Consider the following 230,686-nt stretch of genomic DNA (forward strand, 5'->3'; position numbering starts at 1 on the left):
CGTCTGCACTTCGGTATCGCCGCCGTCGGCGCGATCTCCGCCGCCCTCGTGATCCCGGGCATCGCCTCCGCCGATCCGGTCGACTCCGACTCCGCCCGCCTCGTGAACTCCACCTGCAGCTTCGCGCAGATCGATGCGGCGATGCACGACGTGACTCCGCAGCTCGCCGCACGCCTCGACCAGGCACCCGAGCGCAAGGCCCAGCTGGCGGACTTCTTCTCGAAGTCCCCGGCCGACCGCCAGGCCGTCCTCGACGCGCACCCGCAGCTGAAGAGCCGACTGGACACCGTCCCGACCGAGGGACCGGCCGTCGAGTGGCGCGCGAAGGCGCTGACGATCGCCGAGACCTGCGGTAACTACTGACGCACGCTAGGGGCGGACGGTGCGCAGGACCGTCTGCCCCGTGTCCAGCCTGCGAATGTTGTCGGTGATGTCGCCGACCCGACCGACGAACGTGTGGTCGGTGACGCCGGACGAGTGCGGGGTCATCAGGATGTTCGGCAGATCGCGGAACGGCAGCGCGCTCGGGGCGCCGTGACCGCCGGCATCGGGGTACGAGTACCAGACGTCGATCGCCGCGGCCGCGATCCGGCGCGACGCCAGCGCGTCGTACAGCGGTTGTTCCCGGACGAGGGGGCCGCGCCCGACGTTGATCAGGATGCCGTCGGGGCCGAGCGCGTCGAGTTCCGCGCCGCCGATCATGCCGCGGGTGTGATCGTTCAGGGGCGCGGACACCACCACCACGTCGGACTCCGTCAGGAGCCGGAGCAGCGACGTGTTGTCTCCCGCCCAGGTGAGGCCTTCCGCGGCGGCGTCGAGATCTCCCCGGCCGGTTACCGCACGGCCCTCGGAACCGAACGCGCGCAGTAGGTTCCACGATCGCCGGCCGATGTGACCGAAGCCGACGAATCCGACCCGCGCCCCCCGCATCGACCGGGACTGCGCGATCGCGTCGTCGTAGACCGATGTGGCCCAGACGTCGCCGCGGAGGGCGCGATCGTGCCGGAGGAATCCGCGTCGCAGCATCAGTGCCGCGGACACGATGTACTCGGCGATCGAGTCCTCGTGGTGGAAAGTGTTGGCCACCAGGGTGTCTGTGGGAAGCGCGGCGAACGCCACGTTGTCGGTGCCGGCGCCGGCGACGTGCAGCAGGCGCAGCTTCGGCGCTGCGGCCGCCATCGCGGCGGTGAACCGGCCGCCCACGTACACGTCGGCGTCGGCGAGGTCGGCGACGATGGCCGACTCGTCGAACGTCCGATGCCACGACACCGTCGCACCCGACGGCAGTCCCGACTCGAACAGCTCGCGATGCGGCAGCAGATTCCGGTCGCCGACGACGACCTTCATCAGGCGCGCACCAACGCCGGGCGCTTGCTGTCGAACGTCCAGCCGGGCACCAGGAACTGCATGCCGATCGAGTCGTCGCGCGCGCCGAGCCCCTTCTGCAGGTACAGCTCGTGGGCCGCCTCGACGCGGTCCATGTCGAGTTCGACACCGAGGCCGGGCGTCGACGGCACGGTGAGGTAGCCCTCTTCGATCTCGAACGGGTCCTTGGTGATCCTCTGACCGTCCTGCCAGATCCAGTGGGTGTCGATGGCGGTGATGTCGCCCGGAGCCGCGGCCGCGACGTGGGTGAACATCGCGAGCGACACGTCGAAGTGGTTGTTGGAATGCGAACCCCACGTGAGGCCCCACGCGTCGCAGAGCTGGGCGACGCGGACGGATCCGTTCATCGTCCAGAAGTGCGGGTCGGCGAGCGGGATGTCGACGGCGCCGGAGCGGATGGTGTGCCCCATCTCGCGCCAGTCGGTGGCGATCATGTTGGTGGCCGTCGGCAGTCCGGTGGCGCGCTTGAATTCGCTCATCACCTCGCGACCGGAGAAGCTGCCCTCGGGGCCGACCGGGTCCTCGGCATACGCGAGAACGTCTTTCAGCCCGCGGCAGGTCTCGATCGCCTCCGACAGCAGCCAACCGCCGTTGGGGTCGAGGGTGATCCGGGCGTCGGGGAACCGCTCGGCCAGCGCTGTGACGGCCGCCGCCTCCTCGTGGGGTGCCAGGACGCCGCCCTTGAGCTTGAAGTCGGCGAAGCCGTACCGCGCCTGGGCGGCCTCGGCCAGTCGCACGACCGCGTCCGGTGTCAGCGCCTCCTCGTGCCGCAGGCGCAGCCAGTCGTCGGACTCCGCCGCACCCGACTGGTACTCGAGGTCGGTCTTGTTGCGGTCGCCGACGAAGAAGAGATAGCCGAGCGCCTGCACCTTCTCGCGCTGCTGACCCTCGCCGAGCAGGGCCGCGACGGGAACACCGAGGTGCTGCCCGAGCACGTCGAGGAGTGCCGACTCGACGGCGGTGACGGCGTGGATCGCGACACGGAGGTCGAACGTCTGGTTGCCCCGGCCCGCGGCGTCCCGGTCGGCGAACGTGCGCCGCAGATCGGCGAGAACGCCGTTGTACTCGCCGATGCTGCGCCCCGTCACGATTGCGCGGGCGTCTTCGAGGGTACGGCGGATCGGTTCACCACCGGGCACCTCGCCGACACCGGTGTTGCCGTCGGAATCGGTGAGGATCACCAGGTTCCGGGTGAAGTACGGGGCATGCGCGCCGGACAGGTTCAGGAGCATGCTGTCGTGTCCCGCGATCGGGACCACTCGCATGTCGGTGACAACTGGGGTGGTGCTCGTTGTACTCATCTCCGAAAACCTTCCTTCACAGCGCAGCGCCGCCCGTGAGGCGCCTCACACCCAAAACTCTAAGTGGCCCGATCGATACATGTCCAAGACTTGTTGAGCATCGAACGATGCAGACACTGCATCAGAGAAGTTGTTGTCCGATCAGCATCAACGCACCGACACAGGACACCGTGATCGACGCCCGGCGCAGGCGCGCCGCGTCCAGATGGCGATTCACGAACCGCGACGCCACGTAGCCGAGCACCGTCGCCGGGATCAGCAGCAGGAACATCACCGCCGACTCGCGGTGCACCGACCCCGTCGCGGCGAGAACGGCCACCGACAGTGTGGAGCCGACCAGGAAGAACGCGCTCATGTTGCCGCGCAGCTGCGCCCCCTTCGACCCCTGCATCACCAGTGCCATCGGTGGCCCGCCGATCGACGTGGCCGTGCCGAGCAGACCCGACGCGGCCCCGGCGACGGCGAGGTTCCGGCGTCGCGGCGGCGGTGCCCAGCCCAGCGTCGCGAAGACGACCCCGGAGAGCACCACGGCCGCGAGCAGCAGCGACAACCCCCGTTCCGGCAGCACCACCAGCAGCAACGCGCCCGCGATCGTGCCCGGCACCCGGCCGGCCAGCGCCCACCCGGTGCCCGACAGATCGAGGGCGTCGCGTTCCCGCCACACCACCATCACCGTGACGACCGTCGCCGTCATGATCAGCGTCCCGGGCAGCAGGCCCGGATCGACGAGCGCGACGACGGGTGCCGCGAGCATCCCCATCCCGAATCCGATCGACGCCTGCATGCACGAGGCGACAAAGACGGCGAACGCGATGATCGCGAACTCTGCCCCGCTCACCCGACCGCGACGGGGACGCCGAGTTCGATCGGACGCCGGGGATGGTGGCATTCGGCGACGTGGCCGCTCTCGCGCTCGTCGACCGCGGCGGGCGGCACTGTGCTCGCGCAGATGTCGGTCGCGTGGGCGCACCGGGTGCGGAACCGGCAGCCCGACGGCGGGTTCAGCGGCGACGGCACTTCACCGTCGAGGATGATCCGCTTGCCCCGGGATGCGGCGTCCAGTTTCGGTGCCGCCGACATCAGAGCCTCGGTGTACGGGTGGGCGGGACGGTCGAAGACGGCGTCCGTCGCACCCGACTCCACGATCCGCCCGAGGTACATCACGGCGACGCGGTCGGCGACGTGCCGGACCACCGACAGGTCGTGCGAGATGAACACGTACGAGATGCCGAGCTGCTTCTGCAGGTCGTTCAGCAGGTTGAGCACCTGCGCCTGCACCGACAGGTCGAGCGCCGACACGGGTTCGTCGCAGATGACGACGCTCGGGTTCAACGCCAGGGCGCGGGCGATCCCGAGTCGCTGACGCTGACCGCCGGAGAACTCCTGCGGGTAGCGGTGCTCGTCGCTCGGCCGTAGACCCACAAGGTGCAGCAGTTCCCGCACCCGTGCCGCCCGGTCGCGGCTCGTCTTGTACATCGTCTTGTGGGTGCGCCACGGCTCGGCGATGATGTCGGCCGCCGACATCCGGGAGTTCAGCGATGCGTACGGGTCCTGGAACACCATCTGCACCCGGCGGCGCAGCGCGAGCAGGTCCTTGCCCTTCAGCGAGAACGGATCGACGCCGTCCCACGTCACCGAACCGGAGTCCGGCCGCTCGAGCATCATCAGTGTGCGGGCGAGAGTGGACTTGCCACAACCCGATTCGCCGACGAGCCCGAGCGTTTCGCCGCGGGCGAGGTCGAGGTCGATGCCGTCGAGCGCGCGCAACTGATTCTTGCCCGCCGCGTTGGCAGGCACCTTGAACGTCTTGGTGAGGCCCCGCACCTTCAGAATCGACTCAGACATGAGAGATCTCCTCGGGGAAATGGCACGCCGAGCGGCGACCAGGTGTGGCGACGTCGGCGAGCGGTGGGCGGGCGGTGCGGCACAGGTCGCGGGCCAGCGGGCAGCGCGCCTGGTATACGCAGCCGGACGGAATGGAATGCAGGTCGGGCGGGGTGCCGCCGATGGATTTCAGGTCTTCGCCGCGGACCGCGTGCACGGGGACCGAATCGAGCAGGCCCTTGGTGTACGGGTGCTGCGGCGAGGAGAAGACCTCGGCGACCGGTCCGGTCTCGACGACGTTGCCCGCGTACATGATCGCGACGCGGTCGGCCTCCTCCGCGACCAAGGCGAGGTCGTGGGTGATGAGGATGACGGCCATGTCGTGCTCGGTGCGCAGGTCCCGCAGCAGAGACATGATCTGTGCCTGCACCGTGACGTCGAGTGCCGTCGTCGGCTCGTCGGCGAGCAGGACCGTCGGGCTCAGTGCGACGGCCATCGCGATCAGCAGGCGCTGCCGCATGCCGCCGGAGAACTGGTGCGGGTAGGAGTCGACGCGCGATTCGGGCTCGGGAATCCCGACCCGCTGCATCAGCGAGATCGCCTCCCGCCGCGCCTCTTTCGCGGACAGCCCGCGATGGATCCGGAACGGTTCGGCCAACTGCTTGCCGACCGTGTACACCGGGTTGAGCGCGGTCAGCGCATCCTGGAACACGATGGCCAATTCGGTGGCGGCGAGGGTGCGGCGGGTCCTGGCCTTCGCCGTCACCAGGTCGACGTCGCCGAGACGGACCGAACCGTCGGTGATGTCGGCGATCGGTTCGAGCAGGCCGACGAGCGCCTGCGCGGTCATCGACTTGCCGCACCCCGACTCACCGAGCAGCGCGAGGGTCTCGCCGCGTCGCGCGGTGAACGACACGTGGTCGACGGCCCGGACCGTGCCCGAGGGGGTACGAAGGTCGACGGTCAGATCCGCGACCTCGAGGGCGACGCGGTCGGCGTCCGCGACGTCGAGCGATTCGACAGCCGGTGCGGATGCACTCATGAGACGACCTTTCGGGTGGGGAACAGCCGGGAGCGACGCGACCGCGGGACGGTCAGACGCCAGCGCTGGGCGGGGTCGGTGGCGATCCGCGCCCATGCCGCGAGCACGGTCGCCGACACGGTGGTGATCACGATGGCGAGACCGGGGAAGAACGACAGCCACCACGCCGTCTGCAGGTACGTCCGGCCCTGGGACACCATCAGGCCCCAGCTGATGTCCGGCGGCTGGATGCCGATGCCCAGGAAGCTCAGCGACGACTCGGCGAGCATCACGTAGCAGAAGTCGAGGGTGGCGACGGTGAGCAGCGTCGGCAGCAGGATGGGGAACACGTGCCGGCGGATGACGGCCCCGCTGCGGGCGCCGAACGTGCGCGCGGCGTCCACGAACAACCGGCTCTGCAGTTCCGCCGACTCCGCGCGGGCGGTGCGGAGGTAGATCGGGATGCGGGTGATGGCCAGAACCAGGACGATGTTCGCGGCGCTGGGCGAGAACACGTACAGGACGACGACGGCCATCAGCAGCGACGGGAAGCTCATGATGACGTCGGCGACGCGCATCGCCGTCGTCTCCCGCCAGCCGCGGTGGTAGCCCGCCCACATGCCGACGAGGGACCCGACGATGCAGGACAGCGCGACCGCGGGCAGCGCCACCAGGAGGGTGGTGCGGCACGCGACGATCAACCGGGCCAGCATGCTGCGGCCGAGCGGGTCGGTGCCGAGGATGTTCATCCACCCGTTCGCCACGTGGAACGGCGCCAGGTTGGACTGGTCGAGGTTCTGATCCGTCGCGGCGTCGCCGACGAGCCACGGGCCGAAGACGGCGACGAGGAACACGAACACCAGGATCGCCGCCGCGACCGTGGCCACCCGGTCACGCAGCAGCAGTCGCCACAACGGTGCCTTGCTCCGGGAGGGCTTCGGTGCCGGAACGGCTTCGTCGACCGGGGCGGCGAGGGCCGGCGGCGTCTCGTCGGGGCTCGGGTAGACGTCGCCGGCTCCGTCCAGGCGGGGTGCGTTGTCTATGGACATCTCGGCGGCCTCCTAGACCTTGGACTTCTCACGGACACGCGCGTCGAGAAGTGCGTAGCCCGCGTCGATCAGGATGTTGAGGACGAAGATGCTGACCGCGGTCAGCAGCACCGCCGCCTGCAGGACCGCGAAATCGCGCTGCAGGATCGCGTCGATCATCAGCTTGCCGATGCCGGGCCACCCGAAGATCGCCTCGACGACGACGGCGCCGTTGACCAGTCCGACGGTGAGGTCGCCGGCCACCGTCAGCGCCGGAGCCGCGGCGTTGCGGAGCGCGTGATGGGTGACGACGCGCAGGTCGCCGGCCCCCTTGCTCCGAGCAAGACGTACGTATGGTGCCGACAGCGCCGACACCATCGCGCCGCGGACCACCTGGGTGAGCACGCCGAGCGGGCGGATGAGCAGGGTCGCGATCGGCAGGATCCACGACAGCGCGCTTCCGGTACCCGAGGTGGGCAGCACCCCCAGCACCACCGCGAAGATCCACACGCCGGTGATGGCGAACCAGAAGTCGGGGATGCTGGCCGCGGTCATCGACAGCAGGCTCGAGATCCGGTCGGCGAGCGAATTCGGCCGGTACGCCGCCCAGCAGCCGATCACGATGGCGCCGATGATCGCGAGCAGCATCGTGAAGAACGCCAGCTGCAGCGTGGCCGGGAACGCCCGCAACGCCATGGTCGCGGCGGATTCACCGGTGCGCAGCGACTCGCCGAAGTCGAGGTGGACGACCCCGGACAGGTAGTCGACCATCTGGCTCAGCACCGGCTTGTCGAGGCCGTTCTCGGCCGCGAACTCGGCTCGCTGATCCGGTGTCGCGGAGACCGGGAGGTAGAGGTTGGTCGGGTCGCCGGTGAGGCGGGCGAGCAGGAACACACCGAAGAGGACGACGAGGAGGGGTACGAGGCTGGTGTAGACGCGTCGGCGCAGGAAGGCGAACATGACTCACCGCCTTCGGATCGGGTTCGGTTGGGACATCTCAGTTCCTCCGGGGGGGCTGGGAAGAGGGGTTAGCCGTTCGCGGATGTGTCCGCGTGGGTCATCTCGCTCAGGCGCATCTCGTCGCCGGTCGCGGAGTTGGGCGCGTACTGCACGGTCGGGGACTTGGCGAGCACCGCGTTCATGTGAGCGATGTACGCGAACTGCCGGATCTCCTTCGGTTCGTCGGCCAGTACCGAGGCGAACGCGTCCTGGCGGGCGTCGCCGACGAGTCGCTCGGCCGCGTCGATCTGCGCGTCGTATCCGGGCGAGCCGAAGTAGCTCTGGTATCCGTCGCTGCGCATGTACTGGTCGACGGTGAACTGCGCGTCACCCGCCTGGTTACCGTGCTGGATCATCAGCAGAATCGGTCCGGTGCCCTGCGGGAACGGCCGGATCTGGTACTGCATCTGCCCGGCCGTGTCCATCATCTCGATCTTCACGTTCAGGCCGGCCTTGCTCAGCGAGTTCTGGATGACCTCGATGGTCTCGTTGATCTTGGGGAACTGGCCCGTGCGCCCGATCAGACGGATCTGGTTGTCGACGGGAACGCCGTCGGCCTTGGCCTCCGCCACCAGTTGCGCGGCGCGATCGGAGTCGTAGGGGGTCGGCTGAAGGTCGGGGTCGAACCCGACGATGCTGCTGCCGACGAGTTGCCCGGCCGGCTCGCCGAGACCCTGGAACAGCGCCTTGACGATCCCTGCCCGGTTGACGGAGAGGTCGATGGCCTCGCGGACGCGGTAGTCGTCGAGCGGCGGTTCGGTGGCCATCATGCGCAGCGCCGTCGTCTCGTTGTTGGGGTAGGCCACGCCGAGGTCGCCCGCGCCGTCCTCCGGACCGAGGTACGTGGCGAGTTCGGCCTCGTCGTTGGTGACCATCGCGGCCCGGACACTGCCCTCGGTCCGCCACTGGTAGATCGCCCGCGTGTACTCGGGCGCCGGGCCCCAGTACGTGTCGTTGCGGACCAGCGCGAGTCGCTGCCCGTGATCCCAGTAGTCGATCTCGTAGGGGCCGGTGCCGATGGGATCGCGCACCTTGTCCTGGGCGTCGGTGGTGGACGGCACCATCTCCACGAACGAGATCCGCAGCGGAAGGATCGGGTCGGCGGCGGGGGTCTGCACCGTCACGGTCGACGGGTCGATCGCGTTCACCACGAGTTCGTCGTCGCCGAAGACGTACCCGTCGACGTCGCAGCCGATGGTCGAGTTGACGGTGCGATCGATCGAGAAGGCGGCGTCCTCGGCATCGAAGACGCTGCCGTCGCTGAACGTGACACCCGGACGGATCCGGAACGTCCAGACCGTGTCCGACGTCTGCTCCCACGAGTCGGCGAGCTTCGGTTCGAGATCGCCGGTATCGGCGTTGCGTTCCACCAGCGGCTCGGTGATGTTGGAGCGGACGACGACTCCGGTCGAGGTGAGTGACGCGTCGCAGGGTTCGAGTGTGGGCGGCTCCTGCGGGAGCACGATCCGCAACGTGTCGGGACTGGCGGCGTCGCTGTGGCTCGAATTGGCCACCGAGCAACCTGCGACCAGAGCCGGCACCGTCAGTGCGGCGGTGGCCACGACGACGGCGCGGTAACGGGTTCCCTGCTGCAACGAACGTGCAGGGCTCATGGTGTCCTCCGTAGGGATGTGTCGCGTACTCGACGCGAGTGAAGAGGGCCCGTCTGTGACGGTAGACACACGCTATGAGCGGCGCGGAGGAGCCGTCAACCGGGGCAGACGGCGCAAAATGGCTCGTGAGGGCCGTCACACGCCTGATTGATGGAGACTGCGATCACCCCGGCAGGCCCCTGACCGGCGCATACAGGGAGTTTCGGCATCTGTGCACGTCAACGCGCCGCCAACCAATGCCGTTTGAGTATCGATCCATGTTATTTACGTGTTGGACAGGTATTCGGAGCGCCGCTTAACGTAGGGGTAACCGGTGACGCGGAGAGTCGCGCCACCACTCGTCAGGAGGCACGATGGTGACCGCAGAGTCGTCCGTGAAAGAAGCTGCTGCACAGACTGTTTCGGGAGGACGCGTCCTGAAGGTCGGTCCGCTGAAGCCGTCCCTCACCGCGACGCTCACCGAGAAGTACGACGCACTCGACCTCCCGCTCGGCGACTACCGCACCAGCTTCCTCGCCGAGCACGGCGAGTCCGTCACCGCGGTCGTGACGTCCGGTCGCACCGGAGTCGACGCCGCGCTGATGACGGAACTGCCGAACCTCGGCGCCATCGTGCACTTCGGAGTCGGTTACGACACAACCGATGTCGTGCTCGCCGAGGAACTCGGAATCGGCGTGAGCAACACCCCTGACGTCCTCACCGACTGCGTCGCCGACACCGCCGTCGGATTGCTGATCGACACACTCCGCGGCTTCTCCGCCGCCGACCGCTTCGTGCGTGACGGCCGCTGGCCCGCCGAGGGCAACTTCCCCCTCACCCGGCAGGTGAGCGGCACGCGGGTCGGCATCGTCGGGCTGGGGCGCATCGGCTCCGCCATCGCCACCCGCCTCACCGGCTTCGGCTGCACGATCTCGTACCACAATCGACGCGAGGTTCCCGGCTCCCCGTTCGCGTACGTCGGCTCGGCCGCTGCACTCGCCGCCGGGGTCGATGTGCTGATCGTCGCCGCAGCGGGCGGTAAAGGCACCGAAAAGCTCGTGGACCGAGAGGTTCTCGAAGCCCTCGGACCCGACGGCTACCTGATCAACGTGGCACGCGGAAGTGTCGTCGACGAGGACGCGCTCGTCGAACTGCTCACCGAACGCAAGCTCGCCGGTGCCGGACTGGACGTGTTCGCCCGGGAACCGCACGTTCCCGAGGCGCTCCTCGCGCTCGACACCGTCGTTCTCCTCCCCCACGTCGCGAGCGGCACGACCGAGACCCGGGCCGCGATGGAGGCTCTCACCCTGCAGAACCTCGACGAATACCTCGCCCATGGCACCCTGACCACCCCCGTACTCGAGCCGAGGTCACGATGAGGGTCATTCTCAGCTACGTTCCGACAATCGAAGGTCGTGGCGCCCTGGCGTTCGGATTCGCCGAAGCCCGCATGCGCGCAACCGATCTCGTGGTGATCGCCGACGGCGACAGCGCCTCGAATCCCAGCTTCGGGGCCGAACTGCACTCCGCAAGGGAGGAAGCGGACGCCGCCGACGTCGACTACCGCATCGCACGAAACGAACCCGACCGCTCCCACGCCGACAACCTCATCGACGCGTCCTACGACTCCGCCGCCGAACTCCTCGTCCTCGGCATGCGGCGACGCTCCCCCGTCGGCAAACTCCTCATGGGCAGCGTCGCCCAGCGTGTGCTCCTCGAGGCGCAGTGCCCGGTCGTCGGAGTCAAGCCGCCCGTCGCAGCAGAGGTCTGAGCGGCACGGACGGCGTCGGATCCCCGGCCCATCCATAACCCTCACGGCGCCGAATACCTGCCGTGGGACAGCCATGATCGATGGGCCTCAAAGCGCCGACGGCGCGGAACTGGGCGGTCGCCTCCTGACCTTGGTCGGCGACCGCGACTTCCAGGCGCTCGCACCCGAGATCTCCCAGATCGCGTGCGACCACGGCAACGACCGGTCGGCGTTCACCGCGGTCGTGGCGTGGATCGTCACCACCATCGCCGACCTCATCGCGGATCCTGCCTCGAGCGTCAACGATGCCGTCGACAGCTTCATCAGCGTCGTCCCCGTCGTGCACGACACAGCCGCGCTGAACGAGGAGTTGCCCGCGCCCGCCGAGTGGCTGTTCACCGCCGTCGTGAGACACCTGCAGAGCAGGCACCGGGCGGGATCCGATCTCCCGCCGCCCGTGCCTGCCGACACCGCACTCACGCGCATGCAGGCCCTCGTCGAAGCCTTGCTCTGGCTCGACGCCCTCCTCGAGTGCGACCACAGCCTGTAGGCGAACGCACCTCCCCGGCCCGGGGGTCTGCGCCCTCACCGTGACGGCCGTCTCGAGTCGGAATAGCCCGGCTCGTGTGCCCGTTCCCCCAGTGGATCCCGATCCTGCGCGGCGGCACCGAGAAGGGCGCTGCCGAACACGACCTACGGAAAGACCGATATCTGTGAATCTATTCTCCCCCTTGACACTCGGCGAACTCGAACTGCCCAACCGGGTCGTGATGGCACCCCTGACCCGCGTCCGCTCCGGGCGTGACGGCGTGCCCGGACCGCTGGTTGTCGAGCACTACCGACAGCGGGCCTCTCTCGGTCTGATCGTCAGTGAAGGCACCTACCCCAGCCACGCCGGCCAGGGCTTCCCCGGCCAGCCCGGGCTGGTGACACCCGAGCAGGTTGCGGGCTGGAAGAACGTCGCCGACGCCGTGCATGCGGCCGGTGGACGGATCGTCGCGCAGGTCATGCACGCCGGCCGTGTCACCCACGAGGGAACCACCGGCGGTCACGAGGTCGTCGGTCCGAGCGCTGTCGCCATCGACGGCGAGACCCGCACCTACGAGGGGAAGGAGCCGTACCCGGTGCCCCGCGCGCTGGGTACCGAGGAACTCTCCGCCGTCATCGAGGAGTTCGTCCAAGCGTCCCGGAAGGCGGTGGCAGCCGGGATGGACGGCGTGGAAATCCACGCCGCGAACGGCTATCTGCTGCACGAGTTCCTCTCCCCGGCATCCAACCTGCGTGAGGACGCGTACGGCGGCTCACCCGCGAACCGGGCACGCTTCGTCGTCGAGGTGTTCGAGGCCGTGGCAGACGCCATCGGCGCCGGCCGGGTGGGTATCCGCATCTCGCCCGAACACAACATCCAGGACGCCCTGGAACTGGACGCCGACGACGTTCGGGCCACCTACGGCGCGCTGGTCGACGCCATTGCTCCGCTGAAGCCCGCCTACCTGAGCATTCTGCACAAGGACCCGTCCGGGCCCCTTGCGCAGGACCTGCGGACACGCTTCGGCGGCCCGGTGCTGATCAACAGCGGATTCGGGGCGGTCACCACCCGCGACGAAGCGCTGGCAATCCTCGGCGACGGCCACGCCGATGCCGTCGTCGTCGGGCGTCCCGCGATCGCCAACCCGGATCTCGTGCGGCGCTGGCAGGAAGACCTGCCGCTCAACACCCCGGACCCCCAGACCTTCTACTCGGAGGGCGCGAAGGGTTACACCGACTACCCGGTGTTGCAGCACTGAGCTGTCCCCAGGCCGACACGCTGTGGCCCATGACGCCAGGTCATGGGCCACAGCGCTATCCGTCGGACGCCCCCGTGTCGCGTATCCGGGTCCGGCACCGTACGGTTAGTCGTAGTTGAGTACACAGCTACCGAGTTCACGGGCCGCCCCGGCGCGTCCGTGCTCCAATCGGGCGTACCAACTGTGCACGCTGTGCCAGGACGCCCACCTCGAAGGTGGCCGACAGTGAGAGCACATTCCGCACGACGCTCTCGCAGCCGAAGCTCCCGACGAACAGCTTTACTTCTATCTTCTCGTGACCTGTCGGAGGAACTGCATTTTCGGACCACTGAACTCCGGGCCTGCTCTGCCGCGGCGACGCTCACAGAAGTTGAAAGGTGATCGTTCATGCCACGAACCGTGGAGCACACCACTCGTTACGCCGATGCCCTGATGACGCTGGCCCTGGCCGCGCACCGCCCGGCCACCGTCGTCAACACCGGCACCGGATACGCCGTCCGGGTCGATTTCGAGCGCGGCATTCACCTGCTCGCCACCAACGCACCGGGGGATCTCAATTCCGATCCGGACGCGCAGAACCCCTGGGTCGTGACTTTCTTTCAGAAGCAGCCCGCCGCCGAGGACACCCAGCTCGTGACGGTGACCGGGGAATGGCTCGTCGACGCATTCGACCAGGCACTCGCCATGATGCCGATTTCCTGCATCGCCGACGACCCGGATGCGCAGCCCGCCGAACTGCGCCTCGTCGGCACGGAGGTCCACGACCTCGCTAGGTAACACCGCCTGACGGGGCTACATCCGCTCGTCACCGCCCGGCAGCAGACCGTCTACCCCCACCGGGTAGGCGGTCTGCGAGTCTCCCCAGCCGCTCGACCGCGGGCAGCGCCTGCGCGATCTTCTCGGCGTCACGGGCGATGATCTCGGCGCTCTGGTCGATGCCCTTCGCGCTGACGGCGAGCCCCTCCGCGGTCTCCGCGATCTGCTTGGCGGCGTCCAGCAGTTCGGACAGGTCGTCGAGCGCGGGCCCCAGACGGTCGATCAGCACCCCGATCTGTCGTATTCGGAGCATCACCGTCGTGACGGCGTGTTCCCACTCGCGGATCTCGCTCGAGACGTTCTGCAGGATCTTGATGGGAGGCTCCTTGTCGGTGCTCGGCGGCCGGGCCTGGCGACGCGCGTCCAACCTATCTGTTACTCCCAGTTTCCCGTACTCGGCCTAGCCGCTCAGATCGTGGCCGGTGGCCGCGCGCGTAGGAGTGGAGGCTGGCGATCACCTCTGCGCGGCGCAGCGCATCGATCCGGTGGTTTGGTCCTGGTCGGCGGTGGAGATCCGCGGGTTACCAGGGTGGGGGTCATCTTTGTATGAGCACACTGGCGCGGACCGTCTGGCGATGATTTCGGCGGTGATGGAGATGGCGGTCTCGGCTGGTCCGCGGTTGCCGATGTCGAGGCCGATTGGGCTCGATAGTGCGATGAGGTGTTCGGGGCGGAGGCCGCCTGCGGTGAGTGCTTGTCGTCGGTTGGTGTCGGCGGTGAGTGACCCCATGGCGCCGATGTAAGCGAGGGGTTGTGCCCATTTGGTTTTGTCGAGGCATTCGAGGAGGACGGGAATGTCGATTTTGGGGTCGTGGGTGAGAACGACAATGACTGTGCGGGAATCGAATCTGCCTCTATTGCGCTCACTTATGATCCAGTCCGACGGCCATTCACACACGACCTCGTCGACATCGGGAAATCGTTGCGATGTCGTGAACACGGGGCGGGCATCGCAAATGGTGACCCGGTAGCCCATTCGGGTACCGACTATCCCGGTTTCCGCGGCGAAGTCGGTCGAACCCACGATCACCATCCGTGGCCGGGACTGGAAGCGGCGTATCAGCGTTCCGGAGGGGGTCAGGCCGGTGGGGGCGTCGAGTTCGTTTGCGATGCGGTGGGTACCCGCTTCCGGTCCGGTGAGGACCGTCTCGAGGATGACGGTTTCGTCGCGCAGTGTCCCTTCCATGAGGTCGGCGAGTTGCGGCATGGTCTCGCGGTCTACGCGTTCCACGAGCACGGTCAGCGATCCGCCGCAGGTCAGTCCGGGTTCGAGGATGTCGCCGGTGGGGCCGTAGTGCTCGATTCGGGGGTGGCCGGTGGTGAGGACGTCGAGGGCGGTCTCGTAGAGGGCGCCTTCGACGCAGCCACCCGAGATGCTTCCGACCACGGTTCCGTCCTGATGGACTGCGAGCATGGCGCCGGGGTCTCGCGGGGATGACCCGTGGGTGGCGATGACGGTGGCGACAGCGACAGCGCGGTGTGCTTCCCATTCGGTGTGGATGTCGCGAAGGACGGTGTTCACGAGTGCCTCGCAATTCTGTTCGCGTCAGGGTTCCGGCGACCGGGACTGGGGAACCGTCGCGGTGGTGGCGAGGATCGTACAATAGTTTTGCGCAAAGATAAGTGCTGAAATTGTGGGTGAGTCGGTCGCCGGTAGGCGAGACTGATTCGCGGCGCCGTGCCCGTATCGAATCTGGAGTGTGAAGTGGCCGAATCAGATCGGGTGGATGGGGTCGGTGAGATCATCCGGCAGTGGGCTCGGACGCGTCCCGAGCTGGACGTGTCGGCTTTGGAGATTTTCGGACGGCTGCATCGGAGTTTTCTGCTGTACCGGGCTCAGATCAATGAGCTGTTCGAACGGTTCGGGACGAACGAGGCGGGGTTCGACGTTCTCGCCTGCCTTCGGCGTGCGGAACCAACGTTCCGGCGCACTGCCGGGGAACTGGCGAAGCAGACCTTGATCACCACGGGTGGCCTGACGATGCGGGTGAACCGGCTCGAGGATGCCGGCCTGGTACTGCGCGAGCGCGATGACATCGACTCCCGCGTGGTGTATGTGACGCTCACCGACGCGGGCCGGAAACTTGTCGACGCCGTCTCGGATGCGCACTTCGCGGAGCTGGCGCGGATGCAGGGCGGCCTCGAGGGCGGTCAGCGCGAGCAGCTCGCCGATCTTCTGTCCATCCTCGAGGGCTCCTTACAGGCTGCCGCATCGGAGAATGCCGCAAAGTCGCTCGGCACAGCATCCGCATAAGGCTCGTCTTCAAAACTCCTCGGGCGGACGCCCCGGGTCGCCTGACGTGCTCGCGTGCGTTCTTGGGGTAGTGCAGCGACGTGTCGGTGGCGGTGTTTCGATACAGCTACGGCTGTGACCTGCGTCTCTTCAGTGGGTGTTGCGCCTCGGCTCCGTGGGCATCGACGCAATCGGTCCGGCGACCGCGGCCGAGCTATTGACCTCGGGGCGCCAGGAACGTAGAACTATCTTATAGCAAAGATACTTTGCGCTGAGTCTTCTTGGACCGGCATTCGTTGTCCTTTCGAATGGAACGAGGCACATGCACAAGAGCGGCCTTCCCACGGTGACTGCGGAGGGCGGCGGCACAGTGACCGCCCTACCCTTTCGCGGCGTTGCGACCCCCGAGCAGAACCCAGCAGACGGCAGGCTCGGCTGGCGTGGCTCGTTGGCTGCCGTGCTGTTCCTCCCCGGCCCAGCCGCCCACGACTGCGTTGGCAGTGAGGATCCGATCGTGGTTCGTGAGCATCTTCGGGGCCGGAATCGGCGTAAGTTCGTCTACACCGGATTCGGTTCGGTAGCCGTCCGCGCCGCACTCGACGTCGTCTCCGCGGCCGTCGAACGGCGCGCCCTACAAGGGGTGAATCACCACATGCATACCGGCTATGGGAGACCGAGCTGCACACTCGTGCGGGGAGCCCGCTGATGCGCACCCAGGCCCTCGGCGCCGGGTTGGTGGCGCAGACCCAATTCGCAATGGCCCCGTTCCGGCTCCATCGCCCCACCACCATCGAGGACGCCCTGGCGATCGTGTCCGAACATCCGGATGCCGTCATCGCCGCCGGCTGCTCGGATCTGGTCGCCCAGATCCGTGAGGGCTGCGCCCCAAACACGTTGGTGTCGCTGCAGAAGGTCGATGCGCTCCGCGCAATCAGACACGAGGCCGGCGTACTTCATATCGGCCCGATGGTGACCCACCACATGGGTGCGACGGACGAGATCGTCGGCACCGCGATCCCGAACCTCGTGGCCGCGTGGGCGTCGATCGCGACCGTCCGGATCCGCTACACCGCGACCGTCGGCGGAAACCTGATGGCGCGGCGGTACCGATACGAGATGCCGCTGCTTCTCGGGGCGCTCGACGCGGACCTGATCTACGACGCCGGCGCGCTCTCCCGCCCGGTCGCGTCGTTGTGGACGCAGAACCCATCCGCGTTGGAGCGACTGTTGACCGACGTCACCGTACGAACGGACGACCTAGTCTGGTTCGGATATGAGCGTTCGATGCGTCCGACGGCGACAGTGGCCCTCGCGGTGCGTCGCAACCCCGACGGCACCCTGCAGGTGCGCGCGCAATCGGGATCTGAGTACCGCCACGGATTCGCTCTGACGGCCGATACCGGCGCCCGCGAACTCGATCCGCTCGAGGTGAGTGCGCAGCTTGCCCAGCAGCTACCGGACGATTGTGCCGATTACACCGGCTCGGTGGAGTACCGCCGGCACCTGGTGCGTGTGTTGACGCGCCGCCTGCTCACCGCGGCGTGTGCGCAGCTGAAGGGAACGACAACGAGATGACCGAGTACCCCGATCGCGAGACCGACCGATCCGCTGCCCCCGACGGAGAACTCGACACCTGCATCGAGTTCGCCCTGAACGGCGTCAAGCAGACCGTGCGCGTCGCCGCCAACGCCATCCTGCTCGACGTCCTGCGGAACAACCACGGCTGCAACGGCGTTCGCGGTTCCTGTGAGCGCGGGGTCTGTGGAGCGTGCACCGTGCTCGTGGACGATCTGCCCGTCGCCTCCTGTTCGACGTTTGCGTTCAGCATCGACGGCGCCTCGGTCGAGACAGTGGAAGGGTTGGCCGCGCCCGACGGCACGCTGTCCCCGCAGCAACGTGCATTCTCCGAGTGCGGGGGTTTCCAGTGCGGCTTCTGCACGTCCGGGATGTTGATGCTCACCACCGGGCTGCTGCGTCAGGACCCACAACCCGATCGCGGCACCATCCGCGAATGGATCAGTTCCAACACCTGTCGTTGTACCGGATACGAGATGATCCTCGAATCGGTCGAGCGCGCTGCCGAACTGACCGGTGAGACGAACGGGGAATCCGCGTGACCGCGACACCCGAGTCCTTCACTCACGACGTCCACTCCGACGCCGCGAGCGCCGGATACACCGTGTTTCCGCTGCCGACAGCCTCTCCGGACAAGCGAGTGACCGGACGCGATCTGCCGCGCGCGGACGCTGCGGTCAAGGTGACCGGCAAAGCGGTCTACAACACCGACATCGTGCGACCGGGCATGCTGCACGCGAAGGTGCTGCGTAGTCCGCACGCGCACGCTCGAATCGTCGCCATCGATGCGAGCGCCGCCCAGGCACTGGACGGCGTCACCGCGGTACTCACCCGCAACGAAACCGACAGCCTGGCGTGCTACGGCACCATGGTCAAGGACCAGCCGGTCGTCGCGACGGACGCCGTCCGCTATGTCGGCGACATCGTCGCCGCCGTCGCTGCGGTAGATGAGCGCACCGCCCTCGCGGCACTGGACCTCATTCAGGTCGAATACGAGATCCTGCCCGCGGTATTCGACGTCGACGAGGCCCTCGATCCGTCGTCACCGACCATCCATCCGCGCGTGCCGCGCGGCGGTCTGCCCCCGTACCGGAACGGCGCGTCGGCGTCGCTGCGCAGCGACCACAATGTCAGCTACGAATTCCGTTACAGCACAGGCTCACCCGAGGTGTGGGACGAATGCGACCACATCTTCGAGGACACCTTCCTCTTCTCCCGGATGAACCACATGCACCTCGAACCGTTCGTCACGGTCGCGGAGGCAACCGACGAACAGATCGAGGTCTGGACGGCGACGCAGAGCCCGTTCAACCTTCGCCAGGAACTCGGGCACGTCTTCAACCTCCCTGAAAACCGGATCCGGGTGCACGTCGCCCTGCTCGGCGGCGCGTTCGGCGCGAAGAACGGCCCGAAGGCCGACCCGGTCGCCATCCGCCTGTCCCAGCTCAGCGACGGCCGACCGGTGCGATTCTGCATGAGCACGGAAGAGGGCTTCCTCACCGTCTCGCAGCACGCCGCGAAGCTCATCGTCAAGGCCGGCGTCAAGGCCGACGGCACCTTTATCGCCCGCCAATCCACAGTGCTCCTCGACAGCGGGGCATACGCCGAACACAGTCCGGCGGTGGCCGAGAAGGCCGGCTATCGCATGCCGGGCGCGTACCGCTGGCAGCACATCGACACCGTCTGCAAGGCGGTCACCACGAACACGGTGCCCGCCGGCGCCATGCGCGGCTTCGGGGCCACCCAGACCACGTGGGCCGGCGAGCGTCAGATCGACCTCATCGCGCAGCGACTCGGCATCGATCCGTACGAACTGAGGCTGAAAAACCTCAAAAAGCTCGGCGAAGAATTCGTGCCCGGGGATGCGGGGATCGACTCCGATCTCGCCGAGGGAATTCGCCTTGTCGCGGACGCTATCGGCTACCACGACAGGGATCGCAGCGGAAACCGCGGCATGGGGGTATGCGTCGGTCTCAAGGACAGCGGCGGCGGCAACAAGCCCGCGATGGCGCGGGTCAAGGTGACCGCCAACGGCGACGTCTTCCTCAATTGCGCGCTCACCGAAATGGGCCAGGGCGGGCACTCGGCGATGTCCCAGATCGTCGCCGACGTCCTGCGCACCAGCCGCGACCGCGTCGTGTACACGCGCATCGACACCGACCACACCCCCTTCGATCAGGGCACCAACGCCTCGTCCGGCGTGGTGGTGATGGGACAGGCCGTCCGGAACGCGGCGGAGAACCTGCGTAGACAAGTGCTCGAGTGGGCCGGTGAACAATTCACCCTCGACCCGGCCACCGCGGTGCTCGACGACTGGACGGTGCGCACCCCCACGGGCGAGGTATATCCGCTGTTCGAACGGATCATGGAGTTCTTCGGCCACACCGGGTTCGAGTTCTCGGCCGACGGCTATTACAAGGTGCGCAATGATGCCGATGCACCCTTGGCCGCCCGGTGTGTCTTCTACGAGATCGGTTGGGCGGCAGCCGAAGTCGGAGTCGACCCGGAGACCGGCAGGGTTACGGTCCTGCAGCTCGTGGTCAGTGGTGACGCGGGCAAGGTGATCAACAAGATCGGCTGCCGCGGTCAGGATGAAGGCGCCGCCGTTCTGGGACTCGCGCAGGCTCTGTTCGAGGAAATGCGCTACGAGAACGGTGAACTTCTCAACGCAGAGGCACTGCTGTACCGCGTCCCACTCGCCGAGGACCTCCCCGAGCGGTTCGTCTCGATCACCCAAGAGCAGGGACACGGCGCCGGCCCCTTCGGCGCCAAAGGCATGGGGGAAGGCGGCATGCTCCCCATCGCCCCGGCAATCGCCCAGGCCATCGCCGACGCGGTCGGTGCCCAGCTCACCGAGTTGCCGATGACACCAGAACGCGTCTTCCGTGCACTCTCAACCGGCGACGTGCCCGGTCTCCCGCCGTTGTCGCAACCCTGAATGCAACCGGACCTGAGACCACCGGTCGTCGGCACAGACGCCGACGACCGGAACGTCGACCCGAGCAGGACCCGACGGCGGCATCCTCACGCGCAACGTCGCTGTTCCTGCGTCGCAGCGACACTTCGGCGCCGCATCCACACCCCCGCCCGCCACCAACACCGGAACAAGTACACCGTGCCACGGCTCGTACCGGGCCGGCACATCCCGCCACGTCGTACCCGAATCCGCCACCGGATCCCGTCCACGAGCTCCGCTGGAGGACTGCGAACCCACCGCCCGGACCCCGAGTTCGTGCCGCGGCGCGTCTCCAGCTTGTGGCCTGTCATGCCTGCCAATTTGGAGAGCCGGGTCGCCGCCGACCGGAGATCTTCAGCGACTGGCTGGTGCTGGCGGTGGCGTTTGGGCTGGTGTCGTTGGCGCCGAGCAGGAGGGCGCCAACAAGGTTGCCGATGTCAATGACCTGCCCTTCCGGAAGCGGATCGATGACCGGTCACCCCCCAAGAGCTCCGGGTGTCGGCTGGTTACGGGTTGTTCGGTTCCCGCTAGAAGATGGCCCGTGGGATCAGCCCGGTGGTTCGTCCATCCTGATCAAGGACATGTCCTGCCCTCTTGAATGTGTGGAGGCTGATGAACCGGTCCGAAATGGTGATGGACGGAAGTTCTCGCGTGAGTGCAGCCGCGAATGGCGCGATCTCGCTAATCGTCTGAAACCACATCGTGGCGACGAGTGTCGAGGTTCCGGTAGTGGCGTTTGCAATTCGGCATTTTGGAATTCGGCTCAATAGGTTGCCGACCGTGTTCAACTCGCTCGGTGCGGTCGTGATCATGAAAGTCGTCTCAACGACTGGTCCGACAAGTGTGTTCGCTCCCTCGCAGCGCAGGGCCACGTGGCCCCCGTCGATCAGTCTTTCGACGCGGCGTCGCGCGGTCGGTCCGGTCACATCGCATTGCTCGCCGAGTGTGGTCCATGCTTGACGCCCATCTTTCGCGAGAGCTCCGAGCAGAGAACGATCGAGATCGTCCAGGAATGGAATCGATTTCCTGCGTGTGGGCGCTGCCTGGGGTAATTGGAGAAGATGGGCCTGTTCCAGGTCTAACGCCTGGACGCGCCACCGCGCGCCTTCTGTGTAGTTGGTGAGCACGACCGTCGTTGCCACCGACCTGATTCCTTCGATCACCTCGATGCGATCGGTGAGCAGACGGGTGAGGTCGGCAATGCTGGACACGAACACGATCACATGGAAGTCCGACGTCCCGGATGTGCTCGATACCGTGTCGACTGCCGGTTCGGCAATCAGGGCTTCTACAACGTCATGCTTGCTCTGGGGTCTGCAGGTGATCGCAAGCCATGCGGCACATCCGAATTGCAGGAAGGTCGGGCCCGGAGCCACCGCGATCCATGCCGAGCCGCTCTCGGACAACAGCTTCCATCTTCGGGCGAGTGTCTTCGGCGAGTACTGAAGCGCCTCCGCCAAGTCCGCCCAGTCAGCGCGGGGGTTGAGCTGCAGCGCGCCGATAATTGCAAGGTCCAGTTCTGCTGCAGCCTGAGAGGTCATATTGGACATTATGGCCGTAAAAATTATGGAAATCGGCCAAAACCCAGGTCTCGTGAGGTGCGGCACTCAGAGTGGTTGAGCGCGAGTTGCGCAACCGGGACTCCCGGCGCACGAAGTCGAGGTCGATGCATGTGGACACAATCAGTCAGGGGTGAGGAAGGTGCCGTCCAACGGGCGGGTAGACAGCGGGCGGGCGTTGTGGCGCACGTAGTCGGGGCTGGCACCGGTCCCGCTCTCCTGCTGCGCGGAATCGGTGGTAGCGCCGACAGTTTCGCACCGCAATTCGGTGAGCTCAACAGTTCCCTGAGGATGCTCGCGTGGGACGCCCCCGGTTACGGGCGCAGCGGGGATCCCGGACGTCGGTTCGACCTGGACGACTACGCTGACGCGGCCGAGGTGATCAGGGGCCGCTGCGGCCAGGTAGGCCAGATGCGTCCTGGTGGTCCACCCATCTCGGGAGCGCCGCAACGCGTGGTCGGCGGGCTCGATCTCGACCCCGCCGGGCGGCACGGACTGCGCCTCGGGAGCCCAGCGCACGCCCGCCGCGTGCTGGTGAGCCTGCGCGATGGTCGCGTCCACGCTGACGTCCCACACGATCGCACCCCGCGGCTTGGGTGGGTGCCGGCAACCCTGTCAGGATCCGCATCTCTGCGGACCTTTCTGTTCGTGGTGTGCCAGCTTGCCGCTGACCATGTTTCGCAAATTAATCCCACGTGGATTTCTCTTGCTTTCCGCCCACGAGTGTAAATCGTTAACTGTGCGCACGGTCTATTTCTTCGTGCGAGCCATGCGTGGCTGATTCCGCCGAGGTGTGTAGCGGCGTTTCGGGCGGGGGAATCCATTTTCCGCTCTATTTCATCTGTCACTCAGTGCCTGAATCTTGCGGCCTCGGGTTCGACATAACAGCAGGTTGAGGGCTCAAACTTTAAGAAATGAGAGCTTGCGCACAACTAGCCTCAGCGTTAAGATATTGACCACTTAAGTAATTTGCAGGTTTGCAACTGTGCTCGTTATTCAGAAACAGAGGCTCCCTAGAACGCTCTGATTCGCCACGCGGTTCATGCGCCGCGTGATCGCATGTTCGTCAAATAGCCGGGAGGCACAATATGGGTGGTGCAGTCGCACGACCAGCGGGCGCAGGCTCGCCGAAGAAGGTCGCGCTAGCGAGCCTGATCGGCACAACCATCGAGTGGTACGACTTCTTCATCTACAGCACCGCAGCGGTGCTCGTCTTCAACCATCACTTCTTCCCCAGCTTCGACCCGGCCATCGGAACACTGCTGGCCTTCTCGACCTTCGCCGCCGGCTTCGTCGCCCGCCCGATCGGAGCCATCGTCTTCGGTCACTTCGGGGACAGGGTGGGCCGAAAATCGATGATGGTCGTCACCATCTTGATCATGGGCGTCGCCACCGTGCTGATCGGCCTGCTGCCGACCTATGCCACCATCGGCGCTTTCGCCCCGGTGCTGCTGGTGCTGCTGCGACTGACGCAAGGCTTCGCGCTCGGCGGCGAATGGGGTGGCGCTGCGCTCATGGCCACGGAGCATTCACCCAATAGCCGACGTGGTTTCTTCGGCAGCTGGCCGCAGGCGGGGGTGGCGGTCGGACTGATCCTGGCGATGACCGTGTACCTACCCCTCGATGCAATGGCCGATGATCACTTCATGGCCTGGGGGTGGCGTGTTCCGTTCCTGCTCAGTGCGGTACTGGTGATCACCGGACTGATCATCCGAGTACAGGTCGCGGAGAGCCCGGAGTTCGACCGGGTCAAGGATGTGCACGCGGTCGTGCGCCTGCCCATCATCGAAGTTCTTCGCACACACCCGAAGCAGGTCCTCCTAGTCGCCGGCGCCAGCCTGTCGCCGGGCATCTTCTTCTACCTCCTGACGGTGTACAACTTCGTCTACACGCAAGAGGCAGGCGGCCTGAGCCAAAGTTCCATGCTGATTCTGGTGATCGTCACCTCCGCGGTCGGATTTGTGGTCACCCCGATCGCAGGTGCGCTCTCCGACAGGTTCGGCCGGCAACGGCTCTTCCTGCTCGGCCTTGCCCTCATCGGTTCTCTCGTCTTCCCCCTCTACTGGGCGCTCGACTCGGGCTCGTACGGCTTCATCGCCGTCTGCTACGTCGCCGCGACCATCGCCGTATACATCCCGTGGGCGCTGCAGCCGGCATACTTCTCCGAGGCGTTCGACGCACGAGTCCGCTACAGCGGGCTGTCGTTGGCCACCACCCTCGGCAACCTCTTGGGCAGCGCTATCGCGCCTCTCATTGCCGGCACACTACTCAGCGCAACTCATGCGTCCATCTCCATTTCCCTGTATGTCTTCGTCACCGCAGCAACGTCGTTCGTCTGCGTACTGGTGCTCGGACGGACGAACCGGAAAAAAGACACGCAAGCCGACAGCGGAATCGGCACCGATAACGTGAGCGGGCTCCGCACTCCCACCTACTCGGAGTGATACCCCTCATGGACGTCGCCTCTCGGGCACGGAAGCACTCACAATGACAGCGAACTCTGAATCGGGTCCCACAGCTCCTGAAAGAACAACCTCTCAGAGAAGGGGTGCTCACCGTCCTGTGCTCTAGGGGTTCAGGCTCCGCCCGCCGCGGCACAGAATTCGCCCCATCTAGTAACAGATAACACGCTGACGGAAGGAAACCCTATGAGCAGCAATGAATCACGCTATGAAACATTCACCCTGGAACGCGCAACACCAACCATCGGGGCATTCATCCACGGCCTGGATCTTCGTGACGAGATCACACCGCAGTGCCAGACCGAACTGCGCACAGCCTTCCTGGAACACGAAGTCCTGTTTCTTCGCGATCAGCACCTCGAGCCACAAGATCAGCTCCGATTCGCGAAGGTGTTCGGAGACCCCCAGGAGGTAAGTGCATTCTTTCCCTCCCTTCCGGGAAACCCGTTCATCGAGGTGCTCGAATCTCGCGGTCGCGCAGCCGGAACCGACGTCTGGCACTCCGATCTGACCTGGCAGGCGACTCCAAATTCCGCGACCTGCCTCCACGCCCAGGACATCCCGCCCTGCGGCGGTGACACACTGTGGTCGAGCATGACCGCCGCATATGACGCGCTGCCGGAGACGATGAAGAACCTCATCGACGGACTCGAGGCCGTGCACGATTGGGAAAAGGAACTGACCGGCGTCGTCCGCCAAGGAGAGGACGGCGAAGCACGGTACGAGGAAACACGCCGAAAGTATCCTCCGATGACCCACCCCGTCGTGCGCAAGCATCCGGAAACCGGTCGCAGACTCGTCTACGTCAACGAGTTGTTCACCTCACGCATCTCCGGGGTTCCGCCGCAGCTGAGCGACTCGCTACGAAACATGCTCACGGGCCTCGCCAAGACCCCGGAATATCAGGTCCGATTCCGTTGGGAACCGAACTCCCTGGTGATCTGGGACAACCGGTCGACGCAACACTACGCGGTCGGCGACTACCACCCGCACTACAGGCGCATGCACCGCGTCACCCTCAGAGGCGACCGCCCAGCCTGACACCCGGTAGCCTGCTGGGCGACCAGATCACCGGTCGCCCAGCAGCACTCATCCCCTCCTCGCTTTGGCGCGGATAGATAGATCCGCAACTGCAGAATATCTACCGGGGCAGGGGATCGAGGAAATCCCCGTCTCCGTCTTCATTCGCCATTCCCTCTGTCATGGTTGCCGGTCCTGCTCGACGACCCACGCTGCGATCTGCGCGCGGGAGGTGAAACCGAGTTTGGTGAGTAGGTGCTCCACGTGACCTTGCGCAGTGCGGGGCGATATCACCAGTCGTGCGGCGATCGCCCTGTTGGTCAGGCCCTCGGCGGCGATCAGTTCGGCAACCTGCCGTTCACGTTTGGTCAGTTTCACTGAGGTATCAGGCGACGCGTCCGGGAGCCGATCGCCGAGGGCATAGGCGATGGCGGCGTCAAAGCCCAAGCGCCGACCCTCTCGGCGCGCCGCCTCCACGGAGCTCTTGCCGAGCGCTCCATAGGCTCTCTGTTCGGACTCCTCGCGGGAGACGAGTAATTGGGGAAACCCCACCGTGGGGCTGCCCACGGTGCGTCCGAGTTCGTCGGCGGCCGCCATCAGGATGACCGCGCGTCGCGCGTCATGCGCTTCGGCGGCGATCGAGCCCAGTGTCTCGAGGCACGCGATGGCGGTGCGCGGGGTGTTCACCCGCCGGGTCAACTGCAGTGACTGTTCGAGTAGCCGAACTGCCCGATCGGTATCACCGTGGCGCCACACTGCATCGCCCATGGCCCAGAGCGCGAACGACTGGTACATCGATTCACCGTGCGCCCGTGTGATCGCGACGATCTGTTCGTAACAGTCACTCGCCCGCTGGGATTCGCCAAGTTGTTCGTAGGCCATCCCCAGCCGGTGCAGGACCCCGACGTGTGAAACGTCCTCCTGTGTGCGGAAAACGGCGCCGGCGCTTTCGAGTCGCGCGCAGGCGCGAGTGGGATCACCCCGGAAAAGGGCGAGGAGGCCGTCCGCGTACTCGATGTATGCATGGCTCACCGCGTCGGTCGTCTGTCCGGCCAGCCTGCGGCCCTCCTCCACCAGTGCGGCCCCCGCGGAGAGGTCGCCCTGCAATTCGGCCAGCACGCTGCAGGCGTACACCGCTTTGATCCGCTCCAGGGTCGGCTCAGCTGGCAGGTGTGCAAGGACGCGGCCCAGCCAGTACCGCCCCTCGCTGAGCAAGCTCCGGGAGAGCCAGAAGGGGAGCAAGCTCGCGGCGATGCGAAGTCCGATGTTGGGGCTGTCGGACACGCAGAACTCCATCGCCTCCCGTAGATTCGCTTGTTCTCGCTCGAATCGTGCGATCCAGTCCAGTTGCCGGGAGCTGATCCACTCGGCCTCAGCCTCGGCGGTCAGTTGCTCATACCAGTCGCGGTGCCGTCGACGCAGTTCGACATACTCCTCGGTGGCCTGGAGCTTCTCATGCCCGTACTCGCGCAGGGTCTCGAGCAGCCGAAAGCACACGGCCGAGCCGGATTCCACCCGGATCACGATCGATTTGTCCACCAGGGAGGCCACGACGTCAAGCGGATCCGACGATGCCAGGCCCATCCCGCAGACCCGTTCCACCGCATCGAGTTCGAAGCTACCGGCGAAAACGGACAGCCGAGACCACAACAGTTGCTCCTGCGGGGTGCACAGATCGTAGCTCCAATCGATACACAGCCGAAGGGTCTGCTGACGAGAGGGTGCGCCTCGGCTGCCGCGGGTCAGCAGCGTGTAACGGTCGGTCAGCCGCGCAAGGATCTGCTCGGGCGACATCGCCCGCAACCGTGTCGCCGCCAGTTCGATCGGCAGCGGCAATCCGTCCAGTCGATGGCAGATCCCGGCGACCGCGACACCGTTGTCCTCGGTTAGCTCGAATCCGGGCACAGCTGCGGCTGCGCGATCGGCGAACAAGGTCACCGCATCGTAGCTGGGCAGCCCCTGCAGGGAGGGCGGTCGGTCGGGGTCGGGGACAGTGAGCGGGGGCACCCGGAGCAGGGATTCCCCGCCGATACCGAGTGGCTCACGGCTGGTGGCGAGGATTCGCAATCCCGGACATGTCCGCAGCAGCGTCTCGGCCAACCCCGCGACCCCGCCGAGGATGTGCTCGCAGTTGTCGAAGACCAGCAGCAGCTCGCGCGGCACCAGAAATTCCACTAGCACCTCGAGCAACGGCCTGGCCGAGTGATCACCCAATCCGAGAGAGGCGGCGACCATGTCGACGAGCAACGACTCGTCCCGCAGCTCGGCCAGCTCCACGAGCCACACTCCGTCGGCGTAATCGCGGTGCGTGATGGTCGCGACCCGCAACGCCAGACGCGTCTTCCCCACGCCACCGATCCCGGTGAGCGTCACCAAACGGGACACCGACAACAGGTTCTTGAGTTCTGTCACCTCGTTCCGTCGGCCGACGAAACTGGTGAGTTCCAGGCGAATGTTCGTCTTGACGTCCCCGACGGTGCGCGCCATCGTCAGGCGCTGCACGACAGAGTTCGGCAGTTTCCGCGGCGCGGACCCCGTATCGCCTCGCAGGGCCATCGCGTCGGCCGCAGATCCTCGGTGGAGCTGGATCTCGCGGAGTTCGTCGCCGAGCTGGACGGCGGACGGGCGGTCGTGCGGATTCGCCGACATCGCCCGCTCGATCACTTCCGCCACATCGGCGGAGATTCCCTGCTCACGTAGATTCGGCACCGGCTGTGTTGTGATCCTCAGGAACTGGGCAACCAGCTGTTCACCGCTGCGCCGTTCGAACGCGGCGTGGCCGGTGAGCGCGCAGAACAGCGTCGCCCCGAGACCGTAGATATCCGAACTGGAGGTCGGCGGATCGCCTGCCAGCACCTCGGGCGCGGTGAATGCCGGCGAGCCGGTCACGGTGCCGGTGGCCGTCTCGAATCCTCCGGAGATGTGCGCGATACCGAAGTCGGTCAGCGCGGGTTCGCCGTAGTCAGTGAGCAGGATGTTCGCCGGTTTCACGTCGCGGTGCAGGATGCCGAGCCGGTGCGCCGTCTCCACCGCGCCGGCCAGCTTTACTCCGAGCCGCAGCGCGTCGCCCAATGGCAGGGGACCGTGGTCTCGGATCCGCACCTGCAAGGAATCCTGCGGGTGATAGGGCATGACGATGTAGGGGCGGCCGGTGGCGGTGGCACCGACTTGCAGGACAGGGACGATGTTCGGGTGGCCGGTCAACCTGCCCATCGCCTGCTGTTCCCGGAAGAATCGTGCCCGGTTCTCCGCTTCCATGTCGGCGGTGAGGACCTTCACCGCGACCGTTCGGTCCAGCTCAGTCTGGATGCACCGGTAGACAACGCCGAAGCCACCGCGGCCGATTTCCTGGGCGTCTTCGAGCCCGGCGGCTGCTAGCTCCGCTGTGACTGAAGCATCCACCGCGCGCTGTGTCCGGTACGGATCGGCATCAACCATCGGCTACGCCGATTCACCCGATCCGAGACACCCTTGACGATGCAGCACGGCGCTCACCTCACGAAAACGTCCTACCAGGATATCGCTGCAACGCTCGAGCCTGGACACCACCGCCCTCTCCGAAATCCACTGGCAGTCGTTAGTCCGGAGAAGAGACGTTCTGCAGGATCTTGATGGGAGGCTCCTTGTCGGTGCTCGGCGGCCGGGCCTGGCGACGCGGGTCCAACCTATCTGTTACTCCCAGTTTCCCGTACTCGGCCTAGCCGCTCAGATCGTGGCCGGTGGCCGCGCGCGCGTAGGAGTGGAGGCTGGCGATCACCTCTGCGCGGCTGCGACGTCCGGCCAGCACCTCCATCTGGTAACCGTCCTCCATGGCCACGAAGTTCGCTGCGAGCAGGCGCGGCGGGTCGGTGAGCGTGAAGTGGCCCTGCGTCTGTCCGATGACGAGAATGCTCGAGTAGACGGCGATTTGACGTTCGGTCAGGGAACTGTCGAGGGCCGCCGCCTTGGCGTCGCGGAGAGTTCTCGGCCAGCACTCGAACAGGAGTCGGACCAGTTCGTCGTCCGGACCGCCGGCAACGCCGTGGTCGATGCAGGCCCGGAGGCGGTCGCGCGCGTCGGGGAACTGGTCGGCGACGCGCTCGCGCTCCTGACTGAAGCGCTCGATGGCCCGCTGATACGTGTCGTAGATCAACGCGTCCAGGTCGCCGTAGTACAGCACCGCGGCCGGAGTGACGCCGGCCTGCTCCGCGATGTCGCGAAGACGCACTCCCTCCAGTCCGCGCGCGAGCACGGCACGCTGGACGGCCTCCCCGAGTTCGGCCCGGCGGGCCCCCTGATCCTTCTTCCGCGCCACTGCCGTCGCCCCTGTTCGCCCTAGTTCTTATACGGAGATTTAAACAATACCTGCCCAGCTATTGACAGGTAGATCACACTTCTCTTAAATTTTTGTTTAACGAATCCGTTCCGAACTCAGGAGTCCACCGTGTCGACCAACCCCACCGACGCCGAGACCAGCCTCGACCCACCACCCACGCCCACCGGGAAGGGACTCCGGGGCGGCTCCGTCGGCCTGCTCGCCTCGGTCGCACTCGGCCTGTCCTCGGTCGCGCCGGCCTACAGCATCGCGGTCACCCTCGGCTTCGTGACGATGGTCGTCGGCAACCTCGCGCCCGCCGCCCTCCTTCTCGGATTCGTGCCGATCCTCCTGACCGCGTTCGCCTTTCGCGAGTTGAACCGGGAGATGCCGGACTGCGGCACCACGTTCGTCTGGACCACCCGCGCGTTCGGTCCGCACACGGGGTGGCTCTCCGGCGGCTGGGTGGTGCAGATCGCGACCCTCATCGCGATGACGGCACTCGCCCGAGTCGGAGCCGGGTACCTCCTGACCCTGCTCGGCCTGGATTCGCTGGCGTCCGACAACGTCGCGGTGATCGTCACCGCGGTCCTGATCGTCGCCGCGGTCACCACCATCGCCTACCGCGGGCTGCAACTCGCGGCCTCCGTGCAATACGTGCTGCTGGGGCTGCAACTGGTCGCCCTGTTCGGGTTCGGAGCGGCCGCGTTCGCCCGCACCGGCGCCTCCGCACCGAGCCTGTCCTGGCTCAATCCGTTCGCGTTCGGCGGCTTCGGCCCCTTCGCGGAGGCGGTGCTGCTGTGCCTGTTCATCTACTGGGGCTGGGACGCGCTGATCACCGTCAACGAGGAAACCCGTGACAGCGACCGCATCCCGGGTCAGGCCGCGGTGATCTCCACCCTCGTCCTGCTGGGCACGTACCTCTTCACCGGATTCGCCGCGATCAGCTTCGCCGGCATCGGCACCGACGGGCTGGGCCTGGGCAATCCCGACAACGCGGGAGACGTACTCGCCACGCTCGGGCCGCCGGTTCTCGGCGCGGGCCTGTCGAAGGTGGTCGAACTCGCCATCTGCGTGTCGGCGATCTCGGCGCTGCTCACCTGTGTCATCGGCAGCTCACGCGCCACCCTCTCCATGGGCGCCCACGGCGCACTGCCCCGCACCTTCACCCGAATTCACCCCACCTACCGCACCCCCGCGTTCGGCACCGTGTTCTTCGGGGCGACCGCCGCGGTCCTGCTCACCGCCCTCACGCTCGTCTCCGGCAACTTCCTCGGCGACGCGATCCTCTCGATCGGCCTGCTCATCGCGTTCTACTACGGCGTCACCGGTCTCGCCTGCGTCTGGTACTTCCGCCACCGCCTGACCGACTCGCCGCGCGACCTGTTCCTCCGGGGCATCCTGCCCGCACTGGGCGGGACGATCATGCTCGCCGCCTTCGCGCGCAGCGCCCACGACATGCTCGACCCGGACTACGGGGCCACCTCGTTCCACGGCATCGGCGGGGTGTTCCTGCTCGGTGTCGGCTCGATCGCCGTCGGCGCCGTGGCGATGCTGCTGGTCCGCACCCGGTTCCGCCGCTTCTTCCGAGACGGCCGGACCGCCGTCACCGCACTGACCGTCACAGAGGACTGAACCATGCGCACACTGACCATCGCCGCCATCCAGACCGCCCCGATCCCGTTCGATGTGGAGGCCACCTGGCAGCGATTCGCCGACCAGGTCCGCGCCGTGCGCGACACCTTCCCGCACGTCGAACTCGTCGTGGTTCCCGAACTCGTGCTGGCCGCGGAGGCACCCCTCCTGCAGGCCCGCGCCGACTGGATGGACCGGGTGGCACTGCCACTCGCCGGCCCGCACATCGACCGGATCTGCGCACTCGCCGAGGAGACCGGTCTGTGGCTGGTCCCGGGAAGCCTCTACGAGCGCGGTGACGACGACAAGATCCACAACACCGCGATCGCCGTCTCACCTGTCGGCGAGGTCGTCGCCCGGTACCGCAAGGTCTTCCCCTGGCAGCCCTACGAGCAGACCGCGCCGGGCAGCGAGTTCGTCGTCTTCGACATTCCCGGCACCGGCCGGATCGGTCTGGCCATCTGCTACGACGGCTCCTTCCCGGAGACCGCACGCCAACTGGCCTGGCTCGGCGCGGAAGTGATCATCCAACCCACCCTCACCACCACCCGCGACCGCGAGATGGAACTCGTCTGCTCCCGCGCCAACGCGTGGACCAACCAGGTGTACGTCGTCAACGTCAACGGCGCCGACCCGGCCGCAGTCGGTGCCAGCGTCGTCGTCGACCCCGAGGGCATCATCCGCCAGCAGGCCGGGTCGGGCGAAGAAGTGCTCGTCGACACCCTCGACCTCGACGCCGTGACCCGGGTCCGCACCTACGGCACGTTCGGCCTCAACCGCCCCTGGGACCAGATCGCCCGGTACGGCGAAGGGATCCGACTCCCGATGTACGGCGGCGCGGGCATCCACACGCCTCCGTGGCACGACACCGCCGTGCCGATCGCGGCGTCCACGCCCAGCTGACCCGCCCTCCCGGAAGGGGCGGTCACGAGAGACCCGCCCCTTCCGGGACCGGTCCTGGATAATTGCCAGAGTGAGGCCCCTCGCTGCTTCGTCCGTCGACACGGTCCTGCAGGACTATCAGCCGCGCATCCTGCGCCGCTACCTGTGGATCACGACTGCGCTGCACCTGGCGGGGTTCGTCCTCCCTCCCATGGTCGGGTTGTCGATCCGGCCGGAGACCGTCGCCGCTCGCACGGCCGGCGTTGTTCTCGGAGTGTTCGCACTCGTCGTGCTGCACCGGGGCGGGCGCAGGCCGAGCCGACGGGCCTACCAGGTCTGCACGGCGGCGGCACTGCTCGCCACACCGATCGTGATGTCCGGTCTCGTTCTCGCCGTCGCCCAACTGCTCTGCGCGATCGCGGCGATGTTCCTGGCGATGTATTTCGTCGTGTTCTACCCGAAACGGCAGTCGCGGCTCCTCGTCGGATGCCTCACCGGGTTGATGGTGGTCGGAGTCGTCGTCGCACCCACCGCCTTCACGCTGGTGCCGGTCGAGGTGGACACGGTGACCGTGAAGGCCGCCGTTCTCGTCGTGGCCGTCACCTGCGTACTCGGTGCGGCCGAGATGTTCGGATCCCTCACCCGGACCCTGATCGAATCGGCCAGCACCGACGGACTGACGGCCCTGCTCAACCGCGCCGGTTTCGAGCTCGCGTTCCGGCACGCCCTCGAAAGCGCGGGTACCGGACAGGTCTCCGTGACGTTGGTCCTCATCGACGTCGACCAGTTCAAGTCGACCAACGATCACTACGGCCACGCCGCGGGCGACGCTGTTCTCGTCGACCTCGCGAACTACCTCGCCGAGCACATGCCCAGCGGCGCCCTTCTCGCCCGGGTCGGCGGCGACGAGTTCGTCACCTGCGTGGTCGGCGAGCACCACGCGGAGCTGCCCGGCGCGATGGCGCAACTCGCCCGGGAAAGCCCTACCCCGTTCAGCTTCGGCGCGGCGTCGTGCACCGGAGAGGCCGACCCACTCACCGCGCTCTATCGAACCGCCGACCGCGAGCTGTACACGGCGAAGCAGCGACAGCACCCACCCGACCCGCCCGCCGACGAACCCACACTGCGGACGGGGTGAAACGCCCGGGCAGACGCCGCACTCCGAGTCATTCGGCGATTCGCGCGGTCACCGGACGACGGTCCGCCGGCTTCACGTGGGTGACCATCCACACCGCGGCGACGACGAGCGCGCAGCCGGCGAACTGCCCGATGCTGGGACGCTCGTGCACGATCACGATGGAGAACAGCATCGCCAGGACCGGCTGGAGCAGCAGCAATGTGGCGCCCACCTCGGCGGCGAGCCGCGGCAGGGCGAATCCGATGAGGACCCAGCCGAGCACCTGGCTGCTCAGCGACAGTGCCGCCAACCATCCCAGCGCGGGCCATCCCGGCGTGAGGTCCACCGTTCCCCACAGTGATCCCACTGCGGTCCCGACGACGCCCGCGGCGATCGTCGACACGAAGACCTGCGACGACGCCCGGTGTGCAGACCCGGCTCGGCCGATGACGAAGATGTAGATCCCGTAGGCCACGCCCGCCGCCAGCGACAGCAGAGTTCCGAGGAACAGTTGGTCGCCGTCGCCGCTGCCGCCGAGGATTCCGCCGGCGAGAGCCACACCGGCGAACAGGAAGGGAACGGCCACGACGAACCGGACCGGCACCCGCGCACGGAAGACGACCCACGCGAGCAGTGGCACGACGACGACTTGCACGTTGACGACGACGGTGGAGATGCCGGCCCCGATCAGGTGGATCGATCGTGCCCACAGCGCGAAGTCGACGCCGAGCATCATCCCGCCGAGCACCTGGGCCGCGATCACCCGGCGCGGGATCCCGCCGTACCGCCGGAACTCCTGCAGGGCAAGGAGACCGAGGATGGGCAGCGCCAGCACACACCGGAAGAACGTCGACGTGGCCGGCTCCACCCCGGACAACTTGATGAGACTGCCGGTCAGCGAAGTCGCCACCGCGCCGGCCAGAACCAGGAGTCGCGGATCCACGGACGCGACGCTGAACGAGGGGCTGACGAGGGCACGGGGACGCAAACGGAGGGCGGTAGTCACACCGAGAATTCTCCGAGGCTCCAACCATTACAACAAGTGAATAGTCGTGTCATGAAAGCAGTAGGATTACTACCATGTTGAGTGTCGATCGCCTCCGCGCGTTGTGCGCTGTCGCCGAACACGGATCGATCGGCGCCGCAGCCCGCGCCCTGCACGTGACACCGTCCGGGGTGTCGCAGCAACTCGGCAAGTTCGAACGGGAGGTCGGTGTCGAACTCCTGGTACCTGCGGGCCGCGGCGTTCAGCTCACCGATGCGGGCCGGCTCCTGGCCCGTCGCGGGCAGGAAGTGATATCGCTTCTGGCGCAGGCCGAATCCGAGGTCGTCTCCCTCGACCGCGATGTGGTCGGAGAACTGCGAATCGGGTCCTTCTCCTCCGCAGGCAGGGTGGTCGTGCCGACTGCCGTGGCGACGCTGCGCAGGCGCCACCCGCAGCTCAGGGTCACCTTCTTCGCCGGCGAGACCGAGGACCTCATACCCGCGATCGTGCGCCGGGAACTCGACCTCGCCGTCGTCGACAGCTGGGTCACGATGCCGCTGCACCTGCCCGAGGACGCAGTGCACACCCTGGTGCACCGGGATTCGGCCGACGTCGCGCTGTCCCGGGACCATCCGCTGGCGTCGCGCGACCACGTCGATCTCGACGAGATCGCGGACATGCCGTGGACGACGTGGAAGAAGGGCGCGGTGTACCACACCTGGCTGGTGCAGACGTTGCGTAACCGCGGCGTCGAACCGGATATCAGGTACGAGGTGCCCGAATTCGCGGCTCAACTCGAATTCGTCGCGCACGGCCTCGCCGCCGCTCTCGTGCCACGCCTGGCCCGAGTCTGGGTGCCGGACAACGTGGCGATCGTCCCGGTGCGTCCCACACTCGAGCGCGAGATCTACGCGCTCCGCCGCGCCGACAACGACCGGCCCACGGTCCGGGCCGGGATCGAGGCGCTGACCGAGGCCTTCGCCGGCATCGGTGCGTGACCGGCCCCCCTGGCCCGACCTGTCGCGAAGGATCCGACCCGGCAAACACCGGCCGCGTGCGAACACCTGCCAGAAGGCCCTACACGTGCAGGCGTTTCGGTTGCACAATGGTGGTGGGCAACCACCCGAGGGGGTGCGCGATGAGCGAAACGTGTGCAGCGCCGATACGCCTGTGGCGTCTGGGTCCATGGAGCCGCAACCCGCTCATGCGGGGGTGCGACCGGCTCCGATCCGCGATGGTTCTCATCGGGGTGTTCTTCGTGCTCTTGATGGTTCCGCTGGCCGCGGCCGTCGGAACCGAGACGTACTCGCGACTGGACCAGCAGACGCAGGCCGAACTCGCCACCCACCACCCGACACCCGCCAAGCTCGTCGAGGATTCCCGCACCGGGACCACGGGAGAACCCCTGCCGGCCGCACCCCAGTATCAAGCGCACGCACGGGTGCAGTGGTCGGCGAACGGGCAGACACACACCGCCGACGTTCCCACCGAGTCGGGCGCGAAGGCCGGTCAGACCGTCACCGTCTGGCTCGATCCGAACGGCGGTCTCGTCGCGGCGCCGGAGACCGGTTCGCAGAACGCCGCCACGGCGGTGAGCGTCGCGTGCGGGATCTGGGTGACCGCGGCCGGCGGTTACTGCCTCCTCTTCCTCGTCGTCCACTGGGTTGCGTCCCGCCGGCAGCAGGCTCAGCTGACCCGCGAATGGAACGAACTCGACAGACCACCCGGGTGGCACGTCAGCTGACGGCCGACGGAACCGTGCCTCGACGGCTACCGGACGGGTGCCCCGTTCGGCGGCTGTCCGCCACCCCCACCGGGACCGCTCGGCGCAGACTGCGTGTTCGCCGACTTCTCGGCGACACCGATCGTGATCGAGATCGTCATACCGGTGGCAGGTTCGCCCGACACGGTGGCCAACTCGGCATCCCAGCCGTCCCCGAACACGTTGTCCGAGTCCAGGGAGACCTTCGACAGGTTGCCGACGCTGTTCGCGTAGCCGCTGTCGTAGGCGAAGACCGTGCTGCACGCGTCCTGCGGCACCGCGATCTGGGACGTCAACCGGGCGTCCTCGCCCGCCACCGCAGATTCCAGTGAGTCGAACACCTCGAAGTGGATGTGCGGCCAGCGTCCCGAGTAGCAGGCCGGGAAGATCGACGTGAACGACACCCTGCCCGCGGAATCCGCCACCTGAACGCCACGCAGGTAGTTCTGCTCGGTGACGCCCTGGCCGTAGAGCGAGTACTCGCCGTCCCGGTCGCAGTGCCACAGGTAGACGGCCATTCCTTCGCCGGCCGCGCAGTCCTTCGTCAGGTCTTGCAGGTTCAGTTCGATCGTCGTCGCGACACCCTCCGCTGTCCCGGAGTACGCACCGACGCTGCTGCGAATGTCTTGACGCACGATCCCCGACTCGACCAGCACGTTCGGGCCGTTGGACCCGTCGCCGGGATATGGTCCGGCCGTTTCCTGCGGGGCCGCCGCCACGCACGTGTCGTCGCTCACCGCCTCCGCCGTGGTCGCGGCCGCCTCTGTCGAGGACGAGGACGAGGACGCCGTGGATCCCGCCGTCGAGCACGCGGCGAGCGCGGTCGCACCCGCCGCGCCGAACACGAACAGTGCGCGGCGACGCGACAACATCGATTTCAGGTCGTGGCTGAGGCCGCGGTCGTGCTCGTGCACTTCGTCGGCGTGGTGACGCGGGCTGTTCGTCATGAGGACCTCTCCATGGGCTGTTCGGGGTTACATCCCATACAAGCGGTCGCCGGTGCGGGCACCCTCGAGCTTCGCTGTGGAGTCGCTGTGAACGGAACCGCCCACGTCACCGATTCGAGCACACACCAAACGCCCTGTCGCCCAGCGGCGGTCGCCTGCGCTGCCTCAGCGAGACGCGTCGGTCACAGGGATTCGGCACCGGCCGTGCCGGAGACCGTCTCGTTGTCGTGATCGCGCACGAGGGGGATGCCGAGCGCAGCGAGGAGCATCCGGCAGTCTTCGGCATCGATCGAGTGGTGGGCGACGGTCCGTTGTGCGTTACGGACGGACTCTTCGTCGAGCTCGCGTTCGCTCTCGAATATAGAAGCATCCCTGTCGGACATGGCTCCCACCTTTCCTCGGCATCAACTGAATAGCCCGGAGTGAGTCCACCGAAACCGACACACGACAGCGCGATCGGGTGTCGTCCGAAGCGGATTCACATCCGCGTGAGGTCAGGTACGAGGCCGTGTCGAACCGGGCCTACGGAGGGTCAGCGACTGTAGGTCGCGAACAGCCTGCGGATGCTCTCGTCCCAGTACTGCTGGCGGCGGCGTTCGACGGCGCGGGAGAACATCGCCCACACCGCACCCAGGAGCAGCGCGCTCGCGGCGAGGGTGATGAGCACTGCCGCGACCGCGGCGCTGACGACGTCGGAGGTCGTGATCCTCGGGCCGGCCCAGTTTCCGCCGTCGTCGACGGCGATGGTCTTCTCGGTGCCCGCCGGCGTGCCCGAGGGGACCTCGATGCTGTCGGTGCGCGACTCCGAGCCCCAGGCCCACGTCGCCTTCACCATCGGGGTGGTCCGGACGGAGCCGCGCGGCGACAGGGTGATGGGGGCGTCAGCGCTGGTGACGGCCTCGACGAGGGTGGTCGTGGCGCGTTGTTGCGCGGCCCGCGCACTCTCCTGGTGGTATTCCCAGGTGCCGATCACGGCGGCGAACACGATCGCGACACCCGCGAGGGCGACGATGACGGATTTCAGGGTGGCCGCGAACCGATCGACAGGTCGCGCGAACGGGTTGGACGGTCGACCCGACACCGAGTACACCACGGTTGCCTTCGAGCGCCCCAACACAATCCACCTCATTGTTTCGTCCACGTTAAATGTCTGCTTCACCAGTGTCGCCACTGATCAGGCAACAGGGAAACCGAAATGGACAAACTTGACGAGTCTCACACTCCGAGGGCAGGCCGGAATCACTCAGGGTTCGAGTTGCGGATCAGACTGTTCGCTGGACACCGTCCGGCTGCTCAGGTGCCCGCCGCCCCACTTCGAGTCGGTCCCGGCGTGGAGTGTGAGGAGGTCGTGTCCGAAGTCGTTGTCGAAGTCCCGCAGCACGGTGTGCAGGTGATTTCCGCCGCCGACGGCGTTGACCGCCTCGATGAGGTACCGGTCGGTGTGGACGCGGAAGTAGTGCGGTGCGCCGCGCTTCTGCGCCCCGGCCCACGCGAAGAACACCCGGTCGATGCCCCCGTCGCGCAGCGCCTGCCGGTGGCGTTCGCCGGCCTCCTCGGGCAGTCGTTCGAGGTAGCAGTCGACGAGTCCCAGCAGTGCGTGCTGCTGGTCACCGGACAATTTTGCGCCGCTGATCCCGGACGGCCGGTCGCGGACGAACTTCAGGGCGACCCGGTCGGCGTCGGTGATGGTGTAGCCGGGCATGCCGAGGTCGTAGTGGTCCGGGTACTCGTAGGCCCCGATCCGCGGCACCTGACGGGTCACGAAGTCGGCGGGTGCGACGTCGTGGATGACGGCGAGGTCGCGCTGCTCGTCGTCGAGGGAGGCCAGCAGGTCGAAGGCCAGGCCCTCGTCGTCGGCGAGCGGTTTGAGTACCCCGTCGTATTCGGTGGGCTGCGCGCCCAGCGCGACCGGGGTGGCGGAGATCCACCGCTCGTCGACGATCGTCAGGTTGAGGCAGACGTGGTGACCGAGGAAACGCATCGTCCAGGTGTCCTCGAATCCGGGGCGGCCGAAGAAGGTCAGGAAGTACGAATCCGAGGTGCGCCAGGTCTGCAGTGCCGGTCCGAGGAAATCCTGCTCGTAGTCCCGGAGCACGTGCTCGAGTTGCGGAATCGCGAGCACCTTGGTGAAGGTGCGCAGCGGCACGGCCAATCGGATCAGATCCCACACCAGCACCTTCTGGTGACGGTCCAGCTGGTGGAGCGGGATGCCGGTGCGGTCCGGTTTGGGGATGATGTCCCAGTTCAGCCGCCGCGGGTCGTCGAAGTCGTCGATGATCGCGGTCGCCCGTTGCCGGGGGTCGAACGTATCGATCAGGCCCATGGCGGTCACGAGCAGCTTGGTAGCCGTCTGGGGCGCCTCATGGAGAGCAGACACGTGAATCTTCCTTCTCGAGTGGGGAGGTGGAGCGTCCGGCGAGGGGAGGTTTTCTCACCATCCCGCCGCGATGTCGATCGCCTTCTCGGCGCTCGCGAGGTCGCCGCCCCGCCACGCCACGTGCTGGTCGGGTCGGACGAGGACGAGTGCGGCACCGAAGAGATCGGCCAGCGTGCCGACGCCGTCGACGTCGGTGTCGGACAGCCGCAGCACCGTCAGCGGGACTCCGAGTTCCGCTGCCTTCGCCGTCAGCGCGTCGAGTTCCGCGGTGTGCCGCGAGGATCCCACAGCGTCCAGCACGACGAGGGTGTATTCCCGGCCGAGCACGTCGTAGAGCGAACGACCGTCTCCCAGCCACGCGTGCGGCAGTAGCGCTCCGGGGCACGCGGTGGGCACGTACTCGACGGGATCTTCCGCCGGTGGCGTCGATCCGTCGGGGACGATGACGGGTGAGTCCGTGTAGGCGTAGCCGAGAACGAGTCCGAGCGAGTGGAATTCGCTCTTCTTCACACCGAGCGCCTCTGCCGTGCGGCGGCGCGCCTCCTCCGCCGCCGGACCGTCCTGTCCGATCTCGACGGTGGAGAAGTGATGCGCCAGAGCCTTTTCCTGCGCTCCGGCTTCGGCGATGGTGCGGGCGGCGACGGGCCGGCGTTCGGCTTCGTAGCTGTCGAGCAGCTGCGGCCCGGCCCAGCCGCGCAGCGTCGCCGCGATCTTCCACGCGATGTTGACGGCGTCACCGATGCACGTGTTGTACCCGTGCCCGCCCCACGGCGGATTGAGATGCGCGGCGTCGCCGACGACGAACACCCGACCCTTGCGGTAGCTGTCGGACAGCAACATTCGTGCCACCCACGGGTCGGTGGCGATGATCTCGACCGGGACCGGCTCTCCGATGAGGCTGTGCACGAGCGCGGTGGCGTCGACCTCCTCGTCCCGGACGTCGACACCCTGCACGATCGCCCACCAGGTGTCCGACAGGTCGAGCCGGCCCACGATGCCCGCCGCCCCGGGCGCCATCACCCACTGGTGGACGGCGCCGTCGAACGGCACCCGCTCGGCCAGGCCCGGCGCACGAAACAGGATGCTGAGGTTGGGGCGCTCGCCGGACGTGCCCTCGAACCGGGCACCGATGGACTCGCGCACGATGCTCGCGCCTCCGTCGCACCCGAGGACGTAGTCCGCCACGACCGTTCGCGTCGGTCCCGATCCTTCGACGGTGGCACGGACGGTGCCGTCGGCGAGTTCCTCGAGCGACGTGACTCGGGCACCGAGCCGCAGGGTCGCGAGCTCGCTGCGCTGCACCGCATCCCGCAGCACGGTTTCCACGACGGGTTGCGGTGCCTGCTGGCCGCGCTCGGGCGCCAGGGTCGGGGTGGCGACATCGAGCTGGAAGCCGTTCTCGAACCGGGTGATCTCGTGGCCCAGGAGCGTCGAGCAGAACACGATGTCCTGCGCCCACTCGACGGGAAGAGGCGACGCGGCACGCACCTCGTCGGCCAGTCCCCACCGCCGCAGGTGCGTCATGGTGCGGGCGTTGGTGGTCTTCGCGCGGGGGCGTTCGGCGTCGACGTCGACCCTCGGTTCGACGACCAGGCTTGCCACCCCGTGGTGGGCCAGCTCGAGCGCGGCCGCGAGCCCGGACGGCCCGCCACCGGCGATCAGTACCGGTGTCCGGTCGACACCGGACGCGACGTCGGTCATGCGCCCTTCCTTCCGCTGGCATCGACGATCGGGGTCCGCAGGACGCCGAGCTTGTCGATCTCCACCTCGACGATATCGCCGGGCCCGAGCAGCCACGGTGGGTTCCGCACGTAGCCGACGCCCTCCGGGGTGCCGGTGGCGATGATGTCTCCGGGGTGCAGGGTGAACGTCTCGCTGATGAGGGCGATGATCTCGCCGACCGAGAAAATCAGGTCACGGGTGTTTCCGTCCTGCACGACCGTTCCGTTGACGCGGGTCTGCACCCGCAGACCGTCGGACAGATCCCCGACCTCGCCGGCGGGAACCAGGGGGCCCAGGGGGCCGGACCGGTCGCCGTTCTTGCCGAGCGTCCATTGCGCGGTCAGCTTCTGCGCCTTGCGGGCGGTGAGGTCGTTGAAGCAGGCGTAGCCGAGCACCCCGGCCTGGCCGGTGGCCGCGTCGACGCTTTCGAGCCGGGTGCCGATGAACGCGGCCACCTCACCCTCCCAGTCCAGGCCCGCCTCGTTTGCCGGCACCGGCGTCGGGGCTCCGTCGACGCTCAGCGACGGGGTCCACCGCCCGAACAGCGTCGGGTAGGGCGGCGGGGTGAAGCCGCCCTCCGCGGCGTGGGCCTTGTAGTTGAGGCCGACGCAGATGACGCGGGCGGAGTCGGGCACCGGCGGCACCACGCTCACGAGCGTGACGTCGATCTCGGGCGACTCGAGGTGTTCCGCCTGCGCGACCCAGCCGGCGGCGTCGCTCCAGAATTCCTCGAGTGAGGCGAGCGGTCGAACGAAGCTGTCCCGGAGAACACCCACGGTCACGGCGTCCTGATCCTTCTTGCGATAGCCGACAATCTTCATCTATTTCATCCTTTTCGTCCGCCACCCTTCGGTGGCGAGTTCTAGCGGGAAACTTCGGTGCTGCGCGGGGTGGCCGCTTCGAGGTGGTTGTCCGCATCGGCGGGGGTGGTGCGGGGGCGTCGCGGGAGGGTCGCCATGACGACTCCGCCGATCAGCGCGGGCACGGCGAACGCCAGTGAGCTGACGATGACGGCACCGCCACCGGCGACGAAGAACGCGCCGTACGTCGGGCCCGCGATCGCGCCCGCCCGTCCGATTCCGAGCGCCCATCCGAGTCCGGTTGCCCTGAACCGGGCGGGGTAGAACGTCGCGATGTGATCGTTGAGCATGTTCTGGGTGCCGAGGCCGCCGAATCCGGCCAGCGCCACCAGCAGCATCAGGACGGCGGTCGGCGGGTGCGTGCCCAGTAGCGCGAGAGAGACTGCGGCCGTGGAGAACCCGGTCAGGACCAGCGGTTTGGGCCCGAACCGTTCGGCCAGCACGGAGGCGAGCAGCGTCCCGACGATGGCGCCGGCGCTGTAGACGAGGAGGAACGTCACCGCCGAACCGATCGGATAGCCGGCATTGCGCATGATCTGCGGCAACCAGGTGGTCACGCCGAACATGGTGAGCATGCTGCAGATTGCGACGAACCAGATGCCGACCGTCGCCCGCCCCATCCCGTTACCGAACAGCTTGGCGACCGGCGACTTCGACGCCCGGTCCTCGGAGGATCGTCCGGCGACGAACGCCCTCGACTCCGGCAGAAACGCGAACGCCAACGGCAGCAACGTGATCAGCGGAACCGCACCGAGCGCGTAGACGGGGCGGAAGCCGAACTCTTCGAGCAGCAGCAGGGATGCGGTCGACGCGAGGACGCCGCCGAACGCCGGTCCGGTGAGCACCATGCCGAGGATCCGGGACCGGTAGGCCGGGGATGCGAACTCCGCCGCCATCGCGATGGCGGTGGGCATCAACCCGCCGATCCCCAGGCCGGCCACCAACCGGGTGGCGGCGAAGATCTCGAAGGTGGGGGCGATCGCGGTGACCAGGGTTGCCGTCGAGAAGAGCGTCAGGCACGCGAGGAACAGGCGGCGACGGCCCAGGATGTCGGTGAGCGTCCCGGCCGTCAGCGAGCCGACGAGGACGCCGACCAGGGCGGCGCTGCCCACGGTGCCTGCCGCCCCCGCGGTGATGAACCAGGGGGCGTGTCCGATCAGGGCGGGCAGGGTGGCGCCGTAGACGAACAGGTCGTATCCGTCGCTCAGGAGGGCAGCCCAGCAGAGGACGGGCACGAGCACTCTGCCGCGGCCGCCGGGCGAGGACGTGGAGAAATTCATGCGGAACACTCCTGGTCAGTGGGGGGAGGATCAACTCCTCCAATAAACGGTTATAACCGTTATGTGTGATGGTAGCCACAGACCACTGCCCTCTGTCAAGCACTGCATTCGAGAACGGGCTGCGAGAAGCGACTGCTCAGTGAGCGTGCGCCTGAGCGGCCGCGCGGGCACGGGCCGGGTCGCCGGACTCGATGGCATCGACCAGCGCGCGGTGCACGTCGATCCGTCGCGCGAAATACTCGCTGTTGGTGGCGCTTCGTTCGCGGCTCGCTCGCGTCGCGTGCTGCTCGACGTAGGTTTCGAGGCTCAGATAGGTTTCGCGCAACACCTGGTTGGGGCCGATCGCCACGATCCGGCGATGCAGATCCCACACGGCACGGATGAACGCCTCGGGGTCGCCGGCCGAATCCTCGAGAACGGTCATCACCTGCCGCAGGTCGGCGACGTCGGCATCGGTCCGGTGCCGGGCGGCCAGTTCCGTCACAAGGGGTTCCAGTTCTTCCCGGACGGCGATGGCGTCGGCGACTCCCGCCGCGTCGCCCTCGACGGTCAGCAGGGTGCGGCCGAGCCGGACCACCGAGGACGGTTCGGCGACGAACAGGCCACCGCCGGGCCCGGGCCGGACGGTGATGACTCCCCGATCCTGCAGGAGCCGGACGGCCTCGATGACCGTACCGCGGGCCATCCCCGACTCCGCCTGGAGTTCCTTGCGGGTGCCCACCCGATCACCGGGCGCGAGTTCACCCGCGGCGATACGGTCCTGGATGTGGGCGACCAGGGACTCTGCCCGGGTGACGGTGCTCTGGATCGCCATGGCTCGAGTGTAGAGCTCAGCCGCTCCGGCGGTGTGCGCGCCGGGCAGGTCTCACCGATCGTCGCCTCGTGCCGGCGGCGGGCCGACGACCTCGAGGTCCAGCTCGGCACGCGCCCGTGCGAACCCTTCGGCCGGGAACTGCATGTCGCCCCCCTCGGTGTGCACGTGCGCGTCCGTCGGGACGTTCATGTACTCGAAGAACTTCTCGAACACGCCGGTGGTCAGCAGGCCGAGCATCTGCGTGTCGTGGCTGTCGAACGCGAAACTGTGAATCGTCCCGGCCGGCGCATGGAGGAAATCACCCTTGGTCAGCATGATCTCCCGGCCGTTGGCGTGCAAGAGAATTCGCCCCTCGATGCAGAAGAAGTTCTCGGTGTGCTCGCGATGGAAGTGCCGGGGAATGTACGAACTCTTCCCGCCCATGGTGTGCATCGCGAAATACGTTCCGCCGGTGTTCCGGGGCCGGGCGAGGTACGTGTTCAGCTGATCGAGACTCGCCCAGCGGTCGCCTTCGCCTGCCTGCAGCACGTAGGGGGACTCCGCGGCGGGCAACGCCGTGCCGGTCACCGCAGGCAGGTCCGTCTTCGCGAGATCGTGGAACCGGACACCGAACTGGTCCGCGAGTTCGGACTGCCGCGCGTCCGACATCGGCGCCGTCTCGGCGTCGAAGACGTGCGACTGGGTGGCCTGGCCGGTGGCCTGCGACCACCGGTGCCCGTCGCCGACGGTGAGCCAGCTCAGGAACCGTGTCCGGTGCGCCAGCATGCGGTAGGCGTACGGCGTCCCGGCCGGGACGGTGACCGAGTCGCCGGGCACGAGCACGTGCGATTCGCCCGGCAACCAGACCTGCAGCCGTCCGTCGGTGACGTACAGGAAGCGGTGCTCGCGATCGTGGGCGAGGAACGGCGTCTCGGTTCCCTTGCCGCCGTACACATATGCGGCACCGAACTGCCCGCCGGTGTCTTCCGGCCGGGCGATGACGGTGATCAGTTGCCCGCCGAGTTCGTGGCGTTCACCTTCACCGGCCGCCATGGCGTAGGGCACGCAGCGGCCGGGGAGGGTGTCGAGTTGCGGAGCGGCAGCGTGGACGTCGTCGAGGACCGGAATGTCGAAAGTAGTCATGGGGTACGTGTTCCTGGTTTCAGTGTGTGCGAGAAGAAGGCTTCGACCGCAGCGAACGAGGCGGAGGGGTACCTCTCGGTCAGTGCGCGACCGAAATCGGTCACCGCGCGGGTCGATGCCGGTGCCTGCGGATCTCGTTCGAGATGGCCTTGGTCGAGGGTCTGGTCGGGGCCGAGTTCGAGGACGTGGCCCGGGTTGAAGAACCCGTGCCCGAATCCCTCGATCAGGTAGAGAATGGCGTCGTTGCCGTGAGCGACGAGCGCGTCGTACAACGCCACGCTCTGTGTGAACGGCACCAGATTGTCGCCGAGACCGTGCATGACCAGAAACGGCGGTGCTCCGGGCGCCACCTGCAGCGCGGGGCTCGCGGATCGCGCCGCGTCCGGTCGGTCGCGGATCGCGCCGCCGAGCAACGACGCCTCCGGGGAATGGTCCTCCCCCGGTGCCCGTTCCGTGGAGAGATCGACGAGGCCGGGCAGGTCGGCGGGCCCGTAACCGTCGACGACGGCCTGCACCGAGCTGTCGACGGTCGCGGGTTCTTCCCCGGGCAATCGTGTTGTGCCCGAGTGCACTCCGGTCAATGCCGCGAGGTGCCCACCGGCGGACGACCCCCACACACCGATCCGGTCGGGATCGATGCCGTGGTCCGCGGCGTTGGCGCGCAGCCAGCGCACCGCCCGCCGGACATCGAAGAGCTGGCCGGGGTGGCAGGTCTCGGGCGCGAGCCGGTAGTCGATGCTGACCATGACATAGCCGTGTCCTGCGAAGTGTTGCACCAGATCTGGGCATGCAGTGCGGTCTTGAAGCCGCCAACCACCTCCGTGCACCCACACGATCGCAGGCAAGGGATGCTCTGCTTCGGCGGGACGGACGAGATCGAGTAGCAGATCGGGGGCGTACTCGACGGTGGATCGGCGGACGACGGTCGAAGCCGTGTCCAAGGGACTGAACTCCTTCGGATGCAGGACCCGGGCCTGGGTCGCCGCTTGCGCGGTTGTAAGGCCCTTCCTTAGGTCACTGTCTGTCGGGCACAGTAGCAGCTTCGGCAACCCGAACGGAAGACCCGGATTCTTCCTCCGTCGCGCCGGTCAGCGCGGCGGTCAGCCGGGCGGCATGTCCGCGGACACCCTCGACGATGTCGATGGCCCCGTCGCCGAGCACCCACTGCAACTGCAGGCCGTCGCTCACCGCAATGCATTCGCGCGCGAGCGCCGGGTAGTCCAGCGATGCCGGCAGCCCGTCTCGGTGCACCCCCTGGCGCAGGCGATCCGCGAGGGCCTCGACGGCGCCGTCGTAGCGCTGCGCGAAGACGGCGTGAGCGGGACTGCTCGGATCGGCCGCCTCCGCACTGACCAGCACGAACAGTTCGATGAGACCGGGCTGTTCGACGAGTCGCCGCGCGGCGTCGACCATCGCATCCAGGGTTGCCAGACCCGACGCCTCGGCGGGGAGGGTGTCCCACCACTCCGCCGACGTGTCGAGGCGGTATTGCGCAACCGCCAGAAGCAGGTGCTTCTTCGTCGGAAAGTGGTGCAGCAGACCGCTGTCACTGATCCCCGCGTCGGCGGCGATGCTGGCCATCGTGGTCGCGTGGTACCCCTCCGCCGAGAATCGCCCCGCGGCCGCTTCCACGATTCGCGTGCGCCGCTCGATGCCCACCGAGTAGCTGCCACGCGCCCGTTTTCCCATGTCGCCACGATACGACAGCACGATTCTCGAATTGAAAACCGGATACACCCGGTTTTCGTGTACGGTGCTGTGCATCACACTGCGACGTCCGCTGCGCCCCACCTCGCCGCGCGGATCTTCACTTCACGGAAGGCGGAACGCCGATGGCTACCGTTCGCTCCACACACCCGTCCCCCGCACACCTCGGCCACCCGTCCGCGGTCACCGCGCCGGGTCCCCGCTACGTCGTCCCCGCACTGGTCGTCGGCGCGTTCGGGGTGTACTTCGGCAGCCTGACCCCGACGATCATCACGCTGTCGATCCGCATCTTCGGCGTGGACGCCGAAGGCAAGACGCTCGGGTTGTCGACGGTCGTGCTGATCGGCGCCCTCGTCGCGCTCGCCTCGATACCGCTGTTCGGCTCCCTGTCCGATCGCACGACCAGCCGGCTCGGAAGACGCACGCCGTGGCTGATCGGCGGCGCTCTCGTCGCGTTGGCCGGTCTCACCGTGATCGCGCTGGCGACGAACGTCGCGGCGATCGCCGCGGGCTGGGCACTCGCGCAACTGGGGTACTCCGCGGCGCTGGCCGGGTTCGTCGCGCTCATCCCCGACTTCGTCCCCGACCATCTGCGCGCCCGGCTGTCGGGCATGATCGGCTTCGTCACGGCGTTCGCCGTCCTCGCCGGCGTCACTCTCGGGAGCCGTCTCGCCGACCACCCGGTGCCGATGATGATCATCCCCGGTATCGCCGCCGTCGTGTGCCTGGCCGTGGTCGCCGTCGTCATCCGAGGCGCCGACTCGGGTGTGGACCCGGCCACGCTGCAGCCCTACAGCTTTCGCGAGTTCGCGTCGAGCTACTGGATAAACCCGATCCGGCACGCGGACTTCGCGCTCAACTGGATCAGCCGGTTTCTGTTCGGGCTCGCGATGGTCGGGCTCACCACCTACGCGACCTACTTCCTGGTCGACGCGGCCGGGCTGAGCATCACGGACGCGGCCGCCGAATACGCCCACGCCACCGCCGTCACCACGCCCATTTCGATCGTGTCGTTCCTGCTCGCCGGATTCCTCTCCGACAAGCTGGGCCGGCGCAAGGCCTTCGTGGCCGTCGCGTCGTTCCTCACCGGCGGTGCGCTGGTGTACCTGGCCGTGAACCCGCACGTCAGCGGGTTCCTGCTGGCGTTCGTCGCCTTCACGATCGGTCAGGCGTGCTATCTCACGGTCGACATCGCGATCGCCGCCGCGGTCGTGCCCGACGTCCGGCAGACGGCCAAGGCGATGAGTGTGTACCAGGTGGCGGCCACACTCCCGTACGCCGTCGTCCCGCTCATCGGGGCCGTGCTCCTGCCCCTCACCGGCAACAACTATGCGCTTCTGTTCTGCATTCTGGCGGCCTGCGCCGCCGTCGCCGGTGCAGCCGTTCTCTTCGTGCGGTCGATCCGATGACGACACCGACACACCTGCGTCTCGAACATCTGCGGCCCGGGGAACCCTGCGGCACCGCCCACCCGCGACTGTCCTGGCGGCTGCCCACCGGAAGCACCGGTCAGCTGGCGTACCAGATCCGGGTCGCGAGCCTCTCCGACCGCACGTCGAGCACCCTGTTCACCACCGAGATCATCGAGGGTCGTGACCACGTCCTCGTACGACCCTGGACCGCAACGCATCCGGTGCCGACCGCAGGCGAGGAACGCACCTGGCAGGTGCGGTGCTGGACGGATCTCGGACCGAGCGACTGGTCCGAGCCCGCTCCGTGGGTCACCGGTCTCCTGCACGGCGGCGACCTCGCGGCCGACTGGATCGAACCGTACGAGCCGGACGTTCCCCCGCTCGGTCACCGTCCCGCATACCGGTTGTGCGCCTCCTGGCGACCGCGGGCGGAGATCGCCCACGCCTCGCTGTTCGCGACCGCTCACGGCATCTACGAGTTCTTCGTCAACGATGTCCGGGTCGGTGATCACGAGCTGACCCCCGGCTTCACCTCCTACCGATCACATTTGCAGGTGCAGCACGTCGACGTCACCGACCTGCTGCGCCCGGAACACAACGACCTGGGAATCCTGCTGAGCGACGGGTGGTTCCGTGGCCGGCACGGGTTCGAGCGCCACGGCGACGGTTTCGGGGATCGGGTGGCCGCGCTCGCGGAACTGCACGTCCGGTATGCGGACGGAACGTCGGAACGCTTCGGCACCGGCGACGGCTGGACCAGCGCACCGAGTGAGATCGACGCCGACCTGATGGACGGCCAGCGGGTGGATCTGCGCCGGGTGCCCGCCGACGAGGTACACCACCCCGCCGTGGTCGCTCGCGGTGGCCTCTACGACGATCGTTCCCGGTTGACGACCGGCGTGGCACCCCCGGTGCGCCGGATCGAAACCCTGGCGGCGGTGGCCGTCACCGAGCCCCGACCGGGAACGTACGTCGTCGATTTCGGGCAGAACATCAGCGGCTGGGTGACCGCGGCCGACCTCGGCCCGGCCGGCACCCACGTGACCCTCACCCACGGAGAGGCTCTGGCAGTCGACGGGACTGTCGACACGGATCACCTGCGCGCCTTCGAATTCGCCACAGGCACCAGTTTGCCCGCCGGTCAGGTCGACCACGTCGTGTCGTCCGGGCACCCCGGCGAGGCATTCGAGCCGCGGCACACCACACACGGGTTCCGCTATGTCCAGATCGACGGGCTCGAGAAGAATCCAGGGCCCGGCACGATCACCGCCGCCGTCGTGCACACCGACCTGGAACAGGTGGGGAGTTTCGGGTGCGACAACGATCGTCTCGAGAAACTGCACGCCGCCGCGGTGTGGAGTTTCCGCGGCAACGCCTGTGACGTCCCCACCGATTGCCCCCAGCGCGAGCGGTCGGGCTTCACCGGCGACTGGCAGATCTATGTCGAAACGGCCGCCTTCACACACGATGTCGCGGGGTTCAGCGACAAATGGCTGCGTGATCTCGCCGCCGACCAGTGGCCGGACGGCACGGTACCCAACATCGTGCCCAACCCGGCAGGCAATCAGCCGTCGGGCAACCATTTCGCCGACATCGCCAACGGCTCGGCCGGGTGGGGCGACGCGGCCGTCATCGTCCCGTGGCAGCTGTGGCGACTGTACGGCGACGTCGAAGTCCTGGAACGCCAGTACGATTCCATGACCCGGTGGGTCGAGCTGGCCGCCGGCGCGGCCCGGGACCGCCGGCATCCCGACCGCGCGCGTGCGCGTCCCGTGCCGGACCCTCACGAAGAATATCTGTGGGACACCGGTTTTCACTGGGGAGAATGGCTCGAGCCCGACGAGATTCCCGCCCCCGATCCCGCCCGCGATCACAGTGTGGTCGCCACCGCGTACCTCGCGCGGTCGGCCGGACTGCTCGCGCAGATCGCCGGTGTACTCGGCCGCGACCGGGATGCGTGCCGGTATACCGCGATCGCCGCGGGAGCCGTCCACGCCTGGCAACGCGAATTCATCACGCCCGAGGGCACTCTGACCCACCCGACCCAGGCAAACTATGTTCGCGCCCTGGAGTTCGACCTCGTCCCGGCCGAGGGTCGCCGGCGGTTCGCCGACGAACTCGCACAGTTGCTCGCCGACAACGACTATCACCTCGGCACCGGTTTCCTGGCCACCGGAATGCTGCTGCCCGCACTTGCGCGCAACGGGCACCTCGACACCGCCTACCGGGTACTGCTGTCCACCGGCAATCCGTCCTGGATGGAGATGATCGACCGCGGCGCCACCACCATCTGGGAGCGTTGGGACGGAGTCGACGAGAACGGCCGCGCCACCGCCTCACTGAATCACTACGCCAAGGGCGCGGTCATCTCGTTTCTGCACCAGTTCGTCGCCGGGCTGCGCCCGGCCGAGACCACCGGCCCCGACACCGTCGGCTATCGCCGATTCGTCGTCGATCCGCGTCCCGGCGGGGACATCAACGCCGCCCACGCCGAGCACTGCAGCCCCTACGGAAACATCGCGGTGCGCTGGACGATCACCGACGACGTGTTCACCCTGAGCCTGACCGTGCCGGCAGGCAGCGAATGCGAACTCCGCCTGGGAGACACCGCGGAACTCCTCCGGTCCGGAACCTACACCCGCACCTGCCCCGCGACTCGCGTCATGCAGCGATCGTCGCGTGCATCTCCCACACGATGATCTCGGCGCCGGTGTCGGTGGTCACCTGTTGGCCGCCGCCACCGCTGAGCCGGACGGCGTCACCCTCGGCGAGGATGCCGACGCCTTCCATCGACGCTTCGCCGCGCGCGACGAACACGTGGAGGAACGGTGCGTCGGGCAGGGTGACCGGCGCCTGCCCGGGCTGCAGTCGTGCGACATGCATTGCCGCGTACTTGTTCTTGATCCGGATCGCCGAGTGGTCGGCGTAGTCCGGCATGCCCGATGCGACAGGGACCAGTCCACCGGCGAGCAACTCGTGGTCGATTTCGAGTTGCTCGTAACCGGGTGTGATGCCGGCTTCGTCGGGCACGACCCACATCTGAATGAAATGGACCGGATCGGTGTGCTCGTCGGCATGCTCACCGGTGACGCCGTCCAGTCGCCACGAGTCGTTCTTCTCGGAGTGCAGGATTCCGGTTCCCGCGCTCATGCGCTGGGCCAGTCCCGGGTAGATGACGCCGGAGTGGCCCATCGAATCCTGATGCACGAGTGAACCCTGGAGCACCCAGGTGACGATCTCCATGTCCTGGTGGGGGTGGGTGTCGAAGCCCTGACCCGGGACGACGATGTCGTCGTTGTTGACCATCAGCACCCCGTGATGGGTGTTGGCCGGGTCGTAGTGGCGGCTGAACGAGAAGGAGTGCTTGGAATCCAGCCAGCCGGCGTTGGTCTTGAACCGGTCGTCGGCTCGGCGGACGTCGAGGCGGGGCGGGGTGATGGCGGCAGTCATGAGCGAATCCTTTCCAGGTTTCTCAGAGCAGGGGTTCCCAGAGTCAGGGTCCTCAGAGAACGTGTGAGCCGTACATTTCGCCGAGCGGGTCGGCGATGAGTTCGAGGCGGGCACCGTCGGGGTCGCGGAAGTACATCGACACCTCACTGTGTTCGACGAGTTCGACGCCGGCGTCGATCAGTTTCGTGCGCAGGTGGTCCCACCGGCCGGGTTCGACGCTGATCGCGATGTGGTGGAGTCCGCCGAGCACTTCCTGGTACGGGCCGATGTCGAGGCCCGGGAAGTCGAAGAATGCCAGCAGGTTGCCGTTGCCGATATCGAAGAAGAAATGCGAAGACCCGGCGTAGTCCCGGTTCTCGATCAGCTCGGTGAGCGGAAACTCGAGCAGATCCTGATAGAACCGGACCGTGCGCTCGACGTCACTGCTGATCAGCGCGGTGTGGTGGAGGCCGCGGGCCGAGGACGCGGGCCTCGACGCCACCGGCTTCAGATGCTCGGCGCGGATCCGGTCGCGTTGCTCCGCGAACCTCTGCGAACGCTCCTGCTCGTCTGTGGTGCTCATTGCCCTGCCCCTCTCCGCGGAGCGCAGTAATTGCGCTTTCAACTAAATTCAGACTACAACAACTCGTTGCGTTGTCAACTACTTGGGCTATGCTGGTGCCGTGGAACCGACCCGATGGCTCAGCGCCGAAGAACAGAACACCTGGCGTGCCTACCTGGACGCCACACGCCTCCTCCTGCAGGCACTCGACCGGCAGCTCACCCGAGACGCCGGCATCTCGTTCACGGACTTCGAACTGCTCGTCGTGCTGTCGGAGGCGCCGCAGCGACAACTACGGATGCGTGAACTCGCCGACGCGGTCACCACCACTCGCAGCGGCGTCACCCGGGCCATCAGCCGGCTGGTCGACGCCGGCTGGGTGCGCCGCGTCGAATGCGAAGACGACAAACGCGGAACACTGGCCGAGCTGACCGACGCCGGCGCCGAGAAGCTCGCCGCCGCCAGCCCCGGACATGTCGCGGAGGTGCGCCGCAACATGTTCGACCTGCTCAGCCCCCGCGACGTCGGCATCCTCGGCCACGACTTCGCCGAAATGCGCACCCACCTGCTGGAACACCCCTGAGTTCGGAAAGGTCGGCCATGAGCAGCACGTCAGCGGAGAACGACTACGTTCACATCGACAAGCAGAGTCCGGCCGTCTATCAGGCGCAGATCGGCGTCGCCAAGGCCATCCGGCACGCGACCACCGAGGCCGGGATGGACCGGCGGTTCGTCGAGTTGATCAACGTGCGCGTCTCCCAGATCAACCGCTGCGCGTACTGCCTGGACGTTCACGTCGCCGCGGCGCTCGCGGCCGGCGAGACCCAGCAGCGCCTCGCGGTTCTGCCCGCATGGCGGGAGACGACGCTGTTCTCCGAACGCGAGGTCGCGGCGCTCACCTTGGCCGAATCGATCACCACCCTCCCGGACGCGCATACCCAGGAGACCGACTACGCCTTCGCGCGGCGATCCCTCTCCGAGCAGGAGATCTCCACGGTGAGCTGGATCGCCGTCACCATGAACGCCTTCAACCGGATCTCCATCGTCAGCCGCCATCCGGTCCGGCCGAAGCAGTAACTCCGCAGTTCACCTGCGTTTCGCAGAATTTAGTTGACATTGCAACGACTTCGGCTTAACGTAGTAGTTGCAGATTCAATTACCTCGATTTCGAGTGACCGTTCGACATCCCAAGGAGTTTTCATGACCACCGCCACCGCCACCCTGCCCAACCTCACCGCCGGAACCTGGGCCATCGACACCGTCCACTCCACCGTCGGCTTCTCCGTCCGCCACCTGATGGTCAGCAAGGTCCGCGGCACCTTCAACGACTTCGCCGGCGCGATCACCGTCGCCGAGGACGGCACCGCCGCCGTCACCGCCGAAATCCAGGTCGCGTCCATCGACACCAAGAACACCGACCGCGACGCCCACATCAAGTCCGCCGACTTCTTCGACGCCGAGCAGTACCCCACCGCCACCTTCACCTCCACCGCCGTCCGCGCCAAGGGCGACGACTACGTGGTCGACGGCGAATTCACCCTCCACGGCGTCACCCGCCCCGTCGAGCTCGCCCTCGAGTTCAACGGCGTCAACCCCGGCATGGGCAACGGACCGGTCGCCGGCTTCGAAGCCACCACCGTCCTCAACCGCAAGGACTTCGGCATCACCATCGACATGCCCCTCGAAGGCGGCGGAGCCGTCGTCGGCGACAAGATCACCATCACCCTCGAGATCGAGGCCGGCCTGCAGGCCTGACCCCACTCGCACCAGCGCCCCGTCATCCACCCGGATGGCGGGGCGTTTCGTCGTTGATACGACGCAACACTTTCGATCGACGTGATCCAGGTCATTGTGATCTTGGGCGGGCTCGAGTGACCCTGGCCCCTTCGATAACGGCGACTGCGAAACGAAGGTGACCACATGGGTAGCGACTCCGAACTCTCGTTCGCGCTCGACCTCACGCTGGACGAAGCGCGGCGGCGCACCGCTGTTCTCGAGGCGATCGGCGAGGACTGGGATCCCGTCGCCGTGCTCGCGGAGGAGGAGCGGGCGTACGACATGCTGTACTCCGGTCTCGACCCCGAGCAGCAGCGCATCTACGACGAGCTGGTCCAGGCGGGTGTGCTCCCGGATCGGACGGTGGGCCGTGTTACCGATTGATCCGACCGCGGACTTCTCCCGTCGCGCCTGGTTGCCCTGCCCGGGCTGCGACCACGGCTCGGACTGCGGCGACTGCGGGTCCGGCCGCAACTGCGACCGGCATTGGCAGTACCTGCTGAGCAATCAGGGCACCCACGTCCATCTGCAGTGCCCCGACTGCACCCACCTGTGGAGTATCGACACCCGCCACGGGCGACCTCAGCGGCGACGGAAAGCCGCGTAGGCGCCGGACCGAATCGTGCTCACCCCCGGCTCCGCGGCCTGTCGGCGAGGAGTTGGGTGAGCCGGTGCGCCTGGCGGAGGAGGAGTTCTCCCAGTTCTCGGCGACGCTCCTCGCGAAACCGGCTCTCCACACCGGTGATGCTCAGCGCCCAGGCCGGTGATCCCTGGGCGTCGAAGACGGCGGCGCCCATCCCCCAGCTCCCCTCGACGAGCAGCCCGGGGTTGACGGCGTACCCGTTCAGTCGTGTCTCCGCGATGCGCTCGGCGATCTCGTCCCGCCTGTGCTGCGTTCCCCATTCGCCGGTGACGTCGGCGCGCGACAGGTAGTCGTCGATGTCGCGGTCCGGCAGGTGGGACAGGATGACCAGACCCGCCGACGCCACCCCGAGCGGTAGGCGGATGCCGACGTACAGCACGTGGGAGCGCAGCGGGAAGCTGCCCTCCTCGCTCGCGATGCAGACCGTTTCGTCGCCGCGGCGGGCGGACAGGAAGACACTCTCGCCGGTCTCGCGGGCCAGATCGCGCAGGACGTCGCGGGATCGGTCCGTGATGTCGTACCGGCTGGCCGCGAGTGAGCCGAGCAGGTACAGCTCGGGTCCCAGCGACCATTTCCCCGACTTCTGGTCGCGGTCCACCAGCCCCTCCTCGGCCAGCGAGACGAGGAGGCGATGCACGGTGGGGCGGGCGAGACCCGTCTCCCGCGCCAGGGCGGACGTCGAGGAGCCCGACGATTCGAGGGCGGCGATGGCCCGGAAGAGGGCTCCCACCCGCCGAATGACCTGCGGCCGCTGCGCGTCGTCCATGGCCGCAGTATACGTTCACTCAGTGAACGCTCTTCGGCGTGACGTCCAGACCGCGAGCACTGTTTCGGTAACCCTTGAAATGCATGCAGCGACCCCTTTTAGTGGAGCACAGCTCGTCGCGCAGGGTTGTCCATCAGGTGGACGAATCTTCGCGGGAAGACGGTATCGCCGGTACGGCGGCCAGGAGAAAGGATGCACATGGGATCGAGAGTGTTCGACACCCCGGAAGAAGCAGTCGCGGACGTGTCCGACGGCGCGTCGATCGCCGTGGGCGGGTTCGGCCTGTGCGGAATCCCCGACTCGCTGATCCGCGCGCTCGCCGACTCCGGCGTCGGGAACCTCGAGGTCTTCTCCAACAACTGCGGTGTGGACGACCACGGGCTCGGAATTCTGCTGGGTGCCCGCCGGATCCGGCGCGTCACCGCGTCGTATGTCGGCGAGAACAAGGAATTCGCGCGTCAGTACCTCTCCGGTGAGCTCGAGGTGGAGCTGACCCCGCAGGGCACGCTGGCCGAACGCCTCCGGGCGGGCGGCGCGGGCATCCCCGCGTTCTTCACCCCCGCCGGTGTGGGAAGCCCGGTCGCCGACGGCGGACTGCCGTGGCGGTACGCCGACGACGGTTCCGTCGCGCTCGCGTCGCCCCCGAAGGAAACCCGGGTGTTCGGCGACAAGCGCTACGTTCTCGAACTCGGCATCACCGCCGACTTCGCCCTGGTCCACGCACTGCGGGGCGACACTGCCGGCAACCTGGTGTTCGACAAGTCGGCCCTGAACTTCAATCCCCTCGCGGCGATGGCCGGAAAGGTGACCATCGCGCAGGTCGAGGAACTCGTCCCTGCAGGCACCATCGACCCCGCCCAGGTACACCTGCCCGGAGTTTTCGTTCAACGCATCGTCGAGACCGGCCCCCAGAACAAGCGGATCGAGAAGCGGACAGTCAGCAGCACGGAAGGAGCCACTCGATGACCGGCACCAACGGATGGACACGTGAGCAGATGGCCGCCCGCGCGGCCGCGGAGATGGTCGACGGCGAATACGTCAACCTCGGCATCGGGCTGCCCACGCTCATTCCCGGATACCTCGGCACCGACGTCACCGTGACCCTGCATTCGGAGAACGGCATCCTCGGCACCGGCCCCTACCCCACCGACGAGAACGTCGACCCCGACCTGATCAACGCCGGCAAGGAAACGGTCACCGTCAACGCCGGTGCCGCATTCTTCGATTCCGCGCTGTCGTTCGGCATGATCCGCGGCGGCCACATCGACACCGCCGTCCTCGGTGGCATGCAGGTCTCCCGCACCGGCGACCTCGCCAACTGGATGGTCCCCGGGAAGATGGTCAAGGGCATGGGCGGCGCGATGGACCTCGTGCACGGCGCGAGCCGCGTCATCGTCCTCATGGAACACACCGACCGGGACGGCAACCCGAAGATCATCGACGCCTGCACCCTGCCGCTGACCGGCCAGGGCGTCGTCAACCGCATCATCACCAACCTCGCCGTCATCGATGTGGTCGGCGACGGCACCCTCGCTCTCCGTGAGGTCGCTCCCGGCGTCACCGTCGACGAGGTCGTCGCCGCCACCGGAACCCCCCTCGAGATCCGCGAATCCGCGCTCGTCTGAGCGACATTCGTCACGACACCAAGGACACTCCCATGACTTCTCGCACCAGGTCCGTCATCGTCGCCGGAGCCCGGACCCCCGTCGGCCGGCTGACGGGTTCGCTCGCGTCCCTCTCCGGGTCCGATCTCGGTGGCATCGCCATCAAGGGTGCCCTCGACAAGGCCGGGGTGGCACCCGAACTGGTGGAGTACGTGATCATGGGGCAGGTCCTCACTGCCGGCGCCGGTCAGATCCCGGCCCGGCAGGCCGCGGTCAACGCGGGCATCCCGATGTCGGTGCCCGCCTTGACCGTCAACAAGGTGTGCCTGTCGGGTCTCGACGCCATCGCGCTCGCCGACCAGCTGATCCGCGCCGGCGAATTCGATGTCGTCGTCGCCGGCGGGCAGGAGTCGATGTCCCAGGCGCCGCACCTTCTCCCGAACTCGCGGAGCGGTTTCAAGTACGGCGACACCACCCTCGTCGACCACCTCGCCTACGACGGCCTGTACGACATCTTCACCGAGCAGGCGATGGGTGCGCTCACCGAGGACCGGAACGCGAATACCGACAAGATCGGTCGCGAAGAGCAGGACGCCTTCGCCGCCGCCTCACATCAGCGCGCCGCGGCCGCGTGGAAGAACGGACTCTTCGACGACGAGGTCGTACCCGTCACCATCCCGCAGCGCCGGGGAGAGCCGCTCGTCGTCACCGAGGACGAGGGCATCCGCGCCGACACCACGGCCGAGTCGCTGTCGAAGCTGCGGCCCGCCTTCAGCAAGAACGGCACCGTCACCGCAGGTTCCGCGTCACAGATCTCCGACGGCGCGGCCGCCGTCGTGGTGATGAGCAAGGCCAAGGCCGAGGAGCTGGGACTCGAATGGCTCGCCGAGATCGGTGCCCACGGCGTCGTCGCCGGACCGGACTCGACGCTCCAGCAGCAGCCCGCCAATGCCATCGACAAGGCATGTACCCGTGAGGGACTCGACCCCTCGGCGCTCGACCTCGTCGAGATCAACGAAGCCTTCGCCGCAGTCGGCATCGAGTCGACCCGGCAACTCGGAGTCGACCCGTCGCGGGTCAACGTGAACGGCGGCGCCATCGCCATCGGGCACCCGCTCGGCATGTCGGGGGCACGGGTCGTACTGCACCTCGCGCTCGAGCTGAAACGACGCGGTGGTGGAACCGGCGCCGCCGCTCTCTGCGGCGGCGGCGGGCAGGGCGACGCCCTAATTCTCCACGTGCCCGGAGAGTGATCACTCTGGCACAGTAGTTTTCGCGTCACCGGGTCATGATCGGCCCGATGCGAGTGCGGCGACGGCCGGCGCGAAGATGGTGGACTTGATCGCGCCGAGCGTGCCGGCGTCCTTCCCCGCGAGCGGCGTGATCAGGTCGACGGCAGCGTCCAGGACCGCGCCTTCGGGCGCGGTCCCGTCGACCAGCCCACTCGTGTGCGCGTCGGCGCCGCCGTAGCGGCGGCCGGTGGTCATGGCGGTGATCGCGGTCTGCGGTGTCAGCTTGGCCTGGATCAGCGCGGCCATCCCCGGGGTGAACGGAATGTGGATGTCCACCTCGGGGAAGCAGTAGTACCCACGGTCGGACCGCATCACCCGGTAGTCGTGGGCGATTCCGAGCATGGCGCCTGCGCCGAACGCGTGCCCGTTGACCGCGGCCACCGTCGGCAGGGGGAGCGTCAGAATCCGGCTGAACAGGGCCTGCACGCGCCCGACGTACCAGTCTGCGCGGTCACCGTTGGCCATCAGCCAGTCCAGGTCGAGGCCGTTGGAGTAGAACTTCCCCGTGGCCGTGGTGACCAGGGCCTGCGCGCCGTGTTCGTGGGCGTCGTCGAGGAGCCGGTCGACGGTGTCGAGCCACTCGGGGGAGAAACGATTCTCGTCGTCGCCGAGGTCGAGGACGGAGATCGTGTCCAGGTAGGTGAGAGTGGCGGTCATCGGGAACCTTTCGTGTTGCTGTCGTGACGTTTCCCCGGGGACGGGGGGTCGAGTGCGAGGACGGCGCGGACCGCCGTCTCGAGGCGTCGGCGCATGGCGTCGTCCGGTTTTCGCCGGGCGTGCAGCAGCAGTCCGGTGGGGAGCCCGACGACGCACGCTTCGATCACTTCGACCGCGCGACCGTCCTTGCGCCCCCACAACGCCAGCGCCAACCGGACGAACAGTTCGACGAGGACGGAGTCGAGGCGCGACAACTCGGCGGCGACGTCCTCGGGGACGTCGGATCCGAGCAGTTCGTCGCGGCGCACGGTGAGAAGAAGTCGCGACGACTGCGGGAAACGCTCGGCGAAGACGGCGGGGGTGTCGGCGGCCGCGACGACGGCGTCCACGGGACCACGCCCCAGCGCCTCCTCGACCGATTCCTGTTGCAGGTCGAGAAATCGGTGCGCCGCCCGCAACCATGCGCGCCCGACCAGTCCTCCCCGCGAGCCGAACGCGTGATAGATGGCCCCGTTCGACATCTCCGTGGCCGCGGCGACCGCACGCAGGGTCACCGCGCTCGGACCACCCTCCACCGCCAGCCGTTCGGCGGCATCGAGCGCGGCGTCGAGGTCGTGGACTCGTGGCCTGGGCATACCGCGTACGATACCAGATCATGCGTTCTATTACTCGCGGGTAGGTAGCGACCGATCGCGACGCGGGAACCGCCCGATGATTGGCTTGCCGTTGTGCCCCGAGTCACAATGGGTTAGCTTTGTTCGGACATAAACACATTACGTGTTCTGTACATGGAATACGTCGAGGAGATGTTCATGGCCAGCGATCTCACCCGAACTACCGCCCCGTCCCTGCCTGCCGAAGCCCCCGGGCGGCACTCGCACAGACTCGGCATCATCGCCGTCGTCGCCACCTTCGGCGGCCTGCTCTTCGGATACGACACCGGAGTCATCAACGGCGCACTCGCACCGCTGAAGGAAGACCTCCAGCTCACCTCGTTCACCGAAGGCCTGGTGGTGAGCATCCTGATCTTCGGTGCCGCGATCGGCGCTCTCATCGGCGGACGGATGTCCGACCGGTTCGGACGCCGGCACAACATCCTGGTGCTCGCGATCATCTTCATGATCGGGACGCTCGGCTGCGTGCTGTCCCCGACGTGGGAGGTGCTCGCACTGTTCCGCTTCATTCTCGGCCTCGCCGTCGGCGGCGCATCCGCGACCGTGCCCGTCTACCTCTCCGAGATCTCCCCCACCGAACGACGCGGCAGCGTGGTCTCCCGCAACGAAGTCATGATCGTCGTCGGACAGTTCGCCGCATTCGTGATCAACGCCATCATCTTCAACATCTGGGGCGAGCACGAGAACGTCTGGCGCTTCATGCTTCTGGTCGCCGTCATACCGGCCATCTTCCTGTTCGCCGGAATGCTGCGGATGCCGGAGAGCCCGCGCTGGCTGATGTCGCAGGACCGGCACGACGAAGCGCTCGCCGTGCTTCTCCAGGTTCGGTCCCCGGAGCGGGCACGTGCCGAGTTGGAGGAAGTTCGGGCGCTCGCCGAGGAAGAGAAGCTCTCACAGACCGGCGGGGCCGCCGACCTGTCGGTGAAATGGATCCGCCGCCTCATCTTCATCGGCGTCGGCCTCGGAGTGTTCCAGCAGGCCACCGGCATCAACTCGGTGATGTACTACGGCACCCAGCTGCTCGGCGACGCCGGATTCTCCTCCAACGCCGCCATCGTCGCGAACACCCTCAACGGTCTGTTCAGCGTGCTCGGCGTCCTCACCGGCGTCGCCCTGATCAACCGGATCGACCGTCGGAAGATGCTCATCGGCGGCTTCACCCTCACCACCACGTTCCACGTGCTCGTCGGCCTGTCCGCGTTCCTGCTGCCCGACGGCACCCTCAAGGCATACCTGATCCTGACGTTCGTGGTGCTGTTCGTCTTCTCGATGCAGGCCACGATCGGCCCCCTGGTGTGGCTGATGCTGTCGGAGATCTTCCCGCTGAAGATCCGCAGCTTCGCCATCGGTGTCTGCATCTTCGCACTGTGGATCGCCAACGCGGTTGTCGCGCTGCTCTTCCCGCCCGTCGTGGCCGCACTGGGAATCGGTGCGACGTTCTTCATCTTCGCCGGCCTCGGCGTGCTGGCTCTCGTCTTCATCAAAACCCAGGTACCGGAGACCCGTGGCCGCTCGCTCGAGGAACTCGAAGATCAGTTCCGGCGCGACTACTCGTGACAGTCGCCGCACCGCGTCCCCTGAAAGGTTGATCCCATGACAGTGCTCGTAGCCGTGACCGACTCCTCCGAAGGATCGCACGCCCTCCTCGCCGGCAAGAAGGAAGCCGCGATGCTGGGCACCGACCTCCTTGTGGTGAACCTCTCCCTCACCGAACCCGAAGAGGTGCACACTCTCGCGGACGACGGCGTGACCGTCCTCGACCGGATCGGCCGTGGAGACCGCGATCCCGCGACCGCCGTGCTCGACCTGCTCGACGAACGACCCGACATCGATCGCCTCGTGATCGGCGTCAAACGCCGCAGCGCGGTCGGCAAGGCTCTGCTCGGCAGCGTGAGCCAGCGCCTCATCCTGCAATCCCCGATCCCGGTCCTCGCGGTCAAAACCCCTCAATAGGAGCCGAGTTGAGCAAGCAAGGGAGCCTGCGCCTGGTCGGGGGCATGGTCGGCGGCGGGCAGGGCGCCGACATCGGCAAGACCCACCGCTACGCGATGCGCCTCGACGACCGATACGACCTGCACGCAGGGGTCTTCGGGCGAGACGGCGCATCGTCGGCGCGGATCGCCGAGAGCCTCGGTGTTCCGGCCGACCGCACCTATCGCGACTACCGGGAGATGGCGGAACGGGAATCCGCCCGCGAGGACGGCGTCGACGTGGTCGCCGTGACCACCCCGAACGACAGCCACTTCGATATCGCGCGCACGTTCCTGGAGGCGGGCATCTCGGTGGTGTGCGAAAAGCCCCTCACCTCCGACTCGGCGTCGGCTGCGGAACTGGTCGCGATCGCCGAGTCGTGCGGTGCGATTCTCGCCGTCCCGCACTGCTATTCGGCGTATGCGATGGTCCGGCATGCGGCCCGGATGGTGCGCGACGGCGACCTCGGCCGGATCCGATTCGCCGCGGTCGAGCACGCGTCCGGTTGGGCCGCGGCACCCGTCGAACTCGGCGAGCACCGTCAGGCACGCTGGCGCACCGACCCCGGCGTCGCGGGATTCCCCAGCGTCGTCGGCGATCTCGGCACCCACGCCTTCCACCTCTTGCGGTACATCACCGGACTCGAAGCCACCAGAGTGTCTGCCGAACTGGACACCCTCGTCCCCGGACGGCGGGTGTTCGACAACGCCACCGTCCGCCTCACCCTCTCCAACGGGGCACCCGCGACACTGTGGGCGAGCATGGCCGCGACCGGCAACGAGCACGGCCTGCGCATCCGGGTGTTCGGCGACGCCGCGAGCATCGAATGGCGGCACGAGGACCCCCAGCACCTGACGGTGCGCGACCTCGACGGCGGCGCGACGATCCTCGCGCAGGGGATGCGCACGCTGTCCGAGGACGCCGGCCGGCTCACCCGCCCCGGCCTGGGACATCCCGAAGGCTTCCTCGAGGCTTTCGCGAACTTCTACCGCGATCTCGCGGACGAACTCCGCGCCCGCCGCGACGACACTCCCACCACCCTCCGCGATCTGTCCTTCCCCACCGGACGCGACGGGCTGATCGGCGTCCAGTTCGTCGAGGCGACGGCCGCCTCGCACGCCGCCGACTCCGCCTGGGTGGTTCCCGCTTTCGCACACGACAAGGTCGGTATCTGACATGCAGCGATTCGCCCTCATCGGGGCCGGATTCATCGGCGGAGTGCACGGCGCCAACCTCGCCGCCCACCCCGACGTCGATCTGGCCCTCGTCTTCGACATCGACCTCGCTCGCGCGACGGACCTCGCCAAGCGGCACGGCAGCCGCGCCACCACCGATCTCGTGGAAGTCTTCGACCCCGCGGCAATCGACGCCGTCTTCATCGCATCGTCCACCGACACCCACGCCGAGCACCTTCGCACCGCGGCGACGGCAGGTATCCCGGCTCTGTGCGAGAAGCCCATCGATCTCGACCTTGCGCGCGCCGTCGACATCGTCCGCTTCGCCGAAACCCGATCACTGCGGGCGATGGTCGATTTCAACCGCCGCTTCGACCGTGACTACGCCGAACTGCAGCGGGTGGTCGCGTCCGGCGAGATCGGATCGGTGGAGCTGATCCAGATGACCAGCCGCGGTCCGGCGATGCCGCCGCTCGAGTACATCGCGGTCTCGGGTGGGCAGATGCGCGACCAGACCGTCCACTTCTTCGACCTGGCCCGGTGGATCTCCGGGCTCGACCCCGAGTCCGTCTTCGCGACCGGTTCCACGCTCGCCGAACCCCGCCTCGCCGAGTACGGCGACGTCGATACGTCGGCGGTCACCCTGCGTCTGCCCGGCGGGGCACTCGTCCAGATCGATTGCACCCGGCGGATCGGCTACGGCTACGACGAACGCATCGAGGTGCTCGGCTCGACCGGCATGGTCGAAGCGCGGCGGCAGCGCGCCGGATCCGTCTCCCGGTACAGCGCCGGCCACGTGGTCGACGACGGCTTGCACGCGGGATGGTTCGAACGGATCAGAGGCAGCTACCGCACCGCGCTCGACCACTTCGTCGACGCGCTGGAAAACGGTGCCGCCATCGGCCCGACCCTCGCGGAGGCGTTGAAGGCGCAGGCGATCGCCGAAGCCGCGACGCGCTCACTCACCAGCGGCCGGATGGAGCCGATCGAATACCCGGCCTGAGACCGGTCACACGGGGTCACCGAGCACGACGACGTCGGCGCGGGCACGGCCGGGCGCGACCAACGCGGTGTTGCGTTCGTCGCTGCGCCGCACCCACTCTCGCGCATCTTCGGGTGACTTGCCGAAACGGACGTGCCGCTCGACGAGCCGGGTGACGCGCTCCACGTCGTCCGGGGCGAGGAACCACGCCTCGTCGAGCAGGACACGCACCCGCGACCACGGCTGCTCGTCGAGCAGCAGGTAGTTGCCCTCGGTGATCACCAGCGGAACGTCCGGAGGGACGGCGATCGACCCGGCGTAGGACTCCTCGACGTCGCGGTGGAACTCCGGGGCGTACACCGTCTCGCCGGCGGGTTCACGGAGCCGGCGCAGCAGAGCCACGTAGCCGGCGGCGTCGAACGTGTCCGGTGCGCCCTTGCGCCCGGCCCGCCCGAGGCGGACCAGTTCCGCACCCGCCAGATGGAATCCGTCCATGGACACCACCACCGCGGACGATCCCAACGCTGCCAGCACTGCCGCGGCGACGGTGCTCTTGCCCGAGCCCGGCGGTCCCGCGATGCCGAGAATGCGGCGCGCACCCGGCTCGGCGAGCGCCCGGGCGCGCGCAACGAGTCCGTCGAGTCGACCGTCGTCCATAGAAAGACCGTAGTCCGGACACTCCGCGGCGCACGCACCCGGCGCCCGATGTCACAGAGGGTCAGTCGGATTGGACCGCTGTGACATCGGGGTTGCCCGCTGGCCGCGTGGTCGGGATCTGCGAACTGGGTGCGTCCTCCGTCGGGGCGGAACGCCACGTCGTCCCGAGCACCGCACCGATCAGTCGGTCCTGCACCACGACCAGGACCAACGTCATGAGGCAGCCGTAACCGAAGATCACGAGGAGCCACAGCAGGTTCGGCCCCGGTTCACCGGCGGCGAGCATCGGGGTCAGCAGCATGACGAGCAATGACTCGATCAGCCCCAGCAGCACCGCCGGAACCACTCCGAAGGGTGTGCCTCCCAGCAGGATCGGGTGCACCGACAGGATCAGAAAGATCACGAGGGCCACGCCGACCCCCATCATCAGTTCGAACGGCACCCCGGGCAGCACGTCCTTGACGAGCATGAACAACCCGGCCCAGCCGACACCGCACGCGAAACTCGCGAACATCCCCAACAGGGCCTTCGGCGGCGCCTGGAGGGTGAAGAACAGCATCACCGGAAAGATCAGCATCGCGCTGTACGGGGCGAAGGGGGTGAGGCCCTGGAACGGGATCATCAGAATCGAGATGAGGACGGCACCGAGCACCGCCTGGATCAGGATTCCCTTGGTCTGTGAAGACATGGTGGTCCGCCTCTGTCGATGGTTCAGGAACGAAATGGGTCAGACAACAGTGCGTCAGTTCACACGACAGGGTGTCAGTGATGTAGGAAACAACCTATTCACTCACACGACATGTTGTCAAGAAACATTTCAAATCGACCACCGAAGGGTGACGACGAAGCAACGCCCAGGCCACCGGCGCACGATCGCCCGATGTCACAGCCGGTCAATCAGAGTGAACCGCTGTGACATCGGGCGATCGATGGGGTGACGTCCGGTCGTTACCGACGGCGACTCACCCGTGCGAAGTCTGGCCTGTGGCGGTCAGTCGCCGACCGAGATGCTTAGGCGTGCGCAGCACGAGCGATCTGTCTTCGATGATCACGTCGGGGCAGTGCTGTTCGATGACCGTTTCCAGCTTGCGCACCTCGTCGAGATTCCGGAGCCACATCGCCATGATGATGCTGTACGGACCGATGGTGGGGGCGAGGAGCCGGACGTCGCTGAGAGTCGCCAGCCGGTCGAGTACCTGATCCATCGATCGCGCCGGCGACTTCAGGAAGTACCACGCGTATGCCGGTCGCCCGGAGTGCCGCCGTGCGACTTCCGTGCGAATCACGGCGCGACCCGAGGCGAGCAGGCTGTTCATCGATGCACGCGTGCTGTCGACGCTCAGCGACAGTCGTGAAGCGATCTCGGTCGCCGGCAGTCGGCCGTCAGTGGCGAGTTCGCGGAGGATCTCGGCTTCGTCCCTCGGATGAGCCCGCAGTCGACGAGGCGCCGGCGCGCTGTTGGCGAGTTGTTGCACGGCGGCAGCTTCCGTGGAGTCCAGCGCCCGAAGTCTCCAGCTGCGGGCGTCGGTGTGGATGCCGGTGAGTACGTGCGTGGTCATGTCCGAGATGCCGTCGAGCGATCCCATGCGTCCGAGGAGATAGTCGCTCAGCTGCTCGTGGTCCTCGAATGCGGCGGTGACGAGCAGGTCGCGGCCGCCTGTCGTCAGGTCGATGGTGATGGCTTCGCGGTCGCGACCGATCTCGTCCGCCACGGCGCGTGTGCGGCCGGGTGGGCATTTCAGCTCGATGAGCGCAAGCACGCGTTCCGCGGTGGCCGGGTATGCGGTGACCCAGGCGAGCCCCTCGGACTGCAGCCGGGACCACCGACGGGCGATCGTGACGGCGTCCACTCCGAGGATGGGCGCCAGGGCGGTCCACGGGGCCCGCGGCGCGATCTGGAGCGCATGGATCAGACGCCGGTCCTCCTCCGACAGGATCGTGTCTCTCGCGTCGATCATGTCCTGCGAATCCTCCCGCCGCCGGGTCCTGCCGGTCGTCTGCCCCGGACGGGCATTACTCCTGCAATATTAGGCGCGCAGATCCTGCATTCTGCGCGCGCTTTCCGTTCCGTGCCGGTATCCGGCGACTCGGACGTCGCACTGACCCTCGTGCGCCATCATTCCCGCAGCTCGTATGCACGAATCCTGCGTGCCGATATCGGCACTACACCTCGTAGGGGCAAATCATGAAGGTCATTCCTGCGCCGTCGGTCCGTCGGACACCATCGGGTCCGCTTCGACGGGAAGTGTGGCTACCGGCCGTCCTCGCACTCGTGATCGTGTCGGCGTTCCAGGCCGTCGGCGTCTGGAAGATCAACCTCGGCCCGGCCGCGATCGCCGTGTACCCGATGGTGTGGGCGCTCCTTGCCGGCGGGTTCGTCTCGGCGCAGCGGCGGTGGCCCCTCACTCCGCGGATGTGGGCCGTCGCCGAGTCACTCATGGCGGTGGGTGTCTCGCTCCTGGTCGCCCGGTTGAGCCTCACGCTCGGTCCCAACATCGACGTGCTGTTCGACGCCGGCCCTGCTCTGCTGTTGCAGGAAGTAGGCCACCTCGTCGGGACCGTCGCCATCGCCCTTCCCCTCGCGGTGGCGCTGCGGATGGGGCGCGCAACGGTCGGAGCCACGTTTTCCATCGATCGGGAAGCATCCTTCGCCATCGTGGGCGACCGGTTCGGGGTGAAATCGGACGAATATCGCGGTGTGCTGTCGATGTACGTCTTCGGGACGATGTTCGGTGCCGTCATCGTTGCGTTGATCGCCTCGCTGACCTCGTCGTTGGGCATCTTCGACCCGCTAGCGCTGGCGATGGGTGCCGGCGTCGGTTCGGGATCGATGATGGCGGCCGGTGCCGCGGCCATCTCCGCGGCTCACCCGGAGGTGGGCGAACAGGTCCTGGCACTCGCGGCCACGTCGAACCTCATCACCATGATCCTCGGCGTCTACGTCGGTGTCTGGATCGCCCTTCCGCTGGCAGATCGCCTGTACCGGTTGCTCACCCGTTCCGCGTCACGTCCCGCCGTCGTCTCGGGCGAGCGCACCGAATCCTCATCGTCCGCACCGATCGACGCGGCCGACCCCGCCGACACGCACGCCGCACCCTTCGGCGACGACGACGTGAAGGTCACCGTTCCGCTCTACCTGAGCGTCCCGATCGTCGCCGCGATCTGCATCGCCGCCGCAACGATCGCCGCCGGCGAGCCGACCACCAGCATTCCGATCGGATTCACCCTCATCGTCGGACTCATGCTGGTCGCGACCGCACTGTCCCATCTGACCCGCGGCAAGATCACCGCGGTCATCTGGGCCAGCGTGCTCGGCGTCTCCGTATCGGGTCCCTGGTTTCCCGGATCGGCGTGGATCGTCCACAACACCGAATCGATCGATTTCATGTCGATGTGCGCGGTGGTGCTGGGATTCGCCGGATTGGCCGTGGGGAAGAATCTCCCGGCGCTCCGGATGATCGGGTGGAAGATCGTTCCCGTCGGATTCGCCGCGATCTTCGCCTCCTTCCTGCTGTCGACCCTCATCGCCGAGTTCGCGCTCGGATTCTGGAGGTGACTCGCACGCCGAACCCCGTTCGCGAACGCGATGACACAGCAGAACACCCACGACGACTGGAAGGTCGATCACCGATGACGCGAGTCGACGACATCACCACCGCATCCGAAACGAACCGGCTCCTGAAGAAATCGGCCGCGCACACCATCACCGAGGAGCGTGAACGAATCATCGCGCTCAGCCGCGACATCCACGCACAGCCGGAGCTCGCCTTCGCCGAACACTTCGCGTGCGAACGCATCTCCACGGAACTCGAATCCGCAGGATTCGACGTCACGAGGGGCGCGTACGACATCGAGACCTCGTTCGAGGCGGTGTACGGCAGCGGCGATTTCCGCGTCGTATTGTGCGCGGAGTACGACGCGCTGCCGGGGCTCGGACATGCCTGCGGCCACAACGTCATCGCCGCCATCTCCGTCGGCGCGGCCCTCGCCCTGAAACCGATCGCAGACGATCTCGGCGTGCAACTCGTGGTCCTGGGTACCCCCGCCGAGGAGCACGGTGGCGGCAAGATCGCGTTGATGCGTGCGGGAGCGTTCGAATCGGCCGTGATGTCGGCCATGGTCCATCCGTCGAACAGCGACACCCAGGTGCGCACGTCGCAGATCGTCATGCAATGCGTCGACCGCTTCGTCGTGGAGTTCACCGGACGGGCCGCCCATGCCGCGGCAGCCCCGCATGAGGCCGTCAACGCCGGTGCCGCCGCGACCCTCGCACAGGTCGCCATCGGTCTACTGCGCCAGCAGTTGCGTGACGGGATCCGCGTCGCATCGATCACCTCCGACGCCGGCACGGTGACGAACATCGTCCCCGGGTACTCGCGCCTCGACATCGAAGTCCGGTCGCAGAACCTGGAGGAGATGATCGACGCCAAACAGCGGGTGCTGGCCTGCCTCGAAGGCGCTGCCATCGCAACGGGCTGCTCCTGGGAGCACGGGCGCACCGAACCCAGGTACCTCAGCATCCGCCAGGATCCGCTCCTCGCTCAGTCGTGGGACGCGAACATCGAACTGTCCGGACTTCCCGTGGTGGACAGGCACGACGGGTCGGGCGGTTCGACGGACATGGGCAACGTCTCACGGGTCGTTCCCAGCATTCACCCGATGATCACACTCGATGGTGCAGCGGGTCCGCCGCACACCGTGGAGTTCGAACGAGCGGCCGGTTCCGACGCGGGCGACGACTGCGCCATCACGGGGGCGACCGCACTCGCGTGGACGATCGTCGACGTGGCGTCGGATCCGGGCACGCGCGAACACCTGCTGCGCCGCGCCGCCGAGCGTCCCGCGGGCGCCACGATGGTCGACCACGACGACGACGCTCGGGCCGCCGCCCATCTCGCGGAGTAGAGGTGTGGTGACCAGCGTCTTCGACCTGTTCTCGGTCGGAATCGGCCCGTCGAGCTCGCACACCGTCGGCCCGATGAAGGCGGGCTCGATGTTCGTCGACGAGGTGAAGAACTCCGGCCTCGGCACGGTCTCCCGACTCGAAGTCGACCTGTACGGCTCGCTCGCCGCGACCGGCCGTGGGCACGGAACCCTCGGGGCGGTACTCCTCGGCCTCGAGCGCAATGCGCCCGACACCATCGACCCCGACTACGCACGGTCGCGGGTCGCCGAGATCGAGGCCGGCTCTCCACTGCGATTGAGTCCGGACTGCGAATTACGTTTCACCACTTCGGATATCGCGCTGCACCTGCACGACGCCGGCAATCGGCATCCGAATACCCTGCGGTTCACGGCCCACTCGGACACCCCGCACAGCGACCCGGCACCACCCGCCCACACGGCGACCTACTACTCGGTGGGTGGAGGGTTCGTCGAACGCGACGGCGCGCCCCGCTCCCAAACACCCTCGGTCCCCTGGCCGTTCGGCACGGCAGAGGAACTACTCGACATCTGCGTTCGCGAGGGCCTCGCGATCAGTGACGTGATGTGGCAGAACGAGTGCGCGACCCGCTCCCCCGACCACGTGCAGAGATATCTGCTCGAAATCTGGAACGTGATGAGCGAGTCCATCCGTCACGGCTTCCACACCCGCGGCCGCCTGCCCGGTGGGCTGGGAGTCGAACGCCGCGCACCCGGCCTGTACGAACGGATACGGCTGATCGGCACCGACCACTCGGTGTCGATGGACTGGCTCAGCGCCGCCGCGATGGCCGTCAACGAGGAGAATGCCGGCGGCGGACGCGTCGTGACCGCACCCACCAACGGCGCCGCCGGCGTGATACCGGCAGTGCTCAACTGGGCACTGCGGTTCGTCCCCACGGTCGGCACCGGCGATGAACGCGACAACGCAATCGTCCGTTTCCTGCTCACATCCGGCGCCATCGCGTCACTCATCAAGGGCCGGGCGTCGATCTCGGGGGCCGAGATGGGCTGCCAAGGCGAGGTCGGGTCCGCCTGTTCCATGGCTGCCGCCGCCCTCACCGAATTACTCGGCGGCACACCGGCACAGGTCGAGAACGCCGCCGAGATCGCGGTCGAACACAACCTCGGTCTCACCTGCGACCCGGTCGGTGGACTCGTTCAGATTCCCTGCATCGAACGGAACGCGGTCGCCGCCGTGAAGGCGGTCAACGCCGCAAAGATCGCGATGCACGGCGACGGGACGCACCGAGTGTCCCTCGACCAAGCCATCGAAACCATGCGCCAGACCGGCATGGACATGCTGTCGAAGTACAAGGAGACGTCGATGGGCGGATTGGCTGTCAACGTCACGGAATGTTAGGTGCGACGTAGTCGCATGATTTCTCGCCGTGACCTCGCGCCTACGGTTCCACGTAGAACGTGCCCACGCTCGGAGTGCCGAACACGTCGTGCAGGTCCGGCAGGTGCGCGGTCACGGTGACGACTACCTGGCCGGGGCCGGTCGTGACCGCGTCTCGGTCGGGGTGCTGGTCGGTGATGAACCCGGACGCTCCAGTCGAGAGATTGATCCACTGGAACTCGTATCCGTAACCATCCGGGGTCGGATAGATCTGGCCGTGTCCGTGGTGGACGACGGGGTTGTAGAACGCGCCCCCGCGGGTCAACGGCCAGCCGACAATCGTTCCAGGGACTTGGAGGGTCGTCATGCCGTCGAAGTCTGGTGGTTCGGCAGACGCCGGGACGGAGCACCCGATCCACGCACTCACCGCAAGCACACCGATCATCGATCTTCGCACTGTTCGCCTCACGTGAACTCCTCCCCTTGTGCTGATTCCCCGGATACGTCCGATTCCGGCGACGATTCGTTACGGAACGGGTTCCGGTCGTATCGAGGAGTCAGATCACCGTTCCGACGTCGCGGGCGACCAGGTGGTCCAGGGCGCGTTCAGCGACAGCGGCGATGGTCATCGACGGGTTGCAGGCCGCGGTGTTGCCGGGCATCAGTGCGCCGTCGAGCACATACAGTCCGCGCTGGCCGAGCACCCGGCCTTCGAGGTCGCACACCGAGCCCATCGACGCCCCACCGAGCGGATGCCAGGTGGAGGGGAACAGCGCGTTGGTGTCCGTGAGTAGGCTTCCCGGCCCGGCGATCTTCCGCACCATCGGATCGATGCGGCCGTTCTGGATGACGGCGTCGCCGTCCTTCGGCCAGCGCAGTACCGCGTCGTCGGTGGCCGAGTCGTACACGAAACTCCCACGGCCGTCGCTGACTCCGTATCCGACGAGCATGGTGCTGCGGGCGTCGAAGGACAGTGGTGGCATCGACGCCTGGATGACCGTGACGGCGGTGGCGGGGTCGTCCCAGTTCAAACTGCCGTAGACGACCGGGCCACCCTGCGGAGCACCGAACTCTTCTTCGAGGCTCGTCCAGACATAGATTCGGTCGGCGTTGGTTCCCCAACCGGTTCCGAGTCCGTCCGGCAGATCCGGGATCCGGCCCGTCGCCGCCGCGCGCACCAGCAACTTGGTGGTGCCGAGGCTGCCGGCGGCCATCACCAGGGCATTCGTGGTGAGGATCTTGTTCTCGAGCACGTTGCCGGACGTATCGATCCGGTCGACGTACACGGTCCAGCGACCGTCCGGGGCGCGTTCGACATCGGTGACCTGGTGCAGGGTTTCCACCGTCACCCGGCCGGTCGCTTCCGCGGCAGCGATGTAGGTGACGTCGACCGAGTGCTTGCCGCCGTTGTTGACCCCGAGGGCGCCGTCGCCGTTGGTGTACGAGGGTTTCATGCGGCCGCGGAGTTCGTCGAGCGCGAAGTTCCAGTCGATCGGCATCGGGATCTTCGACACGGGCAGTCCCGCTCGCTGCACGTTCTGCGCAAACACCTTCGCGGCCTGGTAATTCGGGCTGTCGATCAACTCGTCGGGGGCGACGGCGAGCCGCAACATCTGCGCGACCCGCGGGTAGTGAACTCGGTCCATGGTGGCCCAGTCGAGTGCTTCGGGCAGGTGCGTGTCGAAGACGGCCTCGGCCGGTTGCAACGTCATCCCTTGGTAGACGAGGGAACCACCGCCGACGCCTGCCGCGCACAGTGCGGTCATGTTGTCGCCGGGCACCGCCTCGAGCAGACCGGTGTACGGCTCCAGCGCCACCGGCTCACCGAACAGTTGCGGACTGGACCGGTACCAGAGGATGCGCTTGTCCGGGGCGGTCGCGCGGGGGAAGGTCTCCGCGTCCGGCCCCGTGGGCCAGCGCATTCCACGCTCGAGCACCAGAACGGGCACCCCGGCCTCCGCGAGCCGAAGGGCCGCGACGCCGCCGCCGAACCCCGACCCGACGACGATGACCCGGTGATCTTCGCGGGTGAGAGGCACGGTCGTCCGGCGGCCCGCGAGTCCGGTCCCGGCCTGCGCGATGCGCGGACTCGCCAACGCAACTCCCGCGGCAGCGGCCCCGGCCAGAAAGGAGCGGCGATTGAATGCAGACACAGCTTTCCCCCAGATCACAGACGGACTCACTCGGCGAGATGTCGAAAGATCAGCGTGGAGCATTTCTTTTAGCGAGCTCAAACTAGACACTCTGAGTCAGATGTGTCAAGAAGTTACTGTGACTGCCGTTACGAGCTGGACGGCATCGCGGGCAAGAGCCAGCGGGTGAGGAACCGGCGCAGGTCGTCGTCGGTGTGAACGGCGTCGTCGTCGAAGAGGACGACCGACAGCGCCAGCCGAAGTGCGATCTCCACGATGTCGTCCAGGCTCGACTCCACGCCGGGGTCGCGCTCGACGAGTGGCGCGAGCAGTTCGCGCGCTACGGGTTTCGCGCGGGACATCATGCCCGTGTCGAAGACAGGGTTGCCCCGTTCCGCCTGGAGCAGGGTAGCCAGCACCGGATGCGCGCGCACGGCGGCCCGGCCCGCGACGATGAGTTCGACGACGTACTCGCACGTGGTGTCGGTGGCGTTCGATCGGGAGTGGATCCCGCCCAGCACCTCGACGGCGAGACCGGCGATCGCCTGCGACACCAGCTCTTCCCGCGACCCGAAGATGGAGTACACGGTCTGTCGCGTGACGCCCGCACCCTGCGCCGCCGCCGCGATGGTGACCCCCTCGAAGCCGTCACTCGCGATCAAGTCGAGCGTGGCGTCCAAGATCTTCTTCCGCGACCGCATGCGACCATTATCGACGACGATCCCGATGGGTCCGCACCGTCGCTATTCGTGCTGCGGATAGGCGCTTTTCAGTTCGGTCTCGTCGGCTCGGCCGCAGCCGAATTCGCCGATGACCTGCCAGAGCCGTTCGGTGAATCGACGCGGGCACATTCCGAAGTTGACGAGGGTCTCCTCCTCCGGGGGACCGCCGAATGGCGCCCAGGCCCGGGCGAAGTCGAGGATGTCGTCGACCTCTTTGCCCGGTCTCGGCTGTCGGGCGCGATGGCGTTCGGCTTCTCGGCGTCGATCGCGCCACCGACGGTAACGCCGGACGTCCACCTCCATCGGATCCGATTTCTGCGCAGGCACGGCTAGGTGGCCTTGCCGGGCTGGATCGGGCTGTTGCTCATTTGTTCGGGCGGGGCCGACAGTTCGGCGTCCACGTCGGTGGTGCCCAGCTGCGCGAAGAGGTCGGGATCGCGCCGCGCGAGTCGCGCACCGAGCACCAGCCCGATCGCCAGGCTTACCGGTGTGACGGCGACGAGGACGGTGTTCACGGCGGGTCCTGCGGCCGTGAGCAAGTCCATCTTGGCCACGATCAACCACGTCGCGTAGCTCAACATGGCGAGGGCGGCGGCGGGCGCTACGCGCACCCTCCAGACCGAATGCCCGCGGCGGTCGTGCCAGAAGAAAGCGAGAACGGCTGCGGCTGCCATGGCCTGGAGTACGACGATGCCGACGACGCCGGGCGAATTCACCCAGAGCAGGAGCTGAAGGTAGGGGTCGGCGCCGGCTACCGCGAATCCGACGATCACGACCATCGCAAGCAGACTCTGCACGGCGCTCGCCACGTACGGCGACTTGTAGACCGGGTGCAGTCTGCCGAGGAAACGGGGCAGTACGTGCTCGCGCGACAACGCGTAGGCGTAGCGGGTGATCGCGTTGTGGAACGCGAGCAGGCTGGCGAGGATGCTCGTGATGATCAACAGTTCCATGAGCGTGCTCGCCCAGCCACCCACGTAGTTCTCGATGGCGTCGAAGTACATGGCGGCGGGATCCGAGGCTGCGAGCGCGAGCGCCTGATCCGGGCCGTAGGCCTGGATGATGATCCACACCATGAAGGCGTAGAAGAGGCCGAGGAATGCGACCGCCAGGTAGGTCGCCCGGGGGATCGTTCGGGCGGGATCTTTCGCTTCCTCCCGATACAGGGCGGTCGCTTCGAACCCGATGAACGCGGCGAACGCCAGGGTCAGCACCCCACCCAGGCCGGGGCTGAAGACGTGGGCGGGTGCGAACGAATCGACACCGAGACCCTCGGCGCCGCCCCGGAGAATCACGGCGGCCGCGAGCAGGACGAGGATCCCCGTCTCGGCGGTGAGCAGCAGGATCAGGAACCGTGCGCCGACATGGACCGATCGCGACCCCAGGAACCAGACGAGTCCGACGCCGATCAGCGACCACAGTCCCCACGGAAGGTCCAGCCCGACCAGATCCGCCATGGTGGACTGGGTGAAATACCCCAGGGCGCCGAAGATCCCGATCTCGAGGGCGTTGTAGGAGACGAGGGCGAGTACCGCGGCCGCGAGGCCCCATCGGGGGCCGAGTCCGATCGAGATGTACGAGTAGAAGGCCCCCGCGTTGTGGATGTACTTGCTCATCGCAGTGAAGCCGATCGCAAACACGCCCAGCGCGAGTCCGGCCAGGATGTACCCGCCGGGAGCCCCGATGCCCGCGACGTTCAGGGCCAGGGGAGCCACCCCCGCCATCACCAGCAACGGCGCGGCAGCCGCCACGACGAAGAACACGATGCCGGAGGTACCGAGGGCGCCACCCTCCAGCTGCGTGCCGGAGACGGGTCGGGGTACGGATTTCTTCATGAGGAACTTCTCCAGTCAGGGCACGGGCGCGGCGGCGGGGAAACCCGGGAGCGCGGATACGCGACGAGGAACTAATCGAATGTGTTTCGATTAGACTAGAACGTTGTGACCGGCGCCACAAGGGCATAATCGAATGAATTTCGATTGGAGAGGTGGGTGCACCGATGGGCAGACCTCGCGTCGCACGCCTGGACCGCGAACGCATCGCGGAGGCGGCGCTCGAACTGGTCGATCGTGACGGCGACTTCAGAATGCCGGATCTCGCCCGGCACCTGAACGTGCAGGTGTCGTCGATCTATCACCATGCCAAAGGCCGCGCGGCCGTCGTCGAACTGGTTCGCCACCGCGTCGTCCGGGAAATCGACGGATCGGCCTTCGAGCGCCTGCCCTGGGACGAAGCCTTCTCCGAGTGGGCCCGGTCGTATCGGGCAGCGTTCAGCAGGCACCCCACCGCCATCCGCCTCCTGGCCACCGAGACGGTGCGCGATCCCGGCTCGCTGTCGGTGTACCACTCGGCGGCGGCCGGACTGCGCGACGCCGGGTTCCCGGACGACCACATCATGGCCGTCATCACCGCCGCCGAGAATTTTCTCCTGGGGGCCGCCCTGGACGCGGCCGCGCCGGAGGTCATGATCGAAGCGGATCCGACGACGACCGACGATGCCCTGACCCGGGCGCTCGCCGCCGCACCCCGCGGCCCGGAGAGGGCCGAGCAGGCGTTCGAGCTCGGCCTGGCGGCTCTGCTGGCGGGCTTCCACTACCTTCTCCAGGAATGCGGCGCGGTGCAGCGGTAGCGCCGGGACTCAGTGAACCTGCACGCCGCCCAGCCAGGTTCGGGTCACGGCAAGCTCGCTGAGCGCCCGCGTGGACGACAGGTCGTAGGGGTCGACCGGCAGCTGGATCATGTCGGCCCGCATTCCCGGCCGGAGACAGCCCCACAGGTCCTCCTCGAAACCCTGATAGGCGACTCCCGCCGAATATGCGGCGAGGGCCCGTTCGAGGCCGACGCGTTCCCGCGGCAGCCATCCTTCCGTCGGTATTCCGGACGGCGTCTGGCGGTGGATCGCGGTGGCAATTCCCTTGATCGGCTCGTAGGCGGTGATGGGCCAGTCACTGCCGAAGGCCACGCGAGCACCTCGCTCGGTGAGGGTTCCGATGCGGTATTGCTGCGCGCCCCGTTCGTCCCCGATCCGCGGAATCGTCAATTCCGTCATCAGGGCGTCGAGTTGGGCCCACAGCGGCTGGAAGTTGGCGACCGCCCCGAGGGACGTGAATCGGTCGAGGTCGTCACCGTCGACCAACTGCAGATGCGCGATCGTGGCACGCCGATCACGCGGACCGTTGCTGCGGTCGACATGCTCGATCGCATCGAGCGCCATGCGGACACCGGCGTCGCCGATGGCATGGATGTGGATCTGGAAACCCAGCCGGTCGACTTCGGCCGCAGCCCGAGACAGTTCGTCCGTCGTCCAGTTGCTGATGCCGTGGGAGTGCGGACAGTCCGTGTAGGGCGCCAGAAGCGCTGCCGTGCCGGCCTCGATCACCCCGTCGGCGAAGAACTTGACCGTTCCCGCCCGAACCGCGTCGCCGCCCCGTTCCTCGACCTTCCGCCGCGTCAGGGCGAACGCCTCCCGGTCGGCCTCCCAGCTCTCCGGGGTGGCACGAAACGCGAGGTTGGCACGGGTCGACAGTCGCCCGCGGTCCGCGGCGGTCAGCCAGACCTCGACGTCGTCGAGTTCGGTCCACGCGTCCTGCACCCACGTGATGCCCGCGGCGGCAAGCATCTTCGACACCGTCGCCAGCGCATCGACCCGGTCGTCGAGGGTCACCTCCGGCACCAGTGCGAGAACCGGATTGATCGCACCCCATTCACGCAGAGTGCCGAGCAGCTCACCGTCGGCGGTTCGCACGATCTCTCCGCCTGCCGGGTCCGGGGTGTCCCGAGTCAGTCCGGCACACCGCAGCGCCGCACTGTTGACCCACGCGGTGTGATGGTCCATCGTGCGCAGGACCACCGACCGGTCCGGCACCACACTGTCGAGCCACCGGGCCTCGAAGCGCCCGCCCTCGGCGAGCGTCGGTGAAACCCCGTCCCCGAATACGCAACCGGCTCCGGGATTCTCGTCCGCCCACCGGCGCACCTCGCGCAGGACCTCGTCGATGCTTCCGCAGTCGCGGATCGAGGCACCGCGCAATCCGAGCCCGCCCATCAGCGGGTGGACGTGCCCGTCGCCGAACGACGGCAACAACGCGCCCCCACGCAGGTCGATCAGTTCGGTGCGGCTCGACTGCATGGCACGAGCCCGCTCCCCCAGCGCGACCACGCGGCCGCCGGCCACGGCGAGCGCGTCGGTGACCGGCCGGTCGGGATCACCGGTGCGCACCGCGCCTCCAACGACGAGCAGTTCGGCGTCCACGGCACCTCCTTCAATTAATCGAATATGATTCGATTAAGCTAGGTCGTGCTCGGGCCGGCGTCAAGAGTTGCCCGGTCGCGGGGCGGAAACGGAGAGTTCAGCCGCCCTCTTGCGAATCGTAGACCGGTCGTATACAACTGGTGTACGGCCTTTTCGTGATCGGCTTCACAGTCGGATGAGGCAAGAAAAAAAGCGGGCTCGGCAGCTGTTGGAGCAGCCACCGAGCCCAGGCAGCACCATCTGCGCGACCGTTCGAGTCGCCTACTTGGAGGTAGGCGCAAGGACGTGCAGCTCGTCACGTAGCGACGATTCGACCTAGGAGTCGACTATGGCAACCGCCAACAACAAATCTATCAATCGCAGACCCCACACCAGCCTGCCCGTCATTGCAGGTTCGAGCCTCGCCGGTACCGCAGTCGAGTGGTACGACTTCTTCCTGTACGGAACAGCGGCGGCGCTGGTGTTCAACAAGCTGTTCTTCCCCACCGAGGATCCCCTGGTGGGAACCATGCTCGCGTTCGCCACCTACGCGGTCGGCTTCGTGGCGCGTCCCCTCGGTGCCGCAGTACTCGGGCACTACGGGGACGTCAAGGGCCGGCGGGCCACCCTGATCGCCAGCCTGATGCTCATGGGAGTGTCGACCTTCCTCATCGCCTTCCTGCCCACCTACGCGTCCATCGGCGTCGCCGCACCGTTGATCCTGGTGCTTCTGCGGCTGGTGCAGGGCTTCGCCCTCGGTGGCGAATGGGGTGGCGCAGTCCTGCTGGTCTCCGAACACGGCGATTCGAAGAGACGGGCGTTCTGGTCCGCCTGGCCGAATCTCGGTCCGCCGCTGGGCAACCTGCTGGCGGCCGGGGTGCTCGCCGTCCTCGGTTCGACGCTGTCGGAGGACGCGTTCCTGTCCTGGGGTTGGCGGATCGCCTTCGGGTTGTCGGCCCTGCTGGTGATCATCGGTCTGGTGCTGCGGCTGTACGTCGCGGAGACCCCGCTGTTCGAGCAGTCCCGGGAAACCGCGACCGCCGAGAAGACGGGCATGCCGCTCGCCGCGGCCGTCCGGGGACACTGGCGCCAGATCCTCCTCGCGGCCTTCACCCGCTTCGGCGAGAACGCCGGCTTCTACATCTTCTCGCTGTTCGTCATCACCTACATCACCCAGATCCTCGAACTCGAGCGCAGCACCGGATTGAACGCCGTCATGATCGGCATGGTCGTCGCCCTGGTGACGATCCCGATGTTCGCCGTGCTCGCCGACCGGATCGGCCGGCGACCGATCTACATCGGCGCGTCCGCCGCCACCATCGTGTGGGCGTTCGTGTTCTTCGCGCTGCTGGACACGAAGAATCCGGCGGCGATCACCCTCGCGGTGTCGGTGGGACTGCTGATCTTCGCGGCCTACAGCGCCGTGATCGGCGCGTTCTTCTCCGAACTGTTTCCCACCGAGGTCCGGTACTCCGGGGTGTCGCTGGCCTACAACCTCGCGTCCGTCCTGGCCGGCTCGCTGGCCCCGATCATCGCGATCGCGCTCTACACCCGGTTCGGCACCGGATACGCCATCGGTGCCTATCTCGCAGCCATGGGAGTCATCTCCCTGATCGCCTCACTCCTCGCGCGGGAAACGCAGTCCGTGGATCTCGCGGCCGTGGGCGACGAGGCCATCTCCCGGACACCGGAAACGCCGGCGTCCGTCCACTACTGACTCTCCTCGAAGGGGCAAGCCATGACGACATCGAAGACCACCGGAGCAACGGCGCCGGAGCTGGCCTACGAGTGGCTGAAGAACACCATCGTCACCCTGCCCCGCGACGAGGAGATGTTTTTGTCCGAAGCGCAGGTCGCCGCGTCCTCCGGAATCTCCCGAACCCCCGTGCGCGAGGCGCTGTTACGCCTCGAGGCCGAAGGCTTCATCCGGCGAGTGCCCCACAAGGGCGCCTTCATCCCGGCCCTGTCCGACAGCGACGTCGAAGCCATCATGCAGGCCCGCCGGGTGGTCGAGGAATGGTCGGTCACCGAAGTGGCGCCCCAGCCGGGCCTGGTACCGGACCGGCTCCGCATTCTCCTGGACCTCCAGGAGAACGACACCGACCCGGTCGACTTCATCGCGCACGACCTCGAATTCCACACGGCCATCATCCGCGCGGCCGGCAACCCTCTGATGAACAATTTCTACAGCTCACTGCGGGACCGTCAGATGCGGATGGGAATCCGCATCGTGATGGCCGACGAAACCCGTAAGAAGCAGGTCCTCGTCGAGCACCGCGCCATCGCCGACGCGATCGCGGCAGGCGATCCCCACGCCGCGGTACAGGCGGTGCGGGAACACCTCGACACCACCCTGCAGTCAATGAAACGGCCGAACATCTAACGGCACGAAGGAAACCCATGAAGATAGCCCTGGCTCAACTGGCCAGCCCCGATTCCGAGACCCCCGCGCATCGACTCGAGCGCGTACGCAACCTCCTGACCGGACTCGACGAACGAGTCGACCTGATCGTTCTGCCCGAGCTGTGGCGCGTCGGATACAACCACTTCGACGACTACTCCACAGCCGCGGAAACCCTCGACGGCGGTACCGTCCAGGTTCTGGCGGCCGTCGCCGTCGAACGGCAGTGCTACATCCACGCCGGCAGCATCGTCGAACAGGGCGAAGAGGGCAGGCTGCACAACACCGCAGTCCTGATCGGCCCGGACGGACAGATCCACCACCACTACAGCAAAGTTCACGTGTTCGGATACGACTCCCTCGAAGCGCAGCTCCTGCAGCCGGGGACGCAGATCCACACCACCGACACGCCGTTCGGCCCGATCGCCGCCACCACCTGCTACGACCTGCGGTTCCCCGGATTGTGGACCGAATTGGTCGCCGCCGGAGCGCAACTCGTCATCGTGCCCGCCGCGTGGCCGAAAGCCCGCAAGGAGCACTGGCGGCTGCTGACCTCGGCCCGCGCCGTCGACAACCAGGTCTTCGTGATCGCCTGCAACGCCACCGGCACACACAATTCGGTCGAACTCGGCGGGCACAGCCGGATCGTCGACCCGTGGGGGACGGTGATCGCCGAGGCGGATTCGTCCGAGGGCATCACCATCGCCGAGATCGACCCCACCGTGGTCGACCGCACCCGCGCCGAGTTCCCGGTCCTGAAGGACCGGCTCGGCGACTACAGCTTCCTCAACCGCAGAAAGGTCCTTTCATGACCGGCGCCACCACGGAGGTGCTCACCTTCGAAACCCTCGATTCCTCCGAGATCCTGCGATTCGGCGGCGGCCGAACCCTGGTCGCCGGGTACACCGGCCGGGACGAAGCAGCGGTGCAACATCACATCGACGAACTCGCCGCCATCGGAGTCGCACCGCCGGCACAGGTGCCGATGTTCTACCCCGTCGAGATCGCGACGATCACGACCGCGACGCAGGCCCCCGTCACCGGCGCGCACACCTCGGGCGAGGTCGAGCCCGTGATCCTGAGGCACGGCGGGCGGTACTACCTCGGTGTCGGCTCCGACCACACCGACCGCCAACTCGAGACCGTCGACATCGGCGATTCGAAGCGGGCGTGCCCGAAGCCGGTAGGCCCGGCCGTCGTCGAGATCGAGGACTGGGCGTCGTTCGACTGGGACGCGTGCCGGGCCCGATCGTGGGTCGACGGGGTCCTGTATCAGGACGGCACCCTGGCCAATCTCCGTACACCGCACAACCTTCTGCAGATCTTCGCCGACCGGCTCGGCGACACCGGCGAGGACCTGCTCTGCTTCGCAGGCACCCTGCCGCTGCTCGACGGCAACTTCACCCCCGGCCACCGGTGGGACCTCGAACTCACCCTGCCCGACGGCCGAACCCTGACCCACTCCTACACCACCGAAGGACACTGACATGCGCACCGGAGCCGACTACCTGGCCTCCCTGAACGACGGGCGAGTAGTGCTCGTCGACGGGGAGAAGATCGACGACGTCACCACCCATCCGGCTTTCGCTCCCGTGACCCGGACGATTGCCGAGATGTTCGATCTGGCCGCGGACGAGGCCAACGGCATGCAGTACGTCGCACCCGAAACCGGGAACGCGGCCAACCGGGTGTTCTCGATTCCACGGTCGCGGGAGGAGCTCGCGCAGCGGCGGGAGGCGATCGAGCGGTGGGCGAAGCACACGCACGGATGGATCGGTCGTAGCCCCGATCATGTGGGAACGTTCCTTGCCGCGTTCGCCGCGCATCCCGAGGTGTTCGCGGCCGAGGGTGGGCACGACTTCGGGGCGAACGTGTCCGAGTTGTACCGGCGCCTGCTCGACGAGAACCTCTACGTCTCGTACGCGATCATCCCGCCACAGGTCTCACGCGCGACGACGGCGTCGGGCTGGGAGGGCGAGTACCTGCAGGCCGGCGTGGTCGAGGAGACCCCCGAGGGTCTGGTCATCCGTGGTTCGCAGATGCTCGCCACCGGCGGAGCGATCGCCGACGAAATCTTCGTCTCGTGCATCAAGCCGCTCGGCCCGGACGACAAGGACTTCGCCGTCGGGTTCGTGGTCCCGACCAACGCCCCCGGTCTCAAGCAGTACGTCCGCCGCCCGTACATTCCGGCCGCGACGAGCTCGTTCGACTACCCACTGACCTGCCGCTACGACGAGCCCGATTCGCTCCTCGTCTTCGACGACGTCCTCGTGCCGTGGGACCGAGTGTTCGTCGACCGCGACACCACCGGTGTCCGCCGTCAGTTCTTCGAGACGGGCGCCCACGTTCTCGGCAACTGGCAGGCGCAGATTCGCTTCGCGACGAAGCTCGAATTCATTGCCGGCGTTGCGCGTCGGGTCACCCAGGTCAACGGGGTGGACAAGATCCCCAGCGTTCAGGAGAAGCTCGGCGAGCTCGCCGCACTCGTCAGCGGAGTCCGTTCCGCGGTGCTGGCCGCCGAGTACACCGCCGAGCCGGATTCGGCCGGAATGTGGTTGCCGGGCAGGCAGGCTCTGTATGGGTCGATGGGTCTGCAGTCGGAGATCTACCCGCGGGTGATCGCGATCCTGCGCGACCTCGTCGGCGGCGGTGTGCTGCAACTCCCGTCGAGCGTCAAGGACCTCAGCAGCCCGTTGACGTCCCGGGACATCGAACACTACGTCCAGTCCCCCGGTGTGCCGTCCGAGGAGCGCGTCAAGCTCTTCAAGCTGGCCTGGGACATCATCGGCTCCGAATTCGCCGGACGACACCAGCAGTACGAGATGTTCTACGCGGGTGCCCCTTTCGTGGTGAAGGGCGCGTACACGTATCGCAACTACGACTACGACAGCGCCGTCGCGGCAGTGCAGCAGTTCACCGACGGCTACAAAGCGGAAAGCGAGTAAACCATCATGGCCAAGCCTGAATTCGAATTCTTCCCGGTCACCGACGTCCAGTGGACGGTATGTCCGGGTGACGATCCGAAGATCACCGAACGCATCCTCGCCAAGGACCCGGAAGGCAACGTCGCCACCCGGATCCTGCGCTACGAACCCGGCGCCGACTCGACGCCGATGGGCGTGCAGAAACACGACTTCTGGGAGGAGGTCTACATCCTCGAGGGGTCGTTCACCGATCTGACCCTCGGCGAGACGTTCACCGCGGGGATGTACGCCTGCCGACCGCCGGGTATGCCGCACGGCCCCTGGAGCACGGACGAGGGCGTTGTCACCTTCGAAGTCCGGTACCACAGTAAGTAGGCCCACGATGACCCTTCCAGCATTCCACGCGCCCACCCCGACGGACATGCGACGAAGCATGGGCCGGTTCACCACTGGGGTCGCCGTCGTCAGCGCCGACGACGGCGACGGCAACCCCAGTGCCATGACGATCAGCTCCCTGACCTCGATCAGCCTGGACCCGGCGATCCTGCTCGTCTCGCTCACCCACGGCTCCCGCACCACCGAGGCCGTGGAAGCCGCGGGCTCGTTCGCCGTGTCCGTCCTCGGCTCCCGTCAGGAAGCTCTCGCCCGTCGCTTCGCCACGCGGGGCGGCGCCCGATTCGACGACCTGCCCTGCGATCGCAGCCGCTCGGGTCTGCCGCTGATCAAAGATGCTCTGGCCCAGCTCGAATGCAGGGTCCACAGCGCCCACGACATCGGCGACCACCGCGTCTTCTACGGCGAAGTCACCGACATGCGCTGCCGGGAGGGCACCGGCCTGGTGTTCTACTCGGGGCGGTTCGGCGACTTCCACGACTTCGGTCACGACGAGGTCCCCTGGTTGTTCTGATTCGGCGAACGTGCTCGCCGGCGCATCCCTGACGGTGCGCCGGCGAGCACGTGTATGTCGGGGTCGGGTTTCTCGTGGGCCGGAGGGTGCGAATTGTGCAACAATATGGACGTCAGTACGGACTAGTCGAGGCAGGAAGGGAAAGTTTTGCTGCCGCCTAACCGCGTTCCCATCGATCGCTCGATACGTAACCGGTGATGTTGTTGTACAACATCACGTGGGAGGCTGTGCGTGACGCGTCTGCCCGCCAGATCCACGACTACTCGAGGTGACACACCATGGTGCTAGCTACGGGCACGGGCCCGGGCAACGACAGCCCGGATTCGGGTGCCAACCGGACATCGCAGGCTTACCACGATCTGCGTGCTTTGATCCTCTCCGGTCACTACGAACCGGACTCACGCCTCACCGAATCGGAGCTCACCACGCAGCTCCAGGTCTCGCGCGGGACGATCCGTTCGGTGCTCGCGCGCCTAGCGCAGGAGGGCTACGTCACCGCCGAGGCGAACCGCAGCGCTCGCACCCGCTCGTTCTCGGTGGACGAGGCGGTCGAGATACTGGAGACCCGCGCGGTGATGGAGGCAGCGCTGGCGGCGAAGGCCGCCGAACGCGCCACCGATACGGACATCGCCGCGATGACCGAAACCTGTAAGCGCATGTGGGACTGGCAGGTACCGGGTGGGCGCGAGGAGTACGCGAATCTCAACCGCAAGTTCCACGAACAGGTCAAGCGGGCGGCGCGGCAGGCCACGCTCACCAGGTTCGTCGACAGCCTGCTGTACCCACTCGTCATGCAGCAGTACCGCGACGCCGACCGCGAGCAGCCGCGGACCGACTCCGTCAGGGAGCACGAGGCCATCCTCGCCGCGATCGTCACCCACAACCCGGAGGCCGCCGCGGCGGCGATGCGGCATCATCTGTCGTCGGCCCGGCGGGCGCTTCAGCTGAAGTTCCCCCCGCCGGCCGACTAATCGTCGCCGCGAGGACCTCCAGGCGACTCGTGGGTGCGCCACGACACCCGCTCCGCCCGGAGGTCCTCGTCCACTCAGTTCGACACGCCGACAGCACTCTCACGAGTTACGGCGTTACGACCACAGCGCGACCGTCCACGCTGGGTCCAGGACAACGGTCACGTCGTCGCCCGGGCGAGCGTCGAAGTGCGCATCGGCGTGCGCGCGAAGCGTGACATCCCCGACGGCGACGACCATCTCCTGGCGATCGCCGAGGTACTCGGCGGTCATGATGCGCGCCGGGAACCGGTTGGGGCCCTCGGGCTCCCGTGACGCAGTGACGACGCGGATGTTCTCGGGCCGGATGCACACGGACATTTCCTGGCCGGCGGTGGGCGGTGCGGGTGGGGTGGTGAATCGCTCGCACCGCACCACCCCGAGGGTCGTTTTGGCGTCGACCACACGGTCACGGGGGCCTGCCGGCCGGTCGAGCACTCCGGGGATGAGGTTGGCGCTGCCGACGAAGTCGGCCACGAACCGTGTCGCCGGGGAGTCGTAGATCTCGCTCGGCGAGCCTATCTGCTCGATTCGGCCACGGTTCATGACGACGATCGTGTCGGACATGGCGAGGGCTTCGCCCTGGTCGTGCGTGACGTAGATGGTGGTGACGCCGAACTTCTGCTGGAACGACCGCAGCTCGGCGCGCAGTTGTGAGCGTAGCTTGGCGTCCAGGTTGGACAGCGGTTCGTCGAGCAGCAGGACCTCCGGCTCGCACAGCAGCGCGCGGGCCAGCGCGAGCCGCTGCTGCTGGCCGCCGCTGAGTTGGGTGGACCAACGGTCGGCGTACTCCGACAGCCCCACCTGTTCGAGCATTGCGAGGACACGGCGCTGCGTCTCGGGGCGGGGGTAGGTCTTTCGGCCGTATCGGAGCGGGAATGCGGCGTTGTCGAACACCTTCATGTGGGGCCAGATCCCGTAGGACTGCGGCACCATGGCGATCGGCCGGGAGTCGGGAGGGACGTCGCGACCCGCGGCGGCGGAGAAGACGGCCTTCCCGTTCATCCAGATCTCGCCGCCGTCAGCGGTCTCGAGTCCGGCGAGGCAACGCAGCGTGGTCGTCTTGCCGCAGCCGCTGGGTCCCAGCAAGGTGAAGAAGCTGTTCTTCGGTACGGCGAAGCTGACATCGTCGATGACGCGGTTCACTTCGCCGCTGTCGTGACGGGTGAATTGTTTCTGCAGACCGGAGATCTGTACGGAATGGTCGGTAGCAACGAGTTTCTGCATGTTCACGACACCTCAGATGTGTTTTTGGACGCCACGGCGGTTGACCCACCAGACGGAGACGGCGGAGAGGGCGAGCAGGAGAACTGCGAGGGCACTGGCCTCGGGATAGTTCGCGCTCTCGCCGATCATGTCCCACAGCAGCACCACGACGGTGCGGTTGTCGGAGCTGGACAGCAGCAGCGCGATGGGGAGTTCGCCCAGGGAGTGGGCGAACACCCACAGCCACGTGCTCGACACCGCGGGGGCGACGAGGGGGAAGATCACCCGGCGCAGCACGACACCTTTCGACGCACCGGAGACGCGTCCCACCTCTTCGAGTCCTTTGTCGAGCTGGAGCAGTGCCGTCTGAATCATGCGTGACCCGCGCGGGACGTACCGGGTGGTGAACGCGATGATGATGATCCAGATCGTCCCGTAGATCGGGAACGGCAGGTACAGGTAGAGGAACAGCACCGCCATTCCCAGTACCACGGCGGGGATGGCGAAGACCAGGAACGAAATATCGAACAGCCACCGGCCGATGCGTCCGCCGCGGCTGGCGGCCAGCGCCAGCCACAGGGCGAACCCGGCAGTCAGCGTCGCCGTGACCAGGCTGATCACCAGGGTGTTGATGACCGCTTGGCTCAAGCTCGGGTTGGTGAAGATCGCGGTGTAGTTGGCGAGGCTGAGCGCACCCAGATTGTCCAAGCTGATCGGCTGGAGGTACGGGGTCAGGCTCGTCCAGACCAGGGTCAGGATGGGCACGATGATCGCGACGAGTACGTAGAGAAAGACGATCGTGAAGATCGGGATGCGCCAGCGTCCCAGCCGCACCGGCGTGGACCGGTATCCCTTGCCCCCCACCACCTGGAACCGGTGCGACTCGCGGGTCTGGCGCCGGTAGACGGCGATCATCACCAGGGACAGCAGGACCAGCATGATGCCGTAGGCACTGGCCTGGCCGTAGTTGGCGAGTCCCGACGGCGGCTGCAGCGAGGCCTGGATGAGGCTGCTGAACACGTAGATCTGGTCCGGCATTCCGAGGATGGCCGGGATCGCGAATTCCTCGAGCGCGATGACGACCAGCAGCATGCTGGCCGCGGTGATTCCCGGCATCGTGAGGGGCAGAACCACCTTGCGGGTTCGTGTCCACCATCCGGCGCCCGACGTGGCCGCGGCCTCCTCGAACTCGAGGTTGAGCCGGGCGAACGTCGGCGCGAGCATGATGTACATGCCTGGCACGCCGAAGATTCCGGCGACCAGGATCATGCCCGGCAGCGAGTAGATGTCGATAGTGAACCCGAAGATCCGCTCGATGACGATGGCGATCGGGCCGTTGGTGGGGTTGGCCGCCAGCACCCAGGCCACTGCCATGACCGTGGCCGGCACGGCCATGGGGGCCAGTGTGCTCGGCGCGAGGAATCGGCGACCGGGGATGTCGGTGCGTTCGAACAGGTAGGCCAGGCTGACACTGATCACGAGAGCCAGGCCCACGGTGCCGACCACGAAGATCAACGAGTTGAGCGCGACTTCGACCAGGCGTTTCGAGGAGAAGATCGCGGTGAAGTTGGCAAGCGTGAACCCGGGGACCTGGAAGGGCAGCTTCGTCTCGCTGTCCTTGAGACTGCTGAACAACAGCATGCCCAGGGGAAAGAGCATGAGATAGGCGATGATCGCGCCGATGACGATGTTGACGCCGATCAGGACACGGTCCCGCCGGTGCGGGTGTGCGTCGGTGGGCTCAGGGCGGACGCCGGTTCGCTGAGGGCGTGTGCCGGTGGGCGGGCGCGTGCCGGTGGGCGGGCGTCCGCCGGTGGAGAGCGGGGTGCCGGACTGCATCGCTGAAGTCTCCAAAGGTGAGGGGATAAAGTCTTCTGCTGCCCGTCGGGCAGCGGTGCGACGGTGGGGGCCGTCAGTTGACGTCGGTGCCCAAGGCCTCTTCGACCTCGGGGAAGTAATCCGAGAACTGCTCGTACTGCTCGAGGTTGGTTTCGCCGAACCACTCGACGCCGGCGTCACACAGGGCGCCGATGACGCGGTTGGTTGCGGCGTCCGTGCAGTCCGTGTTGGTGGGGATGGCCGAGTTGTACGTGTCGACCAGGGCGGACTGGCCCTCTTCGGAGGCGAGGAAGGCGGTGAGCAGGCGACCTGCGGCCGGGTGTGGGGCGCCCTCGGCGACGAACAGGTAGGACTTGTTGGCGTTGGTGGGGCCCACCGGTGCGACGGCGACCGGCGCGCCCTTGGCCTGGTCGCCCAGCACGAGGTTGATGAGGTCGGTGCCGACCGGTGTCTGGCCGGAGACGATGAGTGTGTGGGCCTGCGTGGTGTTCTCGGTGTAGTGGGGCTGCTGCTGGGCCAGCCGGGAGCTGTAGTCGAGACCGGCGTCGGTGCCGAGGGCCGGGTCCTGAGCCCACACGGTCATGAAGGACCCGCGCGCCTCGACGCTGAGCTTTCCCCCGTTCCATCGCGGATCGAGCAGATCGTCCCAGCTTTTCGGCGTATCGCTCGCGGCCACGGCGTCGGTGTTGTATGCCCAGACTTTCGGGACGGCCCAGACGTAGACGAAGTCGTCGGCGAAGATCTGATCGCCGGGCACCTCGTAGGACGCCCAGTCGACCTTCGCCGCCAAGGACTGCGACGGCAGCACGGTGAGGCCACCCGCGTTGGAGACATCGAAGGTCACGCGCTCGGCGGCCTGCTCCACATTGAGCTGGGTGACGAGGTCCGGAGCCTTCTTGTTCGTGTACCGGACTTCGATCCCGGGGTACTTCTTCTCGAAGGCGTCGATGGCCGGCTTCATCTGCGCCTCAGGTTTCGGCGCGTACCAGACGACCTCCCCTTCGGCCTTGGCCGCCTGGTACAGCTCATCGAGATTCTTGGTGTCCGGAACGGGGGGAGGACCGCCGCAGGCGGACAAGGCGACGGCAACCGCCATGACCGAGGCGGTCAGACAGAACTTGCGCCCGATTCGGGTCATGGCAATCAACATTCCTTCGCGCCGGGGATAACGGCGCCGGCAGGGGTGAGCCCGTACAGCCGGCCGGCGGTGCCGCCGGCGATCAGTTCCAGCTGCGTGTCGTCGAGCGAGGGCAGTTGCGTGTTGATGAGGTCGTGAAGTTCGGACAACGATCCGGCCGAGGCGGGGAAATTCGAACCCCACATGACGTTGGCTGCGCCGAACTTCTCGATCAGCATGCGGACCACCGGTGCCGCGGATCCGCTCTCGCGCTGCGCACGCAGGACGGCCGGCGGCGTGAGCTTGATGAAGACCCGGCCGGTCTTCTCGAGCTGGGGAACTCCGTCGGTGCTCGGGTACGGCGCGGCGTCGTCCAGCTGGGGCCGGCCCGCGTGGTCGAGGATCGCGGTCAGTCCCGGGTACTGCTGGAGGAGTCCGGCGAGGATGGGAGCGTGCTTGGCGTGCATCTGGATGCAGACCGGCACCCGGCGATCGGACAGGAACTGCCAGACGGGCGCCATGCGCTCGTCGTCCAGGCCGCGGCCGGGCGTCGGGACGGCCGTCGTCCCGTCGGCAGCGCGGATGCGGACTCCCGAGAAGCCCCGCTCGTCGATCCAGTGGTGGAGGTCGTCGACCACCTTCGGGGAGAGGAAGTCCACCGAGCAGACCCCGCTGATGCGGTCGGCGTGCCGGGTGAGCTGGTCGGCGACGTAGCTGTTGTCGAATCCGTAGACCGTGGAGGCCTGGACGACGACGAGGTGGTCGACGGCGGCGGCGTCAGCCGCGCGCAGGAGACCGTCGATGTCGGTGGGCCGTTCCTGGGACCAGGTGGAGCGGTGGCCGCCGAGCGGGTCTGCGGGATAGGAATCGGTGTCGGGCGAGATGATGTGGGTGTGTGTGTCGACGGTGAACATCAATACCTCACGGCTGGTAGGTGGCGGGGCGGGCGTGCGGGCGGGGTGTGTTCATGCAAGCTCGCCGAGGTGCCGGGTGAAATCGTCGAGGAGTTCGGCCACTGTCACCGGCGTGCGGATGACGTTCTGCTGCAAGGCGTAGTCGATCGCGATCTGCAGACCGGCGACGAGCTCGTCGGTCACCCCGAACCGGAGGGCGCGTACGCGGGGCCCGGGCGCGGTATCGGCTGCCTTGCGCGCCTCGATCTCGGCGCCGAAAGCCTGGTAGAGCGCTGACACCGTCTGCGGCTCGGCTTCGAGGAGGTCCCTCCGGACGGTGAGCATGTGGTTGATCGGCACGGTCTGGTGCCGGGCGCCCCACGCCTCCTCGGCCTCCCGCCAATTCGGGATGATCGGGACCAGCGGTCCCTGCGCGCCGTCGAGCGCCGGCGGGCCGAGAACGGCGGCCGCCACGTCGCCGCGCTCGAGCACGTCGAGCACCTTGCCGGTCGTGCGTTCGACGTTCGGCGGCTCGACGTAGCTGGCGACGTGCGGCTCTTCGGTGGTGACCCAGGTGACTTCCTTGGCGTCGACGCCGAACTCCTCGTGCAGGATGCCGCGGACCCACAGCCCGGTGGTCTGGCTGTACGCCCGGACACCGACCCGCCGCCCTGCCAGATCTGCCGGGTTGATTTCGGCCGAACCGGGCCAGCGGGTGAGCGAGTGGTGGTGGAAGTCGCCACTCAATACCACCGGCAGGAGTGCGATCGGGGCACCGGCTTCACGAGCCTGCAGGAAGGTGGCGATGGCCAATTCGCTGACGTCGTAGCGGAGTTCGCGCACCATGGGGGCGAATGCCTTGTAGATCGGATCCGCCGCCGCGAGCTCGACGGCGCGCCCTGCGACGGTGAAGCCGGGGTCGGTGAGGAACGCGGTGTGCGGGTAGGACTTCGCCGCGATGGACAAGGTTTGGGTCATGAAACGACTCCTCTGTTGCGTCCGAGCCCGGGGGGAGAGTGCGTGCACGGTGCCGGTGCACTGATGCTGATCCTCAACCGACGGGCGGACCACCAATATTGTCTTACGGTTTCGCCCAATTTACGCGTGTGACGGGCCCAACACAAGGCCCCGCGACGTGGATCGTCTAACAATTTTGCCCGAACGGCGTCCGAGGAGCTCCGACGACTTACTCTGCGACCGCGGTTTCCACCGGGCACACAGCTCCCACGGTCCGCCGAGCCACACGTTCACGCGGATTGTTGTACAAGATTCTCTGGCTGCGTCGGGCGCAGCGCCGAAACTAGAGATTTATACATGTTCTTGCAGACAACTACGCCGCGCTGCTACTCTGTGCGAGAGAAAGTTGTTAAACAATCTGAGGCCGCGTCGCCAGGAGACTCGGATGACGCCAACGCAACTGGGCGGCCGGCCTGCACTCCGCCACCAGCGGGGCGCCCGTGACATCAGCTCGCTGATCGAGTCTCGCGAGTTCCCAAGCTCCACAACGATTTGTGGAGGTGTTCCAGATCGCCAAGCGAGGACACAGTTGTGATAAAGATCGACGAAGAGATCGCCGTACCCGCACCACCGGAACGGGTGTGGGAGGTCATTTCCGACCCCACTGAAGTGGTGTCGTGCATCAATGGAGCCGAACTCGGCCAGTTCCACGACGACGGCTCCTTCGACGGCACGCTTGTCGTGAAGTTCAGCGCGATCCGGGTGCGGTTCGGCGCCCGGATGTCGCTCGACCTCGATGAACCCGAATGGGAGGGACGGCTGTCCGCCCGCGGACGAGACGGACAGGGCGCGACCCGGTTCACCGCGCACGCCACCTTCCGGATCACCGAGGACAAGGGGGCCGGCGGTGCCCGAGTACGTGTGGCCGGTGAGGTGAGCCTCGCGGGCAAACTCGCGTCGCTGATCGAGGCGGGCGCCGGGGCTGTGGTTTCCCGGATGACCCAGGAGTTCACGGACGAGCTGGTGCGCCGGTGCGCCGGCGACACAGTGGTCACACCGGCACCCGGCCGTCCCACCCTGTGGGCACGCGTACGCGCCTGGTGGCACAGGACCATTCACAAGCGACAGAGCGAGCAGATCGGAGTGGCAAGTGGCAAGACTCAATAGCGTGATCGGTGCCCTGGAATCGGGGCAGCACGCCTTCGCGGCGTTTGCGGCGCCCGAACCGGCCGCGGCGCTCGACTTCGCGACGTCCGACTACGACGGTCTGGTGTTCGAGTCCGAGCACAAGCCGTGGGACGCAACGACGTTGCGGGACAGCCTGCAGTACCTGCTCAACCGGCGACGGATCTTCGAAGCCGGCACGCTCGCCCCGTCGCCCACGCCCCTCGTCCGCGTGCCCGTCAACGGAGCCGAACACGGGCAGTGGCACGCGAAGCAGGCCCTCGACCTCGGAGCGTACGGAATCGTGTGGCCGCACATCAGCCGGGTCGAGGAGGCGCGCAACGCGGTCGCGGCGTGCCGCTACCCGCGGCTGCCCGGCGCGGACCGGTTCGAGCCGGCGGGAGTGCGCGGCGACGCGCCGGCGGCCGCCGCCCGTTACTGGGGTCTGTCGAACGACGAGTATTACGCCAAGGCCGACGTGTGGCCGCTCGCCCCGGACGGTGAGATCCTCGTCGTGATCCAGATCGAGGATCAGCTCGGAATCGAGAACCTCCCGGCGATCCTCGACGAGGTGCCCGGCATCGGTCTCATCCTCATCGGTGAGGGCGATCTCAGCCAGGAACTGGGCGTGCCCCGCCAGCTGGACCACCCGTCGATGGTCGAGGCAAGGAGCCGGATCGTGAAGATCTGTCACGAACACGGAGTCGTGGTCGGCCACCCGCACGTGACCCCGAGCAACGTCGAGCAGGTGCTCGACGAGGGCTACCGCTTCCTCATGTCCGCGCCGGTACGCAGCTATCCCGGCCTGGAACTGGGCCGCAAACTCACCGGTCGCTCCTGACCCCGAACACCTCACCTGGAGAAAAACCTTCATGATCATCGACTGTCACGGCCACTTCACAACCGCGCCACCCGCGCTCGGACAGTGGCGCGAGCGCCAGATCAAGGCGTTCGAGGATTCGGGCGCGCGAGTTTCCCCCGACGAGTTGCACATCGGCGACGACGAGATCAAGGCCGCGATCGAACAGGGCCAGCTCGAGCTCCAGCTCGAACGCGGCACCGACCTCACACTCTTTTCCCCCGGTGCGGGAAAGATGGCCCACCACTACGGCGACGAGCAGACCAGCCTGGTCTGGTCGCAGGTCAGCAACGACCTCATCGCCCGGGTGTGCGGCCTGTTCCCGGACCGTTTCGCCCCGGTGTGCCAGCTCCCGCAGTCGCCCGGTGACGCGCTGGCCTCCTCCATCCGCCGGTCGTCCGAAGAACTCGAGCGCTGCGTCGAGGAACTCGGATTCGTCGGCTGTCTGCTCAACCCGGACCCGTCCGACGGGTACTGGCAGGCGCCGCCGCTGACCGACCGGATCTACTACCCGCTCTACGAGAAGATGGTGGAGCTGGACGTGCCCGCGATGGTCCACGTCGCGATGTCACGCAACCCCGCCATCCAGGGCACCTGCGCGCACTACCTCAACGGCGACACCGCGGCCTTCATGCAGCTGTGCCAGTCGGACCTGTTCACCGACTTCCCGACGCTGCGGCTGATCCTGCCGCACGGCGGCGGCGCGGTCCCCTATCACTGGGGCCGCTACCGCGGGATGATGCAGGACCAAGGCCGGCCACCCCTGCAGGAATCGTTGCTGCACAACGTTTTCTTCGACACCTGCGTCTACCACAAACGGGGCCTCGAACTGCTCACCGACATCATCCCCGCCGAGAACGTGCTCTTCGCCTCCGAGATGATCGGCGCCGTCCGCGGGGTCGACCCGGAAACCGGGCACCGCTTCGACGACACCAAGGCGCTGCTGGACTCCATCGACTCCATCAGCGACGACGACCGGCAGGCGATCTACGGCGGCAATGCGCTGAAGGTGTTCCCGCGCCTGGCGAGCCGCGTTGCCAACCACGACAAGCAAAAGGAGATCGCGCGGTGAAGGTCTACGAAGCGCTCGCAGCAGCATTCGCCGCCGAGGGCACCACGGATGTGTTCGGCATGATGGGCGACGCCAACATGCACTGGATGAACGCGCTGGCCAGTCGCGGAACGCGCCTGTACGAGGTGCGCCACGAGGGTGCGGGACTGAGCATGGCGCACGGGTACGCCCGCGCATCCGGCCGGCCCGGCGTCGTGACGACGACCAGCGGCCCCGGTACCGCGCAGCTGGCAACGTCGATGATCGTGGCGAGCCGGGCACGCATCCCGCTGGTCGCGTTCTGCGGGGAGACGCCGTTGGGTGACACCGGCGCCGTCCAGTACCTCGACCAGCAACGGTTCGCCGCCGCGATCGAGTGCGAATTCCTCCAGGTGACCAAGGCCGAGTCGGCCGCAGAAGTGGTGCAGCGCGCCTTCTACCTGGCCCGCACCCAATCCCGGCCGGTGATGATCAGCGCACCCTTCGACGTGCAGCTGCAGGAGTTCGAGGACGACATGCCGTACGTCCCGTCCACCGAACTGCTCCGCACCCCCAAGCTGCTGCCGCACCCGACCCAGATCCAGCAGGCGTGCGAAATCATCGGGGCGAGCAAACGAGTGGTGATCGTCGCCGGACGAGGCGCCCGCAACGCGGACGCGGGCGAGCAGGTCCTCGCACTCCAGCGTCGCACCGGCGCCCTACTCGCCACCACGCTGCAGGCCAAGAACTGGCTGAGCGCCGAAACCGAGTACCACGTGGGGATCGCGGGCCTGTTCGGCAGCAGGCTCGCAATGGAGCTGCTGCAGGAGGCCGACTGCGTGGTGTCGGTGGGCGCGAGCCTCAACCACTACACCATCGAGAGCGGATACCTTTTCCCGGAAGCGAAGTTCATCCAGATCGACACCGCGCCGCACCTGGTGATGGGCAACGGTCAGGTCGCCGACTGCTACATGCAGGCCGACGCGGTCACCGCCCTCGACGCCCTGACAGGCGCGCTGGGGGTTCGCGGTATCGAGGTGGAAGGCTTCCACACCCCCGAGGTGCACAGCCGGCTCACGGCCCCGCTGATCGACCCGGCCGAGTTCCGCAGTGAGCCTGGCCTGCTCGACCCGCGCGAGGCGATCTCGGTGCTCGACGCCGAACTTCCCGGCGAGATCGGGCTGGTGCTCGGCAGCGGACACCAGACCGACTTCGGCACCATGCTCTTCCAGCGCTCCCGCGAGATCACCTCGAACTACGGCATGTTCGGCGCCATCGGTCAGGCCCCGCTGCTGACCATCGGTACCGTCGTCGCCAACGGCGGCAAGCCGACGTTCGTGGTCGAAGGCGACGCGAGTTTCCTGATGCACCTGTCGGAGTTCGAGACCGCCTGCCGCTACGGGCTACCGGTGCTCGTCGTCGTCATGAACGACCAAGCCCTCGGCGCCGAGTACCACAAGGCGAAGGCCAAGGGCCTCGATCCCGAGCTCGCCGTAATCCCCACCCCCGAATTGGGCACGGTGGGCCAGGCCCTCGGCGGCGGCGGCGCGACAGTCCGCACAACCGACGAATTGCGCGCCGCGCTGGCCGAATACGTCCGCAACCCGCGGCCGACCGTCATCGACGTCCGCATCACCCGCGACGTGCTCAGCGTGCCCTACCGGCGCATCCAATACGGCGACGACGTGTGACCGCGGACAGTGCTGACCACCAACGACAAGAGGAGTCGGAAATGAAGATCGTACTGGGCCGGGACGACCTCGCCGCCGCCGCCGTCGAGGGGGCCGCAGCCGCCGGTGCCACAGCCGAACGTGTCGACGTGCGGCCCGTGCACAAGGCGTCACGCGGTTTCGTGAACGACGCAGCGGCGGACGTCTGCGAGCTGGCCGTGGTGACACTGCTGCAGGCCGCCGCCCACGACAAGCCGGTGGCGCTGCTGCCGGTCACCATGCTCGGCCGCTACCAGCACCAAACCCTGGTGACCATGGGCGGACTGAGCGTCGACGACGTGCGCGGCAAGAGCATCGGCGTGCGCTCGTGGAGCCAGACCACCGGGGTATGGCTGCGCGGATTCCTCAGCGAGCAGTACGGCATCGATCTGACCGAAATCAACTGGCAGACATACGAAGGCGGACACGTCGACGGCGCCACCGATCCGGCATGGGTCACGCGCGCACCCGAAGGCGCCACATTGCAGGCCGACTTCCTCGAAGGCCGGCTCGACTACGGGATCATGGGTAACGAACTGCCCTCCGACGACCGGATCCGCACCGCCATTCCCCACGCGCTCGCGGTCGCGGCCGAATGGGCCGCGCGCAAGGGATTCGCTCCCATCAACCACGTGGTCGGGTTCAGCGCGGCGGCGGCGAACGAGGACCCGAAGGCCGTGCTCGCGGTCTACGACGCATTGGCCGCGGCCACTGCGGCCGCCGGCCCGACGGCGGGTTCGGTGGATCTGAGCCCCGTCGGGTTCGACGGTCTGCGCGGGCCCGTCACCGACGCTTCCCGTTACGCCTACGAGCAGGGGCTGCTGCCGCGCCGGGTCGAGTTCGACGAACTCGTCGACCGCACCTGCGCCGCGCTCGGGGTCACCGCGTCGCGGCTCGGTGGCTGAACTACTCGCTCCTTCTGAACACGAAAGGCTGAACATGAATACGCTTTCGGTCGCACTCGGGGACTACCCGCACGTGCAGGCGTTGCTGGGTGGCGACGTCGCAGTGGACGGCTACACAGTCGAACCCGTCGAGGTCAGCCCGATCATCGGCGCCTACCGGCGGATGATCCGCGACCTCGAATTCGACGTGTGCGAACTCGCGCCGACCTCCTACCTGATGGCGCTGCAGGCCGGGGTTCCGCTCACCGGGATCCCCGTCTTTCTCAACCGCCGCTTCCACCACTCCGACGTGCAGTGTGGTTCGGCATCCGGGATTCGCTTCCCCGCCGACCTGAAGGGCAAGCGGATCGGTGTCCGCGCCTACACGGTGACCACCGGGGTGTGGATGCGCGGCATCCTGCGCGACGAGTACGACCTCGACATCGACACGGTCACGTGGGTCGTGGACGACGACGACCACATCGAAGGCCGCGCCCCGGCGAACGTCGAGCGCGTCACCGACGGCCGATCACTCGGCGAGTTGCTGCGCGCCGATGAGATCGACGCCGCGTTCAGCGGCAACGCCGGCACCGGACGGGCGGGGGCGCCGCGGGCGGGATGGTCCGCGACGGCCGAGCAACCCGCGGGCGACGACGGTCCGTACCCGCTGTTTCCCGACCACGAGGTGCTCGCCACCGACTGGTACCTGCGCACCGGGATCTACCCGCTGCACTCGGTGATCGCACTCCGCCGCGACCTCGTCGACCGCGATCCCGGGTTGCCCACCGCGCTCTACGCCGCGTTCGCCGAGAGCAAACGTCGTCAGGTCGAGGCCGATCCGCAGTGGTCCGCGCTGCCGCGGCTGGGCAAGCAGGCCAACCAGATCCGGACCGACCCGATCCCCTACGGCCTGAATGCCAACGACGCGAGCGTGCGAGCGCTCGTGAAGTTCTCGCGGGACCAGGGCCTGCTCGATCCGGACTTCCCCACCGATCCCGCCCTGCTGTTCGCCAAGGGCGACTACCCGGACGCCTGAGCCGGCCCACCAACCGAGAAAGGTCCAGACCATGGACATCGTCGACACCCACTGCCACATCATCACCGACGACGTGACCCGCTACCCGCGGGGCCCGATCGGCGGGACCCAGTCCGGCTGGGCTACCACCCGGCCGGTCACCGCAGACGGCATGATCGAGCGCATGGACGAAGCCGGGATCGGTCAGGCCGTGCTGGTGCAGGCCACCACCGCCTACGGCTACGACAACTCCTATGTACTCGACAGCCGGGCGCAGCGACCGGACCGGTTCATCGCGGTCGGCACGGTGGACCCGTTGCGTCCCGACGCTGCCGACAACCTCGCGGCGGTGGCCGGCAACGGTGGCCTCGCCGGGGTGCGGTTGTTCACCAGCGGCAGCACGGTACCCACCCAGGGCGAGTGGTTCGCCGCGCCGGAGACGTATCCCTTCTGGGACAAGGCCACCGAGCTCGGCGTCACCGTGTGCCTGCAGATGCGGCTCGGCCCGGCCACCGAGCAACTGCACCTGTTGCTGAACCGGTTCCCCTCGGTCCACGTGTTGCTCGACCACATGGGTTACCCCGACATCGCGGCCTCGCCCACCGACGCCGGCGAAGCGGTGGCGGACCTGGCCGTCCACCCTGGCCTGCACCTCAAGCTGACCCACCGCAACCTCGAACGCCTCCACGACGTCGGCGCAAAGGCCTCCGGCTTCCTCGACCCGGTGCTCGCAGCATTCGGAGCGAACCGGATCGCGTGGGGCTCCAACCTGCCCGCCGCGGAACAGTCTCTGCCCGAACTCGTCGCCCTCGCCCAGGAGGTGCTGGCCGACGTGCCCGAACCCGAACGCCGGGAAATCTTCGCGGGCACGGCGCGACGGCTGTATCCCAGCCTGACCGCACAGTGACCGGGAGGAAACAATGGATATTCGGCAAAGATCCGACAGCACAATCGGTATCGCGCGCCGTGTGTTCGATTCTTGTGTTGCCCTCGTCTCTGCGGCTGCAGCTGCCCCGGTTGCCTTCGCGCTGGCCGAGGGAATGGCGATGTCCCGCATTGCGCGCGTCGGTCTCGAGGCGGACGAGTCTTCGTCGGACGAGAACCTTCACGATCTCGGCACGGTGATCGAGCTGATCTAGGTCGTGCCCCCACGTGCGTGCCGTCCGCTGCCGATGTCCCCCGAAATCCGGCGGACGGCACGCATTTCCACGCTACTTCCCCAGCAGAGGTGATCACCACGAGCAACGACCAACCAGAACCCCGCCCCGGGGTGGGCCGATGACCACTCTCTCCGGCCTCCGCGGGCAAACCTTCGCTTCCCTCGCCAGCACCAACTTCCGCCGTTACATCACCGGTCAGGCAATTTCCCAAGCCGGCAAGTGGATGCAAACCATCGCCCAATCGTGGCTCGTCCTCGAGCTCTCCGACTCCGCCACCGCGATCGGCGTGGTGATGGCGTTGCAGACCGTGCCCATGCTCCTCGTCGCCCCGTATGGAGGGGTCGTTGCCGATCGACTCGACAAGCGGCGCCTGATGATTGCCCTGCACACGCTGATGGGTGTGCAAGCACTGATCCTGGGCGTTCTCACCGTCACCGGAGCAGTCCAGCTCTGGCACGTCTACGTTCTCGCGCTCGTCCTCGGCCTGAACCAGTGCTTCGAAAACCCGACACGCCAATCGTTTCTGCTCGAGATGGTCGAGGCCGACCACCTTCGCAACGCCGTCAGCCTGCAATCGGTGCTCAACTCCACCGCCCGGATGATCGGGCCCGCCGCCGCCGGACTCGTCATCGCCGCCGGCGGTGTCGGTCTGTGTTTCCTCCTCAACGCTGCGAGTTTCGTGGCGGTCGTCGCCTCCCTGCTCGCGCTCCACGTCGCACAGCTGAACCCGTCACCACCGACGGCCCGGGCCCGCGGGCAGCTCCGCGAAGGACTCACGTACGTCCGACGCTCCCCTCAGCTGGCCGTACCGTTGACCATGATGGCCCTGATCGGCTGTTTCGCCCTCGAGTTCCCGGTGATCCTGCCCGTGATCGCCGACCAGACCCTCGACGCCGGCCCGGGCGCGTACGGCTTCATCACCGCGGCGATGGGCGCTGGATCCGTGGTGAGTGGCCTCGCCGTCGCAGCCTGGGGTCGCACCGGAACCCGGCCGCTCGTTCTCACGGCAACTGCCTTCGGAGCCCTCCTCCTCGTCGCCGCCCTCGCTCCCAACCTGTGGGTCATGCTCGTAGTCATGGCCTGCGTGGGAGCATGCAGCGTCGCCTTCACCTCCACGACCAACAGCACGCTGCAACTCGCCGCCGCAGCGACCACACGCGGACGAGTGATGGCCCTGTTCGGTATGGCGTTCATCGGATCCACAGCCGTAGGCGGGCCCATCGTCGGATGGGTATGTCAGCAATGGGGCGGCCGCGCAGGACTACTCCTCGGCGCCATCGCCTGCCTCATCGCCGCAGCCATCGCAGCACCGCGTCTGAGACACCGCGACAGTTCAGCCCTACCTACTACCTAGTCGTGCGCCTGCTCTCCAACCCAAGCCGCAACCTGCGTCCGGGAGGTGAAGCCGAGTTTGGCCAGAATGTGCTCCACGTGCCCCTGCGCGGTGCGGGGTGAGATCACCAGGCGGTCGGCGATGGCCTGATTGGTCAGGCCTTCGGCGATGAGGTCGGCGACCTGGCGTTCCCGCTTGGTCAGTCGTGGCGACGCGTCGCCGGCGGGTGCGGGGGTGCCGGACTGTCGCTCGAGGAGGGCGTAGGCGATTGCAGCATCGAAGTTCAGGCTTCGGCCCTTGCGGTGGGCTTCCTCGAATACTGCACCCCCGAGCCGCTTCCGTGCTTCCTGGTCGCAGTTCTGTTGGTATACGAGAAGATTGGAATGAATGACCACAGCGCTGCCCACCGATCGCGCCAATCCCTCCGCGGCTCCCATCAGCACTGCGGCCCGGGCGGCGTCGCGTCGCTCGCACACGATCCAGGCCAGCGCCGCGAGGCAGGCAGCGGCGAAGCGGGGGCTGTGCACTTGCCGGGTCAGCTCCAGCGACTGGTCGAGAAGCCGGACCGCGCGATCGGTGTCACCCTGCTGCCACACCGCGATTCCCAGGGCCCACAGTGAATGCGATCGATACACCTTCTCGCCGTGCATTTCCGTGATTGCGAGAACACGCTCGAGGCTTTCGACAGCCTGCTCCGTCGAGCCGGACAGTCCATAGGTCGTCCCCAACAGGTACAGGGCGCTGGTTTCGAGTGTGCGTTCGCCACGTTCGCGGAACCCTGCGAGCGCGGTGTCGAGGCGAGAGCGGGCCCGTTCGAGATCACCGTTGTAGAGCGCCAGCGTGCCGTCGGCGTCGGCGACGAGAGCGCGCATCATCGGGTCGCTCGTGCCCGCGGTGAGGGTCCGCGCCTCCGCCACGAGCGCGGCCCCGGACTCGAGATCCCCTTGTACGTCGGCCATCACGCTGGCGCAGTAGAGCGCCTTGATCCGGTCGACGGTCGGTTCGACGGGGTAACGAGCCAACAGGTGGTCCAGCCAGCGCCGGCCCTCGTTGTAGAGGCCTTGGGATGTCCAGAACCAGCGGAGTGCGGCGGCGGTGCGCAGGCCGGCGGCGGGGTCGTCGTCGATGCCGAATTCGAGGGCCTCTCGCAGATTCGGCTGTTCCCGCTTCAGCCGGGCGATCCAGTCGAGTTGGCGGGCGCTGATCCACTCGGCCTCCGCATCGAGCGCCAACGCCTCGTACCAGTCCCGGTGCCGTCGACGCAACGCCACAGCCTCCCCGGTCTGCTCGAGCTTCTCGAAGCCGTACTCGCGGAGGGTCTCGAGCATCCGGAACCGCACCACCGACCCGTGCTCCTCCCGGATCAGGATCGACTTCTCCACCAAGGATGTCAGCGTGTCGAGCAACTCGCCCGGGTCGAGGGCGGCGCCGCACACCCGCTCGGCGGCATCGAGTTCGAAGCTTCCCGCGAACACCGCCACCTGTCCCCACACCAGTTGTTCACCGGCGGTGCACAACTCGAAGCTCCAATCGATACACAACCGCAGCGTCTGTTGCCGAGTCGGCGCACCCCGGCTGCCGCGGGTCAGCAGGGCGTAGCGGTCGGTCAGCCGCTCGAGGATCTGCTCGGGCGACATCGCCCGCAATCGCGCCGCCGCCAACTCGATCGGCAGCGGCAACCCGTCGAGCCGGTGACAAATTCCCGCCACCGCCGCCGCGTTCTCCTCGGTGAGCGCGAAACCCGGAACCGCGGCAGCGCCACGCTCGACGAACAACGACACGGCATCGTATTTGGGCAACCCGCGCAGCGAGGGCTTCCGCTCGGGATCCGGGACGGCCAGCGGGGGGACCCGCAGCACCACCTCCCCACCGAGGCCCAGGGGTTCGCGGCTGGTGGCCAGAATCCGCAACCGCGGACAGGTGTACAACAGGGGGCCGGCGAGTTCGGCGACCGCGTCCACCATGTGCTCGCAATTGTCGAAGATCAACAACACCTGTCGCGGTGCAAGGAACTCGATCAGCACCTCCCGCAGCGGCCTCGCCGAGTGGTCCCGGACTCCCAGTGCGCCCGCGACGGCGTCGATCAGCGACGACTCGTCTCGCAGTTCGCCCAACTCGACCAGTCGTACCCCGTCGGCATACTCGCGCTGCACAGCCGACGCGATCCGCATCGCCAGCCGGGTCTTGCCGACACCGCCGATCCCGGTCAACGTCACCAGCCGCGACCCGGCCAGCAGGTTCTTCGCCTCGGTGAGCTCGTGCCGGCGGCCGACGAAGCTGGTCAGATCCAGCGGAAGATTCCCCGTCGCGCCCGGACTGGAGGTACCTGTGCGCCCCGGTCGTACGTTTGGGCTTCTCCCGCCGTTGCCCTGTGTGTCGGGTTCGGCTCGTAGGGGCATCTCGTCGACCAGGAAGTCGTGGGCACGTTGCAGCCCTCGCAGTTCCTCGCCGAAGTCGGCGGCGGTGGCCGGCCGCTGACCGGGGGTCCGGGACATCGCCCGTGCGATTGTGTCGGACACGTCCTCGGGGATCCCGTGCTCACGCAGATCGGGCACCTCCTGCGTGGTGATCCGCAGGAATTGGGCGACCACCTGCTCACCGCTGCGCCGTTCGAACGCGGCATGCCCGGTGAGGGCACTGAACAGGGTGGCGCCCAGACCGTAGACATCGGCGGCCGGACTCGGCGGGTCACCGCCGAGCACCTCGGGTGCGGTGTACGCCGGCGACCCGGTCACCGCACCGGTGGCCGTCTCGAAACCACCGGAGATGTGCGCGATACCGAAGTCGGCCAACTCCGGCTCGCCGTAATCGGTGAGCAGGATGTTCGCGGGTTTGACGTCGCGATGCAGGACACCCAGACGGTGCGCCGACTCCACCGCACCTGCGATCTTCACCCCGAGCCTCAACGCCTGGCCCAACGGCAGCGGACCGCGGCGACGGATCCGCACGTCGAGAGAATCCTGCGGGTGGTACGGCATGACGATGTAGGGACGGCCGCTGTCGGTGGCACCGACCTGCAGAATGTTGACGATGTTCGGGTGCCCGGTCAGCCGGCCCATCGCCCGCTGCTCCCGGAAGAAGCGGGCCCGGTTCTCCTCGTCGAGTTCGACGGTGAGGACCTTCACCGCCACCGTGCGATCCAGTTCCTCCTGGGTGCAGCGGTAGACCACACCGAAACCGCCGCGGCCGATCTCCTGAACGTCAGCGAAACCAGCTCCACCCAGTTCGGTGGTCGGGGGCGGCGGGTACCGCTGAGTGTCGAGCGGATCACCTTCACCCATCGGACGGTCTACTCACTCCGTCGGCTCGTGTTGCTGCGGGGCTGGTCCCGACGGCACGACCAGCGCAAATACAACCGTGGACTCACCTCTCGATGGCGTCCTCCCGAGGATATCGCTAACCCTCCAGTGGAACGGGCCGCCGACGCGCAACACAGCGAGGACACGCCGTCATCGGCGTGACGTCCGGGTGGAGCCTCGCACGACGAGGCGTCCGTGGAGATGCCCCGGTGGGACCGGCCGGTCCAGGTTGTCGAGGCGGTTGACCAGCAGCGTGACGGCTACGCGGGCAAGGTGTTCGGGCTGCAGGTCCACCGAGGTGATGGGGGGGACGGCTGATCGCGTGTGCTCCGAGTCGGATCCGCCGACGATCTGCACGTCGCCGGGGACGTCGAATCCTCGTTCCCGGACCCGCGCGAGCGCCCCCGCCGCGTGCCTGCCGGTGAGGCAGTACACCGCGTCCGGTGGGTCGTTCCGGTCGAACAGTTCGTCGGCGGCTTCGCGTCCGCCGGCCTCGCCGGTGGTCTCGGGCCGGATGGCGACCAGAGCGTCCTGACCGCGATTCGCCGCCCACACGCGGTAGGCGGCCTCGGCGCCCAGGTTCCACGAATTGGGATCGGTTCCGGCAACCAGAGCCACTCGCGTCGCCCCCGCGTCCTCGAGGTGCCGCAGCACTCGGTCCGTCATGAGTTCGGTGTCGGTGTCGAGCCAGGCGTCGTACTCGGCCCTCGCCGGGTCCTTCCCGACGGACAGAAACGGCACGCCCTCCCCGAGGAGCATCTCGATGAGGGGGTCGTTCGTGACGGGTTCCGTGATCAGGAACCCGTCGCAGGCGAGGGCGGCGGCGGGCGACTCGTCGCGCGTCGGATCGGACACCAGCATGAGCCCGTATCCGAAATCCATCGCGGCGAGAGCCGCCGAACCCGCGAACCGCAGGAAGTAGTCGACGCCCTCGGGGAGAGACGAATCGAGTGTCTCCAGTGGCCGAAGCACGAGGGCGATCACGCCGAGACGGTTGCTCCGCAGACTCCTCGCCACCACGTCCGGTCGGTAACCGAGGGATTTGGCGGCCGATCGGACACGCTCACGCGTCGCGGTGGCGACGACGCCTTTGCCGCTGAACGTGTGCGACACCGTCGTGGTCGACACCCCCGCGTGCCGTGCCACGTCGGCGATGGTGGGCCTCGATCGCTTCTCGGTCACGCACCCAGGCTACCAACAGCCCGACCTGCACCAAATCGATTTGCAGATTGGCACGCGACACTCTTGTCCAAATCGATTTGGTTCCGTACGGTGACCGGGGTCACGCCAGATCGGCGATTGCGCCCACCAGCCGCACATCCGTGCTCATCTATCCGGAGGACCCCATGGCATCGACAAAAGCAGACCCGCGTGTGGCGACGCCCGGCGAAACACCGCCGGCCGACCGCGCCGGGCGGGTGGAGACACACGGCATCGACTTCATCCCCGACAGCGAGCGGCACGGCCGCGCTCGGGACCTGTTCGCGGTGTGGGCGGCGCCCAACGTGAGCTATCTGGCCCTGGTCGTCGGCGGCACACTGATCCTGATGGGCCTGTCCTTCTGGCAGGCACTGGCGGTGATCGTGGTCGGCAACCTGTTCTCGGTCCTCACCGGGATCGTCGCCGCCAGCGGACCCGCGTCGGGCACGCCCAGCGAGGTGATCACGCGGGCGATCTTCGGCATCCGCGGCAACCGCGTGAACATTCTCGTGACCAGCTGGTTCATCAGCGTCTGCTACCTGGCGCTGAACTGGGCGGCCGCGTCGTACACGGCCTTCAGGCTCGTCGAACGGTTCGGCATCGAAGCGACCACCCCCGTCAAGGTCGTCATCATCCTGGCGATCGCCGCCGTCACGCTGGCCATCGGCGTGTACGGGCACGCCACGATCGTGCGGCTCTACCAGCCGCTGGCACTGGTGCTGACGTTGATCTTCGTGGTGATGGCCGGGTACGTCCTCGGTAACGCCGACTGGGGCTACCAGCCGGCGGAGGCACTCCACGGAATCGGCCTGTGGGCGACGGTGGCCGCGGGCGTGTCGATCGTGGCGTCGGCCCCGCTGTCCTACACCAACAGCGCGGACTTCGCCCGCTACCTGCCGGCGACCACCTCGCCGGCCTCGGTCGCCGTGTGGACCGCGCTCGGCGCGTTCGTCCCCAGCGTGCTGTTCACCGCGCTCGGCGCACTCGCCGGTACCGGACTCGACATGGCCGACCCGCAGATCGCACTCGAGACCATTCTCCCGGCGTGGTTCACGCCGATCTTCCTGCTCGCCGTCATCGTCGGCACGATCGCCAACAACGCGATGACCGCCTACAGCTCCGGACTCGCCCTGCAGTCGGTGGGCCTGCGCCTGCGCCGCTCGCGCAGCGTCCTGCTCGACGGCTCGATGGGTGTGGCCATGACGCTGTACGCACTGCTCGTCTCCAACTTTCTCGACACCGTCAGCAACATGATGCAGCTCGTCGTGACCGTGATGGGTCCCGTCATGGCCGTGTACGTCGCCGACGTCCTGTGGCGCCGTAACCGCTACGACGGCCTCGAGCTCGGCAACGAAACCGGCAGCAGCCCCTACTGGTACAGCGGTGGGATCAACTGGGCGGGAACGGTCGCCGTCTTCACCGGCATCGCCGCGGCCGCGCTCTGCGTCGCCGCGCCCGTCTACACCGGGCCGATCGCGAACGCGGTCGGCGGCGTGGACCTGTCGCTGCCGGTCGGGTTGATCGTCTCCGCAGCACTGTACGTCGTGCTGATGCGCTCGTACCGAACCCGCTGATCGACTGTGATCGACGAGCACACAGCACTATTCACACCAGAACCACGACGAGGACGACGATGACCGAGACCAGTACTGTCCACTCCCACGTCAGCGTGGACGACACCCGGCCGCGCGAACGCGGCATCGCCCGCGGCACGCAGCTGCGCACCGACCTACCCGCGTCCGTGGAACTGTATCTGCGCCTGTTCGACACGGTCGGTGTGAGCGAGCCCCGGACCCGCGACAGCGCGCACCGCCTCGCCGATGTCCTTGCGGCGTGGGGACCCCGGTATCTCGAGGAGATCGCGGGCATCGCTGCCGGCGCCGGGCTCGAGCCCTGGCACGTGATGGCGCTGAACGGCCGGACGGAGATCCTGTCGCAGGCGACCGCGGCCCGCCCCGGTGAGTGCTCCACCATCGCCTACGCACCCGCGGATCGTCCGTCGGCGCCGTTCGGCATCCAAACCTGGGACTGGCACGAAGAACTGGACCCGTTCTGGCACACCCATCAGGTGCGCGGACCACGCCACAGTTACGTGGGGCTGACCGAGCACGGCATCCTCGGCAAGATCGGGATGAACAGCGCGGGTCTCGGCGTGTTCTTCAACATCCTCGGCCACCGCGACGACGCACCGGCCGGCGTGCCCGTGCACGTCCTGTCGGCGGCCGTCCTCGGTGAAGCCGGAACCGTCGACGAAGCCCTCGAGTTGCTGCGCTCGGCACCGATCGCGACGTCGGGCGCACTGACCCTGATCGACCCCGACACCGTCGCGTGTGCCGAGGTCAGCCCCGTCGGCGTCGCGACGCTCCGCCCGAGCGACGGATTCCTGACCCACACCAATCACTTCCTCGACCCGGCCAACGCCGCCCGCGAGAAGACCGGTCTGTACGAGCCGGACTCGCAGGACCGCTACGGTCTGATCGCGTCCCGGCAGCAGCGGTACGCCGAGCCGACCGTGGCCGATCACCTCGTCGAGTACCTGTACTCCGATCCGGGGCAGCCCCAGCTGTGCTGCGTCCCCGCCCCGGATGCGGTCTTCGGTCAGCGCTGGGCCACCCTCGCGACGGTGCTGCTCGAACCCGAGCACCGCCGGGCCCGCATCCTCGCCGGCACACCGATCGACGCCCGTCGAAGGACGTGGACCACGCTCGACGCCACCGAAGCCGCCTGCGTCGTCGGCGGGTGACACGGCGGCCTGTCCCGGGTACGTGAGCGGCAAAGCGTGTGCCCGCACTCTTTCCCACTCACCTGGGGTCAGGAGACCAGATTCGCTGAGGCCCAGTCCATGTGCGTCTGAATCGCTTTGGCAGCTTCGTCGGCGTCGCCGGTTTCGATGGCGTCGACGATGGCGCTGTGGCGGCCGACGTCCATGTTGCCGACGGCGCGGTCCAGGCCGGCGAACATGATCGACATCCGGATGGATCCTTCGAGGGAGATCCACGAGTGCAGGAGTGTGTCGTTGCCGGTGAGTGAGCACATGGTGCGGTGAAAGTTCAGGTCGGCCTCGATGCGGGCTTCGAGGACGGCGGTGTCCATGACGTCGAGGGCGGCGCGCAGTTCCGCGATAACGGTGGTGCGGTCGGCCAGGCCGGCGAGTTCCCGGACAGCAAGTGCCTCGAGTGCGGCGCGGACGGCGAAGATGTCGCGGATCTCCTTGGAATCGAGGTGCCGGACGTACAGCCGGCCCCGCGCACCTGCGGAGATCAATCCCTCCTGCTGGAGTTGCCGCATCGCCTCGCGGAGCGTGCCGCGGCTGATCTGCAGCATCTCGGACAGTTCGGTCTCGACGAGCGGGCTGCTCGGCGCGAGCTCCCCGCTCGTGATCGCGACCCGCAGGGCGGCGACGGCTTGCTGACGGAGGCTGGTCTTCTCCAGCCCGAGCAGTGCGGCGGGTTGTCCGGCCATGGGTGCCTCCGTGGGGTCAGCGATCAACTGTCGACAGCGGTCTGTTGACAGCAACCTGTTGACAGCCATCGTACGGCCCGCGCCGCCCGGCCTGCGGCGTGGGCCGTACGCGCTGGTCACGCCAGTTCGCCGAGAACCTTGGCGACGATCCGGTCCGTGCTCAGGCCGTACCGCTCGTGCAGCGTGGGCAGGGCACCGGCGTCGAGGAACTGGTCCGGGAGAGCGATCGGCACGATCCGCTTGCCGAGCCCGGCCGTGACGACGGCGGCGGCCACGGTCTCGAACAGGCCGCCGATCACGGTGTGGTTCTCCAGAGTGACCACCAGGCGGTCGGTGTTCACCTCCGCGAGGACGGTCGCGGCGTCGAACGGTTTGATCGTCGGCGTGTGCACGACCGCGACGTCGACGTTGTGCTCGGCGAGTCGGTCGGCGGCCTGCAGAGCGCGCATCGTCATCAGCCCACTGGTGACGAACACGACGTCGTTGCCGCCGCGGAGCACCTTGGCCTTGCCGAGTTCGAACGTGTAGTCGTACTCGTCGAGCACGGTCGCGACCTTCCCCCGCAGCAGCCGCAGGTAGGTGGGACTGTCGGAGGCGGCGAGCTGCGGGACGGCCTGTTCGATGTCGATCGAGTCGCACGGGTCGACGATGGTGAGGTTGGGGATGCCCCGGAAGATGGCCATGTCCTCGGTGGCCTGATGGCTGGGCCCGTAGCCGGTGGTCAGTCCGGGGAGGCCACCGATGATATTGACGTTGAGGTTCGGTTCGGCGATGTCGAGGCACAGGAAGTCGTAGGCGCGGCGCGCGGCGAACACCGAATACGTGGATGCGAACGGCACCAGGCCGGTCTCGGCCATCCCGGCGGCGGCTCCGAGCAGGAGCTGTTCGGCCATCCCCATCTGGAAGAACCGGTCGGGGAACTCCTGAGCGAAGATGTGCATGTCGGTGTACTTGGCGAGGTCGGCGGACAGGCCGACGATCTTGTCGTTCTCCCGGGCGGCCTTCACGAGCGCGTGCCCGAACGGTGCGGACGTGGTCTTCTGGCCGTCGTCGACGAACGAGGCGATCATGGCCGAGGTCTTGAGCTTCGGTTTGCTGGCGGTGGTCATGTCAGGCGTCCTTGTGGTCGAAGCCGGCGGTGAGTTGGTCGCGGCAGATCTGCCACTCGTGTTCGTCGATGCGCATGAAGTGCGCCTTCTCCCGGGACTCGAGCAGGGGCACACCCTTCCCGACGCGGGTGTCGCAGAGGATGATCGACGGTGTGCCGTCGGATTCGGCGGCGGCGTTGTCGAACGCGCGCACCAGTGCGGTGACGTCGTTGCCGTCGACGCGTTCGACGTGCCACCCGCAGGCCGCCCACTTGTCGTGCACGGGTTCGGTGCTCAGCACCGTCGAGGTCGCACCGTCGGCCTGCAGGGCGTTGATGTCGACCATCGCGGTGAGATTGCCGAGCCGGTGGTGATGGGCGCCCATCGCCGCCTCCCACGTCGAACCCTCGTCGAGTTCGCCGTCGGACAGGAAGTTGAAGACGCGGGCGGTGGAGTGCTGGTGCCGCAGCCCGAGGGCCATCCCGACCGCGATGGTGAGACCGTGGCCGAGGGAGCCGCCGGAGATTTCCATGCCGGGGGTGTACGTGGACATTGCCGACATCGGGAGGCGGGAGTCGTCGGAGCCGTAGGTTTCCAGTTCGCTGCGGGGGATGATTCCGGCCTCGGCGAGTGCGGCGTAGAGGCCGATGGCGTAGTGGCCGGTGGACAGCAGGAACCGGTCTCGTCCCTCCCATGTGGGATCGTCGGCGCAGTAGCGCAGTTGGTCGGCGTAGACGGTGGCGAAGATGTCGGCGGCTCCGAGCGCCTGCCCGACGTATCCCTGGCCCTGTTCCTCACCCATGTCGATGACGTTGTGCCGCATGCGATAGGCGAACTGTTCGACGTTCGCGATGCGCGACGCGTCACTGGTCGTGTCTTCGGCAGCGGTCGTGGCGGTTGTGATGGTCACAGGAGTTCCTTTTCCTTGCGGATCGTGGGCGTGGTGCCGGTGGACGTCGGCGCGTCGGCGCTTTTGGAATCGGCGCGCGCCGCGGCCTCGGCGGCGAGGCGCCGTTCGGTCGGTCCCCAGGTCTCCCTGGTGATCAACGCCGCCCACAGCCCGATCAGGGCGTACGTGCTGAACAGCAGCGCCGGACCCCACCAGCCGAAGGAGACGAACAGCAGCGTGGTGACGAAGGGCGTGAAGCCGGAGACCATCGCCGAGATCTGGTAGGCGAGGGACGCTCCCGAGGCACGGCGCGAGGCGTCGAACAGTTCGGGGAACCACGCACCCTGCGCTCCCGCCATCGAGTTCTGGCAGACCGCGTAGGCGATCACGATGGTGGCGATGACCAGGATGAAGAGACCGGTGTTGACCAGAAGGAACATCGGGATTCCGAACAGTGCCGCGAAGGCGCAGGACGCGATGTAGAGGGGGCGTCGTCCGATACGGTCGGTGAGGCGGGCCCAGGCGACGGTGGCGAAGACGCCGATTGCGGACGCGATGCACAGGGCGACAAGGGTTTCGGACTTCCCGGCGAGACCCTGGTTGTGCAGGTAGGAGATCATGTAGGTGATCGACACCGCGTAACCGGCGGTCTCGGCGACTCGAAGAGCGATGCCGCGCAGAATGTTTCGCCAGTCGTACTTGATGGATTCGAGTACCGGGGACTTGACGATGTCGCCCTCGTTCTTGACGTCCTCGAAGACCGGGGACTCGGGCACCTTCGACCTGATGACCAGGCCGACCATCACCAGGACGATGCTGGCGAGGAACGGTACCCGCCAGGCCCAGTCGCCGCCGAGGTGCACGCTGAACAGGAACACCAGATTCGCCAGCAGCAGCCCGACGGGGAAGCCGGCCTGCACGATTCCGGTGAATTTGCCCTTGGACTTCCAGGGGGCGTGCTCGTAGCTCATCAGGATCGCGCCGCCCCACTCGGCACCGAACGCGAGGCCCTGGACGACGCGGACGAGGACCAGCAGCACCGGCGCGATGAGCCCCACCTGCGAATAGGTGGGCAGCAGGCCGATCGCGAAGGTCGCGAGACCCATCGCGATCAGCGATGCCACCAGTACGGGCTTGCGGCCCAGCTTGTCCCCGAGATGTCCGCCGAGCACCCCGCCGAGCGGGCGCGCAGCAAAGCCGACACCCAGCGTCGCGAACGCGGCGAGTGTTCCGGTGACCGGGTCGGCGCCCGGGAAGAAGGCGGTACCGAAGTACAGCGCGGCGGCCGTGCCGAAGCCGATGAAGTCGTACGTCTCGATGACGGCCCCCACCGAGGAGCCGATTGCTACGCGCTTGGCGTCCTTCGTGCCATGGACGGGACCTCGCATCCTGAGTGTTTCGGTACTCATGGGGACTCCTCTTCGAGCTGCCGGTTTCTACGATTGCCGCCGATTTGTTGACTGTCAACAGTGCGGTTCCAACAGTGTGATCCGAGCCACGTCGATATGTCAACCGTTACCCGCCGACGGTTGACTGTTAACAGTTAATCGGCTTACTGTGGTGGCAGTCACCTACCGCGCCGTCCACCGACCCCCCGCACCTCACGTCGGACGGGACGCGCGATTCCAGCAACACGAGGAGCGATCATGTCGTCCATCCAGCGCACCGCCGTCATCACCGGCGCCACCTCCGAGCGCGGGATCGGTCTCACCACCGCCCGCCGCTACGCCGAAGAGGGCTGGGCGATCGTCGTTCTCGACCTCGACGGGGAAAAGTCCGCGAAGGTCGCCGCCGAGATCGGCAACGAGTTCGGGGTACCGGCCTTCGGTCACGACATCGACGTCGCCGACGAGAACTCGGTCCAGCGGGCACACGACGCCGTCGCCGCCGAAGTCGCCGACGGCAACCTCCCCGCCGTGGGTGCGCTCGCGAACATCGCCGGCATCACCTCGCCGGTGCCGTTCCTCGAGACCACACTGGAACTGTGGAACAAGGTGATGGCGGTCAACGCCACCGGCACCTACCTCGTCACCCGCGCGTTCCTGCCGGCCATGATCGACAACGGCTGGGGACGTGTGGTGAACATGTCATCCGTCTCCGCCCAGCGTGGTGGCGGGGTCTTCGGGAAGGTGCCCTACTCGTCCGCCAAGGCCGCGGTCCTCGGTTTCACCAAGTCCCTCGCACGAGAACTCGGCGACAGCGGAGTCACCATCAACGCCGTCACCCCCGGTGCGGTCGACACCAGCATCCGCGTGGGCAGCACCGCCGAACAGGAAGCCGCACTCTGCCGCGACATCCCCCTCGGCCGGGTCGCGACCACCACCGAGGTCGCCGCCGTCATCACCTTCCTGTCCTCGCAGGACGCCGCGTACCTCACCGGCACCACCGTCGACATCAACGGCGGTAGCCACCTGCACTGAGTCGGTGCAGCCGCAGCGGTGGACGGTGCCGACCGTCCACCGCCCGAATCCACCCCCGGGACACCCGATGATCGACCACACGACACTTCACGACGACCTGCCCACGACCGCCGCCGAACGCTGGGGATGGCGATACCGCGCCCACTGCCGCACCACCGAACCTTCCGCCTTCTTCGCTCCGGACGGCGAACGACGCGGCGCCCGGATCAGGCGCGAACGACGCGCCAAACAGATTTGCGACGGGTGCGTCGTCGCCCGGCAATGCCGCGCACACGCAACCGAACACCGCGAGACCCACGGAATATGGGGTGGCACCACGGAAACCGAGCGGCGCAGAGCCGGCCGGGCCAGATAGGTTCGGAAAAAAATTTCGGCGAGTGTGTCGATCCATGTCACTCCCCGTTCGACCTGAGGATGAGAAGGTCCAAGAGGGACCCCGACATCCAAGGAGACGGAACCATGAAGTACATGCTGATCATGCGCGCCACCGACGAGACCTTCGCGGCGTTCCAGGACGCTGATTTCACCGAGATCATGGACTCGATGGGCAAGTTCAACGACGAGATGATCCGCGCCGGCGTGCTGCTCGCGGCCGAGGGACTGGACCCCGACCCCGAGTCGGGTGTGGTGGTCGACTACTCGTCCGAGACACCTGTGGTGACCGACGGCCCCTACGGCGAGACGAAGGAGTTGTTCGGCGGCTTCTGGATGCTCAACGTGGCATCGAAGGAGGAGGCTGTCGAGTGGGCCAAGCGTGCCCCGATGGCGGGTCCCGGTTCCAAGGCGGAGATCCGCCGGGTCGCGACGATCGACGAGTTCCCGCAGGACAACGTGTGGATCCAGAAGGAGCGGGCGTGGCGCGAAGCGACCGGTCAGCTCTGAGCGGGTCGACGGCGGGCGGCCACACCGGGCGTGAGGCCGTCGCCGCCGTCTGGCGGATCGAGTCGGCACGGATCGTCGGTGCGCTCGCGCGGTACACCGGCGATTTCGCGCTGGCCGAGGACCTCGCCCAGGAGGCGCTGGCCGAGGCACTCGTGAGCTGGCCGCGCGACGGCATCCCCCACAACCCCGCGGGATGGTTGCTGACCGTCGGCCGCCGCCGGGCGATCGACGCGTTCCGCCGGCACTCCGCCCTCGACGAGAGGTACGCCGTCCTCGCTCATGACCTGGGCGAGGGCGGTGCCGTCTCGGGGAGCGCGCCCGCCGATCCGGCCAAGGGCACCGGGGACGTGCTGTGGGATCCGGACCAGATCGACGACGACATGCTGGCGTTGATGTTCATCTCCTGCCACCCCGTGCTGTCGCGGGAGGCGAGGGTCGCGCTCACCCTGCGGGTGGTCGGCGGTCTGACGAGCGACGAGATCGCCAAGGTGTTCCTCGTCCCGACCGCGACCGTGCAGGCCCGGATCACCCGGGCGAAGAAGACCCTCGGGGCGGCCCGGGTGCCGTTCGAGGTGCCGCCCGCCGGAGATCGGGCGGAGCGACTCGGCTCGGTGCTCAGCGTGATCTATCTGATCTTCACCGAAGGGTCCTCGGCCAGCTCCGGTGACGATCTGATCCGCCTCGACCTCGCGAGCGAGGCGCAGCGCCTCGCTCGGGTGCTGACCCGGCTGGTACCCGACGAGCCCGAGGTCCACGGCCTGCTGGCGCTGCTCGAACTGACCGCGGCGCGGTTCCCGGCCCGCACCGGGCCGGACGGCGAGCCGGTGCTGCTCGAGCAGCAGGACCGCCGCCGCTGGGACCGCACCGCGATCCGCCGGGGACGCGCCGCCCTCGCCCGCGCGGAACAGGTCGGCCGGGGCCTGGGCGCCTATGGCCTGCAGGCGGCGATCGCCGAATGCCACGCCGTCGCGCCGTCGGTCGACGCGACGAACTGGGAGCGGATCGTCCTCATCTACGAGGCACTCGGCCGGCTCGCGCCGTCACCGGTGGTCGACCTCAACCGGGCGGTGGCGGTCTCCATGGCCCAGGGACCGGCCGCGGCGCTGCCGATCGTGGACGAGCTGGTGGCCGCCCAGGCGCTGTCGAACTCGCACCTGCTGCCGAGCGTTCGCGGCGAACTACTCATCCGCCTGGGACGCACCGCCGAGGCGCGCACCGAACTCGAGGCGGCCGTGCGGCTGTGCGGCAACGAGCGCGAGCGGACGGTGCTGGGGCGTAAGCTCGCCGACCTCCGCTGACCGAGCAACGACCCGGTTGCCCTAGACGGGTGAGGCGAGCGCGGCGTGACGGTACGCCGCCGTCTCGAAGTCCAGGTAGCCGCCGAACGACACGGGGTCGGCGAACGGCAGGATCTGGGTGGCCCAGTACCCGGCGATTCCGTTGCGGCGATCGATCCAGTAGTACGAGTTGGCGAGCCCGGCCCACCCGAGCGATCCACGGGGCCGGCCGGTGGGGGCGTCCTCTTCGTTCACCATGAACGTGTAGGCCCACGACTTACGCTGTCCGGGAAAGAATTCGGCGTCGTTCGTGAGGGAGGGAATGACGGCCGGCAGCATCCCGACCTCTTGCCCCTCGAGGCCGTTGCACACGGCCGCCTGCACGGTGTCCGCCCGCAGAACTCGCCCACCGGGCGCGTCCCCGTCGTTCAGCCACATCCGCAGGAACTTCAGGTAGTCGCCCACGGTGGAGTACAGGCCGTGCCCGCCCATGTGAACCTCGGGATCCTGCGGCAGCACCAGATCCAACGGAGTGAGCCGGCCGTCCTCCTCCCGCTGGTGGATGGTCGCGCGCCGGGCCGCCATCGATCCGGTCAGGAAGAAGGCGGTGTCGTGCATGTCCAGGGGCGCGAACACCCGCTCGGCCATCACCTCGCCGAGCCGCTTGCCGCGGATCGCCTCGACCACCTGACCGGCCCAGTCGATGTTCGTCCCGTACTGCCACTTCGTGCCCGGATCGAAGAGCAACGGCGTGGTCAGCGACGCCCGGGTCGCGGTGATCACGCCGGGCTGGTCGTGCTCCACGCCCAACCGGTTGTAGGTCTCGTCGAAGAAGTCGTACCCGAACCCGGCGGTGTGCAACAACAGCATCCGCGTGGTGATGTCCCGCTTCGGCGCCCTCAGCACCGGATCACCGTGGGCGTCGAATCCCTCGATGACCTGAATGTCACCGAGCTCCGGAACGTATTCTCGGGCCGGCGCGTCGAGGTCGAGCAGACCCTCTTCGGCGCACTGCAGCACGGTGGTCCCGGTGATCGCCTTGGTGGTGGAGAAGATCGCGAAGACGGTGTCGGCGGTCATCGGCTCGCGGTCGGCCAAGGACCGCACCCCGGCGGCACCCTCGAACACCGTGCGGTCACGATCGGTCACCATCGCCACCACTCCGGGCACGCGCGGCGAATCATCCTCGGTCACGCTGTCGAGAACCTTGCCGAGCGCGGCGTTGAGATCGGACATCCCACTCTCCTGTCGTGTCTGTGGTCACTGACGGAACGTGACGTTATGACCGGGTGGAGGGTGGCGACGTCTCAGTTCGGCACAGCACGTCTCGGTTCGGCACATGCCGACGGCGCCGGGATCTTGGTCAGCAGTTCGTGGGTGGCCTGGGCGATGTCGGGCTCGATACCGAGGGCACGGAGCATGGCTGCTGCGGCGTCCATTTCGTCGGCTCGGCGCCTGGCGTGGCGACGCGTTCCGTCGACGACGCGGGCAATCGTGCCGGCGTCGGCCAGGGTCAGTTCGTCGGCGATATTGGCGGTGAGCCACTCTTCGAGGCCGAGGGCGCGACCCGCGGTGAGGGCCTCGACGATGGCCGCGGACATTCCCTTGTAGAAGATGCTGCGCAGCAGTTTTCGTTCCGCGGCCGCACCCGCCGGTGCGTCGAGGATGTCGACGGATGCCCCGTAGCGAGTGAGGATTTCGGCGGCCCGGTGTGCGTCGCGGCCGCTCGCCGTCAGGGGGGTTCGGAGTCCGCGGCCGGGGACCGGAGCCATGATCGCCACGTCGACGAAACCGTGTCCGTGTCGCGCGGCGTGGGCGTCGAGGGTGCGTTTGAGATCGGGCGCCGTGGTGTTCATGTCCACCCAGACGGCATCGGCACTCATTGCGGGGCTTCCCCGTTCGAGTGCGGCCTTCGCGGCGCGCGCGCTGTTCACGCTGAGGACGAGGTCGGCGGTGTCGACGGCCTCGGCCTCGGACCGGCACGCGACGGCTCCGTCCGGTGCCGCGGCTGCGGGGTCGAAGGCGCGGACGGTGGCGTCGGCGGCGATCAGATCGCGCGCGAATGCGCCGCCGGCCTCGCCGAGTCCGAGGACGGCGATCGTCGTCTGCTGGGTCATCGGTTCCTCTTTCCTGGATGGATCTGGTGCCATGTGCGATCCAGGTGACCCCGGGTCGGTACAATATCGGTAACAATTTTGGTGATGATCTGAGCGGAGATAGCCCGATGCCGGTGAAGGAAGCTCGCGAACACAGCACGGATCAGGCTGCGGTCACCGACCTGATCCGCACAGCCATCCTCGACGGGGATTTCGCGCCCAACCAGCGCATGGTCGAGGCAGACCTGTGTGCGCAGTACGACGCCAGTCGCAGCGCGGTCCGGGCGGCCCTGCACGAACTCACCGCCCAGGGCCTCGTCGAACGGATCCAGAACCGCGGCGCGCGCGTGCGGTCGGTGTCGCTGGACGAGGCGGTCGAGATCACCGAGGTGCGGATGGTGGTCGAAGGACTGTGCGCGGCGAAGGCGGCCCAGAAGGTCACCGACGCCGAGATCGAGGAACTCACCGCCTTGCGCGAGGAATTGACGACGTCGGTCTCGGCCGGAGACGTGTTCGGGTATTCGCGGGCGAACCAGTTGTTGCACAAGCGCGTTCGGGAGATCAGTGCGCAGCGGTCGGCGGACGAGATCCTCGAGCGACTGCGTGGTCAGCTGGTGCGACACCAGTTCAAGCTGTCGATGCACCCCGGCCGGATGTCGGTGTCGCTGCCCGAGCACGTCGCCATCATCGACGCGGTGTGCGCGCGCGACCCGGAGCGGGCGGAGGCTGCCATGCGGCACCACCTGGCGAGCGTGACCGCCGCGCTCGAGGACGTCGCCGAAGCCCGGCAGGGATGACCGCACGCGGGCACTCACAGGGAGACCCGTTCGGGCACTGAACTCGTCGTCGCGCGCGACCCGACGCGGTCTGTCACGACAACCACCAGCAGCGCTGCCACGGCGAGCAGGGCGGCAACCGCGAAGGCCCCGAACCCCCACCGTGGAGTCCCGGACGCGATGAGAACCCCGCCGAGCCAGGGGCCGAAGACAGCCCCGAACCGGCCGATCCCCGACGTGAGTCCGACGGCGGTGGCCCGGAAATCGGCTTCGCTGTGTGCGGCGGTGCCGGCGTAGACCATGGTCTGGGCGCTGAACAACCACACACCGGTCGCGAAGACCACGACGTAGGTCGCGGCAAGCGGCATCTGTACCGACAACGCAGTGATACCGATGGCGGTCAACGCGAACCACACCAGCGCGGTCGGAATCGGTCCGACCCGGTCGGCCACCTGCCCGGCGATCAGCATGCCCACGATGCCACCGAGATTGATCACCAGCAGGAAGCTCAGCGACGAGCCGAGTTCGTATCCGGTCGACCTCATCATGACCGGTAACCAGGTGGCCACCCCGTACACCAGCAGCAGCCCGGCGAACGACGCCGTCCACAACGCCGGGGTGGTGATCGCACGGGATCCGGTGAACAGCCAGCGGATGCGGTGCGCAGTCGTCGACGCCGTCCCGCCCCCGCCGGTCGGGGTCGTCGCGAAGTCGGTGACCGCGACACCGCGACTGCGAGCGAGCGCTTCGGCATCGGCGACGCGGCCGCGAGCGAGCAGGTACCCCATCGATTCGGGGAGGAACTTCAGCATGAGCGGCACGGCGAGTATCAGCGGTAGGCCACCGAGCAGGAACAGGAAGCGCCATCCGCGGCTGTCCAGGAACAGCATGCTCAATCCCGGGGCGAGGATGCCGCCGGCCTGATGGGCGGTCATCAGCGACGCGACCATCAGGTTCGCCCTCCCGCGCGGGGCGTACTCCATGACCATCGAGATGGCGGTGGGGATGAGCCCGCCGAGGCCGAGCCCGGCCACACCTCGCGCCGCCGCGAAGACCTCCAGCGAGGGGGCGACTGCGCAGGCCAATGACGCGATCGAGAACAACGCGACGCCCGCGACGATCGCGGTGCGCCGCCCGAGCCGGTCGGCGATCGGCCCCGCAGCAAGCGCGCCGATCAGCATGCCGAGGGTCGCGACGCTGCCCACGGTGCCGGCCGCTCCGGGGCCCATGCCGAGGGTCGGGTCGGCGAGCATGCGCGGCAACACCGCACCGTAGACGAAGGTGTCGAGCCCGTCGCACAGGATGGCGAACCAACACAGGGCCAGCACCGAGAGAGCGAGGCGGGTCCGGGCGCGATCGGACCCGGTGTGGTCGATGGTCATGGGCACTCCAGATGGTCGTGGGGCGTCAGCCCTCGTCATGCCGTGGTGGGTGCTGTCGGTGCCTCCACGGGCGGATCGATGAGCCGGGCCTGCCGGGTCTTGGGTCCGAAGACGGCCAGAGCGAGCGCTCCGACGAGCCAGCTCCCCGCGATGAAGTAGAAGACGCTTTGATACCCGGTGCCGGTGTACAGCGCGGCGATAACGAGTGGACCGACGGCGTTCGACAGGCGTCCGAGTCCGTAGGAGACGCCGGTGCCCAAGGACCGGGTTCGGGTGTCGAACAGCTCCGGGGAGTAGGCGTAGGCCACCGCGGTGTAGCCGCGCTCGAAGAAGTTCACGAGGAAGCCGAACACCACGATCATGATCGGGTTGAACGTCAGCCCGTAGAAGAGCCCGCAGATCGCGATCACCACACCGAATGCGACGAGGCACCACTTGCGTTCGACACGGTCGGTGACCTGTGCGGCGAGGAAGCAGCCCAGCGGCGCACCGACGGTGGTCAGCGCGACGTAGAAGATCGACTTCTCCACGCTGAGGCCCTCCTGCGCCAACAGGGTGGGCGCCCAGCTGGAGTACCCGAAGAAGCCGATGGTCTGGGTCACCCACATGACCGAGAGCAGGACCGTGGGAACGAGATACCTCTTCTGCAGGAGCAGTCGTAGCGGAGCCTTGGTCTGCCGGGTGGTGACCGCGACCGGGGCGGCAGGCTCGGGCAGGGGGCCGGTCTCCGCGGCGACACGGGATTCGATCCGGCTCAGTACGGCGTCCGCCTTCTCGTACTGCCCCTTGCTCTCGTGCCACCGAGGCGATTCCGTCAGGTGCCGGGCGAAGAGGAGGAAGAGGATGCCGAGGCTGCCCCACAGGTAGACCAGCCGCCACGACCAATCGGTGAGCGGAACGACCGCGGCGGCAACGAGGTTGGTGACCGGCGTGCCGCAGATACCGATGACGATGGCGTAGGCCTGGTACTTGCCGCGAACGGCGGCGGGAAAGATTTCGTTGACATAGATGACCGCCACCACGGTCATGGCCGACAGCCCCGCCGAGGTGAGGACCCGGAGGACGCCGAGGGACAGGATGTCCCAGGAGAACACCGACGCGAACGAGAAGACGGCGAACCACAGTGTGGTGATGGTCAACGCGTTCTTACGGCCCCAGCGGTCGGCGATCCAGCCGCCGATGAGGGAGCCGAAGAACATGCCGACGAAGGACAGGGAGGTCACGTACGCGACCTGGTTGACGGTGACTCCCCACAGCGTGATCAGCTTGGGGACGGTGGTGGCGAACGTGTTGATGTCCGCGAACTCGAAGAAGTACGCGAAGGAGACGGCCAGCAGGGTGATCTTGTGGAACCGCGAAATCGGCAGGCGGTCCAGCCGATTCGCCGCGTTGGAATGCTGCACGGGAAGCCCTTCTCGAAAAAGGTTGCGGTGGAGGGAGGCTCAGTAGTCCTCGCCCGGCCAGTACAGGCGCATCGGGTTGGCCACGAGGAGCTTGTGCTGCAGTTCCGGGGTGGTGGCCACGTGGGGAATGTGGTCGACCAGGAGCCCGTCGTCGGGCATGTGGTCGGTGAGGTTGGGGTGGGGCCAGTCGCTGCCCCAGAGCACCGAGTCGGGGAACTCCTCGACCACTCGCCGGCTGAAGGGCACGACATCGGTGTAGGCGTTCTGTTCGCCGTCCAGCGCCGGCGGACCGGTGACGGTGAGCCGTTCCGGGCAGCTGACCTTCACCCACGCCTCGTTGCGCTCGACGAAGCGGAGGAACCGGCCGAACTCCGGCCCGTCCACGGGCCGAGTGACGTCCGGACGTCCCATGTGGTCCACCACCAGTGGCGTGGGCAGTGTGTCGAAGAAGCCCTCCAAGCCCTCGAGGTCGGGGCCTTCGAAGTAGATGACGATGTGCCACCCGAGCGGGGCGATCTTCTGCGCGATGGTGGTCAGATCGTCCTTCGGGGTGCCCTCGACCAGCCGCGGAAGAAAGTTGAACCGCACCCCTCGCACGCCGGCCTCGTCGAGCCGGCGCAACTCGGTGTCGGTGATGTCGGGGCGGACCGTGGCGATGCCGCGCGCCCGGCCGCCTGCCGCCTGTACGGCGTCGACCATCGCACCGTTGTCCGCTCCGTGACAGGTCGCCTGAACGATGACGTTGCGACTCATCCCCAGGTGATCACGCAACGCGAAGAGTTGATCCTTGCTCGCGTCGCACGGGGTGTACTTGCGTTCCGGCGCGAACGGGAACTGGGCGCCGGGACCGAAAACGTGGCAATGGGCGTCCACCGCTCCCGCCGGCACCGCGAAGCGTGGTGCCGACGGGTTCTGGTACCAATCCAGCCAGCCCGGCGTCTTGGTGAAAGGTCCGGTCACCGGGGCACCCGCCTCGGTGGGTGACGTGGGCGTACCGGTGCCTGCCGCGCTGTTCCCGCTGCATGCCACGGCGGTCCCCGCCAGTAGTGCGGACGTACTTCCCAGGAACGCGCGTCGACTCAGATCCGACATAGTTTCTTTCTCCTTGGCATCCTGCACAATGCGTCAGCAGTGCGGCCGTTCTGTCCATGTTGACCGGAAATCCCTGCGGCCCAGCGAGTACCGACGGAACCACATCTCCGGCACCCGAATCGGCGCGGCGTCGCGGCGCCGAACGAAACAGCTGGCACGGCTCTCCTCACAGCGATGATTCGATCGCGTGACTCAGGTCACTCGGCACATAACCTATACGATCCGCCACGATCTGCACAACCTTATCGTCGTGAAAAATGAGTACGTGATTGTTGACAATTTGGTCGGCAATATGCGCTACTTGCTACCGGGCGAGGTGTCCCCGCCCACATCTCGGACAGCGAGGAAAGGAATCACTCATGGCAAATCAGGTAGAACCGGCCCTGCTGGTCGTCAGCGCCCATGCCGGCGACTTCGTCTGGCGTGCCGGCGGAGCCATTGCCGCCGCCACTGCTCGCGGCGAACGCGCGAAAGTCGTGTGCCTGAGCTACGGCGAGCGCGGTGAATCCGCTCGGGCATGGCGGGACGGCAAGTCGCTCGAGGAAATCAAGGACATCCGGCGGGGAGAAGCGGAAGCGGCCGCGTCGGCACTGGGAGCGGAGATCGAGTTCTTCGACGCCGGCGACTACCCGCTGCTGCCCTCGCCGGAGTTGGTCGACCGGTTGGTGCACGTCTACCGCGACGTCAATCCGACTGTGGTGCTGACCCATCCGCTGATCGACCCGTACAACGCCGACCATCCCGCGGCCGCCCGAATGGCGCTCGACGCCCGCATCCTGGCCCAGGCGATCGGCTATCCCGCCGAGGGTGAGCCCCTGGGGGCCCCGCCGGTGTTCTTCTTCGAGCCGCACCAGCCCGAGCAGTGCGACTTCAAGCCGAACGTGCTGATCGACATCACCGACGTCTTCCCGCAGAAGCGCAAGGCGATGGAATCACTTGTGGCGCAAGAACACATGTGGACCTACTACACCGACCTCGCACGGCGGCGCGGTGTGCAGGTCAAGCGCAACGCCGGACCGAACCTCGGCTTCAGCACCGACACGATGGGTGAGGCGTACGTGCGGTACTACCCGCAGGTGGCGGAGGTGCTGTCGTGAAAGATCCCGTCATCCTCACCGACCCGATCAAGACACCCCTCGACACGGTCGACGCCCTCGCCGAGTTCGGCACCGCGACGGTGCACGAGGCGCAGGGGCGCGCCGGTCTCGCCGGCCCGCAGTTCCGGCCCATCCAGTCCGGCGCCCGGATCGCCGGCACCGCCGTGACCGTCCTGTCCTGGCCCGGCGACAACCTGATGATCCACGCCGCCATCGAGCAGTGCGGCGCCGGCGACATCCTGGTGGTCACCACCAACTCCCCGTCGACGGACGGCATGTTCGGCGAACTGTTCGCCACCGCCCTGCAGTCGCGCGGTGTCCGCGGACTCGTCATCGACGCCGGCGTCCGCGACGTCGCCGAACTGAACGACATGGGCTTCCCCGTGTGGTCCACCGCGGTGTCCGCGCAGGGCACGGTCAAGGCCACCGCAGGCGCGGTGAACATTCCCGTGACCCTGGGCCGGGTGTCCGTCGACGCCGGTGACGTCGTGGTGGCCGACGACGACGGTGTGGTGATCGTGCCCCGCGCCGCCGCGGCCGACACCGTTGCCGCCTCCCGCGCCCGGCTGGAGAAGGAAGAGGCCGCGCGACAGTCCTTCCGCGACGGCGAGCTGGGGCTGGACCGGTACGGGTTGCGTCCGGTCCTCGACTCCCTCGGCGTGCGGTACCTGTCGCAGAAGCAGTACCGGCTGGAACAGCAGGAGACGCTGTGATGGGCGGCATCGCCTGCACGTGGATGCGGGGCGGCACGTCCAAGGGGGCGTTCTTCCTCGCCGCGGATCTCCCCTCCGACCTCCGCGAGCGGGACGACCTCCTGCTGCGCGTCATGGGATCCCCCGATCCCCGTCAGATCGACGGGATCGGGGGCGCCCACCCACTCACCAGCAAGGTCGCGGTGATCAGCCCGTCGGATGATCCGCGCGCGGACGTCGATTACCTGTTCCTGCAGGTCGTGGTGGATCAGGCCCGCGTGTCGTCGGCGCAGAACTGCGGCAACATCCTCGCCGGCGTCGGCCCGTTCGCCGTGGAACACGGCCTGGTGCCGGCCGATTCCGAGCACACGAGTGTCCGGATCCGGATGGTCAATTCGGACGGCTTCGCCACGGCAACGTTCCCGACACCGGGCGGGCAGGTCGATTACGCCGGCAGCTGCGAGATCGCCGGCGTGCCCGGCGCCGCCGCCCCGGTCAGCATCGCGTTCTCCGGCACCGCGGGCTCTACGTGCGGGGCGCTGCTCCCGACCGGCCGCGTCGTCGACACCGTCGACGGAGTGGACGTCACCTGCATCGACAACGGCATGCCGACGGTCGTCATCGCTGCCGCCGATCTCGGTGTGCGCGGTCACGAGAGCCCCGACGAACTCGAGGCCGACACCGACCTGACCGAGCGGATCGCTCACATCCGTTCGCAGGCAGGCAAATTGATGGGACTCGGCGATGTGTCCACCACGACCGTCCCCAAGATGACACTGGTCGCCGCCCCACTCGGCGACGGCACCCTCGACACCCGCACGTTCATCCCCGTGCGGTGCCACACCGCCATCGGCGTGCTCGGAGCGCTCACCGTCGGCACCGCGGTCCGGATCCCCGGATCGGTCGCCGATCGGCTCAGCCGTCACCGTGACGACGGCGTCGTCCGCATCGAACACCCCACCGGGTACTTCGACGTCGACATCGACCTGACCTACACCGGTGACGACGGCGTCGACATCCGCCGCGCCGCCGTGATCCGCACCGCCCGCACCCTGTTCGACGGCACCGTCTACCCCCGGCCCGCAGGCCCCCACACCGAGGACAACTCATGAGCACCGACGACGCCCGCTTCGACATCGCCCACCTCGGCTACGTCGAACTGTTCACCCCGACCTTCGACGAGAGCAAGTGGTTCTTCACCGAACTGCTCGGCCTGCGTGAGGTCGCCGCCGACGGCGGCAGCGTGTACCTGCGTTCGTGGGACGACTACCAGCACCACTCCCTCAAGCTCACCGCCCACGACACGTCGGGCATCGGGCGGCTGGGTTACCGGACGTCGAGTGCCGCGGCACTGGAACGCCGTGTCGCGGCGATCGAAGCCGCCGGCCGCGGCCTCGGGTGGCGCGACGGTGATCCCGGTATCGGCAAGACTTACACGTTCGCCGACCCCGACGGTCACCCGATGGACCTGTACTGGGAGGTCGAGAAGACCGCGCCTCCGGCGGAGTTCGCGCCGGCGCTGAAGAACCAGGCCGAACGCTACCCGGGTGCGCCCGCCACGGTTCGCCGCCTCGATCACGTGAACTTCCTCGCCGCGGACGTCGAGACCAACGGAACCTTCGTCCGGGACGTGCTCGGCGGCCGTCCCACCGAACAGATCCGGCTGAACACGGGCAAAATCGCCGGACAGTGGCTGACCTTCACGAACAAGAGTTACGACGTGGTCTACACCGAGGACTGGACGGGCAGCAACGGGCGTCTGCACCACATCGCGTTCGCCACCGACACCCGCGAGGATATCCTCCGCGCCGCCGACGTCTTCCTCGAAAACGGCGTCCACATCGAGACCGGACCGCACAAGCACGCCATCCAGCAGACGTTCTTCCTCTACGTCTACGAGCCGGGCGGCAACCGTATCGAGTTCTGCAACCCCGGAGCGCGGCTGATCCTCGATCCCGATTGGGACGTCATCGAATGGACCGAGGCCGAACGGTCCAAGGGTCAGGCGTGGGGAATGAAGACCATCGAGACGTTCCACATCCACGGCACCCCACCCGTTCCGGGTACACACTGAGACACGGGACGCACCGTCGAAAGGGACCGATATGACCGGCGACATCACAGGCGGCGAATCGCACGCGGTCGTCCGCACCGACCGGCCCGAACGGTACGGCAAACAACTCGTATCCCACCTCGGACGCCGCAACGGCGGCGAGTGGACACCGGACACACGATCCGGCTGGATCGACCTGGCCGGCGGCCGGGCGACGGTGACCGCCGGAGAAGGCGAACTACACCTGCACCTCGTCGCCGAATCCGGCGAGCTGCCCCGACTGGAAGACGTCGTCGGAAGGCATCTCGTCAGATTCGGCGAACGTGACGGTCTGACAGTGGCATGGGTAAGGGGTGATCAGGTGCCGACGTAGGCCGCGAGGTGCTCGCCGGTGAGGGTGGAGCGGGCGGACACCAGATCCTCCGGACTGCCCTCGAACACGATCCGGCCGCCGTCGTGGCCGGCGCCCGGGCCGAGGTCGATGATCCAGTCGGCGTGCGCCATGACCGCCTGGTGATGCTCGATGACGATGACCGATTTACCGGAGTCGACGAGCCGGTCGAGCAGCCCCAGCAGTTGTTCGACGTCGGCGAGGTGAAGGCCGGTGGTCGGCTCGTCGAGGACGTAGACGTCGCCCTTCTCGGCCATGGCAGTGGCCAGCTTGAGCCGCTGACGCTCGCCGCCGGACAGCGTGGTGAGCGGCTGTCCGAGGCTGAGGTAGCCGAGCCCGACGTCGGCGAGCCGCTGCAGGATCTTGTGAGCCGCCGGGATCCGCGACTCGCCGGCACCGAAGAACTCCTCGGCCTCGGCCACCGGCATCGCGAGCACTTCGGCGATATTCCGGCCGCCCAGCGTGTACTCGAGCACCGACGCTTGGAACCGCTTCCCCTCGCACTCCTCGCAGGGGGATTCGACGGTGGCCATGACGCCCAGGTCGGTGTAGATGACACCGGCGCCGTTGCAGGTGGGGCAGGCGCCCTCGGAGTTGGAACTGAAGAGTGCCGGCTTCACGCCGTTGGCCTTCGCGAACGCCTTGCGGATCGGATCGAGCAGCCCGGTGTAGGTCGCCGGGTTGCTGCGCCGGGAGCCCTTGATCGCGCCCTGGTCGATCGAGACCACCCCGTCCCGCCCGGACACCGAGCCGTCGATCAGCGAGCTCTTGCCGGAGCCCGCGACGCCCGTGACCACGCAGAGCACCCCGAGCGGGATGTCGACGTCCACGTCCTGCAGGTTGTGCGAGGACGCGCCGCGGATCTCCAGCGCATCGGACGACGAACGCACCGATTCCTTGACCACCGCCCGGTCGTCGAAGTGACGGCCGGTCGTGGTGTCACTCCCCCGCAACCCCTCCACGGTGCCCTCGAAGCAGACGGTGCCGCCCGCCGTACCGGCGCCGGGGCCGAGGTCGACGACGTGGTCGGCGATCACGATCGTCTCCGGCTTGTGCTCCACGACGAGCACCGTGTTGCCCTTGTCCCGCAGCTGCAGCAGCAGGGCGTTCATCCGCTCGATGTCGTGCGGGTGCAGGCCGATGGTCGGCTCGTCGAAGACATACGTGACGTCGGTGAGCGACGAGCCGAGGTGTCGGATCATCTTGGTGCGCTGCGCCTCGCCGCCCGACAGCGTGCCCGCCGGTCGGTCCAGCGAGAGGTACCCCAACCCGATCTCCGTGAACGAGTCGAGGAGGTGCCGCAGCGCCGTCAGCAGCGGCGCCACCGACGGCTCCTTCAGGTCCCGGACCCAGTCGGCGAGGTCGCTGATCTGCATCGCGCAGGCGTCGGCGATATTGATGCCCTCGATCTTCGACGATCGAGCCCCCTCATTGAGCCGTGTGCCGTCGCACTCGGGGCAGGTGGTGAACGTGATCGCCCGCTCCACGAACGCGCGGATATGCGGCTGCATCGCGTCGACGTCCTTGGCCAGGAACGACTTCTGTATCTGGGGAATCAACCCCGAGTACGTCAGGTTGACCCCCTCGACCTTGATCTTGGTCGGCTCCTTGTAGAGGAGGTCGTTCAGCTCCCTCTTGGTGTACTTGCTGATCGGCTTGTCGGGGTTGAAATAGCCACAGCCGCGGTAGATCCGGCCGTACCAGCCGTCCATGCTGTAGCCGGGGATCGTGAGCGCGTTCTCGTTGAGGGACTTGCTGTCGTCGTACAGCGCGGTCAGGTCGAAGTCGGTGACCGACCCCCGGCCCTCGCAGCGCGGGCACATGCCGCCGGTGATGCTGAAGCTCCGCCGCTCCTTCGTCTCACGGCCACCGCGCTCGATGGTGACCGCGCCCGCGCCCGAAATCGACGCGACGTTGAAGGAGAACGCCTGGGGCGAGCCGATGTGCGGCTGCCCGAGCCGGCTGAACAGGATGCGCAGCATCGCATTCGCGTCGGTGGCGGTCCCCACGGTGGAGCGGGGATTCGAACCCATCCGTTCCTGGTCGACGATGATCGCCGTCGTCAGGCCCTCCAGTACGTCGACCTCCGGCCGAGCCAGGGTCGGCATGAAACCCTGCACGAAGGAGCTGTAGGTCTCGTTGATCATCCGCTGCGACTCCGCGGCGATCGTGGCGAACACCAGCGAGCTCTTGCCCGAGCCGGAGACACCGGTGAACACCGTCAGCCGGCGCTTCGGGAGCTCGACACTGATGTCCTTGAGGTTGTTCTCGCGGGCGCCGTGCACGCGGATGAGATCGTGACTGTCGGCAGCGTGCAGATCCGGCGACTCCGAATCTTCCCGTCGCTTCGCACGCCCCGTCGTGTCCGCCTTCGTGGCCATGCTCATCGTGTCTCCCTCTGTTGGGCGGAGCCGCCTTCGCGGTCTCCGTCGGCGTCGATCAGCGCAGTTCCTGGATACGAACCATGTTGCCCGCGGGATCGCGGAAGGCGCAGTCACGGACTCCGTACGGCTGCTCGGTCGGCTCCTGGACGACCTCCGCGGAGTCGCTGGCCTGCAGCTTCTCGAAGACGCCGTCGAGATTCCTGGTGGCCAGGTTGATGGCCGCGTAGGTGCCCTTGGCCATCATCTCGGCGATGGTGCGGCGCTCGTCGTCGGTGATGCCGGGGTCGGCGGCCGGCGGATGCAGGACGATGGACGTGCCGGGCTGGTCGGCCGGGCCGACCGTGATCCAGCGCATCCCGTTGTATCCGACGTCGTTGCGAACCTCGAAGCCGAGAGTGTCGCGATAGAAGGCCAACGCGGCGTCCGGGTCGTCCTGCGGGAGGTAGGTCTGGTGAATTGTGATGTCCATGGGATCACGATAATTACGAATCGGCGCCCTGCGCTTCTCGATTCCTGATCGGTCTGGTGACCTGTTTCGCCACACACGACGGAATGCCCGCCGCCGCGTCAGCCTCCTGGCGTCGGTAGGTGCTGGGCGGGACCCCGGTCAGCTCGGTGAAACGCGTGCTGAAGGTGCCCAGAGACGAGCAGCCGACCGCGAAACAGACCTCGGTGACACTGAGGTCGCCGCGACGCAGCAGCGCCATCGCCCGCTCGATGCGCCGCGTCATCAGGTACGAATACGGAGACTCGCCGTACGCGAGCCGGAACTGCCGGCTGAGGTGCCCGGCCGACATGTTCACGCCACGGGCGAGCGACTCGACGTCCAGCGGCTGTGCGTGCTCTCGGTCGATCCGGTCACGGACGCGGCGCAGCAGCGCGAGGTCACGTAGGCGCTGGTTCGCAGCGGGACTGCTCGTCACAAACGAAATCGTGCCACGTCGCACCGGAGTTGCCTAGCGTTTCTCTCCGCGCTCACGCTCCTCACGCCGGGTCGGGTGTGGCGCCTCGACAGTGGTCGACGAGCGAGACCTGTTCATCCGGGGCCGGCGGCCGGTCCTGCTCGGCTCCGTCCACGTGGCGAGCTTCCACTGAACCCAGCTGCTCCCAGTAATTCTCCGAACGCGCCAGCGGAGTTCGCCGAAAATCCATGCGTCGCCCTTCCTGAATTGCCAGGTGCAGTCGTTTCCTGGGGCACCCGGGCCGCCGCGACCGTTTCCGCGTCGCCGCGGCCCGCCACCCCTCCGCATCGAGTCTTCCTCGCGCCACGAAGCCGAGACAGGGCCGTTCGGCCCTACCACCGCGCGCCCGGATGCGGCTGATCGACGGCTGCCACCGAGATCGGTAATGTTGGGTGACATCCGGCCGTCTCACGCGGCCACGCTTCCGGAGCGCCTCGATCACCGAGGAGGAGCGGATGACCGAGATCGATACCTCGCACGAGCAGTGCCTCGTCGACGCCTTGCGTGCACGGGACGAGTCGGCATTCGCCGAACTGGTCGACCTGCACACACCGATGATGCTGCGCGTGGCGCGAGGGTACGTGGCCAGCGCCGAGGTCGCGGAGGACGTCGTACAGGAAACCTGGATCGCCGTGCTCCAGGGCATCGACCGATTCGAAGGCCGCTCCACGCTCCGTACCTGGCTGTTCCGGATACTCGTCAACATCGCCAAGAAACGCGGAGTGCGGGACCGGCACGATGTCGACGCCGCACTGGCCGCCTACACGGGCAGCGCCTCCGTGGACCCGGCCCGGTTTCTGCCTGCATCCTCCCCGGAGGATCCACACCACTGGGCGACTCCTCCGACCAGCTGGCCGGAGACCCCCGAAGGGTCGGTCCTGGGTGCGGAGGTCCTCGACGTCGCGGGCCGCGAACTCGAGCACCTACCCGACCGCCAGCGGATCGTGGTCGTTCTGCGTGACGTCCTCGGTTACGACGCCGAGGAAGTGTCCGCGATGCTCGCGATCACCCCGGCGAATCAGCGGGTGCTGCTGCATCGGGGTCGCGCACACGTGCGCCAGGCCCTCGAGGATTATCTCGGAACGGGAGCGTGAGACATGGAAGACATGGACTGCCAGGACCTCGTCGAACTCGTCACGGCCTACCTCGAGGATGACATGGATCCCGATGCCCGGGTCCGATTCGAAACCCATCTGGGCGAATGCCCGGGGTGCGCCACCTATCTCGAGCAGATCGAGCAGACGGTGCACACCCTCGGGGCGCTCCCCCCGGACGAGCTCGATCCGGCGTTGCGGGATCGCCTGCTCGCCGCATTTCGCGACTGGCGCTAGCGGCGGAAAACTCACCGCAAAATAATGTCCGGCGGAGTGTAACGTTTCGCGCCCTCGCAGACACCGTTCAAGTAGCCGTGAACGTCGGGTTCGCGGCACTCGGACAGGAATTCAGACCATGAACGCCACACATTCGCACCAAGACGACCGACGCACCCACCGCGGCTCGCTGCGGAAGCGGATCGTGACCGTGGTGGTGGCTGCAGCCGCACTCGGTGTCCTTCCCATCGGCGTCGCGGGCGCGGTTGCCCCGGCCGCGGAACACCCGGTCGCCGCAGTGGCCTCCCCTGACACCGGTCGCGACATTCCCGGCGGCAACGACGATCGGACCCGCGATCGGCAGCGCGACCAGCGTCAGGAACGCAGGGCCGAGAACATGCCCACCGATCAGGTCCCGATCATCTGGAACGTCATCCCGTCGTAACGGCTGACGCTCTCCGGTCACAGTCCAGATGTCATGCCACGGACGGGCACTCGGCAGAGTGCCCGTCCGAGGCCGCCACAGTAATTGCGTCCGCCGCCCCGGCACATCCGTCAGGTGCGCAATCCGTCAGCGGGAGTTGTCGAGGACGTCGTGGCACGGGTGTTCGTTTACATCAGACAACCGCCATCGACAATTGCGTCCCGAGCCGCGTGAACACCGCCGGGAACGGTGGTGTGGCGACGCACGGCGAGATGATCTGCGATCCGAAGTGTGCGACGACGAGATCGAGTTCGCGGGAGACGAACAACCGCTGGCCGTGGATTCCGCTGGCCATGAAGGAGTCGAACGGGTCGTTGAGAATCCACCAGTAGTCCCGGTAGCTCATCGTGGCAGGCGAATTCGCCGACGCACGCGGCAACCGCACCTGAGCGGTGGCTCCGTCGGGGACGGTGCTGATCGCACGTACCACCGACTCCGGAACGATCTGGCGGTCGCCGAGAGCGCCCCCACAGCGGAGCATCTCCCCCACCTTGGCGATGTCCCGGAGTGTGGCCGCGTACCCACCGCATGCGGTTTCGACGCCGGCGGTGTCGAGGATGTACCGGGCGTCCTCGTCAGCGCCGATCTTCGACCAGATCAACTCGCTCATCAGGTCCGAGACGGTTGCGCCGGTGACGCGGCTGATCAGCGCGCCCATCGCCTCGCAGCTTCCGTTCTCGTAGTGGAAGACCTCGCCGTACGGGCCGGTCGCGCGGGCCGTTTTCAGTCGGTCGAGCAGGGTCGTCGGCCCGTCGTATCCGTCGGGCCGCATCCCGGGGGCCACGACTGCCCACCACCGGTGTGCCTCGACCTCACGATGGAATTTTCGTCCCCCGTAGGCCACCTGTGTCGTCATGTCGAGCAGATGACGAATGGTGGCGTCACCGAACGCCGTTCCCGTCAACTCGGGAACGTATGTGGCGACCTGATCGTCCCGCGTGAACAAGCCCTGGTCCTCGAGAATCCCGGCGAGCAGGCCGATGAAGGCCTTGGCCATCGACGCGGTCAGGTGCAGGTCCTGACGACGGAGGCCGTGCAGGTACTGCTCGTAGACGACCGCGCCGCGGTGCAGCACGATCATCCCGTCCGAATGCGAGTCGACGAGGAACTGGTACAGGGTGCTCGCTCCCCCGCCTCCGGACTCGACGGCGAGCCGTGAGAGGTCCTGCAACTGCTCCGGCAGTTCCCGGCGCGGGCCGTCGCCGCGCCAGACCCGACGTGTGGGGCCGGTCTCGCCGACGGTCGTCGCCTGCCGGCGGACGTGCGCCGGGTCGGTGAATCCGAGCGTCCATTTCAGTTCTGCGAGTGGCAATTGCGACACAGCGGATCTCCTCTGTCGGATCGGGATACGGGCTGGGGAACATCGAGCTTCAGGCCGGTGCGGCAAGGGCGGCGCCTGCCGTCGCGAGAACGGCGAGGCTGACGGCGGCGGGAATCGGGAGGCCGAGTGGGCGGGGGTCGTCGGCGCGCCGGCGGTATCGGCGGTGCCGCGTCACGGCGCCTGCGACCACCGACGCGGCAGCGCCGAAAGCTCCGGCCACCGAAACGACGTAGGCAACGTGCGGGTGCACGAGCGCGGCGCGCACGACTGCGGCGAGGCACAGGCAGACCGCCGGTAACGTGCGGCGCCACGCCGGCACCGTACGTTCGGCCTGCAGTCCCGGCGGCAGCGCGGTCACGTCGCCGCCCAGACGACGCCGAGCGCGGCGGCGAGACACACACCCGCGACCACGGCCGGGGCCAGACGCGATGCCGGTAGCGGAACGGCGCGGCGCATCGCGGACTGCACTGACCGCCACCGCAGCAGCGCACCGACCGCGACGAGCGCGGCCAGCAGGATGCAGACCGCACCCAGCGTGTCGTGGAACGCGGACCCGCCACGCGGCAGGTAGAACTGGCTGACCGCGACCCCGCCCGCCAGAAGAGCGAGCGCGGTACGGATCCAGGCCAGGAACGTCCGCTCGTTGGCGAGCGTGAACCGGTAGTCGGGCTCCGTCTCCGGGTCGGCGCTCACGGGAGCAGAAGGAATCGGGCGATGCCGTTCTTCTGGATCTCGGAGGATCCGGTGAGGATCCGGAACATCCGCAGACGCTGGAACAGCGATTCCACCTCGCTACCACGGACGACGCCCGATTTGCCGTGGATCTGCACGGCGGCATCGGCGATCGCGAACGCCTTCTCCGCCACGAACAGCTTGCACATGAAGGCTTCGATCCGCGGCCGCTCGCCCCGGTCGAGCGCGGCGAGTGCGTCGTAGGTCATCGCCCGAGCCGCGTAGTAGTCGGTTGCCATGTCCGCCAGCCGGTGCTGGATGCTCTGCAGCGTGCCGAGCGGCGCGCCCTGCACCTGCCTGGTGCGGGCGTAGTCGACGGACAACTCCAGGGCTCGGCGTGCACCGCCCAGCGCCGTCGGGCAGTGCAGGAGCCGGTTGACCGTGACGCGACCGAGCCCGATCTTCAGCCCCTGCCCCACGTCACCGAGCAACTGTTCCGGTCCGACATAGCAGTCGTCGAGAACGATGTCGGCCTCGATGTGCTGGCCCGACATCGGGGTCTCGCCCTGCTGCACCGTGCATCCCGGGGTGTCCAGGTCGACGAGGAACGCGGAGTAGCGCGGGCCGGCGTCGCCGTCGTCTGCCATCTTCGCGATGAGGATGGAGAAGTCCGCGAACGGTCCGGCGGTGGAGAACACCTTGTGGCCGGTCAGGCGCCACCCGTCGCCGTCCGGGGTGGCGGTGGTGAGCATGCCGCGCACGTCGGAGCCGGCGTCGTTCTCCGTGAGCGAGAAGCAGCACGCGCGTTCGCCGCGCGTGACGGGGAGCAGGTACTTCTCGATCTGGTACTCGGTGGCGTACTGGAAGATGCTGCCCACCCGCAGCGGTCCGCCCATGTCGCCGAGCACCGAGGTCGACAGGACCCGCGGTGACGCGCCCACTTCTTCCTTCAGGGCTGCGAGTTCGGTGAACGACAGTCCCGCGCCGCCGAGGTCCGCGGGCAGGCTGACACCGTAGAAGCCGAGCTCGCGGCTGCGTCGCCACACCGGCTCGAGCGTCTCGCGGGTGTACACGCTCCCGGAGGTGAGGCCGAGTTCGCGTTCGTAGTCGGCGAGTTCGCCGTCCAGGTAGTCACGCAGCCGTGCGACGAGGTCGTGCAGGCGAGGGTTGTCGTCGTAGGTGGGGTTCAGGGTGAAGGTCATCGGAGGCTCCGCTTTCAGTTGACGTGGCGGGCGGCCTGCGCCCAGTAGCATTCGCGCACCGACTTGCGGTCGATCTTGCCGTTGCGGTTGACGGGGAGGCTGTCGACGAAGTCGATCGAGCGGGGCTTCTTCATCCGCGCGAGGCGTTCGGCGCAGTGCTCGATCAGCTCGTCCTCGGTCACCGGGGTCCACGTGACCACGACGGCTTTGACTGCCTCACCCCACTTCTCGTCGGGGACACCGACGACGCAGGCGCCGGACACGGCCGGGTGCTCGTACAGCGCGGCTTCCACCTCGCTGCAGTAGATGTTGAACCCGCCCGAGATGATCATGTCCTTCTTGCGGTCGACGATGAACAGATATCCGTCGTGGCGGAAGTACCCGACATCCCCGGTGTGGACCCAGCCGTCGACGAACGTCTCGGCGCTCAGGTCGGGCTCGTGCCAGTATTCGCGCACACAGTCGGGGCCGCGCGCGACGATCTCGCCGATCCCGCCGGCCGGCAGTTCGTTGCCCGCGTCGTCCACCACGCGAACCTCGGTGTCGAATACCGGGCGCCCGCAGGACATCAGCAGTTCCGGATCGGATTCGACGCCTCGCACGACGTCGTCGTAGGTGAGTACGGTGATGCCACTCGTCGTTTCCCCGAGACCGTATCCCTGCATGATGACGGGGCCGAACATCGCGACGGCGTCACGCAGCCGTTGCGGTGAGACCGGTGCGCCGCCGACGCCGACGCACCGCAGGCTCGACAGGTCGACGTCGTTCGCGGCGGGATGGTCCATCAGCATGTTGAGCATCGTCGGGACGACGAAGGTGGTGGTGATGCGTTCCTTCTCGATGGTGCGCAGGAACAACTCGGTGTCGAACGCAGGCAGGACGACGACCGCGCCGCCGCGGGCGAGCACGCCGAGCATCATCATCCCGGAGGCGTGGGTGATCGGTCCCGGGGCCAGATACCGGTCCGTCTCGGTGGGTGCACCGGTCGGGCTCATCAAGCGTTTGCGCATGTTGGCGAGCCGGTTTCCGTACGTCTGCACGGCAGCCTTGAGCTTCCCGGTGGACCCGGAGGTGTAGTTGAGGACGGCGGGGGCGTCATCGGTGAGGTCGACGGCGACGGGATCGCCGAGTCCGTCGGCGAGGAGATCCGTGTATCGGTCCGCGCCGGGTGCGCTGTTCCCGTAGTCGTAGACGGCGATGTCGAGGCCGAGGTCCGCGACGACCTTCAACGCCACGTCGGCGTGCGCGAGGTCGACGAAGAGCGTCTTGACGTTCGCGTCGCGCAGTACGTGGCCGAGTTCGTCGGCTCCCAGGCGCGCGTTGACGGGAACGCGCACGAATCCCGCCTTGCACACGGCCATCTCGGTCACGACGAGTTCTCCGCAGTTGCCGGCGAAAGTGGCCACCGCGTCGCCGATCCCGAGGCCGGTGCGCATCAGCGCGGAGGCGAGACGGTTGGTCGAGTCGTCGAGTTCCCGGTAGGTGAGGCGACTGTCGCCGCACACCACGGCCTCGCTGTCCGGCCGGAACGTCGCGCTCCGGGTGAGGTAGGTACCGAGATTCATGCAGTCTCCAAGATCGACGTGTTGATCGTTATTGGACATAGTGTCCAGCATCGGGCGCGATGTCAAGGGTGCACTATGCTGACGGGACTGCTGGCGTGAGAGGAAGGGCGGAAGTCACCGTGGCCATCGAAGACCGGCGTGTGCGCCGCACCAAGCGGCTGCTGCGCGACGCACTCGTCTCGCTCGTGCTCGAACGGGGTTATTCCGCAGTCACCGTGGAAGACGTCACCGAACGTGCCGACGTCGGCCGCGCGACGTTCTACACGCACTACACGGACAAGGACGAACTGCTCGGCCAGATCGTCGCCGACCTCGGCGAGGACCTGAAGGAGCGGTTGCGGCCCCTCGTGTCCGACTCCTCGGTGGGGTTCACCGGCAAGCCGGTGCTCGAAATGTTCCGGCACGCCGCCGAGGAACGCGACGCCTACCGCGTCGTACTGCGCGGCGAGGGCGACGGGCGCGCACTGCGCCGATTCATCGACGAACGCACCGCCCTTGCCGCCCAGATCTTCTCGGCCCGATCCGAGTCGAACGGGGTCACACCCCGCATCGACATGGAAGTGCTGTCGCGGGCGTGGGTGGGCGAACAGGTTGCCGTGCTGCAGTGGTGGCTCGAATCCGATCCACCACCGCTCACACCGGAAGCCGTCACCGAGATGTTGCTGGAGCTGTCGCTGCGCGGGCGCTACTGGGCATCCGGCTTCGACGGCTCACCCTCGTAGGACGTCGGCACCACCTGAGAGTCGCGTACTGCGGCGCTGTCTCGTGCGTACGGCCGGTACAGCAGACCGGAGCACAACCCGTTGACGACGGTGAGCGCCACGGTCACGAGCAGGAGCGCTCCCTGCAACCCGATCGCATCGCCCAGATAGCCGACCAGCAGCGCATATCCCGCGTATGCGAGCGCCTCCACCGTCGACAGCGACACCGCGAAGGCCAGCGCCCGCTGTTCCGGGCGCACTACCGCCATGATCAGCGGACGATTGACCACCGGCACCTGGCCTTGCAGGAACCCGACCACCGCGAAGATCGCGACGAAGAATCCGATCGACGACGTCGGCGTCTTCAGCTCGACGAATACCGCTGCTGCGAAGGCCAACTGACTGGCCTGCAGCATCATCACCCGTCCACTCGCGGGCCACCGGCGGTGCACGGCGTCGTTGAGGCGGCCTCCGACCACGGTTCCGAGCAGGTACCCGATCGCGAACGGCGTTGCGACGATCGCTGCGGTGGCTGTCGAGAATCCCCGCTCCTCCACCAGGAACACGACGCCGAAACTCATGATCACGTTCTGCCCCGAGAACAGCCGCTGCACCAGGATGTAACGGAACGTCTTGATGCGCAGCAGCTCCCGCACACCGGCGACGATGTTCTGCGCCTTCTCCTCCGCTTTCACCGCCGCGTCGCCGGCTCTGCTCTCGCCCCCGCCGGGCCGTGTGTCGTCGAGAAACACGACGAGGAGAACACCGATCAGAATGCACATACAGCCGGAGAGGACGTAGCCGTACCGCCAGCCGTCGTCGAACCCCGACAGCTGACCGAACAGCGGGGCGCTCACGCCGGTGATGATGGCGACGCCGCCGTACAGCATCCCGGTGGCCCGGCCCCGCCGTCTGTCGTCGTAGAGGTCGCCCATGATCTCGAGAGCGATGGGCCCGGCGCCCGCGAAGCCTGCGGCCGCGATGCCGTAGAGGATCACGAACTGGGTGAAACTGCTCGACAGGCCCGCCAGGACGACCCACACACCCCAGAAGCCCGAGCACGTCGCAAGCACCGCACGCCGCGAGAATCGTTTGGCCAGGAACACCCAGGGAACCGCGGCGAAGATGCCCACCGCCTTGGATACCGCCACGATGACGCCGAGCGCCGACGACGAGAGCCCCAACGCCTCCCGCATCAGCGGGAACAACACCGTGGTGATGCTGTTCTCGGCGTTGTCCATCGCGGTCGAGGCCGTGAGCAGACCCAGGTTCTTCCCCCGGGTCCGCCGGCCGGCCCTCAGCGTGGGCGTGGTGGAGACGTCCAGTGCCATCTGCGTCCTCTCGACGAGTCACCCTGTGATGCGCGTGGTCCGCATCACAGGAGCCAATGCTGGCGACAGTATCTATAAATGGACGTCGTGTCTATGATTGGATTTCCGAGGTCCGGAATAGTGACGCGTTTTCCGGATTCCCGCTCGCAGGAGACCGGTTGCCTGGAATTGGAACCTCATCACCGCAGTTCACAGCGCTCTCAGGCACGTGGGGATCGTGCAAAACCGACCACACACCCGTTAATCTCGAAGCGACAACGGCGCGGGAAGTCGACCCGCACGGGTTCGAGCGCCGTGGGAACCGGGACATCAACGAGGAGCGCGACAATGCCGATGGCACCGTTCGACCCCATTACCGCGATCTACACGCCGGCGCACGCCTGGATGTACGAGACCATCGTGGCACCGGCCGTCTACCGCTCACGCCATGTCATCGACGAGTACTTTCTGCCGCATCTCCCACCGAACGCCCGCATTCTGGACGTCGGATCGGGCGGGGCGCTGTTCACGAACTACATCGCCGACCAGCGCCCCGACGTGCACATTCTCGGCCTCGATCTGTCGGAAGCCCAGATCAAGCGCGCCACCAAACGCATGCGCAACTACGGCGACCGGGTCCGGTTCGACGTCGGCGACGCCACGCGGCTCGACTTCCCCGACCAGACCTTCGACGGCGTGATCAGCTACGGCTCCATCAAGCACTGGTCGTCGCGCGAGGCCGGGCTCGCCGAGTGCGTGCGCGTCCTCAAAGCGGGTGGCCCCCTGCTGATCACCGATGCGGACCGCAGCACGAGTTTCGAGGATGCCGAAAAGTTCGTCGAGAACTACAAGGCGCCGCGCGTCCTCGGCAGCATCAATCTCGCGATCTTCCACACCTGGATCGCCGGTCGCTCCATCAGTCTCGACGAGGCGCGTGACCTCGCGAGCCGACTCGAACTCGTCGACGAGCACGTATCCCGCATCGCCGATATGCCACTCGTCATGATTTCCGGACGTCGGCCTGCGTGAACCTCACCGCCCGTCACGTGTCCGGGCCGGCAGTGCAGCGATGCCACTGATGAACGCGGAGAGCAGCAGTTCCGGTTCGCCCACCGCGTGGAGGGCGGGATGTGCGGTGAAAAGTTCTTCGAGCATGACGCGCAGCTCCAGCCGTGCGAGGTTCATGCCCAGGCAGTGGTGGATGTCTTTCGCGCCGAAACCGAGATGCTTGCCTGCGTTCGCGCGGGTGATGTCGAACCGGCCCGGACCGTCGAAGATGCGTTCGTCGTGGTTCGCGGACAGGTACCACATGACGACCTTGTCCCCCGCCGCGATGTGGGCGCCGCCGAGCTCGGTGTCGACGGTCGCGGTGCGCCGCATGTAGGGCACCGGGGAGGCGTAGCGGATCACCTCGTCGATCGTGTTGTCGATGTGGCCGGCGAAATCGGCGAGCAGCAGTTCTCTCTGGTCGGGGTGCTCGGTGAGCAGATGCAGCGCCCAGGCCAATGCTTGCCGGGTGGTCTCGAAACCAGCCGTGATCAGCAGGATGACGAACGAACCGAACTCGGTCGGTGTGAGGGTCTCGCCGTCGACCACCGTCGACACCAGCCGGGACGTCAGATCCTCGCCGGGATCCGTCTTGCGTCGCTCGCCCAGCTCGAGGGCGTACCCGTAGATCTGGCCCAGGCCGGCCGCGCCGCCGGGTGCGGTGACGAACTCCTGATCACCACCTCCGGCGATGACGTCGGCCGCCGCGGCCAGGATCATCGGCCGGTCGCTCTCCGGGATCCCGAGCAACTCGCAGATCACCTGCACCGGCAACCGGGTCGCGACGTCGGGGACGAAGTCGAACTCGGCATCTCGGGGTAGGTCCGCGGCGATCTGCGCAGCGCAGCCGCGCACCCGCTCGGCGATGCCCCGCACCGAGGCCGCGGTGAACGCCGATTGCACGATGCCGCGCAGACGCCGGTGACGGGGGTCGTCCATGGCGATCATCGACATGGCGAACTCGAGGATCTCGACCGGGACGTCGTCGATGGTGAAGCCGTTGGCCGAGGAGAAGACCTCCGGGTTCCGGCTCACCGCCACCACGTCGTCGTATCCGACGACCGACCAGAAGCCCGGACCGGCTGTTTCCGTGTGGAACTCGATCGGCGACCGCTGACGAAGCTCCTCGAACCGGGCGCGACGACCCGCGAAACTGCGGTCCCAGAACGCGCGTGATGCGGGCGAGATGATTTTTTCGGACGCAGAACCCGTCACCGGTCCCCCTCGGTCGGTCGTACAGATACTGCGACCCTACTGGGGAAGCAGTGGTTACGCTGATGAAGCATCACCGCAGGTCAACAGCTATGATCTTAGGGTCACCCGGCGATGCGCCGGAGATGAAACGGGGAGGATCGACCTGTGGCGTCGAGGGTTCGGCTCGGTAACCTGCGCGAGATGCACGATCATCCGTTGGGGATGACCGAAGCGGGATTTCGGGCCGACTTGACCCAGCACGAAGCGTTCACCATTGGTCGCGGCCCCTTTCCCGGCGATGCCGACAGCGTCCGGTCCGAGCGTGAACTGTTCGTCACCGCGCCGGACGACGAGGTGCTCGCGGTGGCGACGATCACCGGGGTCCGCGAGTACGACGACGAACTCGTCGTCGACGGAGACCTGGTTGCCGATCACGAGCGTGTGGGGACGAGGCTGCTGATACGCACCCAGGCCGAAAACGTGTTCTCCTGCGCGGACGAGGAATCGGCGTGGGCGGGCTCGGTCGAGCGGGCTCGGTGGGTCTACGTGCGGGCTCTGGTCGAGGTCGCAACGGTCAAGACGGCGTCCTACGACCGACGGCTCGCCGGCGCAGATCCCACCGCCGACCCCGAGGTGACCTTGGCGACTGCCAACGAGACGATGCAGGTCGTTCCCCGGTACGTGATGATCCACCGCAGCGGAAAGCTGCGTCTCGGTGGGCCGTACGCCGACACCGCAGACTGGGACGGCCACGTCGAACCCTGGACGGACTACGGGTACGTCGATTGCCTGCGCCTCGACGACGTCCTGGGCAGCAGCGGCGACCTCGACATCGACCTGCTTCGGCCACTCACCTCACGTGCTGCCGCCGCGGAACTCCTCGAGTCATTGGGCTGGGACAAGGTCATCCGCCGGTTCGTCGACGACCGCACACCCTTGCAGTAGCACTCAGCGGACGGTGGTTGCCGCGGGCGCTTGGTCTGTTCGGCCGCGATCCGGGTCTGATCGGTGGCATTGTAAGTACGGGCTGTTATCTCATCGTGGGTGCGGCACGGCCGCACAGGTGCTACTCGGCTGGGCAATGTCCAGCCGCCGAAGTTCATTGCAGAAGGCATGATCCGTTACCACTCGACGGGAGTTCATCGCATGGCCACGCACACCCATCTCGGGCACATCTTCCACATCGCCGGCACGCCGAAAGTCACCGAAGCCGCGGCCGCCCTGGTATCGATTCCCGACGGCGCCCTGGTGCTGGACGACGGCGGGCGAATCGCGTTCTGCGGTGACCGAGCCGAGATCCCGTCGGAATACGAGTCCGGCACCGTGCACGACCACAGGCCCGGTTTTCTGCTGCCGGGGTTCGTCGACACCCACATCCACTTCCCGCAGACCTACGCCGGCGACTCCTACGGCGGCGGCCAGCTGCTGGAGTGGCTGACCCTGTGCATGTTCCCGTCGGAGACGAAGTTCGCCGACCCGGAGTTCGCGCAGCAGGCGGCCGTCGAGTTCACCAACCGGCGCATCTCGGCGGGCACCACGGCCGCCATGGTGTTCGGGTCGGCGTTCCCACATGCGCAGGACGCGTTGTTCACCGAGACTCGAAAGGCCGGTCTGCGCATCGTCAGCGGCCGCGGAATTCAGACCGTCGGCGGCGAAACCGCTCAGCCGCTGATGACCTCCGAAGAGGACGCGATCCGGCTCACCCGCGAGGAGATCGAGAAATGGCACGGCGCCGACACCGGCGATGTCGCCACCGCGTTGCTACACGTGGCGATCATCCCGCGGTTCTCGTTGTCGGTGACGCCCGAGACCCTGAAGAATCTCGGAGAACTCTACGAAGAGGTGCGGGACCGCGGTGTGTACGTGCACTCCCACCTCAACGAGAACAATCGCCCCGGCACCGGCGAGGTCGACTCGACCAAAGAGACCTATCAGGTGAATTCATACCTGGACACGTACGACGGGAAGTTCCTGCCCGGCTCGGAAGTGGGCGGGAAGAGCCTCCTGGGCCGACGCACCATCCTCGCGCACTGCGTGCACTGTCAGGATGTCGAGCTCGAGCGGATGGCCGAGACCGGTACGTCCGTGTCGCACTGCCCGATCTCGCAGCTGTTCCTGGGATCCGGAACGATGCCGTGGAAGCGCACCGTCGCCTCGGGTGTCAACATCTCGGTGGGAACCGATTTCGGCGGCGGCGACGAGTGGCTGATTCCGCGGGTGCTCGGCGACGCATTCAAGGTGCACATCACCGAGGCCGGTGACGACGGGGTATCCATGCATCCGGCGGAGATGCTGTTCGTCGGTACCCTCGGCGGTGCAAGGGCTCTGGACATGGAGAACCGGTTCGGCAACTTCGACGTGGGTAAGGAAGCCGACTTCGTCGTCGTCGACCCGTCCGCCACGCCGACGCTCGACGGGCTGCTGCGCAACGCCGTTCGCGCCGCCGATCCCGACCTGGCCCGCGATCAGACACTGTTCGCGCTGTTGATGGGGATACGCGACACGTCCATCTCCGAGGTCTACGTCGCGGGTCGAAAAGCCAAGGCGTCCTAGACGGTGATTCGCCGTGACCGCCGGCCGACCTCACCGGCGGCCGGCGACCTGGCTCTAGGGGTTCACCGAGGAATGGTGGTTGGCGATCAGCCATCTTCCGTCTTCGTACCGATAGACCCACGTCACCCTGGCCGCCACATCTTGACCGTTGGCATTGATGACCCAGCGCCCCACGTTGTATGCGAGGTTGCAATCCGAATATTTGACACTTTCTTCCATTCGGGCTGTGGGATCGGCCTTGATCAGGTTGACGAAATACTCCGTTATCTCCTCCGGAGTGTCTGCGATAGGCACCGACAGAGTCGGTAGAAGTACCGCATCCGGCCGGTACAGCGCCGCCACTCTGCTCGCGTCCCCGGATTCCAGTGCATCATTCCAACTCGTGAAGAGCGCATCCAGCTCACGGTCTGTCGCGCGGACGCAATTGTCTTCGGAGTCAGAGGAACTGCCCGACGAACAGCCGACCGCCGAAATTGCCAACGCGAGAACTGCAAAGCCTAGGCCGAACGGTTTGGTACTCATACCAACCTCCGCGGAGAAAGGCGCGTACGGGAACTCACCCGCTAACCGATAAAGCGTAACTCCGGGACCAGGCCGTGCGGATGAGGTCAGCGCACGTCGACCCACCCACGGGATGCGACCGATGCCGTGATGGCGTCGAGGGTTTCGGCCGCGGCAACGGCGTCAGCGATCGTTGCGCCCTGGGGCTTTCCGTCGACGATCGAGGTGATGAAGTTGTTCCCCTCGATGACCTTGAGGTCGTCGTAGCTCATCGAGGATGCGGAACCCGGCTGGAAGCGGGCGTACGCTCCGGCGTCGGGGCCCACCCACACCGTCGTGATCGACTGGTCCTGATACTTGCTCCCGAGGCTCGTTCCGAGTTCGTTCATCCTGCGGAAGTCCCAGTACACCGCACCCCTGGTGCCGTGGATCTCGAACCCGTAGTTGTTCTGCTCGCCGACGGCCACACGGCTGGCGTCCAGCGTGACCCGTCCGCCCGAGGACAGGCGAACCAGCGCGCTGACGAAGTCGTCGTTCTCCACCGGCCCCAACTTGCCGCCCGTCGCGCGCGCATGCCCGCTCGTGGCACCCGTCGGGATGGCGCGCTGGGGGATGAAGATCGCGGTGTCGGCCACGACTGCGTCGATGTCGCCTAGCAGGTACCGGACCAGGTCGACACCGTGCGAGGCAAGGTCACCCAGAACGCCCGACCCGCCGCGCGCGTTCTCGTAACGCCAGCTCAGCGCGCCGTCCGGATGCGCGGCGTAGTCGCTGAGGAAGCGGAATCGCGAGTGCGTGATGGTGCCCAGCTCGCCCGACGCGATGAGGTCGTGCGCCATCGCAACGGCGGGTGCGTTTCGGTAATTGAATCCGACGGTCGACTGGACACCTGCCTTCTCGACGGCGGCGGCGACTGCCGTCGCATCCTCGGACGACAGCCCGACCGGCTTCTCGATCCAGATGTGCTTGCCCGCCTCGGCCATCGCGACGCCGATCTCGCGGTGCAGGAAGTTGGGTGCGGTGATGCTGACCGCGTCGATGCTCTCGTCGGCGGCGATGTCACGCCAGTCGATCAGCGCTGCGCCGAACCCGAATTGGGCGGCGGCCTCCTCGGCGCGGCCGGGTACCTCGTCGGCGACGGCGCCCAGACGGATCGACGGCGTTTCCGGGAAGTGGTGGCGCTGACGCAGATACGCGTTCGTGTGTACTCGGCCCATCCAGCCGAATCCGGCGACGGCCACTGCGATTTCGGTGGGGTTGACGTTGGTCAAGATCGACTCCGGAACTGATCGGTGCGGCATGTGTCTCTACGACAGTGCTGCGCGCCGGGAGCGAAGTCAATCATTTGTGCTGACAAAGTGGCTCTCGAGGCGATTTTGATGGCTTTTCGACCCATTCGGACCTCACACCACCGCGCGCGGAGGGGACCGCTGATCGCCCGACCAGCGGTCCCCTTCCGTGCAGCCGGTGTCCCTCACCCGGATCAGACCAGCGCACGTCCATCAGCGGCTACGCGCCCGCGCGTCGCACCAATGCCGGTACGCCGGCGTCGACCCGAACCATCCACTGATCCAGCGACTCGAACATCTCGTCCCCCGACGGCCCACCGGGAACAGGGAGTTCATGCAACGCTTGGCCTTCCGAAGGAACCAGCGAAACCTGAGGCGGAACGTCCTCACCCGATGCCGGCCCCGACGCTCCGTCTGCAGTTCGCAGGACAGCGGCGAGAATGCTGCCCTGTTCGTCCGTCAGGACCTGCATCCGGGAAACCCTTGGCGATTCCTGTGTCGTCATGCGAGGACGCCTCCTTCCAGATGGAACCACACGCCCGAAGTGGAACTGTTGTGAATGCCGAGCACGTAGTACTGCTTGCTGGGGCCGCCGAACACCGGTGCGTTGGCGGTGCCCTGCCACTGCGTCATCAGGATCTTCGTGCCACCACCACCCTGGCTGGCGTCGAGTCTCGCAGTCGCCAACTGCGGCCCCTTCCAGATGTCTCCAAACGAGAAGGAGAATTGATTCGCCTGCCCAGCGGCGAGAAAAAGCCCCTGAGGGGTTGTCGACCAAGCCATTTCGGTGTCCTTTCGTCGAATCACGATTGCGATACAGGACCGACCGTACGAGGAGATTCGACAGTGGAACCGAGTAGTCGACTACTCGAATCTCGTGGGCGAGGGCCTGACCGGTCGACGCTTCGATCGAACGAACACGGAAACGAGCAACGGTCAGGTGGTCAGTTTCCGTTGCCGGTTCGCTGCCCGCCGGATCTGAAGGATCCGGACACCGCCGACGAGCGCCATGATCACGGCGCCTGCGATGGCCGCGAACAGCAGGGTGACCCCGAGCGGGACCGTGAACTCCCAGACGAACAGTTCCAGGACGACGCTGTCGAGATTCTGCAGGATGAACACGAGAAGCAGGACCAGGACGAGAATGCCGATGACCAGACCCGTCCAGGTCGCCCCGGTACGGGTGTGCTTGATCCCCTTGCCTCTCGCCACATCCGGCGGCATCCCGGAACCCGCGTCGAGGGGACGCGGGTCGGAAGACGGCACCTCACCGCCGGGCGGGTGGCGCGGTCCGGAGTTCGGCGTTTCGTCCGTTGGGGGCAACATGAGATCCGATTACCCAGGCCGTCACCCCACCAACCGGGTCACGGCTGTTCCCTCAGGCACGTCGGGTTGTCGATCATCGTGGTGTAATCGCCGGGGGCATGTAACGGTCGATCAAATCCTGGATGGGATCCGGCACCACCTGCGGTGGCGGTGTCGGGTCCTGCACGAAGGCGCCGAGAACGTCACTGGTGTGCTGGTCGGCGGTGCCGTACGTGTTGGCCGATACCGAGAAATCGGGTCCGAAGGACGCGGAAGCGACAATGCTGGGCCCGTAGTCCGACCACCCCCATTTGGTTCCGGTCACCGACGGCAGCCGCCCGGTGCCCCAGTTCTGATGGGTGCCGTCGGCGGCGACGGGGGCCGCGGTGGCCATCCACTCCAGAATCTGGCTGTCCGGATCGGTGGTCTTCTTCGCCTCGAGAAACGTCACGGTGTCCGCGGTGCTGGTAACCGCATCGCCCCAGAATCCGGAGCCCCGGGTACTGGTGAGCCGATACTCGGCGGCGATCACATCGATCGACTGCGGGTACTTGGCGTACGCCTGCGAGGCGGCGTTGTCGTCGCTGTCGCGGATCATCCGCTGTCCGAGCGCGAAGTCCTCGGGCGAGCCGTCGCCGTGCCGGAGCATGTAATCGGCTACGTACAGTTTCACGATCGACAAACCCGGCCGGGCTTCCCCCTGATTCGCCGTCCCGACGCGGGTTCCGCTCGGGGTGTGCATGAACGACAGCGCCGTCCGCGCGGGCACGTCGTCGATCCTGTCGGGCGTCGGCGCCGAGTGGGCCGTCATTCCGGACGCGGACGCAACGAGCCCGGCGACCAACAGGGACAGCGCACCGCGGCACGCCCAGTTCTTCATACCGCCCGAATACCCCGTTCGACCCCGCCTCAGCCGTCCCGATCATCGGAAATTTGCCAGCGCTCACGGCCTCGATCAGGACGTCTGCCTGGTCATGGGAATCCGCGCCGTCATCGTCATGGATGGACTCGCGGGTTCTCCGCGCGCTGAGCACATGCGCCCGGATAGGATCAGGGTCCTGCAGGCCGGACGGATCAGATTGATGTGGAGTTCGAATCAGTGGCTGACATCGGTCGGGCGACGGTCATTCTCGACGCCATCGCTGAGAGCAACGGGCCGCTGACCCTGACCGAACTTGCAGCGAAGACGGGGCTTCCGCGGTCGACGGTCCATCGACTGATCCAAGCGTTCGAGCAGGAGCTGTACGTGGTTCGAGTGCCCGAACGCCCTGGATACGTTCTGGGGCCGGGGCTGTTGAAGTTCGGGATGAACGCACACTTGCGGCTGCTGGCCGCCAATCGTGGCTCTCTGGTGTCACTGGCGCGGTCGGTCAACGAGAACGTCGAGTTGGCGGTATTCAGTGGCCGGGAGGCGGTGGTGGTGGACCAGATCGCTGCGCCGGAGCGCCTGAAAGGTGTCACCAAGGTCGGTAAGAGCTTCTCCCTGCATGCGAGTTGTATCGGTGTGGCGCTGCTGGCGCAACTTCCCGATGACCGAGTGGCTGAACTCCTGCCGCAACACTTGCAGCGGTTCACTGCGAATACCATCACCGATCATCACGCGTTGACCGATCGGCTGGCCGAGGTGCGACGTTCGCATATTGCAGTCGACATCGAGGAGCACGACGTCGGAATCTGTGCCATCGCTACCGGCATGACCGGGCCGACAGGTGCTGTGCAGGCAATCGCCGTGGTGATGCCGACCCGCCGATTCAAGGAGAAGGCGCACATGGCAATTGACAGTCTGCAGCTGGTCAACCGACTCGTTCAGCCCAGTCTTGCTCGTGGTCGACTCCGGGTGAGCCAGCGTGCCGCCGAGGATGCCGGCGGCGACTAGCGAGTAGCCTGACACTGCACCAGGGTCGGGATAGATCCAACACGAGAGGCTGACGCCGTGCGTCGTGCAGCAATTCGTCGTTCGTTCGTAGCCTGGGCCGCGGCATCCGTGGCCGTCCTCGCGATCCCGCTCTGCTCGTCCGCCACCGTGATGGCGAAGACGCCGCCGGTCCCGGCAGCGACGACCACGGCGTTCCAGGTCCCGGTGCGGTTCGTCGCAGGATGTCTGTTGCTGACCGTGTTGGCCTGTGACTACCCGCCGCCGCTATCGACCGTGACGCCGTCAGCAACGACGGGTGCATCCGGCGTGGTGACCTTTGCGGCGGAGCGTTCAGCGACGAACTCGACCTACTGCGTCGCCGTGTGGGTGAACTGGCGGAACCTGACCACCGGCGTCGCCGGCACTACCACCCTCCGACTCGTGGAGTCCGACCACAGTCGGCCCACCGCACCGGAGGATCGGTGCCGATACGCCCCCGCGACGGTCGTCACCGGCAGCGGCACGATCGCGGCGGTCGCCGCGGTCGGCGCACACCCTCCTGTCGACGGGTACCAGATACTGGTCCACCCGGGGTTCGGCACCTTCCCTGTCCCGTAGAGCACGTGTGCTAAAGGACCGGGCAGTGCGTCGGCCCTTCTCAGGTGGAGGCTTTCACCCCGACCGAAGGTTCGCCGGCCGGGCTGCCATCGGAGATGGCGTCGGCCGCTTTCGAGTTCGACGCGCGATCGGTGAGGTAGAGGACGAACACAGCCACCAGGCAGATTGCGGCCGCCGCGCCGAACGCGGTGAACAGACCTTGCGCTCCCCCGGAGGCCACCGCCGCACCGCCGATCACGGGGCCGAGGAAGGCACCGATGAACGAGGTGCCATTCGACCATCCGAGGGCGGTGGCGCGGACCGGGAGTGGGTAGATGTCGGCTGTGGTGGTGTGGATGAGGTTCATGGTGGAGTGCCCGCCGATTCCCATCAGCGCGATGCACGATGTCGTTGTGACGATCGACGGGGGAAGCGCGAGCATTCCGAGTAGTCCGGCGAGGGTGCAGGCCGCGGTGAGGACGGCGACGAGGGCACAGCCGCGCCGGTCGGCTGCCCAGGCGCTGAGGAACGAGCCTGCTACTGCTGCGCCGGTCAGGGTGAAGGTGAACAGCAACGCTGTTCCCAACGAGTATCCGCGAGCGACCATGGCCTGCGTGGCCCAGACGTTCAGACCCTGCCAGGCGACCATGTTGGCTATTGCGCACAGGGCGATAACCGCTGCGATGAGCGCACCTTTGCCTCCGAAGAGTGTGGTGAGCTTGCGGCGGCTGCTCCACTGACGTCCCGCGAGTTCCTGAGGGGTGTTCGCGGGGATCGTCATGACAGCGACTGCTGTGAGAATGGCCAGTGCGGTGCCACCTCCGATGAAGAACATTGCCCGCCAACCGAACGCGGGCAGGACAGGAATCGCCACCAACGAGGCGATGACACCTCCGAGCGGTATCCCGGCCATCGTGATCGTCACCACCAGTGACGCCCGCCGAGACGGGGCGCAGTTGCGCGCTACGGTCATCGCGGTCGTGAGCGACCCGCCCACTCCGAAGCCGGTGACGAACCGGGCGATCCCCAGCATCATTGCGCTGACCGAGATTCCGGTCAGCAGTGCACCGAACGCGAAGAGTCCGACCGCGAGGATCAATACGCGTTTGCGTCCGATGCGTTCGGCGAGTGCCGGGGACACGACCGACCCCAGAATCGCGCCGATATAGAGGAAGCCACCGATCAGGCCGGTTTGTTCGTCGGTGACATGCAGCGTGGTGTCCGTGAGCAACAGCGGGACCACCGAGCCGTACACGATCATGTTGAAGCCTTCGATGACCGTGATGACCATGCACAGGGCGATGATGCCGGTATTCGCTCGAGCCTCGTCTGGCGCGGAAGTTACTGGCGGAGAAGGAAATTGCATGTGGCACTCCAAGAGATCGGCGCCCGGGGGCGGTGATGTGCGTCATCTTGACGGACAAGAGTGACCTGGAGAACCGGTTTGTCCCGAAAACCGAGACAGGAGGGTGATGCAGGACACAAGGCGGAAGGTGCCATGCCCCCCGGCGAGGCCGGGGGGCATGTTGCACGGCAACGATATGGATCGGCCCGGACGCTCCGACGGGGCCGGATCACGCAGCAGCCGGGAACGAACCCCCCGTCACCACGGCGCGGTGGGAGGGTGTTCGTCCCGGTGTTCTGCGACGTAGAGCGCAGGAAGCAGCCGAGACAGGAATGTGAACTCGTTGTAGGCGTGCTGCAGCAGGCCCTGGGCCATCTCCGTAGGGAGGGCGAGTTCGACTTCGGTCGGATCCAGCCCGGCCGCGGGCAGGTCGGCGCCGAGGTAGAAGTGGCTGCGCAGTGCCAGTCCCCAGTCGGTGTCACGGCCGATGTGGATCAGGCGGCCGCCCAGGACGCGTCCGGTCTCGTCGCGTGGGGGCTCATGACCCGAACTGATTCGTCCGGTGATCGCGCAGCTGACGTGTCCGCACCCACGCGCCTCGCGGTACCTGTCGGCGTCGAAGAACTCCTCCGGATCACGGAACTGGATGAGCAGTTCGGAGTCCGGGATGTCGGTCAGCTTCTCCACCACGATGTGCTCGCTGCCGACGTGGGTGTCCGGGGACAAAGAGCCTGCCCAGGTGCTCGAGACATGGTCGATGGGGTGCCACCAGATGTACTTCTGGGTGTCACAACGCCAGCGGAACCACCATTCGAGCATCTCGCCGGTGCACCCGTGCATGTCGGTGCGGGCGGCGACGTGCAGCGACCCGTCTTCGAGACGCTCGTACCCCATCTCCAGGGGGAGCGGGTTGGGATCCAGGAGGGGGTCCCAGTTGTTGTTCAGTGTTGCCACTGCGTTTCACTTTCTCTCACTGGGCAAGATTCGTGGCGTGGAAAATGCGTAGCCGCCACCTTCCGTCGTCTTCTTTCACCCACACCGAGCTGGTCACGCTTCGGACCTGACGGATGACGTCGGCGCGACGGACGGTGGCGGCCATCGTCCCGGTGAGGATCACCGCACCCGCAACGGCGTCGTGGTGGTCGGTGGTGTGGCTGAGGGTCTCGTAGGACACCTCCTCGCGGGTCAGCGCGCCGAGGTAGTCCTGCTTGGTGTCGCATCCACCATGAGAATGCGTGTAGCGCAGGTGCTCCGACAGCAGCCGGTCGAGTGCGGTCACGTCGCCGCGCTGCATTGCCTCGTACCGCTCACGCTCGAGGCCTCGAATGTCAGTGCGGAGTCCGGTCACCGGGGGCCTCCGATCGGGGTGCTCAGCACGCCCAGCCGGTCGACCTCGACCTCGACCTCGTCACCGTCGTGGAGGAGCCACGTGGGCTCGCGAACGTAGCCGACACCCTCGGGGGTACCGGTGGCCACGACATCACCAGGATGCAGCGTCATGGTCTGACTGACCAGGGACAGCACCTGCCCGATGTCGAAGATCATCGACTTGGTGTTGCCGTCTTGCACGGTGACACCGTTCACGCGCGTCTGCAGCCGCAGCCCGTCCCGCAGATCGCCCACCTCGTCGGTGGTGACCAGCGGACCCATCGGGCCGCTCTTGTCCCCGTTCTTGCCCAGGGTCCACTGAGCGGTGAGTTTCTGCGCTTTGCGTGCGGTCAGGTCGTTGAACGTCGAGTACCCCAGGACCGCGGTGCGGGCGGTGTCGGGATCGACGTCGGTCAGGGGTGCTCCCACGTATGCGGCGATTTCGCCTTCCCAGTCGAGTCCCGCCTCGTTCGCCGGGACGGGGACCGGCACACCGCCGACGCTCAGCGACGCCGTCCACCGCCCGAAGATGGTGGGGTACTGCGGCACGGTGAATCCGCCCTCGTCGGCATGCGCGTGGTAGTTCAGGCCGATGCACAGCACCCGGGCGGTATCGGGCACGAGCGGAACCTCGGTCACGTCGGTGATCGGCCGGCCGTGGGCAGGATCGGCGGCGGCTGCCCGCTCGAGGTGCCCCTGCGGATCGGACCAGAACACCGCCTTCTCGGCGAGCACGATCGCCCGGTCCTCGACGACTCGCGCGACCTGGGTGACACCGGTGGCGGAATCGCGAATACCGATCAGTTTCATCGAATTTCATCCTTCATATCTAGGTCGGTGGGGTTTCAGGAGGTAACCAGTGCGGGGTCGAGTGCGCCGCGCAGCGCCGCCACCAGCTCCGCTACCTCCGCGGGGCCGGTGGCAGTGCCGTACAGGTAGAAGTCGGGGCGCACCAGCACCGCGTCGACGGCGAGGTGGTCGAGCCAACGCCGGTATCGACCCTCGGCATCACGCACCTGCAGATGGTTGCGAACACCGTCTGCATCATCGACCACGCATACGGTCAGACCGAGCCGGGCCAGCGCGTCGGAGTTCTCGTCGCTCAGCTGCGCCAGTGTCTCGTCGTTGCGGGCGATCAGTGCGCCTGCTCCGCCGAGGACGTCGTCGAGCAATAGGGGCGCGGTCGCCTCCGCGCCGACCCGGGCCTGAATCGACAGGGTGCCGCCATGCGGTCCGCGGTGCAGGCCGGTGCCGAGTCGCGGCCTGGGAGGTGCCGGTGGCGCGGATCCCTCGGCCCGTTCAGTGATCATGTGCTGGTCTCGGCGTGCGGCTTCGTCGGGATCGGTGAGGCAGATGACCTTGCCCAGCCCCATCGAGAAGTCGATGAACTCGGAGACGTGGGCGATGCGTTCGGATCCGTAACTGTCGAGGATGTCGGGGTGGGCGGTGCCGTCGAGCACGGCCGACAGCTTCCACGCCAGGTTCATCGCATCTCGTAGTCCGGCACACAGGCCCTGTCCGGCGAACGGGGGCATCAGGTGCGCCGCATCGCCGGCGATCAGGACGCGGCCCTTGCGCCAGTCCAGCGCCCATCCGGCCTGGAAGGTGTACGTCGAATGACGTTCGAGTTCGGCGTTGGTCGGATCGACCCCGTAGCGGGACAGCAGCGACCAGGCGAACTCGGCGCGGTCGATGTCCTCGATCTTCTCGTGGGGAAGCCGCATGAACTCCCACCGGCGTCGTCCGGGTCCGCCGGGCACCATGGTGCACGGGCGGGCGATATCGCACGTCTGGCGGGCGATGTGCGGGAACTGCCGCTCCGCAGCGGGTGCGACGTCGACCACCAGCCAGTCGAAGAAGTAGCCGTGGTCGTGCCACGCCGACCCGATGTCGGTGCGGACCCGACTGTTGGCCCCGTCCGCACCGATCAGGTAGCCGGTGGTCAGCTCACACGGTGCCCCGTCGGTGGTGTCGGTCAGCGTCACGGTGACCGAGCCGCCGTCGTCGCGGTGGCCCTGGTACTCCCAGCCGCGCAGGACGGTGACGTTGGGCAGGGACTCGAGCAGCTCCTGGAACTTGCCTTCGAGGGCGGGCTGGTGGAAGAAATAGGTGTTGTACCAACCAGATTCGCCGATTCCACTCCAGTCCACCTCCAACAGGACATCCTCACGGGCGTTCTGCCACACGTACATCCCGTCGTACGGTTCGGTCACGTCGGGCATCGTGTCGGGAGCGAGCCCGACCGCTTGGAAGATCCGGGCCGCCTCGGAGTCGTGGGTCACCGCACGCGGCAGTGCGAAGCTGTCGACGAACCGTTCGGCGACGGTGATGCGGTGCCCGGCTTCGGCGAGGCGCAACGCCAAGAGTTTTCCTACCGGACCGCATCCGATGATCAGGACATCCGAATCCAACGTGCTGTGCATGGTTCCCCGCTTTCGAGGTCGTCAGGTGAATCGGTGGCGATGCCGCGGCCACCGGCGCGAAGTCTGTCGAGGGCCTCACGGTAGGGACGCTGCACGACGCGGGAAAGGTCGTTGTCCCGCATTCCAGGACAGCGGCGTTGTCCGGGCCACAATTCCGCCGGAGTTCTGCGATGCCCCTGTACCGGGATCCGGGACAGGGCACTTCTGCCATCGCCTCCTCTCCTTTAGCGTTCCTCGCACTGCCTGTCCCAGGCCACGTTCGTCACCTTTTCGGAGAGGACACCCAAGTGTCTGCACTGCATGAGGCGCCCCAGACGGCTACCAAGCTGCTCGTGACCGCCATGGGCCTGATCGATACGTTCGACCCCCGGCAACGGGCGACCGCGATCATCGACGACTTCGACGACCCGCGGCGGCTGAACTGGGACATCATCCCCAAACCGGACCGCACCGGCATCCCGCTCCACCAACTGGACCGCCACCAGAAGGTGCTGGTGTGGGATCTGATCCGATTGGCCGTGCCGCTGCGCACCTTCACCAAGGTGCTCGCGATTCCGCAACTCGAGCACGTGCTCCGGGACTACGAGCAGGACTTCCTCGGACCGGCACTGCAGACCTGGCGCACCTCGGATTCGTACTTCCTGACCTTCTTCGGCCGCCCCGGCTTCGAGGACACCTGGACGATGCGATTCCTCGGGCACCACGTCTGCCTCAACCTGACGATCGTCGACGAGCGGTGGATCTCCGCCACCCCGGTCGCGCTGGGCGCGCAGCCCACCGAATACGACGGGGTACTCAAACCGCTCGCCGACGACGAGGGCCTGGCCTTCGACCTGCTGGCCTCCCTCGACGACGAGCAGCGCGACCTCGCCGTCATCCACGACGTCGCACCCGCCGACTTCGTGACCCGTCAGGTGCCGCGGATCGGGGCCTACGAGTACCCGGACCACTACGACCTCGGCATGCCCGGCTACACCATCACCGACGCCGACCGGGTCGCCCTGAAATTCGTCCGCGACCGGCCGTCCGGGATCAGCGGCGCAAAATTGTCCGGTGACCAGCAGCACGCACTGCTGGGACTCGTCGACTGCTACCTCGAACGACTGCCCGAGGAGGCCGGCGAACGCCACCGGCAGGCGCTGCGCGACGGGGGCATCGACCGGGTGTTCTTCGCGTGGGCCGGGGCGCAGAAGCGCGGCGCACCGCACTACTTCCGCGTCCACACCGACCGGTACCTCATCGAGGCGGTCAACGCCGTCGGCGGCGGAAATCACCTGCACACCGTGCTGCGGGACTTCGACAACGACTTCGGACACGACCTCCTCACACTCCACGCCGGGACCGACTCGAAGTGGGGCCGCGGGCACCTGAGCAGCCGGTCCATCTCGAGCGCCGACGCCGACGCAGATCCCGGTCTCGAACACTGACCTCGCCCACCCTGCGCACCACGATCCTTTCAGGAGAGAGGCCTATGCCGGCCCACACCGTCCGTTCCGGGCAACACGATCGCGTTGCCGCACATACCGATTACTGGGAGTGGCAGCTCCACGCACGCTGCCGCAGGTTGGGAGCGACAACTTTCTTTGCTCCGGACGACGAGACCGGTGGCGAACGGGCCCGCCGGGAGCGCGATGCGAAGAAGATCTGTTCCTTCTGCGAAATCCGGTCGCAATGTCTCACTCACGCGATGCGGATATCCGAAAGCTACGGAGTATGGGGCGGCACCACCGAGCGAGAACGCGCCAATCGCGAACCCACGCACATGTAGGGCACGCGTAATCCATGCCCTCCGGAGTCCGCCGGGGATCATGCGCTGTGTCGTGTCAGCCGCCAGCCGCGACCGGCGGCGATGAAACCGGACATTGCTCCGAGGACCGCGCTGAAGATCGGTTTCCCGAGTCGGTGCGCCGGTGGCACCGTCGGTGCACACTGAACTCAGCCACGCGGCCCGGATCGCTGCTCTTACCGGAACCGCGGAGGCGGTGCAGGAGGACCGGATGTTCCACCGCGGCGAGCACGCCGTCACCGAAGCTCCCACGCTCGACGAGGACCTGCTCGTCGAGCCCGTAGCCCGCCGTCGCCCGTGGGTCGAATTCTTCGCGTCCACGCCCGGACGGCTGTCCGTGCTGGGGATCGCGCTCGTCGCCGCGGTCATAGCGGCGGGCGCGATCACCTCGGCAGCGGTCGGCGCGCGGCAGCAGCGGGTCGAGACACTCCGCACCCACACCGAGCCCCTGGCAAACGCCGCCCAGGCCCTCTACAGCTCGCTGTCGATCGCCGACGCCGCCGCGACCGCGTCGTTCGTCTCCGGTGGCGGTGGCGGTGGTGTCGAGTCGACTGCCGGCGCGGAGCAGTTCACCCAGGCGATCGGGGACGCGTCGAACGCACTGGTCACGGCGACCAATGGGGTGTCGTCGCAGGACGCCGAATCGCTGGCACTGCTGTCGGACGTGGTGCGCGACCTCGCCGAGTACTTCAACCTCGTCGCCACAGCTCAGGCGAACGACCGGGCCGGTAACCCGGTCGGGGTGGCGTATCTGGCCGATGCGTCCGCGCTTATGCAGGCCACGATCCTCCCGTTGGCGGAGCGACTCTACGTCCATCAGGCCGAGGCGGTCGCCGAGACCCAGACGCACACCGCCCAGCTGCCCGCGACCGCCTTCACGGTGACCGCGGCCGCCCTCGTCGCTCTCGTTCTCGCCCAGCTGTACCTCGTCCGGAAGAGCAAGCGCCGGTTCAACCCCGGCCTCGCCGTCGCCACCCTGCTCATGGCCGGGCTTCTGCTGTGGCTGATCGCCGGAAGCCTGGTGTCGACGTCGGCGAGCGAACACGCGAGAACCGAAGGAACACAACCCATCAACGCGGTTGCCCGCGCACGCATCCTGGCGCAGCAGGCCCGCGCCGACGAAACTCTCGCCATCCTGCAACGCGGGTCCGACACCCAATCGGAAATCGACTACGCGCGGCACTCCCAGGCATTGTCCGACGAACTCACCCGACAGCTGGAGAGCTCGCACGGTCGCGCCGCCGAGCAACACCTTCGTGACGCCGTGACGGCCCGCGACGGCTGGCTGGCCGCGCACCGGGACATCGAGATCGCCCTCGAGCGCGGTGACTACCCGACTGCCGCGGCGATCGCCGCCGGATCCGGCTCGGGCACGTCGTCGACGCAGTTCGCCGCCCTGGACGAGTCCCTCCGGAACGCGATCGACCGACTCCGCGACGACGAGGCCAACGCGGTGGCGGACGTCTACCGGTCGATGTCGGCACTGGCAGTCGGTAGCATGATTGTTGGCGTGTCCTGCGGATTCGCCGTCGGCGGGGGGATCTGGCCGCGACTGAACGAGTACCACTGATGACACAGGTGAGGCGTTCTAGACCGGGGGCCAGACCGTGTGTCCGTCAGCTCGTCGGCGTTCTCGCCGTCGCTGTCCTCGCCGGCTGCGCCGCACCCGACCCTCTCACCCCGCCCGTCACGGGCACGTACACCGCACGACCGATGACCGACGGCGCACAGATCATCCCGCCCACGGACAGTCCGCCGCCGGAGCCACCGGCGCTCGAATCCTGCGGGGCCCTTGCGAGCCTGCGCCCCGGCCCGCAGCCCCCGCCCGGGCAGATGCCGCCCGGTGGATCACTTGCCGAGATCGCGGGGCGGGGCCGGTTGATCGTCGGCGTCGACCAGAACACCAATCTGTTCAGCTTCCGAGACCCGACCACCGGCACCCTGCAGGGGTTCGAGATCGATGTGGCGAAGGAGATCGCCCGCGACATCTTCGGCGATCCGACGAAAGTCGAGTTCCGGCTGCTCACCACCGCCGGCCGGTTCTCCGCACTCGAGAACAACGACGTCGACGTCGTCGCACATGGATTCTCGATCACGTGCGAACGCGCCCAACGCGTCGGTTTCTCCACCGAGTACGTCCGCGCCTTCCAGCGTATTCTGGTCCGTCGCGGTTCTGACATCGCCGGACCGGCGGACCTGGCCGGAAAACGGGTCTGCACTTTTCTCGACACCACCTCGCTCGGCACCGTCCAACGGGTCGCGCCGGACGCCACGATCATCGCGGTACCCAACTGGGACGACTGCCTCGTCACCATGCAGAAACGGCAGGCCGACGCGACCAGCACCTCCGACTCGCTCCTCGCCGGGCTCGCCTCCCAGGACCCGCATTTTCAGATCGTGGGGCCACGGCTGGAGACAGAAGAGCACTGGGCGATCGGTGTCAACAAGTACAAGGAGGACCTGGTGCGGTTCGTCAACGGCACCCTCGACCGACTACGTGCAGACGGAACGTGGATGAGCATCTACGACCGGTGGATAGCGGCCCCGCTCGGACCCGTCGCGGGCCCGCCCCCGGCTACCTATCGCGATTGAGGGGCTTAAAAAAGTCGGGCGCCGTTTCGAACCGCACATATCCCTCGTCGAGGATGCCGCGAGCGAGGCACTCTTCGAGGAGAAATAAAAATGCAGACCGACTTTGGTGCGTCAAAATTCCCGATGATCGCACCCAAAGTCGTGTGCACATATCCGTGGCGGTCGAATTATTCCGCCCCGCGCTTCACTAGCTAATTTCGGGTTTCGGGGTTGCTCCCCTGGGTCGGGATGTCGCCTCTTTCGCACAGGTTGCGAGCTGGTGCGCCCGAGTCCTCGCGACGGCGTGCAGCCGCCGCCGAAACACATTCAAACTGATCAGGGCGGCGGCCCGGCTGCCCCCAGGCGAGCCGGGCCACCGCTGTCCCGAATTGCTCCGTCGGTCAGCCGAGGCCGATGCCGCCGCCGAAGGTGACACTCAGCCACTTCAGGAACGCCTCGAACGCGACGTTGAAGTCGATTCCTGCAGAACCCATCTGAATTCACTCCTCTCCTGGTGATGAAAATCCACGGGATCGTCGATCGCCGCTTACTCCATTTATCGCGTTCGCGATCGCGGGACGTTTCACCAAACCTGGATATTCTCACATTCTGAAATTTAACAACCGTCCATATTGATCTGAACAATGGATCGTTGAACACGCCATTCCATGTGAAGGTTCTTTTGTTTTTCATGTTCATTCAAGTGAATTGTGAGCAATCAGAGCAGCCACAGGAGGTGGCGGGGATCGAGATGGCCGCTCGGGTGCGGGGATCACGTTCGAGTGTCTGGGGCGGGTCGGTTCTCCGGGCGGGGGTGGGCCCGGGCCCAGGCGGCGTAGCGGGCGGCGAGGGGGGCGGCGGTGAGTCCGTGCGCCAGGACGGAGAGTGCGATCGTGATCACCGCGGTGGTCAGGAGTAGTTCTTCGTGGGGTAGCTCGCCCGGTTCTTCGAGGATGAGGATGACGAAGACGATGGTGGCGAGGCCGCGGGGCCCGAACCAGCCGAGAAAGGCCAGGGTCGGGGCGCGTGGGTGGGTGCCGACAAGGGACAGTGCGACGGGGATCATCCGGACGACGGTCAGGCTCACGACGGCGTACCCGAGCACGGCCCAGGAGAGACTGCCGAGTGCGGGACCGAGCAGCACGGCGCCGAAGACGATGAAGGTCACGGCGCTGAACAGGTCACCGGTCTCGTCGATCATGTGCCCGGCGTCGTCGTCGACGTCGGCGCGGCGCCGGAGCGCGCCGAAGGTCAGTCCGCCGACGAACGCGGCGATGAATCCGGAACCGCCGAGCGGCACGGCGGCGGTGTAGGCGAGCAGTGCCGCGGTCACCGGCACGGTGTGCGCCCACAGCGGATCGAGGGCGTGGCGCCGACTGGCCGTCACCAGGACCGTGGCGGCGAGTACGCCTGCCACGACCCCGGCGACGACCCCGTATCCGATCTGCTCGATGACCAGACGGGCGGCCGCACCATCGCCGATCGCGCCCGCTTCGGCTTGCGCGATCGCGAGCACGATCAGGAACAACGGCACACAGATACCGTCATTGAGGCCGCTTTCGACGTTCAAGCCCTGGCGTATCCGCATCGGCAGCACGGGGAGGGTGACCACGGCCTGACCGAGCGCGGCGTCGGTGGGGGCGAGGATCACCGCGAGCAGCAACGCCTCGGGCCAGGCGAGATCGCCGAGCACGATTGCGGCGGCACCGAATCCGGCCGCGATGGTCAGCGGCAGACCGATACCGAGAAGTCGCGCAGGTAAGGAAATCTCGGTGCGGAGTTCGGCCAGGTCGACGTGTGCAGCGTCGGAGAACAGCACCAACGCCAGGGTCACCTCGGCCAGCAGTTTGACGATCTCGGCGGTGGCGTGCACGTCGACCACGCCGGCCGCCTCCACACCGAGCAGGAGCCCGGTGACGGTGAAGACGATCGGGGCGGTGATCGGCGTTCCCGCAACGCGCCGGGAGATCCCCGCGAAGCCGAGCAGGACCACGGCGATCGCGGGCAGCGCCCACGTCATGGCGGCCACGCCTCACACCCGGTCGATATCGCCGTGGCGCGAGGCCGAGTCGTGAGACCACAACCCTCGATTCGCATGATGAATCCCCTGTCCCATCGTCGTCCTCACAGGTTGCGGAAATGCCTGTCGCACTGTTCGTTGTCGCTAACCGTTTATCTCGCCGGTCGATATGGCCGTGCGGCTCGGTCTCTGTCGGGATGCCAGGTCGAGACGGCCCAGATCACCACGGCGTTGAGGGCGATGATCGTGATCGCCCACATGGGGTAGTAGGGCAACCAGAGGAAGTTGACGACGATCGAGATTGCGCAGATCACCATGGCGCCCCCTCGCGCCCAGGTGGCACCGGTGAACAGGGCGATTCCGGCGGCGGTGACGATCGCGCCGAGAACCAGGTGGGTCCACCCCCATGCGGTGAGGTCGAATTGGTAGGTGTAGTCGACCCCGGTGACGATTACCTCGTCCTTGGAGATCGCGGACAGGCCCTGGAGTAGCTCGAGGACGCCGACGGTGACCAGCAGAACCGCCCCACCCATCGCGGACCCTTGCGCCACACCGCGTTTGACCACAGATTCCTCGGACATGACCGTTTCCCTTCCAGGGCAACGCGTGAAGTTTCCGGCGAACTCCATTGTCCTCCGCTCGGGCCGGTGATGGCGGCAATTCGCGGCAGAAGAGGGTCCGCCGAGTTGTCTCCAGGACCGGGAGCACGGGACGACGCCCACGCGTGATGGTCGGATGCAGACTGCGGAGTGCGCGGTGCCGCTGCAGTAGCCGCCGGCGGCGGTCTATGTGGCGGTTACGCCTCGGGGTTGATCGTCGGCGTCGGGTAGGGGACGTCGGCAGATTTCGTGGGCTTCGTCGGCCGAGAGGCCGAACATGCGCAAGAGGTCCTCGGTGACCTGGTCGGTGTCCTCCGCGTCGTCACGTTCGGGGTGGTCGTGCAGCAGTTGACCCAGACATAGTGCGGCCCCCGCTGTGATTGTCAGGGCCAGTTCGGGATCGCGGACGGTGAACCGGCCCGCACGGGCAGCTGCCTCGATGTCCCGGCGAGCTCTCGGCGCCAGACCTTTGTCCGAGCTGACCAGACTCGGCCCGTCGCGGAGCAGTACTTTGCTCAGTTCGGGATTCCTGCGATGCAGGCGTCCGGTCAGACGGAAGCTCTGCGCAAAGATCTGGGCAGGGTCGTCCAGATCTGCGGTCAGTTCGTCGAGCACCGCGCCGTGGCGGTCGAGGGCCTCCTCCACTGCCGCATGGAAGAGCTCCTCCTTGGTCTGAAAGTGGTTGTAGAACGACCCCATTCCGACATCTGCGGCCTGGGTGATCTCGAGAATCGGGGCGGTCAGTTTCCCTGCCGCCATGAAGGACTGGGCTGCGCGTACGAGTGCGGCGCGGGTACGCGCCTTGCGCCGTTCCAGGCGGTTCGGTGCGTCGGCGATCTGCTCGGTCATGCCTGCGTGCCCTTCTCCTGATCCGTCTGACCTTGCCCTACACTACCCGCGCGTCATCAATATTGACGAATTCCTCAAAATCGGCAACTACTCCACTCCGCGAGCAGTCGCCACATCGGTCCAGCCTAATGGCCGAGGATCTTGATCCCGACCACGAGAACGCCCACGCCGACCAAACCTGCGACGGTGAACAGCTGTTGCCACCAACGCAATTGGGCCATTCGCACGGCGAGTAGAGCAATTACGCCAAGTTCGACGACGAGGATCCACATCGCTATCCACATCGCTGTGGATGTGCTCAGTAGCCCGAAGGCGGCTGCGACCAATGCCAGCAGGGGCAAGACCGCGGCCTCCACGATCTGGCCGGAAGCCTGGAGCATCCGCAGCGCTGCCCGTCCGCGCGGAGTACGGTGGTACGCGCCGAGGTGTGCTACCCAGTCGGCCAGCAGGCTCGCTGCCCAGAACCCGCCGGTGGCCACCGCAACATCCATGACCCGCGCCCATGGGCTCGTCTCGGGAGCCGTATAGCGGACGAGGACGGCGAGCGTCGCCAAACACGTCATCGCGCCGTACACACGCTCCCGCAGGAGCGCGACGACATGCTCCACGGGAATCTCTTCCCGATTCGTCTCGCCGGCCCCGCCAGTCACTTCAGTCACCACGCGAATCGGTTCGAATCTGTCTTGCCCGAGCAACCGTTGCACCAATCCCATTCCAGCCATTCGTATCCCGTCGACGACGCGTCTGCCCGTGGCGGTCGAGGGCCTCCTCCACTACCGCGCGAAAGAGCTCCTCCTCGGCCCGGAAGTGGCGCCGCGCGCGGTTCCAGGCGCTTCGGCGGCTCGGGGACCTGCTCGATCATGCCTGCGCCCGCTCATCTCCTGATCCGCCTGACCTCGCCCCACCCTAGCGCCCGTCATCAATATTGACGAATTCCTCAAATACTCTTGACTGACGATATGGTCGTAAGTGACGATATCGTCATAAATCGAAGGGAGTGGTCAATGAGTGTCCACCATGACCCGCATACCGGTCTGCACAGTGAGCAGGGCGCCCTGGCGGGCGAACACCGGGGGCGGGCCGCCGAGCCGATCATCAAGGTGCATGACCTCGCGTGGCTGGAGTTCGAGAAGCCCGACCTCGAGCGGGCGGAGGCATTCGCCCATGCCTTCGGTTTTACGACGGCGCTCCGCGCCGCACACGAACTGCAGTTGCGCGGTACAGACCCCGGCTCGCCCTGCGTGCTCATCCGCCGAGGCCCGCGGTCGCGGTTCGTCGGTCCAGCCTTCCGGGCAGCCGACTCGACCGACGTGCTGCGATTGGCGGACGCGGTCGGAGGTGCGGTCGTGCCCCTCCCCGAGAGTCTGGGCGGGATCACGGTCGATCTCACAGATCCCAGCGCTTTGGGAGTCCGCGTCGTGTCCGACACGTTCGAGTTGGCGGCGCTGTCCGATCAGGCCCCGCTCCCACTGAATTTCGGACACGACCGCGGGCGGGTGAACGCCCCTCAGCGGCCACCCCGCGCGCCGGCCACCGTGCAACGGCTCGGTCACGTCGTGCTCCAGACGACGACATACCTCGAAACACTCAACTGGTACCTCGAGCACCTCGGACTGATCGTCAGCGACTTCCTGTACTACCCCGGTCAACGGGCCCGGGGCCCGATCATGAGCTTCATCCGCTGCGACCGGGGCGCCACGCCCACCGACCATCACACGCTCGCGATGGTTCTCGGCCCGGCCAACCGCTACGTGCATTCGGCATATCAGGTCGCCGACCTCGACTGCCTCGCTGCAGGAGGCGAATACCTGCTCGACCGGGGCTACCGCCGGTCCTGGGGCATCGGCCGGCACATCCAGGGCAGCCAAATCTTCGACTACTGGCGCGACCCCGACGGATTCATGGTCGAGCACTTCAGCGACGGCGATCTTTTCGACAGCACACTCGACGCGGGCTGGGCACCGATGACCGCGTCCGGCCTGGCCCAGTGGGGGCCGTCCGCCACCAAAGACTTCCTCGGATTGAACCCCGGTCGGGAATCACTCCAGGAATTGCGCGCCATTGTCAACGCGCTGCGCGCCGACAACGAATTCGACCTCCACCGCCTCCGCGGCCTTCTGAAAGTTGCCAGCTCATGACCATCTCCGTCCTCCGCACCGTCGACGCCTGGTGGGTCGTCACACCCACGGGTGCCGCACGGGTAGACACCGAGGCCACCACCACCGCCCAACTGCTGGCCGACCGGCCGGCCGTCGAGGCAGCGGCGTCCAGCGAGGGCACCGTGGCCGTCGAGACCCTCTCGTTGCTCTCCCCGGTCACCGCCCCCTGCCGGGTGGTCGCACAGATGACGAACTTCGCTTCGCACGTCGAGGACGCCGGGATGAACCCCGACACCATTCCGTTGACCTTCTTTCGAAAGTCCTCCGGGTCGATCAGCGGCCCCAACGACGACGTGATCCGTCCTGCCCATGTCCGACTGCTGGACTACGAGGTGGAGATCGGGCTCGTCCTCGCCCGCGACATCCCGGTCGGGACGGCGATCACCGCAGACACTCTCGCCGATTACGCTGCCGGACTGGTTGTCACCAACGACATCTCCGCGCGCGACATCCAGCTTCCCAAAACGCAGTTCTACGAGGCCAAGTCATACCCGACGTTCACCCCGGTCGGCCCCGCGCTGGTACTGCTGGACGGCGACGAACTGAAGAGGTTCACCGACCTGCGCCTGCGGCTCTGGGTCAACGGCGAGCCGCGCCAGAACATGACCGTTGCCGACATGATCTACCAGCCGACCGAGACTTTGCAGGCGCTGACCCGGTTTCAGCGCCTCGATGCCGGGGACTTGCTGCTGACCGGAACGCCGGTCGGGACGGCACTGAGCGCCCCACCGAAGCCGATCGCAATCCTCTCCTCCCTGCTACCGCCCGCAGTCAAATGGAAGCTCTTCTTCGCGGGCCAGGCCAAGAATTCGAACTATCTGCAGGACGGCGACCTCATCGAAGCCACCGTCTTCACAGACGACGGGACCATCGACTTGGGGCGCCAGCGCACGGTGGTGAGGTACGCCCGATGACCACCGACCTGCTGTGGCCGCATTACGCGGCGCCCACGGATCTCGCGACGATCGAGGCCGTGCCGCTGCGCGATCGGGGGCTTCCCGAATCCACCTCTGCGTTGCTCACCCGCGCGGCCCGCAAGTGGCCGGATCGCCTCGCGCTCACCGTCCTTCCCGACGGCGCACGGTGGCGGGAGCCGGTGCAGCGCAGTTTCTCCGAACTACTCGACGATGTTCATCGTTACGCGAACCTGCTCCATCGTCTGGGCGTGCGGCGTCACGACTCCGTCGCCCTGATGGCGCCCAACTGCGCCGAGTTGATCCCCGCTACTCTCGCCGCACAGCTTGCCGGCATCGCAGCTCCCATCAACGCCGCGCAGTCGCAGCAGCACATCGCCGAATTGTTGCGCCGCTCGGGTGCCCGGGTACTCGTCGCGGCCGGGCCGGAACTTGCGCCCGAGACATGGGAGGCCGCGCACCAGATTGCCGTGAGCGGGAAGGTGGACGCCGTGCTGGTCTTGCGGCCCACCGGCGCTGCCGGCGCGCCTGCGGACCTGCCCGAGGTCGACGGAGTGCAGATCGGTTACCTCAGTGCGCTGTCGGCCGATATCGATTCCTCCGACTTCATCGGTGATCCACCCCGCGGGTTCGACGTGGCCGCACTGTTTCACACCGGTGGCACCACCGGTGTTCCGAAGCTGGCCGCCCACACCCACGACAACGAGGTCGCCGATGCCTGGATGCTGGCCGCGAACTCGTCGTGGGACTCGGACTCCGTCGTATTCGCCGCCCTGCCGCTGTTTCATGTCAACGCCTTGATGGTCACGCTGCTGGCGCCGTTGTTCAAGGGCCAGGGTGTGGTGTGGGCCGGCCCGCTCGGCTATCGCGACCCGGACTTGTCCAGCGAATTCTGGAAGATCGTCGAGCACTACCGCATCGCGTCGATGAGCGCGGTGCCCACCGTATACGCGGCCCTCGCGCAGCGCCCGGTCGATGCCGACATCAGCAGTCTGCGATTCGCCATGGTGGGAGCGTCGCCTCTACCGGCCGCGCTCATCGAAAAGTTCCAGGATCACACGAGTGTGCCCCTCCTCGAAGGCTACGGACTGACGGAGGCAACCTGCGCGACGGCACGCAGCTTCACCGACGCGCCACGTCCTGGCTCGGTCGGGCTACGGATGCCCTATCAGCAGGTCAAAGTGGTACGCGTCCGCGAAGACGGCACCTGGGAAGACCTGCCCACCGGAGCGACCGGAGTGCTGGCGATCAGCGGTCCGACGGTGTTCGCCGGCTATGTCGCCGCCCACGACGAACACGGACCCGTTCTCGACGGCATGGGCAAACTGGTCGACGGCTGGCTCGATACCGGCGACCTGGCGCGCGTCGACAGCGACGGCTTCATCTACCTGGTCGGACGCGCGAAGGACGTCATCATCCGGGGCGGGCACAACATCGATCCAGCGGTCATCGAAGACGCCCTTCTGGCCCATCCGCAGGTCACCGCGGTCAGCGCGGTGGGGCGGCCCGATGCCCATGCCGGCGAAGTGCCCGTTGCCTACGTCACCGTTGTCGCCGACGCCGGTATCACCGCTCACGAGCTACAAGCCTGGGCGGGCGAGCGCGTCCCCGAACGGGCCGCGGCACCCAAGGCGGTCACCATCCTCCCCGCTTTGCCCGTCACGGCGGTAGGCAAGCTCTACAAGCTCGCACTGCGCGCCGACGCGACACGGCGCGAACTCGAGCATGCCCTCGCCGCCGTCGCAGGCATCGACAGCATCCGTGCGTCCGTCGAGGACGGTTCGATCCTCGCCACTGTCGAGATCGATGGATCTGTCGGCGAACCGACGGTCAAGGCGATCCTGGACCGATACGCGATCAATTGGAAGGTCACGGTGCGCACATGACCACCGCATCACTAGTTCTGGCACTCTGCCTCGCTGTCTTCTACCTCCTGCTCGGCGTCGGCAAGATAGCGGCGACCTCGCCGATGCGGGAACGAGCAGCCCACGTCGGTATGCCCGTCAGCACGTATCGGGGTATCGGTGCGCTCGAGGTCGCCGGTGCCGTCGGTCTCCTGATCGGCGGACTCGTGCCGGCGCTCGGCGCCGCAGCCGGCATCGGGCTGCTGATCCTGATGGTGGGTGCAGTCGTGACGCACGTACGGAACGGTGACGCACTGCGTGAGATGGCGCCCGCCATCGTCGTCGGCGTAGCGATCGTGGCCTACCTCGTAGTCCTGTTCGGATCGATCCGATGAGCGAGCGGGTCGTCCCAGTCGTCATCGTCGGTGCCGGGCCCACCGGACTGACCGCCGCCACGCTGCTGGCCCAGTACGGTGTCGAGTGCCTGATACTCGAGCGCTGGGAGGGCGTCTATGCGCAGCCGCGGGCGGTCCACCTCGACGGTGAGATCCACCGGATCGTGGCGCACCTCGGGATCGCCGACGAGTTCGCGACGATCTCCCGGCCGTGCCTCGGGTTGCGGCTTCTCGACCGGAACATGCGCGTTCTCACCGAGTTTCACCGAGACCCCGGACCGGGCGTACACGGCTACCCCGAGGCCAACATGTTCGACCAACCGCAGTTCGAGGAGATCCTGCGCGCCAACCTGAAACGGCACCCGAAGGCCTCCCTGCGCGGCAACGTGGCGGTCACCGGGCTGACCGACGACACGCCCGGCACCATTCGCGTCGACTTCACCGACCGAAGCACCGGTGTGCAGGAATCGGTGCAGGCCAGGTATGTCCTCGGCTGCGACGGCGCCAACAGTCTGGTCAGAGACCAGATTCAGGCAACGATGCGGGACCTGAAGTTCGAACAACGCTGGCTGGTTGTCGACGTCGCGACCACCGCCGACCTCGGCGAGTGGGAGGGCGCCCACCAGGTGTGCGACCCCGTGCGCGCGGCAACATACATGAGGATCGGAAACACTCGCTACCGCTGGGAGTTCCGGCTCCAGCCCGGCGAGACCGCCGACGACTATCGCGACATGGCTCGACTGCAACCCCTCATCTCGCCGTGGACGCGGAAAACACCGGTCGACGACCTGACGCTCGTCCGCGTGGCCGAGTACACCTTCCGAGCCCAAATCGCGGACCGATGGCGCGACCGGCGCGTGTTCCTACTCGGCGACGCCGCCCATCTCACACCACCGTTCATCGGACAGGGGATGGGGGCGGGGATCCGCGACGCGATGAACCTCGCCTGGAAACTTGCCGGCGTCCTCACCGGGGATCTGCCCGAAAGCGCACTCGACACCTACGAGATCGAACGCAAGCCCCACGCGCTCGCACTGATCCGGCGCGCCAAGCTCGTCGGAATGGCCATGACCGAAGGATGTGAACTCGGCAACCTCATCCGTCGCATCGTCGTACCACTGCTGCACCGTATGCCGGGCCTGAGCGACAAGATCATGGACGGCGAGACGCCGGCCCTCCACCGCTCCACTCTGATAGAACGACCTCGACTACGCAGAAGCCGAGCGGGCCGACTGATCCCGAATCCGGACCTCGACCGGGGTCGCCGATTCGCCGAGGTCGTCGCCGGCCGGTTCGCGGTTGTCACCTCCCTCTCCCCGACCCCGACACAACGCACCGACATCGAACAACGCGGCGGCACAGTCCTGCTGGCTCGACCCGGCACCGATCTGCACCACTGGCTACACCGCGCCCGCGCCCGCGCCGCCATCATCCGGCCCGACGGCACCGTCCTGAGTAGCGGCAACGACCTGTCCGCCGTCTGCACCACCCTCCCCCGCTTCCACACCGACCACGTGCCGACGTTCCTCACCCAGTGACCCACCCCAGCGGGCGCGAGCACGCGATATTCGCTCGTCCCGTGCACCATTCGACATCGAAAATCGCTGCGTACCAGTCGAAGTGATTCGCGTCATAAAATACTCGCCCGTAACCTACGGGACCGTAACTTACGGTACCGTAGGTGCATGGCGATATCGGACATCAAGGAGTACGCGCACCTGACGGACGCCGACGTCGAGGCCATCGGCCGCGACCTGGATGCGATCCGACGGGACATCGAGGAATCCCGCGGGGCACGCGACGCCCGGTACCTCCGCAACACCATCCGGCTGCAACGCGGACTGGAACTCGGCGGCCGGGCGGTGCTCTTCGGCTCCCGCAAGCGTTCGCTGTGGGTGCTGGGCACCGGGATGCTCTCGTTGTCGAAGATCATCGAGAACATGGAGCTCGGGCACAACGTGATGCACGGGCAGTGGGACTGGATGAACGACCCCGAAGTGCACTCCGTGAACTGGGAATGGGACAACGCCGATCCGTCGGCGCACTGGAAGATCACCCACAACTACGCACACCACAAATACACCAACGTCCTCGGCATGGACGACGACGTGGGATTCGGCCTGCTCCGCGTCACCCGTGACCAGCGCTGGAAGCCGTTCTACCTCGGCAACCTCGCCTACAACGCGATCCTCGCGGCGCTGTTCCAGTACGGCCTCGCCATCCAACTGCTCGAGCTCGGCAAAGTGACCCGGGGCCGGGACGACCGTGAACTCACCAAGAAGCGCGGCAAGGAAGTGCTCGCAAAGCTCGGCAGGCAGACCCTCAAGGACTACGTCGTCTACCCGGCACTGACGGGCAAGGCATGGAAGTCCACGGCCAAGGCGAACGGGACCGCCAACCTCGTCCGCAACCTGTGGACCAACGCCGTGATCTTCTGCGGTCACTTCCCGGACGGCGCCGAGAAATTCACCAAGACGGACGTCGACAACGAGACGCACGCCCAGTGGTACCTGCGGCAGATGCTCGGCTCCGCGAACATCTCGGGCGGCCCCGTCATGGACTTCATGACCGGCAACTTGAGCTATCAGATCGAGCACCACGTCTTCCCGGACCTGCCGTCCAACCGCTACCACGAGATCTCGATCCGCGTGAAGCAGCTGTGCGAGAAGTACGACCTGCCGTACACGACCGGCCCGCTCGCAGTGCAGTACTGGAAGTCGTGGCGCACCATCGCGAAACTCTCGCTTCCCGACAAATACCTCACGGACACCCGCGACGCAGCACCCGAAACCGCGTCCGAAGCCGGGTTCGGCGGTCCCCCCGCCACCGATCCGCTCACCGGACGCCGTATCGGCCTGGCGACGACGATCGAGAAGAAGCGCAAACGCGGCGTCGTCCGCCGAATCCTCGGAATGCGCTGACAATCAACTAACCAAAGGGGCCCGCCGCGGAGGATGCGGTCGGCTACTCGTCACGAGCGGTTCGGGGTGCGGGGCGCCAGATCTCGACCCACTGTCGACAGATGCTTCCGCGCCGACACTCCGTCGGCGGCCGCCCGCGCACAAATCCCGACTCATCGAGCACCTTGCCAGCAAGTACTGACATAGAACACGTGTCAGATCTATCCCCCGCGACACCTCCCGCTGTAGCATTCGGGGATGAGTCGAGTAGGTAGCTACAGTGACGATGACGTGGCCGGTTGGCTGTCGATCTCACCCGAGCTGGGTGGTGCGCTCGGGGCGTTCACGGACGCCGTGTACAACCGGAACCGGTTACCGTTACGGGTCCGGGAGATCGCGCGAATGGCCGTCGCGGAGGCGAACGAGTGTGCCGTGTGCCTCGGCACCCGCGACAGGGGTGGCGCCGATGCGGGGATCGACGAGCACTTCTACGATCACGTTCTCGAGTGGGAGTCGTGGCCGGGGTACAGCGCCGAGGAGCGGACGGCGGCGGAGTTCGCCCACCGGTTCGCCACCGATCACACCGCGCTCCGTGACGACGAGGACTTCTGGGCGCGGTGTCACGAGCATTTCTCCGACGAGATCCTGACCGACCTGGCGCTGTCGTGCGCGTTGTGGCTGGGGACGGGCCGGGTGCTGCGGGTGCTCGACATCGGTCAGACGTGCAAGCTCACGCTCTGAGCGCTCCGATTCTCATTCCCACTCCCGTTGTGGGAGGACGTCCTCCATGAACCTGCGCAGCGCGGGGTTCCGGTTGTCCGAACGCCAGGCGGCGTTCATCTGGACGGGCCGGTCGCGGACGGCGGAGACGGGGCGGAACACGACCCCTTCCGGGTGCATCGTCTGCGCGGATTCGGGGACGAGGGCCATGCCCAGCCCGGACCGGACGAGCACCAGCATGGTGTGCACCTGCGTGACGTACTGGACGTAGCGCGGGGAGGCACCGACGATCGTGAACGTGCTGATGAGCAGTTCGTGGAAGTACCGGGCATCGACGGGCGAATACATGACGACGGGCTGATCGTCGAAATCCTCCACCGCCAGCTGCTCGGCGTCGGCGAGGGGGTGACCGGCGGGCAGCGCGGCGACGAGCCGTTCGTGATGGATGGGGCGGGTGTCGATGCCGGGGCGGGTGAGGATGGGGCGGATCAGCCCGAGGTCCAGTTCACCGCTGATCAACGATTCGATCTGCACGGATGTGACCATCTCCCGCAGAACGACTTTCACGTCCGGTAGTCGGTCGCGGGCCGCCTCGAGCAACCTCGGCAGCACCGCGTGCGCGGAGGCGCCGGTGAACCCGACGACGACGGTGCCGAGGTCGCCGGCCGGGACGCGCCGCACCGTCAGGGCGGCACTCTCCGACAGACTCAGGATGCGCCGGGCGTCGGGCAGGAACGCCGCACCGGCGGCGGTGAGGGTGACGGATCGGCTGGTGCGGTCGATCAACTGCACGCCGAGTTCGCTTTCGAGCTGCTGGATCTGACGGCTCAGCGGCGGCTGCGTCATGTGCAGGCGCTCCGCGGCGCGACCGAAATGCAGTTCCTCCGCGACCGCGATGAAACACGACAGCCGCGCGAGGGAGAACATTCGATCCACTCCTTTGCCTCGGGGTGGACTCAATGTATCCCACCCGGAAGGCGCCGACCGAGACCGCGGTCGGCGCCTTCCGTGAGACAGCTACCAGCGAGGGCAGGTGTTCTCGAACGTCGGGTCCACCGACCTCATGTATCCGGTGTCGTCGCGGTCGCGCACCCCGCAGTCCAGGTACTGCTGGTGCAGGGCGGCGAGGGCGTCCTCGTCGATCTCGACACCGAGCCCCGGCGTCGTCGGCACCGGGACCGCGCCGTCGACGAACTTCAGCACACCGGGCTTGACGACGTCCTCGGTCTTCCACGGCCAGTGCGTGTCACACGCGTACGTGAGGTTCGGTGTGGCGCCGGCGAGATGCACCATCGCGGCCAGGCTGATGCCCAGGTGCGAGTTGGAGTGCATCGACAGGCCCAGACCGAAGTTGTCGCAGATACCGGCGAGCAGCCGCGACCGCTGGAGGCCACCCCAGTAGTGGTGATCCGACAGCACGACCTGGACGGAATCCTTCAGTACCGCAGGCTTCAGCTGATCGAACGCGACGACGCACATGTTCGTGGCCAGCGGCATCTTCGCCTCACGTGCGACCTCGGCCATGCCGTCGAGGCCCGGCGTCGGGTCCTCCAGGTATTCGACGATGCCGTCGAGTTCCGACGCAACCCTGATCGACGTGTCGACGGTCCACGCGGCGTTGGGGTCGAGACGCAGCGGCAGGTCGGGGAACGCGGCGCGCAGCGCCTTGATGCCGGCGATCTCCTCGTCCGGTGAGAACACGCCGCCCTTGACCTTGATGGCCTCGAAGCCGTACTCGCCGATCATCTTCTGCGCCTGACGGACCAGACCGTCGGGGTCGATCGCCTCGCCCCATTCGTCGGGTTCGGCGCCGGGGTGCCCGGCCCACTTGTAGAACAGGTAGGCGCTGAACGGGACGGCATCGCGCACCTTGCCGCCGAGCAGATCGGAGACCGGACGGCCGAGGGCCTTGCCCTGCACGTCGAGGCACGCCACCTCGAACGGGGAGAACACGCGGTCGGTGGTGCTGGCCGTGGTGATCATGCCCGCGACACCGTCACCGCCCGTGACGGTCAGGGTCGCGACCTTCTCGTCGATCGCCGCGCGAATCGCGTTGAGCGCGAACACGTCCAGCCCGACGATCGCCTCGGCGGCCGCCTCGAGCCGGATGAGGTGGGCGGTGTCGGCGTACGTTTCACCGAGGCCGACGAGCCCGCCGTCCGTGTCGAGCTGAATGATCGCACGCAGCGCGTAGGGCTGGTGCACCCCGACGGTGTTGAGGAGCGGCGGGTCGACGAACGCGACGGGCGTGATCCGTGCGCCGGTGATCCGGATGGGTGCGGCGGTCATCAGACCGCCGCCTGCACGGCGAGTGCGTCGGCGAGAACGGCGCGCCCGGCTGCGGTGATCTGCGCGAGTTCCCGCAGGTGGGCCTCGCTCGTCGGGACGAGCGGCGGCCGCACCGACCCGGCGTCGATACCTTCCATCGCGACCCCCGACTTGATCAGCGACACCGCGTATCCGGGCACCTGGTCACGCAGGCGCACCAAGGGGTGGAAGAAGTCGCGGAGCAGCGCGTCGGTGAGTTCCTCGTTGCCGGATTCGAGTGCCTCGTAGAACCCGAGAGCGAGTTCGGGCGCGAACGCGAACGTCGCGGACGAGTACAGCGTGACGCCGATCGCGCGGTACGCCTGCTGGGTGACCTCGGCGGTGGGCATGCCGTTGAAGAACAGGAACGGCTTGCCGGAGGGGGCGAGCGCGTCCTTCACCGCACGGACGATGCGGCCCACCTTGTCGAGATCACCGGTGCCGTCCTTGAACCCGACCACGGTCGGGAACTGCGCCACCTCCACGGCGGCCGCCTCGTCGAACCGGGCGTTGCCGCGGTTGTAGACGACGAGCGGGAGGTCGGTGGTGTCGGCGACCGCGCGGGTGTACTCCACCAGCCCGGCCTGCGGCATCGTCACCAGGTACGGCGGGAGCAGCAGGATGCCGTCGGCGCCGTTGGCCTTCGCGCTGGCGGCGAACTCCTTGGCCTGCTGCACCGAGCCGCCGGCCCCGGCGAACACGGGGACGCGTCCGGCGACGACCTCGGTGGCCTTGGCGACGATCTTGCCGAACTCCTCCAGCCCGAGGGCGTGGAATTCGCCGGTGCCACAGGCGATGAAGACACCTCCGGGGCCCGCGTCGACACCCTTGGCGACGTGCTCGGCGAGCCGGTCGTAGTCGACGTCGCCGGATGCGGTGAACGGTGTGACGGGGAAGAACAGGACGCCGTCGAGCATGGGGAACTCCTTCACGAAGGGAAAATCAGGCTTGGGTGAGTCGGCCGTCGATGCGACGCCACAACTGGTCGGGGTTGCCGTCGGCGATGGCGGCGGGGAGCAGCGAGCTCGGAACATCCTGGTAGGCAACGGGACGCAGGAACCGTTCGATCGCCAGCGAGCCCACGGACGTGGTGCGCGAGTCGGATGTCGCGGGGTGCGGGCCACCGTGCACCATCGCGTGGCCGACCTCGACCCCGGTGGGCCAGCCGTTGAACAGGATTCGTCCGGCCTTGAGTTCGAGGACGGGCAGCAGCCGTCCGGCCTCGTCGAGATCGGCGTCGTCGACGTGGACGGTCGCGGTGAGCTGACCTTCGAGCTTGGCCGCGACGGCCCGCACCTGCTCGGCGTTGCGGCAGCGGACGATCAGGCTCGACGAACCGAACACCTCCTGCTGCAACACCTCCGAACCCAGGAACGTGTCGGCGTCGGTGCTGAACAGCGCTGCCCGGCCGGTGTTCGGCGCGTCGGATTCGGTGCCGCGCGCCTCCACGGTCGCGGCTCCGGTGAGCGCGGTGACGCCGTCCGCGTAGCAGCCGGCGATGTTCGGGGTGAGCATCGGCGTGGGCGTGCTCCCGGCGACGGCGGCGCTCGCGGACTCGACGAACGAGGCGAGTCCGGGACCGTCGACCGCGATGACGAGTCCGGGGTTGGTGCAGAACTGTCCGGATCCGAGCGTCAGGGACCCGACGAAGGCGCGACCGAGTTCGGCGCCCCGCGTGGTGAGCGCGTTCTCGAGAACGAACACCGGGTTGATCGAACTCATCTCCGCGTACACCGGGATGGGTTCCGGACGTGCGGCGGCAGCGGCGACCAGAGCGGTTCCACCGGAACGGGATCCGGTGAATCCGACGGCCTTGATGCGCGAGTCGGTGACGAGTGCGGTGCCGAGCCCGCGGCCCGAGCCGAACAGCAGGGAGAACGTGCCCGCGGGCATGCCGGTGCTCGTGACGGCGTCGGCGATGGCGCGGCCGACGAGTTCGGAGGTGCCGGGGTGCGCGTCGTGGGCCTTCACGACGACGGGGCAGCCCGCCGCCAGCGCGGACGCGGTGTCTCCGCCGGCGACGGAGAAGGCGAGGGGGAAGTTGCTCGCGCCGAACACCGCGACGGGTCCGAGCGGCACCTTCCGCTGCCGGATGTCGGCACGGGGCAGGGGCGTCCGGTCGGGCATCGCGGGATCGATGCGGGCGCCGTTCCAGCCGCCGTCACGCAGGACACCGGCGAACAGCCGCAGCTGTCCGGACGTGCGGCCCACCTCTCCGGTGATGCGGCCCTGGGGAAGTCCGGATTCGGCGCAGGCCCGTGCGATGAGCGTCTCGCCGAGGGCCTCGATGTTGTCGGCGATCGCCTCGAGGAACTGGGCGCGCTTGTCGCTGCTCGTGGCGCGGAACGGCGCGAACGCCTCGGCGGCGGCGGCGCAGGCGGCGTCGACGTCCCGTTCGTCACCGTGCGCGAAGCCGGGTTCCAGCCGGCCGTCGGTGGTGGGGTCGATGCCGTGGATCGTCGTGCCGGAACCCTGGACGGGCTTTCCTGCGATGATCATCTGTCCGGTCACGTCGGTCCGGTTCACCGTTGCTGTCATGATTCACGTCCTCGGTTCTCGTCTGCGTTTCGTATGTGCCGGTGAGAGGTCACTTGGCGGCCACGGTGGGCTCGTCGGAGCCCACCTCTGCCAGGTCGGCGACGTCGTCGATGTCTTCCTTGTCGCGCCGGAAGTAGGTCACCGCCGCGGCCGCGGCCAGGGCGAAGAGCGACAGCACGACCAGGCCCATCGTCACCGTGCCGGTCTGCTCCTTGATCACTCCGAAGCCGAACGGGGCCACGAAGCCACCCAGGTTGCCCAGCGAGTTGATGATCGCGATCGCCGGCGCCAGCACCATCGGGTGGAGCGTGCGCTGCGGAATCGACCAGAAGAGCGGGCTCGCGCTCTTGAATCCCATCGTCGCGATGCACAGCAGCGGAAGCGCCAGCCAGGGCGTGACGAATGCGGCGGCCATCGTGCCGATACCGCCGATGAGCAGCGCGGCGACGAGGTAGGGCTTGTGCCGTCCGGTGCGGTCGGCGGAGCGGTTGGAGAAGTACATCGCGAAGATCGCGCAGATCCACGGCAACGAGGAGAGCAGCCCGACGGTGACGTCGGTGGTGCCCGGGATGCGGCGGATGATCGACGGCAACCAGAACGTGTTGGCGTAGATCGCCATGGTGATCGCGAAGAAGATGCCGCAGCACACCAGGATCCGCGGCTGCAGGAGCAGCTTCCACCGCGAGCCCGACTCGCCACGCTTCGCGGACGCCTCACTGCGCAGCACGTCCTCCTCGGCGATGACGGCCTGCAGGTCGTGCTTCTCCGCTCCGGTGAGCCACTTCGCGTCGTCGATCTTCGAGTCGAGCAGGCGGTAGGCGAAGCAACCGACGACCACCGACAGCAGTCCCTCCAGCGCGAACATCCACTGCCAGCCGTGATGTCCGCCGAGTCCGTCGAGGGACAGCAGCGGTCCGGACATCGGTCCGGAGATGGCGGCCGCGATGGAGGATCCGGCGATGAACAGTGCCGTGGCGCGGCTGCGGTGGTTGTTCGGCAGCCAGCGGGTGAAGTAGAAGATGATGGCCGGGAAGAAGCCGGCCTCCGCCACACCGAGGAGGAACCGCAGGGCGTAGAACATCTCCGGGCCGTTGACGAACGCCATCGCCGCGGACACCAGGCCCCACGAGATCATGATGCGGGTGAGCCACACCTTGGCGCCGAACTTCTCCATGAGCACGTTCGACGGCAGTTCGAAGATCGCATAGGCGATGAAGAAGACACCCGCACCGAAGCCGTACGCCGCAGCGCCGATGCCCACGTCCGCCTCGAGATGCGTCTGCGCGTAACCGATGTTGGACCTGTTGAGCTGGTTGCAGATGAGCATGACGATGAACAGCGGGACGACGCGACGGAAGATCTTGGAGACCGCGCTGTCGACTGCCGGGGAAACGGCGAGGGGGAGGGTCATCGGTGACTCCTCTCTGTGCTGGCGCTGGTGGTGCGGGGAACGTTGGAGGACTCCGGTCACGCCCGGCTACCAGGCGTGACCTGAGTCATAGGAATCACGCTAGAGGCATGTTCGATACATGTCCAAGTCAAAGATTCTCGTTATCGATACCGAAGTTGAATCGACGTGGTTCCTGCTAGTTTTCCTACCGTGAGCGCCGACGCAGTCACCTTCGAGTTCGTCCGCACGACCCGCGAATTCTTCCCTCAACTGCAGCGATGGCTCCGCGAACCACACGTCGCGCGGTTCTGGAACCACGACACCGCAGACGACGACATCGAGCGCGACTTCGGCGGCAGCATCGACGGCACCGAGCCCTGCGAGGACTTCCTCGTTCTGCGAGACGGCTTGCCGTTCGGATTCATCCAGCGGTACCGGATCGCCGACTATCCCGAGGACCTCGCGCTCCTCGCAGCCCTCGTCGAGATCCCACCGGGAAGCATCTCCATCGACTACTACGTCGGCGATGCGCAGCACACCGGCCAGGGGCTGGGAACCGCGATGATCAGCGCGTTCGTCGCCAAGTGCCGGGCCGACCTACCCGACGCCACCGCGATCGTCGTCCCCGTCGTCGTCCCCAACCGGGCGTCGTGGCGCGCGCTCGAGAAAGCCGGCTTCCGCCGTGTGGGCGAGGGCTACCTCCCACCGGACAACCCGATCGACGACGGCTCCCACTACATCAGCAGGCTCGATCTGAACGAGAGCCGGCCGATTCACCCGGTGTCGCCCGTACGCTGAGCGCGCCAGCGACTCGGGCTGCACCCGAACCGCCCACTGAACCAGCGGGAGAAGTTGCTCGGCGCCGAGAACGCCAGCACGTCGGCGATCTCGGTGAGACTCAGGCGGGGATTCGCGACCATCCGTTCGGCGAGTTCGACGCGGGTCGCGTCGAGGACGGTCGAGAACGTCTCCCCACTCTCGGCGAGGCGGCGATGCACCGTTCGCCGGTCGACCCCCAGACTGCGAGCCACTTGCTCGACGGAACAGCGGCCCGTCGGCAGCAGTAGCTCGATCAGCTCGCGGACCCGGCTCACGATCGTCACGTCGTCCGACGGCTCCCACGACTCGAGGAGTTGCTGGGTGTAGCGACGGAGCAGTGGATCGGACATCTTGTTCGGCTCAGCCAGGTTGCCGGCGTCGATGACGATGCCCGCGAACTCGTGGTCGAAGTTCACCACCGGCCCGAACAGACGCCGGTGGGTAGCCGCGTCCGCAGGGGCCGGATGAGGGAAGCAGACGGCGAGCGGTTTCCAGCCGCCCCCGAGGAAACCGCGCAGCAGCCGGTGCAGCACTCCGACCGCCAGTTCCACCGACTGCCGTGTCTCGGTTGCCTCCCCCACGTCCAGTTCGACACGCAACGTCGCGAGACCGTTCGATTCGGACATCCGCGTCTGCAACGCCTCGTTGTACGTGTGCGTGTACCGCGTGAGCACGCGCAGGGCGCTGCGGACGTCGGGTTCCTCGCGCACGACGAGGCTGAGCGGGCCGAGGTTGGAGAACTGCCGGCGCTCGGCGAGGCGCACCCCGAAGTCTGCGTGCCCGGACGCCTCCACCGACTGTTCGAGGAGGTGCGCGATCGCCGCGGCCGGGATCCATCGGTCCTGCAGTGCGAGGCCGGACGGATCGAGGCCGGCGGACCTCATCAACGGCACCGGATCGACACCGAGCGACCGGCACAGCTCGAGGTATCCGTTCAGCGACGCGTAGCGCGCAAGGGGTTTCATGCCACCTCCAATGCCCTGTCCCGAAATGATAGGCCGTCTGTCCCGTCAGGATAAGCAATCGACCGGATGCGCCCGTACTGTTAGGTGCATCACAGAAGCGGTCGGAGAGGTGATCCGCCACACCGGGTCACCCCCGCCCCGCCCGACCGCGACCGGTCCGGCGGCGGCACCGCACCGATCATCACATCGAAGAGGAGAAATACTGTGGCACAGGCTGTTCGGTTCTACGAGCACGGCGCTCCGGAAGTCATGAAGTGGGAGAACGTCGAGGTCGGGGAGCCCGGTCCCCACGGGGTCCGGATCCGGCACGAGGCCGTCGGACTGAACTTCGCCGACACCTACTTCCGCACCGGCCTGTACCCGGCCGAGTTGCCCGCGGGCATGGGAGTGGAGGCGGCCGGTGTCGTCGAGGAGGTCGGCTCCGGCGTGACCCACGTGCAGGTCGGTGACCGCGTCACCTACACGGGCAGCCCCCTCGGCGCCTACAGCACCGAACGCGTGATGCCGGCCGCACCGCTGATCCCGCTGCCGCAGGCGATCCGCTTCGACACCGCGGCCGCGATGACGATGCGCGGCCTGACCACCGCCTACCTGCTGCGGCGCATCCACCCTCTGAAGGCGGGCGACACCGTGCTCCTGCACGCGGCGGCCGGCGGCGTCGGCCTGATCTTCACGCAGTGGGCAAAGTTGCTGGGCATCAACGTGATCGGAACCGTATCCACCGACGAGAAGGCCGCGATCGCCCGCGCCCACGGGTGTGAGCACGTGATCGTCTACACCCGGGAGAACGTCGCCGAGCGGGTTCGGGAAATCACCGACGGTGCCGGCGTCCCCGTCGTCTACGACAGTATCGGCGAGTCCACCTTCCAGACCTCGCTCGACTGCCTCGCCCGGCGCGGACTGCTGGTGTGCTTCGGAACCGCCTCCGGACCGATTCCTCCGATCAACGCGATGCAGTTGGCTGTCAAGGGTTCGCTGTTCGTCACCCGACCCGCGCTCGCCGACTACATCGCAGACCCGGCGGAGCGCGCCGAACTCGCCGGTGAACTCTTCGGGCACGTCGAGGCCGGCCGGATCCGGATCGAGATCAACCAGAGCTACGGGCTCGAGGACGCCGTCCAGGCACACCACGATCTCGAATCCGGCCGCAGCATCGGCTCCTCCGTGTTCCGACTCTGACAGCGCGCCAACACATTCACCCCGACGGAGACACCACCATGACCGACACCGCGCAACTGACCTACTCGCCCGAACCGCACACGATCCTCTCCCCTTCCGGATCCTTCCGATTCGCACCGCTCACCTGCTCGATCGGCGCCGAACTGTTCGACGTGAACCTCGGTGACGCCGCCCGCGACGACGCCCTGTTCGCCGAACTGCGGGAACTGCTGCTCGAGTACAAGGTTTTGTTCCTCCGCGACCAGGACATGTCCCGCGCCGAGCACGTGGCGCTGGCCGAACGGTTCGGCCCGCTCGAGGACCACCCCGCCGTGGGGAGCGACCCCGACCACCCGGGGCTGGTGCAAATCTACAAGGACCTCGACAGCCCGGCCGAGCACTACGAGAACGCCTTTCACTGCGACGCCACCTGGCGGGAGAACCCGCCCATGGGCTGCGTGCTCCGCTGCGTGGAGACGCCCCCGATCGGCGGAGACACCATCTGGGTGAACATGGCCCTGGCGTACGAGAAGCTTCCCGAACAGGTCAAGAAGCAGATCGACGGACTCCGCGCCCGGCACAGCATCGAGGCGTCGTTCGGTGCCGCGCAGCCGCTGGAACAGCGGCACGCGCTGCACGAGAGGTTCCCCGACGCCGAGCACCCCGTGGTGCGCACGCACCCCGAGACCGGCGAGAAGATCTTGTTCGTCAACGCTTTCGCGACCCACTTCGTCAATTACCACACCCCGGAGAACATCCGGTACGGCATCGACTACGCGCCCGGCAGCAGCAACCTGCTCAACTACCTGATCAGCCAGGCGTCGATTCCCGAGTACCAGGTGCGGTGGCGCTGGACGAAGAACAGCGTCGCGATCTGGGACAACCGGTCCACCCAGCACTATGCCGTCCAGGACTACTGGCCCGCCGTTCGCAAGATGGAGCGCGCCGGCATCGTCGGCGACCGGCCCTTCTGAAACCTTCTCTTCCCCTTCTCATCCGACTGATTTCGAACGGAGAACACCATGCACTTCCACGACGACGCCCTCTTCCCCGAGACCCAGGAGAAGCTGGTCATCACCTGTGCCCCCTACGGTCCCGAGTGGGAGCCGGACGACTTCCGCGAAGACCTGCCGCTCACGATGGACGAGCACGTCCAGAAGGCGGTGGACTGCTACGAGGCCGGCGCCACCGTCCTGCACATCCACGTCCGCGAACTCGACGGCAAGGGATCCAAGCGGCTCTCGAAGTTCAACGAATTGCTCGCCGGACTGCGCCAGGCCGTGCCGGACATGATCCTGCAGGTCGGCGGATCGATCTCCTTCGCACCCGAAGGCGAAGGCTCGGACGCGAAGTGGCTCTCGGACGACACCCGCCACATGCTGGCCGACCTCGATCCCGCACCCGACCAGGTGACGATCGCGATCAACACCTCGCAGATGAACATCATGGAACTCATGACCGCCGACGACATCGCCGGCACCTCGATGGAGCGGCCCGAGCTCGCCGAGGCGTACCGGGAGATGACGGTCCCGGCAGGCCCGGCGTGGGTCGAGGAGCATCTGCGTCGCCTGCAGGCGGCCGGAATTCAGCCGCACTTCCAGCTCTCGAGCATTCCCCAGCTGGAGACCGTCGAGCGGCTCATCCGGCGCGGAATCTACACGGGTCCGCTCAACCTGACCTGGGTCGGCATCGGCGGCGGCTTCGACGGCCCCAACCCGTACAACATCATGAACTTCATCCAGCGGGTCCCGGACGGCGCCTGCCTGACCCTCGAGACCCTGATGCGCAGCGTGTTGCCGGTCAACGCGATGGCGATCGCGATGGGCCTGCACGCCCGTTGCGGTAACGAAGACACCATCTGGGGACGCAAGGGCGAGAAGATGACCTCCGTCCAGCAGGTCGAGCAGTTGGTCCGCGTCGCCGGCGAACTGGGCCGCGAGGTGGCCACCGGCAAGGAGGCCCGCGACATCTACCGGATCGGTCAGACCTACGCCGATGCCGACGAGACCCTCGCCAAGCTCGGCTACGCGCCCAACCGCCGTCCCGGCCAGGTGGGCTTCACCCACCACGCCTGAGTTCCGGCGCCGGGGGATCTCGGTCACGACCGGGGAGAGAGCGGGTAGATCGCTGCCCGCTCTCTCCCCCACCCCTTTATCACTCCTGACGGCCATAGGAGGCCTCATGGGACTGCCAGCCACCACCGCCCTGAACACCACCGCCCCGAATACCACCACCGGGAGCACCGCTCCGGCCTCCCGGTCCCGGTTCTATCCGTGGATCGTCTTCGCACTCACCTTCGGTCTGCTGCTGTCGGACTACATGTCCCGCCAGGTCCTCAGTGCCGTCTTCCCGCTCCTCAAAACCGAATGGACGCTGACAGATTCACAGCTGGCGTCGCTCAGCAGCGTCGTCGCGCTGATGGTCGGACTGCTGACCCTCCCGCTGTCGCTGCTCGCCGACCGGTGGGGTCGCGTGAAGAGCCTCGTCCTGATGGCCGTGCTCTGGAGCATCGCCACACTGCTCTGCGCGCTGGCGAGCAGCTACGAGCAGATGCTCGGAGCCCGATTCCTCGTCGGCGTGGGTGAAGCCGCCTACGGCAGCGTCGGCATCGCGGTGGTTCTCAGCGTGTTCGCCCCGCGAGTGCACTCCACGCTCAGCGGCGCCTTCATGGGCGGCGGATCGTTCGGGTCCGTGATCGGCGTCGCCCTCGGCGGCGTGATCGCCGTCAACCTCGGCTGGCGCTGGTCGTTCGCCGCGATGGCCGTCTTCGGGCTCATGCTCGTCGCCCTGTTCCGGGCTCTGGTCTCCGAACGCAAACTGGCTCAGCACGCAGCCGACGACGACCCGGCCGACGCACCCGGCCCCGCCGGATTCCGGGCGCCGATCTCCAGCCTGTTCACCACCCCCGCCGTCGTGTTCGCCTACATCGGTGGTGGTCTCCAGATGTTCACCGCCGGTGTCCTGCTCGCGTGGCTGCCGAGCTTCTTCAACCGGTCCTACGGCCTCGCCCTCGACAAGGCCGGCGCGATGGCATCGATCTTCGTCCTCCTCGTCGGCAGCGGCATGGTGGTGTGCGGCATCATCACCGACCGCGTGAGCCGCAACGATCCCGCTCGGAAATGGACCACCGCGGTGGTCTTCGGAGTGATCTCCCTCGTCTTCCTCGGCGCCGGGTTCCAGTTGCCGACCGGCACGTCCCAACTGGTCCTGATCGGTATCGGTGCCTTCTTCTCCGCCGGCTCGTCCGGCCCCATCGCCGCGATGGTCGCGAACCTCACGCACTCGTCGGTGCGCGCCTCGGCCTTCGGCACGCTCACTCTGGCGAACAACCTCCTCGGACTGGCACTGGGACCCTTCGTCGTCGGGGTGCTGGCCGACCGCTTCGGGCTCGTCACTGCCTTGCAGATCGCTCCCCTGATCTACATCGTCGCGATCGTCGCCCTGATCCTCGGCAAGCGCGCCTACCCGGCCGGACGCCGCAAGCTCGCCGCCCTCACCACCGCACCCGCCTGATCCACCTCCGAAGAACTGGAGTCGACCGTGACCACCTCCACCTCCACCGCACCGACCGTGGTGATCGTGCCCGGACTGCGCGATCACGTCGCCGACCACTGGCAGACGTTGCTCGCCGAGCGACTCGACACCGCGCGGACGGTGCCGCCGCTCGAACAGGACAAGCTCAGCCTCGCGGCCCGGGTCGCCGCACTCGACGCCGTTGTCGCCGACATCGACGGCCCGGTCGTGCTGGTCGCTCACAGTGCGGGAGTGGCGATCACCGTCCACTGGGCGCAGCAGTCCACCCGCCCGGTCCAGGGCGCCCTGCTGGTCACCCCACCGGACCTCGAGGAACCACTGCCCGCGGGGTATCCCACCCCCGGGGAACTCGAGCAGGGTGGCTGGGATCCCGTCCCCCGGGGCCGGCTGCCGTTCCCCAGCGTCGTCGCCGCCAGCACCAACGATCCGATGGCCCGATTCCGTCGGGTCGCCGGGATGGCCGAGTCGTGGGGCAGCAAGCTCGTCGACCTGGGTGCCGTGGGCCACCTCAATCCCGCCGCCGGCTACGGGTACTGGCCATACGCCGAGGAACTGCTTCGGGAACTGATCGAGAGCACGGTCGTCCCCGGCCTCGCGAACGCAGATGCCCGATGACGCGCAAAGTGTTCGGTTCGGCCGCCGACGCCGTCGCGGACATCGGACCCGGTGCGTCGCTGGCGGTCGGCGGGTTCGGGTTGTGCGGCATCCCGGACGAGTTGATCGCCGCGATCGCCGCCGGTGACGCCACCGACCTGGAGGTGTTCTCCAACAACTGCGGCGTCGACGACCGCGGGCTCGGGATCCTGCTCACCCGCAACCGGATTCGCCGCGTCACCGCGTCGTATGTCGGGGAGAACAAGGAATTCGCCCGCCAATACCTGTCGGGTGAACTCGAGGTCGAACTGACGCCGCAGGGCACCCTGGCCGAGAAGCTGCGTGCCGGCGGTGCGGGGATCCCCGCGTTCTTCACCCCTGCCGGGGTCGGAACGCCCGTGTCCGACGGCGGGCTGCCGTGGCGGTACGCAGCCGACGGATCGGTGGCCGTCGCGTCTCCGCCGAAAGAGGTCCGCGAGTTCGCAGGCCGCCAGTACGTGCTCGAGGAGTCGATCACCGCCGACTTCGCACTCGTCCACGCCCGCATCGGCGACGCCGAAGGCAACCTCGTCTTCGCCAAGGCCGCAGGCAACTTCAACCCGCTCGCCGCGATGGCCGGCCGCATCTGTATCGCACAGGTCGAGCAGCTCGTCGAGCCCGGGGTCCTCGACCCGGCGCAGGTACACCTGCCGGGGATCTTCGTCGACCGGATCGTCCACACCGGGACTCAGGACAAGCAGATCGAGAAGCGCACCGTCGCCGCGAGGAAGGACTGACATGACCACCATCGTCGAGACGATCGGCTGGACCCGCGAGGACATGGCAGCCCGTGCTGCCCAGGAACTGTCGCCGGGCGAGTACGTCAACCTCGGCATCGGGTTGCCCACGCTGATCCCGAACTTCCTGCCCGCGGGCTTCGACGTGACGCTGCACAGCGAGAACGGCATCCTCGGCACCGGCCCGTATCCGGACGAGGATGCGGTCGACGCGGATCTGATCAACGCCGGCAAGGAAACGGTCACCGTCAACGCGGGCGCGTCGTTCTTCGATTCGGCGCTCAGCTTCGGGATGATCCGCGGCGCCCACATCGACACCGCCGTCCTCGGCGGAATGCAGGTCTCCGCGGCCGGCGACCTCGCGAACTGGATGGTTCCGGGGAGGATGGTCAAGGGCATGGGCGGTGCGATGGACCTCGTGCACGGCGCCCGCAAAGTCATCGTGGTCATGGAGCACTGCGACAAGTCCGGTGCCCCGAAGATCGTCGAACGCTGCACCCTGCCTCTCACCGGACGCGGTGTCGTGCACCGGATCATCACGAACCTGGCCGTCGTCGACGTCACCGACACCGGCCTGGTGTTGCGCGAGTGCGCGCCCGGGGTCACCGAAGACCTGGTGCGCGCCGCCACCGCAGCGGCGCTGTCGTAGCGCTTCTCCCACCCTCCCATCACGAGAAAGTCTCCCGTGCTCAACCTTTCCGTCCTTCTCGAAGACTCCGCCCGCCGCTTCCCCGACCGCGACGCCTTGATCCTCGGCGACGCACGGATGACCTACGCCGACCTCGACGCCCGGTCGAACCAGGTCGCGAACCTGCTGATGTCGTGCGGCATCGAACCCGGCGACAAGGTCGCGCTCTCCTGCCCCAACATCCCCCAGTTCCCCGTCGTCTACTACGGCATCCTCAAGGCCGGCGCCGTGGTCGTACCGCTCAACGTCCTCCTCAAGGACCGCGAGATCGCCTACCACCTCGCAGATTCCGATGCCAAGGCGTACTTGTGCTACGACGGCACCCCCGACCTGCCGATGGGCGAGTACGGGCGCTCGGCGTTCACGCAGAGTCCCGACTGCCGCACCATGTTCCGCATCACCGTCGACCCGGACGCTCCCGCCACGATCGACGGCATCGGAACGCTCGCGGACGCCGTCGCGGATCGCGACACCGACGTCGAGACCGTGGTCCGCGAACCCGGGGACACCGCTGTCATCCTCTACACGAGCGGGACCACCGGAAAACCCAAGGGCGCCGAACTCACCCACGCCAACATGGTGCTCAACGCGCTGACCGCCAACCGCCTCTTCGACAGCACACCCGCCACCCACGACCGGTACCTGGTAACCCTGCCGCTGTTCCACTCGTTCGGCCAGACCGTCACCCTCAATGCCGGCATCTCGGTCGGGGCGACTCTCGTGCTGCTGCCCCGGTTCGAGGCCGCCGCCGCACTCGATCTCATCGAACGGGAGAACATCACCGTCTTCGCGGGGGTGCCCACCATGTACTGGGGTCTGCTCGGCGCCCTCGACGAACACCCCGCCGACATCGACCGCATCGCCGGCAACATGCGACTCGCGATCTCCGGCGGCGCCGCGCTACCGGTGGAGATCCTCACCCGGTTCGCCGACCGCTTCGGTGTCCAGATCCTCGAGGGATACGGACTGTCCGAGACGTCGCCGCTCGCGACGTTCAGCGACCCCGGCGGCGATCCCCGGCCCGGCTCCATCGGGGTCCCCGTGTGGGGAATCGAGGCCCGGCTCGTCGACAAGAACTGGAACACCGTCAGCGGAGCCGGTGACATCGGCGAGATCGCGTTGCGCGGCCACAACATCATGAAGGGCTACTACAACCGCCCGGACGCCACGGCAGAAGTACTGCGGGACGGCTGGTTCCGGACCGGCGACCTCGCCCGCGTCGACGACGACGGCTTCTACTACATCGTCGACCGGGCCAAGGACCTGATCGTGCGCGGCGGATTCAACGTGTACCCCCGTGAGATCGAAGAAGTCCTCCTCGGCCACGACGCCATCTCCCTCGCCGCCGTCGTCGGCGTCCCCGACGACAGCCACGGCGAGGAAATCAAGGCGTACGTCATCCTCGAGCCCGGCGCACAGGTCACCGCGGACGAGTTGATCGCCTGGGCCAAGCAGCAGATGGCGAGCTACAAGTACCCCCGCACCGTCGAATTCGTCACCACCCTTCCCATGACCGCCACCGGCAAGATCCTCAAACGCGAACTCGGCCGCGCCCCGGCCGCACTCTGATACCGAAAGCACAAGCGTGAGCGACACTCCCCTCCCCACCATCCCCGACGAGCTCACCGCTCCCCTCGACCTTCTCCTCACCAGCGGAAGCCGCAGCGTCGCCGCCCGCATGCTCCCCGACAGTTCCTGGACCCGTCTCGGGGTCGGCCTCGCCGGCCGGCCGGGTACCGTCGCCCGGCGCGGCGGCGCCCTCGTCCGCGAACTCGGCGCCATCGCCGCCGGCACCTCGGATCGAACTCCCGCGAAGTCGGACAAACGGTTCGGCGACGCCGCGTGGCAGCAGAATCCGGCCCTGCGCCGGGCGATGCAGGCGTATCTCGCGACGTCGCACACCGCTGCGGCCCTGCTCGACGACGCCGAACTCGACTGGCGTGACCACGAGCGGATGCGGTTCGTCCTCGACAACCTCGTCGAAGGCCTGTCCCCCACCAACAATCCACTTCTCAGCCCGCTGGGCTGGAAGGCAATGGTGGACACGGGCGGCCTCAGCGCGGCACGCGGAGTCCGCGCGCTCGTCCGCGACATGCTGTCGAAACCGCGCGTGCCCGCCATGGTCGAACCCGACGCGTTCGCCGTCGGGGAGGACGTGGCTGCGACGAAGGGTGCCGTGGTCCTGCAGACCCGCACCTTCGAACTGATCCACTACACGCCGCAGACGGAGAAGGTCCACGCCACACCGCTGTTGATCGTCCCGCCCGTCATCAACAAGTACTACATCCTCGACATCGCACCGGGCCGAAGCCTGATCGAGTACCTCCTGCAGCAGGGTCAGCAGGTCTTCGCGATCTCCTGGCGCAACCCCCACGCCCGGCACCGGGACTGGGATGCCGACACCTACGGCTCGGCGATCGTGGAGGCGCTCGATACGGTGCAGTGCGTCGCCGGGACCGACAGCGCCCACGTCCTGGGCACCTGCTCGGGTGGGATTCTCGCGGCGATGGTCGCGGCGCATCTCACCGAGATCGGTGAGGGCGACCGCATCGCCGGCCTCACCCTGGCCGTCACCGTGCTCGACCAGACCCAGGCCGGCACCGCGGCTGCCGTGATGAGCGAGCGCGCCGCCGCGGCCGCGATCCGCGACTCGGCCGCCAGGGGTTATCTCGACGGCCGCACCCTCGCCGAAATGTTCGCCTGGCTAAGGCCGAGCGACCTGGTCTGGCGGTACTGGGTGAACAACTACGTGCAGGGCCGCGCTCCCGCCGCCTTCGACGTGCTGTTCTGGAACTCCGACACCACCCGCATGACGGCGGCACTGCACCGCGACCTCGTCCTGCTCGGCCTGCGCAACGCGCTGACGGCTCCAGGGGCGGCAACCATGCTCGGCACACCCGTCGACCTGTCCACCGTGGCCGCCGACGCGTACGTCGTCGGCGGCTCCGCCGACCACCTCTGCCCGTGGCAGTCCACCTACCGGAGCGCTCGACTCCTCGGCAGCAAGGACTCCCGCTTCGTGCTGTCGTCGAACGGACACATCGCCTCACTCGTGAACCCGCCGGGCAATCCGCGGGCGTCCTTCCGATTCGGGCAGCCCGTCCCGGAGACTCCCGACGAGTGGCTGGCCGCGGCGGAGACCGCGTCCGACTCGTGGTGGCCCGACTACGCCCGCTGGCTGGCCGAGCGCAGCGGACCCGACGTCGACGCACCCCACGGCCTCGGTGCCCGGCAGTTCCCGCCGCTCGCCCCGGCACCGGGCACCTACGTCCATCACAGCTGACCCGCACGACACGATCAGAGGCACACCATGACCATGAACCTTGCCCACCCCACCGATCTCCTCGGGCTCGTCGGACAGACCATCGGAACCACCGGCACGCTCAAAATTGCTCAGGATCAGGTGAATCTGTTCGCCGACGCGACCGGGGACCACCAGTGGATCCACACCGATCCCGAACGCGCGGCCCGTGGCCCCTTCGGCAGCACCATCGCTCACGGCTATCTCACGCTGTCGCTCGCCCCGAGCATCCTCGCCGAGGTTCTCACCGTCGACGGCGTGCACGCCGCCCTCAATTACGGCCTGAACAAGGTGCGGTTCCCGGCGCCCGTGCCCGTCGGTTCCGCGCTGCGCGTCACGGTGTCCGTGATCGCCGCGCAACGGAAACCGGCCGGCATCGAGGCAGTCTTCGGGTTGACCTACGAGATCGACGGCGGAACGCGTCCAGTGTGCATCGCGGACGTCGTGGTGCTCTACACGTGAGCGTGACCGAATTGTTCGGTGGGCGCGACCAGTTCGACGACAAGGTCGTTCCGGTCGGTGGTCGGCGGATCCGGGTGCGGATCCGCCGCGGGACCGGTGTGCCCCTGGTCCTGTGCAACGGCATCGGAGCCGGCCTCGAAGTGCTGGACCCGCTGGTCGCCGCGATGGATCCGAAGGCGACGATCATCAGTTTCGACGTGCCCGGTACCGGGGGTTCGCCGGCATCACCGGTCCCGTACGGGATTCCTGCCCTCGCGTGCGGCCTGAGCCGCCTCCTCACCGAGATCGGGGTCGATGTCGTCGACATCCTCGGCCTGTCCTGGGGCGGAGCGCTGGCCCAGCAGTTCGCCCTGCAGAACCCGCAGCGCTGCCGGCGCGTCGTCCTCGTCGCGACCGGGACCGGGGCCCTGATGATTCCGGGCCACCCGCGTGTGCTCGCGAAGATGCTGACTCCGAGGCGGTTCACCGACACCGGCTATGCGGCTGCCATCGCCGGCGACCTGTACGGTGGCACGGCCCGCCTCGGCGGTGAAGCCGTCGCGCAAGTCTTCGGAAAACAGATGCACACGGGCTCCCGCATCGGATATCTCCACCAACTCCTCGCGGGGGCGATGTGGACGAGCCTGCCGATACTTCCGCTCATCCGGCAGCCCACACTGATCGTCGCGGGCACCGACGACCCGATCATTCCCATCGCCAACGCCCACATCATGAGCGCGCTCCTGCCGCACGCGACGCTACACCTGCACCCCGGCGGTCACCTCGACATCGTTACCAACGCAACCGATCTCGCACCCGCTGTCAGGTCCTTCCTCGCGGCGCCGTAGCCGTCGGCGCACGCGACAGGTCAGCCGTCCTCCCCCATCTCGGCGAGCGTCGTCCGCAGGCGGTCGTTGTCCGCCGGGGTCCAGCCGTCGGGCGACAGGATTGCGCTCCACGCGTCGGCGATGTCGACGACGTACGTGTGTCCGTGCCCGTCGGGAACGCCCGTCGACACCGCCATGTCGGCCGCCACCTGAAGGAAAGTCACGAACGGGAACCACTGTGTGCTGTCGAGGACGTCGTAGCCACGGTCCTCCTTCAGCCAGTCGGGCTCGCTCAGCAGGAGTTCCGGTGACCACCAGACGATCGGGTCCGACGGGTGTTGGAGATAGACCATCCGTGGCCGTCCCCACGGGGCGTCGGGGCGGGGCAGGTCCTCCGGTGCGCGTGCTCCGAAGCGGACGGTCTCCCCCTGCTCGTAGATCGGCAGCCATTCGGGCGAGCCCGGATCGCGGTTCGTGGTGACATCGGTCCATATCTCGTTCGCGTTCGGCGGCCCCGTGAACAGCACACCGTCGGTACGGGCCTCGACATCGTCGACACTGCCGAATGCACTTTCGCCCCCGAAGGATCCGAGGCTCTCTCCCATCACGACGAGTTTCGGACGAGTTTCCGGTGGCAATACCTTCCACTTGTCGTACACCGCGTCGAACAACGCCTCCCCGGCCTGGTGGGCACGCTCCTTGTCCACCAGGAAGGACAGCCAACTCGGCAGATAGGAGTACTGCAATCCGACCATCGCGGTGTCGCCGTTGTACATGTACTCCAGCGATGAGGCGAGACTCTCGTTGATCCACCCGGTACCGGTGGTAGTGGCGACGCCCACCACCGCACGATCGAACCCGCCGGCGCGTTCGAGTTCGTCCGCTGCCAGCTGGGCGTTCCCGCTGATCGAATCACCGCCGCTGGCCAGCCCGGCGTAAGTCCGGATCGGCTCCACCGCGGGCCGCCCACCATTGAACGCGGACAATTCTTCGACGGTCGGGCCACGCGACATGAAGGAACGGCCCTGCCGCCCCAGCGAATCCCACGTCACGAGCGAGTCCGGTCCGCCCGAACGCAGCGACGACGTCGGCGGCTCGTCACCGGCCTTGGTCTCCTGGTTGACGGCGGCGAACGAATTGTTCAGCCCCGACATGATCACGCGCACCGCCGCGCCGTTGACGAGTGCGAACAGCAGCGCCACCACCAGTACGCCGATGACCGTCGCCGAGATCCGCCGCGGCACCACCCGGCTGATCTTGCGTTCGACCCACCACACCGCCCGCAGCAGCACCCGGGCCAGCGCCACCAACCCGACATAGATCAGCACCGCCACGACCACCACGACGAGATACCCGAACCACGGGAACGGTGCGGCACTCATGATCGCCCGCAACTGCGACTGCCAATCCCAGAACCACACCAGCATTGCTGCGGTTCCGACGATTCCGATCACCGACGTGACCCTGCGCACCACTGTCTTCACACGGGTAGGCGCCTCCCGCTGCACGAGGTAGCGGACCAACTTGGAACCGAGGAATCCGATGGCGTAGCCGAACGCCGCCGATACGCCGGTGACCAATCCCTGGAAGAACGGACCGCGCGGCAGCAGTGTCGGCGTCAACGACAGCCACACGAACAGGACCGCGACCACCAGCCCCCCGAAGGCATAGCGGTCCGGAAGCCAGCGGCGATACCCGGGTGGCCGGACGGGACCGGCTTCGCGCTCGGGTGCACCATCGATCACATCGTTCGGCACCTGGCAAGCGTAGCCGTCACCGAGCCGCTATCGACAGCAATCCGCAATCACATCACGTCCGGTGAACACCGAAGCCCACCTGGGATGTTCGCATTCGGACAGGTCTGCCCGGCCGACCGCCGGCGGACGCTACGCCAGTGTCTTCGTCTTGATCGCCTGGAACTCGGCGTCGGTGATCGCGCCGGAATCGAGCAGCGCCTTGGCATCCGTGATCTGCTGAGCCGGAGACTTTCCGGCGACGTCCCGGATATAGGTGTCCTGCGCTTGCCTGTGTTGCTCGGCGGCGGCCATCGACCTCTTCGCCATGCCGTCGCCCCGGGCGATCACGTACACCAGTGCCGACAGGAAGGGAACGACGAACAGCAAGAGGATCCAGATCGCCTTCACCCACCCCGACGTCTCGCGGTCCCGGAACAGGTCCGAGATGATCGAGAACAACACGGACAAGTAGGCCGCGAAGGCGAAACAGACGAAGATGAACCAGAAGAACTCCCAGAAGCCTTCCATTTTCGACGCTCCGTCCACTCGGTGTTCCGGTCAGGAGGCCAGGACTCTGGCCTGGCACGATGTGCTCCTCGAAATCTCAACTAGTGGCGTCGAGCGTGTCGAGCGCGGCCAGAATTCCCTGGACGGGGATGCGTCCCGAGGCCACGAGCTGCGCGCCCTCGCGCCGGAGGGCGGAGGCGAACGGTGCGGCCCAAGTGTTCTCGTAGACGAGAATGGCCCCGGAACAGCCGGGGGCGAGGACGGCAGCCGCATCCTCGAGGTCGGTTCGGTCGATCAGACCCGTCGTCGCCTCGGCGAACACCGTCACGTCCACACCGCCCTCGAACCCGAGGTCCTCGACGGCGATACCGGCGAGCGATCCGTCGGCTTCCTTGCGGACGAAGACCAGATCGAGCACTCGGATGATGTTTCGTTCGACCAGGTCGATGAGAAGGGGCAACGCCGATCCGTCGGGTCTCCGGTCGGCAGGGAACTCGACGACGAGATAGTCGATAGGTCCGAGTTCGTCGAAATCGGTGTCGTTCACTGCAGGACCTCTCCTCTGAAGACAGCAGCGGCAGCCACACACGGCGTCGCCCTAGTATTACCCAGCCCACGACGACACCGCTAGAGCACAATGTCACCAGCGGCCGGCACCGTACTGTCGGCAAGGTCGCGCCGGGCCGCCTTCTCCACCAGGAGCGGGACGAAGTCCCGGATCCTGCAATCCGCGAAGCGCTTGTGAACGGTGCGCACGGCGTGCTCGATGTCCACGGGTGAGACGGACGGGTACCGAGTCATCAAGCGCTCGATGACCTGCTCGACCTGAAGCAACTCGTCGTCACCGATCATCGACTCATCGTCGTCCCGCTGCGAAACCATCGTCAAGACACGAAATGGCCTCTCGAGCAACTCGGTTCGGTGTCAGGACCGTGAATATTCATGACTCTGGGATCAATCCAGTTTCCGGAGTACTGCCCGGAAATACGGTTTCACGACTACTACCACGCGGAAACGGCGGACAATGGTGGTACCGGGCCGCCCGGCTCGCGGTAGGGGAAAGGGACGGTCATGTCCGAGACAACGTCGGTCAAGCAGGGCGTCGCGGCAGGCACTTCGATCGGGGCGGCCATCATCATGGTGACCGTGGGCATCATCCAGTTCTGCCAGGGAATCGCCGCGGTCGCCGAGAACGAAGTATTCGTGTCGGGAGTGAACTATGTCTACAAGTTCGACCTGACCACGTGGGGCTGGATTCACATCGTGCTGGGTGTGCTCGTTGCGGCGGTCGGCCTCGCGCTGCTCACCGGCGCGGGATGGGCGCGGGTGTCCGCGATCGTGATCGCGGCAGTCTCCATATTCGCCAACTTCCTGTGGCTGCCGTACTACCCGTGGTGGTCGGTGCTCATCATCGCGCTCGACGTCGTGGTGATCTGGGCCGTGTCGACCTGGCAGCCGGATCGGGTCTGAGCAGTCGGCGGCCGGGTCGAAACCGTGGGAAAGAAGACGAAGCACGAGAAGTCCGGGCTCGACCTGTCCCGGCCAGGCGGTGCCGAGCCCGCCGCACCGATGAAGAACAAGGAGTACAGCCGCCTGCTCCGCCCACTTCACGGCGAACTCGTCGCATTACAGGAGTGGGTGAAATCGACGGGCGCGAGGATCTGCATCGTGTTCGAGGGTCGCGACACCGCCGGGAAAGGCGGCGTCATCAAGGCGATCACCGAGCGGGTCAGTCCGCGCGTGTTCCGTGTCGTCGCCCTGCCCGCCCCGACGGATCGCGAGAAGTCGCAGATGTACGTGCAGCGGTACCTGCCCTATCTCCCGGCCGGCGGGGAGATCGTCATCTTCGACCGCAGTTGGTACAACCGCGCGGGCGTCGAACGGGTGATGGGCTTCTGCACCGAGGAGGAAGCTCAGCAGTTCCTCCAACTCGTCCCGACGGTCGAACGCGCGATCGTCGACTCGGGCGTCATCCTGCTGAAGTACTGGCTGGAGGTGAGCGAGGACCAGCAGACGCTGCGCCTGCAGAGCCGGATCGACGATCCGCGGAAGATCTGGAAGTTGTCGGACCTGGACCTGAAGTCGTACACCCATTGGTACGACTACTCGCGGGCACGGGACGAAATGTTCCACTTCACCGACACCGGTTGGGCGCCCTGGTACGTCGCGGTCAACGACGACAAGAAACGCGGTCGGCTCAACATCATCAGCCATCTGCTGAGCCAGATCCCCTACGAACCCCTCGAACGCCCCGACATCACCTTGCCGGAGCGGCGGGGCCCGCACGGCTACGAGGCGCCGAGGCAGCCACTGCACTGGATTCCCACCCCCTACTGAGGATCCGAGCCGAAAGGACGAGCGGTCATGGTCTCGACGGAACCCACGCAAGCGCAGACGGCCTGGCATGCACAGGACGCCGACGTCGTCGTGTCCGCACTGGCCTCCGATCGGCAGGCGGGGCTGACGGCCGGCGAAGTAGACGAACGTCGCCGACGGTACGGTCCGAACGAGATCGCCTCCGAGCCGCCGCCGTCGATGTGGTCGATCGCGTTGCTGCAGTTGAAGGACCCCATGAACCTGATGCTGGTCGCGGTGGCCGTGGTCAGCATCGTCATCGGCGAAATCCCGACGGCGATCGTGGTCGCGGTTCTCGTCGGGCTCAACATCGTGCTGGGCACACGGCAGGAAGTGAAGGCGCGCGCCAGCGTCGACGCACTGGCGAAGATGCAGACACCGCAGGCGAGGGTGGTCCGCGACGGCACTCTGACCGAGCTCGACGCCACCGAACTCATGCCGGGTGACGTCGTGCAGCTCGAGGCGGGTGACATCGTCCCCGCGGACGGCCGCCTGCTCACGACGGCCACCTTGGAGACGCAGGAGGCGGCACTGACGGGTGAGAGTGCACCCGTCGCGAAGGACCCCCAGACGCTCGGCACCATCGACGTTTCTCTCGGCGACCGCAGCAACATGGGCTTCCAGAACACCTCGGTCACCCGCGGCACCGCCACCATGGTGGTCACCGAGACGGGCATGCACACCCAGATGGGCCAGATCGCGTCGATGCTCTCTGCGGTCGCGCCGAGCAAGTCCCCGCTGCAGCGCGAACTGGACTCGCTCACCAAAGTACTCGGCGTCATCGCGTGGACTTCGGTGGCGATCATCGTGATCATCGGGGTGATTCGCGGACAGGACGTGACGACGCTTCTGCTGCTCGGCATTTCCATGGGGGTCTCCGCGATCCCGACCGGTCTGCCGACGTTCGTCCAGGCGATGCTGGCCTACGGCGCACGGCAGCTGGCCGACGCCAAGGCTATCGTGAAGAACCTCACGGACGTCGAGACGCTCGGCGCGACCAGCGTAATCAACTCGGACAAGACCGGCACGCTGACGATGAACCAGATGACCGTGCGGTCGTTGTACTTCCACTGCCGGTGGTACACCGTCGACGGTGAGGGTTACGCCAAGTCGGGGAAGATCACCCACGTCGCGGGCGAGGCGGTCCCGGATTTCACGCTGCTCGCGTACGGGTTGTGCCTCGACAGCGACGCCACGGTCTCCGGCACCGGAGAGGTCGTCGGCGACCCGACGGAAGCCGCGCTGGTGGTGCTCGCGGCGAAGATCGGTGTCGACGCCCCACTGACCCGGCGAACGTATCCGCGCGTCGCCGCCGTGCCGTTCGACTCCGCGTACAAGTTCATGGCGACGTTCCACCATCTCGAGGTCGATGGCAGAACTCAGTTCGTGGAACTGGTCAAGGGCGGGCCCGACGTGGTCCTGGCGCGGTGCGCGACCGCCTTCCGGACCGGCAGGCAGGAGGTCCCGCTCGACGAGGTCCGGGAGGAACTGACGGCAGCGAACCGGACGATGTCCGAGAAGGGACTTCGCGTGCTGGCCTTCGCGGTCCGCCGCCTCGACGGGCAGGAGGAGGCCGCGGTGGCCGACCCCATGTCCTACGTCGCGGACCTCACGTTCGTCGGCATGGTCGGCATCATCGACCCGCTTCGGCCGGAAGCGATCGAATCGGTGCGCACCGCCCACGAGGCCGGCATCGACGTCCGCATGATCACCGGCGACCACGCGATCACGGCATCCGCGATCGGCGCCGAACTCGGACTCGGACCGGGCGCGATCGGTGGTGCGGAACTGCAGGCCATGACCGATGAAGAACTGTCGGCGGCCCTCCCGAACCTGCACGTGTTCGGCCGCGTCACCCCTCAGGACAAACTGCGCCTGGCCGACATCATGCAGAAGAACGGCGCCGTCGTGGCGATGACCGGGGACGCCGTCAACGACGCAGCCGCACTGAAGAAGGCCGATATCGGCGTAGCCATGGGCTCGGGCAGCGAAGTCACCAAACAGGCGGGCAAGATGGTGCTCACCGACGACAATTTCGGGACCCTGATCACCGCGATCCGGTTGGGCCGCAACATCTACGACAAGATCGTGTCCTACATCCGATACCAGATGTCGAAACTGTTCTCGCTGGTGCTGCTGTTTCTCGTCGCGAGCATTTTCGACATCAACGACGGGGTCGCGCTCACCCCGCTGATGGTGCTGTTCCAGCACTTCTTCATCACGCTGTTCCCGGTCGCGGTCATCATGCTCGACCCGCCTGCACCGGATCTGATGAACAAGCCGCCCCGCGACCCGCGGATGCCGATCGCCAACCGGCGGGCGTTCGTGCAGTGGCTCGCATACGGCGTCCTGCAGTTCGCCGTCACGCTCGCCGCGATGCTCCTCGCGCCGGGCGAGATGAGCACGACCGAGGCGAACGTTCCCATGACGACGGCGTTCGTGGTGCTGTCGTTCGGTTCCATCCTCGCCGGGCTCGTCATGCGACGCGACCCGGAATCCGGGCTCACCCCACCGGTCCTCGGCGCACTGAAGATCCTCTCGATCCCGACCATCGTGACGGTGTTCGCGGTCGAGGCCGGGTTCCTCCAGGACCTCCTCATGACCACGTCGCTGACCGGCGGCCAGTGGCTCGCCTGCCTCGGGTGGTCACTGATCATCCCGATCGTCGTCGAAGCGGAGAAGGCGTTCCGGCGCCGGCGCCACCTCCACTCGGAGCCGCCCGCACCGATGACCGCCCCCGCCGCCGTCGACCCCCAGCGCGCACGCTGAGGCCCGGACCATGTCCTGGACAGGTAGCCTCGCGCAGTTGCCGGGCATCGCGACGGCCCGGGCGTACCACCGGGAGTGGCTGCGCCCCGACATCACCGCCGGGCTCGTCCTCACCGCCCTGCTCATCCCCGCCGGGATGGGGTACGCGGAGGCCGCCGGGTTGCCCGCCTACGCCGGCCTCTACGCCACGATCATCCCGCTCCTCGCGTATGCCCTGGTGGGGCCGTCGAAGATCCTCGTGCTCGGCCCGGACTCGTCGCTGGCGCCGCTCATCGCCGCGGCGGTACTGCCTCTCGCCGTGGCCGACGACCCGGAGAGCGCGCTCGCCCTCGCCGGAATCCTCGGCGTCCTCGTCGGCCTCATTCTCCTCGTCGGCGGATTCCTGCATCTCGGCTTCGTGACCGAACTGCTGTCGAAGCCCATCCGGCTCGGCTACCTCAATGCGATCGCGCTCATCGTCGTCGTCGGCCAACTGCCCAAGCTGCTCGGGTTCTCCGTCGACGCGTCCGGCCTCATCGGAGAGATCGGGGAGATCGGACAGTCCGTGATACAGGGCAACATCGACCCCGTCGCCGCCGCAGTGGGCATCGGCTCCCTCGCCGTCATCATCGGGTTCCGCATCTGGGTGCCCCGCATCCCCGGCGTCCTCGTGGCCGTGGTCGGCGCGATCATCCTGTCCGCCGCACTCGGACTCACCGACGACATCGGGATGGTCGGCGCCCTGCCCGCCGGCCTGCCGCTGCCGTCGTTCGGCGGTGTCGACTGGGGGGACGTGGGGAACCTCGTCGGCCCCGCGGCCGGTATCGCCCTGATCGCGTTCGCCGACACAGGCGTGCTGTCCCGCACGTTCGCCGCCCGGCACGGTGAAGACGTGAACGGCAGCACGGAGATGAAGGCGGTCGGCGTGGCCAACATCGCCGGTGGACTGTTCGGCGGGTTCCCCATCTCCGCCAGCGGGTCGCGCACCCCGGTGGCCGAACAGAGCGGCGCCCGCACCCAACTCGCCTGCGTCGTCGGAGCACTCGCCGTCCTGGTCTTCGTTCTCGTCGCCCCCGGGGTCACCACGTACCTCCCCGACGCGACACTCGGGGCCGTGGTGATCGTCGCCGCCACGGCGCTGGTCGATGTGAGTGGAATGATCCGGATGTGGCGCATGAGCACCGTGGAGTTCGGACTCGCCGTCGCGGCCTTCCTCGGGGTCGCTTTGGTGGGCGTGCTGCAGGGCATCCTCGTCGCGATCGGGCTGTCCTTCGTCGCGGTGGTCGCGCAGGCCTGGCAGCCGTACCGCACGGAACTCGTCCGGACGACCGACCGCCCCGGCTTCCATGACGTCGAACGCCACCCCGACGGCGTCCGCATCCCCGGGCTGGTGCTGGTGCGCTTCGACGCTCCCCTCTTCTTCGCCAACGGCGAGATCTTCGACGAATACGTGCGCTCGGTGGTGGCGACAGCGCCGAGCCCGGTCGAGTGGGTGGTCGTGGCCGCCGAGCCGATCACCGGTCTCGACACCACTGCCGTCGACGAACTGGTCGACCTCGACACGTATCTCGAGGGGAAACAGATCCGGTTGGCGTTCGCGGAGATGAAGGGTCCGATCAAGGACCGGCTCATCCGGTTCGGGGTGGGCGACAGGTTCGACGCGACACGCTTCTATCCCACCATCGACGCCGCCGTGGCCGCATTCCACAGTCGAGCCGATCACACCGGCGATCCGACCGACGACTGAACCGACCACAGGACGGGGTGCGACGCATGGATTCCTTCTGGACGATCTTCTGGCTCGGTGCCATCGCCTTCGCGTTCCTGGCGTATCTCCTGCTGCTGTTCGCGATCAGCGCCGACCTGTTCCGCGACGACCGGACATCGGGGTGGATGAAGGCGTTCTGGGTGTGTTTCCTGCTCCTCGTTCCGTTCGTGTCGGCACTGATCTACGTGATCCTGAAAAGCGACGGCATTGCCGAACGATCGAGTACCACCACCCTAATTCAGTCTCGGGGCGCCGACCCGGACGCAGGGTGAGGTCGGTACGCCGTCCGCCACAGTCGAACCCAGTCGAACGCCGGTGCAGCGGGACGCACCCCGGGCCTCGCCCTGGGCACCCGCACCCGCAAGGCGTCCGGTTCGATGGAGCACCGCACCGGAGTGCGGAGCAGGAGTGATTCGCCGTCGACTCCCACGGGGATCTCCGGTGTGTCGGCGTCTACGATCATCTCCATCGGTGTTTCCTGCGTCAGGCCGCGTACATTGGTGCGGCGCAGCAGACCGACCGCCTGTCTGGTGTTCGCCACCGACAGGGTGACCGCGCCGAGGACGCCGCGATCGAGACGGTCCCGGCGGCTCAGTCCCGCCAGATCACTGTTGCCGTAGGGATTGTTGCTCACCAGGACCGCCTGCGGCCCCTCCACGGCAGTCTCACCGATCCGCGCTACCAATCGAGGCCCGGCGTGCCCGGTGAGCAGATCGGGGAGCAGCGTCAGCACTGTCGCGGCCTTGTCGTCGCGGTATGCGGGACTGCGCACGATCTCGGCGTAGACCCCGAACGAGGCATTGTTGACGAAGGTTCGACCGTTGATGGTGCCGAGGTCGACGCGCAACTCGACACCGTCCCGGAGTGCGTCCAGCGATCGGGTCGGATCGGCGCGGTCGAGTCCGAGATCCATCGCGAAATGGTTGCGGGTTCCGGCACTGATCACGAGGAACGGCAGGTGGTGTTCGGCCGCGACCGCCGCCACGAGCGCCTGGGTCCCGTCTCCGCCCGCCACTCCCAGCAGATCGGCCCCTTTCGCGACGGCCTGCTGGGCCAGTGCGGTGACGTCGACGGTGGCCGGCCCTTCGAGCAGCACGACGTCGGCGCCCAGTTCTTCGGCTCTGCGCTTCAGGTCGAATTTCGCGACCTTCCCGCCACCGGAATGCGGATTCATGATCAGGAAAGGGTGCTGCGCGGGCGGGGCAGGGTATTCGGGCATGGTCGTCTCCGCACGTCTGCCACGCAAAGCGGCGCGGGCGCAGACGACGGCCAGCAGAGCGAGCACGTACGCGAGCAGCACCACCCACAGCAGGTGCGCGCGGATGAACAGCGTCAGCACGACGATCGGCGCGACGATCGCCACGCCCAGGGAGATCCACCTGAGTACTCCGCGCCGGGTGAGGAACCAGTACAACGCCGCCACCGTGACCACGACGCCACCGGTCCCCACGATGAGCAACGCCACGGTGCCCAGCACCCCGGCGAACAGGATGGGCACCGCCGCCGCACCGGCGGCGAACACGAACGCCACACGGGCCCACCACCGCCGGCCACGGTCGCCGGTATCGGGGATGCCTGATCTGTTCACGTGACTACCCCCTCGACGGCGGCGCGTACTTCCTCACAACGGTCCGACTTCCCGTCGTCATTCCATCTTCCGCCGTGCGCAGAGGCGATCGCAGCACATTGCACGTCTTGGGCTGCGGGTCTTCGCCGGCCGTCATGGGCCGGTTCCCGATAGGTCGCGTGCGCGCGGTCCCGTCGAAATATCCCGCCAGCCGACGAGCACCGTGTGCACGGCCTCGGCCCCGTGCAGCGGGTCGGGCGGTGCGGGCAGGTCGGCGGGGTAGATGAGGAACGGAGTGCTCTGCGGTCCGCCCATTCCGCCGTGTGAGCCGACCTGCTCCTCGAACGCCGCGACCTCGTCGGTGTCGGGCCAGTACGTGCCACCGACCATGATGTCGGCAACGTTGTCGAAGGTGTCGGTGCGTCGCACCTTGGCCAGCGCGTCAGGGCCCATCACCGCGAGCGGATTCTCGCCGGTGACCTCGCCGGTCTTCAGGTCGACCTGTCCGTGGGGCCCGAGCACCACGGACCCGCCCGGGGCGGCAACGAGCAGGAAACCGACCCCGGGATGCTCGCGCAGCCCGGTGAGCAGCCCGGGATGGGCAGCCTCGATGGCATTGACATCGGCGCGGCCGGGCAGGTGCGGGAAGTAGACCAGACCGAGATTGCCCGAGCCGAGCACAATCGGCTCGCCTGCGGAGGCGTGCGCCTCCTCGCCGGCCGTCGGCGAGTGCACGCTGGCCGCGGCGTAGCCGCGCCCCTCCGCCCCGGGCTGGTGGGAGACATCGGATTCGCGCTCGTACCAGTGGCGCTTCACCGCGACCGGTTCGCGCTGTGCGGCAAGCCGGATGACCAACTGCCCCAGAGTTTCCCCGTAGCGTTGCAGGAAGGTCGCGCCCTGGCTCTGCCCGTGATCGGACAGCACGACGACGCGGTAGGGCCGATCGGCCTGCTCCACCACGGCGAGCACCATCTCGACGACGTCGTCGAGTTTGGTCAGCACCGCCAGGGTCTCCGGCCGGGAAATTCCCGAGTGGTGCGACACCTCGTCATAACCGATCAGGTCGACGTAGACGACACTGCGCCCCTTGATCAGATCGCCGACCACCGCGGCGGCGGCGACGTCGGTGGCGAGCACGGTCGCGAACGCCCGCACGAACGGATAGACCCCGCCGCGCGGCACCCGCGGCTGGATGTCCTTTCGCTTCTGCCGCAGTGACTGGCGTAGCTCCCGTTGCAGTTCCGCGAACATCCGGATGAACGTGCGCAGCGCGCTCGCCGGGTCGGCGAAATAGTCGCTGTAGCCCGCACCGCCCCCGAGGCGGGCACCGCGCATGCGACTGACGACGAGCACGTTGTCCTGCGCGCCGCCGGTGAACAGGTTGCCGCGGCTCGCGCCGTCGTGCGCCAGCAGGCCGGGGATGTCCGTTCGTTCGAGTTCGCGCTGCTCGTTGTCGGCCGGGTTGCTGAACACCGAAATGTGCTCGGTCGTCTTGTCGTACCAGCGAAACGCCGGCACGTTGTGGTTGGAACCGTGCAGCACGCCCAGCTGGGTCGCACCCGTCTGACTGCTCCAGTCGGTGTGCCACGGCACCAGCCGGTGAGTCTCGCGCACCAACTTCGCCAGCCCGGGCGTGACGCCGTCGGCGATCGCGCGGCGCAGCACGTCGTAACCGAGGCCGTCGATCTGGATACACAACAGCCCCGGGGACGCGTCGACGAGCGCGGCGTTGCGACGCAACCGAAACCGCTGTCGGCGCACCTGCATCAGTCGGTACGCGGTATCGGAGCGGGACGCGATCGCGCCCGAAATCACGGAGGTGAACAACGAGAGCAGCGCCGCGAGGTAGAACGCATCGCGCGGCTGGTCCACCGACGCGACCGGTACCAGGTACAGCGTCAACAGCATGATCACACCGCCTGCGAGGAACACCCCGACGAACAGCAGCACCGGGCCGATCCACGACATGAACCGCATCATCACCGGCCACAGCGCGGCGTTGAGCAGGCCGAACACCAATGCGAGCACCAGCGCGGCCGGGAGCGTAGGTAGCGGAGCGAAGCTCGATTGGTCCAGGACGATGCCGCGGAGGATGCGGTCGAGCACGATGATCGCGAGCGCCGACGACCCCCAGAGCACGAAGAACTCGACGAGCACCCGCACCACGCCGCCCACCGTGCGCATCGCACCGCCTTTCGTCATCTGGAATCGTAAGGGTGTGAACGCAACGCCGTGGTCGGATGCCACCGCATCCGGGGTGCGCTGGCTCGGACATGCCAGCGCGCTGATCGTGGACCGCGGGACGGTCGTCCTGACCGATCCGGTGCTGACCGACCGCGTCGCGCACCTACGTCGTCGCCGAGGGCCCGCGCCGACCGGGCCGCACGTGCGTAACCCGGACGCCGTCCTGCTCTCGCACCTGCACGCCGACCACACCCACCTGCCGTCGCTGCGGCTGCTCGATCCGGACGTCCCGATCGTGGCCCCGTGGCGGGCGATCGACGGCCTGCCCGCGCTGCGCCAGTTCGCCGACCGCCTGGTGCTGCTGCGACCCGGCGACGAGACAAGGATCGGCAAGGTCACGGTGCGCGCCGTCCCCGCCCGACACGACGGCCGGCGCTGGCGGCGCGGCCCGGAGCTCGCGCCCGCGATCGGGTACGTCGTCGAGGGGGACCGGCGGACCTATTTTGCCGGTGACACCGACCTGTACCCGGACCTCGCCGACCACGTCGGCCCCGTGGACCTCGCGCTGCTACCCGTCGGGGGCTGGGGTCCGACACTCGGCAAGGGTCACCTCGACCCGTCTCGGGCCGCGGTCGTCGCGCGTCTGGTGGAGGCGGGACTGGCGGTGCCGATCCACTACGGCACACTGTGGCCGGTCGGCCTCGACGCCGTGCGCCCCCGGTTGTTCTTCGGTCCGGGCGCCGAGTTCGTCCACCACGCCGAGCGGGCGGGTGTCGTTGCGGTGGAGTTGCATCCGGGTGACGAACTCGGCATGTGAACTCGGTTGCCCTGAAACCCTGCCGATCGACGGGTAATTGCACTCCGGAGCACAAAGACGACCAATGTGCTCTGGTCGGCTCCTCGATCGGCGGAAACTGGAAGATGGTGTTCCGGGCGGTCCCGACCTGGGACCCCGAACGGATCCGAGCGCAGCCGACGACGAGAAACGGGCGGTGACGGTGGCCGAGGACGGCGTGCGAAGTCTCTCCCGACGTGCGCGGGTGCGTGTGCTGGTGCCGGCGGTACTGCGCCCGGTGTGCGCCACGGTGGTGCTGGTGAGCGCATATTTCCTGCTGCCCTTCACCACGGTGGACAACCTGCGCACCGTGTCCATGGTGGTCGGTGGTCTCGCTGTGGTCTGCGCGGTGTACGTCTGGCAGATCCGCAGGGTGCTGCGTGCCGAGTACCCGGTCGCGCAGGCAGTAGAGGCGTTGGCCGTCACCGTGGGGGTCTACCTCGTCGCCTACGCGACGACGTACTTTCTGCTCTCGTACTCGGGGCCGGACAACTTCGACGAAGCGCTGACCCGCCTCGACGCCCTCTATTTCACCTTGACGGTGTTCGCCACGGTCGGGTTCGGTGACATCGTGGCCACCACGGAGGCCGCGCGGGCGGTGGTGTCGGCACAGATCATCGGCAATCTGATCCTGATCTCGTTGGGCATCCGTGTGCTGACAGCCTCGGTTCGCTGGCGGCGGAAGCCCTAGAGCGTCTCCTCGTAGCCCGGCTTCCATGTCGCGACAGCCCAGATCACGAACACGTCCAGCACGATCATCACGACCGACCACCACGGGTAGTGGGGCAGCCAGAGGAAATTGGCGAGGAGGGAGAGAGCACAGATCACCATGGCGCCGACACGGGCCCATGTCGCCCCGGTGAACAACATGACACCGACGGCTGCAACGATCACACCGAGCACCAGGTGAATCCAGCCCCACGCGGTCGTGTCGAACTGGTAAATGTACTCGGGACCAGCGACGACGAGGTCGTCCTGCATGAGCGCCGAGACGCCCGAGAGCACATGGAGAATTCCGATAGTGAGCAAAACTATCGCCGCCACCATGGACGTCGCGGCCGCGACCCCCTGCTTGACCAACGACTCGTCGGACATCGCGATCCCCTTCCCGGACATACATTGGCCTGCAAATATTTTCCGTCGCCGCGTAGAGCGAGGTCAATACGCGTACGTCCGGGCATCTTCCAGACAAAGGGTGAACCGACGGGGGATACTTACTTACGCCAGTTCATTTCGTACGGTGACGAAAGAGGAACGGTCATGTCCGATGAATCGCTGGTCAAGCAAGGTGTAGCAAAGGGAACGTCGATGGGCGGGGCGGTTCTTCTCGTCACCGTCGGCGTGCTCGAATTCTTCCAGGGGATCTCCGCGATAGCCAAGGACGACGTGATCGTCGTCGGCATCGAGTACACCTACCAATTCGACGTCACTACATGGGGATGGATTCATCTCGTGCTCGGCGTGATCGTTGCGGCCGTCGGTGTGGCACTGTTCACCGGGGCCACCTGGGCACGTGTCGGCGCGATGGTGCTGTGCGCCTTGTCGATCCTCGTCAACTTCCTGTGGCTGCCCTACTACCCCGTGTGGGCAATCACGATCATCGCGCTGAACGCCGTCGTGATCTGGGCGGTCGCCACCTGGAACCCCGAAGTGATCTGATCCGCAATGGAAGACGGCACGAGCACCGGCCCACTCGACAAGGACGAACGCACCGAACTCCTCCGGTTGCGCGACGAGGTGGCAACGCTGCGCGGACAGGCCGCGGGCGCCGCCGCCGGTGTTCCGGCAGAACCGGTCGCCCGCCCACCCCGGAACGGATTGCGCTGGACGGCCGTCACGATTCTGCTGGTCCTGGTCGCCGTTCTCGCACTCGCGTCGGTCACCGCACGCTTCACGAGAAGTCAGATCCTCGACACCGACCGCTACGTGAGCACGGTCGCCCCCCTCGGTGCGAATCCGGCCCTCCAGGCGGACATCACGAACCAGATCACCGACGAGATCTTCACTCGAGTCGACGTCGAGGGGCTCACCAAGGACGCACTCGAAGCACTGACCGACGTCTCGAATCTCGCAGCGAACGCTCCCCGGCTGGACGCGGCCGTGATCGGCCTCGCACCGGTGATCACGAGCCAGGCAAAGAACTTCGTCCACGACACCGTCAGCTCACTCGTGCAGTCCCAGCAGTTCGAGGACCTCTGGATCCAGGCGAACCGTTCGGCGCACAACGCGCTCGTGGCGGTGATGACGGGGAACTACGGTCTCAGCTCGGTGGAGGTCGACCAGAGCGGCACCGTCAGCATTTCTCTGGGCACCGTCATCGAGAATGTGAAGGCCGCGCTGACCGAGCGTGGTTTCGCGTTCGCCGACAAGATCCCCGCGGTCGACAAGCAATTCGTGCTGTTCCAGTCCCCCGAACTGGTGAAGGCGCAGCGCGCCGTCAATGCCCTCGACAAGGCGTCGGCGATCCTGCCGTGGCTGGGAATCGCCTGCGCCGCCGCCGCGGTCGCCGTCGCCCCCACCGGCCGACGGCTGCGCGCGCTCTCCCTCGCCGGCCTGTCCATCGCCCTGGGAATGCTCGTCCTCGCGATCGGGATTCTCGTCGGACGCGCCATCTACCTCGACAGCGTCCCACCCGACATCCTGTCGCCCGACGCGGCGGCAGCGGTCATCGACACCGTCCTGGTACCGCTGCGGACGAGCCTGCGTGCGGTCGCCGTCCTCGGTCTGGTGATCGCGATCGGCGCCTTCCTCGTCGGCGGATCGGCGTCCGCGACCGCAGTGCGTCGCGGCTATGGGCAGGCACTGGACTTCGCCCGCAAGTCCGGCGCCGGCCGACCGCCGAACGAAGTGGAACGGTGGGCCAACCAGCTTCGGGTTCCGCTGCGCTGCGCCATCATCGGCGTCGCGGCTCTGCTGCTGATGTTCTGGCGCTACCCCACCGGACTGGTCGTATTGTGGATCGTATTCATTGCCCTCCTCGCGCTGGCGGCACTCGAACTGCTCATCCGCCCGGCCCGCACGGCCACCGCGCAGGACGACGGGACGAAGGAGGACTCGGGATCTACGCCGGTGCCTTCGTCTTGAGCGCCTGACCCCGAAACGTTCTGCGATACGCCGACGGTGGGACGCCGAGCACGGCGCCCATGTGCTGACGCAGTGACACCGCCGTCCCGAAGCCGACCTCGCGGGCGATGACGTCGACGGACAGGTCGGTGGTCTCGAGGAGTTGCCGCGCGCGGTCGACCCGGTGAGTGATCAGCCAGCGGTTCGGGGTGGTGCCGACCTCTTCACCGAACCGCCGCGTGAACGTGCGGACACTCATGTTCGAGTGCGCGGCCATTCGGTTCAGCGTCAGTGACTCACCCAGCCGATCCAGCGCCCAGTCCCGGGTGGCCGCGGTGGACTCGGCCGTGGTCTCCGGGATCGGCCGCTCGATGTACTGCGCCTGCCCGCCGTCGCGCCACGGTGGGACGACGCATCGGCGCGCCACCTGATTGGCGACGTCGGAGCCGTGGTCGCGGCGCACGATGTGGAGGCAGAGGTCGAGTCCGGCCGCGACGCCTGCCGACGTGAGGATGTGCCCCTCGTCGACGAACAGCACGTCGGGATCGACCCGGACCTGCGGATAGGTGCGCTGGAAGTGTTCGGCGTTGCGCCAGTGTGTGGTGGCGCGCAGACCGTCGAGAAGCCCCGCCGCGGCGAGGATGTAGGAGCCGGTGCAGATGGAGACGTAGCGCGTGCCGGGCCGGACGAAGGCGAGGGCCGCCTCCAGGTTCGCGGGCAGACGCCCGTCGTCGTAGGCCGGGCCGAGTTCGTAGGACGCGGGGATCACGACCGTGTCGGCCTCGGCCAACAATTCGGGCCCGTGATCGACGGACACCGAGAAATCGGCGTCCGAACGCACGGGCCGTCCATCGGCCGTGCAGGTCTGCACGTCGTACAGCGGATTCCCGTCGGCGTCGTGCGCTCGGCCGAAGACCCGCGACGGAATGCCGAGTTCGAACGGGATCACCCCGTCCAGGGCGAGCACGACCACCCGATGGCGTTCGACCATGGCCAGATTCTTTCGCATGTTGTCATTCTGGCAGCTTTCCCAGGGCGGGGCACACCCACCAGACTTGCCTGGTGACTTCCGAGATCGCGCCGCCCGGCCCGCCCGCGCCGCTCACCGACACGCGCCCGCCGCGCCTCCACTACGCCTGGCTGGTCGCCGCCGTCGCGTTCCTCGCCCTCGTGGGGGCCGCCAGCTTCCGGGCGGCGCCCTCGATCCTGATCGACCCCCTGCACGAGGACTTCGGCTGGTCGCGGGCGAGCATTTCCTCCGCCGTGTCGATCAACCTGGTGCTGTACGGACTGACCTCGCCGTTCGCGGCGGCACTCATGGAACGCTTCGGCATGCGGCGGGTGGTCACCGCGGCGCTGGTCCTGGTGTCCGCCGGCAGCGGACTGACCGTCTTCATGACCGCCACCTGGCAACTCGTGCTGATGTGGGGCGTGCTCGTCGGGCTGGGCACCGGGTCGATGGCGCTCGCCTTCGTGGCCACCGTCGTCGACCGCTGGTTCGTCGCCCGCCGCGGCCTCGTCACCGGCATCCTCACCGCGGGCAGCGCCGCCGGACAGCTGGTGTTCCTGCCGATCCTCGCGATGGTCGCCGAGCACTACGACTGGCAGACCGTGGCGCTGACGGTGTCGTTCGCGGCCCTCGCCGTCGTGCCGCTGGTCCTCGTGTTCCTGCGCAACCGGCCGTCCGACGTCGGGACGGTGCCGTACGGCGCCGGACCCGACTACGTCGCGGAACCACCCGCCCCGACCGGTCGCGGCGGCGCGGCGGGCCGGGCCGTGACGGTGCTGGTGTCGGCGGCGCGGACCCGGGTGTTCTGGCTGCTGGCCGGTACGTTCGCCATCTGCGGGGCGAGCACCAACGGACTCGTCGGAACCCACTTCGTTCCGGCCGCGCACGACCACGGCATGCCGGTGACGGCGGCGGCGAGCCTGCTGGCGGTGATCGGGATCTTCGACGTGATCGGCACCATCGCGTCGGGGTGGTTCACCGACCGGTTCGATTCACGCAAGCTCCTCGGCATCTACTACCTACTGCGCGGGATCTCGCTGATGCTGCTGCCGATCCTGTTCGCGAACACGGTGCACCCGCCGATGATCGCGTTCGTCATCTTCTACGGACTCGACTGGGTTGCGACCGTACCCCCGACGGTTGCTTTGTGCCGCAAACACTTCGGCGGCGACGCACCCATCGTGTTCGGCTGGGTGCTGGCGTCGCACCAGATCGGCGCCGGCATCGTGGCGTTCCTCGCGGGATTCGTGCGCGACCAGTTCGGTGGATACGACTCCGCGTTCTACGTCGCGGGCGGACTGTGCGCGATCGCCGCCGTGATGTCTCTGGCCATCGTCGCGAAACCCCGCAAGGTGGCGGCCGAGCTCGGTTGACCTCCGCCGAAACCACTCCCCCGGGCGGCCCCGGTTCCTAAGATCGATATATGGCAGCTCAGCGTGCGTCGGACGAGGTCATTGACCGCTCCAAGATCGAGAATCGGGCTCCGTCGGTAGCCGCATTGTTCGTGGATCGGGTGGCCCACTCACCCAACCGCGAAGCGTTCCGATACGTCGACGCGGCGGACCCGAAGAAGTGGTCCAGCGTCACCTGGTCCGAGGCGGGCGACCGTGTGCGCAACCTCGCGGCCGGACTCATCGTCCTCGGCGTGCAGGCCGAGCAGCGGGTGGCGCTGGCTTCCGCCACCCGCTACGAATGGGTGCTCGCCGACCTGGCCGTCATGTGCGCCGGCGCCGCCACCACCACGGTGTATCCCACCACCACGGCCGGCGACGTCGCCTACATCGTCGCCAACTCCGGCAGCCGCGTCGTCTTCGCCGAGGACGACGTACAGCTCGCCAAGCTGCGGGAGAACCGCGGCGAACTCGGCGACGTCGAGAAGGTCGTCCTCATCGACGGCAGTCCCGGAGACGACGACTGGGTGATCACGTTCGACCAGCTGCACGACCTCGGCGAGGAACTGCTCGCCGAGACCCCCGACGCCGTGCACGACCGGATCGAGGCGATCGGCCCCGACGACCTCGCCACCCTGATCTACACGTCCGGCACCACGGGCAGGCCCAAGGGTGTGCGGCTCTCGCACTCGGCGTGGACGTACGTGGCGGCCGCGATCGACGCCACCGGCATCCTCGACGCCGACGACCTGCAATACCTGTGGCTCCCGCTGTCCCACGTGTTCGGGAAGGTCCTGCTCACCCTGCCGTTGCAGATCGGTTTCGCGACGGCGGTCGACGGGCGCGTCGACAAGATCGTCGAGAATCTCGCGGTGGTCAAACCGACGTTCATGGGCGCGGCACCCCGCATCTTCGAGAAGGCGTACGCGCGGATCGTCTCCACCGTGCGCGAGGAAGGTGGAGTGAAGGAGAAGATCTTCGACTGGGCCATCGGCGTCGGACTGCGGGTGTCGAAGGCCAAGCAGGCGGGCAAGAGTCCCTCGATGCTCGACTCCGTCCAGCACGCCGTCGCGGATCGGCTGGTGTACAGCACGATTCGCGAACGGTTCGGTGGCCGCCTGAAGTTCTTCATCTCCGGCTCCGCGGCGCTCAATCGTGATGTCGCGCAATGGTTCGACGCCGTCGGCATCGTCGTCCTCGAAGGGTACGGACTGTCCGAGACCAGTGCCGCATCGTTCGTCAACCGCCCGTCGGCCTACCGGTTCGGCACCGTCGGCTGGGCCATCCCGGGCACCGAGACCCGGATCGGCGACGACGGCGAGATCCTCATCAAGGGTCCCGGCGTCATGAGCGGATACCACGAGAACCCCGAAGCCACAGCCGAAGCGCTCACCGACGACGGCTGGTTCCGCACCGGCGACATCGGCGAAATGGACGAGGCCGGCTACCTGCGGATCACCGACCGCAAGAAGGACATGTTCAAGACGTCCAACGGCAAATACGTCGCACCCTCCGCGGTGGCGGCCACGTTCAAGGGCATCTGCCCCTACGTCGGTGAACTCATCGTCGACGGCGAAGGGAAGTCGTACTGCGTCGCCCTGATCTCCCTCGACGCGGAATCGATCGGCGAATGGGCGAAGAATCACGACCTGGGCGGCAAATCGTTCGCCGAGATCGCGAACGCCCAAGAGACCCGCAACCTGATCGGCGGTTACGTCGAAGAACTCAACGCCGGACTGAACCGGTGGGAGCAGATCAAGAAGTTCCGCATCCTCGACCGGGAACTCACCGTCGAGAACGGCGAGATCACACCGAGCATGAAGCTCAAGCGCAAGGTCGTGATGACCAATTTCTCCGACGAACTCGAAGATCTCTACAACTGAGTTGACCCTCACGCGACGTCAGGCTGCACGGTAGAGGACGTGAGCGAGAAACACACGGTCGGCGTGGTCGCCAGGCTGGTCGGAGTGAGCGTGCGCACTCTGCACCACTACGACGAGATCGGCCTGGTCACGCCGTCCGACCGCACATCCGGTGGGTACCGCAGCTATTCGGACGCCGACGTGGAACGTCTGCACCGCGTGCTGACGTACCGCGAACTGGGTTTCCCCCTCGAGGAGATCGCAGCCCTCCTCGACGACCCGGACGTCGATGCCCTCGCGCATCTACGGCGACAGCACGCGTTGCTGAGCGAACGGATCGATCGCTTACACGAGATGGCTGCTGCCGTGGAGAAGATGATGGAGGCGAAAAGCATGGGCATTCAGCTCACCCCCGAAGAGCAGAACGAAATCTTCGGCGACAACTGGCCGGGCGAGGAGTACGCCGCCGAGGCCGAAGAGCGCTGGGGCGACACCGACGCGTGGAAGCAGTCCCAGCAGCGGTCCGCGAAGATGAGCAAGGAGGACTGGAAGCGAATCAAGGCCGAGGGAGACGCATTCGAGGCGTCGCTCGCGCAGGCGATGGCCGACGGTGTCGAACCCGGATCCGATCGGGCCAACGCCCTCGCCGAGGAACACCGCGCCGGCATCGAACGGTTCTACGACTGCGATCACGCAATGCAGGTGAACCTCGCCGAGATGTACCTCGCCGACGACCGCTTTCGCCGGCACTACGACGACGTCGCCCCCGGTCTGGCGCAGTACGTCCGGGACGTCATCGTCGCGAATGCGGAGCAGCAGTAGCGGGAACGGAGCGAACTCGACGACGCACCGTCGTCGAGTTCGCTCCGTTTGTCAGCACTATCCTGAAACCATGTCCGATGCGCAGCGTCCCAGCCCCAGTCAGTACGTCGGGTATCTGTTCGGTCGCACGCTGCCGGATTCGATGCAGGACTGGGTCCGCAACGACCTCGTCGGGCCGGGAGCCTCGGTGCGGTACGTCCTCCGTTTCATGCTTCCCGTCGTCGCGGTGCTGGCGTTGTTCCTCCTCATCCCCGGTCCGATCTGGATTCCGCTGGCGATGATGGCCCTTCTGCTGCTCCCGCTGCTCTACTTTGCGGTCGCGCTGATGAACATCTACCGTCGCCACCGTCTGCTCAGTCACGGCCTCGATCCGGACCTCCTCAATGCGAAGGCGCAGCGTCGCGCCGACCGCACGCGCGAGGACTACGAGCGCCGCCACGGCCGCACCGAGGACCAGTAGCAGCAGCGTGATGCATCACACCCTCGCCGCGAGAGTGATGCAGCGCACGTGAACGATCGATAAGTAATGCGTTAAAGTGGCGGCGTCCGAGTGGGTAATCCCACGAACCGCGTACCCCACAGGGTGCAGCGCTGGTTCCGACAGCCTCGACGGGAAGAGCAGTCATAGATGACAGTCACAGATTCGGCGGTCACGCCCGATATTCACACGACGGCGGGAAAGCTCGCCGACCTGCGTAATCGTCAGGCCGAGGCGCAGCACCCGAGCGGTGAAGCCGCGGTCGAAAAGGTCCACGCCAAAGGCAAGCTCACCGCCCGCGAACGCATCACCGCACTGCTCGACGACGGCAGCTTCGTCGAACTCGACGCCCTCGCCCGGCACCGCTCGGTGAACTTCGGCCTCGCCGACAACCGCCCCGTCGGCGACGGCGTCGTCACCGGCTACGGCACCGTCGACGGCCGCGACGTCTGCGTGTTCTCCCAGGACGCCACCGTCTTCGGCGGCTCCCTCGGCGAAATCTACGGCGAAAAAATCGTCAAGGTCATGGACCTCGCCCTCAAGACCGGCCGCCCCCTGATCGGCATCAACGAAGGCGCCGGCGCCCGCATCCAGGAAGGCGTCGTCTCCCTCGGCCTGTACGGCGAAATCTTCCACCGCAACGTCCAGGCCTCCGGCGTCATCCCGCAGATCTCCCTGATCATGGGCCCCGCCGCCGGCGGCCACGTCTACTCCCCCGCCCTGACCGACTTCGTCGTCATGGTCGACCAGACCTCCCAGATGTTCGTCACCGGCCCCGACGTCATCAAAACCGTCACCGGCGAAGACGTCACCATGGAAGACCTCGGCGGCGCGCACACCCACATGGTCAAGTCCGGCGTCGCCCACTACGTCGCCTCCGGCGAACAGGACGCCCTCGACTACGTCAAGGACCTGCTGTCCTACCTACCCAGCAACAATCAGGCCGCGGCCCCCCGGATGCTGCCCACCGACCCGATCACCGGGTCCATCGAAGACTCCCTCACCGCCGAGGACCTCGAACTCGACACCCTCATCCCGGACTCGGCGAACCAGCCCTACGACATGCACGAGGTCATCCGCCGCATCCTCGACGACGACGAATTCCTCGAGGTCCAGGCCGAACGGGCCGGCAACATCGTCGTCGGCTTCGGCCGCGTCGACGGCCGCTCCGTCGGGATCGTCGCCAACCAGCCCACCGTGTTCGCCGGCTGCCTCGACATCGACGCCTCCGAAAAAGCCGCCCGCTTCGTGCGCACCTGCGACGCATTCAACGTCCCCATCATCACCCTCGTCGACGTCCCGGGCTTCCTGCCCGGCACCGACCAGGAATACAACGGCATCATCCGCCGCGGCGCGAAACTGCTCTACGCCTACGGGGAGGCCACCGTCGGGAAGATCACCGTCATCACCCGCAAGGCCTACGGCGGCGCCTACGACGTGATGGGCTCCAAGCACATGGGCGCCGACCTCAACCTGGCCTGGCCCACCGCCCAGATCGCCGTCATGGGCGCGTCCGGCGCCGTCGGATTCGTCTACCGCAAACGCCTCCTCGAGGCCGCCAAGAACGGCGACGACGTCGACGCGCTGCGCCTGCAACTGCAACAGGAATACGAGGACACCCTCGTCAACCCGTACGTCGCCGCCGAACGCGGCTACGTCGACGCCGTCATCCCCCCGTCCCACACCCGCGGACAGATCGTGGCCGCCCTGCGCCTGCTCGAACGCAAAATGGTCACCCTCCCGCCCAAGAAGCATGGGAACATCCCCCTATGACCGCGGAATTGGTGGTCGACGAGGTGCTCGACGAGATCGCGCTGGGCGCCGGCATCGCCGAGGAGCCGCCGGCGGCGCCGGCCGTGACGTTCACAGGCAACCCGAGCGACACGGACATCGCCGCGGTGCTCGCAGTGTTCGCTGCGATCGCCTCGTCCGGTTCCGCGGCGGAAGCGCCCGCGTCCGATAACGATTCGTGGGGCACTCCCGCCCTCATTCTGCGTCGGCAAGTAGCCGCCGCTGCCGTCCTGGTCAACGCAGGCTACTGAAACTGTAGAAAAGGGAAGACATTTCGATGAGTAGTGCACGTATTTCCAAGGTGCTCGTCGCGAACCGCGGTGAGATTGCAGTGCGGGTGATCCGGGCCGCAGCCGATGCCGGCCTGGCCAGCGTCGCCGTCTACGCCGAACCCGACGCCGACGCCCCGTTCGTGCGCCTGGCCGACGAAGCATTCGCCCTCGGCGGGCAGACCTCCGCCGAGTCCTACCTGGTGTTCGACAAAATTTTGGACGCCGCCCGCAAGTCCGGCGCCGACGCCATCCACCCCGGCTACGGCTTCCTCTCCGAAAACGCCGACTTCGCCCAGGCCGTGATCGACGCCGGCCTGATCTGGATCGGCCCCTCCCCGCAATCGATCCGCGACCTCGGCGACAAGGTCACCGCCCGGCACATCGCCGAAAAGGCCAAGGCCCCGATGGCCGCCGGCACCAAGGACCCGGTCAAAAACGCCGACGAGGTCGTCGCCTTCGCCCAGGAATACGGGGTCCCCGTCGCCATCAAGGCCGCGTTCGGCGGCGGCGGCCGCGGCATGAAGGTCGCCCACACCATCGAGGAAATCCCCGAACTGTTCGACTCCGCCACCCGCGAGGCCGTCGCCGCGTTCGGCCGCGGCGAATGCTTCGTCGAACAGTATCTGGACAAGGCCCGCCACGTCGAAGCCCAGGTCATCGCCGACCAGCACGGCAACGTCATCGTCGCCGGCACCCGCGACTGCTCCCTGCAACGCCGCTTCCAGAAACTCGTCGAGGAGGCCCCCGCCCCGTTCCTCACCGACGACCAACGCCACCGCATCCACACCTCCGCCAAGGCCATCTGCAAGGAGGCCGGCTACTACGGCGCCGGCACCGTCGAATACCTGGTCCAGGGCGACACCGTCTCCTTCCTCGAGGTCAACACCCGCCTGCAGGTCGAACACCCCGTCACCGAGGAAACCGCCGGCCTCGACCTGGTCCTGCAGCAGTTCAAGATCGCCAACGGCGAACACCTCGACCTCACCGAGGACCCCACCCCCCGCGGGCACTCCTTCGAATTCCGCATCAACGGCGAGGACGCCGGCCGCGGCTTCCTGCCCGCCCCCGGCCCGGTCACCAAGTTCGTCCCGCCCACCGGCCCCGGTGTGCGGATGGACTCCGGCGTCGAAACCGGCAGCGTGATCGGCGGCCAGTTCGACTCCATGCTCGCCAAACTGATCGTCACCGGCGCCACCCGCGACGAGGCCCTGGCCCGCGCCCGCCGCGCCCTCGCCGAATTCCAGGTCGAAGGACTGGCCACGGTCATCCCGTTCCACCGGGCCATCGTCTCCGACCCCGCCTTCATCGGCGACGGCACCTCCTTCGACGTCTACACCAAGTGGATCGAAACCGAATGGGACAACCAGGTCGAACCGTTCACCGGTAACCAGCCGATCGACGAGGACGAGACCGGGCCCCGGCAGAACGTCGTCGTCGAGGTCGGCGGCCGCCGCGTCGAGGTGTCCCTGCCCGGACAGTTCACCCTCGGCACCGGCGCCGGTGCCGCACCCGGGGCGGTCCGCAAGAAGCCCAAGGCCCGCACCCGCGGCGGCGCCCACGGCGGCGCCGCCTCCGGTGACGCCGTCACCGCCCCCATGCAGGGCACCGTCGTCAAGGTCGCCGTCGAAGAAGGCCAGCAAGTCGCCGAGGGCGACCTCATCGCCGTCCTCGAGGCCATGAAGATGGAAAACCCCGTCAACGCCCACAAGGCCGGCACCGTCACCGGCCTCGCCGTCGAACCCGGCGCCGCCATCACCCAGGGCACCGTCCTTGCTGAGTTGAAATAGCTTGTGAGTACTTGTCAACCGCCCGCGGTTGACAAGTACTCACGGGTGGCGGCCGTGCATGGCGGCCGTCACCCGCGCCGCGGCGTCGCGGACCAATTCACCGATCTCCGCCGTGCGCACACCCGACATCGGCCGGGACGCGTCGGCGACACACAGCACGACCGCGGGTTGACCGTCACGGTCGAATGCCGCGGCATTGATCGACAGCGGCTGGTAGCTGCCCTCAGGGTCGATGTCACCGACCACGGCATCCGCCGACAACAGTGTGCGCGCCTCTCGCAGCGCGACGGTCGAGCGATGCCCGCCCACACCGCGACCGCGGAGTTCCGACACGGCATCCGCAAGCGAATGCTGTTGCTGATCCATGCATTCCATCGCGTATCCGCGCTCCCGGACGAGCGCGAGGGCCGGCTCGTACGTCGCCCGCAGCACGTCCACCTCGACACCCAGATTCTGCCCGCCGAGCGCATACCATTCCTCGCGCTGCTCCGGCGGATACCAGGCCGCGATCCCCGAACCGATGGGCGGCGCGAGCAGCACCTTGTCGCCGAGCCGCAGGCCCAGGGTTCCGCGTCGACCCCCCACCGGCTGCACCACCTCGGCGACCACCACGTCGCTTCCCGATTGCACGAACGCGATGGACGCCATGTCCGACGCGTCGGCCAGTTCGTGCATCACCGACCGCGCGAGGTCGACGACGTCCGTGGCCGTCGTCGCTGCACGTCCGATGGGGATGAGCGCGGGGCCGAGACGGTAGGTCTTGCGGGTGGGGTGCCGGATGAGCCACCCCGCCTCGGTCAGGGCCACGACCATCGGGTAGCAGGTCGCCTTCGCAACACCCAGGTGCCTGGCGATGTCGGCGAGGCTGCGGGGCGTCTCCGGTTCGTCAGCGAGGAGTTCCGTCAGCATCACGATCCGGTCGGTCTGCGGTGAATTTCGCGCCATGTGTTTGCATAATGCCACTCTGGCGTCGCACTGTGAACGGCGTTACAGTCGAATCGTCTGAACGATCGCTAAATTACGTGGACCTCCGTCACAGCCGCTGCAGGAAGTGAAACCCATGAAACGCTTCGATCTACGTCGCCGGACCGACCGACTCGATCCCGAGACGCAGTACGAAGAGATCGCTCGCATTCTCGCCACGCAGGAATTTCCCTGGGACATCAACCAGGCCCTCAGCTTCGCACTGTTCCGGACGTACGCCGTGCCGACCATCGGGCGGTTGCTGTTCGAGACGGGTGAATTCACCGAACGCGTGCAGAAGCGCTACGACGACACCGGCCTGATCCTCGACGCCGTCCTCGAACACGGCCTCACCAGCGATCCCGGTCGCGCCGGGATCCGCCGGATGAACCAGATGCACGGCTCCTACGACATCTCCAACGACGACATGCGGTACGTGCTGTCGACGTTCGTGGTGACCCCGGTGCGCTGGATCGACGACTTCGGCTGGCGGAAACTCACCCGCAACGAGATCGTCGGATCGACCAACTACTACCGTGCGCTCGGCAAGTACATGGGCATCAAGCAGATTCCCGAGACGTTCGAGGCGTTCGAGAAATTCCTCGACGACTACGAGCGTGAACACTTCCTCTTCGACGAGGGTGGCCGCGCCGTCGCCGACTCGACGCTCGCACTCCTCTGCACGTTCCCGCCGAACAACCTCGCGCCCGCCGCCCTGATCAAGCGATTCTCCTGGGCGCTCATGGACGATCCGCTTCTCGACGCGTTCGCCTACCGGAGGCCGTCCCGCCTCGCGCGAACTCTGTCGCGGGGTGCGCTGAAGGCCCGCGCCCGCCTCGTCCGGTTCTACCCCGTGCGCACGGTGCCCAAGTTCGCCCGCGACCTCCCCAACATTCGCAGCTACCCGACCGGGTACGAAGTGGAGAAACTGGGCACCTTCCCCAGAACCTGCCCGGTACAGCACACCAACGGTACGGTCGCGCGGGAAAACACCGCATCCTGAACCGCTTTGGAGGTGTGATCGACGGAAAGCCGTGTGTTCGAACTATTCTCGGACACTCGGCGAATGGCGGCGGGTATCACGTGGTTCTGCCGTAACGTGGCTGCGCGTAGAGACCGTCGACAGGAAGGGATTGTGTGCACTTCTCGCGAGGGACCCTGACCATTGCCGCACTGGCAGGAGCGGCCTCACTCGCTCTGGCGCCCACGGCAACCGCCGCAACCACCTATCAGATCTCCGTCGTTCCGCCGCTCGGGACCGTCTACGCCAACAATCTGGTGACGCTCGGCGCGCTGGTCACGCCCACCCCGACCGGCACCGACGGATCCACTCCGGTCGAACTCGAGATCACCGAGCCCGACGGCGACGTGAACACGCGAACCATCCCGCTCACCCTCGGTGCCGGGACGGCGGCGATCCGGACGCACGAGGCCGGCCGCTACACCGTCGTGTTCACCTACGCCCCACCGAACGGCACACCCGCCGAGACGACGACGCAGTTCGACGCCGTCGCGTCACCGGGGCTGGGCCTGGGTAGCTGACCACCCGAACCTGCCGAGGCGCATCGCCGGTCACACGCCGGCGGTGCGCCTCTTCTTCGGTGTGACGGGAGCCTCGGTGGATCCCACCGTCTTCATCGCGATCTCGACATACTTGCGGGCCACCGCGTCCGGGGTCAGCTTGCCCTCGGCGTGATACCAGCGCGGAATCGACTGGCACATACCGAGAAGTGCCCGCGTCGTCTCCGCAGCGTCCGACACGTCGAAAAGCTCCCGCTTCTTGCCTTCCTTGACGATCTCGAGGACCAGTTCCTCCACACCCTTGCGGACGGTGCGGTAACGCTGCCGGTTCTCCGGGCTCAGGTAGCGCACCTCGCTCTCGAGCGCCGCCAGACGGGATCGCATGGTCATCCGCAACACGATCGCCTCGATGACGTTCGCGAGTCGCTGCACCGGATCGTCGCCGCCGTCGGCGCTCGCGGCATGGGCGCGTTCGAGAACGTCGCTGGTGGAGAGTTCCAGCAGCGCCAGGAGAACGGCCTCCTTGTTCTCGTGGTGGTAGTAGAGAGCGGGTACCGTGACACCGACTCGGCGAGCGATGTCGCGCACCGACGTGCCGTGGAAACCGTGTTCGTAGAACGCGTCGAGGGAGGCGCTGAGGATCGGCGTCAACTTCGTGGGTTCGAGCCGGCGCCAGTCCGCTGCGTTGCCGACCTCGGTGGGCGTCGCACCCTTGGATGAGCTGACCATCAAAGACCTATCTACCGCTCGCTATGCCAGGACGGGTCAAGTGTAGCTGTTCAGATAGTCGGCGAAGGTCTGCGGCGGCCGCCCGGTGAGCGTCTCGACGTCCCCCGTCACCACCGCCAACTCACCGGCCGCGATCGCTGCGTACGAGGTCACCCACCCTGCGACCTCGAAGTCCGGCGCCCCGAAGTGGGCGCGGGACGCGAACGCCTCGTCCAGCGTCTCGTTCTCGAACCGCACCGAACGTCCGGTCACCCTCGTGATCGTCTCGGCGGCCTCCGTAAGGGTGAATGCCTCCGGCCCGGTCAGCCGGTAGGTGACGCCGTCGTGGTCGCCGTTGCCGGTGGTGAGGACCGCCGTCACGGCATCGGCGACGTCGTCGGGCGCCACCGCGCTCACCCGGCCGTCCCCGGCGGGACCCCGGATGACGCCCTGATCGTCGGCCATCAGCGGGATCATCGACTGATACCAGCTGTCCTGCAGGAACGTGTACTTCAGCCCGCTCTCCCGGATGTGCTGCTCCGTGAAGTAGTGGTCGCGGCCGAACGTGAACGTGCACTCGGGCGCCGCGCCGAGAAACGACAGGTAGACGATGCGCTCCACCCCGGCCGCACGGGCGGCGTCCACCGCGGTGCGATGCTCCTCGCGTCGGGTGGCGCTCTCGTGACCCGAGACCAGGAACAGCAGCCGGACGCCGTCCAGCGCGGCGGTCATCGCCGGACCGTCGGCATACGTGGCCACCGCGAACGCGGAGTCGAAATGCTCGGCCAGCGGCTCGAGCCGCTCGGCGTTCCGCCCGATCAGCCGGACCCCGGCGCCGCCGCCGAGCCGCTCGAGCACCTTGCCGCCGATCGACCCCGTGGCTCCTGTCACTGCAATGGTCATGGCCCGCATTCTCCCAGCGCCGGCCCTCTATCCTGACGCGTATGACTGAACCCGTGGCAACCGCTGACCTGGCAGACGAGATCGGACCCGACATCCGGAGCTGCGACACGCAGTTCATCCAGTTCGGCGGCCGTGAAGTGTTCTCCGGCCCCATCACCACCATCAAGTGCTTCCAGGACAACCTGCTGGTCAAGCAGACCCTCGGCGAGCCCGGCAACGGCGGCGTCCTGGTGGTCGACGGTGACGCCAGCATCCACACCGCCCTGGTCGGCGACATCATCGCCGGACGCGGCGTCGACAACGGCTGGGCAGGCGTGATCGTCAACGGCGCGGTCCGCGACTCGGCGATCCTGAAGACCCTCGACATCGGCGTCAAGGCGCTGGGCACCAACCCCCGCAAGAGCACCCAGACCGGCTCCGGTGAGAAGAACGTCCCGATCGAGATCGGCGGCGTCACGTTCAACCCCGGCGAGACCGTCTACAGCGATCAGGACGGCGTCGTCGTCCGCTGATCCGACGAGAACCGAGCGGCGGTTCGGTATCTATCGGTACCGAACCGCTGCGCGGCTCCGAGCGCCGACGCAATAATCCGGAGGAATCCAGCGGTCGTTCGCACGACCCGCTCCTACGGAGGGTGAACTCGATGAGTGTTGACGCCGCCGGAGAGACCAGCCGGGAAGACGCGCCCCGATCGGTGCGAACCGCGCCCCGGCCGCAATACATCACGTGGATCGCGCTGGCGATGATGACCACCAGTTCGGTGGCCAGCCTGAGATCGGCGCCCTCGATGGCCGTGTACGGGCTGGCCTGCGTGTTCCTGTACGTCGTCCCCGCCATCGTCTTCCTGCTCCCGACGTCGCTCGTCTCCGCGGAACTCGCCTCCGGGTGGTCCGGTGGCGTCTACCGCTGGGTGGGCGAGGGCATCTCGGCGAAGATGGGATTCCTGGCCGTCTGGTGCCAGTTCGCGATGACGATCTTCTACTACCCGACGCTCCTCGCCTACGTCGCGAGCACCTTTGCGTACGTGATCAATCCGGCGCTCGCCGCGAACGGCCTGTACACGGCGATCATCATCGTCACCCTGTTCTGGACCGGTGTCCTCGTGTCCTCACGGGGAATGAAGGCCGTCGCGGGTCTGTCGAGTGCCGGACTCGTACTGGGCACGTTGATTCCCGGTGTGCTGCTCATCGTGATGGGCATCGTGTTCCTCGGCCAGGGCAATGCGTCGGCCGCACCGATGGAATTCAGCGCCCTGCTCCCCGCCTGGACCGGCATCGCCAGTCTCGTGCTGATCGTCAACAACTTCCTGTCCTATTCGGGCATGGAGATGAACGCCGTGCACGTCTCCAGCCTGCGGCGACCGGCGAGCGAATTTCCTCGCGCGATGTTCGTGGCCATGGGACTGGTCCTCGGAATCTTCATCCTTCCGGCCATCGCCATCAGCTGGGTGGTACCCGCCGAGAAGCTGTCGCTGACCGCAGGCGTGATGCAGGCGTTCGACACCTTCTTCGCCCACTTCGGGTTCGGCTGGGCCACTCCCGTTCTGGCCCTCATGCTCATCGCCGCCTCCCTCGGCGGCATGCTCACGTGGCTCGCGGGACCGTCCAAGGGCCTGCTCATGATCGGACGGCAGGACGGCTTCCTGCCACCGATCCTGCAGCGACTCAACAAACACGGCATCCAGCAGAACATCCTGGTGGCGCAGGGTGTGGTCACTACCCTGATCGCCTTGCTCTACGCGTTCATCCCCGAGGTGTCGAGCGCGTACTGGATTCTCTCCGTCATCACCACGCAGGTGTATCTCGTGGTGTACGTGCTGATGTTCGTCGCCGCGATGCGACTGCGCAGGCAACAGCCGGACCACCCCCGCGGCTACCGCGCCCCCGCACTGTTCGTGCTGTGCTGGGTGGGCATCGTCGCGAGCCTCGCCGCCTTCTGCATCGGCTTCGTTCCGCCCTCCCAGTTCGGCGGTGGCAGCGTTCTCGTCTACGTCCTCATCGTCGGAGGCGGATTCGGAATCGTCGGACTCGGCGTTCCCCTGCTGATCCTCGCGCTCCGCACACCGGCCTGGAAACAGGACCTGGCGGCCGACCCGCTCGCAGAGGAGGCGTGATGACCACGTCCGGTCGCATGGGCCCCGACAACCAGTCCGTGAACACCGCCCCGGTCGACGACCTGCACAAGAGACCCGAAAACACCCACTGGATCCTGTATTCCGTCCTCTCCGCCGCGTTCGTCGGACTCCTCGTCTGGGGTCTCGTCGCGTTCGACCAGCACAAGCAGTCGGCGGAGGCGGTAGCCAAGGCCACCGAACTGTCGGAACGATTCCAGCGAGCCGGGCTCGGATCGCTCGACGTAGACGCGACCGCCCGTGTGCTCGGAACCGACGGCGCCGCGGCGTGCACCGATCCGGACAACGCCCTGAAGACAGGCGTGCTGGATCAGCAACTGGTGAGCGGAGCCGCCGGACCCGGACAACGCCCGATCCTCGCGACCGGCAACCTCGTCGAAGGTGAGCGACAGGTGATCGCCGTGTACTGCCCGGACAGGTCGGCGGAATTCGAGTCCGCCGTCGCCGATCTGAAACTCGTGGACGAGAATTAGGGGAACCCCGAGGAGGCGTTGATGTCCGACGAGATCCGTTCCACCGTAGCCGCGCTGATGCCCACGGCGCGTGACGAACTCGCCGAACTGGTGGCCATGCGGTCGGTGGCCGATCCGCGGCAGTTCCCACCGGAGGAATGCGTTCGTGCCGCCGAATGGGTCAGGGACGCCTTCATCGGAGCCGGGATCGGACACGTCGAACTGCTCGAGACGTCCGACGGTTCACACGCCGTCGTCGGACACCAGCCCGCGCCGGACGGGGCCCCGACGGTACTGCTCTACTGCCACTACGACGTTCAACCGCCCGGCGACGAGAAGCTCTGGCACACCGACCCCTTCACCCTCACCGAGCGGGACGGCCGCTGGTACGGGCGCGGCGCAGCCGATTGCAAGGGCAACATCGTCATGCACCTGCTGGCGCTGCGCGCACTCGGCACCCCGTTCCCCGTCGGCATCAGAATCGTCGCCGAAGGATCCGAGGAAATGGGCACCGGCGGGCTCGAGAACCTCGTCGAGGCCAGGCCCGCACTCTTCGACGCCGACATGATCCTCGTCGTCGACACCGGAAACGCCGCGGTCGGCAGCCCGACCGTCACCACAACGCTGCGCGGCATCGCGAACGTCGTGGTCCACGTCGAGACCCTGGCCGGGGAGGTGCATTCGGGCATGTTCGGCGGACCCGCCCCCGATGCGCTGGCCGCCCTCGTCCAGATGCTCGCCACCCTGCGTGACGCGGACGGCAACACCGTCGTCGACGGGCTGGAGTCGGACCAGAAGTGGACGGGCGTCGACTACCCCGAGGCGCAGTTCCGCACCGACGCCGGCGTGCTCGACGGTGTGCGTCTCGCCGGTTCGAGTTCCGTCGCCGACGCCGTCTGGGCCCGGCCGGCCCTGACGATCCTCGGCATCGACTGCCCGCCGGTGGTCGGCTCGGCCGCCGCCATCCAGCCGCGCGCATCGGCCCGCCTCAACCTGCGGGTGCCACCCGGGATGGACCCGCAGAAGGCGCAGGACGCGCTCGCCGCGCACCTCGAGAACGCCGCCCCGTGGAATGCGCGGGTGACGGTGGAACGCGAAGCGGTGGGCTCGCCGTTCCGCGCGACCACCGACGGCCCCGGATACGCGGCCCTCGGCGCTGCGATGGAGGAGGCGTTCGGGAAGGGGCTCGGAACCGTCGGGCAGGGCGGCTCCATTCCGCTGTGCAACGTCTTCTCCGCCGTCGTCCCGAAAGCGGAGATCGCCCTGATCGGGGTGGAGGAACCGCGCTGCCTCATCCACGCCCCCAACGAAAGTGTGGATCCCGGCGAAATCGAGAACCTCGCCGTCGCCGAGGCGCTGTTCCTGCAGAGGTTCGCGAGCGCCGACCGTCAGGACTGAGAACTCACCCGAGCCGTCATCCCACCGATCTCCACGACGTCCCCGTCCCGCAACTGCCGCCCCCGCCGCACCTCGACCTCACCGTTCACCGACACCAGTCCGTCGGCGATCACCTCTTTCGCCTCGGCCCCCGACTCGATGAGGTTGGCGAGCTTGAGGAATTGGCCGAGACGGATGGATTCGTCGCGGATCGGCACGGCGTCGTGAATGTCGGACATGCCTCTATCTTCCCTCTCCACCCAAATCGCGGCCCGACGGCTCACACTGAACACTGGAACATCTGACTCCCGTGATCGGTACGTATCTCTTGCCGGGAAGGAAACACTCGATGTCAGCTAGCACCGAGACACACGACGCGTCCGAGGCGGCCGTCTCCACCGCACCACGGCCCCGCCCCGCCCTCGGACCGAAGAACGGGCGCTTCCACCAGGTTCCCCATATCGCGGGACTGATCCTGGGTGTCTTCTCGGTGCTCGTGTTCCTGTGGAGCATCTCGCCGGTACTGCGCTACTACGTGCACGTGCCGCGCGAGTACGTCGACACGTACTACTTCGACGCCCCGGACACCAGCCTGTCGTGGGCGCTGGTGGTCGCGCTGCTCGCGGCGGCGCTGGCGAGCCGCAAACGCATCGCCTGGTGGCTGCTGACGATCTACCTGGTCCTGTTCCTGATCACCAACGTGATCGTGAGCATCACCGACCGGAACGTGAACGCGATGGTCGCCGCCCTGGTCCAGGTGGTGCTGATCGGCATTCTCGTCGCGGCCCGGCCCGAGTTCTACACGCGGGTCCGGCGCGGCGCGGGCTGGAAAGCCCTGGGCGTGCTCATCGCCGGTCTCGCCATCGGCACCCTCGTCGGGTGGGGACTCGTCGAACTCTTCCCCGGCACCCTGCCACAGGGCGAACGCTTCCTGTGGGCGCTGAACCGCGTGACCGCCCTCGCCGCCGCCGACAACGAACAGTTCAGCGGACGCCCGCACGGATTCGTCAACACCCTCCTCGGCCTGTTCGGCGCCATGGCCCTGCTGGCCGCCGTCATCACCCTGTTCCGCGCCCAGCGCTCCCACAACGCCCTCACCGGCAACGACGAATCGGCGCTGCGCGGGCTCCTCCTGCAGTACGGCGCCGACGACTCCCTCGGCTACTTCGCCACCCGCCGCGACAAGGCCGTCGTCTTCGCGCCCAGCGGGAAGGCGGCCATCACCTACCGGGTCGAACTCGGCGTGTGCCTGGCCAGCGGCGACCCGATCGGCGACCCGGAGGCCTGGCCGCACGCGATCGAGGCCTGGCAGGCGCTCGCCTCCCAATACGGTTGGGCCACCGCAGTGATGGGGGCCAGCGAAACCGGGGCCACCGCCTACAACAAGGCCGGTCTCACCGTGCTCCAACTCGGCGACGAGGCCATCCTCCGCACCCGCGAGTTCAACCTCAGCGGGCGCGACATGCGGCAGGTCCGCCAAGCCGTCACCCGCGTCCGGCGCCAGGGTGTCACCGTCCGGATCCGCAGGCACCGGGACGTCCCCGCCGAGGAGATGGCCGAGGCCATCCGGCTCGCGGACGCGTGGCGCGACACCGAGACCGAGCGCGGTTTCTCCATGGCCCTCGGCCGGCTCGGTGACCGCCTCGACGGCGACTGCCTGCTGGTCGAGGCGATCGACGAGAACGGCGAGATCGACGGCATCCTGTCGCTGGTGCCGTGGGGTCCGACGGGTGTCTCCCTCGACCTGATGCGCCGCAAACCGACGTCCCCCAACGGGGTGGTGGAGCTGATGGTGTCCGAACTGGCCACCACCTCCGATCAATTCGGCATCACGAAGGTGTCGCTGAACTTCGCGGTGTTCCGTTCGGTCTTCGAGGAGGGCTCCCGCATCGGGGCGGGACCCATCCTGCGGATCTGGCGTTCGATCCTCGTGTTCTTCTCCCGTTGGTGGCAGCTCGAGGCGCTCTACCGGTCCAACGTGAAATACCAGCCCGAGTGGGTGCCGCGATTCCTCTGCTTCGAGGACAACCGGGAACTGCTGCGCGTCGGATTCGCCTCGGCCGTCGCCGAAGGATTCGTGACCCTGCCCCGCTTCGGCCGTTCCGGAACCCGGGACGCCATCGAGCACACCGGCACCCACGCCGCGGTCCCCGCCGCGCTCGTCGCCGCCGAAGGACTGCACTCCGACGGCAGCGCACCCGGCGAAGGCCTCGCACCGACGGCTACCGGACCGAAACGTCCCGAGCAGGTCCGCGTCCGGCTCGACAAACTGGCCGACCTCGCCGAACAGGGCATCGACCCCTACCCGGTCGCGTATCCGCCCAGCCACACCGTGACCGAGGCAGTGGAATCCCCCGAGGGGACGACGGTCCGCATCGCCGGCCGCCTGCTCCGGATCCGCGACTACGGCGGTGTCGTGTTCGCGGTGGTCCGGGACTGGTCCGGAGACATCCAGATCCTCGTCGACGAGGCCCGGGTGGGGACCGACCGCATCCGGGCGTTCGCCGCCGAATTCGACCTCGGCGACCTCGTCGAGGTCGCCGGCGTCATCGGATACAGCCGCCGCGGCGCGCTGTCGCTGCTCGCGAACGAGTGGCGCATGACCGGCAAGTGCCTGCATCCCCTGCCGGACAAGTGGAAGGGCCTGTCCGACCCGGAGACCCGCGTCCGGCAGCGGTACGTCGACCTCGCGATCAACTCCGACGCCCGGCGCCTGCTCGAGGCCCGCAGCGCGGTCGTGAAGTCGCTGCGGGATTCGCTCGGCGGCCGCGGCTTCCTCGAGGTGGAAACCCCGATCCTGCAGCAGGTGCACGGCGGCGCCAACGCGGCCCCGTTCCTCACCCACATCAACGCCTACAACCTCGATCTCTACCTGCGGATCGCGCCCGAGCTGTACCTCAAGCGGCTCTGCGTCGCCGGCATGGAGAAGGTGTTCGAGATCGGCCGCGTCTTCCGCAACGAGGGAGTCGATTTCAAACACAACCCGGAATTCACCATTCTCGAGGCGTACGAGGCGCACAGCGACTACGAGAAGATGATGGTGCTGTGCCGGGAACTCATCCAGACGGCGGCGGTCGCCGCGTACGGACGCGAGATCATCATGCGGCCCGGCCCCGACGGCACACTGGTGGAGGTCGACATCTCCGGCGAGTGGCCCGTCAAGACGATGCACCAGGCGGTCGCCGAGAAGCTCGGCGTCGACGTCTCACCCGAAACACCGCTCGCGGAACTGCAACGGCTGTGCGACGAGCACGAGATCCCGTACCAGTCCACCTGGGACGCCGGCGCCGTCGCGCAGGAGATGTACGAGCACCTGGTGGAGGACTACACCGAATTCCCCACCTTCTACACCAATTTCCCGACGTCGATGTCACCGCTCACCCGGCCGCACCCCACGATTCCGGGGGTCGCCGCGAAGTGGGACCTCGTCGCGTGGGGCATCGAACTCGGCACCGCGTACAGCGAACTCACCGACCCCGTGGATCAGCGGAGCCGGCTCACCGAGCAGTCGATGCTCGCCGCCGGCGGTGACGAGGAGGCGATGGAACTCGACGAGGACTTCCTGCAGGCCCTCGAACACGCCATGCCCCCGACCGGTGGGCTCGGCATGGGCGTCGACCGGGTGGTCATGCTCATCACCGGCGGCAGCATCCGTGAAACCCTCGCGTTCCCCCTGGCCAAGCCGAGGCAATGACCTCCCGTGGCCGGGTCGCCGTCGCTGCGCTGCTGATCCTCGGCGCCGTCGGCTACGCGTCGTGGCTGCTCGAATTCGTCCTCGACACCGGAATCGATCCGCTGCGGGGGTTCGCGAGCGAACTCGCCGCGGCGGACCAGCCGTACGGATTCTGGTTCCGCAGCGGCGACCTGCTGACCGGATGCATCGTCGCCGTGGCCGGGGTGCTGGGACTGTCGCGGTACTCGCAGGGCTGGGTGACGGCGGTCGGGTGGATCGCGCTGATCGTGTTCGCGCTCGCGACCATCGCCGATTCGCGCCTGCCGATGAGCTGCGCGGCCACCAACGACCCCGTCTGCGCTGCGAGTGAGGCCGCCGGACATCTGCCGCTCACCCATGATCTGCACGCCGTGACCAGCGCGTCCGCCTCGACGGGAGGCGTGGTGTCGAGCCTGGCGTTCCTGTTGGCCGCGTTCCGCTGCCAGTGGCCGACCTGGTTGAAAATTACCGGCGTAGCCGTGGCGACGGTGTTCGTCGGCGGCACGGTATGGACGCTGACGGCGGCGGGACTGCGCGGCGAACAGGACGCCTGGCTCGGACTCGGCCAGCGCGTCCAGCTGCTCGCCTTCTGCGGATGGCTGACCTTCGTGGCGCTCAGCGTGATTCACGTCACCCCCGAAAGGGCTGGTTCCACGTGAAACGTCCTGGGGAAATGGTCGCGGGAGTGCACGTGGTGGTCGACGGGGAAGGCCCACCCGTCGTCCTCTACGGCGGCCTGGGCGGGAACTGGTTCGACTGGGACGAGGTGGTCGAACTGCTGTCCGGGACCTGCCTCGTGGTGCGGATCGATCGTCCCGGGTACGGATTCAGTCCCCCGTCCGCCGAACGTCCGTCCGCTCGAGGCGAGGCCACGAGAATCGCCGACGTTCTCGACGCGCTGTCCGTGACCACCCCCGCGGTGCTCGTCGGCCACTCACTCGGCGGTATCTACGTCGAGGCCTTCGCCCGGCTGTACCCCGAGCGAACCGGCGGCGTGATCCTGCTGGACGCCACCGTGACCGCCCACCCGCACCGCGTGATCCCGACCCGGTGGCGCGTCACGATGGGCAGACGAGCGGCCCGAACGGCCAGCAGGGTGGGGCTGCAACGCCTCCTGGGCCCCACGGTGCGCCGGATCCTGAACCACTCGACACCCCCCGACGGGATCGCTCCGGGCACCCGTCGATGGGTCGAGCGGATCTACCGCGAGCCCGCGTACCTCGAGTCCTCGATCGTCGAGAACGCGTCGTACCCGGCGCTGGCCCAGGAGCTGGCCGCGCTGCGCGAGACCGCGACGATGACGGCACCCGTCGTCGTGGCCGCCGCCCACACCGGACGCCCGACGCCCTGGGGGTCGGCGTGGATCCGCATGCAGAGGCAGTTCGCGGAATTCCTCGGCGCCGCGTTCCGCGTCGTGCGTCCCGCGCACCACCACGCCATGATCGATCAGCCCAGCCAGATCGCGGCACTGGTACGGGAGCTGGCAAGCTGATCGGCGTGCAACTGCTACTGATCCGCCACGCGCTGCCCGAGCTCGTCACCGCGTCCGACGGGCGCGCGGACCCCGCACTGACCGAGGAAGGTCACGCCCAGGCCAAGCGGCTGCCTGCCGCGCTGGCCCCGTACCGCATCGCCCGGATCGCGAGCAGCCCGCAGCGCCGCGCACTCGAGACGGCGGCGCCGGTCGCCGAGGCCCTCAACCTTCCCGTCACCGAGTACGTCGGCCTCGCGGAGTACGACTACGACCTCGACCACTACATCCCGTTCCACGAGGCGGAGGCGCGGGCGCCGGAGGCCTTCGCCCGGATTCGGGCCGGCGAGTTCCCGAAGTCCGTCGACGCCGACGCCTTCCGCACGCGGGTGTTCGAGTCCCTCGGCCGCATCGTCGACGAGTCCGGCCACGAGGACACCGTCGCGGTATTCGCCCACGGCGGCGTCATCAACGTGTTCCTGCAGCAACTGCTCGGGCTCGACCGGCCCCTCGTGTTCCCGATCGAGTACGTGTCCGTGACCCGGGTGCTCGTCTCCCGCAGCGGTGAGCGACGGGTGGCCTCGGTCAACGAGACCGGTCACGTCAGGGACATGCTGCGCCGGTGAGCGGTCGCTAGAGGCCCGGAATTCGCGGCAGCGGAGGGAGCGGCGGGGGCGGCGGAAGTGTCGGCAGCTGAATCTGCGGCAGACCGGGAATGAGGGGGCGCGGGGCAGGGGCCGGCGCGGGAGCGGGCTCCGGCACGCTCGCCTCCTCCCCGGCCGGGCCGGGAACCGACACCGCGGCGGACGGCGGTGGCGTCGACACCGGTGCCGCTGCGGGCGACGGGGACACCTCCGCGTCACTCGGCTGAGTGGCGACCGGGCGTGCGTCACCGTCGGAGCTCTGCAGGTGGCTGCCACCGACACCGAGGCCGAGACCGATCACGGCGACGACGGCCAGCGCACCGCCCGCCAGCGCGCCACCGCGGATCACCGGTTTGGCGAATCCTCCGGCGCCGATGCGGTCCGACGTGCCCGAGTGCTCCTGTGCCAGCAGCGCAGCGCCCTCCGCGGCCACCAGTTCCGGCTGCGCCGGCACGATCACCGGGAGCGCGAGCCACGACTCCATCAGAGACGCGACCAGCGGAATATGCGCGCCGCCCCCGATCAGAACCACCGCGTCGGCAGCCCGCCCGGACGATTCGATCACCTCGCGGGCCAGGCGCGCCGACGCCTCGACGTGGCGCACGATCAGGGAGTCGAGAATGTCCTGCGAGAGCAGGAGCAGACCACCGTCGCCGGGCACGCAGACCGCGGTGTTGGTCGACAGCTCTTCCTTGGCGCGACGGCAACGGGCGTCGAGCGCCGACCCCGCGGCCGCATCGGCCGGTGGCGCGATGCGCTTCTCGTCGAGCTGGTGATCGCGGATCAGCCGGTCGACGACGTCGCCGCTGATCTCGTCGGTGCGGGCCGTCCCGAGCACCGTGCCGGTGAGTCGGTCGACCACGGTGACGGTGAGGCCGGAGCTGCCGAGGTCGTAGAACACGAGCGTCGAATGGTCACCGAGCTGTCCCGACGCCTCGAGCATGCGGAGCGCGGCCGTCACTTCCGGGACCAGCCGGCAGTCGATCGCGGCCTGCACGGCGGCGGCCTGCGCCTCGTCCCGATACGCGACACCGAAGACCTGCACGGCGTCGTCGGCGTCGCGCTCGGCCATCACCGTTCCGATGGCATCGGCAACCACGTGCTCCGGGTGCTCGCGTGCGGCGTCCACCGGGAACGACCGGAAGACGGCCCCCTCGTCGTCCGGATACGCCACGCGCACCGCGCTGGCACCCACCGATACACCGAGAACTGAAACCATGGAACGACTATAACGGTTTGATCACGGAACGCGTGTCGGGGCCTCGCGGCCACCGACTTCGTTATATGCGCTCAGAGCCCGGGTATCCGGGGAAACTCCGGCATCGGGAGCGGCGCGGGCGGCGGAATCGTCGGGAGCTGAAACTGCGGCAGACCTGGAACGGGCGGAGTGGGTTCCGGTGTGGTCGGCGGAGCCGACGACGTGTCGGACGGCACGACACTCTGCGTTTCGGGAGCCGCCGGCGCCTGAGTCGGACTCTG

222 protein-coding genes (2 of these 222 running past the window's edge) are annotated in these 230,686 nt (G+C 67.3%); 121 read left to right on the top strand and 101 right to left on the bottom strand.

The window, feature by feature from the left end; genetic code table 11:
* A protein-coding gene (locus CJ177_RS20305; protein WP_025431617.1) for a hemophore-related protein crosses the window boundary here: on the top strand, nt 1-363 show its 3' portion. It extends 18 nt beyond the left edge of the window; 363 of the gene's 381 nt are visible here — the last part of the coding sequence; its start codon lies beyond the left edge, outside the window; the stop codon is at nt 361-363.
* 6 nt (nt 364-369) lie between these two features.
* Here the strand turns inward: CJ177_RS20305 and CJ177_RS20310 are convergent, their stop codons facing one another.
* From CJ177_RS20310 to CJ177_RS20345, 8 genes are all read right to left on the bottom strand, one after another.
* Nucleotides 370-1,347, bottom strand: coding sequence for a 2-hydroxyacid dehydrogenase (locus tag CJ177_RS20310; protein ID WP_095868452.1), 978 nt, complete (start codon nt 1,345-1,347; stop codon nt 370-372).
* Entirely contained in the window at nt 1,347-2,687 is a 1,341-nt protein-coding gene (gene gudD, locus CJ177_RS20315) for a glucarate dehydratase (protein ID WP_095868453.1), read from the bottom strand. Before gudD ends, CJ177_RS20310 begins: the two co-directional genes overlap by 1 nt.
* 121 nt (nt 2,688-2,808) lie before the next feature.
* Nucleotides 2,809-3,525, bottom strand: a complete 717-nt coding sequence (locus tag CJ177_RS20320) for a sulfite exporter TauE/SafE family protein (protein ID WP_061040756.1) — start codon at nt 3,523-3,525, stop codon at nt 2,809-2,811.
* Entirely contained in the window at nt 3,522-4,532 is a 1,011-nt protein-coding gene (locus CJ177_RS20325) for an ABC transporter ATP-binding protein (protein ID WP_095868454.1), read from the bottom strand. Before CJ177_RS20325 ends, CJ177_RS20320 begins: the two co-directional genes overlap by 4 nt.
* Complete coding sequence (locus CJ177_RS20330) at nt 4,525-5,553, bottom strand: ABC transporter ATP-binding protein (RefSeq protein WP_095868455.1); 1,029 nt, start codon at nt 5,551-5,553, stop codon at nt 4,525-4,527. Before CJ177_RS20330 ends, CJ177_RS20325 begins: the two co-directional genes overlap by 8 nt.
* On the bottom strand, nt 5,550-6,581 hold the full coding sequence (locus CJ177_RS20335) for an ABC transporter permease (protein ID WP_025431616.1): 1,032 nt from the start codon (nt 6,579-6,581) through the stop codon (nt 5,550-5,552). The genes CJ177_RS20330 and CJ177_RS20335 overlap by 4 nt, the downstream gene beginning before the upstream one ends.
* A gap of 12 nt (nt 6,582-6,593) precedes the next feature.
* On the bottom strand, nt 6,594-7,520 hold the full coding sequence (locus CJ177_RS20340) for an ABC transporter permease (RefSeq protein ID WP_005237765.1): 927 nt from the start codon (nt 7,518-7,520) through the stop codon (nt 6,594-6,596).
* 68 nt (nt 7,521-7,588) lie between these two features.
* Nucleotides 7,589-9,172 (bottom strand): ABC transporter substrate-binding protein, encoded by a 1,584-nt coding sequence (locus tag CJ177_RS20345; RefSeq protein WP_095868456.1) that lies wholly within the window; start codon nt 9,170-9,172, stop codon nt 7,589-7,591.
* 353 nt (nt 9,173-9,525) lie between these two features.
* On the opposite strand from CJ177_RS20345, the gene CJ177_RS20350 reads away from it, so the two are divergent.
* The 5 genes from CJ177_RS20350 (at nt 9,526) to CJ177_RS20370 (ending at nt 13,465) form a co-directional block, all read left to right on the top strand.
* The gene (locus tag CJ177_RS20350) at nt 9,526-10,530 is read left to right on the top strand and encodes a 2-hydroxyacid dehydrogenase (RefSeq protein ID WP_095868457.1); all 1,005 of its coding nucleotides are present in this window, start codon (nt 9,526-9,528) and stop codon (nt 10,528-10,530) included.
* On the top strand, nt 10,527-10,922 hold the full coding sequence (locus CJ177_RS20355) for a universal stress protein (RefSeq protein ID WP_095868458.1): 396 nt from the start codon (nt 10,527-10,529) through the stop codon (nt 10,920-10,922). The genes CJ177_RS20350 and CJ177_RS20355 overlap by 4 nt, the downstream gene beginning before the upstream one ends.
* Nucleotides 10,923-10,995: 73 nt before the next feature.
* Nucleotides 10,996-11,451, top strand: a complete 456-nt coding sequence (locus CJ177_RS20360; RefSeq protein ID WP_005237770.1) for a hypothetical protein — start codon at nt 10,996-10,998, stop codon at nt 11,449-11,451.
* Between the two features lie 163 nt (nt 11,452-11,614).
* A complete protein-coding gene (locus CJ177_RS20365) occupies nt 11,615-12,688 on the top strand; it encodes an alkene reductase (RefSeq protein ID WP_095868459.1) in 1,074 nt (357 codons plus the stop codon).
* 387 nt (nt 12,689-13,075) lie between these two features.
* Nucleotides 13,076-13,465: a hypothetical protein gene (locus tag CJ177_RS20370; RefSeq protein WP_095868460.1), complete on the top strand. Its 390-nt coding sequence runs from the start codon at nt 13,076-13,078 to the stop codon at nt 13,463-13,465.
* A gap of 28 nt (nt 13,466-13,493) precedes the next feature.
* Here the strand turns inward: CJ177_RS20370 and CJ177_RS20375 are convergent, their stop codons facing one another.
* Together CJ177_RS20375 and CJ177_RS20380 are read right to left on the bottom strand one after the other, a co-directional pair.
* The gene (locus tag CJ177_RS20375; RefSeq protein WP_005237773.1) at nt 13,494-13,871 is read right to left on the bottom strand and encodes a hypothetical protein; all 378 of its coding nucleotides are present in this window, start codon (nt 13,869-13,871) and stop codon (nt 13,494-13,496) included.
* Nucleotides 13,872-13,958: 87 nt separating this feature from the next.
* Nucleotides 13,959-15,026, bottom strand: a complete 1,068-nt coding sequence (locus CJ177_RS20380; protein ID WP_257014602.1) for an XdhC family protein — start codon at nt 15,024-15,026, stop codon at nt 13,959-13,961.
* 183 nt (nt 15,027-15,209) lie between these two features.
* Here CJ177_RS20380 and CJ177_RS20385 point away from each other — a divergent pair, with 183 nt between their 5' ends.
* From CJ177_RS20385 to CJ177_RS20405, 5 genes are all read left to right on the top strand, one after another.
* A complete protein-coding gene (locus tag CJ177_RS20385; RefSeq protein ID WP_082764358.1) occupies nt 15,210-15,758 on the top strand; it encodes a MarR family winged helix-turn-helix transcriptional regulator in 549 nt (182 codons plus the stop codon).
* Between the two features lie 301 nt (nt 15,759-16,059).
* Nucleotides 16,060-16,443 (top strand): hypothetical protein, encoded by a 384-nt coding sequence (locus CJ177_RS20390; RefSeq protein WP_095868461.1) that lies wholly within the window; start codon nt 16,060-16,062, stop codon nt 16,441-16,443.
* A complete protein-coding gene (locus CJ177_RS20395; RefSeq protein ID WP_095868462.1) occupies nt 16,443-17,312 on the top strand; it encodes a xanthine dehydrogenase family protein subunit M in 870 nt (289 codons plus the stop codon). The genes CJ177_RS20390 and CJ177_RS20395 overlap by 1 nt, the downstream gene beginning before the upstream one ends.
* Nucleotides 17,309-17,854, top strand: a complete 546-nt coding sequence (locus tag CJ177_RS20400; protein WP_061040743.1) for a (2Fe-2S)-binding protein — start codon at nt 17,309-17,311, stop codon at nt 17,852-17,854. The genes CJ177_RS20395 and CJ177_RS20400 overlap by 4 nt, the downstream gene beginning before the upstream one ends.
* Nucleotides 17,851-20,250 carry a xanthine dehydrogenase family protein molybdopterin-binding subunit gene (locus CJ177_RS20405; RefSeq protein ID WP_095868463.1) on the top strand — a complete coding sequence of 800 codons (2,400 nt, stop codon included), beginning with the start codon at nt 17,851-17,853 and terminating at the stop codon, nt 20,248-20,250. The genes CJ177_RS20400 and CJ177_RS20405 overlap by 4 nt, the downstream gene beginning before the upstream one ends.
* Nucleotides 20,251-20,795: 545 nt before the next feature.
* Here the strand turns inward: CJ177_RS20405 and CJ177_RS20410 are convergent.
* A complete protein-coding gene (locus CJ177_RS20410) occupies nt 20,796-21,809 on the bottom strand; it encodes an Lrp/AsnC family transcriptional regulator (RefSeq protein ID WP_061040742.1) in 1,014 nt (337 codons plus the stop codon).
* 141 nt (nt 21,810-21,950) lie between these two features.
* Complete coding sequence (locus tag CJ177_RS49415) at nt 21,951-22,403, bottom strand: transposase (protein ID WP_179443256.1); 453 nt, start codon at nt 22,401-22,403, stop codon at nt 21,951-21,953.
* 512 nt (nt 22,404-22,915) lie between these two features.
* Between CJ177_RS49415 and CJ177_RS20420 the strand changes: the two genes are divergently transcribed.
* Nucleotides 22,916-24,271, top strand: coding sequence for an MFS transporter (locus CJ177_RS20420; protein ID WP_061701159.1), 1,356 nt, complete (start codon nt 22,916-22,918; stop codon nt 24,269-24,271).
* A gap of 204 nt (nt 24,272-24,475) precedes the next feature.
* Entirely contained in the window at nt 24,476-25,330 is an 855-nt protein-coding gene (locus CJ177_RS20425) for a TauD/TfdA family dioxygenase (RefSeq protein WP_061040740.1), read from the top strand.
* Nucleotides 25,331-25,489: 159 nt separating this feature from the next.
* Here the strand turns inward: CJ177_RS20425 and CJ177_RS20430 are convergent, their stop codons facing one another.
* A complete protein-coding gene (locus CJ177_RS20430) occupies nt 25,490-28,747 on the bottom strand; it encodes a protein kinase (RefSeq protein ID WP_095868464.1) in 3,258 nt (1,085 codons plus the stop codon).
* A gap of 259 nt (nt 28,748-29,006) precedes the next feature.
* Entirely contained in the window at nt 29,007-29,603 is a 597-nt protein-coding gene (locus CJ177_RS20435; protein ID WP_095868465.1) for a TetR/AcrR family transcriptional regulator, read from the bottom strand.
* Between the two features lie 129 nt (nt 29,604-29,732).
* On the opposite strand from CJ177_RS20435, the gene CJ177_RS20440 reads away from it, so the two are divergent.
* From CJ177_RS20440 to CJ177_RS20450, 3 genes are all read left to right on the top strand, one after another.
* Entirely contained in the window at nt 29,733-31,238 is a 1,506-nt protein-coding gene (locus tag CJ177_RS20440) for an APC family permease (RefSeq protein WP_095868466.1), read from the top strand.
* 3 nt (nt 31,239-31,241) lie between these two features.
* The gene (locus tag CJ177_RS20445) at nt 31,242-32,141 is read left to right on the top strand and encodes a carbon-nitrogen hydrolase family protein (protein ID WP_095868467.1); all 900 of its coding nucleotides are present in this window, start codon (nt 31,242-31,244) and stop codon (nt 32,139-32,141) included.
* 70 nt (nt 32,142-32,211) lie between these two features.
* The gene (locus tag CJ177_RS20450; RefSeq protein ID WP_095868468.1) at nt 32,212-33,258 is read left to right on the top strand and encodes a diguanylate cyclase; all 1,047 of its coding nucleotides are present in this window, start codon (nt 32,212-32,214) and stop codon (nt 33,256-33,258) included.
* A 28-nt stretch (nt 33,259-33,286) separates the two neighbouring features.
* Here the strand turns inward: CJ177_RS20450 and CJ177_RS20455 are convergent, their stop codons facing one another.
* Nucleotides 33,287-34,243, bottom strand: a complete 957-nt coding sequence (locus CJ177_RS20455; RefSeq protein WP_005237780.1) for a DMT family transporter — start codon at nt 34,241-34,243, stop codon at nt 33,287-33,289.
* A gap of 74 nt (nt 34,244-34,317) precedes the next feature.
* Here CJ177_RS20455 and CJ177_RS20460 point away from each other — a divergent pair, with 74 nt between their 5' ends.
* Both CJ177_RS20460 and CJ177_RS20465 read left to right on the top strand, forming a co-directional pair.
* Entirely contained in the window at nt 34,318-35,220 is a 903-nt protein-coding gene (locus CJ177_RS20460; RefSeq protein WP_005237782.1) for a LysR family transcriptional regulator, read from the top strand.
* 140 nt (nt 35,221-35,360) lie between these two features.
* Nucleotides 35,361-35,966, top strand: coding sequence for a hypothetical protein (locus CJ177_RS20465; protein WP_025431612.1), 606 nt, complete (start codon nt 35,361-35,363; stop codon nt 35,964-35,966).
* Between the two features lie 26 nt (nt 35,967-35,992).
* Here the strand turns inward: CJ177_RS20465 and CJ177_RS20470 are convergent, their stop codons facing one another.
* From CJ177_RS20470 to CJ177_RS20520, 11 genes are all read right to left on the bottom strand, one after another.
* Complete coding sequence (locus tag CJ177_RS20470; protein WP_095868469.1) at nt 35,993-36,931, bottom strand: dioxygenase; 939 nt, start codon at nt 36,929-36,931, stop codon at nt 35,993-35,995.
* A 182-nt stretch (nt 36,932-37,113) separates the two neighbouring features.
* On the bottom strand, nt 37,114-37,314 hold the full coding sequence (locus tag CJ177_RS20475; protein WP_025431611.1) for a hypothetical protein: 201 nt from the start codon (nt 37,312-37,314) through the stop codon (nt 37,114-37,116).
* Between the two features lie 149 nt (nt 37,315-37,463).
* The gene (locus CJ177_RS20480) at nt 37,464-38,048 is read right to left on the bottom strand and encodes a hypothetical protein (protein ID WP_095868470.1); all 585 of its coding nucleotides are present in this window, start codon (nt 38,046-38,048) and stop codon (nt 37,464-37,466) included.
* A 126-nt stretch (nt 38,049-38,174) separates the two neighbouring features.
* Nucleotides 38,175-39,308 (bottom strand): DUF3500 domain-containing protein, encoded by a 1,134-nt coding sequence (locus CJ177_RS20485; protein WP_025431610.1) that lies wholly within the window; start codon nt 39,306-39,308, stop codon nt 38,175-38,177.
* Nucleotides 39,309-39,362: 54 nt separating this feature from the next.
* Nucleotides 39,363-41,009: an FAD-dependent oxidoreductase gene (locus CJ177_RS20490; RefSeq protein ID WP_095868471.1), complete on the bottom strand. Its 1,647-nt coding sequence runs from the start codon at nt 41,007-41,009 to the stop codon at nt 39,363-39,365.
* Nucleotides 41,006-41,851: a fumarylacetoacetate hydrolase family protein gene (locus tag CJ177_RS20495; protein ID WP_095868472.1), complete on the bottom strand. Its 846-nt coding sequence runs from the start codon at nt 41,849-41,851 to the stop codon at nt 41,006-41,008. The genes CJ177_RS20490 and CJ177_RS20495 overlap by 4 nt, the downstream gene beginning before the upstream one ends.
* Before the next feature lie 41 nt (nt 41,852-41,892).
* A complete protein-coding gene (locus tag CJ177_RS20500; protein ID WP_005237791.1) occupies nt 41,893-43,170 on the bottom strand; it encodes an aromatic acid/H+ symport family MFS transporter in 1,278 nt (425 codons plus the stop codon).
* Between the two features lie 136 nt (nt 43,171-43,306).
* The gene (locus CJ177_RS20505; RefSeq protein ID WP_005237792.1) at nt 43,307-43,984 is read right to left on the bottom strand and encodes a FadR/GntR family transcriptional regulator; all 678 of its coding nucleotides are present in this window, start codon (nt 43,982-43,984) and stop codon (nt 43,307-43,309) included.
* A 51-nt stretch (nt 43,985-44,035) separates the two neighbouring features.
* Entirely contained in the window at nt 44,036-45,106 is a 1,071-nt protein-coding gene (locus CJ177_RS20510) for a quercetin 2,3-dioxygenase (protein ID WP_005237793.1), read from the bottom strand.
* Nucleotides 45,103-46,047, bottom strand: a complete 945-nt coding sequence (locus CJ177_RS20515; RefSeq protein ID WP_025431609.1) for an alpha/beta hydrolase — start codon at nt 46,045-46,047, stop codon at nt 45,103-45,105. Before CJ177_RS20515 ends, CJ177_RS20510 begins: the two co-directional genes overlap by 4 nt.
* Nucleotides 46,048-46,120: 73 nt before the next feature.
* Nucleotides 46,121-46,795, bottom strand: coding sequence for a TetR/AcrR family transcriptional regulator (locus CJ177_RS20520; RefSeq protein ID WP_037178969.1), 675 nt, complete (start codon nt 46,793-46,795; stop codon nt 46,121-46,123).
* A 143-nt stretch (nt 46,796-46,938) separates the two neighbouring features.
* Between CJ177_RS20520 and CJ177_RS20525 the strand changes: the two genes are divergently transcribed.
* Complete coding sequence (locus CJ177_RS20525) at nt 46,939-48,222, top strand: MFS transporter (RefSeq protein ID WP_005237796.1); 1,284 nt, start codon at nt 46,939-46,941, stop codon at nt 48,220-48,222.
* Nucleotides 48,219-50,924: an alpha-L-rhamnosidase gene (locus CJ177_RS20530; RefSeq protein WP_095868473.1), complete on the top strand. Its 2,706-nt coding sequence runs from the start codon at nt 48,219-48,221 to the stop codon at nt 50,922-50,924. Before CJ177_RS20525 ends, CJ177_RS20530 begins: the two co-directional genes overlap by 4 nt.
* On the opposite strand, the gene CJ177_RS20535 is transcribed toward CJ177_RS20530, so the two are convergent.
* Nucleotides 50,887-51,675 (bottom strand): pirin-like bicupin family protein, encoded by a 789-nt coding sequence (locus CJ177_RS20535; RefSeq protein WP_095868474.1) that lies wholly within the window; start codon nt 51,673-51,675, stop codon nt 50,887-50,889. The two genes, CJ177_RS20530 and CJ177_RS20535, sit on opposite strands and share 38 nt — an antisense overlap.
* A 52-nt stretch (nt 51,676-51,727) precedes the next feature.
* Nucleotides 51,728-52,237: a VOC family protein gene (locus CJ177_RS20540; protein WP_005237799.1), complete on the bottom strand. Its 510-nt coding sequence runs from the start codon at nt 52,235-52,237 to the stop codon at nt 51,728-51,730.
* 100 nt (nt 52,238-52,337) lie between these two features.
* Here CJ177_RS20540 and CJ177_RS20545 point away from each other — a divergent pair, with 100 nt between their 5' ends.
* From CJ177_RS20545 to CJ177_RS20560, 4 genes are all read left to right on the top strand, one after another.
* Complete coding sequence (locus CJ177_RS20545; RefSeq protein WP_025431606.1) at nt 52,338-52,799, top strand: MarR family winged helix-turn-helix transcriptional regulator; 462 nt, start codon at nt 52,338-52,340, stop codon at nt 52,797-52,799.
* A gap of 17 nt (nt 52,800-52,816) precedes the next feature.
* Nucleotides 52,817-53,293, top strand: coding sequence for a carboxymuconolactone decarboxylase family protein (locus tag CJ177_RS20550; RefSeq protein ID WP_005237801.1), 477 nt, complete (start codon nt 52,817-52,819; stop codon nt 53,291-53,293).
* A gap of 123 nt (nt 53,294-53,416) precedes the next feature.
* Complete coding sequence (locus CJ177_RS20555; RefSeq protein WP_005243774.1) at nt 53,417-53,971, top strand: YceI family protein; 555 nt, start codon at nt 53,417-53,419, stop codon at nt 53,969-53,971.
* 165 nt (nt 53,972-54,136) lie between these two features.
* Entirely contained in the window at nt 54,137-54,376 is a 240-nt protein-coding gene (locus CJ177_RS20560; RefSeq protein ID WP_005237803.1) for a DUF6400 family protein, read from the top strand.
* Nucleotides 54,377-54,618: 242 nt separating this feature from the next.
* Here the strand turns inward: CJ177_RS20560 and CJ177_RS20570 are convergent, their stop codons facing one another.
* Nucleotides 54,619-55,401 (bottom strand): IclR family transcriptional regulator, encoded by a 783-nt coding sequence (locus CJ177_RS20570; RefSeq protein ID WP_009476976.1) that lies wholly within the window; start codon nt 55,399-55,401, stop codon nt 54,619-54,621.
* A gap of 198 nt (nt 55,402-55,599) precedes the next feature.
* Here CJ177_RS20570 and CJ177_RS20575 point away from each other — a divergent pair, with 198 nt between their 5' ends.
* From CJ177_RS20575 to CJ177_RS20585, 3 genes are read left to right on the top strand one after another with little or no spacing between them, the layout of a single operon-like run.
* Nucleotides 55,600-56,367: a CoA transferase subunit A gene (locus CJ177_RS20575; protein ID WP_025431605.1), complete on the top strand. Its 768-nt coding sequence runs from the start codon at nt 55,600-55,602 to the stop codon at nt 56,365-56,367.
* Nucleotides 56,364-57,026: a 3-oxoacid CoA-transferase subunit B gene (locus CJ177_RS20580; protein WP_005260718.1), complete on the top strand. Its 663-nt coding sequence runs from the start codon at nt 56,364-56,366 to the stop codon at nt 57,024-57,026. The genes CJ177_RS20575 and CJ177_RS20580 overlap by 4 nt, the downstream gene beginning before the upstream one ends.
* Nucleotides 57,027-57,058: 32 nt before the next feature.
* Nucleotides 57,059-58,258: an acetyl-CoA C-acetyltransferase gene (locus CJ177_RS20585; RefSeq protein ID WP_005237808.1), complete on the top strand. Its 1,200-nt coding sequence runs from the start codon at nt 57,059-57,061 to the stop codon at nt 58,256-58,258.
* A 33-nt stretch (nt 58,259-58,291) separates the two neighbouring features.
* On the opposite strand, the gene CJ177_RS20590 is transcribed toward CJ177_RS20585, so the two are convergent.
* Nucleotides 58,292-58,954: an enoyl-CoA hydratase-related protein gene (locus CJ177_RS20590; RefSeq protein WP_095868475.1), complete on the bottom strand. Its 663-nt coding sequence runs from the start codon at nt 58,952-58,954 to the stop codon at nt 58,292-58,294.
* Nucleotides 58,951-59,589 carry a TetR/AcrR family transcriptional regulator gene (locus CJ177_RS20595; protein ID WP_005237810.1) on the bottom strand — a complete coding sequence of 213 codons (639 nt, stop codon included), beginning with the start codon at nt 59,587-59,589 and terminating at the stop codon, nt 58,951-58,953. Before CJ177_RS20595 ends, CJ177_RS20590 begins: the two co-directional genes overlap by 4 nt.
* A gap of 177 nt (nt 59,590-59,766) precedes the next feature.
* Here CJ177_RS20595 and CJ177_RS20600 point away from each other — a divergent pair, with 177 nt between their 5' ends.
* Genes CJ177_RS20600 through CJ177_RS20615 form a run of 4 tightly spaced genes read left to right on the top strand, consistent with a single transcriptional unit; the run spans nt 59,767 to nt 63,777 of the window.
* A complete protein-coding gene (locus CJ177_RS20600; protein WP_025431604.1) occupies nt 59,767-61,185 on the top strand; it encodes a sugar porter family MFS transporter in 1,419 nt (472 codons plus the stop codon).
* 36 nt (nt 61,186-61,221) lie between these two features.
* Nucleotides 61,222-61,581 carry a universal stress protein gene (locus CJ177_RS20605; RefSeq protein WP_095868476.1) on the top strand — a complete coding sequence of 120 codons (360 nt, stop codon included), beginning with the start codon at nt 61,222-61,224 and terminating at the stop codon, nt 61,579-61,581.
* A gap of 8 nt (nt 61,582-61,589) precedes the next feature.
* Complete coding sequence (locus CJ177_RS20610; RefSeq protein ID WP_095868477.1) at nt 61,590-62,774, top strand: Gfo/Idh/MocA family protein; 1,185 nt, start codon at nt 61,590-61,592, stop codon at nt 62,772-62,774.
* A gap of 1 nt (nt 62,775) precedes the next feature.
* Nucleotides 62,776-63,777: a Gfo/Idh/MocA family oxidoreductase gene (locus CJ177_RS20615; RefSeq protein ID WP_095868478.1), complete on the top strand. Its 1,002-nt coding sequence runs from the start codon at nt 62,776-62,778 to the stop codon at nt 63,775-63,777.
* Between the two features lie 6 nt (nt 63,778-63,783).
* On the opposite strand, the gene CJ177_RS20620 is transcribed toward CJ177_RS20615, so the two are convergent.
* The 3 genes from CJ177_RS20620 to CJ177_RS20630 all read right to left on the bottom strand — a co-directional run bounded on the left by CJ177_RS20620 (nt 63,784) and on the right by CJ177_RS20630 (nt 66,371).
* Complete coding sequence (locus tag CJ177_RS20620; RefSeq protein ID WP_005237815.1) at nt 63,784-64,413, bottom strand: nucleoside/nucleotide kinase family protein; 630 nt, start codon at nt 64,411-64,413, stop codon at nt 63,784-63,786.
* Nucleotides 64,414-64,474: 61 nt separating this feature from the next.
* A complete protein-coding gene (locus CJ177_RS20625) occupies nt 64,475-65,101 on the bottom strand; it encodes a hypothetical protein (protein WP_005237816.1) in 627 nt (208 codons plus the stop codon).
* A gap of 274 nt (nt 65,102-65,375) precedes the next feature.
* Entirely contained in the window at nt 65,376-66,371 is a 996-nt protein-coding gene (locus CJ177_RS20630; RefSeq protein WP_095868479.1) for an Lrp/AsnC family transcriptional regulator, read from the bottom strand.
* A 227-nt stretch (nt 66,372-66,598) separates the two neighbouring features.
* Between CJ177_RS20630 and CJ177_RS20635 the strand changes: the two genes are divergently transcribed.
* The 3 genes from CJ177_RS20635 to CJ177_RS20645 all read left to right on the top strand — a co-directional run bounded on the left by CJ177_RS20635 (nt 66,599) and on the right by CJ177_RS20645 (nt 70,699).
* Nucleotides 66,599-67,969 (top strand): DUF3100 domain-containing protein, encoded by a 1,371-nt coding sequence (locus CJ177_RS20635; protein WP_061042083.1) that lies wholly within the window; start codon nt 66,599-66,601, stop codon nt 67,967-67,969.
* 74 nt (nt 67,970-68,043) lie between these two features.
* Nucleotides 68,044-69,318: an amidohydrolase gene (locus tag CJ177_RS20640; protein ID WP_257014606.1), complete on the top strand. Its 1,275-nt coding sequence runs from the start codon at nt 68,044-68,046 to the stop codon at nt 69,316-69,318.
* Between the two features lie 4 nt (nt 69,319-69,322).
* Entirely contained in the window at nt 69,323-70,699 is a 1,377-nt protein-coding gene (locus CJ177_RS20645; RefSeq protein ID WP_095868480.1) for an L-serine ammonia-lyase, read from the top strand.
* A gap of 40 nt (nt 70,700-70,739) precedes the next feature.
* Here the strand turns inward: CJ177_RS20645 and CJ177_RS20650 are convergent, their stop codons facing one another.
* The 5 genes from CJ177_RS20650 to CJ177_RS20670 form a co-directional block, all read right to left on the bottom strand.
* Nucleotides 70,740-71,045, bottom strand: coding sequence for a hypothetical protein (locus tag CJ177_RS20650; RefSeq protein WP_143548697.1), 306 nt, complete (start codon nt 71,043-71,045; stop codon nt 70,740-70,742).
* A 190-nt stretch (nt 71,046-71,235) separates the two neighbouring features.
* Complete coding sequence (locus tag CJ177_RS20655) at nt 71,236-72,831, bottom strand: GMC oxidoreductase (protein WP_095868482.1); 1,596 nt, start codon at nt 72,829-72,831, stop codon at nt 71,236-71,238.
* 128 nt (nt 72,832-72,959) lie between these two features.
* Nucleotides 72,960-73,511, bottom strand: coding sequence for a TetR/AcrR family transcriptional regulator (locus CJ177_RS20660; RefSeq protein ID WP_095868483.1), 552 nt, complete (start codon nt 73,509-73,511; stop codon nt 72,960-72,962).
* 42 nt (nt 73,512-73,553) lie between these two features.
* The gene (locus CJ177_RS20665; RefSeq protein WP_095868484.1) at nt 73,554-73,859 is read right to left on the bottom strand and encodes a hypothetical protein; all 306 of its coding nucleotides are present in this window, start codon (nt 73,857-73,859) and stop codon (nt 73,554-73,556) included.
* Between the two features lie 2 nt (nt 73,860-73,861).
* Nucleotides 73,862-75,367, bottom strand: coding sequence for an APC family permease (locus CJ177_RS20670; RefSeq protein ID WP_095868485.1), 1,506 nt, complete (start codon nt 75,365-75,367; stop codon nt 73,862-73,864).
* Between the two features lie 164 nt (nt 75,368-75,531).
* Between CJ177_RS20670 and CJ177_RS20675 the strand changes: the two genes are divergently transcribed.
* Nucleotides 75,532-76,161 carry a TetR/AcrR family transcriptional regulator gene (locus CJ177_RS20675; RefSeq protein ID WP_095868486.1) on the top strand — a complete coding sequence of 210 codons (630 nt, stop codon included), beginning with the start codon at nt 75,532-75,534 and terminating at the stop codon, nt 76,159-76,161.
* Nucleotides 76,162-76,170: 9 nt separating this feature from the next.
* Here the strand turns inward: CJ177_RS20675 and CJ177_RS20680 are convergent, their stop codons facing one another.
* Complete coding sequence (locus CJ177_RS20680) at nt 76,171-77,784, bottom strand: amidohydrolase (RefSeq protein ID WP_095868487.1); 1,614 nt, start codon at nt 77,782-77,784, stop codon at nt 76,171-76,173.
* Between the two features lie 328 nt (nt 77,785-78,112).
* Here CJ177_RS20680 and CJ177_RS20685 point away from each other — a divergent pair, with 328 nt between their 5' ends.
* The 8 genes from CJ177_RS20685 (at nt 78,113) to CJ177_RS20720 (ending at nt 84,966) form a co-directional block, all read left to right on the top strand.
* The gene (locus tag CJ177_RS20685) at nt 78,113-79,480 is read left to right on the top strand and encodes an MFS transporter (RefSeq protein ID WP_095868488.1); all 1,368 of its coding nucleotides are present in this window, start codon (nt 78,113-78,115) and stop codon (nt 79,478-79,480) included.
* A 21-nt stretch (nt 79,481-79,501) separates the two neighbouring features.
* The gene (locus CJ177_RS20690; RefSeq protein ID WP_005237829.1) at nt 79,502-80,146 is read left to right on the top strand and encodes a GntR family transcriptional regulator; all 645 of its coding nucleotides are present in this window, start codon (nt 79,502-79,504) and stop codon (nt 80,144-80,146) included.
* A 17-nt stretch (nt 80,147-80,163) separates the two neighbouring features.
* Nucleotides 80,164-80,976, top strand: a complete 813-nt coding sequence (locus CJ177_RS20695) for a carbon-nitrogen family hydrolase (protein WP_095868489.1) — start codon at nt 80,164-80,166, stop codon at nt 80,974-80,976.
* Nucleotides 80,973-81,650, top strand: a complete 678-nt coding sequence (locus CJ177_RS20700) for a DUF2848 domain-containing protein (protein WP_095868490.1) — start codon at nt 80,973-80,975, stop codon at nt 81,648-81,650. Before CJ177_RS20695 ends, CJ177_RS20700 begins: the two co-directional genes overlap by 4 nt.
* Nucleotide 81,651: 1 nt before the next feature.
* Complete coding sequence (locus CJ177_RS20705; RefSeq protein WP_095868491.1) at nt 81,652-83,109, top strand: pyrrole-2-carboxylate monooxygenase subunit; 1,458 nt, start codon at nt 81,652-81,654, stop codon at nt 83,107-83,109.
* A gap of 6 nt (nt 83,110-83,115) precedes the next feature.
* Nucleotides 83,116-83,463: a cupin domain-containing protein gene (locus CJ177_RS20710; protein ID WP_005237833.1), complete on the top strand. Its 348-nt coding sequence runs from the start codon at nt 83,116-83,118 to the stop codon at nt 83,461-83,463.
* 7 nt (nt 83,464-83,470) lie between these two features.
* Nucleotides 83,471-83,995 (top strand): flavin reductase family protein, encoded by a 525-nt coding sequence (locus CJ177_RS20715; protein WP_005237834.1) that lies wholly within the window; start codon nt 83,471-83,473, stop codon nt 83,993-83,995.
* A 278-nt stretch (nt 83,996-84,273) separates the two neighbouring features.
* Nucleotides 84,274-84,966 carry a GntR family transcriptional regulator gene (locus CJ177_RS20720; protein WP_037178951.1) on the top strand — a complete coding sequence of 231 codons (693 nt, stop codon included), beginning with the start codon at nt 84,274-84,276 and terminating at the stop codon, nt 84,964-84,966.
* 114 nt (nt 84,967-85,080) lie between these two features.
* On the opposite strand, the gene CJ177_RS20725 is transcribed toward CJ177_RS20720, so the two are convergent.
* The 5 genes from CJ177_RS20725 to CJ177_RS20745 form a co-directional block, all read right to left on the bottom strand.
* Nucleotides 85,081-86,229, bottom strand: a complete 1,149-nt coding sequence (locus CJ177_RS20725) for an ABC transporter ATP-binding protein (protein ID WP_025431600.1) — start codon at nt 86,227-86,229, stop codon at nt 85,081-85,083.
* A 12-nt stretch (nt 86,230-86,241) separates the two neighbouring features.
* The gene (locus CJ177_RS20730; RefSeq protein WP_061697151.1) at nt 86,242-88,047 is read right to left on the bottom strand and encodes an iron ABC transporter permease; all 1,806 of its coding nucleotides are present in this window, start codon (nt 88,045-88,047) and stop codon (nt 86,242-86,244) included.
* A 73-nt stretch (nt 88,048-88,120) separates the two neighbouring features.
* The gene (locus CJ177_RS20735; protein ID WP_025431599.1) at nt 88,121-89,185 is read right to left on the bottom strand and encodes an extracellular solute-binding protein; all 1,065 of its coding nucleotides are present in this window, start codon (nt 89,183-89,185) and stop codon (nt 88,121-88,123) included.
* Between the two features lie 5 nt (nt 89,186-89,190).
* On the bottom strand, nt 89,191-90,078 hold the full coding sequence (locus CJ177_RS20740) for an amidohydrolase (protein ID WP_095868492.1): 888 nt from the start codon (nt 90,076-90,078) through the stop codon (nt 89,191-89,193).
* 51 nt (nt 90,079-90,129) lie between these two features.
* Nucleotides 90,130-91,035, bottom strand: coding sequence for a hypothetical protein (locus CJ177_RS20745; protein ID WP_005237840.1), 906 nt, complete (start codon nt 91,033-91,035; stop codon nt 90,130-90,132).
* 570 nt (nt 91,036-91,605) lie between these two features.
* Between CJ177_RS20745 and CJ177_RS20750 the strand changes: the two genes are divergently transcribed.
* The 8 genes from CJ177_RS20750 to CJ177_RS20785 all read left to right on the top strand — a co-directional run bounded on the left by CJ177_RS20750 (nt 91,606) and on the right by CJ177_RS20785 (nt 100,189).
* Nucleotides 91,606-92,181 (top strand): SRPBCC family protein, encoded by a 576-nt coding sequence (locus CJ177_RS20750; RefSeq protein ID WP_025431598.1) that lies wholly within the window; start codon nt 91,606-91,608, stop codon nt 92,179-92,181.
* Nucleotides 92,165-93,019 carry an HpcH/HpaI aldolase/citrate lyase family protein gene (locus tag CJ177_RS20755; protein ID WP_025431597.1) on the top strand — a complete coding sequence of 285 codons (855 nt, stop codon included), beginning with the start codon at nt 92,165-92,167 and terminating at the stop codon, nt 93,017-93,019. The genes CJ177_RS20750 and CJ177_RS20755 overlap by 17 nt, the downstream gene beginning before the upstream one ends.
* Before the next feature lie 31 nt (nt 93,020-93,050).
* Nucleotides 93,051-94,109 (top strand): amidohydrolase family protein, encoded by a 1,059-nt coding sequence (locus CJ177_RS20760; RefSeq protein WP_095868493.1) that lies wholly within the window; start codon nt 93,051-93,053, stop codon nt 94,107-94,109.
* Complete coding sequence (locus tag CJ177_RS20765) at nt 94,106-95,758, top strand: thiamine pyrophosphate-binding protein (RefSeq protein WP_005237845.1); 1,653 nt, start codon at nt 94,106-94,108, stop codon at nt 95,756-95,758. The genes CJ177_RS20760 and CJ177_RS20765 overlap by 4 nt, the downstream gene beginning before the upstream one ends.
* Nucleotides 95,759-95,799: 41 nt before the next feature.
* Entirely contained in the window at nt 95,800-96,681 is an 882-nt protein-coding gene (locus CJ177_RS20770; protein ID WP_061697149.1) for a hypothetical protein, read from the top strand.
* 34 nt (nt 96,682-96,715) lie between these two features.
* Entirely contained in the window at nt 96,716-97,696 is a 981-nt protein-coding gene (locus CJ177_RS20775; protein WP_061697148.1) for a hypothetical protein, read from the top strand.
* A 31-nt stretch (nt 97,697-97,727) separates the two neighbouring features.
* The gene (locus CJ177_RS20780) at nt 97,728-98,582 is read left to right on the top strand and encodes an amidohydrolase (protein ID WP_095868494.1); all 855 of its coding nucleotides are present in this window, start codon (nt 97,728-97,730) and stop codon (nt 98,580-98,582) included.
* 371 nt (nt 98,583-98,953) lie between these two features.
* The gene (locus CJ177_RS20785; RefSeq protein ID WP_095868495.1) at nt 98,954-100,189 is read left to right on the top strand and encodes an MFS transporter; all 1,236 of its coding nucleotides are present in this window, start codon (nt 98,954-98,956) and stop codon (nt 100,187-100,189) included.
* On the opposite strand, the gene CJ177_RS20790 is transcribed toward CJ177_RS20785, so the two are convergent.
* Complete coding sequence (locus CJ177_RS20790; RefSeq protein WP_095868496.1) at nt 100,186-103,449, bottom strand: protein kinase; 3,264 nt, start codon at nt 103,447-103,449, stop codon at nt 100,186-100,188. The two genes, CJ177_RS20785 and CJ177_RS20790, sit on opposite strands and share 4 nt — an antisense overlap.
* Before the next feature lie 168 nt (nt 103,450-103,617).
* Nucleotides 103,618-104,649, bottom strand: coding sequence for a LacI family DNA-binding transcriptional regulator (locus CJ177_RS20795; RefSeq protein WP_061045074.1), 1,032 nt, complete (start codon nt 104,647-104,649; stop codon nt 103,618-103,620).
* A 164-nt stretch (nt 104,650-104,813) separates the two neighbouring features.
* Here CJ177_RS20795 and CJ177_RS20800 point away from each other — a divergent pair, with 164 nt between their 5' ends.
* Both CJ177_RS20800 and CJ177_RS20805 read left to right on the top strand, forming a co-directional pair.
* Nucleotides 104,814-106,241 (top strand): cytosine permease, encoded by a 1,428-nt coding sequence (locus CJ177_RS20800; protein WP_061045106.1) that lies wholly within the window; start codon nt 104,814-104,816, stop codon nt 106,239-106,241.
* Nucleotides 106,242-106,300: 59 nt separating this feature from the next.
* Nucleotides 106,301-107,410: a C45 family peptidase gene (locus tag CJ177_RS20805; protein ID WP_095868497.1), complete on the top strand. Its 1,110-nt coding sequence runs from the start codon at nt 106,301-106,303 to the stop codon at nt 107,408-107,410.
* A 68-nt stretch (nt 107,411-107,478) separates the two neighbouring features.
* Here CJ177_RS20805 and CJ177_RS20810 read toward each other — a convergent pair whose 3' ends face one another.
* From CJ177_RS20810 to CJ177_RS20825, 4 genes are all read right to left on the bottom strand, one after another.
* Nucleotides 107,479-108,129: a GntR family transcriptional regulator gene (locus CJ177_RS20810; RefSeq protein ID WP_005237856.1), complete on the bottom strand. Its 651-nt coding sequence runs from the start codon at nt 108,127-108,129 to the stop codon at nt 107,479-107,481.
* A 116-nt stretch (nt 108,130-108,245) separates the two neighbouring features.
* On the bottom strand, nt 108,246-109,238 hold the full coding sequence (locus CJ177_RS20815; protein WP_061045076.1) for a transketolase family protein: 993 nt from the start codon (nt 109,236-109,238) through the stop codon (nt 108,246-108,248).
* Between the two features lies 1 nt (nt 109,239).
* On the bottom strand, nt 109,240-110,127 hold the full coding sequence (locus CJ177_RS20820) for a transketolase (protein ID WP_061045077.1): 888 nt from the start codon (nt 110,125-110,127) through the stop codon (nt 109,240-109,242).
* Nucleotides 110,124-111,515 carry an MFS transporter gene (locus tag CJ177_RS20825; protein WP_005237859.1) on the bottom strand — a complete coding sequence of 464 codons (1,392 nt, stop codon included), beginning with the start codon at nt 111,513-111,515 and terminating at the stop codon, nt 110,124-110,126. Before CJ177_RS20825 ends, CJ177_RS20820 begins: the two co-directional genes overlap by 4 nt.
* 237 nt (nt 111,516-111,752) lie before the next feature.
* Here CJ177_RS20825 and CJ177_RS20830 point away from each other — a divergent pair, with 237 nt between their 5' ends.
* From CJ177_RS20830 to CJ177_RS20845, 4 genes are all read left to right on the top strand, one after another.
* Entirely contained in the window at nt 111,753-112,526 is a 774-nt protein-coding gene (locus CJ177_RS20830; protein ID WP_095868498.1) for an SDR family NAD(P)-dependent oxidoreductase, read from the top strand.
* Between the two features lie 67 nt (nt 112,527-112,593).
* Nucleotides 112,594-112,881 (top strand): WhiB family transcriptional regulator, encoded by a 288-nt coding sequence (locus tag CJ177_RS20835; RefSeq protein ID WP_025431595.1) that lies wholly within the window; start codon nt 112,594-112,596, stop codon nt 112,879-112,881.
* A 104-nt stretch (nt 112,882-112,985) separates the two neighbouring features.
* The gene (locus CJ177_RS20840) at nt 112,986-113,408 is read left to right on the top strand and encodes a YciI family protein (protein WP_005237862.1); all 423 of its coding nucleotides are present in this window, start codon (nt 112,986-112,988) and stop codon (nt 113,406-113,408) included.
* Nucleotides 113,381-114,706, top strand: a complete 1,326-nt coding sequence (locus tag CJ177_RS20845; RefSeq protein WP_095868499.1) for an RNA polymerase sigma factor — start codon at nt 113,381-113,383, stop codon at nt 114,704-114,706. The genes CJ177_RS20840 and CJ177_RS20845 overlap by 28 nt, the downstream gene beginning before the upstream one ends.
* 21 nt (nt 114,707-114,727) lie before the next feature.
* On the opposite strand, the gene CJ177_RS20850 is transcribed toward CJ177_RS20845, so the two are convergent.
* Entirely contained in the window at nt 114,728-115,921 is a 1,194-nt protein-coding gene (locus CJ177_RS20850; RefSeq protein ID WP_095868500.1) for a serine hydrolase, read from the bottom strand.
* Nucleotides 115,922-115,992: 71 nt separating this feature from the next.
* Nucleotides 115,993-116,802: a DUF1932 domain-containing protein gene (locus tag CJ177_RS20855; RefSeq protein ID WP_231913837.1), complete on the bottom strand. Its 810-nt coding sequence runs from the start codon at nt 116,800-116,802 to the stop codon at nt 115,993-115,995.
* A gap of 107 nt (nt 116,803-116,909) precedes the next feature.
* On the opposite strand from CJ177_RS20855, the gene CJ177_RS20860 reads away from it, so the two are divergent.
* Nucleotides 116,910-117,578 carry a GntR family transcriptional regulator gene (locus CJ177_RS20860; protein WP_037178959.1) on the top strand — a complete coding sequence of 223 codons (669 nt, stop codon included), beginning with the start codon at nt 116,910-116,912 and terminating at the stop codon, nt 117,576-117,578.
* Between the two features lie 14 nt (nt 117,579-117,592).
* Here the strand turns inward: CJ177_RS20860 and CJ177_RS20865 are convergent, their stop codons facing one another.
* From CJ177_RS20865 to CJ177_RS20875, 3 genes are read right to left on the bottom strand one after another with little or no spacing between them, the layout of a single operon-like run.
* A complete protein-coding gene (locus tag CJ177_RS20865; protein WP_095868501.1) occupies nt 117,593-118,939 on the bottom strand; it encodes an MFS transporter in 1,347 nt (448 codons plus the stop codon).
* A gap of 35 nt (nt 118,940-118,974) precedes the next feature.
* Entirely contained in the window at nt 118,975-120,342 is a 1,368-nt protein-coding gene (locus CJ177_RS20870) for an MFS transporter (RefSeq protein WP_005237868.1), read from the bottom strand.
* A gap of 39 nt (nt 120,343-120,381) precedes the next feature.
* Entirely contained in the window at nt 120,382-121,434 is a 1,053-nt protein-coding gene (locus tag CJ177_RS20875) for an amidohydrolase family protein (protein WP_257014611.1), read from the bottom strand.
* A gap of 359 nt (nt 121,435-121,793) precedes the next feature.
* Between CJ177_RS20875 and CJ177_RS20880 the strand changes: the two genes are divergently transcribed.
* From CJ177_RS20880 to CJ177_RS20900, 5 genes are read left to right on the top strand one after another with little or no spacing between them, the layout of a single operon-like run.
* Nucleotides 121,794-122,531: a PIG-L deacetylase family protein gene (locus tag CJ177_RS20880; RefSeq protein ID WP_005237870.1), complete on the top strand. Its 738-nt coding sequence runs from the start codon at nt 121,794-121,796 to the stop codon at nt 122,529-122,531.
* The gene (locus CJ177_RS20885) at nt 122,528-123,244 is read left to right on the top strand and encodes a 4-carboxy-4-hydroxy-2-oxoadipate aldolase/oxaloacetate decarboxylase (protein WP_095868502.1); all 717 of its coding nucleotides are present in this window, start codon (nt 122,528-122,530) and stop codon (nt 123,242-123,244) included. Before CJ177_RS20880 ends, CJ177_RS20885 begins: the two co-directional genes overlap by 4 nt.
* Nucleotides 123,244-124,335 carry a 4-oxalomesaconate tautomerase gene (locus CJ177_RS20890; RefSeq protein WP_095868503.1) on the top strand — a complete coding sequence of 364 codons (1,092 nt, stop codon included), beginning with the start codon at nt 123,244-123,246 and terminating at the stop codon, nt 124,333-124,335. The genes CJ177_RS20885 and CJ177_RS20890 overlap by 1 nt, the downstream gene beginning before the upstream one ends.
* Nucleotides 124,332-125,297: a VOC family protein gene (locus CJ177_RS20895; protein ID WP_095868504.1), complete on the top strand. Its 966-nt coding sequence runs from the start codon at nt 124,332-124,334 to the stop codon at nt 125,295-125,297. The genes CJ177_RS20890 and CJ177_RS20895 overlap by 4 nt, the downstream gene beginning before the upstream one ends.
* Nucleotides 125,298-125,328: 31 nt before the next feature.
* Nucleotides 125,329-125,649: a DUF2218 domain-containing protein gene (locus tag CJ177_RS20900; RefSeq protein WP_061045086.1), complete on the top strand. Its 321-nt coding sequence runs from the start codon at nt 125,329-125,331 to the stop codon at nt 125,647-125,649.
* Here CJ177_RS20900 and CJ177_RS20905 read toward each other — a convergent pair.
* The 3 genes from CJ177_RS20905 to CJ177_RS20915 are packed head-to-tail and all read right to left on the bottom strand — an operon-like array spanning nt 125,634 to nt 128,974.
* Nucleotides 125,634-128,054 (bottom strand): excinuclease ABC subunit UvrA, encoded by a 2,421-nt coding sequence (locus CJ177_RS20905; protein WP_095868505.1) that lies wholly within the window; start codon nt 128,052-128,054, stop codon nt 125,634-125,636. The two genes, CJ177_RS20900 and CJ177_RS20905, sit on opposite strands and share 16 nt — an antisense overlap.
* Before the next feature lie 52 nt (nt 128,055-128,106).
* Entirely contained in the window at nt 128,107-128,520 is a 414-nt protein-coding gene (locus CJ177_RS20910; RefSeq protein ID WP_005237883.1) for a VOC family protein, read from the bottom strand.
* A 13-nt stretch (nt 128,521-128,533) separates the two neighbouring features.
* Complete coding sequence (locus CJ177_RS20915) at nt 128,534-128,974, bottom strand: helix-turn-helix transcriptional regulator (RefSeq protein ID WP_005237884.1); 441 nt, start codon at nt 128,972-128,974, stop codon at nt 128,534-128,536.
* 431 nt (nt 128,975-129,405) lie between these two features.
* Between CJ177_RS20915 and CJ177_RS20920 the strand changes: the two genes are divergently transcribed.
* From CJ177_RS20920 to CJ177_RS20930, 3 genes are all read left to right on the top strand, one after another.
* Nucleotides 129,406-130,107 carry an RNA polymerase sigma factor gene (locus CJ177_RS20920; protein ID WP_061045088.1) on the top strand — a complete coding sequence of 234 codons (702 nt, stop codon included), beginning with the start codon at nt 129,406-129,408 and terminating at the stop codon, nt 130,105-130,107.
* 12 nt (nt 130,108-130,119) lie between these two features.
* Entirely contained in the window at nt 130,120-130,344 is a 225-nt protein-coding gene (locus CJ177_RS20925; protein WP_005260758.1) for an anti-sigma factor, read from the top strand.
* Between the two features lie 118 nt (nt 130,345-130,462).
* Nucleotides 130,463-130,768, top strand: a complete 306-nt coding sequence (locus CJ177_RS20930) for a hypothetical protein (RefSeq protein WP_061045089.1) — start codon at nt 130,463-130,465, stop codon at nt 130,766-130,768.
* 172 nt (nt 130,769-130,940) lie between these two features.
* Here the strand turns inward: CJ177_RS20930 and CJ177_RS20935 are convergent, their stop codons facing one another.
* The 5 genes from CJ177_RS20935 to CJ177_RS20955 are packed head-to-tail and all read right to left on the bottom strand — an operon-like array spanning nt 130,941 to nt 135,567.
* Entirely contained in the window at nt 130,941-132,128 is a 1,188-nt protein-coding gene (locus CJ177_RS20935) for a serine hydrolase (protein WP_025431590.1), read from the bottom strand.
* Between the two features lie 49 nt (nt 132,129-132,177).
* Nucleotides 132,178-132,486 carry a DUF202 domain-containing protein gene (locus CJ177_RS20940; protein WP_095868506.1) on the bottom strand — a complete coding sequence of 103 codons (309 nt, stop codon included), beginning with the start codon at nt 132,484-132,486 and terminating at the stop codon, nt 132,178-132,180.
* Nucleotides 132,483-132,821, bottom strand: a complete 339-nt coding sequence (locus CJ177_RS20945) for a YidH family protein (RefSeq protein ID WP_095868507.1) — start codon at nt 132,819-132,821, stop codon at nt 132,483-132,485. The genes CJ177_RS20940 and CJ177_RS20945 overlap by 4 nt, the downstream gene beginning before the upstream one ends.
* Nucleotides 132,818-134,002, bottom strand: a complete 1,185-nt coding sequence (locus tag CJ177_RS20950; protein ID WP_095868508.1) for an acyl-CoA dehydrogenase family protein — start codon at nt 134,000-134,002, stop codon at nt 132,818-132,820. The genes CJ177_RS20945 and CJ177_RS20950 overlap by 4 nt, the downstream gene beginning before the upstream one ends.
* A 14-nt stretch (nt 134,003-134,016) precedes the next feature.
* Nucleotides 134,017-135,567, bottom strand: a complete 1,551-nt coding sequence (locus CJ177_RS20955) for a long-chain fatty acid--CoA ligase (protein WP_095868509.1) — start codon at nt 135,565-135,567, stop codon at nt 134,017-134,019.
* 119 nt (nt 135,568-135,686) lie between these two features.
* Between CJ177_RS20955 and CJ177_RS20960 the strand changes: the two genes are divergently transcribed.
* Nucleotides 135,687-136,289, top strand: a complete 603-nt coding sequence (locus CJ177_RS20960) for a TetR/AcrR family transcriptional regulator (RefSeq protein ID WP_095868510.1) — start codon at nt 135,687-135,689, stop codon at nt 136,287-136,289.
* Here the strand turns inward: CJ177_RS20960 and CJ177_RS20965 are convergent.
* Nucleotides 136,253-137,599, bottom strand: coding sequence for an MFS transporter (locus CJ177_RS20965; RefSeq protein WP_095868511.1), 1,347 nt, complete (start codon nt 137,597-137,599; stop codon nt 136,253-136,255). The genes CJ177_RS20960 and CJ177_RS20965 overlap by 37 nt on opposite strands.
* 327 nt (nt 137,600-137,926) lie before the next feature.
* Between CJ177_RS20965 and CJ177_RS20970 the strand changes: the two genes are divergently transcribed.
* Nucleotides 137,927-138,607 carry a class I SAM-dependent methyltransferase gene (locus CJ177_RS20970; RefSeq protein ID WP_025431587.1) on the top strand — a complete coding sequence of 227 codons (681 nt, stop codon included), beginning with the start codon at nt 137,927-137,929 and terminating at the stop codon, nt 138,605-138,607.
* Nucleotides 138,608-138,610: 3 nt separating this feature from the next.
* On the opposite strand, the gene CJ177_RS20975 is transcribed toward CJ177_RS20970, so the two are convergent.
* The gene (locus tag CJ177_RS20975; protein ID WP_095868512.1) at nt 138,611-139,840 is read right to left on the bottom strand and encodes a cytochrome P450; all 1,230 of its coding nucleotides are present in this window, start codon (nt 139,838-139,840) and stop codon (nt 138,611-138,613) included.
* A gap of 144 nt (nt 139,841-139,984) precedes the next feature.
* Here CJ177_RS20975 and CJ177_RS20980 point away from each other — a divergent pair, with 144 nt between their 5' ends.
* On the top strand, nt 139,985-140,764 hold the full coding sequence (locus CJ177_RS20980) for a hypothetical protein (protein WP_095868513.1): 780 nt from the start codon (nt 139,985-139,987) through the stop codon (nt 140,762-140,764).
* 201 nt (nt 140,765-140,965) lie between these two features.
* Complete coding sequence (locus CJ177_RS20985) at nt 140,966-142,372, top strand: guanine deaminase (RefSeq protein WP_025431586.1); 1,407 nt, start codon at nt 140,966-140,968, stop codon at nt 142,370-142,372.
* 54 nt (nt 142,373-142,426) lie between these two features.
* Here CJ177_RS20985 and CJ177_RS20990 read toward each other — a convergent pair whose 3' ends face one another.
* The 6 genes from CJ177_RS20990 to CJ177_RS21015 all read right to left on the bottom strand — a co-directional run bounded on the left by CJ177_RS20990 (nt 142,427) and on the right by CJ177_RS21015 (nt 146,347).
* Nucleotides 142,427-142,894: an SgcJ/EcaC family oxidoreductase gene (locus tag CJ177_RS20990; RefSeq protein WP_095868514.1), complete on the bottom strand. Its 468-nt coding sequence runs from the start codon at nt 142,892-142,894 to the stop codon at nt 142,427-142,429.
* An 86-nt stretch (nt 142,895-142,980) separates the two neighbouring features.
* A complete protein-coding gene (locus tag CJ177_RS20995) occupies nt 142,981-144,144 on the bottom strand; it encodes a Gfo/Idh/MocA family protein (RefSeq protein ID WP_095868812.1) in 1,164 nt (387 codons plus the stop codon).
* A 238-nt stretch (nt 144,145-144,382) separates the two neighbouring features.
* Nucleotides 144,383-144,667, bottom strand: coding sequence for a hypothetical protein (locus CJ177_RS21000; RefSeq protein ID WP_061045099.1), 285 nt, complete (start codon nt 144,665-144,667; stop codon nt 144,383-144,385).
* Entirely contained in the window at nt 144,664-144,849 is a 186-nt protein-coding gene (locus CJ177_RS21005) for a hypothetical protein (RefSeq protein WP_226955651.1), read from the bottom strand. The genes CJ177_RS21000 and CJ177_RS21005 overlap by 4 nt, the downstream gene beginning before the upstream one ends.
* A gap of 249 nt (nt 144,850-145,098) precedes the next feature.
* Complete coding sequence (locus CJ177_RS21010) at nt 145,099-145,488, bottom strand: lipopolysaccharide assembly LapA domain-containing protein (protein WP_061045100.1); 390 nt, start codon at nt 145,486-145,488, stop codon at nt 145,099-145,101.
* 73 nt (nt 145,489-145,561) lie between these two features.
* Nucleotides 145,562-146,347: a hypothetical protein gene (locus tag CJ177_RS21015; protein ID WP_061697123.1), complete on the bottom strand. Its 786-nt coding sequence runs from the start codon at nt 146,345-146,347 to the stop codon at nt 145,562-145,564.
* A 219-nt stretch (nt 146,348-146,566) separates the two neighbouring features.
* Here CJ177_RS21015 and CJ177_RS21020 point away from each other — a divergent pair, with 219 nt between their 5' ends.
* Together CJ177_RS21020 and CJ177_RS21025 are read left to right on the top strand one after the other, a co-directional pair.
* Entirely contained in the window at nt 146,567-147,343 is a 777-nt protein-coding gene (locus CJ177_RS21020) for an IclR family transcriptional regulator (RefSeq protein ID WP_005237907.1), read from the top strand.
* Nucleotides 147,344-147,400: 57 nt separating this feature from the next.
* Complete coding sequence (locus CJ177_RS21025) at nt 147,401-147,940, top strand: hypothetical protein (RefSeq protein ID WP_005237908.1); 540 nt, start codon at nt 147,401-147,403, stop codon at nt 147,938-147,940.
* 40 nt (nt 147,941-147,980) lie between these two features.
* Here CJ177_RS21025 and CJ177_RS21030 read toward each other — a convergent pair whose 3' ends face one another.
* The 5 genes from CJ177_RS21030 to CJ177_RS21050 form a co-directional block, all read right to left on the bottom strand.
* Nucleotides 147,981-149,285: an aromatic acid/H+ symport family MFS transporter gene (locus tag CJ177_RS21030; RefSeq protein WP_095868515.1), complete on the bottom strand. Its 1,305-nt coding sequence runs from the start codon at nt 149,283-149,285 to the stop codon at nt 147,981-147,983.
* A gap of 237 nt (nt 149,286-149,522) precedes the next feature.
* Nucleotides 149,523-150,218, bottom strand: a complete 696-nt coding sequence (locus tag CJ177_RS21035; RefSeq protein ID WP_005237910.1) for a DAPG hydrolase family protein — start codon at nt 150,216-150,218, stop codon at nt 149,523-149,525.
* A 16-nt stretch (nt 150,219-150,234) separates the two neighbouring features.
* Entirely contained in the window at nt 150,235-150,612 is a 378-nt protein-coding gene (locus CJ177_RS21040) for a nuclear transport factor 2 family protein (protein WP_005237911.1), read from the bottom strand.
* Nucleotides 150,609-151,442, bottom strand: a complete 834-nt coding sequence (locus CJ177_RS21045; protein WP_005237912.1) for a fumarylacetoacetate hydrolase family protein — start codon at nt 151,440-151,442, stop codon at nt 150,609-150,611. Before CJ177_RS21045 ends, CJ177_RS21040 begins: the two co-directional genes overlap by 4 nt.
* Nucleotides 151,443-151,477: 35 nt before the next feature.
* Entirely contained in the window at nt 151,478-153,055 is a 1,578-nt protein-coding gene (locus CJ177_RS21050; protein WP_061045104.1) for a bifunctional 3-(3-hydroxy-phenyl)propionate/3-hydroxycinnamic acid hydroxylase, read from the bottom strand.
* A 287-nt stretch (nt 153,056-153,342) separates the two neighbouring features.
* Between CJ177_RS21050 and CJ177_RS21055 the strand changes: the two genes are divergently transcribed.
* The 4 genes from CJ177_RS21055 to CJ177_RS21070 all read left to right on the top strand — a co-directional run bounded on the left by CJ177_RS21055 (nt 153,343) and on the right by CJ177_RS21070 (nt 157,433).
* Nucleotides 153,343-154,482: a DUF3500 domain-containing protein gene (locus CJ177_RS21055; RefSeq protein ID WP_025431584.1), complete on the top strand. Its 1,140-nt coding sequence runs from the start codon at nt 153,343-153,345 to the stop codon at nt 154,480-154,482.
* A gap of 44 nt (nt 154,483-154,526) precedes the next feature.
* Nucleotides 154,527-154,823: a WhiB family transcriptional regulator gene (locus CJ177_RS21060; protein WP_095868516.1), complete on the top strand. Its 297-nt coding sequence runs from the start codon at nt 154,527-154,529 to the stop codon at nt 154,821-154,823.
* A gap of 229 nt (nt 154,824-155,052) precedes the next feature.
* A complete protein-coding gene (locus CJ177_RS21065) occupies nt 155,053-156,411 on the top strand; it encodes a hypothetical protein (RefSeq protein WP_025431582.1) in 1,359 nt (452 codons plus the stop codon).
* Nucleotides 156,411-157,433 carry a glutamate ABC transporter substrate-binding protein gene (locus tag CJ177_RS21070; RefSeq protein ID WP_095868518.1) on the top strand — a complete coding sequence of 341 codons (1,023 nt, stop codon included), beginning with the start codon at nt 156,411-156,413 and terminating at the stop codon, nt 157,431-157,433. The genes CJ177_RS21065 and CJ177_RS21070 overlap by 1 nt, the downstream gene beginning before the upstream one ends.
* A 751-nt stretch (nt 157,434-158,184) precedes the next feature.
* Here the strand turns inward: CJ177_RS21070 and CJ177_RS21075 are convergent.
* The 4 genes from CJ177_RS21075 to CJ177_RS21090 all read right to left on the bottom strand — a co-directional run bounded on the left by CJ177_RS21075 (nt 158,185) and on the right by CJ177_RS21090 (nt 161,593).
* Nucleotides 158,185-159,432 carry a cation:proton antiporter gene (locus CJ177_RS21075; RefSeq protein ID WP_025431580.1) on the bottom strand — a complete coding sequence of 416 codons (1,248 nt, stop codon included), beginning with the start codon at nt 159,430-159,432 and terminating at the stop codon, nt 158,185-158,187.
* A gap of 152 nt (nt 159,433-159,584) precedes the next feature.
* Complete coding sequence (locus CJ177_RS21080; RefSeq protein ID WP_025431579.1) at nt 159,585-160,013, bottom strand: hypothetical protein; 429 nt, start codon at nt 160,011-160,013, stop codon at nt 159,585-159,587.
* A 204-nt stretch (nt 160,014-160,217) separates the two neighbouring features.
* Nucleotides 160,218-160,880, bottom strand: a complete 663-nt coding sequence (locus CJ177_RS21085) for a TetR/AcrR family transcriptional regulator (RefSeq protein ID WP_005237921.1) — start codon at nt 160,878-160,880, stop codon at nt 160,218-160,220.
* 125 nt (nt 160,881-161,005) lie between these two features.
* Complete coding sequence (locus tag CJ177_RS21090) at nt 161,006-161,593, bottom strand: hypothetical protein (RefSeq protein ID WP_095868519.1); 588 nt, start codon at nt 161,591-161,593, stop codon at nt 161,006-161,008.
* 291 nt (nt 161,594-161,884) lie between these two features.
* On the opposite strand from CJ177_RS21090, the gene CJ177_RS21095 reads away from it, so the two are divergent.
* From CJ177_RS21095 to CJ177_RS21125, 7 genes are all read left to right on the top strand, one after another.
* Nucleotides 161,885-163,018, top strand: coding sequence for a VOC family protein (locus CJ177_RS21095; RefSeq protein WP_095868520.1), 1,134 nt, complete (start codon nt 161,885-161,887; stop codon nt 163,016-163,018).
* Nucleotides 163,015-163,953, top strand: coding sequence for a fumarylacetoacetate hydrolase family protein (locus CJ177_RS21100; RefSeq protein WP_095868521.1), 939 nt, complete (start codon nt 163,015-163,017; stop codon nt 163,951-163,953). The genes CJ177_RS21095 and CJ177_RS21100 overlap by 4 nt, the downstream gene beginning before the upstream one ends.
* The gene (locus tag CJ177_RS21105; protein WP_061697031.1) at nt 163,950-165,839 is read left to right on the top strand and encodes an acyl-CoA synthetase; all 1,890 of its coding nucleotides are present in this window, start codon (nt 163,950-163,952) and stop codon (nt 165,837-165,839) included. The genes CJ177_RS21100 and CJ177_RS21105 overlap by 4 nt, the downstream gene beginning before the upstream one ends.
* Nucleotides 165,836-166,192 (top strand): DoxX family protein, encoded by a 357-nt coding sequence (locus CJ177_RS21110; protein WP_061697030.1) that lies wholly within the window; start codon nt 165,836-165,838, stop codon nt 166,190-166,192. Before CJ177_RS21105 ends, CJ177_RS21110 begins: the two co-directional genes overlap by 4 nt.
* On the top strand, nt 166,189-167,730 hold the full coding sequence (locus CJ177_RS21115; RefSeq protein WP_095868522.1) for a bifunctional 3-(3-hydroxy-phenyl)propionate/3-hydroxycinnamic acid hydroxylase: 1,542 nt from the start codon (nt 166,189-166,191) through the stop codon (nt 167,728-167,730). The genes CJ177_RS21110 and CJ177_RS21115 overlap by 4 nt, the downstream gene beginning before the upstream one ends.
* Before the next feature lie 147 nt (nt 167,731-167,877).
* On the top strand, nt 167,878-169,113 hold the full coding sequence (locus tag CJ177_RS21120; RefSeq protein WP_061045650.1) for a fatty acid desaturase: 1,236 nt from the start codon (nt 167,878-167,880) through the stop codon (nt 169,111-169,113).
* Nucleotides 169,114-169,350: 237 nt separating this feature from the next.
* On the top strand, nt 169,351-169,833 hold the full coding sequence (locus tag CJ177_RS21125) for a carboxymuconolactone decarboxylase family protein (protein WP_061044314.1): 483 nt from the start codon (nt 169,351-169,353) through the stop codon (nt 169,831-169,833).
* A gap of 12 nt (nt 169,834-169,845) precedes the next feature.
* Here the strand turns inward: CJ177_RS21125 and CJ177_RS21130 are convergent, their stop codons facing one another.
* From CJ177_RS21130 to CJ177_RS21150, 5 genes are all read right to left on the bottom strand, one after another.
* On the bottom strand, nt 169,846-170,739 hold the full coding sequence (locus CJ177_RS21130; protein WP_005237937.1) for a LysR substrate-binding domain-containing protein: 894 nt from the start codon (nt 170,737-170,739) through the stop codon (nt 169,846-169,848).
* A gap of 90 nt (nt 170,740-170,829) precedes the next feature.
* A complete protein-coding gene (locus CJ177_RS21135) occupies nt 170,830-172,101 on the bottom strand; it encodes a glucarate dehydratase family protein (RefSeq protein ID WP_005237938.1) in 1,272 nt (423 codons plus the stop codon).
* Nucleotides 172,101-173,036: a 5-dehydro-4-deoxyglucarate dehydratase gene (locus CJ177_RS21140; protein ID WP_005567248.1), complete on the bottom strand. Its 936-nt coding sequence runs from the start codon at nt 173,034-173,036 to the stop codon at nt 172,101-172,103. The genes CJ177_RS21135 and CJ177_RS21140 overlap by 1 nt, the downstream gene beginning before the upstream one ends.
* Before the next feature lie 25 nt (nt 173,037-173,061).
* Nucleotides 173,062-174,657, bottom strand: coding sequence for an aldehyde dehydrogenase (NADP(+)) (locus CJ177_RS21145; RefSeq protein WP_095868523.1), 1,596 nt, complete (start codon nt 174,655-174,657; stop codon nt 173,062-173,064).
* Between the two features lie 49 nt (nt 174,658-174,706).
* Nucleotides 174,707-176,068: an MFS transporter gene (locus CJ177_RS21150; RefSeq protein WP_095868524.1), complete on the bottom strand. Its 1,362-nt coding sequence runs from the start codon at nt 176,066-176,068 to the stop codon at nt 174,707-174,709.
* Nucleotides 176,069-176,257: 189 nt separating this feature from the next.
* Between CJ177_RS21150 and CJ177_RS21155 the strand changes: the two genes are divergently transcribed.
* Entirely contained in the window at nt 176,258-176,845 is a 588-nt protein-coding gene (locus CJ177_RS21155; RefSeq protein ID WP_061044311.1) for a GNAT family N-acetyltransferase, read from the top strand.
* Here the strand turns inward: CJ177_RS21155 and CJ177_RS21160 are convergent.
* On the bottom strand, nt 176,821-177,831 hold the full coding sequence (locus CJ177_RS21160; RefSeq protein ID WP_061044310.1) for an AraC family transcriptional regulator: 1,011 nt from the start codon (nt 177,829-177,831) through the stop codon (nt 176,821-176,823). The genes CJ177_RS21155 and CJ177_RS21160 overlap by 25 nt on opposite strands.
* 204 nt (nt 177,832-178,035) lie before the next feature.
* Between CJ177_RS21160 and CJ177_RS21165 the strand changes: the two genes are divergently transcribed.
* The 11 genes from CJ177_RS21165 (at nt 178,036) to CJ177_RS21215 (ending at nt 189,171) form a co-directional block, all read left to right on the top strand.
* Nucleotides 178,036-179,010, top strand: a complete 975-nt coding sequence (locus tag CJ177_RS21165) for a quinone oxidoreductase (protein WP_005237944.1) — start codon at nt 178,036-178,038, stop codon at nt 179,008-179,010.
* 38 nt (nt 179,011-179,048) lie between these two features.
* Nucleotides 179,049-179,963 (top strand): TauD/TfdA family dioxygenase, encoded by a 915-nt coding sequence (locus tag CJ177_RS21170; RefSeq protein ID WP_025431578.1) that lies wholly within the window; start codon nt 179,049-179,051, stop codon nt 179,961-179,963.
* A gap of 48 nt (nt 179,964-180,011) precedes the next feature.
* Nucleotides 180,012-181,064, top strand: coding sequence for a 3-keto-5-aminohexanoate cleavage protein (locus CJ177_RS21175; RefSeq protein WP_005237946.1), 1,053 nt, complete (start codon nt 180,012-180,014; stop codon nt 181,062-181,064).
* A gap of 106 nt (nt 181,065-181,170) precedes the next feature.
* Nucleotides 181,171-182,502 carry an MFS transporter gene (locus CJ177_RS21180; protein WP_061044309.1) on the top strand — a complete coding sequence of 444 codons (1,332 nt, stop codon included), beginning with the start codon at nt 181,171-181,173 and terminating at the stop codon, nt 182,500-182,502.
* A gap of 27 nt (nt 182,503-182,529) precedes the next feature.
* Nucleotides 182,530-183,138, top strand: a complete 609-nt coding sequence (locus tag CJ177_RS21185; protein ID WP_005237948.1) for an alpha/beta hydrolase — start codon at nt 182,530-182,532, stop codon at nt 183,136-183,138.
* Nucleotides 183,135-183,893: a CoA transferase subunit A gene (locus CJ177_RS21190; protein ID WP_005237949.1), complete on the top strand. Its 759-nt coding sequence runs from the start codon at nt 183,135-183,137 to the stop codon at nt 183,891-183,893. The genes CJ177_RS21185 and CJ177_RS21190 overlap by 4 nt, the downstream gene beginning before the upstream one ends.
* A gap of 1 nt (nt 183,894) precedes the next feature.
* The gene (locus CJ177_RS21195; protein ID WP_005237950.1) at nt 183,895-184,542 is read left to right on the top strand and encodes a CoA transferase subunit B; all 648 of its coding nucleotides are present in this window, start codon (nt 183,895-183,897) and stop codon (nt 184,540-184,542) included.
* Nucleotides 184,543-184,578: 36 nt separating this feature from the next.
* The gene (locus tag CJ177_RS21200; RefSeq protein WP_005237951.1) at nt 184,579-186,150 is read left to right on the top strand and encodes a long-chain fatty acid--CoA ligase; all 1,572 of its coding nucleotides are present in this window, start codon (nt 184,579-184,581) and stop codon (nt 186,148-186,150) included.
* 16 nt (nt 186,151-186,166) lie between these two features.
* Nucleotides 186,167-187,864 carry an alpha/beta hydrolase gene (locus CJ177_RS21205; protein ID WP_005237952.1) on the top strand — a complete coding sequence of 566 codons (1,698 nt, stop codon included), beginning with the start codon at nt 186,167-186,169 and terminating at the stop codon, nt 187,862-187,864.
* Nucleotides 187,865-187,891: 27 nt separating this feature from the next.
* Complete coding sequence (locus CJ177_RS21210) at nt 187,892-188,344, top strand: MaoC family dehydratase (protein WP_061697025.1); 453 nt, start codon at nt 187,892-187,894, stop codon at nt 188,342-188,344.
* Nucleotides 188,341-189,171: an alpha/beta fold hydrolase gene (locus CJ177_RS21215; RefSeq protein ID WP_025431576.1), complete on the top strand. Its 831-nt coding sequence runs from the start codon at nt 188,341-188,343 to the stop codon at nt 189,169-189,171. Before CJ177_RS21210 ends, CJ177_RS21215 begins: the two co-directional genes overlap by 4 nt.
* Before the next feature lie 20 nt (nt 189,172-189,191).
* Here CJ177_RS21215 and CJ177_RS21220 read toward each other — a convergent pair whose 3' ends face one another.
* The 4 genes from CJ177_RS21220 to CJ177_RS21235 form a co-directional block, all read right to left on the bottom strand.
* Entirely contained in the window at nt 189,192-190,907 is a 1,716-nt protein-coding gene (locus CJ177_RS21220; protein WP_005237955.1) for an alpha/beta-hydrolase family protein, read from the bottom strand.
* A 129-nt stretch (nt 190,908-191,036) separates the two neighbouring features.
* The gene (locus CJ177_RS21225; protein WP_095868525.1) at nt 191,037-191,414 is read right to left on the bottom strand and encodes an SHOCT domain-containing protein; all 378 of its coding nucleotides are present in this window, start codon (nt 191,412-191,414) and stop codon (nt 191,037-191,039) included.
* A gap of 76 nt (nt 191,415-191,490) precedes the next feature.
* Nucleotides 191,491-191,940 carry a DUF6325 family protein gene (locus CJ177_RS21230; protein WP_005237957.1) on the bottom strand — a complete coding sequence of 150 codons (450 nt, stop codon included), beginning with the start codon at nt 191,938-191,940 and terminating at the stop codon, nt 191,491-191,493.
* A gap of 80 nt (nt 191,941-192,020) precedes the next feature.
* Nucleotides 192,021-192,245 (bottom strand): three-helix bundle dimerization domain-containing protein, encoded by a 225-nt coding sequence (locus CJ177_RS21235; RefSeq protein ID WP_005237958.1) that lies wholly within the window; start codon nt 192,243-192,245, stop codon nt 192,021-192,023.
* 219 nt (nt 192,246-192,464) lie between these two features.
* Between CJ177_RS21235 and CJ177_RS21240 the strand changes: the two genes are divergently transcribed.
* The 5 genes from CJ177_RS21240 to CJ177_RS21260 are packed head-to-tail and all read left to right on the top strand — an operon-like array spanning nt 192,465 to nt 198,536.
* Complete coding sequence (locus tag CJ177_RS21240) at nt 192,465-192,863, top strand: hypothetical protein (RefSeq protein ID WP_005237959.1); 399 nt, start codon at nt 192,465-192,467, stop codon at nt 192,861-192,863.
* 24 nt (nt 192,864-192,887) lie between these two features.
* Complete coding sequence (gene ppk2 / locus CJ177_RS21245) at nt 192,888-193,730, top strand: polyphosphate kinase 2 (protein ID WP_005237960.1); 843 nt, start codon at nt 192,888-192,890, stop codon at nt 193,728-193,730.
* Nucleotides 193,731-193,757: 27 nt separating this feature from the next.
* The gene (locus CJ177_RS21250; RefSeq protein WP_095868526.1) at nt 193,758-196,517 is read left to right on the top strand and encodes a cation-transporting P-type ATPase; all 2,760 of its coding nucleotides are present in this window, start codon (nt 193,758-193,760) and stop codon (nt 196,515-196,517) included.
* Nucleotides 196,518-196,527: 10 nt separating this feature from the next.
* Nucleotides 196,528-198,243: a SulP family inorganic anion transporter gene (locus tag CJ177_RS21255; RefSeq protein WP_005237962.1), complete on the top strand. Its 1,716-nt coding sequence runs from the start codon at nt 196,528-196,530 to the stop codon at nt 198,241-198,243.
* 26 nt (nt 198,244-198,269) lie between these two features.
* On the top strand, nt 198,270-198,536 hold the full coding sequence (locus CJ177_RS21260) for a PLDc N-terminal domain-containing protein (RefSeq protein ID WP_095868527.1): 267 nt from the start codon (nt 198,270-198,272) through the stop codon (nt 198,534-198,536).
* Here the strand turns inward: CJ177_RS21260 and CJ177_RS21265 are convergent.
* Nucleotides 198,503-199,852: a diacylglycerol kinase family protein gene (locus CJ177_RS21265; RefSeq protein WP_095868528.1), complete on the bottom strand. Its 1,350-nt coding sequence runs from the start codon at nt 199,850-199,852 to the stop codon at nt 198,503-198,505. The genes CJ177_RS21260 and CJ177_RS21265 overlap by 34 nt on opposite strands.
* Before the next feature lie 132 nt (nt 199,853-199,984).
* Nucleotides 199,985-202,015 (bottom strand): phage holin family protein, encoded by a 2,031-nt coding sequence (locus CJ177_RS21270; protein ID WP_025431573.1) that lies wholly within the window; start codon nt 202,013-202,015, stop codon nt 199,985-199,987.
* Between the two features lie 34 nt (nt 202,016-202,049).
* On the opposite strand from CJ177_RS21270, the gene CJ177_RS21275 reads away from it, so the two are divergent.
* Both CJ177_RS21275 and CJ177_RS21280 read left to right on the top strand, forming a co-directional pair.
* Nucleotides 202,050-202,832 (top strand): MBL fold metallo-hydrolase, encoded by a 783-nt coding sequence (locus CJ177_RS21275; protein ID WP_005237970.1) that lies wholly within the window; start codon nt 202,050-202,052, stop codon nt 202,830-202,832.
* A 175-nt stretch (nt 202,833-203,007) separates the two neighbouring features.
* The gene (locus CJ177_RS21280; protein ID WP_025431572.1) at nt 203,008-203,541 is read left to right on the top strand and encodes a potassium channel family protein; all 534 of its coding nucleotides are present in this window, start codon (nt 203,008-203,010) and stop codon (nt 203,539-203,541) included.
* Here the strand turns inward: CJ177_RS21280 and CJ177_RS21285 are convergent.
* On the bottom strand, nt 203,538-203,945 hold the full coding sequence (locus tag CJ177_RS21285) for a hypothetical protein (RefSeq protein WP_025431571.1): 408 nt from the start codon (nt 203,943-203,945) through the stop codon (nt 203,538-203,540). The genes CJ177_RS21280 and CJ177_RS21285 overlap by 4 nt on opposite strands.
* 165 nt (nt 203,946-204,110) lie before the next feature.
* Here CJ177_RS21285 and CJ177_RS21290 point away from each other — a divergent pair, with 165 nt between their 5' ends.
* Both CJ177_RS21290 and CJ177_RS21295 read left to right on the top strand, forming a co-directional pair.
* Complete coding sequence (locus tag CJ177_RS21290) at nt 204,111-204,509, top strand: hypothetical protein (RefSeq protein WP_005237978.1); 399 nt, start codon at nt 204,111-204,113, stop codon at nt 204,507-204,509.
* 6 nt (nt 204,510-204,515) lie between these two features.
* A complete protein-coding gene (locus CJ177_RS21295; protein ID WP_025431570.1) occupies nt 204,516-205,934 on the top strand; it encodes a hypothetical protein in 1,419 nt (472 codons plus the stop codon).
* Here CJ177_RS21295 and CJ177_RS21300 read toward each other — a convergent pair.
* On the bottom strand, nt 205,912-206,904 hold the full coding sequence (locus CJ177_RS21300; protein ID WP_061044316.1) for a GlxA family transcriptional regulator: 993 nt from the start codon (nt 206,902-206,904) through the stop codon (nt 205,912-205,914). The two genes, CJ177_RS21295 and CJ177_RS21300, sit on opposite strands and share 23 nt — an antisense overlap.
* A gap of 71 nt (nt 206,905-206,975) precedes the next feature.
* On the opposite strand from CJ177_RS21300, the gene CJ177_RS21305 reads away from it, so the two are divergent.
* The 7 genes from CJ177_RS21305 (at nt 206,976) to CJ177_RS21335 (ending at nt 215,325) form a co-directional block, all read left to right on the top strand.
* Complete coding sequence (locus tag CJ177_RS21305; RefSeq protein ID WP_061044303.1) at nt 206,976-208,295, top strand: MFS transporter; 1,320 nt, start codon at nt 206,976-206,978, stop codon at nt 208,293-208,295.
* Nucleotides 208,296-208,345: 50 nt separating this feature from the next.
* Complete coding sequence (locus CJ177_RS21310) at nt 208,346-210,196, top strand: long-chain fatty acid--CoA ligase (RefSeq protein ID WP_095868529.1); 1,851 nt, start codon at nt 208,346-208,348, stop codon at nt 210,194-210,196.
* A gap of 39 nt (nt 210,197-210,235) precedes the next feature.
* Nucleotides 210,236-210,997 carry a MerR family transcriptional regulator gene (locus CJ177_RS21315; protein WP_005238003.1) on the top strand — a complete coding sequence of 254 codons (762 nt, stop codon included), beginning with the start codon at nt 210,236-210,238 and terminating at the stop codon, nt 210,995-210,997.
* Between the two features lie 70 nt (nt 210,998-211,067).
* Nucleotides 211,068-211,457 carry a DUF5313 family protein gene (locus CJ177_RS21320; RefSeq protein ID WP_005238004.1) on the top strand — a complete coding sequence of 130 codons (390 nt, stop codon included), beginning with the start codon at nt 211,068-211,070 and terminating at the stop codon, nt 211,455-211,457.
* Between the two features lie 168 nt (nt 211,458-211,625).
* Nucleotides 211,626-213,248: an acyl-CoA carboxylase subunit beta gene (locus CJ177_RS21325; RefSeq protein WP_095868530.1), complete on the top strand. Its 1,623-nt coding sequence runs from the start codon at nt 211,626-211,628 to the stop codon at nt 213,246-213,248.
* Nucleotides 213,245-213,517 (top strand): acyl-CoA carboxylase epsilon subunit, encoded by a 273-nt coding sequence (locus CJ177_RS21330; protein WP_095868531.1) that lies wholly within the window; start codon nt 213,245-213,247, stop codon nt 213,515-213,517. The genes CJ177_RS21325 and CJ177_RS21330 overlap by 4 nt, the downstream gene beginning before the upstream one ends.
* Nucleotides 213,518-213,543: 26 nt before the next feature.
* Nucleotides 213,544-215,325 (top strand): acetyl/propionyl/methylcrotonyl-CoA carboxylase subunit alpha, encoded by a 1,782-nt coding sequence (locus CJ177_RS21335; protein ID WP_095868532.1) that lies wholly within the window; start codon nt 213,544-213,546, stop codon nt 215,323-215,325.
* A 39-nt stretch (nt 215,326-215,364) separates the two neighbouring features.
* Here the strand turns inward: CJ177_RS21335 and CJ177_RS21340 are convergent, their stop codons facing one another.
* The gene (locus CJ177_RS21340) at nt 215,365-216,270 is read right to left on the bottom strand and encodes an IclR family transcriptional regulator (protein WP_025431566.1); all 906 of its coding nucleotides are present in this window, start codon (nt 216,268-216,270) and stop codon (nt 215,365-215,367) included.
* A 115-nt stretch (nt 216,271-216,385) separates the two neighbouring features.
* Between CJ177_RS21340 and CJ177_RS21345 the strand changes: the two genes are divergently transcribed.
* Nucleotides 216,386-217,291: an oxygenase MpaB family protein gene (locus CJ177_RS21345; protein WP_025431565.1), complete on the top strand. Its 906-nt coding sequence runs from the start codon at nt 216,386-216,388 to the stop codon at nt 217,289-217,291.
* 134 nt (nt 217,292-217,425) lie between these two features.
* Nucleotides 217,426-217,830, top strand: a complete 405-nt coding sequence (locus tag CJ177_RS21350) for a hypothetical protein (protein WP_005249032.1) — start codon at nt 217,426-217,428, stop codon at nt 217,828-217,830.
* 30 nt (nt 217,831-217,860) lie between these two features.
* Here CJ177_RS21350 and CJ177_RS21355 read toward each other — a convergent pair whose 3' ends face one another.
* Nucleotides 217,861-218,538, bottom strand: a complete 678-nt coding sequence (locus CJ177_RS21355; protein ID WP_005249033.1) for a TetR/AcrR family transcriptional regulator — start codon at nt 218,536-218,538, stop codon at nt 217,861-217,863.
* 36 nt (nt 218,539-218,574) lie between these two features.
* Nucleotides 218,575-219,420, bottom strand: a complete 846-nt coding sequence (locus CJ177_RS21360) for an SDR family oxidoreductase (RefSeq protein WP_095868533.1) — start codon at nt 219,418-219,420, stop codon at nt 218,575-218,577.
* A gap of 41 nt (nt 219,421-219,461) precedes the next feature.
* On the opposite strand from CJ177_RS21360, the gene rraA reads away from it, so the two are divergent.
* From rraA to CJ177_RS21380, 4 genes are all read left to right on the top strand, one after another.
* Nucleotides 219,462-219,932: a ribonuclease E activity regulator RraA gene (gene rraA / locus CJ177_RS21365; RefSeq protein ID WP_005563989.1), complete on the top strand. Its 471-nt coding sequence runs from the start codon at nt 219,462-219,464 to the stop codon at nt 219,930-219,932.
* Between the two features lie 131 nt (nt 219,933-220,063).
* Nucleotides 220,064-221,533 (top strand): APC family permease, encoded by a 1,470-nt coding sequence (locus CJ177_RS21370; RefSeq protein WP_095868534.1) that lies wholly within the window; start codon nt 220,064-220,066, stop codon nt 221,531-221,533.
* Nucleotides 221,533-222,024, top strand: a complete 492-nt coding sequence (locus tag CJ177_RS21375) for a hypothetical protein (RefSeq protein WP_061040719.1) — start codon at nt 221,533-221,535, stop codon at nt 222,022-222,024. Before CJ177_RS21370 ends, CJ177_RS21375 begins: the two co-directional genes overlap by 1 nt.
* Before the next feature lie 21 nt (nt 222,025-222,045).
* Entirely contained in the window at nt 222,046-223,401 is a 1,356-nt protein-coding gene (locus CJ177_RS21380) for a dipeptidase (protein WP_025431562.1), read from the top strand.
* Here the strand turns inward: CJ177_RS21380 and CJ177_RS21385 are convergent.
* Nucleotides 223,392-223,619: an RNA-binding S4 domain-containing protein gene (locus tag CJ177_RS21385; RefSeq protein WP_005263380.1), complete on the bottom strand. Its 228-nt coding sequence runs from the start codon at nt 223,617-223,619 to the stop codon at nt 223,392-223,394. The two genes, CJ177_RS21380 and CJ177_RS21385, sit on opposite strands and share 10 nt — an antisense overlap.
* 110 nt (nt 223,620-223,729) lie before the next feature.
* Here CJ177_RS21385 and lysX point away from each other — a divergent pair, with 110 nt between their 5' ends.
* The 4 genes from lysX to CJ177_RS21405 are packed head-to-tail and all read left to right on the top strand — an operon-like array spanning nt 223,730 to nt 229,189.
* The gene (gene lysX, locus CJ177_RS21390; protein ID WP_095868535.1) at nt 223,730-227,074 is read left to right on the top strand and encodes a bifunctional lysylphosphatidylglycerol synthetase/lysine--tRNA ligase LysX; all 3,345 of its coding nucleotides are present in this window, start codon (nt 223,730-223,732) and stop codon (nt 227,072-227,074) included.
* Nucleotides 227,071-227,751, top strand: a complete 681-nt coding sequence (locus CJ177_RS21395) for a DUF998 domain-containing protein (protein ID WP_095868536.1) — start codon at nt 227,071-227,073, stop codon at nt 227,749-227,751. Before lysX ends, CJ177_RS21395 begins: the two co-directional genes overlap by 4 nt.
* A 14-nt stretch (nt 227,752-227,765) precedes the next feature.
* On the top strand, nt 227,766-228,584 hold the full coding sequence (locus CJ177_RS21400) for an alpha/beta fold hydrolase (RefSeq protein WP_095868537.1): 819 nt from the start codon (nt 227,766-227,768) through the stop codon (nt 228,582-228,584).
* Between the two features lie 5 nt (nt 228,585-228,589).
* The gene (locus tag CJ177_RS21405) at nt 228,590-229,189 is read left to right on the top strand and encodes a histidine phosphatase family protein (RefSeq protein ID WP_061040724.1); all 600 of its coding nucleotides are present in this window, start codon (nt 228,590-228,592) and stop codon (nt 229,187-229,189) included.
* A 7-nt stretch (nt 229,190-229,196) separates the two neighbouring features.
* Here the strand turns inward: CJ177_RS21405 and CJ177_RS21410 are convergent, their stop codons facing one another.
* The gene (locus tag CJ177_RS21410) at nt 229,197-230,426 is read right to left on the bottom strand and encodes an Hsp70 family protein (RefSeq protein ID WP_005249044.1); all 1,230 of its coding nucleotides are present in this window, start codon (nt 230,424-230,426) and stop codon (nt 229,197-229,199) included.
* Nucleotides 230,427-230,497: 71 nt separating this feature from the next.
* Nucleotides 230,498-230,686, bottom strand: partial view of an Hsp70 family protein gene (locus tag CJ177_RS21415; RefSeq protein WP_179443258.1) — the final stretch only. Its footprint extends 1,272 nt past the window's final position; the window shows 189 of its 1,461 coding nt (coding positions 1,273-1,461); its start codon lies off the right edge, out of view; it ends in the stop codon at nt 230,498-230,500.

The organism is Rhodococcus sp. ACPA1 (assembly GCF_002300195.1).
Classification (GTDB): domain Bacteria; phylum Actinomycetota; class Actinomycetes; order Mycobacteriales; family Mycobacteriaceae; genus Rhodococcus_F; species Rhodococcus_F opacus.

Coding starts and splice junctions, on each gene's coding strand:
- CJ177_RS20310 (WP_095868452.1), bottom strand. CDS start 1,347: ATGAAGGTCGTCGTCGGCGACCGGAATCTGCTGCCGCATCGCGAGCTG.
- gudD (WP_095868453.1), bottom strand. CDS start 2,687: ATGAGTACAACGAGCACCACCCCAGTTGTCACCGACATGCGAGTGGTC.
- CJ177_RS20325 (WP_095868454.1), bottom strand. CDS start 4,532: ATGTCTGAGTCGATTCTGAAGGTGCGGGGCCTCACCAAGACGTTCAAG.
- CJ177_RS20330 (WP_095868455.1), bottom strand. CDS start 5,553: ATGAGTGCATCCGCACCGGCTGTCGAATCGCTCGACGTCGCGGACGCC.
- CJ177_RS20335 (WP_025431616.1), bottom strand. CDS start 6,581: ATGTCCATAGACAACGCACCCCGCCTGGACGGAGCCGGCGACGTCTAC.
- CJ177_RS20340 (WP_005237765.1), bottom strand. CDS start 7,520: ATGTTCGCCTTCCTGCGCCGACGCGTCTACACCAGCCTCGTACCCCTC.
- CJ177_RS20345 (WP_095868456.1), bottom strand. CDS start 9,172: ATGAGCCCTGCACGTTCGTTGCAGCAGGGAACCCGTTACCGCGCCGTC.
- CJ177_RS20350 (WP_095868457.1), top strand. CDS start 9,526: ATGGTGACCGCAGAGTCGTCCGTGAAAGAAGCTGCTGCACAGACTGTT.
- CJ177_RS20355 (WP_095868458.1), top strand. CDS start 10,527: ATGAGGGTCATTCTCAGCTACGTTCCGACAATCGAAGGTCGTGGCGCC.
- CJ177_RS20360 (WP_005237770.1), top strand. CDS start 10,996: ATGATCGATGGGCCTCAAAGCGCCGACGGCGCGGAACTGGGCGGTCGC.
- CJ177_RS20370 (WP_095868460.1), top strand. CDS start 13,076: ATGCCACGAACCGTGGAGCACACCACTCGTTACGCCGATGCCCTGATG.
- CJ177_RS20390 (WP_095868461.1), top strand. CDS start 16,060: ATGCACAAGAGCGGCCTTCCCACGGTGACTGCGGAGGGCGGCGGCACA.
- CJ177_RS20395 (WP_095868462.1), top strand. CDS start 16,443: ATGCGCACCCAGGCCCTCGGCGCCGGGTTGGTGGCGCAGACCCAATTC.
- CJ177_RS20400 (WP_061040743.1), top strand. CDS start 17,309: ATGACCGAGTACCCCGATCGCGAGACCGACCGATCCGCTGCCCCCGAC.
- CJ177_RS20410 (WP_061040742.1), bottom strand. CDS start 21,809: ATGACCTCTCAGGCTGCAGCAGAACTGGACCTTGCAATTATCGGCGCG.
- CJ177_RS20420 (WP_061701159.1), top strand. CDS start 22,916: ATGGGTGGTGCAGTCGCACGACCAGCGGGCGCAGGCTCGCCGAAGAAG.
- CJ177_RS20425 (WP_061040740.1), top strand. CDS start 24,476: ATGAGCAGCAATGAATCACGCTATGAAACATTCACCCTGGAACGCGCA.
- CJ177_RS20430 (WP_095868464.1), bottom strand. CDS start 28,747: ATGGTTGATGCCGATCCGTACCGGACACAGCGCGCGGTGGATGCTTCA.
- CJ177_RS20445 (WP_095868467.1), top strand. CDS start 31,242: ATGCGCACACTGACCATCGCCGCCATCCAGACCGCCCCGATCCCGTTC.
- CJ177_RS20460 (WP_005237782.1), top strand. CDS start 34,318: ATGTTGAGTGTCGATCGCCTCCGCGCGTTGTGCGCTGTCGCCGAACAC.
- CJ177_RS20465 (WP_025431612.1), top strand. CDS start 35,361: ATGAGCGAAACGTGTGCAGCGCCGATACGCCTGTGGCGTCTGGGTCCA.
- CJ177_RS20470 (WP_095868469.1), bottom strand. CDS start 36,931: ATGACGAACAGCCCGCGTCACCACGCCGACGAAGTGCACGAGCACGAC.
- CJ177_RS20475 (WP_025431611.1), bottom strand. CDS start 37,314: ATGTCCGACAGGGATGCTTCTATATTCGAGAGCGAACGCGAGCTCGAC.
- CJ177_RS20490 (WP_095868471.1), bottom strand. CDS start 41,009: ATGACCGACGTCGCGTCCGGTGTCGACCGGACACCGGTACTGATCGCC.
- CJ177_RS20495 (WP_095868472.1), bottom strand. CDS start 41,851: ATGAAGATTGTCGGCTATCGCAAGAAGGATCAGGACGCCGTGACCGTG.
- CJ177_RS20500 (WP_005237791.1), bottom strand. CDS start 43,170: ATGAATTTCTCCACGTCCTCGCCCGGCGGCCGCGGCAGAGTGCTCGTG.
- CJ177_RS20505 (WP_005237792.1), bottom strand. CDS start 43,984: ATGGCGATCCAGAGCACCGTCACCCGGGCAGAGTCCCTGGTCGCCCAC.
- CJ177_RS20510 (WP_005237793.1), bottom strand. CDS start 45,106: ATGACTACTTTCGACATTCCGGTCCTCGACGACGTCCACGCTGCCGCT.
- CJ177_RS20520 (WP_037178969.1), bottom strand. CDS start 46,795: ATGGGAAAACGGGCGCGTGGCAGCTACTCGGTGGGCATCGAGCGGCGC.
- CJ177_RS20525 (WP_005237796.1), top strand. CDS start 46,939: ATGGCTACCGTTCGCTCCACACACCCGTCCCCCGCACACCTCGGCCAC.
- CJ177_RS20530 (WP_095868473.1), top strand. CDS start 48,219: ATGACGACACCGACACACCTGCGTCTCGAACATCTGCGGCCCGGGGAA.
- CJ177_RS20535 (WP_095868474.1), bottom strand. CDS start 51,675: ATGACTGCCGCCATCACCCCGCCCCGCCTCGACGTCCGCCGAGCCGAC.
- CJ177_RS20540 (WP_005237799.1), bottom strand. CDS start 52,237: ATGAGCACCACAGACGAGCAGGAGCGTTCGCAGAGGTTCGCGGAGCAA.
- CJ177_RS20550 (WP_005237801.1), top strand. CDS start 52,817: ATGAGCAGCACGTCAGCGGAGAACGACTACGTTCACATCGACAAGCAG.
- CJ177_RS20555 (WP_005243774.1), top strand. CDS start 53,417: ATGACCACCGCCACCGCCACCCTGCCCAACCTCACCGCCGGAACCTGG.
- CJ177_RS20560 (WP_005237803.1), top strand. CDS start 54,137: ATGGGTAGCGACTCCGAACTCTCGTTCGCGCTCGACCTCACGCTGGAC.
- CJ177_RS20570 (WP_009476976.1), bottom strand. CDS start 55,401: ATGGACGACGCGCAGCGGCCGCAGGTCATTCGGCGGGTGGGAGCCCTC.
- CJ177_RS20575 (WP_025431605.1), top strand. CDS start 55,600: ATGGGATCGAGAGTGTTCGACACCCCGGAAGAAGCAGTCGCGGACGTG.
- CJ177_RS20580 (WP_005260718.1), top strand. CDS start 56,364: ATGACCGGCACCAACGGATGGACACGTGAGCAGATGGCCGCCCGCGCG.
- CJ177_RS20585 (WP_005237808.1), top strand. CDS start 57,059: ATGACTTCTCGCACCAGGTCCGTCATCGTCGCCGGAGCCCGGACCCCC.
- CJ177_RS20590 (WP_095868475.1), bottom strand. CDS start 58,954: ATGACCGCCACTCTCACCTACCTGGACACGATCTCCGTCCTCGACCTC.
- CJ177_RS20595 (WP_005237810.1), bottom strand. CDS start 59,589: ATGCCCAGGCCACGAGTCCACGACCTCGACGCCGCGCTCGATGCCGCC.
- CJ177_RS20600 (WP_025431604.1), top strand. CDS start 59,767: ATGGCCAGCGATCTCACCCGAACTACCGCCCCGTCCCTGCCTGCCGAA.
- CJ177_RS20605 (WP_095868476.1), top strand. CDS start 61,222: ATGACAGTGCTCGTAGCCGTGACCGACTCCTCCGAAGGATCGCACGCC.
- CJ177_RS20615 (WP_095868478.1), top strand. CDS start 62,776: ATGCAGCGATTCGCCCTCATCGGGGCCGGATTCATCGGCGGAGTGCAC.
- CJ177_RS20620 (WP_005237815.1), bottom strand. CDS start 64,413: ATGGACGACGGTCGACTCGACGGACTCGTTGCGCGCGCCCGGGCGCTC.
- CJ177_RS20625 (WP_005237816.1), bottom strand. CDS start 65,101: ATGTCTTCACAGACCAAGGGAATCCTGATCCAGGCGGTGCTCGGTGCC.
- CJ177_RS20630 (WP_095868479.1), bottom strand. CDS start 66,371: ATGATCGACGCGAGAGACACGATCCTGTCGGAGGAGGACCGGCGTCTG.
- CJ177_RS20635 (WP_061042083.1), top strand. CDS start 66,599: ATGAAGGTCATTCCTGCGCCGTCGGTCCGTCGGACACCATCGGGTCCG.
- CJ177_RS20640 (WP_257014606.1), top strand. CDS start 68,044: ATGACGCGAGTCGACGACATCACCACCGCATCCGAAACGAACCGGCTC.
- CJ177_RS20650 (WP_143548697.1), bottom strand. CDS start 71,045: ATGACGACCCTCCAAGTCCCTGGAACGATTGTCGGCTGGCCGTTGACC.
- CJ177_RS20660 (WP_095868483.1), bottom strand. CDS start 73,511: ATGCGGTCGCGGAAGAAGATCTTGGACGCCACGCTCGACTTGATCGCG.
- CJ177_RS20670 (WP_095868485.1), bottom strand. CDS start 75,367: ATGAAGAAATCCGTACCCCGACCCGTCTCCGGCACGCAGCTGGAGGGT.
- CJ177_RS20675 (WP_095868486.1), top strand. CDS start 75,532: ATGGGCAGACCTCGCGTCGCACGCCTGGACCGCGAACGCATCGCGGAG.
- CJ177_RS20685 (WP_095868488.1), top strand. CDS start 78,113: ATGGCAACCGCCAACAACAAATCTATCAATCGCAGACCCCACACCAGC.
- CJ177_RS20690 (WP_005237829.1), top strand. CDS start 79,502: ATGACGACATCGAAGACCACCGGAGCAACGGCGCCGGAGCTGGCCTAC.
- CJ177_RS20695 (WP_095868489.1), top strand. CDS start 80,164: ATGAAGATAGCCCTGGCTCAACTGGCCAGCCCCGATTCCGAGACCCCC.
- CJ177_RS20700 (WP_095868490.1), top strand. CDS start 80,973: ATGACCGGCGCCACCACGGAGGTGCTCACCTTCGAAACCCTCGATTCC.
- CJ177_RS20705 (WP_095868491.1), top strand. CDS start 81,652: ATGCGCACCGGAGCCGACTACCTGGCCTCCCTGAACGACGGGCGAGTA.
- CJ177_RS20710 (WP_005237833.1), top strand. CDS start 83,116: ATGGCCAAGCCTGAATTCGAATTCTTCCCGGTCACCGACGTCCAGTGG.
- CJ177_RS20715 (WP_005237834.1), top strand. CDS start 83,471: ATGACCCTTCCAGCATTCCACGCGCCCACCCCGACGGACATGCGACGA.
- CJ177_RS20720 (WP_037178951.1), top strand. CDS start 84,274: ATGGTGCTAGCTACGGGCACGGGCCCGGGCAACGACAGCCCGGATTCG.
- CJ177_RS20725 (WP_025431600.1), bottom strand. CDS start 86,229: ATGCAGAAACTCGTTGCTACCGACCATTCCGTACAGATCTCCGGTCTG.
- CJ177_RS20730 (WP_061697151.1), bottom strand. CDS start 88,047: ATGCAGTCCGGCACCCCGCTCTCCACCGGCGGACGCCCGCCCACCGGC.
- CJ177_RS20735 (WP_025431599.1), bottom strand. CDS start 89,185: ATGACCCGAATCGGGCGCAAGTTCTGTCTGACCGCCTCGGTCATGGCG.
- CJ177_RS20740 (WP_095868492.1), bottom strand. CDS start 90,078: ATGTTCACCGTCGACACACACACCCACATCATCTCGCCCGACACCGAT.
- CJ177_RS20745 (WP_005237840.1), bottom strand. CDS start 91,035: ATGACCCAAACCTTGTCCATCGCGGCGAAGTCCTACCCGCACACCGCG.
- CJ177_RS20760 (WP_095868493.1), top strand. CDS start 93,051: ATGATCATCGACTGTCACGGCCACTTCACAACCGCGCCACCCGCGCTC.
- CJ177_RS20770 (WP_061697149.1), top strand. CDS start 95,800: ATGAAGATCGTACTGGGCCGGGACGACCTCGCCGCCGCCGCCGTCGAG.
- CJ177_RS20775 (WP_061697148.1), top strand. CDS start 96,716: ATGAATACGCTTTCGGTCGCACTCGGGGACTACCCGCACGTGCAGGCG.
- CJ177_RS20780 (WP_095868494.1), top strand. CDS start 97,728: ATGGACATCGTCGACACCCACTGCCACATCATCACCGACGACGTGACC.
- CJ177_RS20785 (WP_095868495.1), top strand. CDS start 98,954: ATGACCACTCTCTCCGGCCTCCGCGGGCAAACCTTCGCTTCCCTCGCC.
- CJ177_RS20790 (WP_095868496.1), bottom strand. CDS start 103,449: ATGGGTGAAGGTGATCCGCTCGACACTCAGCGGTACCCGCCGCCCCCG.
- CJ177_RS20800 (WP_061045106.1), top strand. CDS start 104,814: ATGGCATCGACAAAAGCAGACCCGCGTGTGGCGACGCCCGGCGAAACA.
- CJ177_RS20805 (WP_095868497.1), top strand. CDS start 106,301: ATGACCGAGACCAGTACTGTCCACTCCCACGTCAGCGTGGACGACACC.
- CJ177_RS20810 (WP_005237856.1), bottom strand. CDS start 108,129: ATGGCCGGACAACCCGCCGCACTGCTCGGGCTGGAGAAGACCAGCCTC.
- CJ177_RS20815 (WP_061045076.1), bottom strand. CDS start 109,238: ATGACCACCGCCAGCAAACCGAAGCTCAAGACCTCGGCCATGATCGCC.
- CJ177_RS20825 (WP_005237859.1), bottom strand. CDS start 111,515: ATGAGTACCGAAACACTCAGGATGCGAGGTCCCGTCCATGGCACGAAG.
- CJ177_RS20830 (WP_095868498.1), top strand. CDS start 111,753: ATGTCGTCCATCCAGCGCACCGCCGTCATCACCGGCGCCACCTCCGAG.
- CJ177_RS20835 (WP_025431595.1), top strand. CDS start 112,594: ATGATCGACCACACGACACTTCACGACGACCTGCCCACGACCGCCGCC.
- CJ177_RS20840 (WP_005237862.1), top strand. CDS start 112,986: ATGAAGTACATGCTGATCATGCGCGCCACCGACGAGACCTTCGCGGCG.
- CJ177_RS20850 (WP_095868500.1), bottom strand. CDS start 115,921: ATGTCCGATCTCAACGCCGCGCTCGGCAAGGTTCTCGACAGCGTGACC.
- CJ177_RS20855 (WP_231913837.1), bottom strand. CDS start 116,802: ATGACCCAGCAGACGACGATCGCCGTCCTCGGACTCGGCGAGGCCGGC.
- CJ177_RS20860 (WP_037178959.1), top strand. CDS start 116,910: ATGCCGGTGAAGGAAGCTCGCGAACACAGCACGGATCAGGCTGCGGTC.
- CJ177_RS20865 (WP_095868501.1), bottom strand. CDS start 118,939: ATGACCATCGACCACACCGGGTCCGATCGCGCCCGGACCCGCCTCGCT.
- CJ177_RS20875 (WP_257014611.1), bottom strand. CDS start 121,434: ATGTCGGATCTGAGTCGACGCGCGTTCCTGGGAAGTACGTCCGCACTA.
- CJ177_RS20880 (WP_005237870.1), top strand. CDS start 121,794: ATGGCAAATCAGGTAGAACCGGCCCTGCTGGTCGTCAGCGCCCATGCC.
- CJ177_RS20890 (WP_095868503.1), top strand. CDS start 123,244: ATGGGCGGCATCGCCTGCACGTGGATGCGGGGCGGCACGTCCAAGGGG.
- CJ177_RS20895 (WP_095868504.1), top strand. CDS start 124,332: ATGAGCACCGACGACGCCCGCTTCGACATCGCCCACCTCGGCTACGTC.
- CJ177_RS20900 (WP_061045086.1), top strand. CDS start 125,329: ATGACCGGCGACATCACAGGCGGCGAATCGCACGCGGTCGTCCGCACC.
- CJ177_RS20905 (WP_095868505.1), bottom strand. CDS start 128,054: ATGAGCATGGCCACGAAGGCGGACACGACGGGGCGTGCGAAGCGACGG.
- CJ177_RS20910 (WP_005237883.1), bottom strand. CDS start 128,520: ATGGACATCACAATTCACCAGACCTACCTCCCGCAGGACGACCCGGAC.
- CJ177_RS20925 (WP_005260758.1), top strand. CDS start 130,120: ATGGACTGCCAGGACCTCGTCGAACTCGTCACGGCCTACCTCGAGGAT.
- CJ177_RS20930 (WP_061045089.1), top strand. CDS start 130,463: ATGAACGCCACACATTCGCACCAAGACGACCGACGCACCCACCGCGGC.
- CJ177_RS20950 (WP_095868508.1), bottom strand. CDS start 134,002: ATGACCTTCACCCTGAACCCCACCTACGACGACAACCCTCGCCTGCAC.
- CJ177_RS20955 (WP_095868509.1), bottom strand. CDS start 135,567: ATGAATCTCGGTACCTACCTCACCCGGAGCGCGACGTTCCGGCCGGAC.
- CJ177_RS20965 (WP_095868511.1), bottom strand. CDS start 137,599: ATGGCACTGGACGTCTCCACCACGCCCACGCTGAGGGCCGGCCGGCGG.
- CJ177_RS20970 (WP_025431587.1), top strand. CDS start 137,927: ATGCCGATGGCACCGTTCGACCCCATTACCGCGATCTACACGCCGGCG.
- CJ177_RS20985 (WP_025431586.1), top strand. CDS start 140,966: ATGGCCACGCACACCCATCTCGGGCACATCTTCCACATCGCCGGCACG.
- CJ177_RS20990 (WP_095868514.1), bottom strand. CDS start 142,894: ATGAGTACCAAACCGTTCGGCCTAGGCTTTGCAGTTCTCGCGTTGGCA.
- CJ177_RS21000 (WP_061045099.1), bottom strand. CDS start 144,667: ATGACGACACAGGAATCGCCAAGGGTTTCCCGGATGCAGGTCCTGACG.
- CJ177_RS21010 (WP_061045100.1), bottom strand. CDS start 145,488: ATGTTGCCCCCAACGGACGAAACGCCGAACTCCGGACCGCGCCACCCG.
- CJ177_RS21015 (WP_061697123.1), bottom strand. CDS start 146,347: ATGAAGAACTGGGCGTGCCGCGGTGCGCTGTCCCTGTTGGTCGCCGGG.
- CJ177_RS21030 (WP_095868515.1), bottom strand. CDS start 149,285: ATGCAATTTCCTTCTCCGCCAGTAACTTCCGCGCCAGACGAGGCTCGA.
- CJ177_RS21045 (WP_005237912.1), bottom strand. CDS start 151,442: ATGAAACTGATCGGTATTCGCGATTCCGCCACCGGTGTCACCCAGGTC.
- CJ177_RS21050 (WP_061045104.1), bottom strand. CDS start 153,055: ATGCACAGCACGTTGGATTCGGATGTCCTGATCATCGGATGCGGTCCG.
- CJ177_RS21060 (WP_095868516.1), top strand. CDS start 154,527: ATGCCGGCCCACACCGTCCGTTCCGGGCAACACGATCGCGTTGCCGCA.
- CJ177_RS21065 (WP_025431582.1), top strand. CDS start 155,053: ATGTTCCACCGCGGCGAGCACGCCGTCACCGAAGCTCCCACGCTCGAC.
- CJ177_RS21070 (WP_095868518.1), top strand. CDS start 156,411: ATGACACAGGTGAGGCGTTCTAGACCGGGGGCCAGACCGTGTGTCCGT.
- CJ177_RS21075 (WP_025431580.1), bottom strand. CDS start 159,432: ATGACGTGGGCGCTGCCCGCGATCGCCGTGGTCCTGCTCGGCTTCGCG.
- CJ177_RS21080 (WP_025431579.1), bottom strand. CDS start 160,013: ATGTCCGAGGAATCTGTGGTCAAACGCGGTGTGGCGCAAGGGTCCGCG.
- CJ177_RS21085 (WP_005237921.1), bottom strand. CDS start 160,880: ATGACCGAGCAGATCGCCGACGCACCGAACCGCCTGGAACGGCGCAAG.
- CJ177_RS21090 (WP_095868519.1), bottom strand. CDS start 161,593: ATGGGATTGGTGCAACGGTTGCTCGGGCAAGACAGATTCGAACCGATT.
- CJ177_RS21095 (WP_095868520.1), top strand. CDS start 161,885: ATGAGTGTCCACCATGACCCGCATACCGGTCTGCACAGTGAGCAGGGC.
- CJ177_RS21100 (WP_095868521.1), top strand. CDS start 163,015: ATGACCATCTCCGTCCTCCGCACCGTCGACGCCTGGTGGGTCGTCACA.
- CJ177_RS21105 (WP_061697031.1), top strand. CDS start 163,950: ATGACCACCGACCTGCTGTGGCCGCATTACGCGGCGCCCACGGATCTC.
- CJ177_RS21110 (WP_061697030.1), top strand. CDS start 165,836: ATGACCACCGCATCACTAGTTCTGGCACTCTGCCTCGCTGTCTTCTAC.
- CJ177_RS21115 (WP_095868522.1), top strand. CDS start 166,189: ATGAGCGAGCGGGTCGTCCCAGTCGTCATCGTCGGTGCCGGGCCCACC.
- CJ177_RS21120 (WP_061045650.1), top strand. CDS start 167,878: ATGGCGATATCGGACATCAAGGAGTACGCGCACCTGACGGACGCCGAC.
- CJ177_RS21125 (WP_061044314.1), top strand. CDS start 169,351: ATGAGTCGAGTAGGTAGCTACAGTGACGATGACGTGGCCGGTTGGCTG.
- CJ177_RS21130 (WP_005237937.1), bottom strand. CDS start 170,739: ATGTTCTCCCTCGCGCGGCTGTCGTGTTTCATCGCGGTCGCGGAGGAA.
- CJ177_RS21135 (WP_005237938.1), bottom strand. CDS start 172,101: ATGACCGCCGCACCCATCCGGATCACCGGCGCACGGATCACGCCCGTC.
- CJ177_RS21140 (WP_005567248.1), bottom strand. CDS start 173,036: ATGCTCGACGGCGTCCTGTTCTTCCCCGTCACACCGTTCACCGCATCC.
- CJ177_RS21145 (WP_095868523.1), bottom strand. CDS start 174,657: ATGACAGCAACGGTGAACCGGACCGACGTGACCGGACAGATGATCATC.
- CJ177_RS21150 (WP_095868524.1), bottom strand. CDS start 176,068: ATGACCCTCCCCCTCGCCGTTTCCCCGGCAGTCGACAGCGCGGTCTCC.
- CJ177_RS21160 (WP_061044310.1), bottom strand. CDS start 177,831: ATGAAACCCCTTGCGCGCTACGCGTCGCTGAACGGATACCTCGAGCTG.
- CJ177_RS21170 (WP_025431578.1), top strand. CDS start 179,049: ATGACCGACACCGCGCAACTGACCTACTCGCCCGAACCGCACACGATC.
- CJ177_RS21175 (WP_005237946.1), top strand. CDS start 180,012: ATGCACTTCCACGACGACGCCCTCTTCCCCGAGACCCAGGAGAAGCTG.
- CJ177_RS21180 (WP_061044309.1), top strand. CDS start 181,171: ATGGGACTGCCAGCCACCACCGCCCTGAACACCACCGCCCCGAATACC.
- CJ177_RS21190 (WP_005237949.1), top strand. CDS start 183,135: ATGACGCGCAAAGTGTTCGGTTCGGCCGCCGACGCCGTCGCGGACATC.
- CJ177_RS21195 (WP_005237950.1), top strand. CDS start 183,895: ATGACCACCATCGTCGAGACGATCGGCTGGACCCGCGAGGACATGGCA.
- CJ177_RS21210 (WP_061697025.1), top strand. CDS start 187,892: ATGACCATGAACCTTGCCCACCCCACCGATCTCCTCGGGCTCGTCGGA.
- CJ177_RS21225 (WP_095868525.1), bottom strand. CDS start 191,414: ATGGAAGGCTTCTGGGAGTTCTTCTGGTTCATCTTCGTCTGTTTCGCC.
- CJ177_RS21235 (WP_005237958.1), bottom strand. CDS start 192,245: ATGATCGGTGACGACGAGTTGCTTCAGGTCGAGCAGGTCATCGAGCGC.
- CJ177_RS21240 (WP_005237959.1), top strand. CDS start 192,465: ATGTCCGAGACAACGTCGGTCAAGCAGGGCGTCGCGGCAGGCACTTCG.
- CJ177_RS21250 (WP_095868526.1), top strand. CDS start 193,758: ATGGTCTCGACGGAACCCACGCAAGCGCAGACGGCCTGGCATGCACAG.
- CJ177_RS21255 (WP_005237962.1), top strand. CDS start 196,528: ATGTCCTGGACAGGTAGCCTCGCGCAGTTGCCGGGCATCGCGACGGCC.
- CJ177_RS21260 (WP_095868527.1), top strand. CDS start 198,270: ATGGATTCCTTCTGGACGATCTTCTGGCTCGGTGCCATCGCCTTCGCG.
- CJ177_RS21270 (WP_025431573.1), bottom strand. CDS start 202,015: ATGCGCACGGTGGGCGGCGTGGTGCGGGTGCTCGTCGAGTTCTTCGTG.
- CJ177_RS21285 (WP_025431571.1), bottom strand. CDS start 203,945: ATGTCCGACGAGTCGTTGGTCAAGCAGGGGGTCGCGGCCGCGACGTCC.
- CJ177_RS21290 (WP_005237978.1), top strand. CDS start 204,111: ATGTCCGATGAATCGCTGGTCAAGCAAGGTGTAGCAAAGGGAACGTCG.
- CJ177_RS21295 (WP_025431570.1), top strand. CDS start 204,516: ATGGAAGACGGCACGAGCACCGGCCCACTCGACAAGGACGAACGCACC.
- CJ177_RS21300 (WP_061044316.1), bottom strand. CDS start 206,904: ATGGTCGAACGCCATCGGGTGGTCGTGCTCGCCCTGGACGGGGTGATC.
- CJ177_RS21310 (WP_095868529.1), top strand. CDS start 208,346: ATGGCAGCTCAGCGTGCGTCGGACGAGGTCATTGACCGCTCCAAGATC.
- CJ177_RS21320 (WP_005238004.1), top strand. CDS start 211,068: ATGTCCGATGCGCAGCGTCCCAGCCCCAGTCAGTACGTCGGGTATCTG.
- CJ177_RS21325 (WP_095868530.1), top strand. CDS start 211,626: ATGACAGTCACAGATTCGGCGGTCACGCCCGATATTCACACGACGGCG.
- CJ177_RS21330 (WP_095868531.1), top strand. CDS start 213,245: ATGACCGCGGAATTGGTGGTCGACGAGGTGCTCGACGAGATCGCGCTG.
- CJ177_RS21335 (WP_095868532.1), top strand. CDS start 213,544: ATGAGTAGTGCACGTATTTCCAAGGTGCTCGTCGCGAACCGCGGTGAG.
- CJ177_RS21340 (WP_025431566.1), bottom strand. CDS start 216,270: ATGGCGCGAAATTCACCGCAGACCGACCGGATCGTGATGCTGACGGAA.
- CJ177_RS21345 (WP_025431565.1), top strand. CDS start 216,386: ATGAAACGCTTCGATCTACGTCGCCGGACCGACCGACTCGATCCCGAG.
- CJ177_RS21355 (WP_005249033.1), bottom strand. CDS start 218,538: ATGGTCAGCTCATCCAAGGGTGCGACGCCCACCGAGGTCGGCAACGCA.
- CJ177_RS21360 (WP_095868533.1), bottom strand. CDS start 219,420: ATGACCATTGCAGTGACAGGAGCCACGGGGTCGATCGGCGGCAAGGTG.
- rraA (WP_005563989.1), top strand. CDS start 219,462: ATGACTGAACCCGTGGCAACCGCTGACCTGGCAGACGAGATCGGACCC.
- CJ177_RS21370 (WP_095868534.1), top strand. CDS start 220,064: ATGAGTGTTGACGCCGCCGGAGAGACCAGCCGGGAAGACGCGCCCCGA.
- CJ177_RS21375 (WP_061040719.1), top strand. CDS start 221,533: ATGACCACGTCCGGTCGCATGGGCCCCGACAACCAGTCCGTGAACACC.
- CJ177_RS21380 (WP_025431562.1), top strand. CDS start 222,046: ATGTCCGACGAGATCCGTTCCACCGTAGCCGCGCTGATGCCCACGGCG.
- CJ177_RS21385 (WP_005263380.1), bottom strand. CDS start 223,619: ATGTCCGACATTCACGACGCCGTGCCGATCCGCGACGAATCCATCCGT.
- lysX (WP_095868535.1), top strand. CDS start 223,730: ATGTCAGCTAGCACCGAGACACACGACGCGTCCGAGGCGGCCGTCTCC.
- CJ177_RS21395 (WP_095868536.1), top strand. CDS start 227,071: ATGACCTCCCGTGGCCGGGTCGCCGTCGCTGCGCTGCTGATCCTCGGC.
- CJ177_RS21400 (WP_095868537.1), top strand. CDS start 227,766: ATGGTCGCGGGAGTGCACGTGGTGGTCGACGGGGAAGGCCCACCCGTC.
- CJ177_RS21410 (WP_005249044.1), bottom strand. CDS start 230,426: ATGGTTTCAGTTCTCGGTGTATCGGTGGGTGCCAGCGCGGTGCGCGTG.